This window comes from Cupriavidus basilensis (genome assembly GCF_000832305.1).
GTDB lineage: Bacteria > Pseudomonadota > Gammaproteobacteria > Burkholderiales > Burkholderiaceae > Cupriavidus > Cupriavidus basilensis_F.
The window spans coordinates 1,324,816-1,553,192 of record NZ_CP010537.1; the positions used below are offsets into that span (position 1 = coordinate 1,324,816).

Annotated in this window: 200 protein-coding genes and 3 pseudogenes (2 of these 203 only partly in view); 90 read left to right on the top strand and 113 right to left on the bottom strand. The window is 65.7% G+C overall.

Annotated features, from left to right (window positions below):
* From RR42_RS26610 to RR42_RS26625, 4 genes are all read right to left on the bottom strand, one after another.
* A protein-coding gene (locus tag RR42_RS26610) for a YbaY family lipoprotein (RefSeq protein ID WP_043354406.1) crosses the window boundary here: on the bottom strand, positions 1-404 show its 5' end (the start). The gene continues 406 nt to the left of window position 1, outside the view; the window shows 404 of its 810 coding nt (coding positions 1-404); the start codon lies at positions 402-404; its stop codon lies off the left edge, out of view.
* 69 nt (positions 405-473) lie between these two features.
* Entirely contained in the window at positions 474-1,067 is a 594-nt protein-coding gene (locus RR42_RS26615) for a hypothetical protein (RefSeq protein WP_052494987.1), read from the bottom strand.
* 45 nt (positions 1,068-1,112) lie between these two features.
* Positions 1,113-1,751 (bottom strand): DUF1697 domain-containing protein, encoded by a 639-nt coding sequence (locus tag RR42_RS26620; protein ID WP_144409962.1) that lies wholly within the window; start codon positions 1,749-1,751, stop codon positions 1,113-1,115.
* A gap of 13 nt (positions 1,752-1,764) precedes the next feature.
* Positions 1,765-2,769: a PLP-dependent aminotransferase family protein gene (locus tag RR42_RS26625; protein WP_082055298.1), complete on the bottom strand. Its 1,005-nt coding sequence runs from the start codon at positions 2,767-2,769 to the stop codon at positions 1,765-1,767.
* Here RR42_RS26625 and RR42_RS26630 point away from each other — a divergent pair.
* A complete protein-coding gene (locus tag RR42_RS26630; protein ID WP_201777389.1) occupies positions 2,671-3,813 on the top strand; it encodes an MFS transporter in 1,143 nt (380 codons plus the stop codon). The genes RR42_RS26625 and RR42_RS26630 overlap by 99 nt on opposite strands.
* Positions 3,814-3,975: 162 nt before the next feature.
* Here the strand turns inward: RR42_RS26630 and RR42_RS26635 are convergent, their stop codons facing one another.
* The 5 genes from RR42_RS26635 to RR42_RS26655 form a co-directional block, all read right to left on the bottom strand.
* Entirely contained in the window at positions 3,976-5,376 is a 1,401-nt protein-coding gene (locus tag RR42_RS26635) for an FAD-binding oxidoreductase (protein ID WP_043357987.1), read from the bottom strand.
* A 123-nt stretch (positions 5,377-5,499) separates the two neighbouring features.
* Positions 5,500-6,303 (bottom strand): 4-hydroxy-2-oxoheptanedioate aldolase, encoded by an 804-nt coding sequence (hpaI, locus tag RR42_RS26640; RefSeq protein ID WP_043354412.1) that lies wholly within the window; start codon positions 6,301-6,303, stop codon positions 5,500-5,502.
* 46 nt (positions 6,304-6,349) lie between these two features.
* Positions 6,350-7,834 carry an NAD-dependent succinate-semialdehyde dehydrogenase gene (locus tag RR42_RS26645; RefSeq protein ID WP_043354413.1) on the bottom strand — a complete coding sequence of 495 codons (1,485 nt, stop codon included), beginning with the start codon at positions 7,832-7,834 and terminating at the stop codon, positions 6,350-6,352.
* A gap of 490 nt (positions 7,835-8,324) precedes the next feature.
* Entirely contained in the window at positions 8,325-9,848 is a 1,524-nt protein-coding gene (locus tag RR42_RS26650) for a UxaA family hydrolase (protein WP_043354414.1), read from the bottom strand.
* Positions 9,849-9,854: 6 nt separating this feature from the next.
* Entirely contained in the window at positions 9,855-10,877 is a 1,023-nt protein-coding gene (locus tag RR42_RS26655) for a tripartite tricarboxylate transporter substrate binding protein (RefSeq protein ID WP_043354416.1), read from the bottom strand.
* A 146-nt stretch (positions 10,878-11,023) separates the two neighbouring features.
* Between RR42_RS26655 and RR42_RS26660 the strand changes: the two genes are divergently transcribed.
* The 3 genes from RR42_RS26660 (at position 11,024) to uca (ending at position 17,778) form a co-directional block, all read left to right on the top strand.
* Positions 11,024-12,010, top strand: coding sequence for a LysR substrate-binding domain-containing protein (locus tag RR42_RS26660; protein WP_043354417.1), 987 nt, complete (start codon positions 11,024-11,026; stop codon positions 12,008-12,010).
* A 301-nt stretch (positions 12,011-12,311) separates the two neighbouring features.
* A complete protein-coding gene (atzF, locus tag RR42_RS26665; RefSeq protein WP_043354419.1) occupies positions 12,312-14,165 on the top strand; it encodes an allophanate hydrolase in 1,854 nt (617 codons plus the stop codon).
* Between the two features lie 13 nt (positions 14,166-14,178).
* Positions 14,179-17,778, top strand: a complete 3,600-nt coding sequence (gene uca, locus RR42_RS26670; RefSeq protein WP_043354421.1) for an urea carboxylase — start codon at positions 14,179-14,181, stop codon at positions 17,776-17,778.
* Between the two features lie 21 nt (positions 17,779-17,799).
* Here the strand turns inward: uca and RR42_RS26675 are convergent, their stop codons facing one another.
* Positions 17,800-18,648: a class I SAM-dependent methyltransferase gene (locus tag RR42_RS26675; protein ID WP_043354423.1), complete on the bottom strand. Its 849-nt coding sequence runs from the start codon at positions 18,646-18,648 to the stop codon at positions 17,800-17,802.
* Between the two features lie 257 nt (positions 18,649-18,905).
* On the opposite strand from RR42_RS26675, the pseudogene RR42_RS41805 reads away from it, so the two are divergent.
* The 6 genes and pseudogenes from RR42_RS41805 to RR42_RS40525 all read left to right on the top strand — a co-directional run.
* Positions 18,906-19,658: pseudogene (locus RR42_RS41805) on the top strand (aminotransferase class V-fold PLP-dependent enzyme); the annotation flags it as partial.
* Between the two features lie 11 nt (positions 19,659-19,669).
* Positions 19,670-19,816, top strand: a complete 147-nt coding sequence (locus RR42_RS41810) for an aminotransferase class V-fold PLP-dependent enzyme (RefSeq protein ID WP_419188910.1) — start codon at positions 19,670-19,672, stop codon at positions 19,814-19,816.
* Positions 19,817-20,051: 235 nt separating this feature from the next.
* Positions 20,052-20,822 (top strand): ferredoxin--NADP reductase, encoded by a 771-nt coding sequence (locus RR42_RS26685; protein ID WP_043354426.1) that lies wholly within the window; start codon positions 20,052-20,054, stop codon positions 20,820-20,822.
* 209 nt (positions 20,823-21,031) lie between these two features.
* Complete coding sequence (locus RR42_RS41815) at positions 21,032-21,331, top strand: hypothetical protein (protein WP_419188911.1); 300 nt, start codon at positions 21,032-21,034, stop codon at positions 21,329-21,331.
* A 29-nt stretch (positions 21,332-21,360) separates the two neighbouring features.
* Entirely contained in the window at positions 21,361-22,809 is a 1,449-nt protein-coding gene (locus RR42_RS26695) for a pyridoxal phosphate-dependent decarboxylase family protein (RefSeq protein ID WP_043354430.1), read from the top strand.
* Between the two features lie 550 nt (positions 22,810-23,359).
* Positions 23,360-23,527, top strand: a complete 168-nt coding sequence (locus RR42_RS40525) for a hypothetical protein (protein WP_158408317.1) — start codon at positions 23,360-23,362, stop codon at positions 23,525-23,527.
* A 37-nt stretch (positions 23,528-23,564) separates the two neighbouring features.
* Here RR42_RS40525 and RR42_RS26705 read toward each other — a convergent pair whose 3' ends face one another.
* Positions 23,565-24,419, bottom strand: a complete 855-nt coding sequence (locus tag RR42_RS26705; protein ID WP_043354435.1) for a hypothetical protein — start codon at positions 24,417-24,419, stop codon at positions 23,565-23,567.
* A 485-nt stretch (positions 24,420-24,904) separates the two neighbouring features.
* Here RR42_RS26705 and RR42_RS26710 point away from each other — a divergent pair, with 485 nt between their 5' ends.
* Positions 24,905-26,014 carry an LLM class flavin-dependent oxidoreductase gene (locus RR42_RS26710; protein WP_043354437.1) on the top strand — a complete coding sequence of 370 codons (1,110 nt, stop codon included), beginning with the start codon at positions 24,905-24,907 and terminating at the stop codon, positions 26,012-26,014.
* Positions 26,015-26,034: 20 nt separating this feature from the next.
* A complete protein-coding gene (locus RR42_RS26715; RefSeq protein WP_043357989.1) occupies positions 26,035-27,003 on the top strand; it encodes an ABC transporter substrate-binding protein in 969 nt (322 codons plus the stop codon).
* Between the two features lie 78 nt (positions 27,004-27,081).
* Here the strand turns inward: RR42_RS26715 and RR42_RS26725 are convergent, their stop codons facing one another.
* The 6 genes from RR42_RS26725 to RR42_RS26750 form a co-directional block, all read right to left on the bottom strand.
* A complete protein-coding gene (locus tag RR42_RS26725; RefSeq protein WP_043354441.1) occupies positions 27,082-27,819 on the bottom strand; it encodes a GGDEF domain-containing protein in 738 nt (245 codons plus the stop codon).
* A gap of 7 nt (positions 27,820-27,826) precedes the next feature.
* Positions 27,827-28,216 (bottom strand): DUF1987 domain-containing protein, encoded by a 390-nt coding sequence (locus tag RR42_RS26730; RefSeq protein WP_043354443.1) that lies wholly within the window; start codon positions 28,214-28,216, stop codon positions 27,827-27,829.
* A gap of 29 nt (positions 28,217-28,245) precedes the next feature.
* Complete coding sequence (locus RR42_RS26735) at positions 28,246-28,815, bottom strand: SiaB family protein kinase (protein WP_043357991.1); 570 nt, start codon at positions 28,813-28,815, stop codon at positions 28,246-28,248.
* Between the two features lie 28 nt (positions 28,816-28,843).
* Complete coding sequence (locus tag RR42_RS26740) at positions 28,844-30,079, bottom strand: SpoIIE family protein phosphatase (protein ID WP_043354444.1); 1,236 nt, start codon at positions 30,077-30,079, stop codon at positions 28,844-28,846.
* Positions 30,080-30,135: 56 nt separating this feature from the next.
* On the bottom strand, positions 30,136-31,206 hold the full coding sequence (locus tag RR42_RS26745; RefSeq protein WP_043357994.1) for a helix-turn-helix domain-containing protein: 1,071 nt from the start codon (positions 31,204-31,206) through the stop codon (positions 30,136-30,138).
* A 68-nt stretch (positions 31,207-31,274) separates the two neighbouring features.
* Positions 31,275-32,123 (bottom strand): DKNYY domain-containing protein, encoded by an 849-nt coding sequence (locus RR42_RS26750; RefSeq protein ID WP_052494989.1) that lies wholly within the window; start codon positions 32,121-32,123, stop codon positions 31,275-31,277.
* A 268-nt stretch (positions 32,124-32,391) separates the two neighbouring features.
* Here RR42_RS26750 and RR42_RS26755 point away from each other — a divergent pair, with 268 nt between their 5' ends.
* The 6 genes from RR42_RS26755 (at position 32,392) to RR42_RS26780 (ending at position 36,264) form a co-directional block, all read left to right on the top strand.
* A complete protein-coding gene (locus RR42_RS26755; RefSeq protein WP_043354446.1) occupies positions 32,392-32,745 on the top strand; it encodes a YciI family protein in 354 nt (117 codons plus the stop codon).
* A 187-nt stretch (positions 32,746-32,932) separates the two neighbouring features.
* Entirely contained in the window at positions 32,933-33,346 is a 414-nt protein-coding gene (locus RR42_RS26760) for a YciI family protein (RefSeq protein WP_043354449.1), read from the top strand.
* A 40-nt stretch (positions 33,347-33,386) separates the two neighbouring features.
* The gene (locus RR42_RS26765) at positions 33,387-33,923 is read left to right on the top strand and encodes an SRPBCC family protein (protein WP_043357998.1); all 537 of its coding nucleotides are present in this window, start codon (positions 33,387-33,389) and stop codon (positions 33,921-33,923) included.
* A 58-nt stretch (positions 33,924-33,981) separates the two neighbouring features.
* Entirely contained in the window at positions 33,982-34,398 is a 417-nt protein-coding gene (locus RR42_RS26770; protein ID WP_043354451.1) for a VOC family protein, read from the top strand.
* A 5-nt stretch (positions 34,399-34,403) separates the two neighbouring features.
* Positions 34,404-35,690 (top strand): RNA polymerase sigma factor, encoded by a 1,287-nt coding sequence (locus RR42_RS26775; protein ID WP_043354453.1) that lies wholly within the window; start codon positions 34,404-34,406, stop codon positions 35,688-35,690.
* 217 nt (positions 35,691-35,907) lie between these two features.
* The gene (locus RR42_RS26780) at positions 35,908-36,264 is read left to right on the top strand and encodes a calcium-binding protein (protein ID WP_043354455.1); all 357 of its coding nucleotides are present in this window, start codon (positions 35,908-35,910) and stop codon (positions 36,262-36,264) included.
* 560 nt (positions 36,265-36,824) lie between these two features.
* Here RR42_RS26780 and RR42_RS26785 read toward each other — a convergent pair.
* The 7 genes from RR42_RS26785 to RR42_RS26815 all read right to left on the bottom strand — a co-directional run bounded on the left by RR42_RS26785 (position 36,825) and on the right by RR42_RS26815 (position 44,113).
* The gene (locus RR42_RS26785) at positions 36,825-38,024 is read right to left on the bottom strand and encodes an ABC transporter permease (RefSeq protein WP_043354456.1); all 1,200 of its coding nucleotides are present in this window, start codon (positions 38,022-38,024) and stop codon (positions 36,825-36,827) included.
* 3 nt (positions 38,025-38,027) lie between these two features.
* Positions 38,028-39,236 carry an ABC transporter permease gene (locus RR42_RS26790; RefSeq protein WP_043354457.1) on the bottom strand — a complete coding sequence of 403 codons (1,209 nt, stop codon included), beginning with the start codon at positions 39,234-39,236 and terminating at the stop codon, positions 38,028-38,030.
* Complete coding sequence (locus tag RR42_RS26795; protein WP_043354459.1) at positions 39,223-39,918, bottom strand: ABC transporter ATP-binding protein; 696 nt, start codon at positions 39,916-39,918, stop codon at positions 39,223-39,225. The genes RR42_RS26790 and RR42_RS26795 overlap by 14 nt, the downstream gene beginning before the upstream one ends.
* Entirely contained in the window at positions 39,915-41,123 is a 1,209-nt protein-coding gene (locus RR42_RS26800; RefSeq protein WP_052494990.1) for an efflux RND transporter periplasmic adaptor subunit, read from the bottom strand. The genes RR42_RS26795 and RR42_RS26800 overlap by 4 nt, the downstream gene beginning before the upstream one ends.
* A 224-nt stretch (positions 41,124-41,347) precedes the next feature.
* Positions 41,348-42,556, bottom strand: coding sequence for an aminotransferase class V-fold PLP-dependent enzyme (locus RR42_RS26805; protein ID WP_043354461.1), 1,209 nt, complete (start codon positions 42,554-42,556; stop codon positions 41,348-41,350).
* Between the two features lie 26 nt (positions 42,557-42,582).
* Positions 42,583-43,056 (bottom strand): RidA family protein, encoded by a 474-nt coding sequence (locus tag RR42_RS26810; RefSeq protein WP_043354463.1) that lies wholly within the window; start codon positions 43,054-43,056, stop codon positions 42,583-42,585.
* Positions 43,057-43,195: 139 nt separating this feature from the next.
* Complete coding sequence (locus RR42_RS26815) at positions 43,196-44,113, bottom strand: LysR substrate-binding domain-containing protein (protein ID WP_043354465.1); 918 nt, start codon at positions 44,111-44,113, stop codon at positions 43,196-43,198.
* A gap of 294 nt (positions 44,114-44,407) precedes the next feature.
* On the opposite strand from RR42_RS26815, the gene RR42_RS26820 reads away from it, so the two are divergent.
* From RR42_RS26820 to RR42_RS26835, 4 genes are read left to right on the top strand one after another with little or no spacing between them, the layout of a single operon-like run.
* Positions 44,408-45,283, top strand: a complete 876-nt coding sequence (locus RR42_RS26820) for a glutamate/aspartate ABC transporter substrate-binding protein (RefSeq protein WP_043354467.1) — start codon at positions 44,408-44,410, stop codon at positions 45,281-45,283.
* A 23-nt stretch (positions 45,284-45,306) separates the two neighbouring features.
* Positions 45,307-46,641, top strand: a complete 1,335-nt coding sequence (locus RR42_RS26825) for an MFS transporter (protein ID WP_052494992.1) — start codon at positions 45,307-45,309, stop codon at positions 46,639-46,641.
* 7 nt (positions 46,642-46,648) lie between these two features.
* Positions 46,649-46,846 (top strand): hypothetical protein, encoded by a 198-nt coding sequence (locus RR42_RS26830; RefSeq protein WP_158408318.1) that lies wholly within the window; start codon positions 46,649-46,651, stop codon positions 46,844-46,846.
* Positions 46,836-48,218 (top strand): AtzE family amidohydrolase, encoded by a 1,383-nt coding sequence (locus RR42_RS26835; protein ID WP_043354471.1) that lies wholly within the window; start codon positions 46,836-46,838, stop codon positions 48,216-48,218. The genes RR42_RS26830 and RR42_RS26835 overlap by 11 nt, the downstream gene beginning before the upstream one ends.
* A 17-nt stretch (positions 48,219-48,235) precedes the next feature.
* Here the strand turns inward: RR42_RS26835 and RR42_RS26840 are convergent, their stop codons facing one another.
* On the bottom strand, positions 48,236-49,129 hold the full coding sequence (locus tag RR42_RS26840; protein ID WP_043354473.1) for a MurR/RpiR family transcriptional regulator: 894 nt from the start codon (positions 49,127-49,129) through the stop codon (positions 48,236-48,238).
* 333 nt (positions 49,130-49,462) lie between these two features.
* Here RR42_RS26840 and RR42_RS26845 point away from each other — a divergent pair, with 333 nt between their 5' ends.
* Together RR42_RS26845 and RR42_RS26850 are read left to right on the top strand one after the other, a co-directional pair.
* A complete protein-coding gene (locus RR42_RS26845; RefSeq protein ID WP_043354475.1) occupies positions 49,463-50,929 on the top strand; it encodes an N-acyl-D-amino-acid deacylase family protein in 1,467 nt (488 codons plus the stop codon).
* A gap of 29 nt (positions 50,930-50,958) precedes the next feature.
* The gene (locus RR42_RS26850; RefSeq protein ID WP_043354477.1) at positions 50,959-52,302 is read left to right on the top strand and encodes an aspartate aminotransferase family protein; all 1,344 of its coding nucleotides are present in this window, start codon (positions 50,959-50,961) and stop codon (positions 52,300-52,302) included.
* A 77-nt stretch (positions 52,303-52,379) separates the two neighbouring features.
* Here the strand turns inward: RR42_RS26850 and RR42_RS26855 are convergent, their stop codons facing one another.
* Positions 52,380-53,921, bottom strand: a complete 1,542-nt coding sequence (locus RR42_RS26855) for a glucan biosynthesis protein G (protein ID WP_043358004.1) — start codon at positions 53,919-53,921, stop codon at positions 52,380-52,382.
* 247 nt (positions 53,922-54,168) lie between these two features.
* On the opposite strand from RR42_RS26855, the gene bglX reads away from it, so the two are divergent.
* Complete coding sequence (gene bglX / locus RR42_RS26860) at positions 54,169-56,457, top strand: beta-glucosidase BglX (protein ID WP_043354479.1); 2,289 nt, start codon at positions 54,169-54,171, stop codon at positions 56,455-56,457.
* A gap of 73 nt (positions 56,458-56,530) precedes the next feature.
* Here bglX and RR42_RS26865 read toward each other — a convergent pair whose 3' ends face one another.
* Positions 56,531-57,133, bottom strand: a complete 603-nt coding sequence (locus tag RR42_RS26865; protein ID WP_043358006.1) for a methyltransferase family protein — start codon at positions 57,131-57,133, stop codon at positions 56,531-56,533.
* A gap of 389 nt (positions 57,134-57,522) precedes the next feature.
* A complete protein-coding gene (locus tag RR42_RS26870) occupies positions 57,523-58,299 on the bottom strand; it encodes a class I SAM-dependent methyltransferase (RefSeq protein WP_052494993.1) in 777 nt (258 codons plus the stop codon).
* 330 nt (positions 58,300-58,629) lie between these two features.
* Between RR42_RS26870 and RR42_RS26875 the strand changes: the two genes are divergently transcribed.
* Positions 58,630-59,568: a LysR family transcriptional regulator gene (locus RR42_RS26875; protein WP_063778490.1), complete on the top strand. Its 939-nt coding sequence runs from the start codon at positions 58,630-58,632 to the stop codon at positions 59,566-59,568.
* 35 nt (positions 59,569-59,603) lie between these two features.
* On the opposite strand, the gene RR42_RS26880 is transcribed toward RR42_RS26875, so the two are convergent.
* Together RR42_RS26880 and RR42_RS26885 are read right to left on the bottom strand one after the other, a co-directional pair.
* Positions 59,604-60,611: a Bug family tripartite tricarboxylate transporter substrate binding protein gene (locus tag RR42_RS26880; RefSeq protein WP_043354481.1), complete on the bottom strand. Its 1,008-nt coding sequence runs from the start codon at positions 60,609-60,611 to the stop codon at positions 59,604-59,606.
* Between the two features lie 51 nt (positions 60,612-60,662).
* A complete protein-coding gene (locus tag RR42_RS26885) occupies positions 60,663-61,817 on the bottom strand; it encodes a M20 family metallopeptidase (protein ID WP_043358011.1) in 1,155 nt (384 codons plus the stop codon).
* Between the two features lie 135 nt (positions 61,818-61,952).
* On the opposite strand from RR42_RS26885, the gene RR42_RS26890 reads away from it, so the two are divergent.
* Positions 61,953-62,858 carry a MurR/RpiR family transcriptional regulator gene (locus tag RR42_RS26890; protein ID WP_043358013.1) on the top strand — a complete coding sequence of 302 codons (906 nt, stop codon included), beginning with the start codon at positions 61,953-61,955 and terminating at the stop codon, positions 62,856-62,858.
* A gap of 109 nt (positions 62,859-62,967) precedes the next feature.
* Here RR42_RS26890 and RR42_RS26895 read toward each other — a convergent pair whose 3' ends face one another.
* The 5 genes from RR42_RS26895 to RR42_RS26915 all read right to left on the bottom strand — a co-directional run bounded on the left by RR42_RS26895 (position 62,968) and on the right by RR42_RS26915 (position 70,571).
* A complete protein-coding gene (locus RR42_RS26895) occupies positions 62,968-64,992 on the bottom strand; it encodes an acetyl/propionyl/methylcrotonyl-CoA carboxylase subunit alpha (protein WP_043354483.1) in 2,025 nt (674 codons plus the stop codon).
* Positions 64,993-65,074: 82 nt separating this feature from the next.
* Positions 65,075-65,863, bottom strand: a complete 789-nt coding sequence (locus RR42_RS26900; protein ID WP_043358015.1) for an enoyl-CoA hydratase/isomerase family protein — start codon at positions 65,861-65,863, stop codon at positions 65,075-65,077.
* 50 nt (positions 65,864-65,913) lie between these two features.
* On the bottom strand, positions 65,914-67,521 hold the full coding sequence (locus tag RR42_RS26905) for a carboxyl transferase domain-containing protein (RefSeq protein WP_043354485.1): 1,608 nt from the start codon (positions 67,519-67,521) through the stop codon (positions 65,914-65,916).
* A 68-nt stretch (positions 67,522-67,589) separates the two neighbouring features.
* Complete coding sequence (locus RR42_RS26910; RefSeq protein WP_043354487.1) at positions 67,590-68,771, bottom strand: isovaleryl-CoA dehydrogenase; 1,182 nt, start codon at positions 68,769-68,771, stop codon at positions 67,590-67,592.
* A 78-nt stretch (positions 68,772-68,849) separates the two neighbouring features.
* Positions 68,850-70,571 (bottom strand): AMP-binding protein, encoded by a 1,722-nt coding sequence (locus tag RR42_RS26915; protein ID WP_043354489.1) that lies wholly within the window; start codon positions 70,569-70,571, stop codon positions 68,850-68,852.
* 313 nt (positions 70,572-70,884) lie between these two features.
* On the opposite strand from RR42_RS26915, the gene RR42_RS26920 reads away from it, so the two are divergent.
* From RR42_RS26920 to RR42_RS26930, 3 genes are all read left to right on the top strand, one after another.
* Complete coding sequence (locus RR42_RS26920; protein ID WP_043354491.1) at positions 70,885-71,586, top strand: TetR/AcrR family transcriptional regulator; 702 nt, start codon at positions 70,885-70,887, stop codon at positions 71,584-71,586.
* Positions 71,587-71,879: 293 nt separating this feature from the next.
* Positions 71,880-72,032: a hypothetical protein gene (locus tag RR42_RS40760; RefSeq protein WP_043354492.1), complete on the top strand. Its 153-nt coding sequence runs from the start codon at positions 71,880-71,882 to the stop codon at positions 72,030-72,032.
* A gap of 191 nt (positions 72,033-72,223) precedes the next feature.
* Positions 72,224-72,745, top strand: coding sequence for a hypothetical protein (locus RR42_RS26930; protein WP_043354493.1), 522 nt, complete (start codon positions 72,224-72,226; stop codon positions 72,743-72,745).
* 132 nt (positions 72,746-72,877) lie between these two features.
* On the opposite strand, the gene RR42_RS26935 is transcribed toward RR42_RS26930, so the two are convergent.
* The 8 genes from RR42_RS26935 to RR42_RS40530 form a co-directional block, all read right to left on the bottom strand.
* Positions 72,878-73,930 carry a phytoene/squalene synthase family protein gene (locus RR42_RS26935; protein ID WP_043354495.1) on the bottom strand — a complete coding sequence of 351 codons (1,053 nt, stop codon included), beginning with the start codon at positions 73,928-73,930 and terminating at the stop codon, positions 72,878-72,880.
* 94 nt (positions 73,931-74,024) lie between these two features.
* Positions 74,025-75,389 carry a TAXI family TRAP transporter solute-binding subunit gene (locus RR42_RS26940; RefSeq protein WP_052494994.1) on the bottom strand — a complete coding sequence of 455 codons (1,365 nt, stop codon included), beginning with the start codon at positions 75,387-75,389 and terminating at the stop codon, positions 74,025-74,027.
* Positions 75,390-75,493: 104 nt separating this feature from the next.
* Positions 75,494-76,498, bottom strand: coding sequence for an NAD(P)-dependent oxidoreductase (locus tag RR42_RS26945; RefSeq protein WP_269083437.1), 1,005 nt, complete (start codon positions 76,496-76,498; stop codon positions 75,494-75,496).
* Positions 76,499-76,688: 190 nt separating this feature from the next.
* A complete protein-coding gene (locus tag RR42_RS26950) occupies positions 76,689-77,156 on the bottom strand; it encodes a ferritin-like domain-containing protein (protein ID WP_043354499.1) in 468 nt (155 codons plus the stop codon).
* A gap of 34 nt (positions 77,157-77,190) precedes the next feature.
* Positions 77,191-78,267, bottom strand: coding sequence for a methyltransferase (locus RR42_RS26955; RefSeq protein WP_043354501.1), 1,077 nt, complete (start codon positions 78,265-78,267; stop codon positions 77,191-77,193).
* A 188-nt stretch (positions 78,268-78,455) separates the two neighbouring features.
* Positions 78,456-79,928: an MFS transporter gene (locus tag RR42_RS26960; RefSeq protein ID WP_043354502.1), complete on the bottom strand. Its 1,473-nt coding sequence runs from the start codon at positions 79,926-79,928 to the stop codon at positions 78,456-78,458.
* A 970-nt stretch (positions 79,929-80,898) separates the two neighbouring features.
* Positions 80,899-81,558: a hypothetical protein gene (locus tag RR42_RS26970; protein WP_043354505.1), complete on the bottom strand. Its 660-nt coding sequence runs from the start codon at positions 81,556-81,558 to the stop codon at positions 80,899-80,901.
* A 231-nt stretch (positions 81,559-81,789) separates the two neighbouring features.
* Positions 81,790-81,954, bottom strand: a complete 165-nt coding sequence (locus tag RR42_RS40530; RefSeq protein ID WP_158408319.1) for a hypothetical protein — start codon at positions 81,952-81,954, stop codon at positions 81,790-81,792.
* A 79-nt stretch (positions 81,955-82,033) separates the two neighbouring features.
* Here RR42_RS40530 and RR42_RS26975 point away from each other — a divergent pair, with 79 nt between their 5' ends.
* Positions 82,034-83,455 carry an MFS transporter gene (locus RR42_RS26975; RefSeq protein ID WP_043354506.1) on the top strand — a complete coding sequence of 474 codons (1,422 nt, stop codon included), beginning with the start codon at positions 82,034-82,036 and terminating at the stop codon, positions 83,453-83,455.
* A gap of 46 nt (positions 83,456-83,501) precedes the next feature.
* Here the strand turns inward: RR42_RS26975 and RR42_RS26980 are convergent, their stop codons facing one another.
* The 5 genes from RR42_RS26980 to RR42_RS27000 all read right to left on the bottom strand — a co-directional run bounded on the left by RR42_RS26980 (position 83,502) and on the right by RR42_RS27000 (position 87,100).
* Positions 83,502-83,957, bottom strand: coding sequence for a PaaI family thioesterase (locus RR42_RS26980; protein WP_236702202.1), 456 nt, complete (start codon positions 83,955-83,957; stop codon positions 83,502-83,504).
* Positions 83,958-84,071: 114 nt separating this feature from the next.
* Complete coding sequence (locus tag RR42_RS26985) at positions 84,072-84,434, bottom strand: DUF3325 domain-containing protein (RefSeq protein WP_043354510.1); 363 nt, start codon at positions 84,432-84,434, stop codon at positions 84,072-84,074.
* Positions 84,431-86,077 (bottom strand): PepSY-associated TM helix domain-containing protein, encoded by a 1,647-nt coding sequence (locus RR42_RS26990; protein WP_043354512.1) that lies wholly within the window; start codon positions 86,075-86,077, stop codon positions 84,431-84,433. The genes RR42_RS26985 and RR42_RS26990 overlap by 4 nt, the downstream gene beginning before the upstream one ends.
* A complete protein-coding gene (locus RR42_RS26995; protein WP_043354513.1) occupies positions 86,074-86,364 on the bottom strand; it encodes a DUF3649 domain-containing protein in 291 nt (96 codons plus the stop codon). The genes RR42_RS26990 and RR42_RS26995 overlap by 4 nt, the downstream gene beginning before the upstream one ends.
* 13 nt (positions 86,365-86,377) lie before the next feature.
* Positions 86,378-87,100 (bottom strand): cobalt ABC transporter substrate-binding protein, encoded by a 723-nt coding sequence (locus RR42_RS27000; protein WP_043354514.1) that lies wholly within the window; start codon positions 87,098-87,100, stop codon positions 86,378-86,380.
* A gap of 386 nt (positions 87,101-87,486) precedes the next feature.
* On the opposite strand from RR42_RS27000, the gene RR42_RS41265 reads away from it, so the two are divergent.
* A complete protein-coding gene (locus tag RR42_RS41265; RefSeq protein WP_052494995.1) occupies positions 87,487-88,260 on the top strand; it encodes an H-NS family nucleoid-associated regulatory protein in 774 nt (257 codons plus the stop codon).
* A 66-nt stretch (positions 88,261-88,326) separates the two neighbouring features.
* On the opposite strand, the gene serA is transcribed toward RR42_RS41265, so the two are convergent.
* A complete protein-coding gene (gene serA, locus RR42_RS27010) occupies positions 88,327-89,538 on the bottom strand; it encodes a phosphoglycerate dehydrogenase (RefSeq protein WP_043354516.1) in 1,212 nt (403 codons plus the stop codon).
* A gap of 345 nt (positions 89,539-89,883) precedes the next feature.
* On the opposite strand from serA, the gene RR42_RS27015 reads away from it, so the two are divergent.
* The gene (locus tag RR42_RS27015; RefSeq protein WP_043354518.1) at positions 89,884-90,852 is read left to right on the top strand and encodes a Bug family tripartite tricarboxylate transporter substrate binding protein; all 969 of its coding nucleotides are present in this window, start codon (positions 89,884-89,886) and stop codon (positions 90,850-90,852) included.
* A 48-nt stretch (positions 90,853-90,900) separates the two neighbouring features.
* Complete coding sequence (locus tag RR42_RS27020) at positions 90,901-91,821, top strand: SMP-30/gluconolactonase/LRE family protein (RefSeq protein WP_043354520.1); 921 nt, start codon at positions 90,901-90,903, stop codon at positions 91,819-91,821.
* A gap of 21 nt (positions 91,822-91,842) precedes the next feature.
* Here the strand turns inward: RR42_RS27020 and RR42_RS27025 are convergent, their stop codons facing one another.
* Both RR42_RS27025 and RR42_RS37945 read right to left on the bottom strand, forming a co-directional pair.
* Positions 91,843-92,574 (bottom strand): hypothetical protein, encoded by a 732-nt coding sequence (locus RR42_RS27025; RefSeq protein ID WP_043354522.1) that lies wholly within the window; start codon positions 92,572-92,574, stop codon positions 91,843-91,845.
* A gap of 55 nt (positions 92,575-92,629) precedes the next feature.
* The gene (locus RR42_RS37945; protein WP_158408320.1) at positions 92,630-93,661 is read right to left on the bottom strand and encodes a S1C family serine protease; all 1,032 of its coding nucleotides are present in this window, start codon (positions 93,659-93,661) and stop codon (positions 92,630-92,632) included.
* A gap of 235 nt (positions 93,662-93,896) precedes the next feature.
* Here RR42_RS37945 and RR42_RS41270 point away from each other — a divergent pair, with 235 nt between their 5' ends.
* Positions 93,897-94,205, top strand: a complete 309-nt coding sequence (locus RR42_RS41270; RefSeq protein WP_236702203.1) for a YjfB family protein — start codon at positions 93,897-93,899, stop codon at positions 94,203-94,205.
* A gap of 87 nt (positions 94,206-94,292) precedes the next feature.
* Here the strand turns inward: RR42_RS41270 and RR42_RS27045 are convergent, their stop codons facing one another.
* From RR42_RS27045 to RR42_RS27075, 7 genes are all read right to left on the bottom strand, one after another.
* Complete coding sequence (locus RR42_RS27045; RefSeq protein ID WP_043354527.1) at positions 94,293-94,691, bottom strand: hypothetical protein; 399 nt, start codon at positions 94,689-94,691, stop codon at positions 94,293-94,295.
* Positions 94,692-94,771: 80 nt separating this feature from the next.
* On the bottom strand, positions 94,772-96,145 hold the full coding sequence (locus RR42_RS27050) for a TolC family protein (protein WP_043354529.1): 1,374 nt from the start codon (positions 96,143-96,145) through the stop codon (positions 94,772-94,774).
* Positions 96,146-96,155: 10 nt separating this feature from the next.
* Positions 96,156-99,296, bottom strand: a complete 3,141-nt coding sequence (locus tag RR42_RS27055) for an efflux RND transporter permease subunit (RefSeq protein WP_043354531.1) — start codon at positions 99,294-99,296, stop codon at positions 96,156-96,158.
* Positions 99,289-100,455, bottom strand: a complete 1,167-nt coding sequence (locus RR42_RS27060; protein ID WP_052494997.1) for an efflux RND transporter periplasmic adaptor subunit — start codon at positions 100,453-100,455, stop codon at positions 99,289-99,291. Before RR42_RS27060 ends, RR42_RS27055 begins: the two co-directional genes overlap by 8 nt.
* A gap of 366 nt (positions 100,456-100,821) precedes the next feature.
* Positions 100,822-101,178, bottom strand: coding sequence for a hypothetical protein (locus tag RR42_RS27065; RefSeq protein ID WP_043354532.1), 357 nt, complete (start codon positions 101,176-101,178; stop codon positions 100,822-100,824).
* Between the two features lie 27 nt (positions 101,179-101,205).
* Positions 101,206-101,910 (bottom strand): MgtC/SapB family protein, encoded by a 705-nt coding sequence (locus RR42_RS27070; RefSeq protein ID WP_043354534.1) that lies wholly within the window; start codon positions 101,908-101,910, stop codon positions 101,206-101,208.
* A 483-nt stretch (positions 101,911-102,393) separates the two neighbouring features.
* Positions 102,394-103,626 carry an MFS transporter gene (locus RR42_RS27075; protein ID WP_043354536.1) on the bottom strand — a complete coding sequence of 411 codons (1,233 nt, stop codon included), beginning with the start codon at positions 103,624-103,626 and terminating at the stop codon, positions 102,394-102,396.
* Between the two features lie 554 nt (positions 103,627-104,180).
* Between RR42_RS27075 and gnd the strand changes: the two genes are divergently transcribed.
* Positions 104,181-105,218: a phosphogluconate dehydrogenase (NAD(+)-dependent, decarboxylating) gene (gene gnd / locus RR42_RS27085; RefSeq protein ID WP_052495259.1), complete on the top strand. Its 1,038-nt coding sequence runs from the start codon at positions 104,181-104,183 to the stop codon at positions 105,216-105,218.
* 204 nt (positions 105,219-105,422) lie between these two features.
* Positions 105,423-106,385, top strand: coding sequence for a chemotaxis protein (locus RR42_RS27090; protein WP_043354540.1), 963 nt, complete (start codon positions 105,423-105,425; stop codon positions 106,383-106,385).
* A 625-nt stretch (positions 106,386-107,010) separates the two neighbouring features.
* On the opposite strand, the gene RR42_RS27095 is transcribed toward RR42_RS27090, so the two are convergent.
* Together RR42_RS27095 and RR42_RS27100 are read right to left on the bottom strand one after the other, a co-directional pair.
* On the bottom strand, positions 107,011-107,985 hold the full coding sequence (locus RR42_RS27095) for a hypothetical protein (RefSeq protein WP_144409965.1): 975 nt from the start codon (positions 107,983-107,985) through the stop codon (positions 107,011-107,013).
* Positions 107,940-109,946 carry a zinc-dependent metalloprotease family protein gene (locus RR42_RS27100; RefSeq protein WP_144409966.1) on the bottom strand — a complete coding sequence of 669 codons (2,007 nt, stop codon included), beginning with the start codon at positions 109,944-109,946 and terminating at the stop codon, positions 107,940-107,942. Before RR42_RS27100 ends, RR42_RS27095 begins: the two co-directional genes overlap by 46 nt.
* A 365-nt stretch (positions 109,947-110,311) precedes the next feature.
* Here RR42_RS27100 and RR42_RS27105 point away from each other — a divergent pair, with 365 nt between their 5' ends.
* Entirely contained in the window at positions 110,312-110,545 is a 234-nt protein-coding gene (locus RR42_RS27105; protein ID WP_043354546.1) for a hypothetical protein, read from the top strand.
* Positions 110,546-110,575: 30 nt separating this feature from the next.
* Complete coding sequence (locus RR42_RS27110; RefSeq protein ID WP_052494998.1) at positions 110,576-110,977, top strand: IS66 family transposase; 402 nt, start codon at positions 110,576-110,578, stop codon at positions 110,975-110,977.
* 192 nt (positions 110,978-111,169) lie between these two features.
* On the opposite strand, the gene RR42_RS27115 is transcribed toward RR42_RS27110, so the two are convergent.
* From RR42_RS27115 to RR42_RS27140, 6 genes are all read right to left on the bottom strand, one after another.
* On the bottom strand, positions 111,170-111,898 hold the full coding sequence (locus RR42_RS27115; RefSeq protein WP_043354548.1) for an amino acid ABC transporter ATP-binding protein: 729 nt from the start codon (positions 111,896-111,898) through the stop codon (positions 111,170-111,172).
* The gene (locus RR42_RS27120) at positions 111,879-112,535 is read right to left on the bottom strand and encodes an amino acid ABC transporter permease (protein ID WP_043354550.1); all 657 of its coding nucleotides are present in this window, start codon (positions 112,533-112,535) and stop codon (positions 111,879-111,881) included. The genes RR42_RS27115 and RR42_RS27120 overlap by 20 nt, the downstream gene beginning before the upstream one ends.
* The gene (locus RR42_RS27125; protein WP_043354552.1) at positions 112,532-113,197 is read right to left on the bottom strand and encodes an amino acid ABC transporter permease; all 666 of its coding nucleotides are present in this window, start codon (positions 113,195-113,197) and stop codon (positions 112,532-112,534) included. The genes RR42_RS27120 and RR42_RS27125 overlap by 4 nt, the downstream gene beginning before the upstream one ends.
* A gap of 161 nt (positions 113,198-113,358) precedes the next feature.
* Entirely contained in the window at positions 113,359-114,141 is a 783-nt protein-coding gene (locus RR42_RS27130) for a transporter substrate-binding domain-containing protein (protein ID WP_043354554.1), read from the bottom strand.
* Between the two features lie 99 nt (positions 114,142-114,240).
* A complete protein-coding gene (locus RR42_RS27135) occupies positions 114,241-114,975 on the bottom strand; it encodes a GntR family transcriptional regulator (RefSeq protein WP_236702204.1) in 735 nt (244 codons plus the stop codon).
* Between the two features lie 302 nt (positions 114,976-115,277).
* Positions 115,278-116,777, bottom strand: a complete 1,500-nt coding sequence (locus tag RR42_RS27140) for an efflux transporter outer membrane subunit (protein ID WP_043354556.1) — start codon at positions 116,775-116,777, stop codon at positions 115,278-115,280.
* A gap of 150 nt (positions 116,778-116,927) precedes the next feature.
* Here RR42_RS27140 and RR42_RS27145 point away from each other — a divergent pair, with 150 nt between their 5' ends.
* From RR42_RS27145 to RR42_RS27170, 7 genes are all read left to right on the top strand, one after another.
* Positions 116,928-117,461 carry a winged helix-turn-helix transcriptional regulator gene (locus tag RR42_RS27145; RefSeq protein ID WP_043354558.1) on the top strand — a complete coding sequence of 178 codons (534 nt, stop codon included), beginning with the start codon at positions 116,928-116,930 and terminating at the stop codon, positions 117,459-117,461.
* A 71-nt stretch (positions 117,462-117,532) separates the two neighbouring features.
* Positions 117,533-118,645 carry an HlyD family secretion protein gene (locus RR42_RS27150; protein ID WP_043354560.1) on the top strand — a complete coding sequence of 371 codons (1,113 nt, stop codon included), beginning with the start codon at positions 117,533-117,535 and terminating at the stop codon, positions 118,643-118,645.
* Positions 118,642-120,276 carry a DHA2 family efflux MFS transporter permease subunit gene (locus tag RR42_RS27155; protein ID WP_419188912.1) on the top strand — a complete coding sequence of 545 codons (1,635 nt, stop codon included), beginning with the start codon at positions 118,642-118,644 and terminating at the stop codon, positions 120,274-120,276. Before RR42_RS27150 ends, RR42_RS27155 begins: the two co-directional genes overlap by 4 nt.
* Positions 120,277-120,302: 26 nt before the next feature.
* Positions 120,303-120,530, top strand: a complete 228-nt coding sequence (locus RR42_RS39975) for a hypothetical protein (RefSeq protein ID WP_144409967.1) — start codon at positions 120,303-120,305, stop codon at positions 120,528-120,530.
* Entirely contained in the window at positions 120,530-121,717 is a 1,188-nt protein-coding gene (locus RR42_RS27160; protein ID WP_043358034.1) for a thiolase family protein, read from the top strand. Before RR42_RS39975 ends, RR42_RS27160 begins: the two co-directional genes overlap by 1 nt.
* A gap of 85 nt (positions 121,718-121,802) precedes the next feature.
* Entirely contained in the window at positions 121,803-122,351 is a 549-nt protein-coding gene (locus tag RR42_RS27165; RefSeq protein WP_043354562.1) for a winged helix-turn-helix transcriptional regulator, read from the top strand.
* An 86-nt stretch (positions 122,352-122,437) separates the two neighbouring features.
* Positions 122,438-123,376, top strand: coding sequence for a 2-dehydropantoate 2-reductase (locus tag RR42_RS27170; RefSeq protein WP_043354563.1), 939 nt, complete (start codon positions 122,438-122,440; stop codon positions 123,374-123,376).
* Here the strand turns inward: RR42_RS27170 and RR42_RS27175 are convergent.
* The gene (locus RR42_RS27175; RefSeq protein WP_043354564.1) at positions 123,349-124,347 is read right to left on the bottom strand and encodes an AraC family transcriptional regulator; all 999 of its coding nucleotides are present in this window, start codon (positions 124,345-124,347) and stop codon (positions 123,349-123,351) included. The two genes, RR42_RS27170 and RR42_RS27175, sit on opposite strands and share 28 nt — an antisense overlap.
* Positions 124,348-124,515: 168 nt before the next feature.
* Here RR42_RS27175 and RR42_RS27180 point away from each other — a divergent pair, with 168 nt between their 5' ends.
* On the top strand, positions 124,516-125,052 hold the full coding sequence (locus tag RR42_RS27180; RefSeq protein ID WP_043354566.1) for a carboxymuconolactone decarboxylase family protein: 537 nt from the start codon (positions 124,516-124,518) through the stop codon (positions 125,050-125,052).
* A 201-nt stretch (positions 125,053-125,253) separates the two neighbouring features.
* Here RR42_RS27180 and RR42_RS27185 read toward each other — a convergent pair whose 3' ends face one another.
* The 3 genes from RR42_RS27185 to RR42_RS27195 form a co-directional block, all read right to left on the bottom strand.
* Positions 125,254-126,501, bottom strand: coding sequence for a cation:proton antiporter (locus tag RR42_RS27185; RefSeq protein ID WP_043354568.1), 1,248 nt, complete (start codon positions 126,499-126,501; stop codon positions 125,254-125,256).
* 283 nt (positions 126,502-126,784) lie between these two features.
* Entirely contained in the window at positions 126,785-128,617 is a 1,833-nt protein-coding gene (locus tag RR42_RS27190; protein ID WP_052494999.1) for a methyl-accepting chemotaxis protein, read from the bottom strand.
* A 211-nt stretch (positions 128,618-128,828) separates the two neighbouring features.
* Positions 128,829-129,728, bottom strand: a complete 900-nt coding sequence (locus RR42_RS27195; RefSeq protein ID WP_043354570.1) for a LysR family transcriptional regulator — start codon at positions 129,726-129,728, stop codon at positions 128,829-128,831.
* 123 nt (positions 129,729-129,851) lie between these two features.
* Between RR42_RS27195 and RR42_RS27200 the strand changes: the two genes are divergently transcribed.
* The 6 genes from RR42_RS27200 to tcuB all read left to right on the top strand — a co-directional run bounded on the left by RR42_RS27200 (position 129,852) and on the right by tcuB (position 136,208).
* On the top strand, positions 129,852-130,823 hold the full coding sequence (locus RR42_RS27200; protein ID WP_043354571.1) for a tripartite tricarboxylate transporter substrate binding protein: 972 nt from the start codon (positions 129,852-129,854) through the stop codon (positions 130,821-130,823).
* Between the two features lie 110 nt (positions 130,824-130,933).
* A complete protein-coding gene (locus RR42_RS27205) occupies positions 130,934-131,683 on the top strand; it encodes a PIG-L deacetylase family protein (protein ID WP_043354573.1) in 750 nt (249 codons plus the stop codon).
* On the top strand, positions 131,680-132,393 hold the full coding sequence (locus RR42_RS27210) for a 4-carboxy-4-hydroxy-2-oxoadipate aldolase/oxaloacetate decarboxylase (protein ID WP_043354575.1): 714 nt from the start codon (positions 131,680-131,682) through the stop codon (positions 132,391-132,393). Before RR42_RS27205 ends, RR42_RS27210 begins: the two co-directional genes overlap by 4 nt.
* Before the next feature lie 93 nt (positions 132,394-132,486).
* On the top strand, positions 132,487-133,437 hold the full coding sequence (locus RR42_RS27215) for a LysR substrate-binding domain-containing protein (RefSeq protein WP_043354577.1): 951 nt from the start codon (positions 132,487-132,489) through the stop codon (positions 133,435-133,437).
* Between the two features lie 184 nt (positions 133,438-133,621).
* Positions 133,622-135,049, top strand: a complete 1,428-nt coding sequence (gene tcuA / locus RR42_RS27220; protein ID WP_043354579.1) for an FAD-dependent tricarballylate dehydrogenase TcuA — start codon at positions 133,622-133,624, stop codon at positions 135,047-135,049.
* Positions 135,036-136,208, top strand: coding sequence for a tricarballylate utilization 4Fe-4S protein TcuB (gene tcuB / locus RR42_RS27225; RefSeq protein ID WP_043354581.1), 1,173 nt, complete (start codon positions 135,036-135,038; stop codon positions 136,206-136,208). Before tcuA ends, tcuB begins: the two co-directional genes overlap by 14 nt.
* 459 nt (positions 136,209-136,667) lie before the next feature.
* On the opposite strand, the gene RR42_RS27230 is transcribed toward tcuB, so the two are convergent.
* From RR42_RS27230 to RR42_RS39980, 6 genes are all read right to left on the bottom strand, one after another.
* Positions 136,668-137,075 carry a Zn-ribbon domain-containing OB-fold protein gene (locus RR42_RS27230; RefSeq protein ID WP_043354584.1) on the bottom strand — a complete coding sequence of 136 codons (408 nt, stop codon included), beginning with the start codon at positions 137,073-137,075 and terminating at the stop codon, positions 136,668-136,670.
* A gap of 4 nt (positions 137,076-137,079) precedes the next feature.
* Positions 137,080-138,246: a thiolase domain-containing protein gene (locus tag RR42_RS27235; protein ID WP_043354585.1), complete on the bottom strand. Its 1,167-nt coding sequence runs from the start codon at positions 138,244-138,246 to the stop codon at positions 137,080-137,082.
* A gap of 107 nt (positions 138,247-138,353) precedes the next feature.
* Positions 138,354-139,907, bottom strand: a complete 1,554-nt coding sequence (locus RR42_RS27240; protein WP_043354587.1) for a class I adenylate-forming enzyme family protein — start codon at positions 139,905-139,907, stop codon at positions 138,354-138,356.
* A 274-nt stretch (positions 139,908-140,181) separates the two neighbouring features.
* Complete coding sequence (locus tag RR42_RS27245) at positions 140,182-140,667, bottom strand: hypothetical protein (RefSeq protein ID WP_043354589.1); 486 nt, start codon at positions 140,665-140,667, stop codon at positions 140,182-140,184.
* A 163-nt stretch (positions 140,668-140,830) separates the two neighbouring features.
* On the bottom strand, positions 140,831-142,129 hold the full coding sequence (locus RR42_RS27250; protein WP_052495000.1) for an MFS transporter: 1,299 nt from the start codon (positions 142,127-142,129) through the stop codon (positions 140,831-140,833).
* Between the two features lie 173 nt (positions 142,130-142,302).
* Complete coding sequence (locus RR42_RS39980) at positions 142,303-142,458, bottom strand: hypothetical protein (protein WP_236702205.1); 156 nt, start codon at positions 142,456-142,458, stop codon at positions 142,303-142,305.
* A 318-nt stretch (positions 142,459-142,776) separates the two neighbouring features.
* Between RR42_RS39980 and RR42_RS27255 the strand changes: the two genes are divergently transcribed.
* Together RR42_RS27255 and RR42_RS27260 are read left to right on the top strand one after the other, a co-directional pair.
* Positions 142,777-143,523, top strand: a complete 747-nt coding sequence (locus RR42_RS27255; RefSeq protein ID WP_043354590.1) for a hypothetical protein — start codon at positions 142,777-142,779, stop codon at positions 143,521-143,523.
* 424 nt (positions 143,524-143,947) lie between these two features.
* Complete coding sequence (locus tag RR42_RS27260) at positions 143,948-145,135, top strand: OpgC domain-containing protein (protein ID WP_052495002.1); 1,188 nt, start codon at positions 143,948-143,950, stop codon at positions 145,133-145,135.
* A 39-nt stretch (positions 145,136-145,174) separates the two neighbouring features.
* On the opposite strand, the gene RR42_RS27265 is transcribed toward RR42_RS27260, so the two are convergent.
* The 5 genes from RR42_RS27265 to pdxA all read right to left on the bottom strand — a co-directional run bounded on the left by RR42_RS27265 (position 145,175) and on the right by pdxA (position 151,655).
* Positions 145,175-146,164 (bottom strand): Bug family tripartite tricarboxylate transporter substrate binding protein, encoded by a 990-nt coding sequence (locus RR42_RS27265; RefSeq protein ID WP_052495003.1) that lies wholly within the window; start codon positions 146,162-146,164, stop codon positions 145,175-145,177.
* A 77-nt stretch (positions 146,165-146,241) separates the two neighbouring features.
* A complete protein-coding gene (locus RR42_RS27270) occupies positions 146,242-147,273 on the bottom strand; it encodes an aldo/keto reductase (RefSeq protein WP_043354593.1) in 1,032 nt (343 codons plus the stop codon).
* 78 nt (positions 147,274-147,351) lie between these two features.
* Positions 147,352-148,119 carry an HpcH/HpaI aldolase family protein gene (locus tag RR42_RS27275; RefSeq protein WP_043354595.1) on the bottom strand — a complete coding sequence of 256 codons (768 nt, stop codon included), beginning with the start codon at positions 148,117-148,119 and terminating at the stop codon, positions 147,352-147,354.
* An 84-nt stretch (positions 148,120-148,203) separates the two neighbouring features.
* Positions 148,204-149,184, bottom strand: coding sequence for a Bug family tripartite tricarboxylate transporter substrate binding protein (locus RR42_RS27280; protein WP_043354597.1), 981 nt, complete (start codon positions 149,182-149,184; stop codon positions 148,204-148,206).
* Positions 149,185-149,213: 29 nt separating this feature from the next.
* The gene (pdxA, locus tag RR42_RS27285) at positions 149,214-151,655 is read right to left on the bottom strand and encodes a 4-hydroxythreonine-4-phosphate dehydrogenase PdxA (RefSeq protein ID WP_043354598.1); all 2,442 of its coding nucleotides are present in this window, start codon (positions 151,653-151,655) and stop codon (positions 149,214-149,216) included.
* 328 nt (positions 151,656-151,983) lie between these two features.
* Here pdxA and RR42_RS27290 point away from each other — a divergent pair, with 328 nt between their 5' ends.
* A complete protein-coding gene (locus RR42_RS27290) occupies positions 151,984-152,670 on the top strand; it encodes a GntR family transcriptional regulator (RefSeq protein ID WP_043358040.1) in 687 nt (228 codons plus the stop codon).
* 617 nt (positions 152,671-153,287) lie between these two features.
* Here RR42_RS27290 and RR42_RS27295 read toward each other — a convergent pair.
* Complete coding sequence (locus tag RR42_RS27295; RefSeq protein WP_043358042.1) at positions 153,288-154,505, bottom strand: MFS transporter; 1,218 nt, start codon at positions 154,503-154,505, stop codon at positions 153,288-153,290.
* A 187-nt stretch (positions 154,506-154,692) separates the two neighbouring features.
* On the opposite strand from RR42_RS27295, the gene RR42_RS27300 reads away from it, so the two are divergent.
* Complete coding sequence (locus RR42_RS27300) at positions 154,693-155,610, top strand: LysR substrate-binding domain-containing protein (RefSeq protein ID WP_043354600.1); 918 nt, start codon at positions 154,693-154,695, stop codon at positions 155,608-155,610.
* Between the two features lie 45 nt (positions 155,611-155,655).
* Here the strand turns inward: RR42_RS27300 and RR42_RS27305 are convergent, their stop codons facing one another.
* The 7 genes from RR42_RS27305 to RR42_RS27335 all read right to left on the bottom strand — a co-directional run bounded on the left by RR42_RS27305 (position 155,656) and on the right by RR42_RS27335 (position 161,173).
* Positions 155,656-157,149: a gamma-glutamyltransferase family protein gene (locus tag RR42_RS27305; RefSeq protein ID WP_043354602.1), complete on the bottom strand. Its 1,494-nt coding sequence runs from the start codon at positions 157,147-157,149 to the stop codon at positions 155,656-155,658.
* A 61-nt stretch (positions 157,150-157,210) separates the two neighbouring features.
* Positions 157,211-157,558, bottom strand: a complete 348-nt coding sequence (locus tag RR42_RS27310) for a 2Fe-2S iron-sulfur cluster-binding protein (protein WP_082055123.1) — start codon at positions 157,556-157,558, stop codon at positions 157,211-157,213.
* Positions 157,559-157,617: 59 nt separating this feature from the next.
* Positions 157,618-157,971: a hypothetical protein gene (locus RR42_RS27315; protein ID WP_043354603.1), complete on the bottom strand. Its 354-nt coding sequence runs from the start codon at positions 157,969-157,971 to the stop codon at positions 157,618-157,620.
* Between the two features lie 29 nt (positions 157,972-158,000).
* Complete coding sequence (locus RR42_RS27320; RefSeq protein ID WP_043354604.1) at positions 158,001-158,369, bottom strand: 2Fe-2S iron-sulfur cluster-binding protein; 369 nt, start codon at positions 158,367-158,369, stop codon at positions 158,001-158,003.
* 101 nt (positions 158,370-158,470) lie between these two features.
* Entirely contained in the window at positions 158,471-159,202 is a 732-nt protein-coding gene (locus tag RR42_RS27325) for a TenA family transcriptional regulator (RefSeq protein WP_043354606.1), read from the bottom strand.
* A gap of 202 nt (positions 159,203-159,404) precedes the next feature.
* Entirely contained in the window at positions 159,405-160,337 is a 933-nt protein-coding gene (locus tag RR42_RS27330) for an ornithine cyclodeaminase family protein (protein WP_043354608.1), read from the bottom strand.
* Positions 160,338-160,420: 83 nt separating this feature from the next.
* Complete coding sequence (locus tag RR42_RS27335; RefSeq protein WP_043354609.1) at positions 160,421-161,173, bottom strand: sulfite exporter TauE/SafE family protein; 753 nt, start codon at positions 161,171-161,173, stop codon at positions 160,421-160,423.
* A 330-nt stretch (positions 161,174-161,503) separates the two neighbouring features.
* Between RR42_RS27335 and RR42_RS27340 the strand changes: the two genes are divergently transcribed.
* From RR42_RS27340 to RR42_RS27360, 5 genes are all read left to right on the top strand, one after another.
* Positions 161,504-163,042, top strand: a complete 1,539-nt coding sequence (locus RR42_RS27340; RefSeq protein WP_043354611.1) for a hypothetical protein — start codon at positions 161,504-161,506, stop codon at positions 163,040-163,042.
* A gap of 195 nt (positions 163,043-163,237) precedes the next feature.
* A complete protein-coding gene (locus RR42_RS27345; RefSeq protein WP_043354606.1) occupies positions 163,238-163,969 on the top strand; it encodes a TenA family transcriptional regulator in 732 nt (243 codons plus the stop codon).
* Positions 163,970-164,045: 76 nt separating this feature from the next.
* A complete protein-coding gene (locus RR42_RS27350; protein WP_043358044.1) occupies positions 164,046-165,506 on the top strand; it encodes an aldehyde dehydrogenase family protein in 1,461 nt (486 codons plus the stop codon).
* Between the two features lie 78 nt (positions 165,507-165,584).
* Complete coding sequence (locus tag RR42_RS27355; protein WP_043354613.1) at positions 165,585-166,064, top strand: GlcG/HbpS family heme-binding protein; 480 nt, start codon at positions 165,585-165,587, stop codon at positions 166,062-166,064.
* A 360-nt stretch (positions 166,065-166,424) separates the two neighbouring features.
* Complete coding sequence (locus RR42_RS27360; protein WP_043354615.1) at positions 166,425-167,423, top strand: 2Fe-2S iron-sulfur cluster-binding protein; 999 nt, start codon at positions 166,425-166,427, stop codon at positions 167,421-167,423.
* Positions 167,424-167,456: 33 nt separating this feature from the next.
* Here the strand turns inward: RR42_RS27360 and RR42_RS27365 are convergent, their stop codons facing one another.
* Together RR42_RS27365 and RR42_RS27370 are read right to left on the bottom strand one after the other, a co-directional pair.
* A complete protein-coding gene (locus tag RR42_RS27365) occupies positions 167,457-167,978 on the bottom strand; it encodes a DsbA family protein (RefSeq protein ID WP_043354616.1) in 522 nt (173 codons plus the stop codon).
* Between the two features lie 66 nt (positions 167,979-168,044).
* Positions 168,045-168,305 (bottom strand): UBP-type zinc finger domain-containing protein, encoded by a 261-nt coding sequence (locus tag RR42_RS27370; RefSeq protein ID WP_043354618.1) that lies wholly within the window; start codon positions 168,303-168,305, stop codon positions 168,045-168,047.
* Positions 168,306-168,528: 223 nt separating this feature from the next.
* Here RR42_RS27370 and wrbA point away from each other — a divergent pair, with 223 nt between their 5' ends.
* A complete protein-coding gene (gene wrbA, locus RR42_RS27375) occupies positions 168,529-169,149 on the top strand; it encodes an NAD(P)H:quinone oxidoreductase (RefSeq protein ID WP_043354620.1) in 621 nt (206 codons plus the stop codon).
* Positions 169,150-169,188: 39 nt separating this feature from the next.
* On the opposite strand, the gene RR42_RS27380 is transcribed toward wrbA, so the two are convergent.
* From RR42_RS27380 to RR42_RS27435, 12 genes are all read right to left on the bottom strand, one after another.
* The gene (locus RR42_RS27380) at positions 169,189-170,496 is read right to left on the bottom strand and encodes an aspartate aminotransferase family protein (protein WP_043354622.1); all 1,308 of its coding nucleotides are present in this window, start codon (positions 170,494-170,496) and stop codon (positions 169,189-169,191) included.
* Positions 170,497-170,516: 20 nt separating this feature from the next.
* Positions 170,517-171,578 carry a phosphotransferase gene (locus RR42_RS27385; protein WP_052495006.1) on the bottom strand — a complete coding sequence of 354 codons (1,062 nt, stop codon included), beginning with the start codon at positions 171,576-171,578 and terminating at the stop codon, positions 170,517-170,519.
* Complete coding sequence (locus RR42_RS27390) at positions 171,575-172,603, bottom strand: histone deacetylase family protein (RefSeq protein ID WP_043354624.1); 1,029 nt, start codon at positions 172,601-172,603, stop codon at positions 171,575-171,577. The genes RR42_RS27385 and RR42_RS27390 overlap by 4 nt, the downstream gene beginning before the upstream one ends.
* The gene (locus RR42_RS27395) at positions 172,600-173,325 is read right to left on the bottom strand and encodes a GntR family transcriptional regulator (protein ID WP_043354626.1); all 726 of its coding nucleotides are present in this window, start codon (positions 173,323-173,325) and stop codon (positions 172,600-172,602) included. Before RR42_RS27395 ends, RR42_RS27390 begins: the two co-directional genes overlap by 4 nt.
* Before the next feature lie 4 nt (positions 173,326-173,329).
* Positions 173,330-174,280 carry a DMT family transporter gene (locus tag RR42_RS27400; protein WP_043354627.1) on the bottom strand — a complete coding sequence of 317 codons (951 nt, stop codon included), beginning with the start codon at positions 174,278-174,280 and terminating at the stop codon, positions 173,330-173,332.
* On the bottom strand, positions 174,280-175,698 hold the full coding sequence (locus RR42_RS27405; RefSeq protein ID WP_052495007.1) for an aspartate aminotransferase family protein: 1,419 nt from the start codon (positions 175,696-175,698) through the stop codon (positions 174,280-174,282). The genes RR42_RS27400 and RR42_RS27405 overlap by 1 nt, the downstream gene beginning before the upstream one ends.
* Before the next feature lie 78 nt (positions 175,699-175,776).
* Positions 175,777-176,781, bottom strand: a complete 1,005-nt coding sequence (locus RR42_RS27410; RefSeq protein WP_330218539.1) for a 2-hydroxyacid dehydrogenase — start codon at positions 176,779-176,781, stop codon at positions 175,777-175,779.
* Positions 176,778-178,457, bottom strand: coding sequence for a dipeptide ABC transporter ATP-binding protein (locus RR42_RS27415; protein WP_082055124.1), 1,680 nt, complete (start codon positions 178,455-178,457; stop codon positions 176,778-176,780). Before RR42_RS27415 ends, RR42_RS27410 begins: the two co-directional genes overlap by 4 nt.
* Positions 178,454-179,296 (bottom strand): ABC transporter permease, encoded by an 843-nt coding sequence (locus RR42_RS27420; RefSeq protein WP_043354629.1) that lies wholly within the window; start codon positions 179,294-179,296, stop codon positions 178,454-178,456. Before RR42_RS27420 ends, RR42_RS27415 begins: the two co-directional genes overlap by 4 nt.
* Complete coding sequence (locus RR42_RS27425; RefSeq protein WP_043354633.1) at positions 179,293-180,267, bottom strand: ABC transporter permease; 975 nt, start codon at positions 180,265-180,267, stop codon at positions 179,293-179,295. Before RR42_RS27425 ends, RR42_RS27420 begins: the two co-directional genes overlap by 4 nt.
* 31 nt (positions 180,268-180,298) lie before the next feature.
* Positions 180,299-181,864: an ABC transporter substrate-binding protein gene (locus RR42_RS27430; RefSeq protein ID WP_043354635.1), complete on the bottom strand. Its 1,566-nt coding sequence runs from the start codon at positions 181,862-181,864 to the stop codon at positions 180,299-180,301.
* A gap of 90 nt (positions 181,865-181,954) precedes the next feature.
* The gene (locus RR42_RS27435; protein ID WP_043354637.1) at positions 181,955-182,749 is read right to left on the bottom strand and encodes a class II aldolase/adducin family protein; all 795 of its coding nucleotides are present in this window, start codon (positions 182,747-182,749) and stop codon (positions 181,955-181,957) included.
* Positions 182,750-183,440: 691 nt separating this feature from the next.
* Between RR42_RS27435 and phaP the strand changes: the two genes are divergently transcribed.
* Positions 183,441-183,944, top strand: coding sequence for a TIGR01841 family phasin (gene phaP, locus RR42_RS40535; RefSeq protein WP_043354638.1), 504 nt, complete (start codon positions 183,441-183,443; stop codon positions 183,942-183,944).
* A gap of 154 nt (positions 183,945-184,098) precedes the next feature.
* Here phaP and RR42_RS27445 read toward each other — a convergent pair whose 3' ends face one another.
* The 6 genes from RR42_RS27445 to RR42_RS27465 all read right to left on the bottom strand — a co-directional run bounded on the left by RR42_RS27445 (position 184,099) and on the right by RR42_RS27465 (position 190,032).
* Positions 184,099-184,743 carry a uracil-DNA glycosylase family protein gene (locus tag RR42_RS27445; protein WP_052495008.1) on the bottom strand — a complete coding sequence of 215 codons (645 nt, stop codon included), beginning with the start codon at positions 184,741-184,743 and terminating at the stop codon, positions 184,099-184,101.
* Positions 184,744-184,999: 256 nt separating this feature from the next.
* Positions 185,000-186,073, bottom strand: a complete 1,074-nt coding sequence (locus RR42_RS27450) for a porin (RefSeq protein WP_043354640.1) — start codon at positions 186,071-186,073, stop codon at positions 185,000-185,002.
* Positions 186,074-186,227: 154 nt separating this feature from the next.
* Complete coding sequence (locus RR42_RS40540) at positions 186,228-186,383, bottom strand: hypothetical protein (RefSeq protein WP_158408321.1); 156 nt, start codon at positions 186,381-186,383, stop codon at positions 186,228-186,230.
* Between the two features lie 177 nt (positions 186,384-186,560).
* Positions 186,561-187,484, bottom strand: a complete 924-nt coding sequence (locus RR42_RS27455; protein ID WP_043354642.1) for a LysR family transcriptional regulator — start codon at positions 187,482-187,484, stop codon at positions 186,561-186,563.
* Between the two features lie 69 nt (positions 187,485-187,553).
* A complete protein-coding gene (locus RR42_RS27460) occupies positions 187,554-188,816 on the bottom strand; it encodes an FAD-dependent oxidoreductase (protein ID WP_144409969.1) in 1,263 nt (420 codons plus the stop codon).
* Positions 188,817-188,946: 130 nt separating this feature from the next.
* Positions 188,947-190,032, bottom strand: coding sequence for a calcium:proton antiporter (locus RR42_RS27465; protein WP_043354645.1), 1,086 nt, complete (start codon positions 190,030-190,032; stop codon positions 188,947-188,949).
* Between the two features lie 435 nt (positions 190,033-190,467).
* Between RR42_RS27465 and RR42_RS27470 the strand changes: the two genes are divergently transcribed.
* Both RR42_RS27470 and RR42_RS27475 read left to right on the top strand, forming a co-directional pair.
* The gene (locus RR42_RS27470; protein ID WP_043354646.1) at positions 190,468-190,893 is read left to right on the top strand and encodes an OsmC family protein; all 426 of its coding nucleotides are present in this window, start codon (positions 190,468-190,470) and stop codon (positions 190,891-190,893) included.
* A gap of 213 nt (positions 190,894-191,106) precedes the next feature.
* Entirely contained in the window at positions 191,107-191,838 is a 732-nt protein-coding gene (locus RR42_RS27475) for a BON domain-containing protein (RefSeq protein WP_043358057.1), read from the top strand.
* 69 nt (positions 191,839-191,907) lie between these two features.
* Here RR42_RS27475 and RR42_RS27480 read toward each other — a convergent pair whose 3' ends face one another.
* Positions 191,908-193,011, bottom strand: coding sequence for a GlxA family transcriptional regulator (locus tag RR42_RS27480; RefSeq protein WP_043354648.1), 1,104 nt, complete (start codon positions 193,009-193,011; stop codon positions 191,908-191,910).
* Positions 193,012-193,133: 122 nt separating this feature from the next.
* Between RR42_RS27480 and RR42_RS27485 the strand changes: the two genes are divergently transcribed.
* The 21 genes and pseudogenes from RR42_RS27485 to RR42_RS27545 all read left to right on the top strand — a co-directional run bounded on the left by RR42_RS27485 (position 193,134) and on the right by RR42_RS27545 (position 222,933).
* Positions 193,134-194,393, top strand: a complete 1,260-nt coding sequence (locus tag RR42_RS27485; protein ID WP_043354649.1) for a glutamate carboxypeptidase — start codon at positions 193,134-193,136, stop codon at positions 194,391-194,393.
* 115 nt (positions 194,394-194,508) lie between these two features.
* Positions 194,509-195,771, top strand: coding sequence for a M20/M25/M40 family metallo-hydrolase (locus RR42_RS27490; RefSeq protein ID WP_043354650.1), 1,263 nt, complete (start codon positions 194,509-194,511; stop codon positions 195,769-195,771).
* A 513-nt stretch (positions 195,772-196,284) separates the two neighbouring features.
* Positions 196,285-206,628 (top strand): hemagglutinin repeat-containing protein, encoded by a 10,344-nt coding sequence (locus RR42_RS27495; RefSeq protein WP_052495010.1) that lies wholly within the window; start codon positions 196,285-196,287, stop codon positions 206,626-206,628.
* Positions 206,625-206,999 (top strand): DUF6984 family protein, encoded by a 375-nt coding sequence (locus RR42_RS39990; protein ID WP_144409970.1) that lies wholly within the window; start codon positions 206,625-206,627, stop codon positions 206,997-206,999. The genes RR42_RS27495 and RR42_RS39990 overlap by 4 nt, the downstream gene beginning before the upstream one ends.
* Before the next feature lie 288 nt (positions 207,000-207,287).
* Positions 207,288-207,743 carry a hypothetical protein gene (locus RR42_RS41275; protein ID WP_236702206.1) on the top strand — a complete coding sequence of 152 codons (456 nt, stop codon included), beginning with the start codon at positions 207,288-207,290 and terminating at the stop codon, positions 207,741-207,743.
* Between the two features lie 959 nt (positions 207,744-208,702).
* Positions 208,703-209,179, top strand: a complete 477-nt coding sequence (locus RR42_RS39995; protein WP_144409971.1) for a hypothetical protein — start codon at positions 208,703-208,705, stop codon at positions 209,177-209,179.
* A 400-nt stretch (positions 209,180-209,579) separates the two neighbouring features.
* Positions 209,580-209,936: a hypothetical protein gene (locus tag RR42_RS40000; RefSeq protein ID WP_144409972.1), complete on the top strand. Its 357-nt coding sequence runs from the start codon at positions 209,580-209,582 to the stop codon at positions 209,934-209,936.
* On the top strand, positions 209,936-210,166 hold the full coding sequence (locus RR42_RS27500) for a hypothetical protein (protein ID WP_043358062.1): 231 nt from the start codon (positions 209,936-209,938) through the stop codon (positions 210,164-210,166). Before RR42_RS40000 ends, RR42_RS27500 begins: the two co-directional genes overlap by 1 nt.
* A 48-nt stretch (positions 210,167-210,214) precedes the next feature.
* Positions 210,215-211,954: a VENN motif pre-toxin domain-containing protein gene (locus RR42_RS27505; RefSeq protein ID WP_043354651.1), complete on the top strand. Its 1,740-nt coding sequence runs from the start codon at positions 210,215-210,217 to the stop codon at positions 211,952-211,954.
* 460 nt (positions 211,955-212,414) lie between these two features.
* Positions 212,415-212,696 (top strand): hypothetical protein, encoded by a 282-nt coding sequence (locus RR42_RS40005; protein ID WP_144409973.1) that lies wholly within the window; start codon positions 212,415-212,417, stop codon positions 212,694-212,696.
* 113 nt (positions 212,697-212,809) lie between these two features.
* Positions 212,810-213,262, top strand: coding sequence for a hypothetical protein (locus tag RR42_RS40010; protein ID WP_144409974.1), 453 nt, complete (start codon positions 212,810-212,812; stop codon positions 213,260-213,262).
* A 106-nt stretch (positions 213,263-213,368) separates the two neighbouring features.
* Positions 213,369-213,632 (top strand): annotated as a pseudogene (locus RR42_RS40015) (transposase); the annotation flags it as partial.
* 234 nt (positions 213,633-213,866) lie between these two features.
* Positions 213,867-214,184, top strand: coding sequence for a hypothetical protein (locus RR42_RS38910; RefSeq protein WP_082055126.1), 318 nt, complete (start codon positions 213,867-213,869; stop codon positions 214,182-214,184).
* Between the two features lie 449 nt (positions 214,185-214,633).
* A complete protein-coding gene (locus tag RR42_RS27520; RefSeq protein WP_052495011.1) occupies positions 214,634-215,263 on the top strand; it encodes a hypothetical protein in 630 nt (209 codons plus the stop codon).
* Between the two features lie 970 nt (positions 215,264-216,233).
* Positions 216,234-216,851, top strand: coding sequence for a hypothetical protein (locus tag RR42_RS27525; protein ID WP_236702207.1), 618 nt, complete (start codon positions 216,234-216,236; stop codon positions 216,849-216,851).
* A gap of 136 nt (positions 216,852-216,987) precedes the next feature.
* Positions 216,988-217,500: a hypothetical protein gene (locus tag RR42_RS27530; protein WP_144409975.1), complete on the top strand. Its 513-nt coding sequence runs from the start codon at positions 216,988-216,990 to the stop codon at positions 217,498-217,500.
* 89 nt (positions 217,501-217,589) lie between these two features.
* Complete coding sequence (locus RR42_RS27535; protein ID WP_052495012.1) at positions 217,590-219,344, top strand: ShlB/FhaC/HecB family hemolysin secretion/activation protein; 1,755 nt, start codon at positions 217,590-217,592, stop codon at positions 219,342-219,344.
* A 209-nt stretch (positions 219,345-219,553) separates the two neighbouring features.
* Positions 219,554-219,931, top strand: a complete 378-nt coding sequence (locus tag RR42_RS40020; protein ID WP_144409976.1) for a hypothetical protein — start codon at positions 219,554-219,556, stop codon at positions 219,929-219,931.
* Positions 219,932-220,058: 127 nt separating this feature from the next.
* Positions 220,059-221,462, top strand: a complete 1,404-nt coding sequence (locus tag RR42_RS27540; RefSeq protein ID WP_043354659.1) for a hypothetical protein — start codon at positions 220,059-220,061, stop codon at positions 221,460-221,462.
* A 562-nt stretch (positions 221,463-222,024) separates the two neighbouring features.
* Complete coding sequence (locus RR42_RS40025) at positions 222,025-222,474, top strand: hypothetical protein (RefSeq protein WP_144409977.1); 450 nt, start codon at positions 222,025-222,027, stop codon at positions 222,472-222,474.
* Between the two features lie 186 nt (positions 222,475-222,660).
* A complete protein-coding gene (locus RR42_RS27545; RefSeq protein ID WP_201777390.1) occupies positions 222,661-222,933 on the top strand; it encodes a hypothetical protein in 273 nt (90 codons plus the stop codon).
* 275 nt (positions 222,934-223,208) lie between these two features.
* Here the strand turns inward: RR42_RS27545 and RR42_RS27550 are convergent, their stop codons facing one another.
* The 3 genes and pseudogenes from RR42_RS27550 to RR42_RS27560 all read right to left on the bottom strand — a co-directional run bounded on the left by RR42_RS27550 (position 223,209) and on the right by RR42_RS27560 (position 225,626).
* Positions 223,209-223,388, bottom strand: a complete 180-nt coding sequence (locus RR42_RS27550) for a hypothetical protein (protein ID WP_043354661.1) — start codon at positions 223,386-223,388, stop codon at positions 223,209-223,211.
* A 756-nt stretch (positions 223,389-224,144) separates the two neighbouring features.
* Positions 224,145-224,656 (bottom strand): annotated as a pseudogene (locus RR42_RS27555) (GrpB family protein).
* A gap of 73 nt (positions 224,657-224,729) precedes the next feature.
* Complete coding sequence (locus tag RR42_RS27560) at positions 224,730-225,626, bottom strand: LysR family transcriptional regulator (RefSeq protein WP_043354663.1); 897 nt, start codon at positions 225,624-225,626, stop codon at positions 224,730-224,732.
* Between the two features lie 229 nt (positions 225,627-225,855).
* On the opposite strand from RR42_RS27560, the gene RR42_RS27565 reads away from it, so the two are divergent.
* The 3 genes from RR42_RS27565 to RR42_RS27575 all read left to right on the top strand — a co-directional run.
* Positions 225,856-226,284, top strand: coding sequence for a CidA/LrgA family protein (locus tag RR42_RS27565; protein ID WP_043354666.1), 429 nt, complete (start codon positions 225,856-225,858; stop codon positions 226,282-226,284).
* Positions 226,277-226,969 carry an LrgB family protein gene (locus RR42_RS27570; RefSeq protein ID WP_043354669.1) on the top strand — a complete coding sequence of 231 codons (693 nt, stop codon included), beginning with the start codon at positions 226,277-226,279 and terminating at the stop codon, positions 226,967-226,969. The genes RR42_RS27565 and RR42_RS27570 overlap by 8 nt, the downstream gene beginning before the upstream one ends.
* Positions 226,970-227,281: 312 nt before the next feature.
* On the top strand, positions 227,282-228,377 hold the 5' portion of the coding sequence (locus RR42_RS27575) for an MFS transporter (RefSeq protein WP_043354670.1). Its footprint extends 62 nt past the window's final position; only the first 1,096 of its 1,158 coding nucleotides appear in the window; the start codon lies at positions 227,282-227,284; the stop codon falls past the right edge of the window.

Sequence of the window (228,377 nt, forward strand, 5' to 3'; positions counted from 1 at the left end):
GATACCAGCCGCAACTGGAGCGGCGCCTTGTTGCCGTCCAGCGCCGGGACATGCGTGTCGGTGGTAAACAGCAACCGGCCATGCTGCCGGATCACCGCCCGCACGGCGTATCGATGGCCAGGCTCGATCGCCTGGTCCTGGTAGGCAACCCCGAAATGGAAGGGCGGCTGGCCCGCCGGATCCAGCGTGGACCGGCCGATAACCAGGGCTGGCGCGCCAGCGCGCGACACATCTTGCAGCGTGACTTCGAACACGGCATCGGGAGGCAGCGCGATACGCTCGCGATAGGTCGCCGTGCCCGTCACGATACCGGCCAGCGCAGGTAACGCCAGGGTGGCAGCGAATGCGGCAAGGGTTTGGCGTGCGGGGTTCTTCCACATGGTCTTGTCCGTTCTCAGGTTCATTGGGTGCAATCGTGAAGCGTTCGCGCCATCGCGATCAGGTAGTTTGCCAGGCTGGGAAACAACGGCTGACTATATGCCAAGCCGCTCTTTGAGTGCATCGGTAGTCAGCGCCCCCGAAAACGTCAACATCTCGCCCCCAGGGCCCTGATATACGGCAAATGGCACGCTGTCCAGCTTCAAGCGTAGAAAGTACTCGGTGTTGGCCTTGACCTGGCTCACGGCATTTTCCGGGGTCTGCGCGGCGGAGACCTCAAGCCCGCCTTTGCGAGCATCGAGCAAGGCTTCATGATTGTCCATTTCCCTGACGGCGTTCTGGCTACCGAGCAGGTAGGCGCCCTGCTGCGCGGATTTTTCCGGGGTCAGCAGTCCGATTGGGATCCAGATGAAATGCGCGGACGACAGCAGTGGCTTCGCTGCCTTCCAGAGCTCACCGCAATGGGGGCACTGCGGATCAAAGAAGATATAGATCTTCCTGGCGCTGAGCACATTGCCGGCATTGAACCCGTGCGTGTTGCTTGCCACGGACTCGATCGACAGCGTGACAGCCGGCTGCTGGGCGACGCCAGACGGCGCGGGATTCGCATCGACTTTGGCTTTCTCTCCGCAACCGTAAATCTGGACGATGAGCGCTGCGCAGATCGGCAGCAGTAATGTTCTTTTCATATGGATATCGTTTCAAGTAGGATTCAGCAAGAAAGCCGTCAGCCTTCAGCCGATGGCACCAAGCGCAATGAGCTTCGAGATCGTATTGAAATTGCGAGTCGTCGCGGCCACCTTGAGCTTTCTCTCGATGAAATTGTTGTTGGCCTTCAGTTCGCTGTATTTCGTGGCGCACAACACATACGCCATGTCGCCGACCACCTGCACCTGGTCTGGCGCATGTCCAAGCGCATGGAACGCTTCGAGCCACGCATCTTCAGGCTCGGACGCAAGCAGCGTGAAATAGAGCTTGGCGGGATCGGCGCCCTTGAACGGGTTGTTCTCCATCGCTTCGTTGAAGTACGGCGCCGACCTTGCCAGGACCTTGATATCGCCGCCAAACCGTTCCTTGATGACATCGTGAACCAGATCCTCGATGGCGGACTGGTTCAGGTTCGTGGAAGCCATGACGTTGCCGCTCTGGATGTAGGTTCTCACGTTGCGCAGCCCCGCTTCTTCCAGGGCCGCGCGCAGCGGTGCCATGAGCACCTTGTTCTTTCCCGTCGGCATCACACCGCGCAACAGAATGATCTTGTCTTCATGGTTCGACGCCATCGTGAATGTCTCGGCTGCTAAACGCCAAGTATAGACTGCGTCGCTTCCATGTAGGAGCCAACCATAATGGACCGGCTGACCGAGCGCTATCACATCGAGGCCCGCGTCAAGGGCTGGGGCGTGCGTTCCTGGCCGTCTGCAACGCGTCACGCTGGCGTGGTCCGTTCAACGTCTGCGCCACGGCCACGAGCCCGGCTTCTAGTTGCCGGATTGTGGCAGGCGCCGCCATGGCGATTCTTATCGTACGGCTTGCCGGCACATCGGGCGCGGCAAAGGCGGCCAGGGGGGTGATTGTCACGCCCTGCCGTGCCAACGCGAAGACGAGGTCATCGGGTCTCCAGTGTTTCGGCAGGTCGAGCAGAAGATGAAAGCTGGTGTGGTGCGCCTTGATGGGCCACGCCCCGAGGATGCGCCGCGCGAGCGCTTGCCGCAATCGCGCCTCGTCGCGCTTTGCCACGATCCAGTGCGCCAGTGTGCCATCCCGCATCCATGCGGTGGCCAGTGCGGCTGTCATGGCGCTTGCGGACCACAAGGTGGCGCGAAGTCCCTCGTGGAGCCGTTCCCTGAACCGCTCGGGTGCGACCATATAGCCCACTCGCAACCCGGGGGCCGCGCTCTTCGACAGGCTGTGAATTTCGATCACGCAATCTGGCGCCAGGCTGCGCAGCGTTGGCGGAGGAGAAGCTTCGAGAAAGCCGTACACGCTGTCATCGACCAGTAGCAAGTCGTGGCGACGCGCGACCTCGATCAAGGCGAGCCTGCGCGCGAGTGGCATCACGCCCCCGGTGGGGTTGTGAACCGTGGGCATGGTGTAGACGATGCGCACCCGGCCTGCATGCTTGCGGCAAGCCGCGTCAAGCGCGTCCGGCATGATGCCGTCGTCGTCGATCGGAACGCCGACCAGGGGGACGCCCAACAGATTTGCGGCGCTCTTGAAACCGGGGTAGGTCAGGGATTCCACGGCAACCAGATCACGCCGCGTGACAAGGCTTTCCCCTGGCCCGTCCGGGTGGTGGCCCTGACGCTGTTCCTGATTACCGGTGCGGTGAATCTGCAGGCGCCGCTTTACACGACTTACGCACGGGCAAGCCAGATGGGCGCTGGGGCGCAGACGCTTGCCTTTGCTTGTTACGTGGCCGGATTGGTGCCCACGCTGGTTTTCCTTGGCGGGCTATCGGATCGCGCAGGGCGGAAATTGCCTTTGATCGGCGCGCTGCTGCTGACATCCGCGGCAACCGCGTTGCCGATGATGTGGCCCCGGCTGGAGGCGCTAGCAGCGGCACGCGGATTGTGCGGCATCGCGACCGGGCTGATGGCTGGAAGCGGCACGCAGTTCCTTGTCGAATTGATCGGGCCGCGGCCAGCGGCGGCCGCGCGGGCCGCGCGCATCGTCGCGGCCGCCACCTCGCTGGGCTTCGGCTGCGGCGCGCTGGCGACCGGCCTCTGTCTGCTGGCGGCGCCGTATCAACAGACCCCCGCGACCTACGGTGCCTACCTATTTTGCGCCGCTTGCGGGGTGGTTTTGCTCGCCATGATCCGGGAGCCGTCGTTCCCGCGTTCGTCGGCGTGGCTTCGCATGCCCGTCTTTCCCAGGCAGACGCTCATCTATGGCGTTGCGATTCTCATTGCCTGGTCGACTGTCGGGATGGTGATCGCGCTGGTCCCGGTGGCGCTCGCCGCGCATGGGCACGATGCGTGGACGGGGTTCTCCACGTTCTTCGTGATTTCAACCGGACTCATTGTCCAGCCCGTGGCGCGCAAGCTATCGCCTGCGCGGTCGTTGCGCCTGGGCATGCTGCTCGTACCCTGCGGTTTCACCGTATTGATCGCGGGTGTCGTCTACTCGTCGTTGCCCTTGCTGCTGACAGGCGCGATGCTCGCGAGCGCGGCTTGCTACGGCTTTACCTATCTCGCAGGCCTCTCCGCGAATTCAACCTGTTCCACCGACGCCAACCGGGCTCGGGCAACGTCCGGCTATTTCCTCTTCGCGTATTTCGGATTCAGCGTGCCGGTCATCGCGAGTGGTGCGCTGGCGGATCGGGTCGGCGTGCATTCGGCCCTCTGGATCTTCGACGGCGCAATCATTGTGGCGACCGCTTTGCTCGCGCTGTCGATGGTGCTGCGATCGTCTATCAGGAGATATCGGACGATTTAGAGACCATTTCAAAAAGATCCTGGCGTCGTTGCACGGCCTTGCTGTCTATGGAAGGGGAGTGGCGCGCGGAGAACTTCGCGCCGACCACCGCAATGCGTGCCGCACCGGCAAGTGCAAGTACATGGTGGTGGGCCGCCGGTTCTCGCTTTGCGTCGGCGCGCGTCAGTCCAGCCTTGGCAGCATCTTGGCGGGATTGAGCAGGTTCTTCGGGTCCAGGGCCCGCTTGACCTGCCACATCAGCTCCAGCTCCACCGGCGATTTGTAGCGTTTCAGGTCGTCGCGCTTGGCCACGCCAATGCCGTGCTCGGCGGAGATCGAGCCGTTCTCCGCGTGGGCCAGGGTGTCCACCGCCTCGGAGATTGGTGCGTACCACTGGCCGAGGAAGTCCGCGGCGCTGCGGTCCTTGGGGCGCAGCGGGTTGAAGTGCACGTTGCCGTCGCCCATATGGCCGTAGATCACCATGCGCGCTGCGGGCTCTAGTGCCAGTACCTTGGCCGAGGCGTCGCCGATAAACGCCGCGATGCGCGACAACGGCACCGACACGTCGCACTTGATGCTGCCGCCGGTACGGGTCTGCGCGTCCGAGATTTCCTCGCGGATGCGCCAGAAGCGCTGGGCGTCGGCCAGGCTGGCAGCCACCGCGGCGTCCAGCACCAGTTCCTGCGCCAGCCCGGCTTCGAGGATTTCCATCAGCGTGGCGTTGAGGCTTTCGTCGCTGCCGCCGGAGGTCAGCTCGATCAGCACCATCCAGTCGTGGCGCGCGGGCAGCGGCGAGGTCACATCGCCCAGGTATTCGAGCACCAGTTCCAGCGCGGGCGCCGAGATCAGCTCGAACGCGGTGACAGCCTGGCCGCCATGCTGCTTGGCCACGCCGAGCAGGCGCACGGCGGCTTCGGGGCTTTGCACGGCCACGAAGGCCACGGCATTGGCGCGCGGCTGCGGCATCAGCTTGAGCACGGCCGCCGTGATGATGCCGAGCGTGCCTTCCGAGCCGACGAAGAGTTGCTTGAGGTCGTAGCCGGTGTTGTCCTTGCGCAGGCCGCGCAGCGACGAGTAGATGCGGCCATCGGGCAGCACGGCCTCGATGCCCAGAACCAGGTCGCGCATATTGCCGTAGCGCAGCACGGCGGTGCCGCCTGCGTTGGTGGCCAGGTTGCCGCCAATCTGGCAGGAACCTTCCGAGCCGATGCGCAGCGCAAACAGGCGCTGCTCCTGCTCGGCGGCGGTGCGGGCCGCGTTGAGCGTGACGCCGGCCTGCACCGTCATGGTGTCGTTGATGGTGTCCACGGCCAGCACGCGGTTCATGCGGCCCAGGCTGAGCAGCACCGCGGTGCCGCTGTCGTCGGGCACCGCGCCGCCCATCAGCGAGGTATTGCCGCCTTGCGGCACCACCGGCACATCATGCGCGTGGCACCAGGCCATGACCTGGCTGACCTGTTCGGTCGTGGAGGGCATGACCACCACCTGGGCCTTGCCGCGGTAGATGCGGCGGTAGTCCGTGACGTAGGACTCGGTGTCGGCGTCGCCGCTCAGGCAGGCGCCGGCGCCGACGATGGCTTGCATCGCGGCCAGGGTGGCGTTGGTGGCGCTGGTGGGGCTGGTGGCAGGGGCGGTGTGGGAATCAGTCGGCATGTTGGCGTGCTTTGTCGTGTTCTGCGATTGCGATTGCGATTGCGGTGGCGGGCATCAGTATGCGGCAGATGGCCCTGCCGCGGGCGCGGTGCCGGTGCCGATGAAGTCCGCGGCCAGCCGGCGTGCCGCGCTGGCATAGAGCAGCACATCCACGCCTGTCGCCACGAAGGTGCAGCCCAGATCCAGGTAGCGGCGCGCCAGCTTGGGGTCGGAGGTCAGCGTGCCCGCGGCCTTGCCGCTGGCGGCGATGGTGCGCATGGCGCCTTCGATGGCGGCCTGCACCTCGGGGTGGCCCGGATTGCCGCGATGGCCCATGGAGGCGGCCAGGTCGGCGGGGCCGATAAAGACGCCGTCGACGCCGTCGACAGCGCAGATGGCATCCAGGTTTGCCAGGGCCTTCACGGTTTCGGCCTGCACCAGCAGGCAGATCTCATCGTCGGCCACATCCAGGTAATCGGCGCGTGCGCTCCATTGCGAGGCACGGCCCACGGCGCTGCCCACACCGCGAATGCCCTGCGGCGGGTAGCGGGTGGCGCATACCAGCGCGGCGGCTTGCTCGGCGGTATCCACCATGGGCACCAGCAGGTTCTTCGCGCCGATATCCAGCAACTGCTTGATCAGCGGGACTTCGCCGGCCACGCAGCGCACCACCGGTTGTGAGCGGTACGGGGCGATCGCCTGCAGCGCATTTAGCGTGCCGCGCAGGTCGTTGGGCGCGTGCTCGCCGTCGATCAGCAGCCAGTCGAAGCCGGCCGTGGCCGAGACTTCGGCGAGATAAGGCGATGCCATCGAGAGCCACAGGCCGATCTGGGGCTGGCTGGCCGCCAGCGCGGCCTTGAATGCGTTTTGTGCGGGCATGGTGTTCCGAAGAATGTCGTGGGCGTGGGTGGGATGCCGCCGGGTCTTAGCCGAGCAGGCCCTGGCAAATATATTTGGTGTGCATGTAGTCGTCCAGCCCGTGGCGCGAGCCCTCGCGCCCGTAGCCGGATTCCTTGACGCCGCCGAAGGGCGCGGCCTCCGAGGCGATGGCCCCTTCATTGACGCCGACAATGCCCGTTTCCAGCGCCTGCGCCACGCGCCAGATGCGGCGCACGTCATTGGAGTAGAAGTAGGCGGCCAGGCCGAAGGGCGTGTCGTTGGCGTCGCGGATCACCTCGGCTTCATCGGTGAATCGGAACACGGCGGCTACCGGGCCAAACGTTTCCTCGCACGACAGCGCCATTTGCGGCGTGGCGTTGGTGAGCACCGTGGGCGCGTAGTAATGCGGGCCGTCTGCCAGGCGCACGCGTTCGCCGCCGGTCATCACCACGGCGCCCTTGGCGACGGCGTCCGCCACATGGCGGGCGATCTTTTCCACGGCGCGCGCGTTGATCATGGGGCCGATCTGCGATGCGTCCTCGGTGGCAGGCCCGACCTGCAGCGCGGCCACCCGCTGCGACAGGCGTGCGACGAAATAGTCGTGCACGCCAGCCTGTACATAGACGCGGTTCGGGCAGACGCAGGTCTGGCCCCCGTTGCGGAACTTGGAGGCCATCAGCCCATCGACGGCGGCATCGATGTCCGCGTCGTCGAACACGATGAACGGCGCATTGCCACCGAGCTCCAGCGACAGCTTCTTCAGCGTGCCGGCGGATTCGCGGGCCAGGTGCTTGCCCACCGGGGTGGAGCCGGTGAAGGTGATCTTGCGCACGCGGCTATCGGCCAGCCAGGCATCGACCACGGCGGGTGTTTTGGCGCGCGAGGCGGTGACGATGTTCAGTACACCGGCGGGCAGGCCGGCTTGCTGTGCCAGGTAGACCAGCGCCAGCGCGGTCAGCGGCGTGTCTTCCGCCGGCTTGGCCACCACGGTGCAGCCGGCGGCCAGCGCGGGCGCGATCTTGCGCGCGATCATGGCGAGCGGGAAGTTCCACGGCGTGATGGCGGCTACCACGCCAACCGGTTCCTTGAGCACCAGCATCTTGCGCCCGGGGACGGACTCGGCGACGATCTCGCCGCTGATGCGGGTGGCTTCCTCTGCGAACCACTCTACGTAGGAGGCGCCGTACAGCACTTCGCCGCGGGCCTCCTTGATGGGCTTGCCCTGTTCGGTGGAGATGATCCGGGCCAGGTCTTCCTGGTGTTCGAGGATCAGGGCGTGCCAGCGCTTGATGATCTGCGCGCGGTCGCGCGCGGTGCGGCGGCTCCAGGCTGGGAAGGCTGCCGCTGCGGCATCGGTTGCCTGGCTGGCGTCCCGGGCGTCGCTGTCGGGCACGCAGGCGAAGACGGTGTTGGTGGCAGGGTTGGTGACATCCAGGCGGTGGCCGGTGTGGGCGGCTGACCACGCTTGGCCGATCAGGTTGCTGGTGCGGAGCAGGGCTGGGTGGGTTAGGGGGAGGGAGGTGGATGTCATGGTTTTGGGGGAATGGGGGGGTGACTGCGAATGCTTAAATTCAATGACAACTGCAACTGCAACTGCAACTGCAACTGCAACTGCAACTGCAACTGCCGTTTCACCACCCCTGCGGGGCGGCGACCTACTTTCTTGTCTTGCCAAGAAAGTAGGCAAAGAAGGCGCGCCGGATGGGGCGACACCCCCTCGGGCTTCGACGAAAAGAGCGGCCGGGACCCAAACTCGCATCGCCTTGAGGCGATACTCAGACATGGGTCCCTCTTTTCCGCTCTTTTCGCCGAATCCCGAGGCGCCCCATACGGCCTCTGAACACCTATACGGCTCGCTTCGCATCGCGTTGGGGTGATTCCCGCCCATTCAGGCGGGAATCACGGCTACAACAGTTGGTTGATCTTGCCGCTGGTTGGCTCCCCTCTCCCACTTTTGGGAGAGGGGCGGGGGAGAGGGCGGGCGATCGCAATTTCGCGATGGTTCCAAACCGCAAGGCTTCCTAACTGACAATCCCCAGGTGCCAAGGCACAAATTCGTTGTCCCCCAGCCCGAGCGCTTCGCTCTTGGTCGGGTGCCCGGAGGCCGCTTCCAGGATATGTTCAAAAATCCGCTGGCCCATCTCGTCCACCGTCAATTCGCCGTCCAGTACCAGCCCGCAGTTGATGTCCATATCGCCTTCGAGCCGCGTGTACATCGGCGTATTGCTCGCTAGCTTGATGGTCGGCGCTGGCTTGGAGCCGAACATCGATCCGCGCCCGGTGGTGAAGCAGATCAGGTTGGCGCCGCTGGCGATCTGGCCGGTGGCGGCGACGGGGTCGTAGCCGGGGGAGTCCATGAAGACGAAGCCGGATTGCTCGATGGGCTCAGCGTATTCATAGACGGCCTGCAGCGGCGTGGTACCGCCTTTCATGGCGGAGCCGAGTGATTTTTCGAAGATATTGGCGAGGCCGCCTTGCTGGTTGCCGTGGCCGACCACGCCGTTGAACTGGGCGTTCTGGCCGGCGGTGTAGCGCTCCCACCAGGCCAGGCGGTCCAGCAGTTTCTGGCCGACTTCCGGCGTGACGGCGCGGCGCGTGAGCATGTATTCCACGCCATGGATCTCGGGGGTTTCCGACAGGATGGCGGTGCCGCCGTGGCGCACCAGGATGTCCATGGCCGCGCCGAGCGCCGGGTTGGCGCTGATGCCGGAGAAGCCATCGGAGCCACCGCATTCCAGGCCGATCTTCAGGTGGCTGGCAGGCACGGGCTGGCGTGTGGCGGTGTTGGCGCCCGGCAGCATCGCCTCGATGGCGCGGATGCCGGCCTGGATGGTGGCCGCCGTGCCGCCGCTGTCCTGCATGACCATGGTGCGCACGTGGCTGCCGGGCACCAGGCCTTGCGACTCCATCAGTCCCGCTACCTGGTTGCGCTCGCAGCCCAGGCCCACGATCAGCACGCCGGCCAGGTTGGGGTGGCGCGCATAGCCCGCCAGCGTGCGCCGCAGTACGTCGAAGTGCTCGCTGGGCGAGGACATGCCGCAGCCGCTGCTTTGCGCGAAGGCGGCCACGCCGTCCACATTGGGATAAGCCGCCATGCGCTCGGGCGTGAAGTGGTCCGCGATATGCCGGATCACCGTGGCCGAGCAGTTCACCGACGACAGAATGCCGATGAAGTTGCGCGTGCCGACGCGGCCGTCGGGCCGCACGAACCCCATGAAGGTGGCGCGCTCGGCCTCGGGCACATAGTCCACCGGCCGTACGTCCTGGCAGAAACCCGGGTCGCGATAGAAGTCCACCAGCGCCAGGTTGTGCGAATGCACATGATCGCCAGCCTCGATGTCGCGCTCGGCCACGCCGATCACGGTGTCGAACTTGCGGATCTGGGTGCCTTTGGCAATGGCGCAGGCGGCAATCTTGTGCCCTGCGGGCACCTGGGCGCGCACGCGCAGCCCCAGTTCAGGCAGGCGCTGGCCAAGGCTCAGGGCGTCCCGGGCGATCAGGACGTTGTCGTTCGCATGCAGGCGGATCAGGGCGGCGGTGTTCACGTTGGGTCAGCCTTGTTGCAGCAGTTCTTTGAGCTTGAGGCGCTGGATCAGGTGGGTTTCCTGGTCGTACACCGTGCTGATGTAGCGCTTGTATTCCGGGCCGTCCAGGTACATCACCGGCGCATCGATGCGGGCCGCGACTTGCTGGAATTCCTTGCTGGCCACGGCCTGGCGGAAGGCGTCGCGCAGCTTTTTCTCCACGGCCGGGTCCAGGCCGATGGGCGCGCCGATGCCGTTGGGCGCTTCCACCACCACGTTGTAGCCCAGTTCCTTGAGCGTGGGCGTGTCCTTGAAGCGCGGTGTGCGCTGGTCGCCCCAGGTGGCCAGCAGGCGCAGCTTGCCGGCTTCCACGTGCGGTGCCCAGGAGCTGGAATCGGCCAGCAGGTCCACTTGCCCGGCGAGCACGTCCTGCAAGGCCTGCGCGCCGCCCTTGTAGGCGATGGCATTGAAGCGCACACCGGCGGCCTGCGCGAATTCTTCCATGCCCACGTGGGTGGCGCCGCCGATGCCGGCATGCGCATAGGTGAGCTTGCCCGGATGCGCCTTGGCCTCGGCCACGACGTCCTTGAGCGACTTGAAGCGCGAGTTCGCCGGCACCGCGATGCCGAAGGTCTGGCCGGAGGTGCGCGCCAGGTAGGTCAGCTCGCTGCGCGGGTCCAGTTGCAGCATGCCTAGCTGCGAGAAGCGCGTCACCGAGATCGGCACCTGGCCGATGGTGTAGCCGTCCGGCTTGGCGCGGGCCAGTGCCTTGGTGCCGATCATGCCCGATGCGCCGGCGCGGTTTTCCACCACGATGGATTGCTTGAGTACGCCGGACGCCACCTGGCACAGCGCGCGCATGGACTGGTCGGCGGTGCCGCCGACGGGCCACGGGCAGATGAAGGTGATGGGCCGGTCCGGATAGTCGGCTGCACGTGCGAGGCCGGGCAGCAACAGGCCGGCACTACCAGCCGTCGCAGCCGTGGCGGCAGCGGCGCCGCCGATGAGCAGGCGGCGTCGCCCGTGGTTGATGCCGTGGGGTGCGGTCATGTGTCGTCCTCGCAGGGTGTCGTTTTTGGAATCATGGGCTGGTGGCAATGTCCACCTGTCAGGCCGGATTGTGGCAAAGCCATTCATAACAATCCAATCAATCATCGGAATGGCTTCATAACCTTAAAGTTAAGTAAAATTGCACCATGCCTCAGATCGACCGCGCCCTGCGCTCCAATATCAAGCTACGCCACCTGCAACTGGTGGTGGCGCTGGACGAGTTCCGCCATCTCGGCCACACCGCCGAGTTCCTCTGCGTCAGCCAGCCAGCTGTCTCCAAGATGCTCACCGAGGTGGAGAAGACGCTGGGCCTGACGCTCTTCACGCGCTCCACGCGCGGCACCGAGCCCACGCCGGCTGGCGCGTCGCTGGTGCGTTTCGCCCGCTCGGTGCTGGCGCAATACGAGCGCACGCGCGACGAGATTGCCGCGGAGGCCAGCGGCGCCGCCGGGCGCACCCGGGTAGGATCGATGGGCGCGGCCCTGCCGGTGCTGCTGGCGCAAGCCGTGGGCCTGCTCAAGCAGCGCTCGGCCCAGGCCACCGTGCTGGTGGAGGAGGGCGACCTGCCCCACCTGCTGCCCAAACTGCGCATCAGCGAACTGGATCTGATCGTCGGGCGGCTGGAGCCCGGCTACGCCGCACCGGACCTCATCACCGAGCCGCTCTATAACGAGCCGATGGTGGCGGTGGTGCGCAGCGGCCACGCGCTTGCAAGCAAGCGCGCAACGGGCTGGGCGGACCTGGCCGGCATGCCTTGCGTGGTGCCGCCGCCATGGGCCTCGCTACGGGTCAAGATCGAGCAGGAGTTTTACCGCTCTGGGCTGCAGCCGCCAACCGACCTGATCGAGTCGTCGTCCTACCTTGCCATCACCACCTTCGTCTCCCAGCTGGATGCGGTGGGCTTCCTGGCCAGGTCGGTGGGGCAGCAGTTCGAGCGGGAAGGCCGCTTCCATATCCTGCCCATGGACATAGCGCTGGAGCTGCCGCCGGTGGGCGTGATCACGCTGCGCGAAGGGCGGCCCACGCCCAGCAGCATCCAGCTGGTCGAATGCCTGCGGGCAGCGGCCGGGCAACTGGCCGCGCCGCCGGCCGGCGCGAAAAAGCCGGCGCGCGCGCCGCGGCGCACGAAATAGCCAGCCAGCCGCGATCAGCGTGGCCTGGCCAGCAGGTACTTCGCCAGCGCGTGCGGTTCCAAGGCGCCGGGACGACGCACCACATTGCGGCGTCGTCCTGCCTTGCGGCACTGATTCAGGTCCACCCGCGCCGCCCGCTGATGCGGCGCGGGTGCGTGCCGCGCATGCGCCTTCGGCTCGCGAAGGCGTCCCGACCCCGATTCCCTTGAAATGCAAGAAGAATCGACTTTTGTCTTGCATGGCATGTCTCCTGCTTTGTTGGTCTGCAACGCCCTCATGTATACAACCTGGGATACAAGCGATGACCAGCAAGACGCCGCTGCGCCGATCCGCCGCCAGCCTTGGCAGTTGCCGAACCCTGACGGACTGGCAACAGCTCTACACGACGCAAGGCGCGTCGCTCGTGGACGCGCTGGCGCCGTTCCTGGACCTGGACACAGCGGACCCGGCCTGGATCGCGCGGCTGGACGCGGCGCGGCTGCGGTCCCAGCTGGATATGCTGGCGGCGCGCGTTGAGCAAGCGGGCGGCAAGCTCGATGCGTTTCCCCTCTACGGCGTGCCGTTCGTGGTGAAAGACAACATTGACGTGGCAGGGTGGCCCACCACGGCGGCGTGTCCCGCGTTTGCGTATATGGCCCAGCGCGATGCCGGCGCGGTGGCGCGGCTGCGCGCGGCCGGGGCCATCGTGGTGGCCAAGGCTAACCTGGATCAGTTCGCCACGGGCCTGGTGGGTGTTCGTTCGCCCTACGGCGCGGTGCCCAACACCTTCGATGCGGCCTATGTCAGCGGTGGCTCCAGTTCAGGCTCGGCGTCTTCGGTGGCGCGCGGCTGGGTGCCGTTCTCGCTCGGGACCGATACGGCGGGCTCAGGGCGCATTCCCGCGGCATTCAACAATATCGTGGGCCTCAAGCCGACCCGGGGCTGGCTCTCCAGCGCCGGCGTGGTGCCGGCCTGCCGCACGCTGGACTGCGTCTGCGTGTTTGCGCTGACGGTCGACGATGCCGCGCTGGTGGCGGAGATCGCGGGCGGCTTTGACCACGACGATCCTTACTCGCGCACCTATCCGCAGAGCGCGCCAGCCGTGCTGGCGCCATCGCCCGTGCTGGGCATTCCCGATCAGCTGGCGTTCTTTGGCGATACGCAGGCACAGGCCAATTTCGAGCAAGCGCTGGTGGACTTGCAGGCCACGGGCGCCAAGCTGGTGCCGATTGATTTTTCGCCATTCGCCGAGCTGGCCGCACTGCTCTACCAGGGACCATGGGTCGCCGAGCGCTTCCTGGCGGTGAGCCAGCTTCACGCCAGCCAGCCGGAAGCCATCGATCCGGTCGTTCGCGTGATCGTGGAGGAAGCGGGCCGCTATAGCGCGACGGATGCGTTCAGCGCCGAATACCGGCGCGCGGCGCTAGCCCGCGCTATCCACCTGGCGCTGGCAACGGTCGATGCGCTGGTGGTGCCAAGCGCGCCGTCGATCTATACGCTGGCCGCCGTGCAGGACGATCCGATCCGCCTGAACGCGCGGCTTGGCACCTATACCAACTTCACCAACCTGGCCGACCTGTCGGCGCTGGCGCTGCCGGCCGGTGCGCGCGAGGACGGCTTGCCGGCGGGCATCACGCTGATTGCCCCGGCCTGGTCGGACCGCGCGCTGGCCCGCTTTGGCCGGCAGTGGCAGGCGGCGCAAGCGTTGCCCCTGGGCGCCACCGGGCGGGCTTGTCCCGTTGGTGCACAGCGCGCCACGCCGGACACGCCGGGATCGGTGCGGCTGGCCGTGGTCGGCGCCCACCTTAGCGGCATGCCGCTGAACCATCAGCTGCTCACGCGCCACGCGGGCTTTGTGGAGGCTTGCCGCACGGCGCGGTGCTACCGGCTTTATGCGCTGGCGGACACGATCCCGCCCAAGCCCGGGCTGGTGCATGTCGGCACAGGGCAGGGCGCGCCGATCGAAGTCGAGCTCTGGGATGTGCCACTGGCCAGCTTTGGCGCCTTCGTCGCGCAGATTCCCGCGCCCCTTGGCATCGGCAAGCTGCTGCTGGAAGACGGCCGGCAAGTTACCGGGTTCATCTGCGAACCCCGGGGCCTGGAAGGCGCCCGCGATATCACGGCATTTGGCGGCTGGCGCGCCTACTTCGCCAGCGCAAACGCCAGCGCAACCTGACCGGGGAGCGCCGATGTTCCACACCGTACTGATCGCCAATCGTGGCGAGATCGCCGTGCGCGCCATTCGCACCTTGCGTGCGCTGGGTATCAAGAGCGTGGCCGTGTATTCGGATGCCGATCGCAATGCCGCGCATGCCCGGCTGGCCGATGTGGCCGTGCCGCTGGGCGGCGAGCGTGCGGCGGATAGCTACCTGGTGGCCGAGCGCGTGCTGCAAGCCGCGTTGGATACCGGTGCGCAAGCCGTGTTTCCGGGCTACGGCTTTCTGTCAGAGAGCGCGGCGTTTGCCGAGGCCTGCGAAGCGGCAGGGCTGGTCTTCATTGGCCCGACGCCGCACCAGCTCCGCGAGTTTGGCCTGAAACACCGGGCGCGCGAGCTGGCCGCCGAGGCGGGTGTCCCGATGACGCCCGGCACCGGCCTGCTCTGCAGCTTGGAACAAGCCCTGCGGGAGGCCGCGCGCATCGGCTATCCCGTCATGCTCAAGAGCACGGCCGGCGGGGGCGGCATCGGTCTGTCGCGCTGCGCTGATGATGCCGAGCTGAGCGCGGCCTTTGACAGCGTGCAGCGGCTGGGCGAGCAATTCTTCAAGCATGGCGGGGCCTTTATCGAGCGCTGCCTGGACTGCGCGCGGCATATCGAGGTGCAGATCTTCGGCGACGGCGCGGGGCGCGTGGTGGCGCTGGGCGAGCGGGATTGCTCCACGCAGCGCCGCAACCAGAAGGTGGTGGAGGAAACCCCGGCACCGCACTTGAGCGCGGCCACGCGCCACGCGCTGCATCGGGCCGCGATCCGGCTGGGCGAATCGGTGCGCTACCGGTCGGCCGGCACGGTGGAGTTCATCTACGACGTGGAGCGGGAGGATTTCTACTTCCTGGAGGTCAATGCCCGGCTGCAGGTGGAGCATCCCGTGACCGAGCTGGTCACCGGGCTGGACCTGGTCGCCTGCATGCTGAAGGTGGCCGCGGGCGATGCGCTGGACTGGGAGGCCATTTCGCGGCCGCCGCAGGGTGCGGCCATGGAGGCGCGGCTCTATGCGGAAGATCCGCTCAAGCAGTTCCAGCCCTCGCCGGGCACGTTGACCGAGGTGGCCTTTGCGGACGGCGTGCGTGTCGACGGCTGGGTCGAGACCGGCACGGAGGTATCCGCCTTCTACGATCCGCTGCTGGCCAAGCTGATCGTTCACGGCCCCACCCGCGAAGCCGCGCGCAAGAGGCTCGCGGCAGCGCTGGCCGCCACGCGCCTTGGCGGCATCGCCACCAACCTGGACTACTTGCGCCAGATCGTCGATTCGCCCGAGTTCACCACGGGCCGCGCCTTCACGCGCATGCTCGACCATTTTCCCTACGCGCCGGCAGTCATCGAGGTGCTGGAGCCGGGCACCTACACCAGCATCCAGGACGTGCCGGGCCGCACCGGCTACTGGCATATCGGCGTGCCGCCCTCCGGTCCGATGGACGACTATGCCTTCCGGCTGGCCAACCGCATCGTTGGCAATCATCCGGGCGCGGCCGGGCTGGAATGCACGCTGGTGGGACCACGCCTGCGGTTTCATGGCGCGGCCGTGGTGGCGCTGGCCGGCGCGCCTTGCACGGCAACACTCGACGGGATGAACGTCCCGTTCTGGGCGCCAATCCGCGTAGCTCCGGGACAGGTCCTGGCGCTCGGCAAGGCCACGCAAGGCTGCCGCACCTACCTTGCCGTGCGCAATGGCTTCGATGTGCCGGTCTATCTGGGCAGCCGGTCCACCTTCGCGCTCGGGCAGTTCGGCGGGCATGCCGGGCGCACGCTGCGGCTGGGCGACATGCTCCCGCTTGGCCAGCCACATCTGGCTGCCAGCGGCACCTGTGCCCCGGTGACAGCGCCGCAGGCCGCCCCCGCGGCACTGGTGCCGGTCTACGGCCAGCATTGGGAGATCGCGGTCCTGCACGGCCCGCATGGCGCTCCCGACTTCTTTACGCCGGCATCGATGGAGACTTTTTTCGCCACCGACTGGGAGGTGCACTACAACTCCAACCGCCTTGGCGTGCGCCTGGTCGGGCCCCGGCCTGAATGGGCTCGGCGCGACGGCGGCGCGGCGGGCCTGCACCCATCCAACGTGCACGACTGCGAATACGCAATCGGCGCCATCAACTTCACCGGCGACTTCCCGGTGATCCTCACCAATGATGGCCCGAGCCTCGGCGGCTTCGTGTGTCCCGTCACGGTCGCCAAGGCCGAGCTGTGGAAAGTCGGCCAGGTCAAGCCGGGCGACCGGATCCGCTTTCGGCCCATCAGCTTCGATGCCGCGCGTGCCATGCAGGCGGCGCAGGACCAGGACATTGCCGGGCTGCGGCAAATAACGCGTGCGCTGCCGCTGCCGGCGCCGGCGCGTTCCACTGCCATCCTTGCCGGGCGCGCGGCAAGCGGGCACCACCCGGCCATCGCCTACCGCCAGGCGGGCGACGGCTACCTGCTGCTGGAATACGGCGATAACGTGCTCGACATCGGCCTGCGGCTGCGGGTGCACCTGCTGATGGAGGCGCTCAAGGCGCAGCCGATAGACGGTGTACTGGAGCTATCGCCCGGCGTGCGCTCGCTGCAGGTGCGTTACGACGGCCAGCGCATCCATCAGGCGGCTTTGATCGAGGCGCTGCTTGCCATCGAGGCTGGCCTGCCGGACGTGGCCATGCTGAAGATCCCCACCCGCGTGGTGCACCTGCCGATGGCCTTCGAGGATGGCGCCACGCTGGATGCCGTGCAGCGCTACCGCGAGACGGTCTGCGCCGATGCGCCATGGCTGCCGAACAATGTCGACTTCATCCAGCGCATCAACGGCCTGGCCCATCGCGACGAGGTGCGGGACATTGTGTTCTCCGCGCGATATCTGGTGCTGGGGCTGGGCGATGTCTACCTTGGCGCGCCTTGCGCCGTGCCGCTTGACCCGCGCCACCGGCTGCTCACCTCCAAGTACAGCCCTGCGCGCACCTTCACCGCGCAAGGCACGGTCGGCATTGGCGGGGTCTATATGTGCATCTACGGCATGGACTCCCCGGGCGGCTACCAGTTGATCGGGCGGACGCTGCCGATCTGGAACAGGTTCCTCAAGAACCCAGCTTTTGAGCCGGGCGCGCCGTGGCTGCTGCGCTTCTTTGACCAGGTGCAGTTCTACCCGGTGTCAGAGGCGGATCTGGACCGGTTGCGCGAGGATTTTCGCGAAGGACGCGCCACGGTGCGCATCGAGCACGATGTCTTCGACTACGGCGCGTACCGCCAGTCGCTCGCGCACAGCGCGCACGGCATTGCCGCCTTCCAGGCGCGGCAGCAGGCAGCCTTCAGCGCGGAGGTGGCGCACTGGAAAGTCCATGAGGCCAACGCTGCGCCCATCCAGGTGCCGGCCGCCTTGCGCCATGACGAGCACGACGGCCATGCCGTGACGGCGGAGATGAGCGGCAGTGTGTGGAAGGTGCTGGTGCAGCCCGGCGAGCAGGTGCGGGCCGGGCAGCCGCTGCTGGTGGTCGAGGCCATGAAGATGGAACTGACCGTGCTGGCTCCGGTGGCGGGCACGCTGCTGGCCATGCGCTGCCGCGCGGGCTCGGCGATCAAGGTGGGCGACCGCCTCGCGTCGATCGCCTGACAAGGCGTGGCTCAGCGTGGCTCAGCGTGGCTTGATGAACTTCAGTGTCATGCGGTCCGATTCACCGATGGCCATGAAGCTCGCGCGCTCGCGCTCGCCGCCGCGCAACGTCGGCGGCAACGACCACACGCCATCGGGATGGTCGTGGTTGTCGCGCGGGTTGGCATTGATCTCGCTGCGCCCGGCAAGCGCAAAGCCAGCCGCGCGGGCATGGTCGATAACGTAATCTTCGGTGACGTAGCCGGTGGCGATCATCTGCTCCAGCGAGGTGCCGGGCGTGGCCCGGTGCTCCTCCACGCCTAGCACGCCGCCGGGCTTGAGCACGGCATAGAAGGCGCGCAGGCTGTCGTCCAGGTGGCCGTCCTTGATCCAGTTGTGGATGTTGCGAAAGGTCAGCACCAGGTCTGCACCGCCCGGCGGGGCGATATCGGTGAAGGCGCGCACCGGCAGCGTGCCGACCGTGACCTTGCCGTAGTTGCCTGGATCCTGCGCCAGTTTCTTCTCGAAGTTCGCCCTTGAACGCTTGCTTTCCTGGCTGGCATCCGCCGCGCTCGCATCGTAGTGCGCGGCGTACAGCTTGCCGTGGTCGCGCAGCACCGGCGCCAGGATCTCCGTGTACCAGCCGCCGCCCGGCGCAATTTCGATCACTGCCTGGTCCGGCTGCAAGCCGAAGAACCGTAGCGTTTGCAGCGGATGGCGGTACACGTCGCGGGCCTTGTTGGCGGCGCTGCGCTGCGGACCGGCGATGGCGGCGGCGAGTGCTTCGTCTGCTGTGGCGGGCGCGGCGCTGGCCGCGCTGGCCAACATGCCGGCGCCGGCCAGCAGCATGGCGTGCCGCACGAAACGGCGCCGGGCAGAGAAGGGAGTCATGGCATTCCTTGCTGAAGGTAAGTGGCGAGCGGTGAACGGTGCGCGGAGGCTATCCATCGTTGCCCCTGAATCTGGACGAAGCCTGGCCGGTTTGTCAAGCCGGCTCTCGCCTGCTCTCGCCTTTCCCCGCGCTGGCCGGTGCCGCCATCAAGGAAGTGTCTTAGGAAATGCGTTTCTATTCGTTCTCAATCCAGCAGCGTCATTTCATAGTTGAGCCGTGATGGCTATAGGCGGTTGCCGTCAACGACAAAGCGTGCATCGGGCAGGCCCGGCTTAGCCCGCACGCGGACGACATGGACGAGTTGCTCAGCAAGGTGTGGAAGGAGCCCGCGTTCTTCCTGACCCACCCGCTGGCGATTGCCGCTTTTGGCCGCGAATGCACGCGCCGTGGCGTGCCGCATGCGCAGTCACCGTCGCCGCGGTCCTCGGCCGCGCCCGCCTACTGCTTCCTGGAGGGCGCGAGGCGTGACCCGCATGGCGGTGCGTCGAGCCTGTGCGAGATCGCCACGTTCGGCGACCCGCTCGCGCTGCATCTGCCGCAGCAGGGGGCGGGCGCTTACGGTTATGGGCGCGAGCAAGAGGAGACGCTGCCGTGGGCATCGTCTTCGGCGCGCGTGCCGTTCGACGTCGCCGCGATTCGCCGCGATTTGCCGCGATTTCCCGATCCTGCAGGAGCGCGTCAACGGCAAGCAACTGGTGTGGTTCGACAACGCTGCCACCACGCACAAGCCGCAGCCGGTGATCGACCGCATCTCGTACTTCTACGCGCACGAGAACGCCAATATCCACCGCGCCGCCCATGCACTGGCCGGGCGCGCCACGGTGCCTACGAGGCCGCGCGCAGCAAGGTGCAGCGTTTTATCGACGCATCCTCACCCGACGAGATCATCTTCGTGCGCGGCACCACCGAGGCCATCAACCTGATCGCCAGGACCTGGGGCGTGCAGAACGTAGGCGAGGGCGACGAGATCATCGTCTCGCACCTGGAGCACCACGCCAATTCGGGCCCACCGGCATCGGCGTGCGCTCCGGGCATCACTGCGCCCAGCCTATCCTGCGCCGCTCTGGCGTGGAGGCCACGGTGCGGCCGTCGCTGGCCTTCTACAACACCACGGACGAGGTGGGCCGGCTGATTTCGGTGGTCAGGCGGCTTTCGGGGCGCCGTTGAGGCTGAAAACGCGGGGCGTGGGGCTTATAACCCCCCTGAATATGCATGAATCGGGACGCGCCCTGCGTTTTCTTCTAAAATCCGCTATCTTCTCACCTTGATCGGCGCGTCTTCCAGCCTTCGGACCGGAGCCCGCCTTGTTGAACGCAACCGGCAAGCTACCGCCAAGCCTTTGGTATCAGGCCACAACAGGCCATCGACGCCGGCGCCATCCAGCGCATACAGCGCCTTATTCATGAGCAATCTCAACCAGCAAGCCATCCTCTCCGTCCACCACTGGACCGACACGCTCTTCAGCTTCACCTGCACCCGAGACCCCGGTTTCCGCTTCGAAAACGGCCAGTTCGCCATGGTTGGCCTGGAAGTGAACGGTCGTCCGCTTCTGCGTGCCTACAGCATCGCTAGTGCCAACTACGAGGAAACGCTGGAGTTCTTCAGCATCAAGGTGCCGGACGGCCCCCTGACGTCGCGCCTGCAGCACCTGAAGGAAGGCGACCAGATCTTCGTCGGCAAGAAGCCCACCGGCACGCTGCTGGTCGACAACCTGCTGCCGGGCAAGACCCTGTGGCTGCTGGCCACCGGCACCGGCCTGGCCCCGTTCCTGTCGATCATCCGCGACCCGGAAGTGTACGAGCGCTATGACAAGGTGGTGCTGACCCACACCTGCCGCTTCGTCGAGGAACTGGCCTACCGCGAGCTGATCCAGGAACACCTGCCGCAGCACGAGCACCTGGGCGAGCTGATCCGCGAAAAGCTGGTCTATTTCCCCACCGTGACCCGCGAAGAGTTCGACAACCAGGGCCGCATCACCGACCTGATCGCCAACGGCGAGCTGTTCGAGCGCCTGGGCGTGGAGCCGTTCTCGCTGGAGAACGACCGCATCATGCTGTGCGGCAGCCCGGACATGCTCAAGGACATCCGCGCGATGCTGACCGAGCAGCACTTCACGGAAGGCAATATGAGTGCGCCGGGCCATTTTGTGCTTGAAAAGGCATTTGTTGGTTGAGTTGGTGACGGCTGCGTCCGGGGTCGGTTGGTGCAATGCCAACCGACGGAGCGGCTGAGCGGTTGAGATCTTGCCGCGAAGGTGGCCCTTGGCGGGTTTGCATTTCGTTGCCCCTTCAACGCATCTCGCTATACAGAAGGCGAAGCCTCGCCTCGACGACATCGGCACATCTGCTCAAGTGCACGGCGCTGGCCAATGGCAGCCACGCCATGGCCGCCAAGCCGGTGCTGCACGGGGACAACGGCGCCACGCGAAAGGCCATCACGGCGCAGGCGATGTTGCGCTGGCTGGGCGTCAAGCCTTCGCATTCGCGCCCACGCTTGAGCGACGGTAACGCCTATGTGGCCTGTCCGTACAGGCCACAACCGGCCGGAGTTCCCGCGCACCTGGGCGGCGCTCATCGTGCATCAAGCCAGGCGCGGGAAAACAGCGTTTGGCAGCATGACTGCGGCGACAACTCAAGATGGGCGCGGCGATCACCTGGCGTTTTTTTCCTGCGGATTCTATAAATGAACGACTTCGCGGATGAGTGACGGTCATGTCGGATGCGTATCGTGCAGCACTTGAACGGGCATACACGCTGGCCTTGGATTTCCATGGCTTGCGCGCGCAGAGACGCCCTGCCGCGACTGCCAGCTTCGACGCGTTGCGGGCGGCCCTGAACGGCCCGACGCCGACCGACGGCATGGCGCCCGCTGAAGTCATCGAGCAGTTGGCTGAGGGGGTGGAAGCTGGCCTGATGGGGGGCGCGGGACCGCGCTACTTTGCCAAGGTCACGGGGGGCTCGCATCCGGTTGGCGTTGCTGCCGACTGGTTGACAAGCATCTGGGGGCAAAACAGCGGGAGCTACCTGGGGTCTCCGGCAAATGCTGTCGTTGAGCAGATAGCGGCAGCATGGCTGCTCGATTTGCTGTCGCTACCACCGGAATGTTCGATCGGCTTCACGACTGGCGCGACAATGGCCAGTTTCGTTTGCCTCGCTGCGGCAAGAAGCGAGGTCTTGCGAAAGGTCGGCTGGGATGTGGATGCGCAGGGCTTGTTCGGCGCGCCTCCGATTGACGTGTGCCTTGGCAACGATGCGCATGCCACGATCTTTGCCGCGTTGCGTTATCTCGGACTAGGCCATGATCGTGTCATACGCATCCCCACGGATGATACGGGGCGCATGCAGGCTGGCGCGCTGTCCACGGCCTTGGCGTCTTGCGGCGGGCCGCTGATAGTCATCGGGCAAGCCGGTCAGATCAACACGGGGGCATTCGACCCGTTCAACGAGATTGCGGACCTAGTGCATTGCCATGGCGGATGGCTTCACGTCGACGGTGCCTTTGGCTTGTGGGCGCGCTCGTGCCCGGCGCTACTCCATCTGACCGAAGGCATCGAGCAAGCGGACTCCTGGGCGACGGACGGCCACAAGTGGCTGCAGATGCCATACGATTGCGGCTATGCCATTGTCCGTGACGCGCATGCCCATCGGCGCGCGATGGCATACGAAGCGAGCTATCTGCCCGCGGCCGGCGGCGAGTGCCGGGAGCCCTTTCACTACGTGCCGGAACTCTCAAGGCGCGCTCGCGGCTTCGCGACGTGGGCGCTTATCCGCGCGCTCGGGCGTAGCGGCATTGCCGCGATGATCGAACAGCACTGTGCGCTGGCCCGGCGCATGGCGCAACGGCTTGCATCGGAAGCCGGCGTGGAGATCGGCAATCCGGTCGAGTTGAACCAGTTTGTTGTGCAGTTCGGCACAGGACTACCGCCGCCGCAACGCGATCAATTGACGAGGGCGGTCATCGGGCACGTTCAGGCGGCAGGGGTTTGCTATGTCGGTGAGGCAAGCTGGCGCGAGCGCGTGGTGATGCGCTTCTCCGTGATTTCCTGGGCGACCACCGAGGCGGATATCGACCGGTCTGCCGAATCAATCATCGCGGCGTGGCGGGCGGTTGGCGCGGGCGTGACAGCGGCAAGCGAGATCACGCCGGGCAGTACGGCATAGCACGTGCGCATCGCCACGCGATGTTCGCGAGTCAGGCGGCGGAGCACACCGTCGCCGGCGTCGGTCAGATAGTACGTTCCGTTGACGATCAGTAAATTCGAGGTCTGCGCGCGATTCCTGGATGGGAGAGGCCCGCCGCGCGTGCCAAGCTGATGAGGGGCGTCGTCACGCGTGTCTGCGCATTTCCCGACGAAGCGCCCCCCGGGCGTCACAAGCGACGAATGGCGCGCCTTGCTGGCCTCCGGCATCGACGGCGGCGGGGAGAACGGCAGCGCCTCCTACACGCTGATGGATATCAACGGCGACGGCCAGCGCGATCTCATCATCGACACCTATTCGGGCGGGACCGGGCTGTTTTCCTACGTGGGCGCGCTCCGCCGCGAGGGCGGAAAATTTGCGGGCGCCGATGGCCTTTGCCCGGTCCCGGACACGGTCAAGGGCGATGACCGCGGCGTCTACTACAGCTACGGCCCGGGCCACTACACCTTTGAAATCGTGGCAGACATGCCTGTCTGGGTGGGCGCCAGTGCTACCTCGGGCAACTGGTCGAATGGTCGACTGGTTTGGCGGTTATTCACCCAAGGACGGGCTGTTCGCGCAACGGTGGATGCGCAAGCCGGAGGACGAGCAGGCGCGGACGTATTCCGTCAAGGGCTTGCGCACCGCTGCCGGGATCAGGGCGTCGATCGGCGAGGTCGAGGGCGACAACGGTATGTAATCCACCGCTTGCCACCGCTCGCCGCCCGGCAGCCGGATCATTCGCTGATCTCGACCTCCATGTTGGTGATGGTCGGGAAGTGCCTGTCCTCCTTCAGGTTGACGGTAAACGCCACGCCCTTGCGCTTGCCCGCCATGAAGCCGGTGCTGCCATCCAGGTCGGACACAGCATCCTGCAGCGGTGGCGTCAGTTGCTTGTAGAAGGCCAGCACCTGCTCGATGCTATCGGTGGTCTGCAGCCGGAGCACACGCCTGGCCTTGGCGTTGCTCAGCGCATCCTGCGCGGTGCGGTAAACGATGGCCCGCGGGTACAGCGGCACTTGCGACGAAAATCCCTTGGGGAGCTTGACCGGCTTGGCTGCGGTGTGGGCGGCATCCAGCGTGATGGTCTCCATCTTGGCGATCTTCTCGCCGCGGCCGGTCTGCAGGTCTTCGGGCACGTCCTGGCTCCACGCAACCAGCGGTTGTGCCTTGGCGCGATCGAAGCCGGGCCGCAGGAAGACCGACAGCAAGCCGTGCTCGCTGTCCTGGCAGCCATTCTTGCCGCACTCGCGGTGCACCAGCGCCGCCGCCAGCACGTCACCGCGCTCGTCTACCAGCACGGCCGCGCGCTCGGCGCCATCCGATAGCTGGCGGCGCGACGACAGCACGCGCTGGCCATCGGGCAGTTCCTGCTGGACCCGGTTGGCGCGCGACTGCAGCCCCGACAGGATCTGCTCGGCGAGCAGGCCGTCCTCCCAGTAGTAAGTACCGGACGCATTGCCGGCAAACCGGGTGATGGCGAGATCCAGCGCGGGGGCTTCCCGGGTTTCCTGCCGGTGGCTGGTGTCCAGGACCAGGACGGCATCCGCGGCCAGGGCAAGGGGCGCTGCGCCGAGGGTGGAAAGCAGCAATGCCAGCGCTGCGCAGGAGGCGGGACGAAATCGAAGAGCCAATCGAAGAGCCATACAGAGAGGGGAAAAGAAAGGAAAAATGGTAGGGATCGTCAGTCCGGTAAACAAGAAAACGGGCCCGGGAGGGTCCGTTTTGACGGCAGGCCACGAAGCCTGATGTGATTGCAAGTATACTTGGCAACGCCGGCTAATTGAAGCCGGGCATCCATGCTGGGAAATACGGAGAACGGTGAGCAGGACGATGCCTGCAATCCTGATGGCGCCAAGCACGATCGTGCTTGCCGCTCCGGCGCATGCGCAAGCAGGCCCGGCCGTGCGCAAAGGCATGCATGACATGTCCCGCAGCGTGCAAAACCGCATATCTTCCCTCGTTCTTATTCCTTAAGGATCGCCTATCCACGGCGTATGTTCATGTCTTGGCGATACGGCGCGCAACTCCCGCGCAGCCGTTTCAAATCATCGCAAACCAGGAACAGGAGCCTACGATGAGCGTGGAAATCATTGGCATGATCCAGAGCCAGAAGCAGTCGGAGATCCATCCGGCCAGCGGACCGGTCGTGGATCGCGACTACGTGCGGGCATTTGCGCAAGCGCATGAGAACGCCGGCTTCGACCGCGTGCTGGTGCCGCATCACTCCACCGGCCCGAGCGCCACGCTCACCATTGCCTACGCGGCTGCCGTGACCGAGCGCGTGCATTTCATGCTCGCGCACCGGCCGGGCTTTACCGCGCCCACGCTGGCGGCCCGGCAGATCGCCTCGCTTGACCAGTTCAGCGGTGGCCGGCTTGGCGTGCACTTCATCTCCGGCGGCTCCGATGCCGAGCAGCAGCGCGACGGCGATTTCCTCAGCCACGACGAGCGCTATGCGCGCACCGACGAGTACCTCGGCATCCTGCGGCGCATCTGGACGCAGGACCAGCCGTTCGACCACGAAGGCAAGTACTACCGCTTCACCCAAGGCTTCTCCGAAGTGAAGCCGGCGCAGAAACCACACGTGCCGATCTTCTTCGGTGGGGCTTCGGACGCGGCCATTGAAGTCGCCGGACGTCATGCCGATGTCTACGCACTGTGGGGCGAATCGCTCGAGCAGGTCCGCGATATCACCACGCGGGTGCGTGCCGAGGCGGCCACGCATGGGCGGCAGGTGCGCTTTTCGGTCTCGTTCCGGCCGATCCTGGCGCAAACCGAGACGGCGGCATGGGCACGCGCCAATGCCATCCTCGAAGAAACTCGCCGCCTGCGCGAGGCGGCTGGCCTGGGGCAGGGCGGCCCGCAGCAAAGCGAAGGCGCGCGCCGCCTGCTGGCCGCCGCCGACAAGGGGCCGCGCGTGGACAAGCGCCTGTGGACGGAGATCGCCAAGCTCACCGGCGCGCGCTCCAACTCCACCGCGCTGGTTGGCACGCCGGAGCAAGTGGCCGACGCGCTGCTGGACTACTACGACCTTGGCGTGACCACCTTCCTGATCCGCGGCTTCGATCCGCTCGAAGATGCCGTGGACTACGGCCGCGAGCTGATTCCCCGCGTGCGCGCGCTGGTGGCGCAGCGCGAGGCTGCGGCCGGCGCGGGTTCCGCTGCTGGCCGCAAGGCAGCCTGACGGCGATGGCGAGCGGCATCATGACGGCATCCCGAAGACAGTTCCTGCGCTACGGCGCATTGGCGGCGGCCAGCGGCGCCTTGCCGTTTTCCGTGTCGGCCCAGGGCCGCCCCGTGCTCAAGGCCGGCGACCAGAAGGGTGGCCTGCGCGCCCTGCTGGAGAGCGCGGGCGAGCTCAAGGGCCTGGCCTATGACATCCAGTGGACGGAGTTTCCCGCCGCCGCGCCGCTGGCCGAGGCGCTGAACGCCGGCGCGGTCGATGCCGGCCCGATCGGCGATGCGCCCGCCATCTTCGCGCTGGCCGCCGGCACGCCGATCAAGATCATCGGCGTCAACCGCTCGGACCCGTTTGGCACCGCCGTGCTGGTACGCGCCAATTCGCCCTTGAAGACGGCGGCGGACCTGCGCGGCAAGAATATCGGCACCAACCGTGGCTCCATTGGTCACTTCGTCGCCCTGAAGGCGCTCGAATCGGCCGGCTTGAAGCCCGAGGACGCCAGCCTGCGCTTCCTGCCGCCGGCCGACGCCAAGCTGGCGCTGGTCAACGGCTCGATCGATGCGTGGGCCACCTGGGAGCCGTACACCGCGCTGGCCGAGACCAGCGGCCATGCCCGCGTGCTGGTGAGCGGGCGCGGGCTGTGGTCCGGCCTGAGCTATCTGGCGGCAACGGACAGCGCGCTGGCTGCCAGGCGCGAGGTGCTGCGCGACTTCCTGCAGCGCGTGGTGCGCGCGCAGGTGTGGTCGTACCAGCATGTGGACGGCTTTTCCGCTGCGTTGGCTCGCATCATCGGCATCCCGCCGGAAGCCGCGCGGCTGCAGTTCGAGCGGCGCCGTACGCAATGGCGCAACATCGATGCGGCAGTGATTGCCGAGCAGCAGCGCACGGCGGACTTCTACCTGAAGGCAGGGCTGCTCAAGCAGCGGCTGGATGTGCGGACCACGTTCGATACCGGTTTTCCGCTGGCGGTGCAGGTCAACCCGGCGAGCTGACCGGGCCGCAGGGGGCGTGGCGCGCGCCGCGGCATGTTGTGGCTTGGCGTTTTGCGTGAACCCGACCGGCACGGTGCCTCAATGCAACGGCACCACCAGTTCGCTCTCCAGCAGACTGACAACCCGGTTACGCCCGCTCCGCTTGGCCTGATACAACGCCTCGTCGGCGCGCGCATAGGCCTGCTCGAAGCTCGTCCCGGGGGGGCTCCAGCTCACGCCGAAGCTGGCCGTCACCTGCAGCCCGGCCTTGACCGGAAACACATGCTGCTCGATCTGCAGCCGCATGCGCTCCGCCAGTTCGACAGCAGTGTCCAGCCCGCGCGCCGGCAGCAGCGCAGCGAACTCCTCGCCGCCCACCCGGCCGATGACGCCCGCGCCTTGCACCGACCGCTCCAGGCACTCGACGACGCCGCGGATCACGGTGTCGCCTACAGGGTGGCCCATCGAGTCGTTGACCCGCTTGAAGTGATCGATGTCGAGCACGATCAATGACAGGCTGTCCCCGGCCAGCATCGCGCCGGCCCGCTCGATGATGGCGCCGCGGTTCAGCGCGCCGGTGAGCGTGTCGCGCGTGGCGCGGAATTCCAGCTCGCGGGCCAGGTCCTGCAGGCGATGGTTGAGCCGGTTCATTTCCAGCTCTTCGCGGTCGCTGCGCCGTATCAGGCGCCGGGTTTCGCGCATCAGCCGCTCGTAGTAGCCGATCAGCTCGCCCAGCGTGTCGCGGTATGCCTGGGCACCGGCATCGGGATTGCCGAATACCGCCCTGGCGCCCGCCAGGACGCCGTTTTCCGACTCGAAGAGATCTGGCTCGGACATGCGCTGCTCAGCTAGCCGTGGTGGCGTGGTCGAGGAAATCGATGGCGGGGAAGTCGGCGTGCAGGTCCTGGCCGAATTCCAGGATCGTGTCGTCGTCCACGTCGTGATACCAGTGCACGATGACCCGGTTGCCCTTGTCGGCTGCATCGTTCATGGCGTCGAACATGCTGAACAGCACCTTGGTGCTGGAACTGTTGAAGTACGTCAGCGCCACGTGCACGGTGACTTCGGTGTCCTCGCAGGCCGCCAGGTATTTGCGCAGGCGCAGGATCACGTCGCCGTAGAACACCGCGGCGTTTTCCGGATAGGACTCGCCTTTGAGGCTGAGCGTGTGCTGCTTGAAATCAAAGCTCACCTCGGGCGAGGTCGGTGTGGCGGCAATGAACAGGTTTTCCATCAGTTTCCCTTTCGATCCCGTTCAGTCATTCAGATGGTTGCGGTAAGGAAGAACATCGTCGATACCGGGTCTGCGTCGATGGGCTGGAAGCTGTACTCCAGCGGTGCGCTGGCGTCGCGGGCTACCGTCAGGAATCCCAGGCCGGCGCCCTTGCTGCCTTGCGGCGCTTCGGCGCGCATGGTTTCCTTGTAGGCCTGCTTGATCTGGTCCAGCGTCATGGTGCGCAACGGCTCCAGCGCGGCGCGCAGTTGCCCCACGCGGGTGATTGCCACCGGGTTGGAGCACATCAGCCGGTAGCGGTCTTGCACCATGCAGATGCACACCGAGCCGTGGCGCAGCTGGTTGGTGTCCTGGGTGGGCGGCGTGAGCGCGTCGGACGAATAGTGGACGATGTTCTGCGCCATTTCCACGAACGAGGAGAACAGCTTGCGCCGGGTCGAGCCATCGACGCCGCTCACCGTCAGTTGCAGCCGCACTGCATCGGACATTGCCGCGATGATGTTCTGGGAAAAATAGCCGACGTAGTAGAAGATCACGTTGCGTTCCCGGGCCATTTCAAAGAATGGCCCATATTCATGGTCAATCGAATTACCGTTCATCTCAGTGCTATAGCGGGCCATTGCAGGACTATTGAACGCGAAAGCAGAAAAAAGTGAGGTCGTCGCGGCGGCGGTGATGGCCTTGCCACGCGCGATACTGGTCCAGTATGGCGTCGTTGATCTGCGCCGCCGAGGCATGCCGGCTGCCGCGGATCGCTTCGCGGATGCGGCGCTTGCCAAAGGCGATTTCCTTAGGGCCGCCGATCTGGTCGATCAGGCCGTCGGTGGTCACAAACACCACGCTGTCCGGCTGGGTCTGGACCAGGCGGTTCTGCCAGGCAAAGTCCAGGTTGGTGTCCACATAGCCGACGCCCATGCGCTCGCCGTCCACGATCTCGCCTTCCGCCTCGCCGGGCTGGAGCACGAACAAGGCGCTCTTGGCACCGGCGAACACGAGCTGGCGGCTGGCATTGTCAAACCAGAAGAACGCCGCATCCATGCCGTCATTCGAGCCAGGCGTTTCATCGTCGCCGTCGAGCTGCCCGAGCATCTGCTTGATGCCGCGGTTCACCGCCATCAGGAGCGCGGCGGGGTCGCGCGGGCCGCGCTGCTCGATGGCCTGGATCAGGATGGACGAGGAGATCAGGGTCAGGAACGCGCCCGGTACGCCGTGGCCCGTGCAATCGGCCAGCGCGGCAAACCAGCCGTCCTCGAACGCGGCGAAGTGATAGAAATCTCCGCCAACCACATCGCGCGGCTCCCAGACCAGGCCCGCGTCGCCGAGCGTCCTGGCCAGCGCCTCGCGCGAGGGGCGCAGCATCGAGCGCTGGATGGTGCTGGCGTAGTCGATGCTGTGCATGATCTGGCGGTTTTTCTCGGCCTGCATGTCCGCCACCACGCGCATCAGCTGCAAGCCATGCCCGATGCCAAGGAAGCGGCCGTCGCGCGCGATGATGAAGCCGTCGGCAAGTGCCTTCTCGCCGTACTCCACCGCCTTGAAGGTCAGGGCCTCGATGCTCATCGCGGCATCGACCACCAGCGGCTCCTTGTCCATGAAGGCGATGCAGCTCTTGCGGTTGTACAGCTCGCGGTGATAGGGCTTGCTCATCTGCGACATGAAGATCGCGCGATTGATCAGGCCGATCGGCGTGTCGTTTTCGGTCACCGGCAAGCTGGCGAGGTCCCGGTGCTTGCCGAACACATCGAGGACTTCCTGATTGTTCTGTTCCGTGGTCACCGATGGCGTGGTGACGCAGAGATCCTCGGCACAGGGCTGCCGAAAGCGGGAACGAGCCAAGTGTGAGTCAACCGGAACGTCAGGCATCGCCAGGGCATTCGGACTATTGGGAAGTCGCCGATTGTATGGCGCGCGCATGACGGTTACGTGACATATGGCGCATGCGCCCCCCGGAAATCCCTTGGGGACACGCCGTAGGCCCGGCGGAATGCGCGGGTAAAGTCCGAGGCACTGTTGAAGCCGGCTCCATAGGCGATCTCGCCGATGCCGACGTGCGCGAGGCGCAGGAGATCGTCGGCCGCCGCCCGCAACCTGCAGTTGCGGATATACGCGCCAAGGCCGCCTTCGTGCTCGAACATCCGGTACAGGGTTGGGCGCGGCAGCCCGAACGCTTGCAGGATGCGCTCGGGCGAGAGGTCCTCGTGGTGCAGATTGGCCTGCACGTAGCGCTGCACCTGCTCCAGCATGGCGGCGCGGGCCGCCGCGCGTGCGTTGCCGGCAAGGCGCGCCTGCTTGCCGAATGCGGCAACGATCAAATGCGCGCAGTCCCGGATGGTTTTTTCCGCGTCGGCCTCGGACCGTGCCGGGAGGCTGCGGCAGAGCGCCATCACGTGACCGAAGATCAGGCGCGTCAGCGGCGAGGTGTAGGTCACCACGCGGCCATGGATGGACTCGGCATCGGGGATGGCCGCCTCCACCGTGGCGCGCGGTACGAAGAAGGCCAGCACCCGGGCGCGCGTGGGGCGGTGCATGTGCATCGGCTGGTTCATGTCGAGCGCCAGGATGCCCGGCACGAACTGGGCGGATTTGCGCTGCCGGGAGAAGTCCGTCACCGTTTCGGCGATCCCGTCCACGGCCACATGGAAGACGTAGTCGCGCACGCTGTCGGTGGAGATGCGCGCGGTGGTGCGGATCTGGCCCACCGGATCGGTGCGGCTGTCCAGGTAGGTCAGGTTCTTGAGCACATAGGTATCGATCTCGCCCCGGAAGCCGCTGGCAACCTGCGCACGCGAAGCCGGGACATCGAGTATGCGGCCTACATAGTCGCGCCAGGCCGGCAACTGCAGCGCCAGCGCCTCGTTCGCGACGGTGAAATGCTGGTGCACGATCAGCGGCGGGGTGGCGGCAGGGCAGGCGGGCGCAGCCGGCTGGACAGGCCTTTGCAGATGGGAGGCAAGGATCCGGCTGACGGTTTCTGAATAAGCCTGGGTCATGATGGCGTCGGGTTCAGGAAATAGCTTGCGTCCCAAGTCCGAGCCATTGTACCGACGACTCTCAGCGGCTAGTTGGTTGCCGGTGCACTCGCCTTCAGTGCGGCCGCGTCGTACTCGCGCGCCGCATCGGCGGCGCGTCCGTTTTCCAGCACGCGGAAGCTGGCCGGATCGAGTCCGGTGAGGCGATGGCCGCCGTATTCCACTTCTTGCACTGGCGTGGCTTGCGCGGCGGGCGCCTGCAGGCGGTGCCACCAGTAGTCCCGCAGCGCGGGCAGGGCAGTGAAGTAGTCCCGCCAGTGCTCGACCTGGCGGTGGTCGAGCGCGGTCATGCGCTGGCCGTCGTCGATGGGGCCGATCTTGTCGGTCATGCGCAGCGGGCCGTCGCCACTGGGCGCTACCACCAGGCTGGCGCGGTCGGCTTCGATGCGCTGGCCAAAGTAGTACACATGCGCGGCATCGGCAATGTAGTTGCCCGGCAAGCCCACCACGGTGGCGCCATCCGCGCCGATCACGCGCTTGCCGTTGAAGTAGGCAGACTCGGCGTCCACGGCGTAGTAGTCATGCATGCAGGTCACCGGCTCCAGCGGGCCATTCTCCGGCCAGCGCCAGTCTTGGTAGACAAGCGGCCGGAAGGCCTGCGGGCTGCGGGTGCGGATGGTCTTGCCGGTAATGAAGTAAGCCTGGCGGGCGTCGCGGGCGTAGCGCTCGTTGAGGACTTCGAAGGTGGCGATGTCGGCGTTTTCGATCCGGTAGAAGTAGTACCAGGCCGCGCCGCTGCCTTGCTGGGCCTGCACGATGACGTGCTCGCCGTCGGTGAACCAGCGCCCGTCGATGCAGCGGAACGCCTGCGGATCGGCAATGGGCAGCGGGCTGCCGTCCTTGGCCCAGAGCGGCCCGTCGTCGTGCGACCAGATCACGGTGTCGCCCTCGATGAAGTACGAGGGATGGTTGGCTGGCGCGATGCGGTCATGGGAAGGCGTTGGGTGCCGGGTGGCGCAAGGCCGACATATTAAACTGTCCGCCCGGATCGGCAATGCTTGGCGAACGTTGCGTTATTGCAATTAACGGCCAAGCATTTCTGCCATTCATAAGTAGCTCGCCGGCCGCTTGCGGCCGGCGGCCGAGGCGTGCAGGATGTGGGCGGTAAGCCCTACCCGAAAATGCGCAAAACAAAGCGGAGACCCTATGTCGTACATGCTGCTGATTGTCGAACCCGTTGGCCAGCGCGCCGAGCGTTCCCCGGAAGAAGGGCGCCAGGCCTACGCCAGCATGCAGCGTTTTGCCGAAGGCCTGAATGAGCGCGGGCTGCTGCTGGGCGTCAACTCGCTCACGTCGCAGGCCAATGGCGTGCGCGTGCAGGTGCGCGAAGGCCGCCGCGACTTGCTCGACGGCCCCTTTGCCGAGGCCAAGGAAATGATCGGCGGCTACTTCCTGCTCGACTGCGCCACGCAGGACGAGGCCATTGTCATTGCCGCCGAGTGCCCCGCCGCGGCATGGTGCAGCGTGGAGGTCCGCGAGGTCGGGCCTTGCTTCCTGTAAGACTGCAAGCGGATAGGGTGCATGGCCGCATCTAAGTAGTTACCCTTGGTTTTTGGGTTTTTTTGCACAGGATGTCGATCTGGCGGCGCGCGGTTCGTCGTACCGGTAAGAGTCAACGATGGCAGCGGCGTGCCGCCGCCATGGCTCACCACCGACAACCAGCAACCTCAAGCTAAGGAGAACCGCGATGCGATTCATGATCCTGGTGAAAGCCACGCAAGGCAGTGAGGCCGGCGCGATGCCGGACGAAGGCCTCTTCGCCGCGATGGCGGCGTATCACGAGCAACTGGCCAAGGCGGGCGTGCTGCTCGACGCAGCCGGGCTCAAGCCCACTTCCGCCGGCTGGCGCATCCGCTATGCCGGCGGCCAGCGCACCGTCGTCGACGGGCCATTTGCGCAAAGCAAGGAAATAGTGGCGGGCTACACGCTGATCCAGGTGCGCAGCCGCGAGGAAGCGATGGAATGGGCGCGGCGCTTCCCGTCGCCGCACGGCGAAATGGCCGACGGAGAGATCGAGGTACGGCAGTTGTTCGAGCTGGAGGACTTCGCGCCGAGCCCTGCGGTGGAGCGCTTTCGCGACCTCGACGCCGGCCAGCACTGAGCCCACGAGCCCACCCCAACCTTTGCCCGATCCCGACACCATGCTCAAGCCCATCCTGCTCGCCGCTCTCGGCGCCATTGCCCTGCTGCTGATCTACGCCGCCACACAGCCCGATACCTTCCGGGTTGAGCGCAGCGCCAGCGTCAAGGCGCCGCCGGAGCGCGTGTTCGCGCTCATCAACGACCTCCACAATTTCAACCAGTGGAACCCCTATGAAAAGAAGGACCCGTCCCTGAAGGGCACCTACGGCGCCACGCGCAGCGGGCAGGGCGCCGCCTACGCCTGGGAGAGCGAAAAGGTAGGCGTAGGCAGCATGGAAATCGTCCAAACCGAGCCGGCTGCCAAGGTCACGATGCGGCTGGATTTCATCAAGCCGTTCGAGGCGCACAACACCGCCGAATTCACGCTCATGCCGCAGGCCGATGCCACCAAGGTGACGTGGTCAATGCAAGGCAGCGTGCCGTACTTTGCCAAGCTGGTGCATCTCGTCTTCAATATGGACAAGATGGTGGGCAAGGATTTCGAGCAAGGGCTGGTCAACCTGAAGACGCTGGCCGAGGCGCCGGCCGCTAGGTAAGCGGGGCAACCCGCCGAGCCTCCACCCAATCACGCGAAACCGAATCCAAGGACGAATCATGCATAAGCAAATCTACCTGAACCTCGCCGTGGCCGACCTGCAGCGCTCGCAGGATTTCTTCAAGGGCCTGGGATTTACCTTCAACCCGCAGTTCACCAACGACGACGCCGCTTGCATGGTGATCGGCGAGAACATCCACGCGATGCTGCTCAAGCATGCATTCTTCAAGACCTTCACCACCCGCAAGCTGTGCGATACCTCCGAGAGCACCGAAGTGCTGATCTGCATCTCCTGCGAGAGCCGCGCCGAGGTGGACGCCATGGTCGCCAAAGCCTTGGCCGCCGGCGCAACGGCGCCGCGTGCGCCGCAGGACCACGGCTTCATGTACGGGCACGGGTTCGATGATCTCGACGGGCATATCTGGGAGTTGGTGTATATGGAGCCCTCGGCACCCGGCGCGACCAGCGCGGCTTGAAACACATGGCGACGACGACACCGACGCACCGGGCGATCGAAGCCGTCTGGCGGATCGAATCCGCCAAGGTCATCGCCCACGTTGCGCGCGTGGTGCGCGACGTGGGCCTGGCCGAAGAACTGGCGCAGGACGCCCTGGTTACCGCGCTGGAGCGCTGGACCGAGACCGGCGTGCCGGACAACCCGGGCGCCTGGCTGATGACCACGGCGAAGAACCGCGCGCTCGACCACTTGCGCCAGCAAGCGCTGCACGCCCGCAAGCACGAGCAGATCGGCCAGGATCTCGAAGCGATGGAGGCCCACGTAGTACCGGATTTTGTCGATGCGCTGGATGCCGCGCGCGAGGATGACATCGGCGATGACCTGCTGCGGCTGGTTTTCACCGCCTGCCACCCGGTGCTTTCCACCGATGCGCGGGTCGCCATGACGCTGCGCCTGCTGGGCGGGCTGACCACCGAGGAAATCGCGCGGGCCTTCCTGACCCCGGAACCCACCATCGCCCAGCGCATCGTGCGCGCCAAGCGCACGCTCGGCGCCGCGCGCGTGCCCTTCGAGGTACCCGGGCCCCAGGCACGCGCACCGCGCCTGGCGTCCGTGCTGGAAGTGATCTACCTGATTTTCAATGAAGGCTACTCCGCCACCGCTGGCGATGACTGGATGCGCCCCGCGCTGTGCGAGGAGGCCCTGCGTCTGGGCCGCACCCTGGCCGGCCTGGCGCCGCAGGAAAGCGAGGTGCACGGCCTGGTGGCGCTGATGGAGATCCAGGCCTCGCGCACGCATGCACGGGTCGATGCGCAAGGCCACCCGGTGTTGTTGCTGGAACAGGACCGCAGCCGCTGGGACCACCTGCTGATCCGGCGCGGGATGGCGGCGCTGGCGCGCGCGCAGGAGCTGGGCGGGGCGCTCGGCCCCTACGCCTTGCAGGCGGCGCTGGCCGCCTGCCACGCCCGCGCCACCGCCGCGGCCGATACCGACTGGGCGCAGATCGCCGCCATCTACGACGCGCTGTCGGAGGTGGCGCCCTCACCCGTGGTGGAGCTGAACCGCGCGGTGGCGCTCGGCATGGCTTTCGGCCCCGAGGTTGGCCTGGAGCTGGTGAATGCGCTTCTCACCGAGTCCTCGCTGGCGAAGTACCACTTGCTGCCCAGCGTGCGCGGCGACTTGTTGTACAAGCTCGGCCGCTTCGACGAGGCCCGCGCCGAATTCGAACGCGCCGCCGGCATGACCCGCAACACCCGCGAGCGCGAGTTCTTGCTGGGGCGGGCGCGGGATGCGGGGACTCCCCGGCCGTGACCCGCCAGCGCGCGTGGCTGCGCGTCACCACCGCCCGCCTGGCAAAACACTAATATCGGATACCGAAATAACTCAATTCCCCAATGCCGGAAAGCCGACGATGATCTTAGCCACGGGCCCGGGGGATCGATTGCTCCCGATCTCTGCGCAAGCCATCCGGCCGCCGACGACCGCAGGACCGGCAGGCGATACCATCGAAGTGTTCCAGGAGACGCTAATGATTCCACGGCTACTGTCGACTGCCAGCCTGGCGCTGGTCGCATGCTTTGTATCCGGCACTGCCGGCGCGCAACAACCCGCGCCACAACCCGCCCCCCAGGCGGCGCCGCAAGCGCCCATGAATCCAAAGGAAGCCAAGGCGAAATTCGCCGAGAAGTTCGCTGCCGCCGATACCAACCACGACGGCAAGCTGAGCCGCGAGGAAGCCGAGGCCGGCATGCCGGAGGTCTACAAGAACTTCGACAAGATCGATACGAGGAAGAAGGGGGCGATTACGCAGAAGCAGATTGGCGCGTACTTTGCGGCCAAGGCCAAGCAGAAAGCCGCTGCGCAGAATCCGGGAAGCCTGAACTGAACTGACCTGGCGGCGCCGGCAGGGAGCTTGCGAGCTGAAATGCGTCAAGGTTCCGCCGGCTGCGCACGGCGGGACAGCATCGAAAATGCGGGTCCCTGATGACAGAGATCCCCGGAAAACTGGCCGGATCAAGGCCAGTGCCGGGGAGCTTTAATGATTCCTTGATTCCTTGATTCTCTTTATACCTTTGATACCGGACAACGATGAAGGATCTTTGTTGTCCTTTCAGTCAGGTCAGGAGATTGAAGGCGAACCCTAGCGCAATCGCGCCGCCGAGCGCCTCCACTGCTGCCAGCGCGAGAAGGTTCTTCAGAATGAAGCTTTCGTCCTGCTTGGTCACCATGGTGTTGTCTCCTGGAGTCGGAATCCCACGGCTGGAATGTGGTGGCAAGCTAAGCAGTGCCAATCCACACTCGAGCCACGTCTTGATTCGCTTCCAGTAGACCGCAACCCGGAGCCGGAGAGAAGCTGGCATAAACCCCTATTCAGGCAGCCGGAGGACCGCTGGCCCGGAAGCTGAGAAAGCTGCGGTTCGGGTTTTGGTTTCTGGGTTCTGGTTTCTATTCGGAGCGCAAGGCCTCCTGCGGAGCAAGCCGCGCCGCCCGGCGTGCCGGCAGCACGCCGGCAGCCAGACCGATCACCACCGCCACCAGCTCAGCCAGCATGGCGTAGGACCACGGTGTGTGGACTGGCAGCGCCGGCAACACCGCCGCGAGCACCAGCGCGATGCCCCATCCCAGCAGCAATCCGATCATGCCGCCGATAGCGGCGAGCAGCGCGGCTTCACCAAGAAAGAGGAGCATGACCTGTGCCTCGGTCGCCCCGATGGCGCGCAAGAGCCCGATCTCGGATGTGCGCTCGGCCACAGCGATGGTGAGAATCGTGAGGATTCCCACGCCGCCCACGATCAGCGAGATGGCGCCGATCGCTGCTACCGCGAAGGTGATGGCATCGAGCACGGTGCCGAACACCTCCAGCATCTTTTGCTGGGGGGTGACGGTGAAATCCTCGGCACCATGACGCGCGCTCAACAGGCGCTTGATGCCGTCCTCCACGTCGGGGAGCGCAGCGGTGGGATCGTAGGTGACCTCGATCTCGACCAGGCTTTCCCGGTTGAACAGGTCCAGGGCACGGCCAGCCGGTATATAGACCGTATCGTCCAGGTCGAAGCCTAGCATCTGGCCCTTCGCTTCCATCACGCCTACCACGCGATAGCGTTCACCACCTACGCGGATGCGCGCGCCCAGTGGGTTGTCGCCGCCAAACAGTTCGCGCGCCACTCTTGCGCCCAGTACCGCCAGTGTCCGCGCGGCGCGCGGATCGTCATCGGGCAGGAATTGCCCGGCTGCCACGCGCATGCTCAGCGCTTCAGTGAACCTGGGCCCGACACCATACAGCGTCACTCGCCTGCTCTTGCCGAGGTAGTCGACTTCAGCATTGCCCTGCACCAGTGGGTTGGTCACGCGCACGTGGGGGGCATGGCGCAGGGCGATGGCGTCTTCGATCGTGAGCGGGCGCACGGTGTTGATCGACCCGAGCGAAGCGCCGTGGGTCTGGGTGCGGCCTGGCGTCACGCCGATCAGATTGGTGCCGAACTGGGTGAACTCTTCAATCACGAAGCGATGAAGCCCTTCGCCGATCGAGGTCAGCAAGATGACCGCGGCGATGCCAACGGCGATGCCCAGTGCAGTGAGCGAGGAGCGTAGCCGGTGAGCAGCCAGCGAGGCGAGGGTGAAATGGATGAAGTCTGCATGGCGCATGGGTCATCGTCCCGACAGGGCCAGCACCGGATCCAGCTTTGCCGCGCGTTGGGCCGGTGCCACGGTGAAGGCGATGGCGGTCACGACGGCGATGGCCGGCGCCCCCAGCAAGGCCCACCAAGGCGGTGTGAAGGGAATTGCCGGGTAGAGCTGCACGGCAAGCCTGCACGCGGCTTCGCCCACCGCCAGACCCGCGGCCACGCCACCTAGCGCCAGCAGTACGGCTTCGGTGAGGAAGAGCAGCCGGATGTGGCCGGCGGTGGCGCCGAGCGCCTTGAGCAATCCGATTTCGCGCTGCCGCTGGGTCACGGCAATCAGCATCACGTTCATGATGAGGATGCCGGCCACGGCAAGACTGATGGCCGCGATGCCGCCCACCGCCAGCGTCAGCGCGCGCAGGATGCGGTCGAACGTGGCGAGCACCGCGTCCTGTGTGATGACGGTCACGTCGCGCTTGCCTTCGTGGCGCTGGCGAATGATCTCCTCGGCGTCGGCCTTGGCGCCCTGAATCTGCTCGCGGGTCTTGGCCTCGATCAGAATGCGGAACAGCGAGTCGGTGTTGAACAGGGCCTGGGCCGCGGACAACGGAACGATGACCAGCTCGTCCGTGTTGAAGCCCAGCGATTCACCCTGGCCGGCCAGCAGCCCGATCACGCGAAAGCGCCGGTCTCCGATGCGCAGCCACTCACCCAGCGCCTGGCGCGTGCCAAACAGCTCCATCGCTACCCTGGTGCCGATCACACACACGGGCTGGCCGTGGTGCGGATCGCCCTCCGGCAGGAAGCTGCCCTGGGCTAGCGCCATATGGCGCACCGCCAGCAATTCGGCGGTGGACCCCAGCACCGGCGCTTCGCGTCGCCGCGCGCCGACATGCAGATCCGCGTTCCCGACAATGAGCGCAGCGATGCGCGCGACGGCGGGACTGCGCCTGAGCGCCAACGCATCGTCCAGCGTCAGGTCGCGCGTGGTTGCGCCCAGCACGATCCCCGGCGCTGCGCCGGCCGTTTCGCTGCGCCCGGGCAGCACGATGACGAGGTTGGTGCCAAGTGCGCCGAACTGGTTCACCACGTATAGCCTCGCCCCCTCGCCGAGCGCGCTCACCGCCACCACGGCAGCAACGCCAATTCCCATGGCGAGCAGGATCAGCAGGCTGCGTGAGCGGTAGCCGCGCAGTACTTGCCAGGTGAAGTCGAGAACGTCAGTGAGCCGCATGGCTATCCTGCCGCGCCTCGTCACCGGCAATGCCGCCGTCCACCATGCGCAGCCTGCGCCGGGAGCGGGCGCCGATTTCCGGGTCGTGCGTGACCACGATCAGCGTTGCCCCCTGTGCATGCAGGCCTTCCAGCACCGCCATGACTTCCTGGCCGGTATGCCGGTCCAGGTTGCCGGTGGGCTCATCGGCGAGAATGATCGCCGGGTGCATGGCCATGGCACGCGCGATGGCAACTCGCTGGCACTGCCCGCCCGAGAGCTCGTCGGGCCGGTGCCTGGCACGGTCTTGCAGGCCGTACTCGCCGAGCAGCGCGTCCACGCGGCGCCGCCGTTCGGCCGGGTCCATCCCGGCGAGCACCATCGGCAGCTCGATGTTCGCGGCGGCGGTGAGGCGCGGCACCAGGTGAAAGAACTGGAATACAAAGCCGATCTTCTCACGCCGCAGGCGCGCCAGTTCGTCGTCCGGGAGAGCGGTTACGTCGTGGCCGCCCAACCGGTAAGTCCCGGTATCGGCGCGGTCCAGCAGGCCCAGGATATTGAGCAAGGTGGACTTGCCGGAACCCGATGGGCCCATGATGGAAAGGTACTCTCCCTGAGCAACCGCCAGGTCGATGTCATGAAGCGCGTGCACAGCCTCGCCGCCCAGCGCGAATGTCCGCCCGATGCCGTCGAGCCGGATCATTTTGCTTGTGTCTCCGCGGTAGCCGGTTCTGCCTCGACGGCGGCGATGCCCGCCTGGAGACCAATCCGTTCCGGCGAGGTGACGACGCGCTCGCCGCGCCTGAGCCCCGCGGTCACCTCGGTGAACTCCGCGTTGGCAATCCCGGTGCCGATGGTGCGCGCTTCCAGCCTGCCGGCGGGGTTCAGCACCAGCACGCGGTTGCCGGATGCCAGCGCCGTGGTAGGGATGCGCAGCGTCTGGTCGCGGGCATCGGTCACGATTTCCACGTCGGCGCTATAGCCCACCAGGAGATGGCGGACAAGGTCGGGACTGTCGAACTGGACCTCGACCTCGACGGTGCGGGCCTGCTTCTCCAGCGCCAGGACGTAGGGTGCGACACGCCGCAACCTGCCCTCGAAATGCCTGCCGCGATAGGCATCCAGGGTGACCCGTGCCGGCATGCCTACCTGCAAGCGTGCCGCGTCGATCTCGTCGATCGGTGCGGATACATAGAGGCACGAGTCGTCGATCAGGTCCACGGCAGGCAGCGTCGGGATGCCGGGCGGCGAGGGCGTCAGGTACTCGCCAATCTCGCCGTTGACTTCGGCCACCACGCCGTCGAAAGGCGCTTTCAGCACCGTGCGCGCAGTATCCGCGCGCGAGGCGGCGATACGCGCCCCGGCCTCCTTCACCTGCGCCCTCGCGGATTCGCACGCGGCACGCCTGGAGTCGGCGTCGGCATCGGTCCGCTCCACCGCCTGCGGCGAGACGAAGCCTTTTGCCACCAGTTCCCGCGAGCGTCTCGCGTCGCTTGCCGCCACCTTGGCCAGTTCGCACACTTCGCGCGCGTGCGCGGTGGCTGTCAGCAACTGGTGTTGCGAGAGTTGTTCGCGCGCGACCAGGTCTTCGTTCCAGAGGACGAGGAGTACCTGGCCAGCCTTCACGCGATCGCCCTTGTGGATATTCAGCACCTCGATGCGTCCGGCCGCCGGCGGCGCCAGTTTCGCCCGCCGGCAGGCTGAGACCGCGCCCGCCCGGGTGTTGGCGACAGTGGCCTCGACGCGCCCCTGCTCGACCCTGGCCGTCAATACCGCTACCGGCTTGGCCCGGGTTGCGTACCAGCCTGCGACAACGAGGCCAACGAGTATCGCCACGACAATCGCGATGCGCCTGACGAGGCGGTTGCGCGTCAGCGTTCCTGGCGGAGACAGGGGCTTGTCTGGCATAGGGCAAGAGATGCGAAGACGTCGGGTGCGAATGCTGCGATGCATCAGCCTCACCGTCCACCGTCCTGCAGTCTCTGTATCCTAGCCCGTCGCGCCACCAAGCGCCACATTAGGCATCTGCCCCGCCGCCTCCCAGGGGCATTGGACGTTCGCCTGAATTGGCTAGCATGACTGGCCTCGATGCCGCACGATGCGCAGCACGATGAAAGGCCCGGTCCGGCGCCCTAGCGTGCCAGCGCCCGCAAGCCCTCCAGCAACCTCCCGATCTCCGCCTCGGTGGTCAGGTAGCTGACCGAGGCGCGGGCGATCTGGCTGAGTCCGCCGGCGCGCATATCCAGGGGGGTATAGGCGGCGCCGTTGCTGCCGATCACCACGCCCTGCGCCGCCAGGCTACGCTGCACCGACACCGGGTCCTGGCCGGCCAGGTTGAACGCCACCAGTCCGGAGCGCTCGTGGCCCTGGTCCAGCACCGTCACGCCGGGTATGGCGGCCAGTTGCGCACGCAGCGCCTGCGCGGTGGCATCGATCCGCGCACGGATGTTCTCAAGGCCGATCTCCAGCGCTTCCTGCAAGGCGTTGGCCAGGCCGCAGCGCAGCGCCATCGATGCTTCCGCCGATTCGAAGCGGGCCGCGCCGGCCCGCAGCACCGGCTCGCCGTGCGCGTCCAGCGGCGCGGAGTACGTGTCGACGAATGCCGGCGTGAGCCGGGGCAGGAAGTCCTGGCGCACATACAGCAGGCCTGTTCCCCTTGGGCCACGCAGCGCCTTGCGCCCGGCGCCGCTGAGCACGTCGCAGCCCAACTGGGCTACGTCGATCGGCAATTGCCCCACCGCCTGCGCGGCGTCGATGAAGTAGGGGATGCCGTGGCGCCGCGCTACCTTTCCGATGGCCGCTGCCGGGTTGATCAGCCCGCCGTTGGCTGGCAGCCAGGTCAGCGCAATCAGGCGCACGCGGTCGTCCAGCATGGCCTCCAGCGCCTCGGGATCCACCGCGCCGCTGCTATCGGACGCAATGGCTTCGATCGACGCGCCCGCGCGCTGCGCCGTCAGGCGCATGGTGGCGAGGTTGCCGCCCCATTCGTGGCGCCCGACCAGGATCCGGTCGCCGGGTTGCCAGGCTCCCAGGGCGGCGAACGCGGCGCCCCAGCCCGGCGAATTGCCCGTGGTCAGCGCGATCTCCGCCGGCTGGGCGTTGAGCAGTTGCGCGGCGAGGGTACGCGCGCGTTCCGTCTGTTGGCGCGCCGCGACGCCGGCTTCCATGGGGCCCAGCATAGCCTCGCGCTGCAGATGGCTGTAGATCGCCTCGAGCGTGGCTGCTGACGGCAGGCTGGCGCCGCCGTGGTTGAAATGCGTGGTGCCTTGCGCACCCGGGGTAAGGGCGCGCAAGGCGTCGATGGCGGCAGCGGTAAGGGGGGCAGCGGTACGGGCTGGCATGGGGGCTCCTGGGATGCGCGTCCGGCTCAGGCCGGGGTCAGCGAGATGACCGCTTCGACTTCCACGGCGACGCCAGCAGGCAGCGAGGCCACGCCCACAGCGCTGCGCGCATGGCGGCCCGCATCGCCGAAGACCTGCACCATCAGGTCCGACGCACCGTTGGCGATGGCGCTCTGGCGATTGAAGTCCGGCGTACAGGCCACGAACACGCCCAGCCGCACCACACGGGCCACCCGGTCGAGCCGGTCACCCGTGGCCGCGGCGATCTGCGAGAGGATGCCGAGCGCCGACAGCCGCGCCGCCCGCACGCCGTCTTCGTCCGAAATATTGTCGCCCAGGCGGCCCAGGTACGCGGCCTGGCCATGTTCGCGGGAGATCTGGCCGGAGATATAGAGCTGGTTGCCGTCCTGCACGAACGATACGTAGTTGGCAGCGGGCGCGGCCGCGGCTTCCAGGGTCAGCCCGAGTTCGGCCACGCGGGCGGAGAGGGAGAGGGTCATGTGGGTTGCGCGGGAAAGAGATTGGGAAGGCCCATCCTATCGGCTTGGTGGCCGGGAAACCAATCAATTCTTGCCTCGCCACACATGAGCAAAACTAATCCGTAGGTGACCACATGGCGCCACATGGCGCCACGCGGCGTCAGGTGCCGTCCAGCGCATCCTCGGCGGCCGCCGCCATCAGCCAGCCTCGGAATGCCGATGCGGCCTCGCCCAGCGCCCCGCGCGGCGCGACCAGCCACCAGCCGATGCCGGGATCCTCCAGCACCGCGTCGGGCAGGGCCTGCACCAGCGCGCCGCTGGCCAGTTGCTGGGCGATCAGGCGGTGGCGGCCCATGGCGATGCCCTGGCCGGCGAGCGCCGCTTCCACCACGATGTTGTAGTCGTGCAGATGCACGGTCTGCGCCTGGCTCAGGTCCAGGCCAAAGCGGCGCGACCAGGCATCCCACTCGAACGGCTGCCGGGCATGCGACGATAAAAACGCAAAGCGCAGCAGGTCCTGTGGCTTGGCGGGCCGGTCCGGCCCGGCGATCAGGCCGGGCACGCAGACCACCGACAGGCGCTCCGGCATCAGTTGCTGCGCCTGCACGCCCGGCCAGGCGCCGCGCCCGTAGCGGATCGCCACGTCAACCTCGCCGCCGGCCACATCGGCCAGGCCGATGTCGGGCCGCAACTGCAGGTCGATGCCGGGATGCGCCAGCGAGAACGCCTGCAAGCGCGGCGCCAGCCAGCGCGTGCCAAATGACGCCAGCAGCCCTACGGTCAGCGTCGTGCGCGTCGTGCCGGGCGCCCGTACCTGCTCCGTGCCATCGCGCAGCAGCGCGAATGCCGCGTGCACCTTGGCGTAGTACGCCTGCCCCGCGGGCGTCAACGCAACGGCGCGCGCGCGCCGCTCGAACAGCGTCACGCCCAGGTCGCTCTCCAGGCGCTGGATATGGTGGCTGATGGCGCTTTGTGACACAAAAAGCTCTTGCCCCGCCAGGCTGAAGCTCAGGCGCCGGGCGGCGGCTTCGAACGCGCGCAGGCTCACGAGAGGCGGCAGGGATCGCATGGAACGCATGAGGCTGAGTCGAAAGCTGGAGGCGAGCGCGCCATGCTACGCCTGGTTGCGCAAGCCTGCTGGTTCCGTCTTGCCTCAAAACGAGGCCGCTCATGCACCATTTGTATCGCCTCATTTGGTGCGCGATGCGTCTGTTACTTCATTTTTCCAGAAAAAATACATATGTTTCATGGTTATCCATGATGGAACAGTTGTTGCTCATTGAATACCATTCAAACGCGATGGCCTGTCGCATGTCTGCTAAACAAGGAGCGATAAATGAAAGCTGTGAAAGCCACCTGCCTCGGATTGGCAATGCTGGGAGCGACGCTTGGCATGGGGGCGGTCCAGGCCTCGGATGTGGCTGCCAGCCCGACACTGGCCCGGATCAAGGAGTCGGGAACGATCACCATCGGGCATCGCACCACCTCGATCCCGTTTTCCTACTACGACAGCAACCAGAAGGTGATCGGCTACTCGCAGGACATCTGCGACAAGGTGGTGGCCGAGGTCAAGAAGCAGGCAGGGTTGTCCAGGCTTGACGTGCGCATGGTGCCGGTCACATCGCAGAACCGCATATCCCTGGTCCAGAACGGCACGGTGGACCTGGAGTGCGGGGTCACCACCAACCTGAAAGCGCGCCAGCAGCAGGTGGCGTTCTCCACCACCTTCTTTGTTGCCGGCACGCGCCTGCTGGTCAAGAGGGGCGGCCCGGTCCACGACTTCCCGGACCTCAGCGGCAAGACCGTGGTCACCAACGCGGGCACCACGTCCGAGCGGATCCTGCGCAAGCTCAACGACGACAAGAAGGCCAACATCACCATCCAGAGCGCCAAGGACTACGGCGAGTCGTTCCTGATCCTGCAATCGGGCCGCGTCTCTGCCTTCATGATGGACGACGTGCTGCTGTCGGGCGCGAAAACGCTGGCGCCGAACCCGGCGCAATGGGAAGTGGTCGGCACGCCCCAATCGTTCGAGGCCTACGGTTTCATGATGCGCAAGGACGATCCCGAGTTCAAGAAGCTGGTCGATGGCGTGATCACCGGCCTGATGAAGAGCGGCGAGATCAAGGGCCTGTACGACAAATGGTTCAGCAAGCCGGTGCCGCCAAAGAACATCAATTTCGAGTTCCCGATGAGTGCCGCGGTCAAGAAGGCTTACGACCAGCCCAGCGACGAAGCGTTTGAGTAATCCCGTACCCGGAGGAGACCAGCATGACCGTTGTCAAGAACGCCGCCACCCTGGGTGATGCGGTAGAAGCGCCCCGCGTCGAGAGCGCGCTGGACGCCGCCGCCTTCGCCAAGGTGACCAGGCGCATCGTGCCATTCATCGTCCTTTGCTATTTCTTCAGCTACCTGGATCGGGTGAATGTTGGCTTTGCCAAGCTGCAGATGCAGCAGGCGCTGGGGCTGAGCGACGTGGTGTACGGCATCGGGGCCGGCATCTTCTTCTGGGGCTACATGCTCTGCCAGGTGCCCAGCAGCCTGCTGATCTACCGGCTGGGCATGCGCAAGAGCATGGCTGCCATCATGATCATGTGGGGCCTGGTGTCGGCCGCGACCATGCTGGTGAGCACGCCAGCGGAGTTCTACTTCGCTCGTTTCATGCTGGGCGTGACGGAAGCCGGCTTCTTCCCTGCCGCGGTCATGTACCTGAACAAATGGTATCCGGCAGCCCGGCAGTCGAAGATCATGTCGATCCTGTTCCTGGCGATGCCGCTGGGGATGGTGCTGGGCGGGCCGATTTCCGGCGCGTTGATGTCCGGCACGCACGACCTGCATGGCTTGCAGGGCTGGCAGTGGATGTTCCTGATCGAAGCGTTGCCGGCGATCGTGCTGGGCCTGCTCGTGCTCAGGATGCTGCCGGAGTCGCCTCAGACCGCGCCGTGGCTGACCAGGGAGGAAGCGGCGGCGATCACCACCACGCTATCCACCGAAAACGCCCGCAAGAACACGAGCTTCGTGGCCGCGCTCAAGTCCCCGGTGCTGTGGATGCTGATGGGCATTTGCCTGCTGTTCAATATCGGCAACTATGGCCTGGTGTTCTGGCTCCCGACCATCATCCAGTCCACGGGCATGCAGTCGCCCCTCGAGATTGCCCTGCTGACGGCGATCCCGTACGGCGTTGCCTGCGTGGTGATGAACCGCAACGCGGCGCATGCGCAGCGCGTGGGCGAGCGGCGCCTGCATGCCGCCGTCCCGCTCTTTGTCGCGGCCGCGGCCATGTGGGCCAGCACGCTGTTTGCGCACAATACCGTCATGGCCATGGTGTTCCTGACCATCGGCATCTCCGGCCTGATGGCGACGCTGGCGATGTTCTGGGGCCTGCCGGGCCGCGTGCTGGCCGGTACGGCCGCCGCCGGCGGCATCGCCATGATCAACAGCGCCGCCAGCCTCGCCGGCTTGATCGGCCCCGTGCTCATGGGTGGCATCAAGCAGTCCACCGGCAGCATCTCGCTGGGGGTGCTGGCACTGGCTGCCATGATGCTGATCGCCGCGGTGCTGATCCTCGCCATTCCGCGCGCGCTCATGTCCGACCGGCAGGTGTGAGATGGCGATGCAACGCCTGACGCAGGCGGAACTGCTGGCTGCCGTCGATACGGCCATTGGCAAAGTCCTGCCCCCGGTCTCGGCGGAGGATATCCAGGCTGTCGTGGCGCTGGTGCAGGGCATGGAGGGCATGGCGCTGGGGCTTGCCAATGCCTTGGCAGGCGGGCAGGCGCGCAGCAGGGTGGGGGGCGGCAATGGCGGTTGATTTGCAGTCCGTGGCCGGCATTGCGGCGCAATTGCGCTCCGGCAGCCTTAGCGCGCAAGACGTGGTTCGGGCCAGCCTTGCCAGGGCGGCGCAGGTGGCGTCGCTGAACTGTGTCTCCCGGTTGCTGGCGCGGGAGGCCGTTGTTGGCGCGGGTGCCTGTGATACGGCCCGCCTCGCCGGCAAGGCCCCGCTCCCCCTGGCCGGCGTGCCTTTCGTCGTCAAGAACCTGCTGGACGTGGAAGGTCACGCGACGCTTGCCGGCGCGCATGCGCGGGCGAACGAGCCGCCCGCCACCCGCAGCGCCGCCGTGGTGCAAGCGTTGATGGCGGCCGGCGCGATCCCGGTGGCGCTGACACAGATGGACGAATATGCCTGCGGCGCTACCGGCGAGAACGTGATCGGCGGACCGGTGCGCAATCCGCTGGATCCGGCCAGGATCGCGGGCGGATCGTCGGCGGGCACCGCCGCGGCGATTGCAGCCGGGATCGCACCGATTGGCATCGGGTCCGATACCAACGGGTCCATTCGCGCGCCTGCATCGTTCTGCGGCATCTGGGGCCTGCGGCCGACCACGGGCCGCATGTCGGCGCAAGGCTGCTTTCCGTATGCCGAGAGCCTGGACGCGGTGGGTCCGATGGCCTCGGATGCGGCCGGGCTGGCATTGGCGTACCGCGCGATGCTAGGGCCCGGATCCGGACCCAGACCCGGCGAGCCGGCGCCGGCTGCCGGCGTGTCGATGGCTGGCCTGCGCGTGGGGATTCTGCAAGCCGGCTTTGGCGATTTTGCGCAGGACGAGGCCCAGGACGCCGTGCTGCGCGTTGCCTCGGCGTTTGATGCCGTACGAAAGATCGATCTGCCCGAAGCCGATCTTGCACGCGACGCCGCGTCGATCATTTCCGCGTTTGAAGTCGGGCGCAACCATGTTCAGCGCGGATTCGCCGAGCGCCATCCTGGCTATAGCGCTTTTGTGCGCCAGCGCATGCTGGCCGGCCTGTCCATCCCCGAGGGCTGGTACCAGTTGGCCAAGGCCTACCAGGCCGCGTGGCGCCAAAAGCTCGAGGCACTGTTCGACGAGGTCGACCTGCTGCTGGCGTGCACCACACCGTATGCGGCACCCCTGATCGGGGCGGAGCAGATCGCCGGCGGCAAGCGGGCCTACGTGCCGCGCGCCGATGCCGGCCACCTGACGCGCCCTGTCTCGCTGGCGGGGCTGCCCGTGGTCGCCGCGCCTTGCGCCGTGGCCGGCCTGCCCCTCGGCGTACAGCTGATCGCGCCGCCGTGGCAGGAAACACGGTGCCTGGAGGCGGCGTTGTTCCTGGAGGCGCAAGGGCTTTGCCGCAATACGCGGGCCGGCTGCAGCCAGCTCGCCTAGACAGAATGTCCGGCCAGCTAGCCCCGCCTGGCCGGGACATAGGCGCCGGTCTGGTGCAACTGGCCTTCGGCGAGTTCGAGCGCTTTGATCGCGCCCTTGCCCTTCTTGGCGAGCAACTGCTCGACCAGGGCTTCCGCCGCAGCCACGCCGGCCGTGATGGAGGGAAAGAACGACGGGCTGTCGATGGAGAACAGCAGCGTGCAATCGGCATGCAAGGCAATCGGCGCCACGGTGCTGTCGGCCAGGGCCACCACGCGGCAGCCGGCCTCGCGCGCGGCATCGGCCACGCGGATGCTTTCCTGCGAATAGGGCGCAAAGCTCACGACCACCACGGCATCCTTGGCCGTCAGCGCGCGCAGCTCCATTTCGAGGGTGCCCGCATCGCCACGGATCAGGTGCACCGTTGGGCGAAACAGCCGATACACGTAATGCAGGGTGAACGCGATGGGGTAGCACGAGCGAAAGCCCGCCACATACACATTGGGCGCGGCGCTGAGCAGATCGGCAGCCTGCGGCATCGACTCGGCATTGTTGGCCCCGGTCAGGTCCAGGTTGCGGTGCTGGGCGTCGAGCATTTCCGTGAGCATCCGGCTTGACCCGCTCTCGCGCACCAGCTTCTTGGCACGCTTGGCGTAGGGCTGCGGGCCGCCGCGGATCGACTCGACAAAGAGCTCGCGCAGGCCCTGCCAGCCCTCGAAGCCAAGGAACTGCGCCAGGCGCACCAGGGTGGCCGGCTGGACACCTGCATTCGCGGCGATCTTGCGCATGGAAAGGATGGGAATCTCCTGCGGATGATCGAGCAGGTAGCGCGCCCCGCCCTGGAACTGCGTACTGAGCGTGGCGAAGTTCTCCCGGAGATGAACAAGTAGTTCATCCAGGCTCTGCGGCGGCATGGAGACTTCGGTAGGCATGGGCGGTGTCCTGATCGATGGATGCAACATGGATGTAACGATTGTTGCACAACTGATCACCCGCTGCACGGGACGTGGCGTCGGCGTGGCTTCACGCGGAATGAATCGAGTGAATCTCGTTGATTTTTTAAGAAACATATGTTGCATAACCGGGCGCGCTTTCATATACTTCGCCGGTGCCGGCAGCGCTTCTTTGGCAGCGCCAGCCTTGAAGGCGATGTTGGCAGTCCCGGGCGCGGGCGCGCTACGGCTTTGCGGCCCGGGAGGCCGGAAGGTGGGCGCAGGTTGTCAAACAAGCGGGAATCAAACCACGGTAAGCGGGGGAGAGAAGTCATGTCGGCATTACCCATGGAAGCCGCCAGCATTGCGGATCTGCTGTTTCGGCGCGCGACGCTGGTCGATGGCACGGGCGCGCCGCGGCGGATCGCGGATGTCGCCGTCGCCGGCGGCCGGGTCGTTGCCGTCGGCGACCTCGCCGGCATGCGGGCCAGGGATGTGATCGACGCGACGGGCCGCGTGCTGGCGCCGGGCTTCATCGATTCCCACACGCACGACGACGGCTACCTGCTGGTGCATCCGGAGATGGAGCCCAAGGTCTCGCAGGGCATCACCACGGTGGTGACAGGCAATTGCGGCATCAGCGTGGCGCCGCTGGTCAGCGGCGATCCGCCGCAGCCACTGGATCTGATGGGGCCGGCGGAACTGTTCCGGTTCGCCGAGTTCGCCGACTGGCTGGATGCCATGCGCGCCAAGCCGGCCAACGTGAACGTGGTGCCGTTGCTGGGCCACTCCACGCTGCGCGTCAAGGTTATGCCGGACGTGAGCCGCGAGGCCAATGCGGACGAAGTGGCCGCCATGCGCGTGGAGGTGGAAAAAGCCATGCAGGCAGGCGCCTTCGGCGTCTCCACTGGCACCTTCTATCCGCCGGCCGCCGCCGCCACGGAGCGGGAGATCATCCAGGTCTGCGAGCCGCTGCGGGCATTCGGGGGCATCTACTCCACCCACTTGCGCGACGAGACCGACGATATCGTGCCCTCCATCGAGGAGGCGCTCAGGATTGGCGGGGCGCTGGATTGCCGCATCGTCTTCTCGCATCACAAGGTGGCAGGCAAGCGCAATCACGGCCGCTCCGTGGAGACCCTGGCCATCCTGGAGAAAGCCTCCAGGCTGCAGCCGCTGTGCCTGGACTGCCATCCCTATCCCGCAACCTCGACGATGCTCCGGCTCGATCGCGTACGGCAAGCCACGCGCACCATGATCACCTGGTCCAAAGGCTATCCAGAAGCGGGCGGCCGGGATTTCCAGGAACTCATGCAGACGCTGGGGCTGGACGAACATGGCCTGCTGGAGCGGCTCAAGCCCGCCGCCGCCATCTACTTCATCATGGATGAAGCGGACGTCGAGCGCATCGCCAGCTTTCCCCTGACCATCTTTGGCTCGGACGGGCTGCCGTTCGACCCACGCCCCCATCCGCGCCAGTGGGGCACGTTCCCGCGCATCCTTGCGCGGATGGTGCGCGAGTCCGGGCTGATGACGCTTGAGCAAGCCGTTCACAAGATGTCCGGGCTTGCCGCCGAGCAATACGGACTCACGGATCGAGGGCTGGTCCGTGCCGGCCAGTTCGCCGACCTGGTCCTGTTCGACGCGCAGCGTGTGCAGGACCACGCCACCTTCGAGGATCCGATCCGCCTGAGCGAAGGCATCCACGGCGTCTGGGTCAATGGCCAGCGCGTGTGGGAAGACACACACGTTATCCCGGCATTTCCCGGCCAGGTTCTCACGCACCGCCCGCGTCCCTAATTCGATATTTTGTTCTCACACCAGACATCATGACCCACGTATTCCACCGCAATCCCCGCCAGACGCTTGCCGTGGCAGTCGCCGGCAAGGGCATCGAGCTCGTCGACAGCAATGGCAAGCACTACATCGACGCGTCAGGCGGGGCCGCGGTGTCCTGCCTGGGCCACGGGCATCCCAGGGTGATCGAGGCGATCAAGCAGCAGGCCGACTCGCTTGCCTACGCGCATACGTCGTTCTTCACCACCGAAGTGTCGGAAGAACTGGCCCGCACCCTGGCGCAAGCGGCGCCCGGCGATCTGAACCACGTCTACTTTGTCTCGGGCGGCTCGGAGGCGGTCGAGGCCGCGTTGAAGCTGGCGCGGCAGTATTTCGTGGAGATCGGGCAAACGCAGCGCCGCCACTTCATCGCGCGCCGCCAGAGCTACCACGGCAACACGCTGGGGGCGCTGGCCATCGGCGGCAATGCATGGCGCCGTGAGCCGTTCCTGCCCCTGCTGGTGCCGGCGCACCATGTGGCGCCGTGCTACGCCTACCGGGACCAGGAGGCGGGCGAGACCGACCAGCAGTACGCGCAGCGCCTGGCCGACGAGCTTGAAGCCAAGATCCTCGAACTTGGCCCGCACAGCGTCGCCGCGTTCGTGGCGGAGACCGTGGTGGGCGCGACCGCCGGCGCGGTGCCGCCGGTGGCGGACTATCTCAGGCGCGTTCGCGCCGTCTGCGACAAGTACGGCGTGCTGCTGATCCTCGACGAAATCATGTCCGGCATGGGCCGCACCGGCTACCTGTTCGCGTGCGAGGAGGACGGCGTGGTGCCCGATATCGTGACCATCGCCAAGGGCCTGGCCGCGGGCTATCAGCCGATCGGCGCCATGATATCGAGCAGCCGCATCTATGACGCGGTGGTGGGCGGCAGCGGCTTCTTCCAGCATGGGCATACGTATATCGGGCATGCCACCGCTTGCGCGGCGGCACTGGCCGTGCAGCGCACCATCGCCGAGGACTGTCTGCTGGAGAACGTGCTGGCTCGCGGCGGGCAACTGCGCGCCCGGCTGCGCGAAACGCTGGGCGATCACCCCAACGTTGGCGACATCCGCGGCCGTGGTCTCTTTGTCGGTGTGGAGTTCGTGGCTGAGCGCGAGACCAAGGCGACGCTGGACCCGGCCCTGAAGATGCATGCCCGGCTCAAATCCACCGCCATGCAAAACGGGCTGCTGATCTATCCGATGGGGGGCACCGTGGATGGCATGCGGGGCGACCACGTGCTCTTTGCGCCGCCTTTCATCTGTTCGGCACAGGATATCGACCGCATCGTCGAGCGCTTTGCCGCGTCGGTCCAGGCCGTGATGCCGGCGACCCGCGGCGCGCTCGCCTGAGCCGGGACGCCAAGCGCAAGACGGGGGGGCGGCACGGCGCAACAGGCGGTCGTATTGCGTATTGCGTATTGCCCGTACTATTTGCCGCCGACCGAATACGGCGGCATCTGGTAGCTCCACGTCTCGCTCAGCGTCTTGTCGCCGGACACCAGCGCCGCGCGCATTTCCACCACCTGCTTCGGATCCTTGACCTTGATCCGCAGGCTCAGCCGCCAGCCCTTGATGACGGGATTGGGTTCCACCACCCTGTCGATGATCTCGGCGTTGCCGCTCACGCTGACCTGTGCGCCGATCTGCGTGCCCGGGGGCAGGCTTGCCAGCACAGGGCCTTCAAAGTCGACCACGATGCCTGTGCTGCCATCCAGGTGGCGGATCAGGTTGGCCTGCGTGATTTCTCCCGCGGAGCGCAGCGTCTGCTTGACCGAGGCCAGGTCCTTGTCCATCAGGGCGCGCTCGTCAAGGGTCCAGTGCATCGTGTAGTCCGCCTTCAGGGGCTGGCCCTTGGGCGGCAGCTGGTCCGGCGTCCAGAAGGCGACGATGTTGTCGTTGGTCTCGTCGGGCGTGGGGATTTCCACCAGCTCGACCTTGCCCTTGCCCCAGTCGCCCTGGGGCTCGATCCAGGCGCTTGGCCGCAGGTCATAACGGTCCTTCAGGTCTTCATACGAGGAAAACTCGCGGCCCCGCTGGAGCAGGCCGAAGCCCTTGGGGCTGGTGACCTGGAAGGTGCTGATGGCGAGGTTGCGCGGATTGTTCAGCGGGCGCCACAGCCATTCGCCGCTGCCGGTATGGATGGCAAGGCCGTTGGAGTCGTGCAGGGCCGGGCGGAAGTTGTACTGGTCGCGCTGCTGGTTCGGCCCGAACAGGAACATGCTGGTCAGCGGCGCCACGCCGAGCTTGGCGACGGGGCCACGCAGGAAAATGCGCGCCTGCACCTTGAGGACCGCATCCTCGCCGGGGTAGAGATCGAAGCGGTAGGCGCCGGTGGCACGCTGGGAATCCAGCAGGGCATAGAACACCAGGTGCTTGTCCTGTGGATCCGGCCGCTCGATCCAGAACTCGCGGAAGGCCGGAAACTCCTCTGCGACGGGCAGCCCGGTATCGATGGCCAGGCCGCGGCTGGACAGGCCATAGACCTGGTTCTTGCCGATGACCCTGAAGTAGCTGGCGCCCAGCACGCTCATGATCTCGTCGAGCTTGCCGGCCCGGTTGATCGGGTAGAGCACCCGGAACCCGGCATAGCCGAGCTTGCCGGTCGCGGACTTGTCCAGCTTCAGGTCGCCGAAGTCAAAGCGCGCGGGGTCGTACCGGATCTCATGGACCGCGCCGCCCACGATCTCGTTGATGCGTACCGGGCTGCCGAACTGCATGCCCTGGTGGTAGAAGCCCAGGCGGAACGGCGTGCCTTGGTCCTTCCACTCCAGGTTGTCGCGCTGGGGCTGGATCTTGATGTAGTCGGCAAACTGCATCTGGCTGAACACCGGGGGCAGGTTGCTGACCGGTGCGGCATAAGGCTTGTCGGCCAGGGTCTTGGCGCGGGGCACTACGTCGTCCAGGGAGAACGCGCTGGCCTGGCCGCCCGCCAGCAGCGCCCCGGCGGCCAGCAGCGTTGGCAAGGCCATTTGCATCTTGTTACGAAACGACGCGGCGATGACGGCAAGAACCACGAATCTCTCCAGAAATACAGGTTAAGCAAGGCTGCCGCGTCACATGCGGCGGCAGCAGATAGTGTAGTGGCGGTAAACTGCGCTCGCAGTGCAGAAAGATAAACGATAGCGTATTTCGCTTCGCGTGCCTGTCAGGCCGGAAATGCGCACCACCCGCGGGGCAGCTACCTTGCCGCGCCACCTGGATCACACTCGGATGAGAATGCTCTCTTTGCTGGCCCTGTCGGCCAGCCTGGTTTGTTCGCCGGTGCTTGCCGGCACCGCGCCGGCTGCCACCGGCGACAAGAATGCCTTCGTCGCTGATCTCATCGGACGGATGACGCTGGAGGAGAAGATCGGGCAATTGCGCCTGATCAGCATCGGCGAGGACATGCCCCAGCCCCAGTTGCTCAAGGAGATCGCGGCGGGCCGGGTAGGCGGCACGTTCAACTCGGTGACGCGCAAGGACAACCGGCCGATGCAGCAAGCGGCGGTGGAGCGCAGCCGCCTGAAGATCCCCATTTTCTTCGCCTACGACGTGGTGCACGGGCATCGCACCATCTTCCCGATCAGCCTGGGCCTGGCATCGAGCTGGGACATGGAAACGGTGGCGCAGAGCGCGCGCATCTCAGCCATCGAAGCCAGCGCGGATGGCCTCGACATGACCTTCGCGCCGATGGTCGACATCTCGCGCGATCCGCGCTGGGGGCGCACGTCGGAAGGGTTTGGCGAGGATCCGTACCTGGTCTCGCTGTGCGCGCAGGCCAGCGTCAGGGGCTTTCAGGGAACCTCCCTGGCCAACGCGGATAGCGTGATGGCGGTGGTCAAGCACTTCGCGCTGTACGGCGCGGTGGAAGGCGGGCGCGACTACAACACGGTCGACATGAGCCCGCTGCGCATGTACCAGGACTACCTGCCGCCATACCGCGCCGGCGTCGATGCCGGCGGCGGCGGCGTCATGATCGCGCTGAACTCGATCAACGGCGTGCCGGCCACATCCAACACATGGCTGTTGCGTGACCTGCTGCGCAAGACCTGGGGCTTCAAGGGCATCACGGTGAGCGACCACGGGGCCATCGACGAACTGACCAAGCATGGCGTGGCCAAGGATGCGCGCGAGTCCGCCAAACTCGCCATCACGGCCGGCGTCGACATGAGCATGCACGACTCCGCTTACCGGGATCACCTGCCCGAACTGGTGAAATCCGGCGAAGTGCCCATGCGCGTCATTGACGATGCGGTGCGCGAGATACTGGGCGCCAAGTACGACCTGGGACTGTTCCAGGACCCCTTCAAGCGCATCGGCGCCGCCGAGCAGGACCCGGCTGACGTCGACGCGCCGGGCCGACTGCACCGGGAGGCCGCACGCGCCGCGGCGCGCCAGTCGCTGGTGCTGCTCGAGAACCGCGAGCGCACGCTGCCGCTGAAGAAGTCCGGCACGGTCGCGGTCGTCGGGCCGCTGGCCGATGCGCCCATCGACACCATGGGGAGCTGGTCTGCCGCCGGCAAATCCGGGCAGACGGTGACGCTGCTCCAAGGCGTGCGCGACGCGCTCGGCGGCAATGGCCGCGTGGCCTATGCCCGCGGCGCGAACGTGACCGACGACGCTGGCGTGGTCAGGTACCTGAACTTCATGAACTGGGACAAGCCCGAGATTGTCCAGGACAAGCGTGCCCCGGGGGACATGATCGCCGAAGCCGTGGCGGCAGCGCGCGGCGCCGACGTGATCGTGGTGGCCGTGGGCGAGTCGCGCGGCATGTCGCATGAGGCCTCGAGTCGTACCACCTTGTCGCTGCCGGGCAGCCAGGAGACGCTGCTCAAGGCGCTCAAGACCACCGGCAAGCCGATGGTGGTGGTGCTGATGAACGGCCGCCCGCTCACCATCAACTGGGTGAAGGACAACGCCGACGCCGTGCTCGAGACCTGGTACGCCGGCACCGAAGGCGGCCATGCCATTGCCGACGTGCTGTTCGGCGACTACAACCCTTCGGGCAAGCTGCCCGTTTCCTTCCCGCGCTCGCTCGGGCAGATCCCCACCTACTACAACCAGCTGCGTATCGGGCGCCCGTTTGTGCCTGGCCAGCCGCCAAACTACACCTCGCAATACTTCGAGGAAACGTCCGGCCCGCTGTACCCGTTCGGCTACGGACTGAGCTATACGGACTTCGGCGTGTCCGGTATCACGCTATCGAGCCCCACCATGCCGCGCGGTGGCCGCATCGAGGCGAGCGTGACGGTGAAGAACACCGGGCAGCGCGATGGCGAAACCGTGGTCCAGCTCTATATCCAGGACGTTGCCGCTTCCGTGGTGCGGCCGGTGAAGGAGCTGAAGGACTTCCACAAGCTCATGCTCAAGGCAGGCGAGGAGCGCGTCGTGCGTTTTTCCCTCGATGAGGACAAGCTGAAGTTCTTCAACGCCAAACTGGAATACGCCGCCGAGCCGGGGGAATTCAAGGTGCAGATCGGGCTGGATTCGCAGGCGGTGCGGGAGCAGGGCTTCGTGTTGCAGTAGGGGGGAGGTGAGGGCTTGGGAACGTGCGTTGATTGCGCGCCGACGCTGCCGGCAGGGTCATCCCTGCCGCGTGCTAGAACACCCCGGGAATGACGCGATATCGCACATTGGCCTGATACGCGCGATAGGCGGGATCCTGGCCCAGGAGTTGTTCTTCCCTGAACATCCGGCCCGTTTGCAAGGCATAGAGGCCGCCGTAGAGCAGGGCATTGCGCCAGCCGAAGTTGGCCAGCAGGAAGCCAAGGTCTGTCACCAGGTAGCTCAGATAGATGGGGTGGCGCACGAGCCGGTACGCGCCGCGCGACACCACGCCGCGATTGGCGGGCAGGATGCCGAAGGAGCCGCGCAGCGATAGCTTGGCGAATAGCTGGAACAGGATGCCGGTGATTTCCAGCGTGGCGCCGACTGTCTCGGGGACAAGGCGAACGCCGGGGTCGAGCTCGATCCCGAGATAGTAGAAGCTGCCGCCAATCGACATCACAAAGCTCAAGGGGCGCATGTCGCGCTTTTCGGGGATGCGCGAGAACAGCGACAAGCCGACGGTCAGCACCGTGGCAACCACAAGCAGCAGCAAGGTGATGCGCTCGGGCGCCAGGCGCCACTGCGCGTACGCGCTATAGGCGAACACGCTCAGCAGCAGGACGACGCACACGCGCGCGGATACCTCCATCACCATCTCACGCACTTGCGGCCGGATGAACCTGATAGAGAATCCACCGCCGTTGCGCGCATTGACCCGATTGGCGCTACTGGCGCTACGCGACTTTGCGTCGCTATCGTTATGCATTCCCTGATACCTCTCCGTTTTTATAAGGCAAGCCTGCACGACCCGGGCGGGACATCATCATGCCGCGTCGGATGGATTCAGCGTGCCAATCGTGAGGAGAGATTACGCCGGGATACGGGTGCAACCCATATCCCCCTAACGAGGGGGGACGATTGCTTTGCGTTGCGTTGCGCGTGTCAGGGGGGGCGGACCAATCCACCCAAGGCAAGCCGCCAAGAAAAATCGCAATTTGCGCCGGGGCACATGCTGGTGTGCGACATGCCTGCCGACGCGTTGAATCAGTGTAGTGCGATCGTCGCCATGGTTGCGACGTGTGCTGCTTCCAGCAGCGGTGCGGGCGGCATCGGCGCTGCCCAGCGGTAGACCAGCAGGCGGCCCTTGTAGGCATCGATGCCGGCCGTGGCCACGCGGTCGAGCTTTTCCTCGCGCATCGCGAAACCCTGCTCGGCCATCTGCCGGTTGAAGGCGGGCCGGTTGCCGCGGTCGGGATCAATGATCCAGATCTCGACCGTGGGGCTGGCATGGCGCCCGATAAAGTGGGCGAGGTTGGCATTGGCATCGCGCTCGTAGAGCAGGTCGCTGCCGATGATCAGGTCGAAATGGCCGTGGACGTCGGCGGCGGGGAAGGGGCCGGCGCCAGCAGGGGCATGCTGCTCGTGCTCCGCGGCGCTCCAGTGTCCGTGCCGGTACTTCATTGGCGCGAGGCCATTCAGGCGTACGTTCTCCGCGAGGAAGGCGGCGGCCATCGGATGGCAGTCGCTGGCGGTCACGTCGGCACCCCTGCGGTGCCCCACCAGGCTGGCCAGCCCCAGCCCGCAGCCGATTTCCAGCACCCGCTCGGTGGGGTCCACCGGCCGCAGCGCCATGCGCGCGGCCAGGTGCGCACCGGATGGCCACAGCAGCCCGAACAGCGGCCACATGGCGGAAGAAATGCCCATGCGTTCGGCTTCGCCGAGGGGATCGGAGTACTGCTGCTTGTCCAGCAAGGAGCGAATGACCAGGTCGGCGACGCCGGTCACGGCGATGCTCTCTTGCTTGGTTTGGTAGCCGGGCATCGAGGGGGGAAGCCAGAACGCCGGCTTCGCAATAGGAGGGAATCGGCCAGTATGCCCGAAAACCCCTTCGCAAGCCCGGAATGTGAGGCTAAATGCGTCGAAATGAGGCGAAATCGATAGGAATAGGGGCTTGGGCAGGTGCCGCCGCGTGCAGGAAGTGCGGCAACCGCCTGACGCGGCCTCATGCTTGTTGCCACCCGCGCTGTGCGAGAATTCGCGATAAGCAAGATAGCGGAAATCACGACCCGCCTATTCTCGGAGATTATCGCGGTGAGCATTCCATCGGTCCCATCGATCCCATCCAGCGCATCCATCCGCAAGCGCCTTCGCATGCGGCACCTGCAACTGATGCTGGCGCTCTCGGAGTCGCCCTCGCTGCGCCAGGCGGCTGAAGGGCTGGCCCTGACCCAGCCTGCCGCTACCAAGTCCCTGCAGGAACTGGAAGACGTGCTCGGCGTATCGCTCTTTACACGCCACGCGCGCGGGCTGGACCCGACGGTATCGGGCAAGGCGGTGATGCGTTACGCGCGGGTGGTCTTTGCCGACATGGATGAACTGCGCGAGGAGCTTGTCGCCATCCAGGCCGGCGATGTGGGCAAGGTGCGCGTGGGCGCGGTGATGGCGCCGGCGCCGGACCTGCTCACCCACGTGATCGTCAAGCTCAAGCAGGCGCATCCGCGCTTGCACATCATCGTGCAGATCGATACCAGCGACGTGCTGGTGCACGCGCTGCAGCAGGACCAGATCGATATCGTGCTGGGCCGCATCCCCGATGGCTGGCCATCGGAGGAGTTGTCGTTCGAGACGCTGGGGGAGGAGGCGCTGTCGATCGTCACCCGCGTGGGGCATCCGGCGGCGGAGCGCGGCAAGCTGAAGCTGGCCGCGCTGACGGAGTACGCGTGGATCATCCAGCCGCACCCCAGCCCGATGCGCCAGATCATCGACCAGACCTTCCGCGAGAATCGCGTGCCGCCGCCGGTGAGCACGGTGGAGACCTCGTCGATCCTCACCACGCTGTCCGTGCTGCGCGAGTCCGACATGCTCGCCGTGCTGCCCACCTCGGTGGCCCGCTACTACGAGGACCTGAAGATGATCGCCACGCTGCCGGTAGCCTTGCACGGCCGGCTTGCGCCTTACGGGCTGGTGCTGCGCAAGAGCCGCCCGCCCACGCCCGCCATGCAGCTCGTCATCGACATGCTGCGCGCGGGCGGAGCGGCTGCAACGGGCGGCATGGAAGCCAAGGGCGGGGCGGCCACCGTCAAGCCTTAGCCACGCTCTAGTCCCTCGCCCTCAATCCCGCGCCCTCAATCCGCGGAAATCTTGGCCTTGCGGACCACTTCGCCGTAGCGCACCATCCGGTCGGCCATCATGCGTTCGAAGGCGGCCGGTGCCATCTCCTCGGGCGGGAACACGCCGCGCGCGCGCAGCGCCGTCTGCATGGCGGGGTCGCTGGCGGCCTGGCGCACCGCCTGGTAGAGCTTCTGCACCACCGGCTCGGGCGTGCCGGCAGGCGCGGCAATGCCCGTCCAGGAACTCAGGTTGAGCTGCGGGTAGCCCAGCTCGGCCATGGTCGGCACGTCGGGCAGCTGCGGCAGGCGCTGCTCGGAAGCCACCGCCAGCGCACGTACCTTTCCTTCCTTGATGTAGGGCAGCATGATGACCAGGTTGTCGAGGATGAACTGGACCTCATTGCTCAGCACGGCCGTGATCAGGTGCGTGCCGCCACGATAGGGGATGTGCGTGGCGTAGATGCCGGTGCTGGCCTTGAGCATTTCCACATTCAGCTGGCCCATGCTGCCAACGCCGCCGCTGCCGTAGTCGAGCTTGCCCGGGTTCTTCTTCGCGTAGGCCAGGAACTCCGCGAACGTGCGCACCGGCAGGCTTGAATGCACCACCAGGGCGTTGGGCTGGCGGCCCAGGATGGCGATGTTCTCGAAATCCTTGATCGGGTCATAGCCCAGCTTTGGCTGGGTCAGCGGGTTGGCCAGGTGGCTGCTCTGGGAGGACACCACCAGCGTATAGCCATCGGGCTTGCTGCGCGCCACCGATTGCGTGGCGACCGAGCCGCCCGCGCCCGGGCGGTTGTCGACGACCACCGGCACGCCCAGGATGCGCGACAGCGGCTCCGAGTACTGGCGGGCCATGATGTCCACCGAACCACCGGGCGGGAAGGGCACCACCAGCGTGATGGGGCGCGAGGGATAGGCGCCCTGTGCTTGCGCTTGCGCGGCCAGCGGCGCGGCACACGCGAGCGCGGCTACGCTGAGGCCGGTGCGGAGGAAATGGCGGCGGGAGAATGGCACGTTCGGCATGGCAGTGTGGTGACGGTAGTTAGAAATCGGGTGCGGGGGCAGTGCCCTGGCTCAGCGCAGTGCGAGGATGGCCAGCGCCACCGCCTGCGCGCGCGGCACGAACGTGGCAAGCTCGGAGTACTCGCGCACGGTGTGCGCATGGCCGCCCACCGGGCCGGTGCCGCACAGCGTGGGCGTGCCCACCGAGGACGTGAGCCCGCTATCGGCTGCACCGCCGGTGAATTCGCCGTCTACCGAGAAGCCCAGGTGCTGCGCGCCGCGCTGGTACAGCGCCAGCAGGTCCGCGGGCGTCTGGGTCATCGGCCGGGTGCGGCGCATCTCTGTGATCCTGCCCTTGGTACGCGGCAGCGATTCGGCCTCGATGATCGCGCGCACCTGCTCGACCAGCGCTTCGATGTCCGTGTCGGCGGTAAAGCGCACGTCGAGCTCGGCCTGCGCCAGTGGCGCCACCATATTGGGCACGATGCCGCCCTTCACACAGCCCACATTGGTGGTGATGCCCTGCTCGGCGTCGGTCAGCGCATGCAGCGCCAGGATCTTGCGTGCAAGCGCATCGATGGCGCTGGCGCCCTGGGCATGGTTGACCCCGGCGTGCGCGGCCACGCCCTCCACCTCGAACTCCACCACCATCGACCCCTTGCGCTCTGTGACCAGGTTGCCGCTGACGCGGCCGGGCTCGGCGTTGAACACGGCGCGCGCGCCGCGCGCTACGTCCATGATCCGTTCGCGGGTGGCGCCGGAGCCGATCTCCTCGTCGCAGGAGAAGAACAGTCGCACCGGCAAGGCGTTGCCGCCGCAGCGCGCCAGGGCCTCGGCCACGAACACATTCATGACGAGGCCGGATTTCATGTCGGCCACGCCGGGCCCGTAGGCAAGCCCATCCTCCACGCGGAAGGGGCGGCGTGCGGCCGTGCCGGCGGGGAACACGGTGTCCATATGGCCCATCAGCAGGACTGGCGCGCCATCGCCATCGCCGGCACCGGGCACCAGCGCATCCAGGCACACGCCAAAGCCGGGCACGGCATGCAGCGTGACCGCAATGCCGGCGGCCTCCAGGTGCGCGCGCAGGACCTGCGCCACGGCCGTCACGCCGGCTTCCTGCCGGCTGCCGCTGTCGATGTCGACGATGCGCTGCAGGAGCGCCTGCATTTCAGCCTGCTGGCCGCCCAGCCAATCGATCACCCCGCTTGCCGCCTGGGCATGCATGTCGCTTTCCGCTGCGTGGTCCGCCATAGCTGCGTGGTCCGCCATATACCGCTTGCTCCTTGCTTCGTGTGGGAGTGAATCGTGTATTGCAAAAGTGATATGATCATGCAATACGCATTGCAACGTGTCAACACCATGAAACAGGCTCCGGAGACTCCCTCGCGTGACGCTACCTTGCTCGAGCGCCTGGCGCGCGAGGCGGCCACGCTGACCGCCCGCGAGCGCACCTTGGCCGATGCGCTGGGCCGCGACTATCCGCATGCGCTGCTGGAATCGGCCACCGCGCTGGCTGCCCAGCACGGCACGAGCGCTTCCACGGTGGTGCGGCTGTTCGCCAAGCTGGGCTATGCCAGCTATGGCGATGCCCAGCGCGAGGCACGGGCCAGCGTGACGGCGCTCCTGCCCACTGCCGGCCAGCGCGCGCCGGCCACGATCGGTGGCAAGCGCACCCTGCGCGCCTGCGTGGACGACGCGCTGCTGCACGACCAGCACAACCTGGCGGCCACCCACGAAGGGCTGGACATGGCCGCCTTCGAGGCGATCGCGCGCCTGCTGGCCGAGCCGCGCGGCCGGCTGTTCGTGCTGGCGCAGAAAAACAGTGCGCCCGTGGGCGCATGGCTGGCGCTGCATCTGAATATGTGCCGGCCACAGGTCCAGGAACTGGGTGCGGGCGCGGTGACGGCCACGGATGCCATGCTGTGGGTGGAGCCCGAGGATGTGCTGCTGACTTTCAGTATCCGGCGGTATTCCAGCGCACCGGTGAGCATCGCGCGCGCCTTCCGCGAACGCGGTGCGCGCGTGATCGCGATCTGCGACAGTCCGGCCGCGCCACTAGTGCCGCTGTCGGATCACCATCTGTTGGTGCGCACGGCCAATGCGTCGCCTTTCGACTCTTATACGGCGGCCTTCTTCCTGTGCAATGCGCTGGTCTCGGCGGTCGCGCAATTGCGCCAGCCAGCCGTCATCAAGGCGCTGCAACGGCGCGATGCGCTATGGGCGGCCTTTGAGTCGGATCCTGTCGAGGGTTTGCGGCGGGGATAGGGCGGAGCCGGAGCGGCCGGCGATCCGCGTGGTCAGGGAGATAGGTCTGGGTACGATCTTTCTGCTTGTTGTCCCGCTGACGCGGGGCAACAAGCAGCCCTCCAAAAAATCACGCCGCCACATCTTCCAGCGTGACCAGCTGCGCCCCATCCTGCACCTGGTCGCCGATACCGTAAAGCACCTCCTGCACCACGCCGTCGGCCGGCGCGGTCAGGGTGTGCTCCATTTTCATGGCTTCCATCACGATCAGCGGATCGCCCTTGCCAATGACCGTGCCGGCCTTGACCATCACCGCGATGATGCGGCCCGGCATCGGCGCCACCAGCTTGCCGCCCTCGGCATCGGCGCTGCCCGCATGGGCCAGCGGGTCGATGACTTCCAGCCGGGTTTGCTGCTTGCCGCTGAACACGTAGAGCGCGTCGCCTTCGATATAGGTGCTGCCCTTGACGGTGCGCTCGCCCAGGTCCAGCGCATGGCTGCCGGCCAGGCTAGTGACGCGCAAGGGCAGGGTTTGCTCGCCTACCGTCAGCCATTGCTTGCCGCCATCGCTGCGCAGGCTGGCCAACGTTTCGCCTTCGCCGGTGCGCAGGCGGAACTGGCTGGTGGCGTCTGCGTTCAGGCGCCATGCGCCGGCGTTCTGCCAGGGCGAATGCGCGTCGGCCGGGTCCACGCGGCGCGCGCGGGTATCCGCATCCACCAGCGCCGCTACCGCCAGCGCGATGACTTCGGTGCCCACCTTCGCGGGCGGGGGAAACAGTGCTGCCTGGTTGCGCTCGATCAGGCCGGTGTCGAGATCCGCCGTGCGGAACGCCTGCGAGGTCACCAGCCGCTGCAGGAAGGCGATATTGGTCGACAGGCCCACCACGTGATACTCGGCCAGTGCCTGCGCCATGCGCGCCAGCGCTTCCTCGCGGTCGCGGCCCCACACGATCAGCTTGGCGATCATGGGGTCGTAGTACGGGCTGATGGTGTCGCCCTCGCGCACGCCGGAGTCGATGCGCACGCCGGCCGGGCCGTTGCCGTCCTGGCCCAGCGCGAACGTGACCGCTGCCGGTGTGCGCAGGTAACGCAGCGTGCCGGTGGAGGGCAGGAAGCCCTTGTCGGGGTTTTCGGCGTAGACGCGGGCTTCCAGTGCGTGGCCGTGGATTTGAAGCTGATCTTGCCTGAGCGGCAGCGGCTCGCCCGCGGCCACGCGCAGCTGCCACTCCACCAGGTCCTGCCCGGTGATCATCTCGGTGACCGGGTGCTCCACCTGCAAGCGGGTGTTCATCTCCATGAAGTAGAACGAGCCGTCCTGGTTGGCGATGAACTCCACCGTACCCGCGCCCACGTAGCCCACCGCCTGCGCGGCGGCCACGGCGGCTTCGCCCATCGCGCGCCGGCGTTCCTCGCTCATGCCGGGGGCCGGCGCTTCTTCCAGCACCTTCTGGTGGCGGCGCTGCACGGAGCAGTCGCGCTCGAACAGGTAGACGCAGTTGCCGTGCGTATCGGCAAAGACCTGGATTTCGATGTGGCGGGGGCGGGTCAGGTATTTCTCGACCAGCACGCGGTCGTCGCCGAAGCTGGCACTGGCCTCGCGCTGCACGGAAGCCAGCGCGGCTTCGAAGCCTTCGCTGGCTTCCACCACGCGCATGCCCTTGCCGCCGCCGCCGGCGCTGGCCTTGAGCAGTACGGGGTAGCCGATGCGGTCGGCTTCGCGGCGCAGCAGGGCCGGCTCCTGATCCTCGCCGTGGTAGCCGGGCACCAGCGGTACCGCGGCCGCCTCCATCAGACGCTTGGCCGCGCTCTTGCTGCCCATGGCGCGGATGCTGGATGCCGGCGGGCCGATGAAGACGAGGCCGGCTTCGGCGCAGGCCTCGGCAAAGCCGTCGTTCTCGGAGAGGAAGCCGTAGCCGGGATGGATGGCCTGCGCGCCGGTGGCCTTGGCCATCTCGATGATGTGGTCGCCGCGCAGGTAGCTGTCGCGCGCCGGCGCGCCGCCGATATGCACGGCCTCGTCGCATAGCGCCACGTGGCGCGCGTCGGCGTCGGCGTCGGAGTAGACGGCTACCGTGCGGATGCCGAGGCGGCGGCAGGTGGCTGCCACGCGGCAGGCGATTTCGCCGCGATTGGCGATCAGGATCTTGTTGAACATGACTGTTCCTCGTTTTCTGGTTCTGGCGGCGCGGCTGCGGTGGCCGCGCGGCGGATGCGCATGATTGGCTGGGTACCCTGGCTCAGGCAGGACGCCAGGACGGCGAGCGCTTCTCCAGGAAGGAGCGCACCCCTTCGCGGCCTTCGTCCGACGCGCGGATCGCGGCAATGCGCTCTGCGGTGTCGGCCAGCAGCGCATCGTCGATGGCGCGGCCGGACACTTCCTGCACCAGCCGCTTGCTCTCGCGCACGGCATTGGGGCTGTTGGCCACCAGCGCGGCGGCGATCTCGCTCACCTTGGCATCCAGCATGTCGCCCGGCACCACCTCATGCACAAAGCCCAGCCGCAGCGCTTCGGCCGCACCGAAGCGCTCGGCCGTGATGAAGTAGCGCCGCGCCGCCTGCTCGCCCATGGCGCGGATCACATAGGGGCTGATGGTGGCGGGCAGCAAGCCCAGGCGTGCCTCCGAGAGGCAGAAATTCACCGTCTGCGCGGCCACGGCGATGTCGCAGGCGGCAACCAGGCCCACGCCGCCTGCATAGGTGTCGCCGTGGATGCGCGCGATCACCGGCTTGGGGCAGGCCCAGATGGTGTGCAGCATCTGCGCCAGCGTGAGCGCGTCGGACCGGTTCTCGTCATGCGAGTAGCCGGCCATCTTCTTCATCCAGTTCAGGTCGGCGCCGGCGCAGAAGGCCGGGCCATTGCCCGCCAGCACGATGGCGCGCACCGTGGGTTCGCTGCCGAGTGCGCGGAACGCACCGGTGAGCTCAGCGATCACGGTTTCGTTGAAGGCGTTGCGCACGTCCGGCCGGTTCAGCGTGACGGTGGCCACGTGCTGCGCGGCCGTGACGGTAAGCGTGGTGAATTCCATGTTGGTGTCCTGTACGGTGCGGTGCGATCTGTTATCCGGGGCGCTTGCCATCACATGCGGAACACGCCGAACTTCATCTCGCCGATGGGCGCGTTGAGGCTCGCCGACAGGCCCAGGCCCAGCACCGTGCGGGTTTGCGCGGGATCGATCACGCCGTCGTCCCACAGCCGCGCGCTGGCGTAGTAGGGGTGGCCCTGGTGCTCGTACTGGTCGCGGATCGGTTGCTTGAACTTGTCCTCGTCCTCTGCGCTCCAGCTGCCGCCCTTGGCCTCGATGCCGTCGCGGCGCACGGTGGCCAGCACGCTGGCCGCCTGCTCGCCGCCCATCACCGAGATCCGTGCGTTCGGCCACATCCACAGGAAGCGCGGCGAGTAAGCGCGCCCGCACATGCCGTAGTTGCCCGCGCCAAACGAGCCGCCGATGATCACCGTGAACTTGGGTACCTGCGCGGTCGCCACCGCCGTCACCATCTTGGCGCCGTTGCGGGCAATGCCTTCGTTCTCGTACTTGCGCCCCACCATGAAGCCGGTGATGTTCTGCAGGAACACCAGCGGGATCTTGCGCTGGCAGCACAGTTCGATAAAGTGCGCGCCCTTGAGCGCCGACTCCGAGAACAGGATGCCGTTGTTGGCGATGATGCCCACCGGATAGCCCCAGATCCGCGCAAAGCCGCACACCAGCGTGGTGCCGTAGCGCGCCTTGAACTCGTCGAAGTCCGAGTCGTCCACGATGCGCGCAATGACCTCGCGCACGTCATAGGGCTTGCGCGTGTCGGTAGGGATCACGCCGTACAGCTCCTCCACCGGATAGCGCGGGGGCAGCGGCTCGTGCAGGCGGATCTGGTCCGGCTTGCGGCGGTTCAGGTGCTGCACGATATTGCGCGCCAGCGACAGCGCATGCGCGTCGTTCTGCGCAAAGTAATCGGCCACGCCCGACAGGCGCGTGTGCACATCGGCGCCGCCCAGGTCTTCGGCGGTGACTTCCTCGCCAGTGGCGGCCTTCACCAGCGGCGGGCCGCCCAGGAAGATGGTGCCCTGGTTCTTGACGATGATCGACTCATCGCTCATGGCCGGCACATAGGCGCCGCCGGCCGTGCACGAACCCATCACCACCGCGATCTGCGGAATGCCTTGCTTGGACAGGTTGGCCTGGTTGTAGAAGATGCGGCCAAAGTGGTCGCGGTCCGGGAACACGTCATCCTGGTTAGGCAGGTTGGCGCCGCCCGAGTCCACCAGGTAGATGCAGGGGAGGTTGTTCTGCTCGGCGATCTCTTGCGCGCGCAGGTGCTTGCGCACAGTGAGCGGGTAGTAGGTGCCGCCCTTGACGGTCGCGTCGTTGCAGACGATCACGCATTCCTGCCCGGCCACGCTGCCGATGCCGGTGATGATGCCTGCGCCGGGCGCGGCATTGTCGTACATGTCGTAGGCGGCGAGCTGCGACAGTTCCAGGAACGGTGTGCCCGGATCCAGTAGTTGCTGCACACGCTCGCGCGGCAGCAGCTTGCCGCGCCCAAGGTGCTTGGCGCGGGCTTCGTCGCCGCCGCCTTGCGCCAGCCTGGCGATCTTTGCCTTGAGGTCGACGACCAGCGCCTGCATGGCGTCGGCATTGGCGCGGAAGGATTCCGAGCGCGCATTGAGTTTGGTTTCGAGCGTGGGCATAAGGTGTCGGATCTCGGGTCTTTGTTCTTGTGGCTTGTGCTGTGGGCGCGGGGGCGTCGGCTGGATACTCAGGCCGTTTCGGCGTAGAGCTCGCGCCCGATCAGCATGCGGCGGATTTCCGAGGTGCCGGCGCCGATCTCGTAGAGCTTGGCGTCGCGCCACAGGCGGCCCACCGGGTACTCGTTGATATAGCCGTTGCCGCCCAGGATCTGCACGGATTCGCCGGCCATCCAGGTGGCCTTCTCGGCGGTATAGAGAATCACCGCGGCGCAGTCCTTGCGCACCTGGCGCACGTGGTCCTTGCCCAGGGAATCCAGGTTCTTGCCCACCGTGTACAGGTAGCTGCGCGCTGCCTGCAAGGTGGTGTACATGTCGGCCACCTTGCCCTGGATCAGCTGGAACTCGCCGATGCTCTGGCCGAACTGCTTGCGGTCGTGGATATACGGCGTGATGACATCCATGCACGCTTGCATGATGCCCACCGGGCCGCCGGAGAGCACCGCGCGCTCATAGTCCAGGCCGCTCATCAGCACCTTGGCGCCCAGGTTCTCGCCGCCGAGGATGTTTTCCACTGGCACTTCCACGTCCTGGAACACCAGTTCGCCCGTGTGCGAGCCGCGCATGCCGAGCTTGTCCAGCTTCTGCGCCACCGAGAAACCCTTCATGCCCTTCTCGACGATAAAGGCGGTCATGCCGCGCGCGCCAAGGTCCGGCTCGGTCTTGGCGTAGACCACCAGCACATCGCAATCCGGGCCGTTGGTGATCCACATCTTGGTGCCGTTGAGCACGTAGTGGTCGCCCTTGAAGTCCGCGCGCAGCTTCATGCTCACCACGTCGGAGCCGGCGTTGGGCTCGCTCATGGCCAGCGCGCCGATCCAGTCGCCGCTGACCAGCTTGGGCAGGTACCTGGCCTTTTGCGCGGCGGTGCCGTTGCGGTGGATCTGGTTGACGCACAGGTTGGAGTGCGCGCCGTACGACAAGCCGACCGATGCCGAGGCGCGGCTGATTTCTTCCATGGCGATCATGTGGGCCAGGTAGCCCATATTGGCGCCGCCGTATTCCTCCGCCACCGTGATGCCGAGCACGCCGAGGTCGCCCATCTTCTTCCAGGCGTCCATCGGGAACTGGTCGGTGCGGTCGATCTCGGCCGCGCGCGGCGCCAGTTCGGCCTGCGCCCAGTTGCGCACGGTTTCGCGCAGCATGTCGATGTCTTCGCCGAGGTGGAAATTGAGGCCGGGGAGTTCGTTCATGGTTGAGTGCTCGTTATCTAGTGGAATACGGCCGCGGCAGGCGGCGGCCCGATGTCGGATGGGATTTCGGTTGGGTCGTCACGTGGTCTTGTCGCCAAGCCCCAGTTCCAGCGTCATGCGCTCGCGCATCACGAACTTCTGCACCTTGCCGGTAATAGTCATGGGCATTTCGTCGACAAAGCGGATGTAGCGCGGAATCTTGTAGTGCGCGATCTGGTCGCGGCAGAAGGCGCGGATATCGTCCTCGGTGGCCGTATCGCCCGGCTTGAGCACGATCCACGCGCAGACTTCCTCGCCGTACTTGGGGTCGGGCACGCCAAACACCTGCACGGCCTGCACCTTCGGGTGGCGGAACAGGAATTCCTCGATTTCGCGGGGGTAGACGTTCTCGCCGCCGCGGATCAGCATGTCCTTCACGCGGCCGACGATGTTGCAGTAACCCTCGGCATCGATGGTGGCGAGGTCACCCGTGTGCATCCAGCCATCGCGGATCGCCTCGCGGGTGCGAGGTTCGTCGTCCCAATAGCCTTGCATCACCGAGTAGCCGCGCGTGCACAGCTCGCCCTTTTCGCCAACGGGCACGATCTCGCCTGTGCCGTCCACCAGCTTGACCTCAAGATGCGGCTGGATCTGCCCCACGGTGGTCACGCGCTTGTCGAGCGGATCGGTGGTGGAACTCTGGAAGGAAACCGGGCTGGTCTCGGTCATGCCGTAGGCGATCGTCACTTGCGCCATGTGCATCTGCGAGATCACGCGTTTCATCGTCTCGATGGGGCAGGGCGAGCCAGCCATGATCCCGGTGCGCAGCGTGGAGAAGTCGTACTTGGCAAAATCCGGATGATCCAGCTGGGCGATAAACATGGTCGGCACGCCGTGCAAGGCCGTGCAGCGCTCCTCGCTGACCGCCGCCATGGTTGCCGCCGGCTCGAACGCCTCGCCGGGGAACACCATGCAGGCGCCGGTGGAGACGCAGGCCAGCACGGCCAGCACCATGCCGAAGCAGTGATAGAACGGCACCGGGATGCACAGCTTGTCCTGCTCGGAGAAGCGCATCGCCATGGCGATGAAGCGTGCGTTATTGACGATGTTCCGGTGCGTCAGCGTGGCGCCCTTGGGCGCGCCGGTGGTGCCGCTGGTGAACTGGATATTGATCGGGTCGTAGCGGTCCAGCTGCGCGGTGAGCGCGTCCAGCTCGCTGGTGAGGGCATGCGTGCCATGGGCGAGCAGCGCATCGTAGTTCAGCATGCCCGGCGTGCGCTCTGCGCCCATGCGGATCACCCAGCGCAGCGCGGGCAGGCGCGCTGCCTGCAGCGTGCCCGGCTCGCAGCTTTTCAGCTCCGGCGCCAGCGTCTGCAGCATTTCCAGGTAGCGCGACGTCTTGAACGACTCCGCCGCCACGATCGCCTTGCAGCCCACCTTGTTCAGCGCGTATTCCAGCTCCGCCAGGCGGTAAGCCGGATTGATGTTCACCAGCACCAGCCCAAGGCGTGCGGTGGCGAACTGCGTCACCAGCCACTCCACCCGGTTCGGCGACCAGATGCCGATGCGGTCCCCGCGCTCCAGGCCCAGCAGGCGCAAGCCCCCGGCCATGGCATCCACCACCTGTGCAAATTCCCGCCAGCTCCAGCGGATGCCCTGCTCGCGAAACACCACCGCCTCGCGATCCGGGAAGCGCGCTACGGTTTCGGCTAGCAGCGCCGGCACCGTCAGCTCGGACAAGGGAATGTCGGTACTGCCCCTGACATGGGAGAGCCCGCCAATGGGCAAGATCGTTGGGCTAGCCGCACCCTGCATCGTCATACTCGTCTCCAAAGCGCTGTCGCAATATTGTCCGTATCCCGGTTTCTTGAGGTTTATTCAACTTTGTTGAGTGTAGCTCAAGTCGGGGAGTGCGCATATATTCTGGCCCTTGTCGCATTCTATGTCGCATCGGGGCAGTGGCGTTGACTGGAAAAGTACACGCAGACCCGAAAAATTGCAACCGTGAGTTGAGTAAAGATCAATTACAATCCCGTGACTGGGGGCGAGCAGCGCCCCAAGGCGTGCCCGGGCATCTGTTTTATGCTGCGCCGCACTATAATCGCCGGCTTCCGGCAAGCGAGGTAACACGTCGATGGACGACATCATGGTGCGGCGCCGCGTCCCCGCGAGCGCCAAGGCGGAGCAACGCATCCGCGACATCCTGCGCGTGGCCCGCGAAGTCTTTGCCGAGATGGGCTACGAGCGCACCACCACCACCGAGATCGCCCAGCGCCTGGGCATCTCCGAAGCCACGGTGTTTACCTATTTCCACGGCAAGCGCGAACTTTGTGTGCGGGTGATCGAAGACTGGTACGACGAGATCATCGCGGCGGTGGAAGAAGGCATGCCGCGCGGCCAGAGCACCAAGGCGCAGCTCGAGTTCTTCGTGCGCACGCATCTTCGGCTGTTCCTGATCCAGGGCACCGGGCTATGCGCGCTGGTGCTCTCCGAAGGCCGCGCCAGGGGGCCGGGGCTGGGCGAGGTGTTCGTGCCGCTGCAGCGGCGCTACACCGCGCCGCTGATGGATATGCTGGCGCGCGCGCGGGAGAGTGGGGAGATCCGGGCAGACCTGCCGTTGAGCTTGCTGCGCTCGGCGATCTTCGGGCCGATGGAGCACATTCTTTGGGACGCAATCGCCAGGCAGCGGCCGGTGGATATCGAGCGGACCGCCAAGGATATCGTGGCGCTGCTCTGGCCGGCACTATTGCCGCCGGACCTGGAGGTAGCGGCGCTGCGGGCGTTTTATGGTGAAGTGGGGGCGGCGTTGCGGCGAGTGGACGGGCGCACGGAATAGGGCACGCGAAGTGGGGCGTTCGGTCGTGCCGCGGCCTGCGCTCAGGCAACAGTTCGGGCGGCGCCAACCCCGGTGTGTGGCACTGCCCAACAGCGCTAGCGGCGTGGCTTCCTTTGGAGCACATTCGGGCGCTTTTCCGCGGTGCTGGCGCGGGCATGGGAAATGCGTAAGGGTGAAACAGCGGGTGAAACAACGGCGGCATCAGCGCCGCCTTTGCGACTGGCACCCCGGTTTTCCCCGTGCGTCGACGCATTGTGTCGTCGTCCGCTGCTTCTCTGAGGGAAGGGTTTGCCATGCAAAAGCTGTCCATTCTGGCAATTTGCCTGCTTGTTCTCCTGGCCTGCATGACCGCGTTCATCTGCCTGTCCGGCGCATTCACGCTGCGCGACACCGAATACGGAAGCGGCACGGCGGCGTTCTGCTATATCGAGGGGTACGTTTGTTGAGGCCAACTCTGCCACTGTCCCACTGCCCCACTGCCCCACTGTCGGCCGGGTTGGTGGAAACCAGTGGAATAATCCCGCTGCCTGAAGCGTTTACCGCAAGGGCAGGGTGCGCGGCGTGTGCGCGTGCTTGAACTATGCTGGAAGGGTTCCTGGCCCGAGAACACCACGCGCGCCAACGATGGAGAATGGTCATGCAATATCGCTTAGCCAGATGGATGGGCGCTACCGCCGCTGCGCTTGCGCTGTGTGCCTGCGCGTTCCTGCAGCCGGTCGAGACCGCACAAAAGATGATCGGCAGCCCGCAGAGCGCCGTGCGCGACACCTTCGGCAAGCCCACGGAGACCTACCAGCTCGCCGCCGGCACCAGCCGCTGGATCTACTCGAAGCAGCCGCTCGGGTTCGAAGTCTACGCGGCGGATTTCGACGCCAGCGGAAACCTCGCCAGTTTCCGCCAGATGCTGACCGAGAAGGAGATCTATGAGGCGCGACCGGGCACCTGGACCAAGCAGGACGTGGCCCAACGCTTCGGCCTGCCGCGCGAGCCGGTCCAGTACTACCCGCTGATGAAGCGTGAGGCATGGTCGTACCGGCTCTACGTCGGCGCTTACATGCCGGCCCACTTCAGCGCTTACTTTGACGATCGCGGGGTGCTGGACCGCACCATGATCATTGTCGATCCGCTTGGGGGCGACGACCATTCCAGCAGCAAGTGATTGCCGCCTTGGCAACCCGCTGTGCAGTGCCTGGCCAGGTGATATCGCGTCCATGGCCAGTTGCGCGGCGGGTGCAAAGGTGCGCAATGGCCTTTGGATCCGCGTGCGGGAAGGCGGAGGGCCTTTTTGCCATTAATCTTCCAGCCGCGCCTCGATCCCCCCGATCAACCGCTCAATCCAGATCCGCAGCAAGCCATTGGACGGCGCCATCAACGCCGAATACCCCACAATCCGATACACCTCGCTGCGCCGTATCTTGGACACCTTCGCCGGATCCAGCCAATCGTCATTGCCCGCAAGCAGCAGCAGCGTCTCCAGCCCGATAAGCACCGGCCACAAGCACGCCAGGCGCAATCGAACAGAGAACGCAGGAATGGCAAACGTGTAATCCACCGCCTCACGGAAATGACCCAGCGTCGTGCGGATCAGCGCGAACAGAAGTGGTTTCGCACGCGCTGAATTGCCTGGCAACAGCAAGTCTTGCGGCGTCAGTCCATACCGGTCCAGCATCGTCCCGGGCAGGTAGCAGCGCCCGATCCGCAGGTCCTTGGCGCAGTCCCGCAGCACATTGGTCATCTGCAGCGCCTTGCCAAAGCGCACGCCTCGCAGCAGCATCGCCTCGGAGTCTGCCTTGAGCGTCCCGGGCATATGGGCGTAGGTCATCTTGGTCCAGAACTCCCCCACGCATCCCGCGACCAGGTAGGTGTACCGGTCCAGCTCTTCCCATTCGCGCAGCACGCCAATCTGCCCGGAGCTTTCGTCGGGGAACGTGCGCAGATCAAATTCCATGCCGGAGGCCAGGGTCGACACGATCTCGCGAACCGCTGTCCGATCGGCCGCGCTCAGCCGGGACAGCATCGTCAGCGCCGGGCCGAGCGATTCGAGCAGAACCTTCTCGTCCGATAGCGCTTGCTGCCCGGCGACCTCCGCCGCCAGCCGCCGCATGAGCGTGCCGTCGTCCGTGGCGCCGTTGACCTGATCGCGCAGCGACAGCAGCAGTTCCAGCCGTTGCTGCGGTGGAATCAGCGCGGTGTCCGCAATGGTGTCGGCGGCGCGCGCCAGCAGATAAGCCAGGCCGATCGGATCGCGCATCCCGGCGGGCAGCACCCGCAGGGTGAGATAGAAAGAGCGTGAAACGCCTTTGAGCAGCGGGCCAAGAAGGAAGGCCCGGGTAGGGTTAGGCATGGATGGGGTCGGGTCGTGATTGACAAGTCGGCGCTGCCGGATTGTATCCGCATCCGGCGCGATGGCCGCGGGGAAGTAGCGCCCCAGCGCCAGCTCAGAGCGCGCCCGTCAGCCTGCGCCGCACAAAGACGATATGCTCGCGCAGCACATAGAACTGGTCGGCATAGGCGAGCGGCATCTTCATCTTGTTGACCGCGTCTTCGATGTGGTCTAGGCGCTGGGCCTGGGCGGCTTTTTCTTCCTCGGAGAGGTTCGCCAGCGCCACGCGCTCGATTTCGATCAGGGCGCCGTACCAGCGATAGATGCGGGACTTGACCCGCCACCGGTAGAGCGAGGGCACCAGCCGGAAGGCCGGAATCAGGATCACGATCACGGGCACAAGCACCAGCGCGCGGGAGAGCAGGCTCGCCAGCCAGAAGGGCAGGTGGCGGTACAGGAAACCCTTGCCCGATGCGTAATAGCGCGTGGCGTCGTCGCTTAGCGGGAACTCATGCGCGGTGGCGGAGGGAAACTGCCCGGCGCTCTGCAGCAGCCCGGCCTTGCCGTGGACCTCGCGCGCGGCCTCGATCAGCAGGTCGGACAGCGCGGGATGCAGCGAGTCGCGCGCCACCAGCTCCACCGTCGGGCCGATCAGGCGGATCGGGTGTGCCGGGAGATTCTTGCCCAGGTCGAAGGCGCCGGCGGGCAACACCAGCTCCTGCAGATAGAGAAAGCGCCGCGTATATGCATTGGCCTGCGCGAAATCCAGCAGGCGGATGCCCGGCATGCGAAACAGCTTGCGCATGATCGGGCCGGTGGCGGAGTCGCCGGTCAGCATGGCCACGTCGATCTTGCCGTCGACCAGCGCCTGGGCGGCGTCCTCGCCGTCGAAGGCGATAAGCTCGGCACTGCCGCCCGGCTCAATGCCGTTCGCCTTGAGCAGCGTCAGCGCCAGCACGCGGGCACCGCTGCCTTCGCGCCCGATGGCGATGCGCGACTTGCGGAAGTCGGACAATTTATGCTGTTCCTTGCCGCGGTACAGCACCGTGATGGGCGCGTAGAACACGCTGCCCAGCGAGACCAGCCCCTCGGTGTCCACATCGCCGGAGACGCCGCCCTGCACCAACGCCAGGTCAACGTCCTGCTTGCGATCGGCCAGCCGCTGCACGTTCTGGCGGGAGCCTTCGGAGGCCAGCACATTCAGCGTGATGCCATTGCGCGCGAGGATCTTTGCGTACTTCTCGGCGGCGTCGTAGAAGGAACTGCCCTTGGGGCCCGCGCTGATGGAGATGGTGCTCGGCGGCGCCGGCTGCACCAGCCAAACGGCGAGCCAGACGGCTGCCAGGGCAAGGGCCAGCACGGGGCCGAAGGACACGGCCAGGTCGCGCCAGGAAATGGCGACAAAGCGGGCGCGCAAGCGGCGTATATCCGGCAGCGCGTTGGCGGCGGTGGGCTTGTCTGGTGCGGGGTCCGGCGGCATCGGCGCGATTGGGGGAGACTAGGGCCGTTGGATGATAGCACCCGCTGTGCGCCGCATTTTTGCGCGCGTTTTGCGCGCGATCCCAGGGCAACCCATGCATGGGATCAGGCCGCCTTGCCGGCCTCGTCCGCCAGGATCGAAATCAGCTCCGGCACCGTCGGCTGTGGCCGCGCGGTGTGGCTGGCGCGCTCGTAGGTATCGCGCACCGCCTCCGCCGTGGCCCGTGCGGCGCCGAGTTCCTGCGCCATCGTGGTGTAGTAGCCCATGTCCTTGAGCGCGTTGGCAATCGAGAAGCGGAAGCCGGAATTGTCCCGTGACTCGATGTAGGGGCGCATGCGGTTGAGGATCACACCGTCTGCGCCGCCCTTGGCCAGCACTTCCACCAGCACGCCCGGGTCTACGTCTGAGCGCTCAGCGCAAGCGGCGGCCTCGGCCAGCACGGCGGAGAAGCCCAGCGAGACAAAGTTGTGCAGCAGCTTGAGCCGGTGGCCCGAGCCGGCCGGCCCGGCGTGCACGATGTTTTCCGCGAAGCACGACAGCAATGGCCGGCATTGCTCGAACAAGGCGCGGTCGCCGCCGACGATCAGGTTGAGGCGGCCTTGCGCGGCTTCCTTGGGCGTGCGCGTCATGGGCGCGTCAAGGAAGCGTGCACCGGCCTTGGCCACCGCAGCGGCAATGCGCTCCGTGGACGAGGGAATGGCGGTGGAGCAGTCGATCACCACGGCGCCCTCGCGCAGGCCGGCAAGCACGCCGTCCGGGCGGAACAGCACGTCCTCCACCTCCGGGGTGCCCGTGACGCACAGGATCACGATATCGGCCGCGCGCGCCAGCTCGGCCGGGGTGGCGGCCGTGGTGGCGCCTGCGGCCAGCAGGTCGTCCACAGGCTGGTTGCCGGGATGGTCGAGCAGCACCAGCGGGTGGCCGTGCCTGGCGATGTTGGTGGCGATGCCATGGCCCATCATGCCGACGCCGATCATGCCGATTGTTTTCATGTCGTCTCCGTTCTTGTGTTTTTCTTGTGTTTTTTTGCAGGCGCCAACATCCGAGGCGCGCCGAAGGGCGTGTCGCTGCCCATGACGATAGCCTTGTCGTCCGTGCTGAAGTTGTATTGCAAATTTATGCTACGAATTTGTCAAGCAATGCGCGCCCGCCCACCGGGAAGTTCATGACCGAAGAGTATGGCGTGAGCCGTACCGTGGTGCGTGAACCGACTTCCCGGCTGAAATCCGAAGGCCTGGGCGAAGTCCTGCGCCGGCCGCCCGCACGGCGTTGACGCATGCCAGCCGCGCGGATGGCGCCTCAGGCTTTTGGCGGCGGCGCGAAGGCTGCGGCCTGACCCGGCTTGCGCAGCATCTTGTCGACCTCGCCGGCATGCAGCTCCTCGATCTGGATCATCTGGCGCGCGAACTCCTCCAGTGCCACGGAGCGATCCTCCACCAGCGCCAGCAGCTCGCGATACAGCTTGAGGGCAGCGTTTTCCGCTTCCAGGGACTCACGCAGCATGGCGGCGGTATCGAAGGTGTGGCTGTCGAGCAGCTTGCCGATGGCCAGCGACGGATACGCCCCCAGCGTGGTAATCCATTCTCCCGCCTGCTGGGCATGCAGCAGGGATTCGTTGGCCTGCTCGCGCAGCCAGGAAACGATCGGGATGCGGCCAAAGCCGAACACAAGCAGCGAGTAATGGGTATAGCGCACCACCCCCGCAAGCTCGGCTTCGAGGATCCGGTTCAGCACGCTGACCACTTCTTCCTTTTCCATCTCAGCCATGGCATGTTCCCTCCGACGGTTTGGCGTTGCTACGTCATTGGCGGGTCGCGATCATCATGGAGTCAGGCCCGGTGAGCGGTTCCACCCGCGCTTGCGCAAAGCCCACTTGCCTGGCCCAGGCGCAGCACTGCGCCCCGGTGTAATCGAAGCCACCCGGGGTTTCGATCAGCATGTTCAGGCTCATCAGCAAGCCAAACACGTTCTGTTTGCGCGCGTCGTCGATCATCGCGTCATAGACGATCAGGCGGCCGCCGGCGGGCAGCGCGGCGTGGCATTTTTCCAGCAGGTACAGCTTCTGCTCGAGATCCCAGTCGTGCAGGATATGCCCCATGACAAGCACGTCTGCCTGCGGGCAGGGGTCGTTGAAGAAGTCGCCGGGGTAAAAGCGCAGCCGATCCTGCAGGCCATGCGAGGCGACATATTCCTCGAAGACCGGGCCAACCGCGGGCAGGTCGAAGCCGCCGCCGCGCAGGTGCGGGTGGGCCAGCGCGATCTGTACCGGCAGGGCCCCTTGCGCCGTGCCGATATCGATAAAGGTCTGGCACTGCGCCCAAGGGAATTTGCGCGCCATCGCCTGGGCGGCGGCCAGGCTGACGCCGGTCATGGCTTGCAGGAAGCCGCGCAGGCCTTGTTCGTCCCGATAGATCGCGGCGAAGAGGTCACCATGCTCGTCGGCCTGGGTCTGCGGCAGGCCGGAGCGCAGCGAATCGGTCAGCGACGCCCAACTGGGGTACAGGCGCGTATTGGCCATCTCCAGCAGGCCGCCTACATAGCTGGGCTTGGCCTTGTCGAGGAAGAGGTCCGTGTCGGGCGTGTTGCTGTACCGGCTGGGCGCCTCGGCGTCTTCGCGCTCGAGCAGGTGCAGGGCCACCAGCGCATCGAGGAAATCCACCGCGCCGCGTGGATGCAGGCCAAGGGCGGCGGCCAGGGCGCCGGCCGGCTGCGGCGCCTTCGCCAGTTGCGTGAACACGCCAAGCTCCACCGCGCTGAGCAGGGTCTTGGAGGCCCAGAAGCCCATCCCGAGCTGCAACACCCGCTCCGGTGTCAGGTCCGGCACCTGCCATGGGCTGGCGGGCGTGGGGCCGCGGGCGACGTCTTTTCCGTTCTGCATAAGTCACCTCGTCGCCGCCACCGGCGCATACCTGGATACCCGGGCGCCGGGGCGTAGGGATGGATGCTGGTAACTCTAGATGCCGGAAGAGGCGAAATCCAGCCGATTCTGGCGCGGCAGCCTTGGGCACCCGCATCCTGCCGGGGGATGCCACTGAATGCCCCTTCGGCCTATGGGGCTTGCGGGGCCTACAGGGCCGCCGCCAGCCGCCGACCGTGGCAAAGATGGGTGACAAGCAGCGCAAGGCCGAGCAGGCATCCCAGGCACCAGGCAAAGGCGCTGTCGTAGCCATGCGCCGTGCCGGCGCTTTCCAGCCGCGCATAGAACAGGTTCCCGACCAGCGCCACGCCAACCGAATTGCCCACCTGCTGCACCGTGGCCAGCACACCGGCGGCCACGCCGGCATGGTGTTGCGCCGTCCCCGCCAGCACGGCGGAAGCCAGCGGCGCCATCACCATGCCGATGCCCGCGCCCTGTACCACCAGCAGGATCAGCATCACGGTCATCAAGCCGGGGCCTTGCGCCTGCCATGGCAGCAGCGTGTTCGCCAGTTGCAGCCAGTGGCCCGCCGCCAGCAGCATGGCGCCATAGGCGATGGACGAGCGCCCCAGGCGGGCGGCGATGCGCGGCGCGGCCAGTGAAGTGGCGAAGAAGCCCAGCGCCAGCATCGTGAACGCGCCGCCGCCTTGCAGCGGGCTCAGGCCAAGGCCGTCTTGCAGGTAGAGCGCCAGCACGAAGTAGAACGAGGCATTGCCGGCGTAGAAGGCGACCGTCACGGCCAGGCCGCGCGCAAAGCCTGGCGCGGCGAACAGCGCCGGGCTCACCAGCGGCTGCCCGCCGCGCGCATGCAGCCGGCGCTGATGCCAGGCGAACATGGCGAGCAACACGGGCGCCATGGCCAGCGCAAGCAGGGTGGTGGGCGGCCAGCCTTGCTGCCTGCCTTCCACCAGAGGCCACACCAGCGCACCCAGCGCCGCCGCCAACAGCGCCATGCCAGGCACGTCCGGCTTGCTGCCGCTGGTGGGCGGCGATGCGCGCAACACGCGTGGCGCCAGCAGCAGCGCAATGATGGCCACGGGCACATTGATCAGGAAGCAAGCGCGCCAGCCCAGCCCGCCCGGGTCTGCCCGGATCAGCGCGCCGCCTACCAGTTGGCCGAGCAGCGCCGCCAGGCCTAGCGTGAGACCGTACGCGGCGAAGGCCCGCGCCCGCGCGGGGCCGGTGTAGGTGAGCGAGAGCATGGCCAGCACCTGCGGCTGGAGCAGCGCGCCCGCCAGGCCCTGCGCCACGCGTGCCGCGACCAGTGCGGGCGCGGACGGGGCAAGCCCGCAAGCGGCGGAGGCGAGCGCGAACAGCAACAGGCCCAGCATGAACATGCGGCGCCGCCCGAGCATGTCGCCCAGCCGCCCGCCGGTGATCAGCCCGGTGGCATTGGCCAGGCCATAGCCCGCCACCACGAACTGCAGCGCGCCGGCGCTGGCATGCAATTCGCGCTGGATGGCCGGCAGCGCCACATTCACGATAAAGAAATCCGTCACCACCATGAAGGTGCCGCTCAGCATCACCAGCAGGGCCAGGCGGTCCATGGCGGTCGGGGACGATGCGGCGGCGTGGTGCGGGACGGGCGCGCTCTCGGCGCGGTTCAGGCTCGAGAAGGTCATGGCTGGAGTCCTTGGCAAGAGGCCTTAGCCGAGTTCGCGCACGAACAGCGGCAAGCCGTCACGGGTCGGCACATGGCCGGGCTGCGTGGAATGGCGCCAAGTGGGGGTTGATGCGTGGGGTTGGCGCGGGGACGGGGCGGAATGTGCAATGGCGGTGGCAGGCATGAGGCAGCTCCGGTGGCGGTTACCTGGCGAGTCCAGGCAAGCTCAGTGTCGGAGCTGGGGGGCTGCGCGCCAATTACGTGGCAGGTAATCAAGGTGCCCATGACGACCGCCGCAGGCACCAGGAGGATCACGGCGCCGGCGAAAGGGCGAAAGGGCGAAAGCTACCGCCTGCGATGGCTTCGCAGCGCCCGCGGCGTCCCGCTCCGAATCGCTTCCTCGAGTAAATCCGCGAGGGCCCGCGTCCGGCGTTCCGCGATCTGCTGCGCCGTGGCCCGCGCGCCAGGCATCCCCGTATCCGTGCGCGCACCGGCGCCCAACTCCTTCACGGCTTCGCCGCGGCGGGCCGGATCGACCTGTGGTTTCGCGTCATTTAGCATGGGATTCGAGGCCTGCGGTTGCTGTTTCAGGCCGGATTGTGCACCCATCTTGCGCGGGGAAGATCCCCTCTTGTTGGGGTAATCATTGAAGGACTATTGACGGCGGAAAAGCGCCCGGGCCATTGCGGCGAGGACGTTTCGCGCGGCACATGATGTTTCGGGGTCTGCTGCGGCCTTGAAAGCGATGGCTGCGCTCGGCAAGGCCAAAAAAAATGCCCACCGGATAAACGGAGGGCATGAAGAAGTGACATTGGGCGAGACGCTTTTCTCGCCCGCACGCAGTGTCTCACCGTGGGCGCCGGGCATCTGCCCCAATAGCGTGGGGATTGTGCTTCATCACCCACTTGACTTGGATCAACACTCGAAGCTAGGCGATGTGATCCCCGCTGTCTGCGGGGCAGTGGCCCGGGATGGCCTCAGCGGCCTGCCTACTGCTCGCGCGGCACGAATCGCCAGCCGCCGGCTTCAAGCGCAAAGGCAAAGCCGGTGACGCGCTGGTCGGGCTTGCCGCCGGTGGAGATCACGGCAGAGCAGCGTACGTTGCCGCTATCGTGGCTCAGGTGGCACTCGTCGAGTTGCTTGACCGTCAGCGACGTGGCCATTTCGGTCAGTTCCGCGACTGCCTGCGCATCCGTCTGGGTCTTCAATTGCCCGCGGGCAAATTCGCGCATCGAGGCGGTGGCTTGCCCGGCGTCCGGGCCACTGATGGCGGGTTCTTCACGCCGCACCAGCACCCACGGCTCTGGGTTGCCGCCGAAGGCCAGTGCGCGGTAGCCGTCGCGGCGGCCGGCCTTGACCCCGACGATGCAAACGATCTCGCCGCCGCTGGCGGGCAGGCAGCCCTTGACCGTATGCGCCTTGATGGAAGCCATGATCCCCGCCACAAGCGGCGAGCGCGCACGCTCGGCCGCGGCCGGGTCAGTTTGCTCCAGCTGCTTCAGGCGCTCGGCTTCCGATTGCTGGATGGCGGCGGTGACCTGGCCGGGCGTGGGCGCTGGCGGGGCCTCGGCAGCGATGACGCCGGTGCTGGCGGATGCCAGGCAGGCAGAAAGAATTGCAGCTCGGGTAGCGAGGCGGGAAATGCGCATGGATAGGGAGCAATGGCCGGATAAGAAGGGCGGCCAGTTTAGCACCCGGGCAGGCAGTCATGAGCAGCAAGGGCCTCTTTATCGAGGCGCTCGTTTTCCGTTTTCCGCTCCAGCGATCGTGCCCGGCGCCCGGTGCCCGGTGCCGGTCACCAGCATGAAACAGCCCGCCAATCGGCGGGCTGGGCGGCCTGGTCAGGCCTTGCGGGGTCCAAGCGCCAAGCGCCAAGCGCCTTAGCTGGTTTTCTCTTTCTTCTGGTGATGGACGATCCGGTCCCACCAGTAATGGAACGGATGGGCGTGTTCCGGATAGAGCACCGACTTGTGGAAAAAGCCTGCGCGAATGACGAAGGCGTAGAGCAGGACAATTACCCCGAGGAAGAGCATATAGGCGATCATGGCGGTTCCCTAATATGGTGACCATGATTCATTGTAGGCGTCGCGCGCCTGGCGCGTTGGGCGCTGACGGCTAACTGTCATGCCAGTCATTCAGAGCGATATCCCCGCCCGCCTGGACCGCCTGCCGTGGTCGCGCTGGCACTGGCGGGTGGTAGTCGCGCTGGGGGTGGCGTGGGTGCTCGACGGGCTCGAGGTGACGCTGGTGGGATCGCTGGGTGGCGTGCTCGAGCGCCCGGATGGCCTGGGCCTCGATGCGGCGCAGGTAGGGTGGCTAGGGTCGCTGTACATCGCTGGTGCGGTAACGGGCGCGCTGGTGTTCGGCCGCCTTGCGGACCGCCTTGGCCGCAAGGCCTTGTTCCTGGTGACGCTGGCGGTGTACATGGCGGCGACATTGGCCACCGCTTTTTCCACGGGTTTTGTCTTCTTCGCGGTGTGCCGCTTCCTGACGGGCCTTGGCATCGGGGGCGAGTACGCGGCGATCAACTCGGCCATCGATGAACTGATCCCGGCGCGCGTGCGCGGGCGCGTCAGCCTGGCCATCAACGGCAGCTTCTGGTTCGGCGCCGCACTTGGCGCGGGCCTGAGCCTGGTGCTGCTGGATCCGCGCGTGCTGGGCCCGGCCCTGGGCTGGCGCGTGGCGTTCCTGCTCGGCGCAGTGCTGGCGCTAGCCATCTTGCTGGTGCGCCGGGACGTGCCGGAGAGCCCACGCTGGCTGCTCACGCATGGGCGTGGCGCGCAAGCCGGGCGCATCGTCGCCGCCATCGAGGCGCAGGTGGTGGCCCAGTGCGGCGCGTTGCCGCCGGCCACGGGCAAGATCCTGCTTTCCAGGCGCGCGGCGCCCACGCTCGGCGAGGTCGCGCATGTGCTGTTCAAGCGCTACCGGCTGCGCAGCGCGGTAGCCCTGGCGCTGATGGTCTCGCAAGCGTTCTTCTATAACGCGATCTTCTTTACCTATGCGCTGGTGCTCACGCGCTTTCACGGCGTGCCCGATAACCGCGTGGCGCTGTATATCTTCCCCTTTGCGCTGGGCAATGTGCTGGGGCCGCTGCTGCTGGGGCCACTGTTCGACCACATCGGGCGCCGCCGCATGATCGGGCTGACCTATGTGCTTTGCGGCGTGGGACTGGCCATGACCGGGTGGGCCTTCGAGCAGGGCTGGCTTGATGCACGCAGCCAGGCGCTGTGCTGGTCGGCGGTGTTTTTCCTGGCCTCCGCGGCGGCCAGTTCCGCTTACCTGACGGTGAGCGAGGTCTTTCCCATCGAGACGCGCGCCCTCGCCATCTCCGTGTTCTACGCTGTGGGGACAGGCACCGGGGGCTTTATCGGTCCGTTGCTGTTCGGCGCGCTGATCGAGAGCGGCAGCCGCGCCGCGGTGGCTGTTGGCTATGGCATCGGCGCGGCGCTGGTGATCGTTGCGGGCTTGTTTGCCCTGCGCTATGCGGTCAATGCGGAGAAGCGCCCGCTGGAAGAGATCGCGCCGCCGCTGTCGTCGCGCGATTAGCCCGCCTTGCATGGCGCGCCGGCAACACGGGCGCGGTCTGGTCTGCTCAGGCCGGATCCTTCCTGCGGAATGCGGCCTGCGCGGTGGCGATCAGACGGCCTTGGCTGTCGGTGACCTCGGCGTTGGAGAAAAATACCCGGCGGCCACCGCCCACGCGCCGGCCGACCACCAGCAGCGGCTCTACTTGCGCGGACGAGACATAGTTGACGTTCAGCGAGATGGTAGTGGCGGCGCGGCGCACGCCATTCTCGGGAAACAGCCCGGCGTAGCCGCCCGCCGCGTCCAGCAGCGTGGCCAGGATGCCGCCTTGCACCACGCCCGTGTTGTTGAGGTGCGCGGCCTGCGGCATCAGCGACATGCGCACCAGGTCCGGCTGCCACTCCACGATGGTGAGATTCAGCGATTCGAGAAAGGGATTCTCCAGTGCGTATGGCTGGCTTGCGGGGGTGTTGTCAGGCATGGCGGGCGAAGGACTGTGCCGGTGAGTTGGAATGGCCGTCATGATAGCCGCTAGCGGGCCTGCGGCAATCCGGACGGCGTCGTTGTCACGCTCTGCGGCGGGACGGGCGCGATGCGTTTGCCGCGCGCCTGATCCTGTTCGCAGGCCCCGGGATGGCTAGGCGGGCATCGCGCTCATCATTAGCAGCCCGCATCCGCCGAGCATCCCTGCCCAGCGGGCGGCGCGTACCGCGATGGCCGGCGCGTAGCCGAGCAGCAGCACCAGCACGAGCGCGCCGAGCGTCAGCGTGCCGACCCATGAGACGCTGCCCATCGGCCAGCCTTGCTGCTGCACGCAAGCCGCCAGGGCAAGGGCCAGCGCGGCCCAGCCGAGTCCCTGCAGGCGCAGGCGCTCGGCGGGCGAAGCCGCGGCGCCGCGGCCGTGGCGATCGGCATAGTGCCGGTCCAGCGTCTGGCTCAGCGCGGTGAAGCCGCTATAGGCGAAGGCCAGTGCAGTGAAGAAACCCAGGCTTGCGCTCATGCGGCTCCCTTCGCATCGCTGGATGGCATGCCGATGTCCTTGGCTGGCACCGAGCGCTGCGCGGGCATGCGCGCCTTGGCGCGCCGCCCCAGGACATGCGCTGCCGCGCCCAGCGCAATGCCCAGCGCCAGCACCGTCAGGTCGAACCCGGCCACGGCAGCGGGCCCCTGGCCCTGCAGCAGCGTCACGCCCAGGTGGGTCTGCGTGGTGAAGGCGTTGAGTACGGGAATGGCAGCGAGCATCAGCGCACCGGCCCACAACTGCACGCGCCACATGGTGCGCGTCGGCCGCACCTGCGCCAGCACGGCTGCCACGCTCCAGGCGATGAAGAAGGCATGGATCTCCGCGTCGGGGCGGTGCGGCATGCCCACGGGCAGCAAGCGGTTGGCCCAGAAGTACGTAGCAAACGCGATCGGCAGGCCGGCAATAGCGCCGAGGTTGAGCGCATCCACCAGCCGCAGGCCAAAGCTCGGGCGCGCGCCGGCCGCCAGCGCCTTGGCCTGGCCCTGGCGCGTCTTCACGCCCCACAGCAGCGCACCGGTGGCCACCATGGCGCAACCTGCCAGCCCGCTCACGAAGAACAGCGCGCGCAGCAAGGGCCCGGCGAAATGCGCCTCGTGCAGGCCCACCATCGCGCCACGCGTCTGGTTGGCCGCGCCGGGCGCGTCTCCCGTGGCCGCGACCAGGGCGCCGGTGACGCCGTTAAAGCGCATCGACGGCGCATTGGCGGACAGCGAACCCTCGGTGCCGCGCGACACCGTGATGGTGGCGTTGGCATCGCCCGCCAGCATGATGGCGACGCGGGTGGGCTGCGCGCCACGCCAATGGCGCACGGCTTGCTCCACCAGCGGGGCGACCGGCGTCAGCGCAGCCGCCTGCCCACTTGGCTTGCCTTGTGGCGCGCGGCCGAAGGCCTCATTGTTGAAAGCCTGCTGGTTGCCCTGGTACGCAGTCTGGATGCCCCACGGCATGTACATGAACATCAGCGTGACCAGCCCGGTGTAGGTGATCATCAGGTGGAATGGCAGGGCCAGCACGGCGGTGGCATTGTGCGCATCGAGCCAGGAGCGCTGGCCCTTGCGCGGCCGGAAGGTGAAGAAGTCCTGGAAGATGCGCCGGTGCGTGATGATGCCGCTGACAATGGCCACCAGCATGAACATGGCGCAAAACCCGATGATCCAGCGCGCCCAGATCGCCTGCATGAAGTACAGGTCGAAGTGCAGGCGGTAGAGGAACTCGCCGCCGCGCGTGTCGCGCACGGCCTGCAGGAAGGCGCCGGTGGCCGGATCCAGCGTGCGGCTCTCGAAGCGGCCGCGGCCGCCCCCGATGCCTGAGGCCGGCGCGCCGGGTGGGCGCATCCACAGCACGCTTACCGCAGGGTTGCGCGCATCCGGCAGGTCGATGAACCAGCGGGGCGAGTCCGCGGCGTTGCGCTGCAGGTACGCTACCGCACGGCCGGCGGCGTCGGCGCTAGACACTTGCGTGGCGGCCGAGCGGTGCAGCTCGGGCTGCATCCATAGCGTGATCTCGTCCTTGAAGTAGCTGGCAGTGCCGGCGCAGAACACCAGCAGCAGCACCCAGCACACCAGCAGTCCGGACCAGCTATGCAGCCAGGCCATCGATTGACGCAGCCCGGCCCTCATGGCGCGCTGCGCAAGGCGGCCAGCAAGAGGCCGAGCCCCACGGCAGGCACCGCCACGCCGGCCCAGGCGCGCCACGCGCTGCCGGCGGCGAACACCCACAGCACCGCGCACGCGTAAAGCGAGAACGACAGCAGCGTGGCTGTCATCACCGCCTCGGCGGGCGGCATGGGCAGCACCACGGCAAGCAGCCCGGTGGCCACGGCCGCGAGCACGTAGCCGCCCCCGATGGCGGCCACCACGCGCGAGGCAACGCCAAGGCGATAGCGGCCGGTCTGGCTCAATCCCATGACAAGCGCTCCCTTACTTGTTGGGCGTGGCTGCCGGCACCGCGGGTACCGCGGGCAGGCCATCGCCCTGCGTCAGCGACAGGGTGGTGACGTAGCTGGCGATGTCGTATGGCTTGCCATTGCGCTCGCCGGCGGTCTTGTCGACGTGGTGCACCTCCAGCACGTAGGTGCCTTGCCACGGCTGCGCCAGGCGCACGATGCCTTGGTCGTCGGTGCGCAGTTCGCGGCCCCAGCCGGACTGCACGGCCACGCCCACCTTGGCCTTGGGCAGTGGGCGGCCGGCATAGACCACCTGGTACTCGCCGGCGTGGCCGGTCGGCACGATGTCCAGCGCGAGCTTGGGCGCTACTGCGGTTGTGGAGCCAGCGCCCAGCAAGCGAGCCGCCGGCGTCCAGGCGGTGCGGATCACCTTGTCGCCGTCCTTGCGCTCCAGCAGCGGATAGCCCGTGTCCTGCGCGACGATGGTCTCGCCCGCGCCTGCGCGCCCCGAGAGCACGAAGCCGTTGGTGGTCTTGTCGGCCTTGAGGGGTTGCTCACCCCTTGCCGTTACCAGTACGGCAGAGGGTTGCACGAACCGGTCCAGCAGTCCCGGCGAAACTTCGCGCAGGTTCTCGTTGAATTCGCCAAAATACAGTTGGGCGGCCGCCGGCGTTTGCTCCAGCCAGACCTGGTGAGCCTGAGCGGTGCCGCTCAGTGCGGCGCCGCAAAGCAGGGCGGAGGTGATGAGGCGATTCATGGGCGATGCATCCTTTCAAGACGGGGGCTGGCAGTGCCGTGTTGCGCACAGGCCGCTGGCCGGGACGGCCGGGAAATCGTGATCGTGAAGTCGCATATGATAATCGTTCTCATTTAACTTGTGTGGGTTTTGCATGATGGCGCAGCGTTGGGGGCGGGGCATGGACGCAGGCTGGCCAATGCCCCCCGGAGGCGGATTTGCGGTCATCGAGGGGGTGCAGGAGAGGGGCCTGTGGCCCGGCTTTTGCGTCCGGATTCAAAGCTCGGCGGGGGCCGGTCCCGCGCTCGGCTATCATGTGCGATCCTCAGGATCTCCAGGGTGCTGCCAGCGCCGCATCCGCGACCGTTCCCCCGCTCCTTCTACCTGCATTTATTGTGTCTTTTGCCATGCCTTCTTCTGATCCCGCCGACGTCAAGAAAGTCGCCGCCATTGTCTGGATTCGCGTCCAGATGGAGCGGTTCGGCATCTCCATGGATGAACTGGAGGCGGCAGGTTGTTTTGACTGGGAGGCGGCGCCTGCCAGGGCGCCGGCCGAGGAACCCATCGTGGAGGAAAGTGAAACGGATGTAGCCCAGGCGCGATTGCCCGCAGGACCGATCACGGCACCACCCGCGTTGTTGCCTGCCGGGCCGATCACCGCGCCGCCGGTAGTCGCACCTGAGCCATCGCGCAAGGCCGTGGCGCGCAAACGCGCTCCTGCCCCTGTCAGGGAATCAGCGCAGCCTGCTGTGCCGGTCGCCGCGCCAATCGCAACGCCAATCGCAACGCCGGTCGCTGCGCCTGTCGCCGCGCCTGTCGCAGATGCGGTGGCAGTCGCTGAAGCCGTGCCCGCGGAAAAGCCGGCGGCAGCATTGGCTGCAGAGCCGGCGGCAACCCCGGCCGCCGCGCCTGCGCCTGCACGGGTGACCATGTCCGTGCCCGTGCAGAAAGCGGGAGCCGTGAAACCGGCGGCCCCTGCAGCAGCCCCTGCACAGGCGGCCGAGGCCGCCGCCGCGCCGGCCGCGGCAGCACCTGCGCCAGCAGTGCCGCAGGCGAGCGCCCCCGCACGCCGCTACCGCAATGCGGAGGGACAAGTCTGGGATGGCGTGGGCCCCATGCCCGCATGGCTGCTGCGCGCAGTCAACGCGGGCCAGTCGGTGGAGCATTTCCGGGTGAATTGAAGACAGCGGCCGATGGCCGCTGTCCTGGCCGCTGCCGGCGAGGCAGCGATGGCGCCGCGCTGCCGTTCAGGCCAGCGGGTTAATGATGGTGCGGCAGCGGATGAATGTCGTTTCCGCATCCAGCGCGGCGGCCAGCGTTGGCGAGGGCACCTTGTCGAGGTCGGTCACCACGTAGCCCATCTGGCCATGCGTCTGCAGGTGCTGTGCCACGATGTTGACCCCGTCGCGCGCCAGCAGCGTGTTGAGCGCGGCGAGCGCGCCCGGCGCGTTGCCGTGCACGTTGAGCAGCCGCGCCGGCGACGTCAGCGGGCCGGGGCTCACCTCGGGGAAATTCACCGCGCCAATCGTGTCGCCCGTCCTGAGGAAGGCAATCAGCTTGGTGGCGACTTCCGTGCCGATATTTTCCTGCGCCTCCTCCGTGCTGCCGCCGATATGCGGCGTCAGGATCGCGTTGGGCACGCCTTGCAGCGGGCTGGTGAAGCGGTCAGCGTTGGTCTTGGGCTCTTCGGGGAAGACGTCGATCGCCAGGCCGGCGATATGGTTGTCATCGCACGCCGCGCGCAGCGCTTCGATATCCACCACGGTGCCGCGCGACGCATTGATCAGGATTGCGCCGCGCCGGAACTGCCGGAGCACGTCGGCATCGATCATCTTCCTGGTCTGCGCGGTGGCCGGCACATGCAACGTCACGATGTCGGCCTGCGACACCGCATCCGCCAGCGAGCGCGCCGCGCGCGCCGAGCCCAGCGACAGCTTGGCCTGCACATCGTAGTACACCACGCGCATGCCCATGGCTTCTGCCAGCACGCCAACCTGCGAGCCGATATTGCCATAGCCGATGATGGCGATGGTCTTGCCGCGCGCCTCGAACGACCCGCTTGCGCCCTTGGCCCATTTGCCGGCGTGCGCCAACGCGTTTTTCTCGGGAACGCGGCGCAGCAGCAGGATCGCCTCCGCGATAACCAGCTCGGCCACGGAACGCGTATTGGAGAACGGCGCGTTGAACACCGGCATGCCGGCGCGGGCCGCGGCGTCGAGGTCTACCTGCGAGGTGCCGATGCAAAAGCAGCCAATGGCCACGAGGTGCCTGGCGGCTTCGATTTCTGCGGCGCCAAGGTGCGTGGCGGAGCGAATGCCGAGAATCTGGTGGGCCGCGGGAGCGCGATGCAGTTCGTCGCCAGCGAGCGCGCCAGTGCGGCGCTCGACGGTGACATGCGCTTCCTTGAAGCGCTCGACGGCGGTGTCATGGATGTTTTCAAGCAGCAGTGCTGAGGTCATGGCGATTGGGTGATGGCGGCGAAGGCGCGAGATGGGTGCGGCAGCGCGAGGGCATGCGCAAGGTGAAACGTACGCTGCCATGGTAACGCAGGCAGCGCTGCCCAGCCGAACACCCACATTGCCGCCAATGGCAAATCCGTCCCGCCCGGGACGAGGCCCGCTAGGGAAAGCCCCCGGATTGACCGGCGAATCAACGGCCCCTACAATTAATCGGAATGTCGTTCCGTCTAATAGAATATTCGGTGCGACAACTTCGGAAGAACGACCCGCCGCCAAGAGCAGGCGTGAGCCACGCATAGCGAACACCGGACACCGGACATCAGTCAGGCATCAATGGAGACAGCCATGTACCACCGCCTTTGCGCCAGCCTTGCCCTGGCAACCCTCAGTGTGGCCACCACCTATGCCCACGGCGGCACCTGGCCCGACAAGCCGGTGCGCATCGTCGTGCCATACACCGCCGGTGGCACCACCGATTTCGTGGCCCGTCAGGTGGCGCAGAAGCTGACCGAAAGCACCGGCAAGTCGTTCTTCGTGGAGAACAAGCCCGGCGCCAGCGGCACCATCGGCACGCTGCAGGTGGCACGTTCCGCGCCCGATGGCTACACGCTGCTGGCCAACGACACCACGTACACCATGCTGCCGTCGCTGTTCAAGGCGCTGCCCTGGGACTACAACAACGACCTGGTGCCGGTGACCACGATTGCGCAGACGCCGGTGATCCTGATCGTGCCCGCGAGCTCGAAGTTCAAGACGCTGCAGGAACTGATCGACTTCGCCAGGCAAAACCCGGGCAAGCTGAACTTCGGCTCGGGCGGCGCCGGCAGCTCCACGCACTTGTCCGCCGAGGTCTTCAAGAAGGACGCCAGGATATCGATCACGCATATCCCATACAAGGGCGCGGGCGATGCGCTGATGGGGCTGATCGGCAACAACGTGGATATCCTGATCACCGCCACGCCGACCGCGGTGCCGCAGATCAAGGGCGGCAAGGCCCGCGCGCTGGCGGTCACGGGCGCGGCGCGCGTGCCGGCGCTGCCGGACGTGCCGACTTTTGCCGAAGCTGGCCTCAAGGACTACAAGGTCATCAACTGGTTTGGCCTGGCGGCGCCCAAAGGCACGCCCCCTGCGCTGGTCGCCAAGTTGCAGGCGGAGGTGCAAAAGAGCGTGAACAGCCCGGAGGTGAAGGAGCGCATGGCCAGCATGGGTGCCCAGCCGGGCGGCATTGCGCCGGCAGACTTCGCCAGGCGCATCAAGGACGACACCGCGCTGTGGAGCCAGGTGGCAAAATCCGCCGATGTGAAGGCCGAGTAAATGGGCAAGCGCCGCCGTTGCGCAGCGCCAGGACAACAAGGAACGAACATGTACTTCAGAACGGTGCCCCGCGAGATATCCCTCCAGGTCTTCTCGGCCATGCCCGCGCATTTGCGCAAGACCGGCGTGCGCTCCGAATGGGCCGATGCCAACAAGGGCGGGGCCTGCATCGACAGCTTCCTGGAGGGGCCGGTATTCGACCCCGCGGGCAACCTGTACGTGACGGACATCCCGTTCGGGCGCATCCTGCGCATCTCGCCGGCCGGGGAGTGGTCGCTGGTCGCCGAGTACAAGGGCGAGCCCAATGGCATGAAGTTCCTGAATGCGCGCGAACTAGTGGTGGCGGACTATCGCAACGGCCTGTTGCGCGTCAACGTGGACACGGGCGAGGTGACCACCTTGCTGGGACGGCGCAACGCGGAGCAGTTCAAGGGCGTGAACGACCTGGTGATCTCTCGTCGTGGCGACTTGTATTTCACCGATCAGGGCCAGACCGGCCTGCACGATCCCACGGGCCGCGTCTACCGCCTGCGGCCCGGTGGGCAGCTGGACCTGCTGCTGGGCAATGTGCCCAGCCCCAACGGCCTGGCGCTGTCCTGCGACGAGAAGGTGCTGTTCGTGGCGGCCACGCGCGGCAATTGCGTGTGGCGCGTGCCGTTGCAGGCCGACGGCAGTGTGTCGAAGGTGGGGCAGTTCTTTACGTTCTACGGCACCAGCGGCCCCGACGGCATGGCCATCGACAGCCGTGACCGGCTGTTTGTGGCGCATGCCAGCCTGGGCTGCGTGTGGGTGCTGAGCAAGCGTGGCGAGCCCGAGGCGATCCTCGCCAGCCCGGCGGGCGCAACCACCACCAACCTGGTGTTTCAGCCCGCCGTTGAGCCAGGGCAGCCGCGCAAGGTGTTTGTCACCGAATCGGAAACCGGCACGATCCTGTTCGCGGATCTGGACGAGGCCGGGCTGGGCGTTTGATCCCGTTGCGGCCCGCGCCTGTCACTTCGGTGGCAGCAGGTCTTGGAGGTCCCGCAGGGTTGCCGCGGTAGTGGGGCCCGCGGGCGCGGAGACGGGTCGCGCCGGGCGGGCTGAGGTGATCGTATTCGTGCTGCCGGCCGGGCCATTGCCGCCACCGGCGGCGACATGCGGCACGGCAGCCGGGTCGAGCCGGCCATTCTGGCCCAGCGCGATCTGCGCGCAGCCGGTGAGGAAGCGGTCCTTCTTCAGGCTGTTGGTGATGTCGATCGCCAGGACTGCAGCGCGTTCCTCGATCGGGATGATGGTGCCGCCGCGGCTGAACGTGTATTTGCCTTTCCACACCGCACGGTTCTGCCTGACATCCGTCAGCGTCGTGCCATAGTCGATCGACAGGCGGCCGCCGGACGCATTGACCACGCCCCCGCCATTGGCGATGGTCAGTACCGTATCGGCGCCGAACGTACGCATCCTGCCGGTCAGCGCGGTCGAGTCCAGCTCCAGCCCCGAGATCTCGTCGTACGCCGATTCCACGCCGCACTGCCGGGTCACCTCGCGGAACTTGGCCGCGAACGCTGCGGAGAAGTCGCTGTTCCACCCCATGCCGGTCGTGCCCAGCACATACATGCGGGTGGGCTTGCCGGTGTAGTCGCTGGCGCGGCTGGTCACGCCGACGGTGGTCGGCGCGCAGCCGCCCAGCAGCATCGACGCCAAGGCCAGCGCGACGGGGGCGCTATTTCGATATCGGTTTCCCATGTCTTGTGCCCAGAGAGAAATGGCGAGGCTAGCCGCTGCGGCCGGCGCCCGCTCGCTACTTCGTGTATGAAAAGTAATAGGGACTGGTGGCGGATCGCATGATATAGCGTCCGTCGGCCTCGGTCAGCCGATAGCACGTCTGCATCGCGCTGAAATTCGGGTTGGCCATCTCCAGGCAGACCTGGCTGGTTTCCGGCTCGATGCGGTAGCGCCCGGACGAATAGCCGCGGCTGACGGAATTGGTCACATCCAGGCTGCCGCTTTCCCGGACCTGCATCCAGAGCGTAACGCCGGACGGCGCGATGGCATTGATCCTGCCAAGATGCATGAAATGGCTGGTCAGCTCGGCCCCGGTCAGTTGCCTGCCCTGCGGGCCGGATGCGGGCCGGGCCGGGGCGTAGGCCGTGGCGCCCTGGCCAGGCGGGCCAGGCGGGAGCGCCATGGCAGGCGGAGCGGCGGATGCCGTCTCGCTACGGAACTTCTGCAGCGCCAGCGCGGACCGCGCCGGCACCTCGCTGATCCATTGCGCGGGAATGGCAAAGTTGATGTTCTGCGCGTCGGTCCGCATCAGGTAGGTAATGCCGACGAGTTGCCCGTCCGTGTTGAACAGGCCGCCACCGCTGGAGCCCGGGGAGATCGGGGCGGTGGTCTGCAAGCGGACGATGCGGTCGCGCTCGTCCTTGTTCAGCGAGGAGAGCAGGCCATCGCTCAGCGTCAGCTCGTAGCCGCGCGGCGCGCCGATGGCGTAGACCTTCTGCCCCACCTTGAGCGCGGCCAGCGGCGCGATCTTTGCCGCCGGTGCGGTGAGGCCCTTGGCGCGCAGGATGCAGAGGTCGCGCTCGACATCGGCGTGCACCAGGCTGGCGCCATACGTGACCTTCTCGCGCCGGATGCTGATGGACTTGCCGCTCTTGAGCACGTGGCAGTTGGTGACCAGCTCCTCCGGCCCGATCACCACCGAGCTGCCCAGGCCGAACCGCGTGCCTTGCGCGTCGAAGACGGATACCACCCAGATGCTGGGTGATTCGCGCTCATAGAGTTCGGCCGAATCCAGCGCCAGGCAATCCGTCGAGATGCCAAAAGCCAAACACGAAATAGCGACGCTTGCCGCAATGTCTTGCGCCCGACCCATGATGTTCATTCTGGTGACTGGTTTCGCCGGATTCAGCCGCCACGCTGACGGTGCTGGCTGTCTGGCCTTTCCCGGCCAAAGCGGCCGGGTTGCTTATGATAAACGTTCCGGATGCCAAGCGGGCGGCCCGCTATCGCGGCCGCCGCGCTAAAGATTCCCGGTTGATGGCCGACAACATGGATGCTGGGAGGTGCGCCTTCCCGCTGGCTTCAATGCCAATCGTAGCTTTAACCGTAGCTTCGAACGTAACTTCAACCTCAACCTCGATCTCAACCTCGATCTCAACCTCGATCTCAACCTGGAAGACCATCCAATGGATATTTCCCTCGTCAGTGCGGCTAGCAACTCGGGCGGCGATCCGGTGCCCACCATGATGCTGCGCAAGTCGCTGGACCTGCAGGCGCAGAGTGTGGCAACCCTGCTGGGCTCGATGCCGCAAGTCAGCGTCCCGGCCAGCAATCCCCCTCACCTTGGCCAGAGCATCGACGTCAAGGTCTGATCCCGGCAATCCCGTAACGGAGCTGCCCGCGCCCGGGTTGACTTGACCAAACGGGTGTGGGGGGCTGAACGGCGGCGCCGGGTGGTTTCACCCCACCGCGGCCGGCGCGGCCGCGGCGGGCCGGGAGCGGGTGCCGCCCGAGGGCGAAGACACTCGTTCCAGGCGTCCGGCGTGTGCCGCTTCGGCATGGTTGCCCAAGACCTCCAGGCGCAGCAGGATGATGGGCACCGACACCAGGGCGCGTTCCAGCGCGACCAGCAACTGCCCAGCCCGCATTTGCGGCATCCGGATCTCGTAGCTCAGCATGCACTTGATTGGCGGCAGGCCGAGCGGCATCTGCCGCTCGTTGGCCGGGTACTGGCCGCAGTCGCTGGTGGCGCAGCGCATGGCCACGCGTACGTCGGGCACATCGTCCAGCCGCGCGATCACGCTCAGGCGATACAGGCGCCACCGCTGGGCGGGCGGCGCAAGGTTGACGGCTTTCATGGCAAGTTTCCTTTGTCTTTTGACTCGACGTAATCGAATCGTTCGGCGCGCCCAGGCCGTGGCCGGGGCGCACCGGGCCTTTAAAGCACGGGCCGCAAGCCGGTGGAAAGTTGCAGTTCCACCGTGGCGCCCGCCAGGTCCGCCTGGGCCTGGAGGTAGTTGAGGTAGGTCTCGTCCGCAGTGCGTTGCGCGTCCAGCAGTTCCAGCAGGGAGGCAGCACCCTGGCGGTACGACTGGCGCATGCCGTCCAGCACCCGGTCGGCATCGGCGATCACCGCGTCGCGGTAGCGTTGCAGGTTGTCCTGCGCAGCCTGGAACGCGGTGAGCGCGTTGCGCACGTCGACCTCGGTTTTCAGCTCGGCCTCGCGCAGGGCCAGCATGGCCTGCGTGACTTCCGACTCCGCCTGGATCAGCTCGCCGCGCTGCAGCCGCGACAAGGGCAGGGGAATCGATACCGACACGCCCAGCATGCGCGAGCGCGCCGTGGCATCGCCGTTGGGCTGGCCCTCGTCGTCCGTGGTGCCGCGCACGCCGGGGGTCATGGTCATCGCAAAGCTCACGCTGGGATCCACCCAGCGGTTGGCGCGCGCCAGTCCCGACTTGTCGCGGGCATTGTCCAGCGTGGCGCGGGCGATCCGGACCTCGTCGCGCGCTTCCATCGCCTGGGCGATCAGCGCGCCGCTGTCGGTGCCAGGATCGTACGGCTGGAACTCGCAAGCCAGCGGCGCGTTGCCGAAGGCCTCGGCCACGCGCACGCCAAGCTGGACGGACAGCTGTTGCATGGCGGCCTGCGCGGCGGCGCGCGCCGATCTCACCTCGGCGGTGAAGCGGTCGCGTTCGACCCGCGACTGCGACAGCTCCAGGCCGCCGATGTCGCCGGCCTTGCGGCGGATCTCGTTGGCGCGCACCACATTGGACAGAGCAGACAGCGTCGATTCCTGCCGGGCCAGGGCCTCGCGGCTGCGGCAGGCTTCGACAAAGGCTGTGGCCGATTCCTGGTACAGCGTGCGCTTGAAGCCCTGCAGGTTGGCCTCGGTCAGGCGCAGGTTGCTCTCGGCGGCGCGGATGCGCGCACCGCGCTTGCCGCCCAGCTCGATGGGGATCTCGATTTCGAACTCATGCGTGCGCGGCGGCTTGGGCGACACCGCGCGGCTGGTCTCGATGCTGCCACGGCCGTACTTGAGCACCGGGTCCGGGCGCACGCCGGCGATCGAGATCTCGGCCTGGGCGCCGCGGATGGTTTCCTGCTGCGCGGACAGGCCGATGTTCTGCCGCTCCACCGTGTCGAGAAAGGAGGAAAAACGGACCGGCGCGCGGGCCGTGGCCGTGGCCGTGGCGGTGGTGGTGGCGGGCGCATCCTGCGCCCAGGATGCGGATGCCGCCAGCAGCGACGTTGCCAGGAAGAGGTGGCGCAGGGCGGCTGCCGCTGGCAAGTTCTTGTCTTTGATTCGCATGGGATTTTCCTCAGGCCTGGCCGGCGGCGCTGGTCGCCGGGGCATTGCCTTCGGCATCGGTTTCCGATTCCCGGGCCGCTTGCGCCGCGCGCTCGGCGCGGGCTTCGACCAGGTAGTAAAGGGCGGGCAGCAACAGCAGGGTCAGCAAGGTGGCGGTAAAGAGCCCGCCCACCACCACGGTGGCCAATGGCCGCTGCACATCGCTGCCGAGACCTCGCGCCAGCATCGCCGGCGTGAGCCCGATGGCGGCCACGGTGGCGGTCATCAGCACCGGACGCATGCGGCTTGCCGCGCCTTCGATCACCGCTTCGCGCAGGCTCAAGCCGTTCTGCGCGCGCAGCCGGTTGATCTGCGAGATCATCAGCACGCCGTTGAGCACGGCGACGCCAAACAGGGCGATAAAGCCCACCGCGCTGGATACGTTCAGCGTCATGCCGCGCAGATGCAGCGCAGCCAGGCCGCCGATGGTGGCCAGGGGCACCGCCAGCAGCACCAGCGCCGGCTGGCGCAGGTTGCGGAACTCGGCAAAGAGCAGCACGAACATCAGCGCCAGCGTCATCGGCAGGATGACGGCGAGGCGCGCCTGCGCACGTTCCAGGTTCTCGAACTGGCCGCCCCATTCGATCTGGATGCGCTTGTGGTCGTAGGACACGGCGCGCTCGATGGCGGGCTGGGCCTGCTTGAGGAAGCCGGACAGGTCGCGCTCACGCACGTTCAGGCGCACGATGATGTGGCGGCGCGCCATCTCGCGCACGATCACGCTTTCGCCGGACACGGTGCTGATGCGTGCGACCTGCGCCAGCGGCACCTTGGCGCCGTTGGCCGCGCTCAGCATCAGGTCGCCCACGCCAGATGCGCTGGCACGCATGGCCGGCGGGAAGCGCACCGTCATGTCGTAGCTCTTCTCACCCACATAGAGCTGGCCAACCGGCGATCCACCGATGCCGGTGGAGATCAGCTCGGCCACGTCGGCCGCGTTGATGCCATAGCGCGCGGCGGCGGCGCGGTCCAGGTCGATCTTCAGGTTGGGCAGCGGAGGCTCCACGTCGATCGCCACATCCGCGGCGCCAGGCACGCCGCGCAGCGCGGCGGCCACTTCGCCGGCAATGCGGCGCACATCGCCCAGGTTCTCGCCGAACACCTTGACCACCAGGTCGCTATGGGCGCCGGAAAGCTTGTCCTGCACGCCATCGATCATCGGCTGCATGAAGCCCACCGAGTAGCCTGGCATCTGCGCGTAGCGCGCCGCCAGCTTGTCGATCAGCTGCTGCTTGGTCATGCCCGAGGCCCACGTCTTGTACGGATGCAGGCCAACGCTGGCCTCGATATGCGAGGGCGTCCAGTAGTCGGTGCCGTCATCGTTGCGGCCGGTCTGCGTCACCACGTAGGAGACTTCCGGGAACTCGCGGGTTACCCGGCGCAGCTCGCTGGCCATGTCGGAGGCGCGCTCCAGGGTGATGCCGGGCGGCATCTGCACCTGCAGCCACAGCGAGCCTTCATCCAGGTACGGCAGGAAGTCGCGCCCGATGGTGGCACCCAGCGCCAGCACGCAGGCGAGCGCCAGCGCGCAGCTGGCGGCCACCCAGCGGATGCGGCCAATGCCGCGCTCCAGCGCGGCGCGGTAACGCACGCCCAGCCAGTCCAGCACAGGATTGTGGAACACGCGGCGCGGCTTGCGCATGGCAATCCAGGCCAGCCCCGGCACCAGCGCCAGCGCAACGATCAAGGCGCCGATCAACGCCGCGCCAACGGCGAACGCCATCGGCGAGAACAGCTTGTACTCGATGCGCTCGAAGGAGAACAAGGGCAGGTAGGCCGCAACGATCACCAGCATGCCGAAGAACATCGGCCGTGCCACCTGCAAGGTGGCCTCGATGGCGTCGCGCGGGGTGAGCGCGCGGTCCTTGTCCTGCTCGCGCCGGCGCAGGATGTTTTCCACCAGCACCACCGCGCCATCCACCAGGATGCCGAAGTCGATCGCGCCCAGGCTCAGCAGGTTGGCCGGGATGCGCAGGTGGTACATGAAGATAAAGGCGATCAGCAGCGAGAGCGGAATCGTCAGCGCCACGATCAGCGCCGCGCGCGGGCTGCCCAGGAACAGCAGCAGCACGATGCCCACCAGCAGCATGCCTTCGGTCAGCGTGAAGCCCACCGTGCGCATGGTGGCTTCGATCAGCGCGGTGCGGTCGAGGTAGGCGACCACCTTCACGTCCTTGGGCAGCAGGTTGTCGTTCAGGTCCCGCACCGCCTCGTGCACGCCCTCAAGCGCTTGCGATGCGTTGAAATCCTTGAGCAGCAGCGTGATGCCGGAGATCGTGTCGGGGTTGTCGTCCTTGCCCAGGACGCCGCGCCGCTCCACGTTGCCGTAGCGCAGCGTGCCGAGGTCCTTGACCAGCACGGGGGTGCCGTCCTTGCTCGTGACCACCACGTTGCCCATGTCGTCGAGCGAGCGCAGCAGGCCCACGCCACGCACCACGTACGATTGTTCGCCGCGGTCGATGACGCTGCCGCCCGCATTGACGTTGTTGGCGTTGAGCGCCTCGGTGACCTGGGTCAGCGTCAGGTTGTACTGCGTCAGCCGCGCCGGGTCGAGTTCCAGCATGAACTGCGTGGTGAGCCCGCCGAAATTGGTCACGTCGACCACGCCGCGCACCTTCTTCAGGCGCGGGATCACGGTCCAGGTCTGCAGCTCGGATAGCTCGCGCAGGTCGCGCGTGCCGGACTCCAGCGTGTAGCGGTAGAACTCCCCGGTAGGCGAGGTGTACGGGTCCAGCCCCGGCTTGGCGCCGTAGGGCAGGTCAACCTCGTTCAGGCGTTCCTGCAGGCGCTGCCGTGCCCAGTAGCCGTCGGTGCCATCCTCGAACACCACGGTGATCAGCGACAGCGCAAACAGGCTGCGGGTGCGCAGCACATGCATGCCGGGGGTGGCCAGCAGCGCGCGCTCCAGCGGGATGGTGATCTGCAGCTCGATTTCCTCCGCGCCGAGGCCTGGCACCTGCGTCACGATCTGCGACGTAACGTCGGCAATGTCCGGATAGGCTTCCACGGGCAGCTGCTTCCAGCTGTAGGCGCCGTACAGCGCCACCAGCGCAAAGACCAGCCAGACGATGGCGCGCCGGTTGAAGCATAGGGTGACGAGGCGGTCAATCATGTAGCAGCACTCCGTTCTTCACGACGATGCGTTCGCCGGCCTTGAGCCCGGCCAGGATCTCGACTTGCCCGTCGGCATGCGCGCCCGTGGTGACCACGCGCGGCTCGAAGCGCAGCGGAGCCTTCTCCACCAGCACGCGCGTGTAGAGCCCGCTTTGCAGCAGCGCGCTGGGCGGCACCAGCAGCGCCGCGTGCTTTTCGCCCGCGAAGGTCACCTTGGCGAAGAGGCCGGGGCGATAGCGTCCGTCCGCGTTGTCGATGGCCACGCGGACCTTCACGGTGCGGGTGTCGGGGTCGAGGATCTCGCCGATGTAGCGGACCTTGCCGGTCACGGGCTTGCCGGGGTAGGCGTTGAGCAGGATCTCGGCGGGCTGGCCGACGAAGATCGAGGCGATGTCTTTCTCCGAAACGCTGGCCGCGAGGTAGACCGTGGACAGATCGGCCACCGTCATGACTGGCGCGCCGTTGTCGTTCCAGAAGCCGCCCTGCGCGCCTTCGAGCTCGATCACCCGGCCGGCCAGCGGCGCGTGCATGGTGTACTGGCGGTGCGATTGCGGGGCGGTGCCGGCGCCAAGCTGCGCGAGCTGGGCGGCCGTGGTCACGGCGTCGCTGTTGGCTTGCGCGTAGGCCAGCTGGGCCTGTTCATAATCCTTGCGCGCCGCGATTTCCGCTTCGAACAGGGTGCGTTGGCGGTCCAGGTTCAGCTTGGCTTCAAGGAGCGCCGCGCGCGCCTTGCTGGCCTCACCCTGAGCCGCGCTCAGCTCGGCGGAATCCAGCGTGAAAAGCGGGTCTCCCTTGCGCACGGTGTCGCCCAGGGCAGCGTGCAGGCGGACGATGCGCCCGGGCATTGGCGGCACGATCTTGACCAGCCTGGCGGCATCGGGCTCGATCGTGCCCGGTACCTCGATGGGGCGTTCCAGCGCTTGCTCGACGACGGTCTGCACCTGCAACCGGGCGCGCAATGGCGAGGCCTCGGGCACCGTGATGAAGTTGCCTTCGCGGACCGGCTCGGTATTGTGCTTGGGCGTGTTGGCGATGGCGCCGGACAAGCTGGCGCCATCGCAGCCGGCCAGCGCAATACATGCCGCGCAGACGGCGGCGAGCGCAAGGCCTGGCTGCCGGCGCAGCGGCAAGCGTTGGCGGGTGGTGGGCGTTTGCATGGTTTTTTCTCCTCGGTCGGTGCACTTGCCGTGGCGGCAGCCAGGACAGGGGCACCGCTTGTTGCCGGTGCGTCGTCGGTGGAATCACAGGCTCGAGATTCAAGGACGACAGGATTCGACAGGCGTGACGCATCCCCGGCGCTGCGGGGAGGCAATCCACGCAGGTAACCGGTGATGGGCGAAAGCGCCCGCTTTGCTAAGGGGGGCGGCGCGCAAGGCGGATCTGGCGCGCACGCGGCCAGGACGCCGAACGCGGAATCAGGCCAGCTGGAACGCGCCGTGCCTTCGGTGCTGCCTACTGGAAGGGTCTGGGTCCATGTCTTTTCTCAGGCAATCAGGGTGGATCTTGGCGAGCCGGCCTTGCGCTCAGGCCGCGGCCAACGCGCGCTCGGGCTGCGGCACGGTTTCCCAGCGCACGGCGCGAACCAGCGGCTCCAGGCCAAGGCGCTGCACCAGCTTGACCATGCCGGGCCTGCCGCCCGGCTGGCAATGCACCAGCACACGCATCTCGACCAGCTCGCGGCGCTCGCACTGCCGGGTGCGCAGGCGCTGCAGCGAGAGTTCGCGCGCGGCCAGCTCCTGGCGGATCTGCTGCTCCAGCCGGGCGCCATAGTCGTCCTTGCAGAGCAGCACCACCTGGAACAGCTGGGCGGCTGTGCCGCGGCCCGCCTGGGCGGCGCGGCGGTTGGGGGCCTGGGGGAGCATCCAGTTGAACAAACGCATATCCAGCTCCTTTCCTTCTCCTTGGGGTTATTCGAGTGCGCCGGCCGGAATGGCCCAGCGCACGAGGGAAACGCTCTTTTCCATGCTGATGCGGCTGACGATCTGCTCCAGCTTGCCTTCATTGCCGGGCGCGGCCAGCACGTCGGCGCGGACTTCTATGTGTCCGCCGGCGGCGGTGTCCTCGCTGTGCAGGGACTGCAGCAGCAGGGCGGGCATTTCGGTCAGCGCATGCAGCAGCAAGCCGCGCACACGGATTTCTTCCTGGGCCGTGCATACCGTGGTGATGCGATAAACCATCTCCACTTCCGGCGCGGTGGCCGTGCCGTTGCGATTGATGCGCTGGCCCAGCATGCGCAGGCCAAAGTTGGCGCACAGGATGCAGGCGGTGCCGATGGCGGCTTCCAGCGCATGGCCAAGGCCGGCAAGCACGCCGACGGCGGCGGAGCACCACAGCGTGGCAGCGGTATTCAGGCCGCGCACGTTCAGGCCGTCGCGCATGATCACGCCGGCGCCGAGAAAGCCGATGCCCGAGACGACCTGCGCGGCAATGCGCGCATGCCCCTGCGGATCAAACGTAAAAGCGGAAACCGAAACAAACAAGGCCGCGCCCGCGGCGACCAGCGCGTTTGTGCGCAGCCCCGCCATGCGCTGGCGCAGCTGCCGTTCGGTACCGATGCAAGCGCCCAGCGCTAGCGCTTCGAGCAAGCGCAGGGCAAATTCGTGCCACACCATGAGAACTCCCGTGTCGAGCAGGAGGCACCGGTGAGCCTTGTGCAAATCGCGGGCAAGCGCAGGCAGCGGCGTGCCGCAACGCAGGCGCGATCAGAAGAATGAAGCCGTATTCAAGAAGAGAGGCGGGACAGGACGTCCGGCCTCGAGAGCACCGTGCCGCAAGCGGGGCACGGTCGCTAGGGATACCGTGGCCCGTCAGGCGGAGGTGCCGATCCTGGATCGACTACTGTCGTCGGAACAAGTGCTCACTGGGTAGCCCTGGAATTGAGAACCCGCGTACTGTAGCGGCGCAAGTTGAATGGGTCAAGCACAAAACGGCGGATGCCTGCGATTAATCGATATTGAAGGCTGAATGCATGTAGATTGCCTGAAAATCAATCGGACAAGTCTGAAAATAGATCAGAAAATTCCCGAGTCAATTCGTCGCATCGGAATATCTCGCGGCCTCATCTGGCGTGCCGCGAGATTGGCGCATTGCGATAGTCAGTGCGTCGGCGCCGGCACGGCAGCGCGCCGCGACCGCGCCGCCAGCACCTGGCTCAGGCCCAGCCCGCCGAGCGCCGCCACGGCCGAGAACAGGAACACCGAGCCATAGCCCGCATGGCTGGCGATCACGCCGGCCACCGGGCCGGTCAGCCCCAGCGCCAGGTCCAGGAACAGCGCATAGGCGCCAAGCGCCGAGCCGCGGTTGCTCTGGGGCACCAGCTTGACCGCCTCCATGCCCAGCGACGGGAACACCAGGGCAAAGCCAAAGCCGGTGACGGCGGCGCCGATCAGCGCCTGCGCGGGCGTTGGCGCAAGCCAGATCAGGGCCAGGCCGGCGGCTTCCACGGCAAACGAGCACAGCGCCACCCGGTAGCCGCCAAAGCGGCCGATGCTATCGGCCAGCAGCAGGCGCGCCACCACAAAGCTCACGCCCAGGCTGGTCAGCGCCAGCGCGGCATGGTCCCAGCCGTGGCTGGCGTAGTACAGCGTGACAAAGGCCGTGATGGCGCCAAAGCCCACCGAGCCCAGCGCCAGGCACAGGCCAAACGGCGTCATATGGCGGAACACCGTGCGAAACGGCATGCGCGCGCCCTTTACCGTGGGCACCGCTGCCTTGCGCCGGGCCAGCATGAACGCGGCCAGGGCCATGACGGTGGTGACGATGCCCAGCGAGGCAAAGCCCCAGCGCGCATCCAGCAGCACGCCAACCGGCGCGCCCAGCGCCAGCGCGCCGTAGGTGGTCATGCCATTCCACGAGATCACCTTGCCGGTATGGCGGGCGCCCACGTCGCCGATGCCCCAGGCAATGGTGCCGGTGGTCACCAGGCTCTCGCCCGCGCCCAGCATCAGCCGGCCGGCGAACAGCCACGCCAGGCTAAGCCAGCCGATCGACACGAACAGGCTGGACACCACGCCCAGCAACCCGCTGGCGGCAACCAGCGTGAGTCCGAGCGTGACGGATTTCTTGGGACCCTGCAGGTCGCACAGGTTGCCGGCGTAGGCGCGGCTCAGCAGCGTGGCCAGGTACTGGATGCTGACCGCCAGCCCGGCCACGACCGTGCCATAGCCAAGATCGCCGTGGACAAAGCCGGGCACCACCGCCAGCGGCAGGCCGACCGTCAGGTAGGCAATGAAGTTGAAGGAGACGATGGCGACGATGCGCCGGTTGATGCTGCCTTGCTGGTGTTCCCCGGATTCCGGGGCGGCGAGGGTCGTGCTGTTTGCGGACATGGCGATGCGAAGGCGAGTGTCTTGGCGCTGAAAGCGCAGAGCCCGGACAACGAACCGTGGCGCGCCATGCTCGGGGCGCGCGGGAAAGTGCGGTCTTGGGGCGAATGCGAAGCGGGTAGCGAAGCTGTGTGCGGGCGCTACTCGAGGCGGTGGATCGATACGGCGGGGCGCAGGCGGTGGGCTGGCAACATGAGCAGGGACATGGCTAGGGGGCGGTTGGCCGGCCTGTGTCCCCAGAAGCTGGCCGGTGAAATCGGAGCCGCCCGGTCGTATGCAAGTCCGCCGCTGCTGGCCGGGGAATTTTAAGCGGCTGTTTAGTTGGTGTAAATCGGGGTTGCGGAATTTAGCCCCCCGAGTGCGCCCGAACCGGTGCCAGATCGAACTGAAGTGCGCTAAGTGGCACGTTCGCGGGGGTGGCGAGGCCTGTGCAAGGGCGTTCGCGGAGGTGGACAATGCCGCGTGGCGGCAGCAGGTTTCACCACCAGTTCCGCCACCGTTTCGTTACCAGTTTGGTCACCAGTTTCATCACCAATGACGCAGTGGGAGGACCGGATATGCAACTCGGAATCATAGGGCTCGGGCGCATGGGCGCGAACATCGCAAGGCGGCTGCTGCGCGCGCAGCATGAGGTGGTGGTGTACAACCGCAGCGCCGACAAGGTGCAGGCCCTGGCAGCGGATGGTGCCGTCGGCGTCACCAGCATCGAGGCGCTGGTTGGCGAACTGGCCGCGCCGCGCGCGATCTGGGTCATGTTGCCGGCAGGCGACACCACCGAGCAGATGATCGCCACGCTGGCGGACCTGCTCGAGCCGGGCGACGTCATCATCGACGGCGGCAACACCTTCTACAAGGACGACATTCGGCGCGCGGGCGAGCTGGCGGCGCGCCAGTTGCACTATGTGGACGTGGGCACCTCGGGCGGGGTCTGGGGCCTGGAGCGCGGCTATTGCCTGATGATCGGCGGCAGGCAAGAGGTCGTCGGCCGGCTCGATCCGCTGTTCGATACGCTGGCGCCGGGCTATGGCGATATCCCGCGCACGCCGGGGCGCAACCCCGCGAACGACCGCGCCGAGCGCGGCTACATCCACGCCGGGCCTGCGGGCGCGGGCCACTTCGTGAAGATGGTCCACAACGGCATCGAGTACGGACTGATGCAGGCCTATGCCGAGGGCTTCGACATCCTCAAGACCAAGGCCGCCGAGAGCCTGCCCGAGGCCGAGCGCTTCGCGCTCGACCTGGCGGATATCGCCGAGGTGTGGCGGCGCGGCAGCGTGGTGTCCTCGTGGCTGCTCGATCTCACCGCGCAGGCGCTTGCCAGCGACGTCAAGCTCTCGCGCTTCTCCGGGGAAGTCGCCGACAGCGGGGAGGGGCGCTGGACGATCGACGCGGCTGTCGAGCAGGCGGTGCCGGTGCCGGTGCTGGCCAGCGCGTTGTTTGCACGGTTCCGCTCGCGCCAGGATCACACCTATGGCGAGCGGCTGCTCTCGGCCATGCGCTTCGGGTTTGGCGGGCACGTGGAAGAGCATGGCGGCGGGGAGTCCGCCGTGGCGCACGCCAGCCGCCCCGCCGGCCTGCCTGATTCCGCACTTTAGTGGGGTGAGGCGAGAATTCGTCGGCCCATTGCCGCGCTGTCGCTAAATTTCCCCAAAGATTGGCCGTTAGCCGGAGCAGTGGCTCGTCATGGCAGCGCGCCGCTCCAGCGCCAAGCACCGCTGGAGCCACGCGGCGATGCCGGGCCCGGGGAAACCATCAACACCGCGCAGCGAGCCCGCGCATTGCGGGGACAAAGGAAGCGTATGAGCAGCTCGATGAGAGACATCGACGAACGGACCAACCTGACCAATAACAACCAGTTCGAGTTGCTGTTGTTCCGCCTGGGCGAGTCGGACCAGTCCGCGCAGAGCGAACTGTTCGGCATCAACGTCTTCAAGGTCCGCGAAATCCTGGTAATGCCCCAGGTCACCACCGTGGTCGGCGGCGGCCCGGCCATGCTCGGCATGGCCGATATCCGCGGCCAGGTGATTCCGGTGATCGACCTGCCCAAGATGGTGGGATGCACGCCGCGCACCGGCGTGAACATCCTGCTGGTGACCGAATACGCGCGCTCCACGCAAGGCTTTGCCGTGGAAGCCGTGGAAGAAATCGTGCGCCTTGAGTGGAACCAGGTAGTCTCGGCCGAGAACAGCGTGCGGGGCGATATGGTGACCAGCATCGCCAAGCTCCATAACGAGGCCGATCCCGCGAACCCGCGCCTGGTCCAGGTGCTGGACGTGGAGCAGATCCTGCGCGACGTGCTGCCGACCCGCCAGCCGGAAGTGGACCCCAAGACGGTCGGGCCGCAACTGACGCTGCGCCCCGGCACCAAGATCCTGGCCGCCGACGATTCCGCTTTTGCCCGCAGCCTGATCGAACAAGGCCTCAAGGCCATGGGCGTGCCGGTGCTGATGACCAAGACCGGCCAGGAGGCCTGGCAGCAACTGGGCGAGATCGCCGATCACGCCGCCGCCAACGGCCGCACCGTGCAGGACGAGATCGCGCTGGTGCTGACCGACCTGGAAATGCCCGAGATGGACGGTTTCACGCTAACCCGCAAGATCAAGGCGGACGCGCGCTTCAAGTCGATCCCGGTGGTGATCCACTCCTCGCTGTCCGGGACGGCCAGCGAAGACCACGTGCGCAAGGTGGGGGCCGATGCGTACGTGTCGAAGTTCCTGGCGAAGGACCTGGCGGATACGATCCGGGGCGTGCTGGCACGTTGATTCTCTGTGCCTTTCTTGGCTGTCCCGCCCGCTCCCACTTGTGGGAGCGGGCGGGCGCTCGTTACACACAGGCAAACCTCAGCGCTTGTGGGGGAGGGGGCGGGCGCTCGTTTGACCTCAGGACGAGGGTTCTCGATCAAGCCAAATACGCTTGTTCGACCGCCCCCTTTTCCCAAGCCTTGCGCCAGTAGTGTCGCCGATTCAAGCGTGGGAACCTTCCGCAGAAAACCGTAGGCAATTTCCATCGCGGTACTGCTCGTTCTTGGGTCGCTCACGATGGCGCGGACTTCCGGCACGATGGCGTTCTGTTGCCGACGAACATAGGCATAAGCTTCATCCCACTGCTCGTGGTCGATCATTTGTGCCAGGCCAGGCATATTCGTTTGCTCCGGAATGGCGAGATCTTGCGCGGCCCATGTTTGTGGCAATGCAATGGTGCTGGCAAGCAGCAGGCTCAGGCAAAGACGCCTTGCCCAGCGTTGTCGGACGGTGGTGCCCATACGCTGCGCAAAAGTTGGCTGCGGCTGCATCCAGCGAGGCGTTGGCTGCGAATCGTTACCGGCTGCTGGTTTGTCGTCCGGCTCGGGCGAGGGGATGCCTTGCGGGTCCATGTCGGCCATCTTGCTTACACTCCGTTCGTGACCGGATGGAGCTCATCGGTCACCGTGTAACCCAAGTCGCGCAGCTTCTGCTTGACCAGTTCGCGTTGCTCCTTGCAATAGGTCACGTCGTCCTCGATGTTGAACGGTACGTCGATTTTCAGCGTCTTGACAATGATGTTCAGCGCGTAGTCGCGGGCGCGTAGATAGCGCAGTTCTTGGGGTGTCATGGCTGATTCGCTGCCATCCGCGTTATAGCGGCGCAGTCCGATATCCCTGATCGGCATCGGGTCGTTCAGCACGGGAATCAGCACCGGCACAAATTTCGGCGTGCGCCATGCGCGGAACTGATAGAAGATCATGAGCGGGACCATTTTCCCGTCGCGGTTACCCGCACCCAGCGCGCGCGTCATCAGTTCCATACTGCCGGGGTCGTCCAGCAGCGCGAGACCGAAAGCCGCCGCAATTCGCGTCTGATAATACTTGGCCGTCACATAGGGCTTCAGATCGGCGATGCGCTGCTCCGCTGGCACGGGGATCTGCGCCATCGTGAGCAGAAGGTTCTTGTTTTCCTCCTCCTTTGGAGGTTGGAGCTTCGCTTTGAGAATGGGATAGACCTCAGGACGAGGGTTCTCGATCAAGCCAAATACGCTTGTTCGACCGCCCCCTTTTCCCAAGCCTTGCGCCAGTAGCGTCGCCGATTCAAGCGTGGGAACCTTCCGAAGAAAACCGTAGGCAATTTCCATCGCGGTACCGCTCGTTCTTGGGTCGCTCACGATGGCGCGGACTTCCGGCACGATGGCATTCTGTTGCTGACGAACATAGGCATAAGCTTCATCCCACTGCTCGTGGTCGATCATTTGTGCCAGGCCAGGCATATTCGTTTGCTCCTGTATGACTTGATCTTGCGCAGCACACACCCGTGGTACCGCTACGGTGCAGGTGAGCAGCAGACTCAGGCAAAAACGCCTTGTCCAGCGTTGTCGGACGGTGGTGACCATGCCGCTTTCTTCTCCGTTGACGATTCAGACTGGTTAAGTAGTGCGATCCCGCGCGCCGTGACAATTTCAGATTCTTCTGGCGAAGACACGACCTTCGGCACCGTCTTGCAGCACAGCATCTTGCCGCCCACATGCCAGCCATTGCCAACATCCTGTTGCCGTCCTCGTTGCCGGGTATTGGCGTCCAGTGGACCGATGCCGTTCAAACCGGTATAGACATACATCAGCATCCGGCGAGACCAGAAATCCTCCAGGTTGTGGCGTTCATCCCTGCCTTGAATTTGCACGTGAACATCGTCCCCCTCGGGGTTATGCGTTGCGGGGTGCCATAGTCCGAGAAAATGCCCGATCTCGTGGGCGAAAGTCTGGATGAGCTGATCCTGACTGGAAGGCTGGCCGCCACGCATCTGCTCGGCGGCCACCAGGGCGGTATTGCAAACCCCCCAGCCAATGCCACTACCGATTGTGGACTCCACCACATACATGTTCAGATGCCTCGCCTTGCGATTCAGATTGGTCACCGCGGGGAACTCGTTCACTGCAGGTTGCCCGTTTTTGGCAGGCTTGACGGTCATCGCCCCTGCCTGCGTCAAGTCGATGGTGTCATTCAGCCATTGCTTGACCTCAAAGCGAACCCCCGCTGCCCGCCAGATGTCATTGATCTTGTCGAAGATGGGTCCAAGCCTTGGACGCTGAAGGGACGGGGGAACCCGTGGAATCTCCGGCTTGCCGGCCTGCCCAATGGACACAAAATGCACCGCCACAGCAACGTTGATGGGCGCGTAGACCTGCACAGCCAGGGTGTGTAGTAGCGGCCCAGTTGGGCCGCCGTAGCGAACTTCAATCTTGGCTTTTGCTGCTCCCGCTTCGTTGGGCAGACCAGCCAACCCCGTCAGCTCGATCAGATCGCCCGTCACCTGACTGATCTTGACCGTGCTTTCATCCGTGCTGACGAAGCTCAGCGGCACGCTTGCCCCGACATGCAGGCGCAGCAGCAACAGGTCAATTCTCTGTCCAGCCATCAGGCTCACGATTGGCCCGTCATGCTCCCGGTAGCCGCGCTCGTCCAGTTCGGGCCTGCCCGGATGAAAGGTGGTCGATTCGTTGTACCGCACGAAACGCACCGGTACAAACCGGTGTCCATCGTAGATTTCGCGTGCCAGCGGTTTGGGCGACGGTCCCGGCGTGGCGGATCCGACTGTGCCTTTGTCTTTCGGTCGTGGCGGGGGCGGGACGGTACATGGTTCCATGGTGCCCGGAGGGGCGCTGCCGCCGCCCGCTGCCAGCTTGGCGACGAAGTCGGGGTGAAACCGCTTGACGTTCGAGCCAGTGAGGTCGCGGTGAAAGCCAAAGGCCTGCGACGGATCGATCTTTCTGCCAGCGAGTTCATGCCGCTCAATTTCGCCATTGGGCTCAAAGCCGCTGTCCACCTGAAAGCGCAGGATCGCGTCCTCGATTTCGATGTGGTCCAGCTTGTCATCGGGAATCTGCGACACAGCCACTTGCCCGGGACGTACGGACCGATAGGGCTTGTCGTAGTAACCCAGCACCATCAGGCGACGCTTGGCACCCTGGATGCCCATCGTCGTCGTGCCGTCGGTCTTCTCGTCATCGCTGTAGTCACGCGCGGTCAACTGGATCAGCGTGCCAAGAATCTCCAGTTCGCCTGTGATGCCAGGTTGCAGGCCCGGCAAGAGAATCTGGCCGTTGGCCCCAGTCGTGCCTTCGCTGTCCGTTTGCCCAGGGATGCGCAGTTTGTAGCTGAGGCCAGCCAACCCGCGCTCGGCCTCAGTGCGGGAGATACCCGGAAACAGTTGGAAATAGATGCGCAATGGGCGCAGCGGCAGCACCACCTTGCACACCGCGCCGCCCGGCTTGAGGGTCAACTCCGGATTCGGTGCAGGCCGCGCGGGTGTTCTGGCAAGCGGCTTTTGCGAAGGATGTGCGGAATGGGTCGCCATAAGCTGTCTTATAGAATTTCAATCTTTACGGTTTCGCCGAACTCGGCTAGCTTGAGCGCAGTCTCTCCGTCCGCATTGGTCGCGCCTTCGATGCGGCTGCCTCCCGAAAAAATCCGCTACTCCGATGAATTTAGCTTCACAAGCCTATCGACCTGGAAACGGGACGTCTATGAGACTATTCCGGAATTGATCCCAGACAATTCGGAGCAATGCGAAAATGACAGAGATGTTGGATGGCGCAGCGAACAAGCATGTCGCCAAATCGGCTAGCCTTGCGGCTGCCCCATCCGGCCCGCCATAGGCGTGCAGATGCCAAGCTTTCAACAAACAGTGAATCTGTAGCAAGATCCGCAAGGCGATGTGGCTTGAACCTGATGTACCTTGCGCCGGTGCTGGCGCACCGATCCGCCAGTGATTTTCATAGATACCAGGACGGTATCCTGCAGCGAGAAACGCTATGCCGCAATCGGACAAGTACGAAATTCGATGAGAAATCGGGCGATGAGGGCGGCCATGAAACGATCAGAAAAGCGGCTACCGTTCAATTCATTCAGCCCACCGTGGGTGCTCAGGCGCGAGCCGGCATGCTGCACCATTGAGGATGTGGAAGCGTTCTAAGTTCCTGCGGGATGCCCTGCACCCCTCATCGGCGCCGCGCGCGTCAACTCGTCGCGCGGGGACAGCGGGAGAATCCACCGCAGGCACGCGATCCGGCCCTGGACCCGCGCGGCAAGACCAAGCAGTCCTTTGCCTGCAACTTACTGGCTCGCCTGCGACGCTATGCGGACCAGGTATGGCGCTTCATTGCCGATCATCGCGTGCCGTTTGACAACAACCAAGCCGAACGCGATATCCGCTTGCCCAAGCTCAAACAAAAGATATCGGGCGGCTTGCGCGTCGCGCAGGGCTTCCAAGCCTTCTGCACCATCCGCTCCTATCTCGCCACACTGCGAAAGCAGCGACGCAAACTCTTTTCGGCCTTGATCCGCAACTTCTCCGGCTGTCCGCCTTCGCCAATCCCTGCTGAATAGTTACGATGTATCGGATATTCCATCAAGATGAATAGCTGCCTGATGATACGTGTAGGGAAAACCGTCAGTCGCTCATCAATGTGGGCAAACCTCAGCCATGAGGGGAGAGGGAGAGACAGCCGCCGTCATCTTGCGCGGCTTTGGCCCATTCGGCGGCTTCGGCGAATGCCTCTGGTTTGTCAGCAGGCCAGCTCAGGCCGCCATTCCCAGGAACTGCTGCAGCTCCGGCGTCGCCGGATGGCTGAACAGCTGCTCCGGCGGCCCGATCTCATGCACGCGCCCCTGATGCATGAACACCACCCGATTGCACACTTCGCGCGCAAAGCGCATTTCGTGCGTCACCATCAGCAGCGTCATGCCCTCGCGGGCCAGCTGGCGCACCACGTTGAGCACCTCCACCACCAGCTCCGGGTCCAGCGCCGAGGTAATCTCGTCGCATAGCAGGGCCCGTGGCTGCATGGCCAGCGCGCGCGCGATCGCAACCCGCTGCTGCTGCCCGCCGGAGAGCTGGTCGGGATAGCTGTCGAACTTCTCCGCCAGCGCTACCTTGGCCAGGCACTCGCGCGCGCGGGTCAATGCTTCCGGCTCTTTGACGCCGGCCGCCACGGTGGGCGCCAGCATCACGTTGCGTCCCGCGCTCAGGTGCGGGAACAGGTTGAACTGCTGGAAGATCATGCCGACCTTGCGCCGCAGCGCGCGCAGCTCCAGCTCGCTGCTGCCGAGCTTGGCGCCTGCCACGGTGATATTGCCTTCGTCGATGCTCTCCAGGCCGTTGATACAGCGCAGCAAGGTGCTCTTGCCCGAGCCGCTCTTGCCGATGATGGCAATCACCTCGCCGGCCTCCACCTTCAGGTCGATGCCCTTGAGCACTTCGTTGGCGCCGAAGCGCTTCTTTACGTTTTCAATGGCGATGAGCGACATTGAGCTTCCTTTCCAGGTAACGGCTGTAGCGGGATAGCGGCCAGCACAGCGCAAAGTAGATCAGCGCGACCAGCGCGTAGACGGTAAAGGGGCTGAAGGTGGCGTTGGTAATGACCGTGCCCGCCTTGGACAGCTCGACAAAGCCGATGATGGACGCCAGCGCCGTGCCCTTGATGATCTGCACCACGAACCCCACCGTGGGCGCAATGGCAATGCGCAGCGCCTGCGGCAGGATCACGTAGCGCATCTGCTGCAGGTGGCCCAGCGAAAGGCAGCCGGCGGCTTCCCACTGGCCCTTGGGGATGGCCTCGACGCAGCCGCGCCAGATCTCCGCCAGGTAGGCGCCGGACCACAGCGACAATGCCAGGCCAGCGGCCAGCCAGGCCGGGATCTCCACGCCGAACAGCGCCAGGCCGAAGAAGGCCAGGAACAGCTGCATCAGCAGCGGCGTGCCCTGGAACACTTCGATAAAGGCCCACGCCGCGCGGCGCGCCGGCGCGCGCCGGCTGATGCGCATCAGCAGCACCAGCAGCCCGATGACGGCACCGCCGGCAAAGGCCACCAGCGACAGCACCACGGTCCAGCGCACCGCCATCAACAGGTTGCGCAGGATGTCCCAGGTTGAAAAATCGGTCATGACGCCCTCCGCAGCAGCGTGCCGCCAATGCCGCGCAGCACCTGGCGAAGGCCGATGGCAAGCAGCAGGTAGATGGCGGTGGTCAGCAGGTAGACCTCGAACGCACGGAAATTCCGGCCCTGGACGAAGTTGGCGGCAAAGGTCAGGTCCTCGACCGCGATCTGCGAGCACACCGCCGAGCCCAGCATGACGATCACCACCTGGCTGGACAGCGCCGGCCAGATTTTCTGCAGGGCAGGGCGCAGCACCACGTGGCGAAACACCTGGAAGGGCGACATCGCCAGGCTGGCGCCCGCTTCAAGCTGGCCGCGTGGCACGGCCGCGATGCCCGCGCGCACGATCTCCGCGCTGTAGGCGCCAAGGTTGATCACCATGGCCAGGATGGCGGCCTGCATTTCTCCCAGTTGCACGCCCGCGCTGGGCAGGCCGAAGAAGATAAAGAACAGCTGGATCAGGAACGGCGTATTGCGGATCAGCTCCACATAGCCGCCCGCGACGGCCGCCAGCCAGGCCGGGCCCTGGGTGCGCGCCCAGGCGCAGGCGATGCCGAGGGTCACCCCCAGCACGCCGCCCATGGCGGTGAGTTCGGCCGTGACTCTGACGCCGTGCGCGAACACGCCGGCGTAATCGAAGGCCGAAAGGAAATCGAATTGGTAGGACATGCGGTAGCGATCGGTGGAGGCGCCCGGTCGGGGCGCTCATGAGCGCGGAACTGGCGCAGTACGCCATGCCGCGGCGGCTGCCCGCCGGGCACGGCTTCCCGTGGCTTGGGCCATTAGTGCATCAACACATCAACACATCAACGCATCAACGCATCAACGTATCAAAGCGTGGCCGGCAGCGGCATACCCAGCCACTTCACCGTGATCGCATTGAGCTCGCCGTCCTTTTTCACTTCCGCCAGGATGGCGTTGACCTTGGCCTGCAGCTTGGGCTCGCCCTTGTTCAGGCCGATGAAGCAGGGCGAGTTCTTGATCAGGAACTTCGGCTCCGGCTTCTTGGGCGGGTTCTTGGCGAGGATGGCGGCTGCCACCACGTTGCCCGTCGCCACCAGTTGCACCTGGCCGGACAGGAACGCACTGATGGTGCCGTTGTTGTCTTCGTAGCGCTTGATGGTGGCCGTCGCCGGGGCGATCTTGCTCAGCTCCAGGTCCTCCACCGCGCCGCGCGTCACGCCGATGGTCTTGCCGGCCAGTTCGGCGGCACCGGTCACTTTCTGGTCGGCCGGGCCAAACACGCCGTTATAGAACGGCGCGTAAGCCTCGCTGAAATCGATGGCCTTCTCGCGCTCGGCGTTCTTGCCCATGCTGGAGATCACCAGGTCCACCTTCCTGGTCTGCAGGTAGGGCACGCGGTTGGTGCTGGTCACGGGCACCAGTTCCAGTTTCACGCCCATCTTCCTGGCAATCAGCGCCGCCACGTCGATATCCAGTCCCTGGGGCTTCATCTCGGCGTTGACCGAGCCGAACGGCGGAAAGTCCTGCGGCACCGCGACCTTGAGCACGCCGGCCTTGACCACATCGTCCAGCGCTTCGGCGCCGGCGGTTTGCATTGCGAAGGCGAGGGCGGCGGCACCGAGGCCGAGGAGGAGTTTGGAGAGCTTCATAAGGGTCCTTGCTAGCTTGCCGTTGGGGTGGAAATTCAAAGATTCGAAATAGCGAAATAGAAGAAACAGGTCGTTGCTATCTACCGGTTGCCCGCGCGCTCAGGCCGCATGACCCAGCGGGCTCAACGCCTGGCGCAGCGGATCCGGCGGGGCCGCCGGCGTGGCGGCGCTCAGGCCGGCCTCGACGTGGCACAAGTGGGCGTCCATCAGCGCGATGGCGCGCTCGGTATCGCCAGCGGCTAGCGCTGCCACGATCAGCACATGCTCGGCGCAGGACTCGCTGGCCTGGTGACTGGACTGGTAGCGCATGGCAATCAGCGTGGTGCGCGCCGTCAGGTCGCGCAGCGTGTCGGCCAGCAGCACATTGCCCACGCATTCGCCCAGGCATACATGGAAGTCGCCCAGCAGGTAGCTGCGCACGGCGGCGTCGTCGGCGCTCAGCGCGCGCTGCTCCTGTGCCACGTGCTCCTGCAACCGGCCGATGGCGGCGGCGGAGACCGGCGCCGCATAGCGCAGCAAGCCAAGCTCGATCGCACGCCGGGCGGCAAATGCCTGGCGGGCCTCCTGCCGCGACGGCTCGATCACAAACCAGCCGCGCCGCGCCGACACCGTGACGATGCCGCGCGCGGCCAGCCGGGTCAGGGCTTCGCGCACCAGCGTGCGGCTGACGTCGAACAGCCCGGCCAGCGCCTGCTCGCCCAGCCGCGTGCCGGGCCCCAGGCGCTGGGCCAGGATCGATTGCGTGATGCGCTCGGCAATCTCGGCCGAAGTGCTGCCGCGGGCGGGGCCGGCGGCATCGCAGAAGGCTGGCATGGAGGGGGCGGCGAAAGTCATGCCAGCCTCAGACGCAAGAGGTATGCCAGACTGATATACAAGCGTGATGTGCAGATTTTGTACACAAAACAGCCTTGGCCCGGGCTGGGCGCGCACCAGTTGGGCGCGGCCTATGTCGCTGGCGAGTGCAGGTGCACGACAGTGGTGCGGCGAGTGCTGGCGGCGTAGTGCCCAGGCTGCGTGCGCAAGGCGCGGCCGATCACTTGGGCGAGGCGATGCACTTCGGGCCCGCCGCTAGCATCGGTGGACGTCTCCACCCTGCCGCCGGAAGGGATTCCCACGCCAGGCGTAGCCTGATCCGATCACCACCCGCCGCCCAGCGCCCGGAACGTCGCCACCGCGGCGCGCGCGTTGTCGGCGTGCACGCGGGCCTGCTGGTCGCGCGCGGCCAGCAACTGGCGTTCCTCATCCAACACCTCGAACAGGCTGACGGCACCACCCTTGTACGCATCTTCGGAAGCGCCGCGCGCGCGTTCGTGGGCGTCGATCTCGGTGCTCAGCTCCTTGCCTTGCGACTCCAGCTCGGTCAGCGTGACGATGGCGTTCTCCACGTCTTCGGTGGCGCGCAGCATGGCCTTGCGGTAGTTGACCAGCGCCTCGGCGTTGGCGCCCTTGGCTTGCGCCACCTCGGCATCCACGCGGCCGAAGTCGAACAGGCGCCAGCGCAAGCCCGCTGCCGCCACCGGCTGGAACGCGGCGGCGGAAAACAGCTTGCCGCCGCTCAGGCTCTCAAAGCCTAGCAGCGCGGACAAGGATAGCTTGGGGTAGTACTCGGCGGTGGCCGCGCCGATGCGCGCGCTGCTGGCGGCCAGCCTGCGCTCGGCCGCGATCACGTCGGGGCGGCGGCGCAACAGGTCGGCGGGACCCTGGGCCACGGAGATGGCCGGCACGGCCACGCCGTTCGGCAGGGGGCCAAGCTCCGCTGTGTAGGTGCCCGGCTGCGCGCCCATCAGCACATCGAGCCGGTTCAACTGGGTTTGCAGCTCGATCCGCAACGGTGCAATGGTGACGCGCGCCTGCGCCACCAGCGCTTGCGCCTGGGCTACCTCGCGGCTGGATGCGAGCCCGTCGCGCAAGCGCAATTGCACCAGGTCCAGCAGCTTGCCGTTGTTCGTCACCTGCTCCTGCGCAATGGCAATGCGCTGCTGCGCGCCGCGTACGCGCAAGTAGGCATCGGCGGCCTCGGCCGCAACCGAGATGCGCACGCCAAGCTGGTCGGCCTGCGCGGCCTGCGCCTCGGCGTCGGCCGCCTCTGCGCCACGCCGCAGGCCGCCGGACAGGTCGATCTCCCAGCTCGCGCCCGCACCCACATCGTAGAGCGCGGCATTGCGGTCGTAGCCGGGGAACTTGCTCGCGATCTTGCCTAGCGGGCTTTCCAGCGACTGATGCACCTTGGCCGCCTGCGCCGACAAACTGCCTTGGGGCAGCAGTTGCGCACCGGCCTCGGCGGCAGCGGCCCGCGCCTGCTGCACGCGGGCGAACGCGGCGGCCAGGTCCAGGTTCTGGTCCAGCGCGCGCTGGACGATGCGCGTGAGCGCGGGATCGTTGAATCCCGTCCACCAGGTATCTAGCGCTGGCGCTGGTTGGGGCGTGGCGCGTGCGGCCAGCGCATCGGCATGCGGGTAGCTGGCTGCGGTGTCGGCCGCGGGCGCCTTGTAGTCCGGGCCTACCGCGGCGCAAGCCGCCAGGCCCAGCGCCGTCAGCGCTGCCGCGGCGAGCGCGGTGGCCCGCGCCGCGTGCCGGCGCAGGTGCTGGTACGGCTGCTCGGGCGCGAGTCCGGGGCGGGGCGGGGTACGGCTCATGTCCATCTCCTTCAGGGATTCGGGGAAATCAGGAAGCGGCTTGATCGCCGCCCCACTGGCTTTCTTTAACAAGTTACTTGCATGATGATATTTACAACTCTATACTAACTTGCATCTTGCTAGCAACCTGATTTCCCGGAGGTGGCGGACATGCAGAAAGAGCCGCTCGACAACGCGCCTTGCCCCATTGCCCGCAGCCTGGCGCGGGTGGGTGAGCCGTGGAGCATCCTGATCCTGCGGGAGGCGTTCTATGGCAACAGCCGCTTCGATGAATTCCAGAAGCAGCTGGGCATTGCGCCCAACATGCTGGCGCGCCGCCTCGAAACCCTGGTGCGCGAGGGCCTGCTTGCGCGGCGCCAGTACTGCGAGCGGCCGCCGCGTTTCGAATACCTGCTGACTGCCCGGGGCCGCGAATTCCGCCCGGTGATGCTGGCGCTGCTGGCCTGGGGCAACCGCCACTTCTCGCCGGAGGGCGAGAGCTTGGTGCTGGTGGACCGCCAGACCGGCGCCACCGCTATCCCGATCCTGGTGGATGCGCAGACCGGGCATCCGATTACCGATGACGGTCACATGGTCGTGGCCGGCCCGGCTGCCAGCGAGGGCGTCCGCGCCAAGCTCGAAAAGGCGGCGCGCGCACGCGCGGCCCCCATCCCCGATGTCCCGCAGCCAACAGTCCATCTGTGAAAGCACGGCAGCGTTAGCGCGCTGAGGCAAAAGTCAAAGCAAAAGTTAGAGCGAAAACCAGAGGAAGCGTCATGACAAGCGACATCACCGCCGAGCGCGCAGGCCCGGCGCCCATCCCCGTTGCCAGCAAGCCCCGCATCAGCCGCAAGCGGCTGATCCTGACCGGCGCGCTCATCGCCGCCGGCCTTGGCGCCGCCACCTATGGCCAGCACTGGTGGACGCACGGCCGCTTCCTGCAAAGCACCGACGATGCCTATGTCGGCGGAGAAGTCACGGTGATTGCGCCGAAGGTGCCGGGCTACCTGGCGCAGGTGCTGGTGACCGACAACCAGCAGGTGCACGCCGGCGACTTGCTGGCCCGCATCGATGACCGTGACTACCGCGCCGCGCTGGCCAAGGCGGAAGGGGCGGTGGCCGCCCAGCAGGCGCTGCTGGCCAACCTGGACGCCACCCGCTCCTTGCAGGAAGCCGTGATCGGCCAGGCGCGGGCGGCGGTCACCGCGGTGAATGCCGACACCCTGCGCTCGCGCGACGACCAGGCTCGTTACCAGAGCCTGGCGGCCAAATCGGCGGTATCGGTCCAGAGCGCGCAAAAGGCCGACTCGGACTACAAGCAAGCTCTCGCCAACACGCAGAAAGCGCAGGCCAGCCTGCTCGCCGCGCAGCGCCAGGTCGACGTGATCGCCACGCAGAAGCTGCAAGCGCAGGCGGCGCTTGCGCAAGCCGTTGCCGAGCGCGACATCGCCAGATTGAACCTGGGCTACACGGAGCTGCGCGCGCCCATCGATGGCACCATTGGCAACCGCCGCGCCCGCGTGGGCGCCTACGCCGCGGGCGGCGCGCAACTGCTGTCGGTGGTGCCGGCGCGCGGCCTGTGGGTCGATGCGAATTTCAAGGAAGGCCAGCTTGCGCATCTGCGCCCGGGCATGCGGGCCACGGTGGAGGCCGACGTGCTGCCCGGCCGCGTGTTCCACGGCCGCGTGCTCAGCCTGGCGCCGGCCACGGGGGCACAGTTCAGCGTGCTGCCGCCGGAGAACGCCACCGGCAACTTCACCAAGATCGTCCAGCGCGTGCCGGTGCGCATCATGCTGGATGACAACGAGGCCGCGCTGGCCATGCTGCGGCCCGGCTTGTCGGTGCTGGCGCAAGTCGATTCCCGCGCCGACGCGCAGGTGCAACCATGAGCAGCACCGTCCTGGCCGGCCCGGGGCAGGCCACGCAGCCAGCCGTGCCCGTGCAGCCGTCTGCGCCGGCGTTTTCCGCGGCCTCCATGAGCACGGCCGCCAAGGTGCTGGCCTTCGCCACCATGTGCGTGGGCATGTTCATCGCCTTGCTGGATATCCAGATCGTCTCGGCCTCGCTGCGCGACATCGGCGGTGGGCTGTCGGCGGGCGCCGATGAAACCGTGTGGGTGCAGACCAGCTACCTGATCGCCGAGATCATCGTGATTCCGCTGTCGGGCTGGCTGTCGCGCGTGATGTCCACGCGCTGGCTGTTTGCCGTTTCGGCGGCAGGCTTTACGCTAACCAGCCTGCTGTGCGGCATCGCCTGGAACATCCAGAGCATGATCGCCTTTCGCGCCATGCAGGGCTTCCTGGGCGGCTCGATGATTCCGCTGGTGTTTACCACGGCCTTCGCCTTCTTCGGCGGCAAGCAGCGCGTGATCGCCGCGGCCACCATCGGCGCCCTGGCCTCGCTGGCGCCCACGCTCGGGCCCACCGTGGGCGGCTGGATCACCGACAACTACTCCTGGCACTGGTTGTTCTTCATCAACCTGGTGCCGGGCATCTTCATCACGGTGGCGGTGCCGCTGCTGGTGCGCGTGGACCGGCCCAACTGGTCGCTGGTGCGCGGCGCCGACTATCTCGGCATGACGCTGATGGCACTGTTCCTCGGCTGCCTGCAGTACACGCTGGAAGAAGGCCCGCGCTGGGACTGGTTTGGCGACGACGTGATTCGCACCACCGCCTGGATCTCGGGCATTGCGGGTGTCGGCTTTGTCTGGCGCAGCCTGACCTACGCACAGCCGGTGGTGGACCTGCGCGCGCTCAAGGACCGCAACTTCGCACTCGGCTGCTTCTTCTCGTTCATGACCGGCGTGGGCATCTTCGCCACCATCTATCTCACGCCGCTGTTCCTGGGCCGCGTGCGCGGCTTCAGCGCGCTGCAGATCGGGCTGGCGGTGTTCTCAACCGGCGTGTTCCAGGTCATGTCGATCCCCGTCTACGCCTTCTTCGCCAATCGGGTGGACCTGCGCTGGCTGATGATGTTCGGGCTGGGCTGCTTTGCCTTCTCGATGTGGCAGTTCGCGCCGATCACACATGACTGGGGCGCGCAGGAACTTTTGCTGCCGCAGGCGTTTCGCGGCATGGCGCAGCAGTTCGCGGTGGCGCCGGCGGTCACGCTCACGCTGGGGGCGTTGGCGCCGGAGCGGCTCAGGCTGGCATCCGGGCTGTTCAACCTGATGCGCAACCTGGGCGGCGCGATCGGCATCGCCAGCTGCGCGACCATCCTGAACGACCGCACCAACCTGCATTTCCAGCGCCTGGCGGAGCACCTGAACGACAGCAACGAGGCCATGGGCGCGCTGCTGCAGGCGGTGGGCAGCAATATGGCCGCGCTGGGGCACGACGTCGCCGATGCGCAGTCCGCCGCGCTCAGGCAACTGTGGGCACTGACCTGGCGCGAGGCGCAGACGCAGACGTTTGGCGATGCCTTCCTGGTCATCATGGTGTGCTTTGTCATCGCCACCGCCATGGTGCCGCTGCTGCGCAGGGCGGGCCCGCCCATGGCGCCATCGGCCGATGCGCATTGAGGCCTACCACACCCGGGAGATGGATCATGAACACCCGTTTAGCTAGCGCGCTGGCCTGTGCCACGCTGTTTGCCGCCCTGGCGGCACAAACCGTCCACGCCGGCACGGAGCGCCCGCGCGACGCCGGCGTGGGATGCGCCCGCGCCGACAACCGCTACTGCAAGGCGCCGCCGGGCGCGGCGGCTGGCGATGCGCAAGCGCAATGGCCGGCCGCTACGCGGCCGGCTTCGTCCACCACCCCAAGGAGCTTGTGATGAAAACCAGGGAAGTTGTGTTGTGCCACCCCGTTCGCACCGCCATCGGCGCCTATAACGGTTCGCTCAAGGCCACGCCGGCAACCGAACTGGGCGCGGCGGTCATCCGCGAGACGGTGCGGCGCTCCGGCGTCGATCCGCAGCGGATTGGCAGCGTGGTGTTCGGCAATGTGATCCAGGCGGGCAACAGGATGAATCCCGCCCGGCAGGCGGCCATCGGCGCGGGCCTGCCGGTTTCGCTGCCGGCGATGACGGTCAACCGCGTGTGCGGGTCGGGCGCGCAGGCCATCGCCAGCGCCGCCGATGAAATCTGGCTTGGCCATGTCGACGTGGCGATTGCCGGTGGCATGGAGAATATGGACCAGGCGCCGTACCTGATGCCCGCCGCCCGCTGGGGCAGCCGCATGGGCGACGCGGCGCTGCAGGACAGCATGCTGCGCGATGGCCTGGTGGATGCCTTCTCGGGCGAGCACTCCGGCTGGCATACCGAGGACCTGGTGACCCGAAACAAGATCGGCCGCGACGAACAGGACCGCTGGGCAGAGCGCTCGCAAAGCCACTTTGCCCGCGCGCAGGAGCAAGGCCGCTTTGTGGAGCAGATCATCGGTGTGCCCGTGAAGGCGAAGGGCGGCACGTCCACGTTCAACGTGGATGAAGCGAACCGGCCGGATACCACCTTCGAGATTCTCAGCAAGCTGCGTCCGGCGTTTCGCAAGGACGGCACCATCACCGCGGGCAATGCACCGGGACTCAATAGCGGCGCGGCCGCCATGCTGGTCGCCGAGCGATCGCTGGCCGAGAGCCTCGGGCTGGCACCGATGGCCCGGCTGGTGGCCTATGGCGTAGGCGCCGTCGAGCCAGGCTTGTTCGGCCTTGGGCCTGTTCCCGCTGTGCGCCAGGCGCTGCAGCGGGCGCAATGGGCGCTGGGCGATGTCGAGTGGCTCGAGATCAATGAGGCCTTCGCGGCGGTGCCCCTGGCAGTGGCGGGCGAACTCGGGTTGCCGCTCGACATCATCAACGTGGAGGGCGGCGCGATCGCGCATGGCCATCCCATCGGCGCGACCGGGGCGGTGCTCACCACACGCCTGCTGTATGCGATGCGTGCGCATGGGCTACGCCGGGGCGTCGTGACGCTGTGCATCGGGGGCGGGCAGGGCATTGCGCTGGCGCTCGAAGCCCTGGATTAGACGGCACCGGTGAGGCCGGCATTGCGGCGTTTCAATCCAGCTATCATGCTGAAAGTATCAAGATGCCGAAGCGGAGTCGTCGACCATGCAAAGAAAAACCTTCAGGAACATGCAATGCCCCATCGCCCGCGGGCTGGAACGGGTTGGCGAGTGGTGGAGCATGCTGCTGATGCGCGAGGCGTTCTACGGCGCGCGGCGTTTCGACGACTTCCAGAAGAACCTGGACATCGCACCCAACATGCTCACGCGCCGCCTCACCGCGCTGGTGGAGGAGGGGTTGCTGGAGCGCCGGCAGTACTCGGAGAAGCCGCCGCGCTACGAATATGTGCTGACGCAATGCGGGCGGGATTTCCTGCCCGTGCTGCTGGCCATGCTGGCCTGGGGCAACAAGCACTTCGCGCCGGAAGGCCCCAGCGTGGAACTGCGCGACAAGGAAACCGGCAAGGTGGTCGATCCCGTGCTGGTGGATGCCGGCACGGGCGAGCGGCTGAATTTCAAGCGGCATGCCCTGGTGGCGGGCCCGGCCGCCGCGGACGGCATGCGCCGGCGCCTGGCATCCGCCGCCAGCTTCCTGGGGGGCGCGGAGCAAACCGGGGAGGCGGGCGGCGCGGTGCTCGCCGGCGACCTGCCGTAGGCGCTTTGCGCTGTCAGCCACTGCTGGCCACTGTTAGTCACTGTTTGTCACTGTCAATCAAGTAGGACATCGAAGCGGGGAACGTCATGAAGATTCTGGTCCTGGGCGCTGGCGCCATGGGTGGCTACTACGGCGCGCGCCTGATGCAGGCGGGGGCGGATGTCACGTTCCTGGTGCGCCCACGGCGCGCCGAAGCGCTGGCCAGAGATGGCCTGACCGTGCGCAGCGAGCTTGGCGATATCCGCGCCGCCGTGAAGACGGTGCTGGCCGAGGACGCCAAGGCGGACTACGACCTGGTCCTGCTGGCATGCAAGACCTACGACCTGGACAGCGCGATGGCCGCGCTGGGCCCGGCGCTTTCTGCCAGCGGGGGCAAGCGCGCGGCGATCCTGCCGCTCGTCAACGGGCTGCGTGCGTATGAGACGCTGGACGCGCGCTACGGCCGCGACAGGGTGCTTGGCGGCGTGTCGTACATTGCCACCACGCTCGACGCCGCTGGCGCGGTGGTGCATCAGGGCGCGGTCGACAGGCTCATCGTGGGCGCGCGTGCCGAGTCGGCACAGGGCCTGGCCGCGGCCTTCCATGCGCTTGCCGCCAGCACGCCCGGCACGCGCGAGTTGTCACCAGTCATCGACCAGGCGCTGTGGAACAAGTGGGTGATGATCTCGGCCGGTGCGCTGATGACCTGCCTGATGCGTGGCGCCGTTGGCCAGATCGTCAGGACGGTGGACGGCCGCGCGCTGATGCAGCAGGCCATGGACGAATGCGCGGCGGTGGCGCGTTTGTCCGGGTACGCCTTGCCCGAGCCGGTGGCCCAGGCCATGGCCGCGCGCCTGCTGGACGAGAACTCGGCCTGGGTCGCCTCCATGATGCGCGATATCGCGCAGGGCGCGCCCCGCCTGGAGGCGTACGACATCGTCGGCGACATGGCGCAGCGTGCCGCGCGGCTGGGGCATGCGGTGCCGCTGGTGCGCATCGCCTATAGCCACCTGCAGGTCTACGAAGCGCAGCGCGCCGCGGCCTGACGCGCCGAGGCCGCCTGCGCGGCGGCGGCCGCGCGGCGCTCCCGCGCCGCATGCCGGAACATGCCCGGCCCCACGCCAAAGTACGCTTTGAAGGCGCGCCCGAAGGCGGCCTCGGAGGCATAGCCGCATTGCTCGCCGATGCTGGCCGCGGAGCCGCGGTCCAGCGTCAGCAGGCGGGCGGCCATTTCCATGCGCAAGGTGGTCACGAACTGCAGCGGCGTCTCGCCGCTGAGCTGGGCGAAGCGCCGTGCGAACGTGGCGCGCGACACATTGCACACCGCCGCCAGCGACGCCACCGACCATGGCTCGGCCGGCGCGCGCAGTACCGCATCGATCGCCTTGGACAGCCGCGCATCGGCCATCAGCGCCAGCAGGCTATGCGTGACGCCGCCCTGCGCGATCAGCGCGCGCAACAGCAGGGTCAGCAATGCGGTGGAGAGCTGCCCGATGACCGCCGCGCCACCAGGCTCGGGCGCCTGCGCCTCGTTGCGCATCATGTCGATCAGCGCATGCAGCCAGGCGCAATCGGCGCGCTGCGCGGTGGCCACGCGCAGCACCGGTGGCAGGTTGCGCAACAGCACCGTGCCCGGCAAGCCCAGCACGAACGTGCCGCACAGCATGTCCAGCGGATGCGCGTCGCCGGGCATCGTCACCTCGGTCAGCAGGCCATTGAAGCGCGTGGTCTGGGCCGGCATGGCGGGGTGCGCCCCTTCGGCCCCCTCGGTCCCATCGGGCAGGCTGCGCAGCGTATGCGCGCTGCCATGCGGGAACAGCAGCACGTCGCCCGCAGCGAGAGAGATGGCCTCCTGCGCCACCAGCGCGCGCGCCTGCCCCTTCAGGATGATGTGATACGGCAGGTGGCCGGCGGGCGCTGCCGCGTTGTCCACCCGCCAGTTGCCGGCGAAGTGGCAGTGCAGGTCGACGGTGCCGGCGGGCGAAAGCATGCGCACAAGTTCGGTCAGGCTATCCATGGCGGGAACGGAGTCATCAAGACGGATACGATGTGTTGAGACGATAGGGCAAGATAATGCGACGATTATATGCGGTAAGTCGCATCTGGCGCGCCTAGACTTCAGTCCATGGAAGCAGCGCAACAAACACAGCGCGGGTCCATCAACCAACCGCAAAGGAGTGCCGTCATGTCCCGTCTTCACACTATCAACCCCGCCGAAGCCACCGGCCAGGCTGCCCAACTGTTCGCCGCCATCAAGGGCGCCGTGGGCAAGGTGCCCAACGCTTACGCGGTGATCGGCAGCAATGCCCCCGAGGTGCTGGCCCACGCACTGCAAACCGGCGCGCTGCTCAAGAACGCCACGCTCAGCGCCCGTGAGCTCGAAGCGATCAACCTTGCCGTCAGCGAAGCGTCGGGTTGTGACTATTGCGTGGCCGCGCACACCATGACCGGCAAGATGGCCGGCTATACCGCCGAACAAACGCGAGAGCTGCGCGCCGGCGAATACCCGCAAGACAGCAAGATCGACGCGCTGGTCCGCTTCGCACTGGCCGTGGTCACGACTTCCGGCACGTTACCCGCCAGCGTCGTCGCCAATGTGCGCGAAGCCGGCTACACCGATCGCCAGATCGTCGAGAGCATCCAGGCCATCAGCGCGATCCTGTTCACCAATATGATCAACCGCGTCAACGATACGGCGATCGATTTCCCCAAGGTGGCGTGACAGAGGGCGGGGCGGCCGGCCAGGCCGCTCCCGCCGCCAGCGCAGCGCGCCGGGGCGTGCCCGAAAAGTCACCCGCCTGCGCTATCATCTGGGCCCGATCGCCAAGAGCGCTCGGGCGCTTCGTTGTATTCCCGACCCAAACCGTGCTCGACGTGCCTATCTCCAACCGCCGCCTCAAGCTGCGCGCGGATGCTGTATCCGCTATGGTTTCGGGCTCAGGCCATTCAGGTGCTTGACCAGCTTGCCCAGCGTGGTGGCCTGGATCAGCAGGCTGAACACCACCACCAGGTAAGTCACGCCGATCAGCATCTCGCGGCCGGGAAACTCCGGCAGCGATAGCGCCAGCGCGATCGAGATGCCGCCGCGCAGGCCGCCCCAGGTCATGATGGTGGCCGAGTGGGGATTGAGCCGGCGGAAATTCTGCAGCGCCAGCAACGGGATGGCCACGCTGATGCCGCGGGCAACCAGCACCACGGGAATCGCCGCCAGCCCCAGCCAGACGATATGCAGCTGCAGCGACAGCGCGATGATCTCCAGCCCGATCAGGCCAAACAGCACCAGGTTGAGCAACTCGTCCAGCAGGCCCCAGAAATTGAACAAGTGCTCGCGGGTCTTCTCCGACATCGACTTGCTGGTGCTATGGTTGCCGATCACCAGGCCCATGATGACCACCGACAGCGGCGCGGACACGTGCACCGCTTCGGCCAGGCTGTAGCCGCCGGTGGCGAGCGCCAGCGTGATCAGGATCTCGACCGGATAGCTGTCGATCCCGCGCAGCAGCACCGACGCCACATAGCCCACCACCATGCCCAGCACCACCGCGCCCAGCACTTCGCGCACCAGCGCTAGCGCCACGTGCGAAGCGGAGAATTCGGTGGCGCCGGTAGCCAGCCCCACCAGGGTCAGGAATGCCACCACCGCGGTGCCGTCGTTGAACAGCGACTCGCCTGCGATCTTGGTTTCCAGGCTTTCCGATGCGCCCGCGTTCTTGAGCACGCTGAGCACGGCGATCGGATCGGTAGGGGAAATCAGCGCGCCGAACACCAGGCACCACAGCAGGCTGACCGGGTGGCCCAGCCACTGTGCGACATAGAAGAAGCCGAACCCGACCGCGGCGGTCGAGATCACCACGCCGACCGTGGCCAGCATGACCACGGCCCGGCGCTGGCGGCGCATGCGCGAGAGGTCGACGTGCAAGGCGCCGGCGAACAGCAGCAGGCTGAGCAGGCCATGGAAGACCACGTCGGAGAAATCGATCTGGGCCACGAGCTTGCGGGCCTGCGCGACCATTTCAGGGTGGTTGAAGCCGAGGATGGACACACTCAGGCAGGTCACCAGCCCGACGGCCGTGATGCCCAGGGTGTCGGGCAGCTTGATGAAGCGGTGGTTGATGACGCCGAAAATGGCGATGAGGGTGAAAAGGGCGCCAGTCCCTTGGAATACAGTCATGCGGGGAGTTCTCCTTGCTGATGGGCGTTGCGGGTGTTTCGAGCGGGTGTTTCTAGCATTACGGGCACTACAGTCATGCCGGCACTAGCAGCACTAGCAGCACTAGCAGCACTAGCAGCACCACCGGCATTCCGCGCCGGGTGCGCCGTCATGTGGATTTTGTGCCACACCAACCATACCAGCAATTGTGAAATTTCTCCAAATGGCGCCCGCCTGACGAAAAAAGGGGGTTCAGCAGCCGCTGAACCCCCTTGCTTACCTGGCTCGCCGCCTGCTCAGCGGTTCAAGCCCCGGACCCCATCGCGCCGCCATGCGCGCTGGCCAGGCGGAACTGGCCCACCGCATCGGCCAGCTTGTTGGCTTGCTCATGCAGGAAACCGGCCGCCGCCGAGGCTTGCTCGACCAGCGCCGCATTCTGCTGCGTCGCCCCGTCGAGCTGGCTCACCGCCTGGTTGACCTGTGTGATGCCCACGCTTTGCTCGCTGCCGGCATTCGAGATTTCGCGCAGCACCTGCTCGACCTGTTTCACGCTGGCCACGATGCTGTTCATCGTCTCGCCGGCGTCCCGCACCAGCTCCGCGCCCGAGTCCACCTTGGCCACCGATTTGCTGATCAGTCCCTTGATCTCCTTGGCGGCCTGGGCGCTGCGCTGGGCCAGCGTGCGGACTTCGCCAGCCACCACGGCGAATCCGCGTCCCTGTTCGCCGGCGCGGGCGGCTTCCACGGCAGCGTTGAGCGCCAGGATGTTGGTCTGGAAGGCGATGCCGTCGATGACCCCGATGATGTCGTGGATCTTGGCGGAGGCGGTCGAGATTTCCTGCATGGTGGTCACCACGCGAGAGACGGCATCGCCCCCCCGGTTGGCGACCTGGGAGGCCGCGGCCGCCAGCTCGCCGGCGCGCACGGCGGCCTCGGCCGAGTTTTGCACGGTGCCGGTGAGCTGGTCCATGGCAGCCGCTGTCTGCTCCAGGCTGGCCGCGGCTTGCTCGGTACGCGCGGACAGGTCGATATTGCCCTGCGAGATTTCGGCGGTTGCCGTACGAACCGATTCGCTGCTGTCCCGGATATCGATCAGCACCGTGGCGAGCTTGTCGGCAAACTGGTTGAACGCACGGGCGATCTGCGTGACCTCATCATTGCCGTCGGCCGGCAGGCGCTTGGTCAGGTCGCCGTGTCCGGAGCCGATTTCGTCCATCGCCTCGCGCACCTGGGACAGCCGCCGGAACGCAGAGGCAGTCATGACCGAGCCGACACCCGCGGCGAGGAAGGCCACCGTCACCAGGGTCATGAACATGGCCTGCAGCACATTGTGCAGGCCGGCCAGGGCTTCATCCTCATCCATGGCAACCACCACTTCCCAGTCGGAGTTCTTGACCGGCTCCGCATGCAGCAGCTTGGTGGCACCCGCGATCTTCACTGCGAGGGGCTGGTCGGGATCCGACAGGCTGGCCAGGGCGTTCGCCGTCAGGTCGGCGGACAGATCGGTGGCCGGCTTGAGGTTGAGCCTGGCATCCGGATGCGCCACGATGCGCCCGCTCTTGTCGGCCAGGAAGGCAAAGCTGGCCGGGGTGGGGTGGATGGCGTTCACGGTGGAGGTCACGGCGTCCAGGTTCACATCGGCGGCCACCACGGCCTTCAACTGGCCATTGGCCAGCACGGGCAGGGCCAGCGTCACCACGAGCTTCTTGGTCGCGACATCTTCATACGGCTGCGTGATGACCAGCTTGCCGGCGCTGACGGCGGCCTGGTACCACGGGCGGCCCGTGGGATCGTAGTCGGCGGGGATGCCGAGGTCGCGGGAAAACACCGCATGCTTGTCCGGGTAGCCCGCGTAGGCCACGACAAAGCCGCCGGATTTTTCCAGCTGCGTGACCGCAGACATGGGATCGGTGGAAAGGCTCTCCGGGGAGACGGCTTGCACCATGTCGGCCCGCGCGGTCAGCCACTCGGTGATGGCTTGCGCGTTGCCTTGGGTGATGGTGGCGAGGTTTTGCCGCAGCGTGCGTTCGTCGCTGTGCTTCGTGACTACGTAGGTGATGCCGGTGGATGCCGACAGGGCGGTGACAACGATGGCGACACAGGTCGCCGTAATGCGTGTACGGAGCGAGAGAAGCATGCGCGTTGGGTAGGGGGCGGTGGTTGAAAAAGGCCTCCGACAATTTTGTTGTCGGCCAGCATGCCCCGGCTAACGGAAGGCTGGAGGGGAACTGTAGGGCTGAAACGGCAATGTGCAGACATTTCGCCGTGCTAGTGCATGGCGGCGCCCCGCGGCGTGGTGAATACGCCGCTATTGCGCGGCGGGACTCGGTTTCCGCACCGTCCTTGCCTCAGCCGCCAACCTCAAAAAATGCCAGGAACCGACGCATGATGGGTGACAGCGCCCCGGTGCGATGCGCCACCAGCACCCGGCTGTTGGCATCCTGGCCCGCCAGTGGCCGGTACGTCACGCCGGGGATGCCGGTGCGCGCGTAGATCTCCGGCAGCACCGACACGCCGGCGCCGCTCGCTACCAATCCAATGATGGTGGTCGCCTCGCGCGCCTCCTGGCCGATGCGCGGGGCAAAGCCCGCCCGGTTGCAAAGCGTGGTGACGTGGTCGAACAGCCCGCAGCCCAGCCCGCGGGGGAACAGCAAGAAGGGCTGTGCGCACAGCGCGCCGATATCGATCCCGGCGTCGTCCACCGGGTTTGCCAGTGCGTGCGAGGCAGGCAGCACGGCGACCAGGCGGTCGGCCAGCACCTCGTGCACGGTGATGCTGGCGGGCGGGTAGAACTGGGGCGACGGCCGCAGGAAGCCAATGTCGATCTCGCCTTTCTCCAGTCCTTGCAACTGCTGGCCGGTGGACATATGCACCAGCTCCAGCATGGCGCGCGGGTGGTCCACGCGGAATCGCTGCACCGCGCGCGGAAACGCATCCTGCATCGGCACCGAGGCGGTAAAGCCCACGCGGATCTCGCCCGCCTCGCCGGCGGCCACCTGCCTGACCACCTCGCGGGCCTGCTCCAGGTTGGCGAGCGCCGCCCTGGCCTTGTCCAGGAACAGCGTGCCCGCCGGCGTCAGCGCCACATGATGGCGGGAGCGGTGCAGCAGCGCGCTGCCGAGTTCGTCCTCCAGCGCCTTGATCTGGGTGCTCAGCGGTGGCTGGCTGATATGGAGCTTGCGCGCGGCCTCGCTGAAGCTCAGCGCTTCGGCCACGGCAACGAAATAGCGAAGTTGGCGGAAATCCATTGCTTATATCGAAGTGCGATAACAAGGGGTTCAAAAACGTATTGGACAGTATCACGGCAGCTACCCAGAATGCACGCAAACGGCCTTGAGCCGCACCACAAACTGCACCATCAGGAGACAACCATGCTGCGCCGCCCCTACCTTGCCGGCTTCCTGGCCGCCGCGCTCTCGCTGGCCGCCAGCGCCGCCAGCGCCCAGGCCTACCCGGCCAAGCCAATCCGGCTGGTCGTGCCTTATGCCGCCGGTGGCGCGGTGGACATCGTGGCGCGCTCGGTCGGGCAGAAGATGAGCGTGCTGCTCAAGCAGCCCATCATCGTCGACAACCGTCCGGGCGCCAGCACCAATATCGGCATGGAGGCCGTGGCCAAGGCCGCGCCGGACGGCTACACCATCATGATGGCGTCCAATAGCCTGGCCACCAATGCCGCGCTGTTCGCGAAGCTGCCGTTCGACCCGGCACGGGATTTCACGCCGGTGGCGCGCGTGGGGCAGGCCTCGCTGGTGCTGGTGGTGCCGGCAAAATCCAGCGTGACGTCGCTCAAGGGCCTGGTCTCCCAGGCGCAGGCCCAGCCGGGCAAGTTCAGCTATGCCTCGGCCGGCAACGGCAGCTCGGGCCATCTCGCCGGCGAGCTGTTCAAGGAAGCCGCGCACATCGACGTGCTGCATGTGCCTTACAAGGGCGGCGCGCCCGCGATCACCGACCTGCTGGGCGAGCGTATCTCGTTCATGCCGATCAACCCGCTCGAAGTCATCACCCATATCCGCGCCGGCACGCTGCGCGCCATCGCGGTGGCAAGCGATCAGCGCACGCCGCTGCTGCCGGACGTGCCGACCTCACGCGAGCAAGGCTTGCCGGGCTTCACCGCCTCGGTCTGGTGGGGGCTGGTGGCGCCGGCCAAGACGCCGCCGGCCGTGGTCCATGAACTCAACACGGCCGCCAACACCGCGCTGGCCGACCCCGATGTGCGCAAACAGCTCGCGCAACTGGGCGTGACCATCCTGCCGGGCACGCCTGAGGCTTTCGGCCAGTTCGTGCGCGGCGAAACCGCCACCTGGAACGGCGTCATCCGCAAGGCGGGCATCACGGCCGACTGAGGTCTCACGCGCATCCGACGATCCTACGACCCGATACGGCCCGATACGGCCCGACACGACCCGACACGACCCGACACGATACGGCCCAACAAGATCCAAGAGAATCCCCCATGTCCGACATCCAAGCCCAAGCCCAGCCGGACGCGCAGCGTCCCTCGATCCTGGTGGTCAGCGCGCATGCCGCCGATTTTGTCTGGCGTGCCGGCGGCGCCATCGCGCTGTACGCCGAGCGTGGCTACAACGTCAAGATCGTCTGCCTGTCCTTTGGCGAGCGCGGCGAGTCCGCCAAGATGTGGCGCCAGCCGGGCATGACCATCGAGCGCGTCAAGGCGGCCCGGCATGAAGAGGCGCAGCAGGCCGCCGACATCCTGGGCGCGACGCTGGAGTGCTTCGACCTGGGGGACTACCCCATGCGCGTGACCGACGCAGCGCTGCTGCGCCTGGCCGATCTCTATCGCGCGCTGCGGCCCGAACTGGTGTTGAGCCACTCGCGCGAGGACATCTACAACTTTGACCATCCGCTGGCCACGCACGTCGCGCAGGAAGCGCGGGTCATCGCCCAGGCGCATGGCTACAAGCCCGAGGTGCCGGTGATCGGCGCGCCGCCGGTGTTCCTGTTCGAGCCGCACCAGCCTGAGCAATGCAACTGGAAGCCCGACGTGCTGCTCGATATCTCTTCGGTGTGGGAGAAGAAGCAGCGCGCCTTCGCCACCATGGCGGCGCAGGAACACCTGTGGGAGTACTACACCCGCGTGGCGCTGCAGCGCGGCGCGCAGGCCGCGCGCAACTCCGATCGCAAGGTGCAGTACGCAGAAGGCTATGCACGCGTGTTCCCGCAAGTCGCGCAGAGCCTGTCATGAAGACCATCGCCTATCGCAACATCCTGCGCGCGGCCGCCGCGGACATCGACGCACTGGGCGCCGCCGGTGTCGCCACGGTGCATGAGGCGCAGCGCCGCACCGGGCTGATGAAGCCGTACATGCGGCCAGTCCAGTCCCGTGCCGCCATGGCCGGCAGCGCCGTGACGGTGCTGATGCATCCCGGCGACAACTGGATGATCCACGTCGCGGTGGAGATGGTGCAGCCCGGCGACGTGCTGGTGGTGGCGCTGGTCAGCGACTGCACCGATGGCTTGTTCGGCGACCTGCTGGCCACCTCGCTCAAGGCGCGCGGCGCGCGCGGCCTGGTGATCGACGCCGGCGTGCGCGATGTGTCCACGCTCAATGCCATGGGCTTCCCGGTCTGGTCGCGGGCCGTCTCGGCGCAGGGCGCGGTCAAGGAGACCGTGGGCGCGGTCAACGTGCCGGTGGTCTGCGCCGGCGCCCACGTGCGCCCCGGCGACGTGATCGTGGCCGACGATGATGGCGTGGTGGTGGTGCCGCGCCCGCTCGCCGCCGAGACCGCGCGCCGCGCCGCCGAGCGCGGTGCCATGGAGGAGGGCAAGCGCGCGACGCTGGCCGCCGGCGTGCTGGGGCTGGACATGTACCAGATGCGCGAGGCGCTGGCGGCCAAGGGCCTGGCGTACGCCGAGCAGACCGTGGACTGGTACAGCGGTTTCGACGAAGCCTGACCGGGCGGCCACCGCCGGTTCGCGATCTGGTATAAGCGTCGCACACACGAATCCAGACACGATTCCAGACACGAATCCAGGCCGGGGAACCAGATGGAACTACGCCAGCTTCAGTATTTCGTCCGCGTGGTGGAGCTTGGCAGCATGAGCCGCGCGGCGCTCGACCTCGATATGGTGCAATCCGCCATGAGCCAGCAGATCAGCCGGCTGGAGAGCGAGCTGGCCACCCGGCTGCTGCGCCGGACCACGCGCGGCGTGACGCCCACCGAGGCCGGGCTGGCCTTCTTCCGCGAGGCGCAATTGGCGCTGCGCCATGCCGAGCAGGCCAAGCGCGCCGCCCACCATGCGCGGCTGTCCGGTACGGTCAGCGTGGGGCTGGCGCCCACCACGGCTTCGGTCATGGGTGTGCCGCTCATGCGCGCCATGCGCGAGCGCTATCCGGATGTGCGCCTGCATATGGTGGAGAGCCTGTCCGGTCACCTCAGCGCCATGCTCAACGCCCGCCAGCTCGACCTGGCCGTGCTGTTCGACACCGTTGTGGCGCGCCGCTGGAGCGTGACGCCGCTGCTTGAGGAAACCCTGTTCCTGATCCGCTCACGCCGCGCGCTGCCGGCCGAGGCCGACGCCGAGGCGCCGCCGCGGCTGCGCATGGCGCAATTGCGGGATGTGCCGCTGATCATGCCCACCGGCCTGCACGGGCTGCGCAGCACGCTCGATGCCGCCTTCGCCCGCGTGAAGATTGTGCCGCAGGTGGTGCAGGAGGTGGATTCCCTGGCCATGCTGATGGATGCCGTCGACCTCGGGTTTGGCGCCACCCTGCAGCCCTGGGCCGCGGTGGGGCGCTATGCCGATGCGCAGGCGCGTTTTCACCTGGCCGAGATCGCGGACCCCAAGGTGCGGCGCCAGAACGTCCTGTGCAGCCTCTCCGACGACGAACTATCGCCCGCCGCGCTGGCCATGCGCGTGGTGCTGGCCGACTGCGCCCGCGAACTGGTGCGCTCCGGCGCCTGGCGGGGGGCACGGCTGCTTGGGCCGGACGGCTGATGCACGTGCCCCGCAGGGGGTATCACGAATCGTGATGCCCCCATGTGATCCGGGGGCTTAGCAGGACGCCGGCGGGCCGCTACAGTGCGGGCATCCCCACCGGAACCCTCATCGTGCTGTCCATCATTCAAATCCTGGAGCCGCCCCTGCCGGCTTTCCCGAGCCTCGCCGGAGGCGCACGCCCATGATCGACGTCCTGGTCATCGGCGGCGGCAATGCCGCCCTGTGCGCGGCACTGATGGCGCGCGAAGCCGGCGCCAGCGTGCTGCTGCTGGAAGCCGCGCCGCGCGAGTGGCGCGGCGGCAACTCCCAGCACACCCGCAATTTGCGCTGCATGCACGACGCGCCGCAAGACGTGCTGGTCGAGGCCTATCCCGAAGAGGAATACTGGCAAGACCTGCTCAAGGTCACCGGCGGCCTGACCGACGAGCGCCTGGCCCGCCTGGCCATCCGCGCCTCGTCGACCTGCCGCGACTGGATGCGCAGCCACGGCGTGCACTTCCAGCCGCCGCTGTCAGGCGCGCTGCACGTGGCGCGCACCAATGCCTTCTTCATGGGCGGCGGCAAGGCGCTGGTCAACGCGTACTTCCGCAGTGCCGAAGCCCTTGGCGTCAAGGTGCGCTACAACGCGCCGGTGGATGCCATCGAGCTGGACGCAGGCCGCTTCAAAGCCGCCCGCATCGGCGGCGAGCGCATCGAGGCACGCAGCTGCGTGCTGGCCGCCGGCGGCTTCGAGTCCAACCGCGCATGGCTGCGCGAGGCCTGGGGCCAGAACGCCGACGGTGACTGGCCGGCCGACAACTTCCTGATCCGCGGCACGCGCTTCAACATGGGCGTGCTGCTCAAGTTCATGATCGAAGCCGGGGCGGACGCCATCGGCGACCCTTCCCAATCGCACTGCGTGGCCATCGACGCGCGCGCGCCGCTGTACGACGGCGGCATCTGCACGCGCGTGGACTGCGTCTCGCTGGGCGTGATGCTCAACCGCAATGCCGAGCGCTTCTACGACGAGGGCGAGGATTTCTGGCCCAAGCGCTACGCCATCTGGGGGCGGCTGGTCGCGCAGCAGCCCGGACAGATCGGCTATTCCATCATCGACGCCAAGGCCGTGGGCCGCTTCATGCCGCCTGTGTTTCCGGGCGTGCGCGCCAACACGCTGCCGGAGCTGGCGCGCCAGCTCGGGCTGGACGAGGCCACCTTCATGCGCACCATCGAGGCTTACAACGCGGCGTGCCGCGTTGGCACCTTCGACCACACCGTGCTGGACGACTGCCACACCGAGGGCCTCGCCCCGGCCAAGACCCACTGGGCACGGCCGATCGATACCGCGCCGTTCTTCGGCTACGCCCTGCGCCCCGGCATCACCTTTACCTACCTCGGCCTCAAGGTGAACGAGCACGCTGCCGTGCACTTCGGCGGCAAGCCCAGCGCCAACCTGTTCGTGGCTGGCGAGATGATGGCCGGCAACGTGCTCGGCAAGGGCTATACAGCGGGTGTCGGCATGGCCATCGGCACCGCCTTCGGCCGCATCGCCGGCACCCAGGCCGCCGCAGCCGCGCTCGGGCAGCCCGGTCACAACGCATTCCAGGAAAAGCAGCATGCAACATCTTGAAGCGCTGACGCGCGAAGCGGCGGCACTGGCCCAGGGCATGCTGCCGCTCACCGGAAACGAGGCCGAGGTGGGCCGCGTCATGCAGATCTGCAACGCCTGCCGTTATTGCGAAGGCTTTTGCGCGGTGTTTCCCGCCATGACGCGCCGGCTGGAGTTCGGCAAGGCCGATATCCACTACTTGTCCAACCTGTGCCACAACTGCGGCGCTTGCTACCACGCCTGCCAGTACGCGCCACCGCACGAGTTTGCGGTCAACGTGCCGCAGGCCATGGCCAAGGTGCGGGTCCAGACATACTCCGACTATGCCTGGCCCGTCGCCCTTGGTGGCCTGTACCGCCGCGCCGGCCTGGCCACCGCGCTGGCGCTGGCAATCGGGCTGGCGTTGTTCCTGGTGATGGTGCTTGCCATGCGTGGCAGCCTGCTGCACGCACCGCTGGCCGGCAATTTCTACGCCATCTTCCCGCACAACCTGCTGGCGGCAATGTTCGGCCTGGTGTTCGGCTGCGCGGTGCTGGCGCTGGGCGTGGGCGTGACGCGCTTCTGGCGCAGGGTCTCGCCCGGCGAGCTGCAAGGCGAGGTGCGCGGCCCGGCCATCGGCGGCGCGGCGCACGATGCATTGCGGCTGCGCTACCTGGACGGCGGCCATGGCCAGGGCTGCAACAACGCGGACGACGCGTTCACGCTGTGGCGCCGGCGCTTCCACCATTTCACGTTCTACGGCTTCATGCTGTGCTTTGCCGCCACGGCGGTCGCCACCCTGTACCACTACCTGCTGGGCCTGCACGCACCGTATGCGCCCACCAGCCTGCCGGTGCTGCTGGGCACGGCCGGCGGCATCGGCTTGCTGATCGGCCCGGCAGGCCTGCTCTGGCTCAACCTGAAGCGCGACCCGCGCACCGGCGATGCCGCCCAGAAGCCGATGGACCGCGGCTTTATCGCGCTGCTGTTTTTCACGAGCCTGAGCGGGCTGGCGCTGCTGGCCTGGCGCGACACGCCGGCCATGGCGCTGCTGCTGGCGGTGCACCTGGGCGTGGTGATGGCGTTGTTCCTGACGTTGCCATACGGCAAGTTCGCGCACGGCATCTACCGCAGCGCGGCGCTGCTCAAATGGAACATCGAAAAACGCCGGCCCGGCAACCTGGCGCTTGGCTCGGACTGACCATCACGCATGCAAAGAACCAGGGGGAACCACATGACAAAGCCCGGCATTCTCGCCATTTCCTCGATCTGCGGCATTGGCGTGTCGGCGAGGGATTGAGGGATCTGGTAACGGGGTTGTTGCGGGTGCGACTGCTGGATGTCAGAGGCAACTGCTGGAGGTCAAAGGCAACTGCAGTTTCACCACGCCTGCGGCGCGGCGACCTACTTTCTTGTCTTGCCAAGAAAGTAGGCAAAGAAGGCGCCCCATACGGCCTAGGTAAACCTTCACGGCTCGCTTCGCATCGCGCTGGAGTGTGGCCCGCCCTCCGGGCGCTTCACACGGCTACCACAACGGGTTGATCGACTGATCGGTTGAAGGGTTGATCTTGCCAGTGGTTGGCTCCCCTCTCCCGCTTGTGGGGGCTGGGGGAGAGGGCGGGCGCTCGCCATTGCGATGTCCCTCGCGTTCCTGTTTGCTTCAGCCAGCGCTGACCGGCGTGAACGTTGGCACCGGCGGCCCGTCGTCCGTCGGCGTGAACACGAGCTTCACTTCCTGCCCGATGCGTACGGTATCCAGGTCGCAATCCACGATGTTGGTCATCATGGTCACGCCTTCTTCCAGCGTCACGTAGGCAATGCAGAAGGGGGTGGGGCCGGCACGGCGGGTGACGCTGAACGAGTAGATGGTGCCCCGTCCCGAGGCCTGCTTCCATTCGGTCTCGCCCATGCAGAACGGGCACAGCGTGCGCGGGTACCAGTGGGGCTTGCCGCAGGACTGGCAGTGCTTGACCAGCAGGCGGCCGGCGCGGGCGGCTTCCCAGAACTCGGTGTTGTCCGGGGCGACCTGCGGCGCTTTGAGGGGAGTGGCGGTGTAAGGTGTGCTCATCTTATTACTCCCGTTCCAGGATGACGGTGGCGCTGCCGTGGCGCGAGCCGAGGTAGCCGCCGGTGCCTTGGGCCAGGGCCAGGTCGCAGTTCTTGACCTGCACGGCGGGGTGGGCTTCGCCGCGCAGCTGGCGCACCGCTTCGATCACCTTGGTGATGCCGCCGCGGTTGGCCGGGTGGTTGTTGCACAGGCCACCGCCGTCGGTGTTGAAGGGTAGCTTGCCCACGCCGGAGATCAGGTTGCCGTCGGCCACGAACTTGCCGCCTTCGCCCTTCTTGCAGAAGCCCAGGTCTTCCAGCTGCATCAGCACGGTGATGGTGAAGCTGTCGTAGATCGAGGCGTACTTGATGTCGGATGGGCGAATGCCCGCCTCTTCAAACGCGATCGGGCCGGAGATGGCGGCGCCCGACCAGCTCAGGTCGACCATGCCGCCGAGCTGGCCCTTGACGGCTTCGCCGGCGCCGCGGATCTTCACCATGGGGCGCTTGAGCTTGGCCGCGATTTCCGGGCGGGCGACGATCAGCGCCCCGCCCCCGTCGGACACCACGCAGCAGTCGAGCTTGCGCAGCGGATCCGAGATCATCGGCGAATTCAATACGTCCTCCACCGTCACCACCTCGCGCAGCATGGCGTGGGGATTGTGCTGCGCGTGGTGCGAGGCCGCTACCTTGATCCAGGCAAGCTGTTCGGCGGTGGTGCCGTACTGGAACATATGGCGCATCGCCACCATCGCGTACAGGTTCACTGTCACCGGGCTGAACGGCGCCTCGAACGGCTGGTCGGGCAGGTTGGCGCCCCAGTTGCGCGCCTGCGTGCCGCTCGAGCCTTCCGAGCGCGGGCGGCCTGCCAGCGTGATCAGCGCCACATTGCACTTGCCGGCGGCGATGGCCTGCGCGGCGTGCGAGACGTGGACGATATACGCCGAGCCACCGGTATCGGTGGAGTCGACGTGGCGCACCTTCAGGCCGAGGTAATCGACCATATTGAGCGCGCCGAGGCCGGGCGCGTCACCCGCGCAGAAGTAGCCGTCCACGTCCTGCAGGGTGAGGCCGGCGTCTTCGAGCGCGCCCTTGGCGGACTCGGCGTGCAGTTGCGCGATGGATTTGTCCGGTGCCTTGCGGGTCGGGTGCTCGTAGGCCCCGACGATATAAGCCTTGCCGTTGATGCTCATGGGTCTCCCTAGTTGTTGTCCCGGGTACGTTGGCGTGCGGTGATGGCCATGGAATATGGAATATGGCTATAACCGAAGTCTTGCGTTCTTGTTTGGTGCCGCGAGCGTCAAGGCGCGCGTCCGTACTGGTCGCGCAGATCGCGCTTGAGCACCTTGCCGATGGCGTTGCGCGGTAGTTCCTGCGACAGCTCCAGCGCAGCCAGGCGCTGCATTTTCTCTAGCCGGCCATTCACCCAGTCCAGCAGCGCGGCCGCTTGGGCGATGGCGCCGGGCTGCAGCACCACGAAGGCCACGGGCGTCTCGCCCCAGCGCTCCGAGGGCACGCCGACCACTGCCGCGTCCGCGATGTCGGGATGCTCGAGCAGCACCGCTTCGATGTCGCTCGGGTAGATGTTGAAGCCGCCCGAGATGACCATGTCCTTCTTGCGGTCCATCAGGATGAGGAAGCCGTCGGCATCGAAGTAGCCAACGTCGCCGGTGCGGATGAAGCGCTTGCCGGTGGCGTCGAACCACTCGGCCTCGGCGGTCTTCGCTGGATGATTGTGGTAGCCGGACATCATCGCGGGGGAATGCCCGACGATCTCTCCCGGGGCGTCGCGCGGCGCATCGGCGGGGAGCTCGCGGCCTTGATCGTCCAGCAGCCGCATATCGGTGTCCGGCGAGGGGCGCCCGACCGTATGCAGCTTGTCCGGGTGCTCATGCGCGCGCAGCTCGCAGCGCCCGCCGCCCTCGGTCATGCCGTAGTACTCGATCAGCGCGCCGGGCCAGCGTGCCAGCACCTGGGCCTTGAGCGCGGCGGAAAAGGGCGCGCTGGTGCAGAACTTATAGCGGAACGATGACAGGTCGGTGCTGGCAAAGTCAGGGTGGGCCAGGATGCGCTGGTATTGCACCGGCACCAGCATGGTATGGGTGACGCGGTGCCGTGCGGCCAGCGCCAGGTACTGGCCGGCATCGAACTTGCGCATCAGCACCACGGTGCCACCCAGCGACAAGGTGGGGAACAGGCTGACCAGTGTGGTGTTGGAGTATAGCGGCGTGGATAGCAGCGCCACGGTGTCGGGGCCATAGCCGCCCTGGGTGGCGCGCTGCACATGCGACGAGCGCATGCCGAACGGCTGGATGATGCCCTTGGGCACGCCGGTGGTGCCGGATGAATAGATCAGGTTGAACGCCCAGTCGGGCTGTACGTCGACCGCAGCCGGCCGGGCATGTTCGGGGGCCAGCCACTGGCCAAAGGCAATGCCCGCGTGGCTGTCGTCCAGCGCGATGCAGGGAATGCCGAGCTCGGCCTCCAGCCCGTGCAGGGCCTGGTGCGTGCTGGCATCGATCAACAGCCGGCACGCCCCCGAGTCCTGCACCATGGCGCGCAGCGTCTGCGGGTTGAGCGAGGGCGACAGCGGTGCCACCGTCACGCCTGCCCGCAGGCTGCCGAGGAAGGCCGCGACGTACTCGATCGACGTCGCGGCGCAGATGGCGACGGCGCCTTGCGCCGGCACACCGTCTCGCTGCAGCGCGGCGGCAACGCGGTCGGCGAGCCGGTTGAGGCTGGCGAAATCCACGCTGCGTTCGTCCAGCACCACGGCCGGATGCCGCGGCCGCAGCGCGGCCTGGGCGTCGACGAGGGCGGCGAGAGGGGTGAAGTCAGTGCTGGTCGGTGACATAGGGCTGCCGTTGGGCTCTTGGGGGTGTGCTTGGCTGTCTCATTCATGGCCGGCCTGCCGCGGCTGTGAAAGAGTGTCGCGCCTTGTGCCGGGTTCGACAATTTGGCTTTTTGGAAGAGGGGCTTGCCGGGAATCGTTGTTGCGACGCACAAAATGGCGCGCGGGGGCAAGCCAGGGGACAAGCGAGGGGAGGGGCGTTGCGCAGGGAGAGGGATGGAAAACCAACTTGCGGGGTGGCCCTCGATGGAGCCACCCTATGGCGGATATGGCGAAATCAGCCCATGGCCAGGGCCGCCGCGCTCATCTGCTGCTCGGGCGAGGCCTTCTCCATGGACTTGGCCAGCGCGGCAGTGGTGCTGGCGATGGCACCGGAAAGTGAACTCATGGCCTGGTTCAGCGCTGCCAGGCGAACCTGCTTCTGGTCGGCAGTGAGATTCTGGGCCGAGGCCACGGCTTGCAGTTCCTGCTGCTTGCGTGCCAGTTCCTCGCGCAATTCGCGGATTCGCTTGAGCAGGTTCTTGGCCGTATCCGGCAGGTTGCTGTTGTCGATATCACTGTTGCGGCCGCTGGCCGGCTTGCTTGCCGCCAGCGTGCGGCCAGCCGGTGAGAGATCGACATGGATGCCATCGGACGGCTTGCCGCTACTCGGTTGGCCGGCGGGCGTTGCCTGGCTGGCGGTAGCAAGGCCGGCTGCGCCAGCCAGGGCCGTGGCGGCGGCAAACTGGCCGCCGGTGGAGGACGCCGGATCGATCGTGCTCATCGGATTTGTTCCTTCGGGTAGTGCGCGAACGCACGGGAGGCGGCCGCGCGCGGCACACCTGGATACCCGGAATTAACGAACACGTGAAGCAGATCTGTAGGGCAACGTAGGTGGTTTTGTGATGCTGGCGGCGCCAAATGCGGAAAAAAGTTGACGATGGGCCTCAAAATTCCGGCGCCACGGGACGCGCCTTGCGATAAAGGATGAGGGTGGCCAGCAGCCCGCATGCCGCGGCAAAGCTCATCCAGTAGCCCGGCGCGGCCTTGTCGCCGGTCACCTCGATCAGGTAGGTCGAGACCGCCGGCGTAAAGCCGCCAAACACCGCCGTGGCAAGGCTGTAAGCCAGCGAGAAGCCGGCCACGCGCACCTCCACCGGCATCACCTCGGTCAGGGCCACCACCATGGCGCCGTTGTACATGCCAAAGAGGAAGGACAGCCACAGCAGCACGATCAGCATGCGCCCGAAGCTCGGCGCGCCCGCCAGCCACGACAACGCGGGATAGGCGGTGACCAGCGCGATGGCCGAAATGGCCAGCAGGATAGGGCGGCGGCCAATGCGGTCGGACAGGGCACCGCCGATGGGCAGCCAGATAAAGTTGGAAATGCCGACACAGAGCGTGACGCCAAGGCTGTCGGCCGTGCTGAGCTTGAGCACCGTCTTGCCGAACGTGGGCGTATAGACGGTGATCAGATAGAAGGTGGTGGTGGTCATCGCCACCAGCAGCATGCCGGCCAGCACCGTGCGCCAGTTGCCCAGCATGGAGTCGAATACCTCGCGCGTGCTCGGGTGGTGGCGGCGGGTACGGAACGCCTCGGTTTCCTGCAGCGAGCGGCGCAGCACGAAGAGGAACGGCACGATCAGGCAGCCGATAAAGAACGGAATGCGCCAGCCCCACGCCCCCAGTTCGTCGGTCGTCAGCCAGTAGTTGAGCCCGAAGCCGAGCCCGGCTGCCACCACGATGGCGATCTGCTGGCTGGCCGACTGCCAGGCGGTATAGAAGCCCTTATGGCCCGGCGTGGCCATTTCGGCAAGGTAGACCGATACCCCGCCCAGCTCCGCGCCTGCGGAGAAGCCCTGCAGCAACCGGCCGATCAGCACCAGCACCGGCGCAAGCACGCCGATGCTGGCATAGCCCGGCACCAGGGCGATCAGGATGGTCCCGCTGGCCATGAGCGACAGCGTCACGATCAGGCCCTTGCGGCGTCCCACCTCGTCGATGTAGGCGCCCAGCAAGATCGCGCCGAGCGGGCGCATCAGGAAGCCCGCGCCAAACACCGCAAAGGTCAGCATCAGCGAGGCGAACTCGCTGTTTGACGGAAAGAAGGTGTGGGCGATGTAGGTGGCGTAGAAGCCGAACAGGAAGAAATCGAACTGTTCGAGGAAATTCCCGCTGGTAACCCGCAGGACCGCGCCCAGCTTTGAGGATCCGGGCACTGCCGCGCCTGCCATGTCCGCTTGCATCGCCAGTCTCCTTCGCCGCGCCACCCCGGCTATCCGCCGCCTTTCGCGAAAGGTCGGCTAGCCTGCGCGGGCGCGCTTGCGCTGGTCAATATATGCCTTGCAAGCCGCCAGCGCCAGTCCCGCATGTGCGAGGGGGCGCGCCAGGCACACGCCCCCGGTGCCTCGCCCGATACTCAGGCGCCGCGAAACATGGCCGGGCGCTTCTCCACGAAAGCGCTGCTGCCTTCCCGCGCGTCTTGCGAGGCCGCGGCGATCATGAACTGCATCGCCTCCACCGCCAGCCTCTCATCGATGGGTAGATACCCGATACGCCGCTGCTGGTGTTCCATGGCCCCGGCGCCCGCTTTGACTGGATGTCATGGACGTAGTGGTATCAGCGCCTCGGGCCGGTGCGCTCGCGTGCGCGCGCAAGCCGTCAAGCCAGACGTCGGTGGGGTATTGGGCGGTGGGTTTCCCGCCGTTATCCAAGCGGGGCAACGGCGTGCTTATCGCCTTCCGGGGCCGGCGATGTGAACTTCCGAAAAACCCTCGGAAATGCGGGCGTGGCCGGCTTGCCGCCAGTGTTAATCGGACCGGCGGCGTGGCGTATCGGCTTGGCGTCTTGTCACCAACCTCGTAAGTAGCGGCTTAGATAAAACAGGAGAATCATGGGTCGAATCGGTCTTGCCGGGCTGTTCCTGGCGTTGTGTTCGTTGGCGGGTTGTGCGGTCGTGCAGAAGCCAATTCCTGCTTCCGCGAAGCTCTTTGATGATCGGACGAGCACGGTCGCGGTGGCAGTGCAAAAGCTGCCAGAGCCTAACCAGAACATGATTGGGGCGCAGGGGATCCTTGACTACGCCATCAACAAGGCCAATGCACAGGCAATCGTGGAGCGGTTGCAGCGGCAAGACTTCTCGTTGGTAAAGGGGCTGCCGCAGGAACTGGCCAAGGGGCTGGAGTCCCGCCAGGTCAAGGTCGTGCTGGTAGCGGATCCTGTGGATACGGAGATGTTGAAGAAGTTCACGGAAGGCTCCGGTGACGGTATTGCTGAGATGGACTACCGGCCTTTGGCCAAGCAGTATGGCGCGGATCGGTTGCTGCTGGTGGCGCCGCGCTGGCTGGGCACGTCGCGCAGCTACTATGGTTTTATGCCGCTGGGAGCGCCGCAGGGCTATGTATCGCTGGTGGGGCAGTTGATTGATCTGCATACCAATCGGCTGCAATGGTACGAGCCGGTGCAAGTCAACACGCCCGTGATCGGCGAATGGGATGACGCGCCGGAATATGTCAACCTGATGAAGTCGGTGGACGCGAGCACGCGGGCTGCGACCTCGAAACTGCGCGCGGCGTTATTTATGGAGCAGATGACAACGGCCACAAGCGGCGGTGTGTCTTCAGGTGCCACGGTGCAATAGGCATTGGCATTGCCATCCCTGCCGCGCGCGAGCGCCGCGGCAGGGTGCTGGTGCGCTGGCACCCATCATCGAACGTGAGCCAGGAGTTCGCTGACCGGGGCCGCAGCAAGGCCCGCTTGCTTTTTCTTTCCAATCCCTGGCGACCTCTTCCTAGGGTAATCCCCAATATGCCGTATCATCACGCCCGGGCGTCGCGCTGCCGGGCGTTTTGCCGTCATCGGGCCGCGCGTGCATCCCATCGCACTTTTTCGGGAAATCCGGGACAAAGCCAAGGTGCGCCGGCAGCTTGCCGGGCGCCAGATCGCCGCCCCGGGGTACTGATTTGATCATATTGAATAAACAGAGGCCGCAGATGAGTGGCCTTGGAGACATCCGGGTCGCTTTGTCGGGGCGGCCGGATTAGCAGGAATTGCAGGAGTTGCTTTTGTCTACAACCGAAACCCAGCGCAGAACCGAGGTTGACCTGATTCGCGGCATCGCGCTGATTTTCATCGTGGTTGACCATGTGAACGGCAGCGTGCTGGCCGATTACACCATCCGCAATTTCGCGTTCTTCGATGCGGCGGAGATCTTTGTCTTCCTGGCCGGTTATTCGGCAGGGGCGGCTTACGTCGCCATGGAGGCGCGGCATGGTGCCAGCGCTGCGCAGAACCGCCTGATCCGCCGTAGCTGGGAGATCTACAAGGCGTTCGTGCTGACCGGCGTGCTGATGCTGGTGTTCGGCCTGTTGCTGGCGCTGGCCAAGGTGCCGGCGCCCGCGATCCGGTCCACGGAGGCGCCGGTCTTCATGGCGCATCCGTTCAGCACGCTGATCGAGGTGTTCAGCGTGGCGCGGCAGCCCTTTGTGTCGGACGTGCTGCCGATGTACGCGGTCTTCATTTTGTTTGCGCCGCTGGCGATCCGCATGGCGCGCGCGATGCCGCTGACGTTTGTCGGCGCCAGCGGGTTGCTGTGGCTGATGGCGCCGATGCTCACGCCGCTGCTGCCTAGCAGCGATGGCAACGGCTGGAGCTTCAACCCCTTTGCGTGGCAACTGCTGTTTGGGCTGGGCCTGATGGCGCGCCTGCGCCCCGATGTGATCCTGCCGCGCCAGGCACTGGTGCGCTGGGTGGTGACAGTGCTTGCCGTGGCGGTAACGCTGGCCGGCGTGCTGCTGGCTTACCTGTGGATGCGTCCACATGTGTACGAGCCATGGCTGCCCGCCTGGCTGCCGGCCATGGTCTTCCCACTGCCCAAGAAGAGCCTGGCGGCGCTGCGCATCGTGAGCTTCCTCGGGCTGGCCTGGCTGTGCTATCTGGCTGTCCGCGCGGGCTGGGTAGCGCGGCTGGCGTCGGTGATGGGGCCGGTGGTGCAGATCGGCCGCCATAGCTTGTTCTGTTTTGTCTTTGGCGCCGTGGTGTCGGTGGTGATCGAGGGCTTCACCTATGGCATTGCCGGCGGCCGGCCGCCGCGGCCGATCGCGCTAGGCGGCGATATCGTGGCCGTGGCGCTGTTGCTGGTGATTGGTGGCTGGTATGGGCGGCGCAAGGAGGGGCGCAAGGACGCGCGCAGGGAAGAGCGCAGGGAAGAGCGAAGGGAAGGAAGAAAGGAAGTGCGGAAGGCTGCTGCTTAGGCAGCCTTCGCGGGTTTGTGCTTGTGTGCGACTACGCCGTCATTCCTTGATATCCGCCTGGCGGATGACCTGCTTGTACTTATCCAGCTCCGCGCGGATAAAGGTGCCGAACTCCTGCGGGGTACTGACGATGGAATCCACCCCGAGCGTCTTCAGCCGGCTTGTCACCTCCGGCTGTACCATGGCCTTCTGCAACGCGGCGTAGAGCTTGTCGATCACCGGCTTGGGCGTCTTTGCGGGCGCCAGGATGCCGTACCAGCCTGAGGTCTGGAACTTGGGAAACCCTTGTTCGGCAAAGGTGGGTACATCCGGCAGGTCCGGCTGGCGCGTTGCGCGGGCAATGGCGATGGCGCGCAAGTTGCCGCTGCGCACGTGGGGCATGGCGGATGCCGCGGTATCGAAGATCATGTCGATCCGTCCCGCGATCACATCAGGCAGCAGCCCCGATCCTCCCTTGTAGGGCACGTGCAGCAGGTCGATCCCGGCCTGGCTGCGAAAGATCTCGCCGGACAGGTGCGGTGGCGTGCCGCTGCCGGCGGAGCCGTAAGTCAGCTTGCCGGGGCTGGCCTTGGCGGCCACCAGCACGTCCTTCACGGTCTTGTAGGGCGTATGCGTGTTGACCACCAGCAGCGTCGGCGCCGAGGCCAGCAGCGACACCGGCTCGAAGTCCTTGACCGGGTCGTAGGGCACCCGCGCATACAGGTTGGGGCTGATGGCGTGCGAGGCAATCGAGCCCAGGAACAGCGTGTAGCCATCCGGCGCGGCATGGGCCGCGGCTTCCGCGCCGATCATGGTGCCGGCGCCAGGGCGGTTGTCGATGATCACCTGCTGGCCGAGCGCGTCGGACAGTTTTTGGGCGATCGGGCGCGCCACGTTGTCGTTGCCGCCGCCGGGCGGGAAGGGCACGATCAGTTTGATCGGGCGGTTGGGGTAGTCATCGGCGCGCGCGGCAGCCGGTACCAGAGCGAGGGCGGTGACGGCCATGGCCAGCGCGGCTGCCGCCAATGCGGGAAATCGTTTTGCAGTCATCTTGTCTCCTCCCCCGTTGCCAGGGTGGGTTAAGTCTGTCTTCATGCGTTTTTTGCTTTAGCCAGCGCCCAACGGGATCAGCCTTCCGAGACCGCCACCGGCCGCCCCGTGAGCGGATAGCTGGGGTCGCTGTAGCCCGGCGTGGACGCGTGGCCGGGGCGCACCAGGGCGTCGACCATGGCTTCCTCTTGCGGTGAGATCGCCACGCCCACGGCGCCGAAGTAGTCCTCGAACTGGGCCAGCGTGCGCGGCCCGGCGATCACCGAGCTGATGATGGGGTTGGCGAGCACCCAGGCGGTGGCGAACTGGCCCAGCTTGAGGCCGCGCGCCTGCGCATGCTGCTTCAGCGCCTGTGCAATCACCAGCGACTCCTCGCGGAACTCGGTCTCCATCATGCGGCGGTCCGCCCGGCCGGCGCGCGAGTCCTGCGGCGGTTGCTGGCCGGGCAGGTACTTGCCCGTCAGCACGCCCCGCGCGATCGGGCTGTAGGACACCACGCCCAGCCCGAAATGCTCGCAGGCCGGCAGGATCTCCACTTCGGGCATGCGGTTGAGCAGGTTGTAGTAGGGCTGGCAGACCGCGGGGCGGGGCACGTTGAGCATGTCGCACAGGCGCGCGATCTCAGCGATGCGCCAGCCGCGGAAGTTCGACACGCCCCAGTAGCGGATCTTGCCGGCGCGGATCAGGTCGCCCATGGCGCGCACGGCTTCTTCGAGGTTCTCGCCAGCGTAGTCGCGGTGCAGGTAGAGGATGTCGAGATAGTCCGTGGCCAGGCGGCGCAGGCTGTCTTCCACGGCGTGCATGATCCAGACGCGCGAGTAGTGCGCGTGGTTGGGGGCGGCCTGCATCGGGTTGCCCAGCTTGCTGGCCAGGACCCAGTCCTGGCGATCGCCCGCCAGCAGCTTGCCCACCATCGTTTCCGACCCGCCCAGGCTGTACATGTCGGCGGTATCGATGAAATTGACGCCGTGCGCGCGGGCGCTGTCGACGATGCGCCCGGCCTCGGCCTCGTCGGTCTGGTCGCCAAACATCATGGTGCCCAGGCACAGGGCGGACACCTGCAGGTTGCTGGCGCCCAGGCGCCGGTATTGCATCTTGAAGTCAGACATCTCGAATCTTCCAGGAGAGAAATAAATGCGGTGCGGGCCTGTGGTGGCCTGTGGTGGCCGGATGTGGCTTATCGCGGCTTATTGCGCCTGCCTGAAGCGCGCCGCCAGCGCATCGGTGGCCAGGCGCAGCAGGGTCATGTCGGTGCCCACCGCGACAAAGCGCGCGCCCATGTCGATGTACTGCTGGCCCTGCGCTTCGGTGGTGAGAATGCCAGCGGCCTTGCCGTTGGCGCGGATGCGGCGGATCGCGGCGGCAATCGTTTCCTGCACCTCGGGATGCTGGATGTCACCGAGGTGGTTCATGTCGGCGGAGAGATCGCTCGGGCCGATGAACACGCCGTCCACGCCGTCCAGCGCGCAGATCGCGTCAACGTTGCGGATCGCTTCCATCGATTCGAGCTGCACCAGCACGCAGGTCTGCTCCTGCACGTTATGCAGGAAATCCTTGATGCGGCCGAAGCCGCCGGCGCGCGTGCCGCTGGCCACGCCGCGCATGCCGCCTTTGGGAAAGCGGCTCCATGCCACGGCATTGGCGGCTTCCTCGGCGTTTTGCACGTAGGGCAGCAGCAGCGATTGCGCGCCGATATCCAGGCAGCGCTTGATCCACAACATGTCGTTCCAGGGCGGGCGCACCACGGGATGGCTCCTGGCGCCTTCGGTGGCCATCAATTGCGTATGCAGGGTGGAGATGTCGTTGGGAGCATGCTCCATGTCGAGCAGGAGCCAGTCGAACTGCGAGCGTGCCACCAGTTCCACCACCTGGTAGGAAGACAGCGAGCACCACAGGCCAATCTGCGGCTGGTCGGCGAGGATGGCTTGCTTGAAGGCGTTGACGGGAAGTTGCATGGAAAGTCTCCGGGGGTTCGGTGGTTGAAGGTGCGGCCATGTACTGGCGTGCTGGCGTGCGAATGCGCGGATGCGCGGATGCGTTCACATGTCCAGCTTCAGGCCGCTCTCGCGGATCAGGTCGGCCCAGCGTGTTTTCTCTTCGCGGACGAACGCCTGCGTGGCTTCGGGCGTATTGCCGACCGGCTCCGCGCCGAGCTGCGCCAGGCGCTGGCGGATCTCGGGTTGCTGCAGGATGCGTACCACATCGGCGTTGATCTTGCGGATCACCTCGGGCGGGGTGCCAGCGGGCGCGAGCATGCCCTGCCAGCCGCCGGCGGTAAATCCCGGCACGGCCTCCGCCACCGTCGGCACGTTGGGCCACTCGGGATGACGCTCGCGGCTGGTGAAGGCCAGCACGCGCAGCTTGCCGCCGCGCACGTAGGAGGCGCTGGCCACCATGCTGTTGAACATCAGGTCGGCCTGCCCGCCCATCACGTCCAGATTCGCTTGCGCGCCGCCCTTGTTGGGCAGGTAGAGCCAGTCGATGCCGAGCTTGCGGGCGAGCTGCAGGCCGGCCAGGTGCGGGCCGCTGCCGATGCCGGTGGTGGCCCAGTTGAGCTTGCCAGGATGCGCGCGGGCGTAGTCCACCAGTTCCTTGAGCGAGTTCGCCTTGGTCTGCGGCGAGACCAGCAGCATGTAGGGCGAGTAGGTCAATGTGACCACCGCGCTGAAATCCTTGATCACGTCGTACGGCAGGTTCTTGTAGGCCACCGGCGCGATCACGAAGTTGGACAGGTCGCCCAGCAGCAGCGTGTAGCCATCGGGCGCGCTCTTGGCGACGTTGTCCGTGCCGATATTGCCGCCGGCGCCGGTGCGGTTCTCCACCACCACGGGCTGTTTCCATGCTTCCTGCAGCTTGCTGCCGAGCAGGCGGGCCAGCACGTCGGAGGCACCGCCCGGTGCATAGGGCACCACGACGCGCACCGGGCGCTGCGGCCAGGGCGCGGGGCCATCGGCGCGGGCTGGCAGCGCCAGCGCAGTGAGCGATGCGGCCGCCAGCAGGGTGATCCATTTGCGCAGCATGGTTGTCTCCTTTGTTGTTCTGGTTTTTTTCAGGCTGTTTGCCGCGGCTTTGGCGCCATCACGATCGCCTGCAGCATGGCTTCGGTCATGCTGCGCGGATCGGCCACGCCCTTGCCGGCAATGTCGAACGCGGTGCCGTGGTCCACCGAGGTGCGCACCGCCGGCAGGCCGATGGTGACGTTGACGCCGGCTTCCAGCCCCAGCACCTTGACCGGCCCGTGGCCCTGGTCGTGATACATCGCCACTACCAGGTCGAAGTCGCCGCGGGTGGCGCGGTAGAAGAGCGTGTCTGCCGGCAGCGGGCCATCCACCAGCCAGCCGCGGGCACGGCAGGCCGCCACGGCGGGGGCGATTTTCCCGGCTTCCTCGCCGCGCCCGAACAAGCCGTTCTCGCCGGCGTGCGGGTTGATGCCGCACACGGCCACGCGCGGCTGGGCGATGCCGCTCTTTTGCAAGGCCTGCACGCCGCGCGCGATGGTGCGCTCGACCAGGCCGGCATTGATCTTCTCCACCGCATCCAGGATGCCGATGTGCGTGGTGACATGGATCACACGCAGGTTCGGCGCCAGCAGCATCATCGAGACCTCTTCGGTGCCCGTGAGCGCGGCCAGCATCTCCGTGTGGCCGGGGTAGCGGTGGCCGCCCAGGTGCAGGGCCTCCTTGTTGAGCGGCGCGGTGCAGATCGCATCGACCTTGCCAGCCTGCACGAACTCGACGGCGCGCGCGATATAGCGGTACGCGGCATCGCCGCAGATGGCCGAGACCTTGCCGTAAGGCGTGTCGGCGGGGATCAGCGCCAGGTCGACGCAGCCGAGGGTGCCGGGCTCGAACGTGGCTTCGTCGGGGTCTCTCACCCGCGCGATGCGCAGCGCGGTGCCGGTGCGGCGGCAGGCGTCTTCCAGGCGCGCGGCGTCGCCCACCACGAAAGGCCGGCATTGCGCATAGAGCGTGCCGTCGGCCAGGCATTTGACGATGATCTCGGGGCCGACGCCGGCGGCGTCGCCCATGGTGATGGCAATTCTCGGTCGATACATGGAGGGCTCGCTGGGGCGGGTGTTGGCAGGGCTGGCCTGCTCCGGATACGTGGGGCTGGCGCGCATGGCGTCGGCAGGAGACGCCGGCGCGGCGGTCTGGCGCAGATGCGCCATGCAGGCCAGCAGCGTGTCGCGCTGGCCAAAGGCGCCGGCCTTGATGCAGACCGGCACCGTGTTGTTGTCGTGATCGAGGCCCGCCGCGCCTGCCGTGCCCGTTGCGTCGCGCAGCGGCGCGCGGGCGCTGGTCACGCCGGGCACCAGCGCGCGCACGTTGGTGAGCTGGCTCACGCCCAGCATCTCCAGCACGGCGCGCGCGCTCTCCCCGCCAGACAGCACCAGCCCCGCCGCCACCTGCGCCATCGGGGCGGCAAAGCGGGCCAGCGCGGCGCACAAGGTGCTGCCGTCCAAGGCCGGGTCGGCCGGGCCTTCGACGTGGATCACCACGTCGCGGCCCAGCGCCAGCGCGTTAGCGGCGCGCTGGCGCTGGGCGAGCCAGGCGGTGGATGCCGCGCCGTCAACCAGCAGGCGCGGCGAGCAGGGCACCGGCACGCAGGTGGCGCACAGCGCTTGGACCTGTTCGGCGGCAAGCGCCGACATGCTGCCGATGACAGCGAGCCGGCCAGTGGTTGCCGGCGCCGTCGCGCCGGCCACGCGTGTGCTGTCGGGCTTTGTTTCCGCGGGCGGCATCGCCACATGCGCGGCCAGTTGCCGCGCGAGCCCGGCGGAGCCCGCGGCCAGCACTGGCCCGGGCCGGGACGCGATCAGCGTGGCCAGCAACGCGAGATCGTCGTCGGTTTGCGCATCGCACACGAGTGCGTCGCATGCGTGATCCAGGCCAAGCGGTGCGGCGCCGGCGTTGCCCAGTGCCCGCAAAGCCGGCAGCGTCAGCACGCTGACCCGCAGGCCGGCCGTGCGGAGCAGCGTCGGCAGGTGATCGCTGGCGAGGCCCAGCGTGGACCACAGCCTGGTGCCTGACAGCGGCTTGCCATCCAGGTAAGCCTGGCCCTCGCGCAGCGTGCGGCCCTGTGCTGGAAACGCCGGGCAGACCCAGATCGGGCCAGCGGCCCCAACGGCGTTGCGCGCCGCTAGCAGCTCGGCGCCGATATGGCCGCGCAGCGTGGAATCGAGCTTGTGGAAATGCAGGCAGTCCAATGCCGATGCGTTATCCAGCGCGCGCGGGCCGAAGCCATCGGCAAAGGCCTGGGCGAACACCTGCGCGGCCTCGGCGGCGGGGCGTGCCCGCGAGTGGGCATCGAGCGCCAGGATCCGCCCGTCCCATGCCGCGCAAGCTGCACCGGTAGCCGCACCTTGCGCGCGCATCCGCACTTCGCCGCTGCCATTGCCGGCGAACGCCGCCACGCTGTCGCACGCGCCGGAAAGATCGTCGGCAACGATGCGCACGGCGGCGAACCTTGGTGGGGGCACGGCTGTTGGCATGGGTCTGAGCGTGATGAATCAAGGGGAAGGCATGGGGGATGGCGTCTCCTGCGCCCCTGCCTGTCTCGCTTGCTAGTCTTCCGTATCCTTGCTGAATATGGTTTTTGACGCACTTTTATTGCTGTTTCAGTGCGGCAGATCTCAGCGTGCGGTCGATATTACACGCCGAATCAAAAAAATGCATGCAATTATTTTGTTTGGCATTCAATTTTCGAAAAATGCGCAGCCATCGGCCTTTGCTGCATAATGCTTTCGCCAGCCCGGCCCAACCGCCCGCAAAGGGCAGCGATGCCGGGCCTTTTTCCCACCAGAAATGTCGATTGCAGAGATGTCACAGGAATTGCCCGCGCTCCCGCAGGACCAGGACGACCAGCCGCTTTCGCAGCGGGTCTACCAGGCCATGTTGTCGGCCATCATCAGCGGGCAGCTAAAGCCGGGGGAGGTGGTCAACGAAATCCGGCTCGCGCAGGAGCTTGGCGTCAGCCGCACGCCGGTGCACACGGCGATTCGCGAACTGGTCAAGGATGGGCTCATCACCCAGGAGGCGAACCGGCGCCCGGTGGTGGCGCGCTTCTCGCGCGAAGATATCCGCGAGGTGTTCGATATGCGCAAGCTGTTGGAGAGCGAGGCGGCTCGCATCGCCGCCGCGCAGCTGGACCGCGTCACGCTCAAGGCGCTGTCCGACGCGGCCGACGCCATGGATGCCGGCGCCGCCGCCAGCGTTGACGATACCGAGGCACTGGTGCGCTGGGCCGATTTCGACGACAACTTCCACCTGGCCATCGCGGACGCCTGCGGCAGCAAGCGCCTGCGCGAGGACATCCTGCGCTACCGCCTGCTGCACCACGGCCTCAACCAGCTGCGCATGCGTGCGGAGCTGATTCCGCAGGCACTGGCCGAGCACCGCAAGATCCTCGACGCACTGGCCGCGCGCGATGGCGACGCCGCCAGCCGCGCCATGCAGGAGCACCTGCATGAGTGGCAGGCGTACTACATGCAGCGGTTTCCGCTGTAGGGCTCGGGCAATGCCGGCAACGCTTGCCCGGCCGATACTTGGATACTTGTCGAGAACCCTAGCCTCGTTCGAGGCTATTGAGAGTCGTCAAGATGCGCATATGCCAACCTTGCCCGTGAGCGCGGATCGCGTGTCGCGCTTGAATGATGCGCGCTGCCATCCTCTAGCCACCTTCTGCCGCATCGCGAATGCCCGCTGTGCCGCCGGCCGCGTCACGCAGCGCTGATGCCACTCCCCCCACGCAGGTGAAGCCCGCGCGTCCAGATCCGCCAGCCGGTGCGTCTTCGACCAGCGCCGGGTTGCGCTGCGGTTGCAGCAGCAGGCGGGTTTGCTGCGCCGATTGCTTGGTGTGCTGGACATGTGCATCCTGCGTCCGCTTGCCGTTTCACAGACCGGTGTGGCGCGAGCTTGTGCTCCAGACAGAGCCAAAATGCCTACGCCCGTTACTATCTTCATGCCTCGATCATTGGGGCTTTGCCGCTATGCGGCACTTCGTCCGCTCCGGTACCCATCGCGTGCGGCCGGATCGCGCCAAGCCTCGTCCGCCTCGCCAGAAGCCCCATCGACATGCCGCCTATTGCCGCTTATAAGGCCTGTTGATGCTTGATTGTTGATGCTTATCTTGCGTGGATTGGGCCCGAACGTAGCCGGAGCAGTGCCAGCAGCGCCACCATCGACAGCGCGCCGGACAAGCAGAGGGCGGCGCCCGGTCCATATTGCGTAAGGACGAGGGCAAAAGCGATGGGCGCGAACGCCTGCGCCGTCCTGCCAAACACGGCAAGCCTTCCCGTCACCGCGCCGTATCCGCTTGCCCCGAACAGTGCCAATGGCAGGACGCCGCGCGCGACCGAGATCATGCCGTTGCCCGCGCCATGCAGCACGGAAAAGAGCGGTCCCGATCCCGACGCCATGCCAAAGAGGCCGAGAGAAACGCAAGCCACCGGATGCAGTGCCGTGGCAAGACGGGCGGTCGTGAGCGGGTGGATCTTCAGGCGCTGGGTGAGCCCGAACTCCACCAGCCGGGCGACAACCTGCGCGGGGCCGAGCAGGACGCCGGCAAACACCGCCTGCCCGAATGTCGCCCCCTTGGCGAGCAGCAGTGCCGGCAGGTGCACGGCCATCGCCGACGTCACGAATGCGGTTGCGCCGGAAAAGATGCAAAGCAGGCCGAGTTCACGCGCGCGGCTGCCCGGCGGCATCGCCGCGTTCGCGCTCGCACTCGGGTGCGCGGCGGGCTTGATTGACGGCTCGGCGCGCCCAGGCGGGACGAGCCGCCAATACACCGGCGCGGCAATCAGCAGGTGGGCCACGGCCCACGCCTGGCAGCAGGACCGCCAGCCCCAGTGCTCGATCACCCACGTCGAAGCCGGCCACCCGACGGTGCTGGCGAAGCCGCCGACCAGGCTCACGCCGACGATCAGGCGGCTGGCGGCCTTCGCGTGCTGCGCAACCAGTGCCGCGAAGATGGCGTCGTAGAGGCCCATCGCCATGCCCAGTCCCATCACGCACCAGGCGGCATACAGTGCGATGCCGCCGCTGGCCTGCGACAGCAACAGCAGCCCAGCGGCGAGCACGAAATTCGACGATAGCAAGACCCGCCTGCCGCCGTTGCGGTCGATGTACCGTCCGATCGCCGGGCCCGCACATGCCATCGTCACCAGTGCGAGAGAGAAGGCGCCGAAGAACATTCCCGGCGACAAACCGAGGTCCTTGCTGGCTGGCGCGGCGATCACTGCGGGGAGATAGGTCGAGGAGCCCCAGCCGACGATCTGTGCGGCGCCCAATGCCAGCACGCGCGCCACCTTGTTCTCGCCTCTGGCACCGGTCTGCTCCATCTGAAGCGGCGCGCTCACCAGCGGCTTAAGCCGGCTGCGGCTTTGCTATTAGAAAATACGTTGAGGGTGGGCATTTGAGTATCGGCGGGTGCCACTGTGAGAAACAGAGGATTCGAGGCAGAATACGGCTCCGCCCGAGCCGGGGAAAGCGATATTTCCTGGCATCTCCGTTAGAAAAAGTGACAACATGCCGGCACAACTCCCGCCCTTGAAAGCGCTGAAGGTCTTTGAAGCCGCGGCCCGCGCCAGGAGCCTGACGCTGGCCGCGGCAGAGCTGCACATCACGCATAGCGCGGTCAGCCAGCAGATTCGGCTGCTGGAAAGCCATTTTGGCCGTCCCTTGTTCGTGCGCAGTGCGCGCGGTGTCGAGCCAACCGAGGCTGCGCTGCTGTTCTACGCCGAGGTCAAGGCAAGCCTGGACCGCATCGCGCTTGCGGCCGAGCGGTTCACGCGTACCGGCGAACAGCGCATCGTGCGCGTCAACACCACGCCGTCCATCGCCATGCGGTGGCTGATCCCGCGCCTGTCCTCATTCCAGATCGAAAACCCGCGCATGGAAATCCGCGTGACCACTTCCGCCAGCGACGGCATCGATGACCTGAGGGAGCCGTTCGACGTGATCATCCGGCGCGCACCGATGTCGCGCGCCGGCCATGAATGCATCCGCTTTCTCGATGATGTATCGGCCCCGCTCGCCTCGCCGCGCTACCTGGCGCAGCATCCGCTGGCGGCGCCCGAGGATTGCCTGCATGCCTCGCTGCTGCACCTGAGCAGCCGGCGCGACGCATGGGCACGCTGGCTCGCGGCGGCAGGCGTGGTACCGCCGCCGCCGCCGGGCGAGCACTTCTACCAGCATTTCTTTCTCAGCCTGCAGGCCGCCACCGCCGATCTCGGGATCGCAATCGGCTCGCTGGCACTCGTGGACGAAGACCTCGCCACGGGCCGCTTGTGCCAGTTGTTCCCGGACGTGGTGTTGCGCGACCAGGGCTTCCATATGCTGCTTCGCGCGGACCGCGAAGCGGCAAGCGCGCTGAGTGTATTTAGCGGATGGCTGGCCCGGGAGGGTGTGCGCGCGTCCTCTGGCCTGCGGGCGTGGATCGCGTGATGAACCGAACCCGTCCGTCTTCCTGCATGCCATAAATAGCAGGGCCTACTCCCCCAGCGCGATGCCATCCTTGCGTTTGTCCGATGCGCCGAGCAGGTCGCCGCCCGCACTGCGCATGACGATCTGTGCGCCGCCGAAATCGCTGCGCCCGCCCAGTTCGCCAAGGCCGGCGGGATCGCTGTAGCCAGCATCGCGCAGGGCTTGCACGATGGCCGGCGGCATGCCGGCTTCGATGGCCAGGGTGGTGTCGGATTCCAGCCGCCAGCGCGGGGCATCCAGCGCGGCTTGCAGGGGTTGCTGCCAGGCCGCCAGCCTCACCAGCAACTGCAACTGGCCTTGCGGCTGCATCAGCCCGCCCACCACGCCGAAGCCCGCGTGGAAGCGCCCGCCGCGCAGGGCCGCGCCAGGCACCACGGTGTGGTATGGGCGCTTGGCCGGAGCGGGGCTGTTGATATGGCCCGGCCCGGCAAAGCCGAAGCCGCGGTTCTGCAGCACAAAGCCGCAGCCGGGCACGGCGATGCCCGAGCCGAAGCGCTTGAAGATGCTGGTCATCAGCGTGACCGCCAGGCCGTCGCGGTCCACCACCACGGTGCATACCGTGTTGCCGGCCGGGTCTGCCACGGTTTCCTTGGCGTACCGCATGGCGCGGCCCATGGCCTGCACCGTGCGCAGCACGGCTGCGGGATCGTCCTCGGACAGCATGGCTGGATCGAGTCCGCCGAGTTCGTCCAGCGCGTGCAGGATGGCCACGCCGTGTGTATTGGGCGGGCATTCCAGCACCGTCAGTCCGCGGAAATCCGTGGACACGGGCGTGCAGAAATCGCCCCTGTGGGCGGCGAAGTCGGCGGCAGCCAGCGCGCCGCCGGCGATGCGGCTCGCCATTTCGGCGGCATGGGCGGGCTGGCCGAGATAGTAGGCATCGGCACCCTCGGCGGCAATGGCGGACAGCGTGGCGGCCAGCTCCGGATTGCTGAAGGTCTCGCCGGCCGCAGGCGGGCGGCCGGCGCGATAGAGCGCGGCGCAGACCGGGTCATGGTGCAGCACGCGGTCGAACAGCGCCCATTCCCGCGCGGCTACCGGTGCCACCGCAAAGCCGTCGCGCGCTAGCGCAATGGCGGGCGTGAACAGCCGTTTCCATTCCAGCCGGCCGTAGCGGCGGTGCAGGTCCTCCCAGCCGCGCACCGCGCCGGGCGTGGTCAGCGAGAGGGCGTGGCGCTCGGGGATGCGCTGCCCGGGCAGGTCCGCCAGCGCGTGCATGGGGAACGCGGCCGGCGCGCGCCCAGTGCCGTTGTAGCTGACCGCGTGGCCGTCGGGCTCGACGATCATCGCCAGCATGTCGCCGCCAATGCCTGTTGCCATCGGCTCCACCACGCCCAGGATGGCATCGGCCGCGAGCGCCGCGTCAATGGCGCTGCCGCCTTCACGCAGCACCTGCAGCGCGGCCTCGGCAGCAAGCGGGTGGCCGGTGGCGACCATGCAGTGCGGCGCGCGCACGCCCTCGGTGGTGTTGGCACGGCTAGCGCAAGCTGTGGTTGTCATGCGTGGCGCTCCAGGAGAATCAGATCGATCGGGTTTGACACAATGGCGTGGCGCCGCGAACCTATTCGACCACCGTCCCGGCCACCGTCCCGGTGACTGCGGCGGCAGCCTTGGCCGGGCTCGCCTGGGCTTCCCAGGACACGGCGATGTCGCCGGTGACGAAGGTCTGGCAGGCCATGCGGTAGCCCTCGCCGAATTGCGCCTCCGACAGGTGCTTGCGCTCTTTTGGCTTGATGGCGTCGGTGAACTCGAGCCCGCGCTCGATCTTGCATTTGCAGGTGCCGCACAGGCCGCCGCCGCACTTGAAGGGGATGCCGCCTTTCTCGCGCAGGGAAACGCGCAGCAGGTTGCTGTTCTCGGGGGCGCTGACGACCTTGCCGTCGTTGCTGACAAAGGTGATTTCAATCATGGAAACGGTCCGATGGCATGAGGGGCTGCCCGGCGCTGTGCCGGTCATACTCGGTGGATTCAGTCGTTCGCTCGCCAGTCACGCGCATGGACATCGCGCTTGGCCAGCGTGATGTCCATGCTGCCGAAGGTGGCCAGGCGCGTGAGCGCGTCGCGTGCGCCCTGCAGCGTGTCGAACTGCTCGAGAAACTTGGAGGGCACGTAGTTGATGGTGGGGGCCGGGCGGCTCGCGGCATCGACGTCTTCGCCGAACTCCTCCACAACCTTCACCTTCACCGGGTGCGCTATTTCGGCGATGACGAAGTGCGCCGTCCTGCGGCCGTAGAAGAGATAGTCGTAAGCCTCGACGGCCACCAGCCCCTCTACCAGTTCGGTGCGAAACTGCCCCGGCTTGCTGCTGAGTATTACGTACATGACTGCGTTGCCTGGTGGATGCTGGTGAATTACTGCGCGTTGCCCGGGACGCTCGCTTGCAGGACATTGGCCCCGCCGCTGGCGGTGGCTGTGCCTTGCACTGGCAGTTCGTCCTGGATCAGCTCGATGTCATGCTCCAGCCAGATCTGGCAGGTCAGGCGATACCCTTGCTCCAGCCGTTCTCCGAGCTGCTTCTTTTCCTTCCAGTTCGGCGGCGGCAGGTGCTCGGCGCCGGCGATCACGCGGCACGCGCATTTGGAGCACTTGCCCATGCCGCACTCGTAGCGCAGGTTCGGATACGGAAACTGCTTGATCCCGGCGCGCACCACCAGGTTGGTGCTGGGCTTGACCTCGTCCTCGAAGGTCTGGCCGTTCTTGTGAAATACGACTTTTGGCATACAACGTTTCCGCAAGCGGTCTGGTCTGTCAGGGGCGGCTGGGCGGATGCGCACCGGCCGCGCTTCATCGCACGATCTCATCGCGGGATCTGGCGGCTGCTTCAGGCAGCCATGTCGAGTTCAGGCAGGGGGATTTCCTGGGCGACGTAGTCGTGATAGAGGGCGGTGGTGTAGAGCAGGCGCATCTGGGCGCCGATCTCGCAGATCCTGAGGCAGCGCTGCTGCAGCTCCGGGGTGTTGGCGTGTTCCAGGACAATCTGGTAGCCGCGTTCGCCGTGGATTTCATCGGAGACGATGTGCAGGTCGAAGAACTCGACTTCTTCGTCGGTGAAGTTGTACTTGTCGCGCAGGGTGGGGGTCTGCTTGCGGTAGATCGACGGCACCTGGGATTCCAGGCCAACGACGAGGCCGGCGACAGCCACGATGGGGTCTTCGCGCATGGCCACCGCGTAGCACCAGCTTTGCAGGCCGCGGGTGGTGGGCGACATGTTGTCGGGGTCGAGCACGCGCTCGCGGGTGGTGCCGCAGGCCTGGGCAAAGCGGATGAGCAGGTCGGTGTGGCGGTCGCCGCCGATTTCTTCCTCATACATATTGGCCAGCAGGAAGTCCTTGGCTTCGGTGAAGCGGTCGGGGGTGCGGGCGTAGATGTAGGCGAGGTAGTCGGCGAAGGGGCCGACGTAGTGATAGTGGTTCTCGGCCCAGCGGGCGAGGTGGTCGCGGGAGAGTTTGCCGCTGGCCCAGGCTACGCTGAAGGGGGCTTTGTTGGCGCTCTTGCCCTTGATGGCGTTTTCAAGGGCGGCACGGAAATCATCGCGGTTCATCAGTTCGGCCATCGGGGGCTCCTGGGGGAACGAGTTCAAGGTTGTGGGGGACTGCGTAGCATCGTCCGGAAGCGATCTGCTTGACCGGCTATCGTTTCGATAATTGTATACTATCTACAATAAGAAGAAAGGGGTAGTGGTTGACAAGGCCAATATGCAGGCCGATATGCAGGCCAATAGCGGGCCGCATGCCGGCAGCACCACATAGCGTGAATCAAGCGGCCCTGGCTTCACCCGCAGCCTCGATCTGCCGGTAGGCGAAGCCCGCCAGCGCCACATCCTCCAGCCCCACGCCTACGGACTTGTAGATCAGGATGTCCGTGTCATTGCCGCGCGGCTTCACGCTGCCGGTCACCACATCAGCCAGCTCGACGACCTTGTCGGCCGGCAGCACGGCGGGATCCGCCAGCACGATGTCTCCGGCCTCGCGCATGGATTGGGGGCGCCACTCCACTACCAGCCGGGCCGCGCGGGAGAGCGCCACGTCGTCCAGCTCGCGGGTGTGCGGCAAGCTGGACCCGATGGCCGCGACGAAGGCGCCGGGCTTGAGGGAGTGGCCGGAGAACAACGGCGTGGTGGAGCGCGAGGCGGTGACCACGATGTCGGCCTGAGCCACGGCCTGGTCCGGCTCCGCAAGGTCGACCGGGATGCCGCACTGGCGCGCCAGGCGCTCGGGCATGGCGGCATCGGCATACGGGTCGGACAGCAGGATGCGCTTGAGCGGCAGGGCGGCGGCGAGCTGGCGGGCATGCTGCACGCCTTGCGTGCCGGCGCCAAACAGCGCCAGCACTTCGGCTCCCGGCCGCGCCAGGTGCCGGGCGGCCAGCACGGAGCAGGCCGCGGTGCGCAGCCGGGTGATCGCGCCCGCATCGAACGATGCCAGCGGCCGGCCGTCCTCGGTGGAGAAGATCAGGATGACAAAGGAAAACTGTCCCTTGATGGTGGTGTAGACCTTGGCGCCGGCCACCTGTTGCTCGGGAATTACCGCGCCCAGCGTGGACAGCTTGACGCCGCCGGCCTCGGTACGGATACGCTCCTGCATGGCGGCCTTGCCTTGGCCGAAGCTGCGGAAAGCGTCCAGCATCACTTGCTGGGCGTCAGCGGGGCTGACGTGGCGGTCGATCATCTCGTCGGTGATATGCAGCATGGTCTATTTCCTGGCGTAGCGGGAATGGAGGGAATCGTAAGGTCCAAGGTGAGGCGGGAAGAGGTGAGGAGGGGCGAGAGGCGTCAGGCGGGCAGGGCGAGCTTGACCAGCACGCCGATGGCGCCAGCCGTGCACAGCGCCAGCAGCAGCTTGCGCACGGCCTTGGCCGAAAAGCGGTTCTTGAGGCGATTGGACACGGCAAAGCCGACCAGCAGCATGGGCGACAGGCTCAGGCTGAGCCACAGTTCCACCAGCCCGAAACGGCCGGCGGCAGCCAGCATGGCCAGCGAAAACGCCGCGCCGGCGCACAGGATGCAGCCGATGGTGGCGCGCAGCTGCGGCGGCGGCAGGTGCTGCATGACGATGGCAAAGGGCGGCGCGCCCGCCGAGGTGACCGTGCCCATGAAGCCGGAGGCGGCACCCGCCACCGCCATGTTCAGGCCGGATGCCTGCACCCGCCAGCCCAGCAGGCTCAGCGCCACCGCAGCCAGGATCGACAGCGCGAACACCAGCGCCAGCACTTCGGCCGGCAGCTGCGTCATTGCCGCCACCGCCACCACCGTGCCGGCCGCACGTCCAGCCAGGGCATTGCCCGCCGTGCGCCAGGCAATGGCACGGAACTCGCGTATCGCACCCAGCAACGAGACCAGCCCGCCCATGGCCAGCAAGGGACCCGGGGCCAGTTGCGGGAAAAACAGCACGGCCACCGGCGCCGACACCATCGAGAAGCCGATCCCGCCCACGCCTTGCAGGCAGGCGCCGCACAGGATCAGCGCACCCATCAGGCCGAATTGCCAGGCGGTGGTACCGGCGGGAAGAAGGGTGGAAAGTGTCATGGCGGCTCGGATTGGCGTCAGGGATCGCACTCTGCTCCATCGGCGATGGCATGTTGATGGCGCGACGAATTGGTATACAGTCTACATAAAATTCAGGTGGAAGACATCTGGAACAGGCCGAATGAGCACTGCTGGCTCGCAAAAGGTGCCTGCCGTCCCCGTTTCAGCGCGAAAACGTAAGGGTTTGCACCAGATTGGGTGGATTCCCTAGTCCCGGTAGATTTCGCTTGTTTTGATGCGGATCAAGAATATAGTATACGTTCATGGGACGGCTATAGTCCCACAAGACAAAAACGATGGTCTCTACAGATAAAGATCCAAGGGGAATACATGCAACACGAAGCGGTGATTGGCGCGGCACACTGGATCTACCTGGCGGGCGTGGCGGTGATCGTCCTGACCATGATCCTGCGGGCCAATGTGGTCGTGCCATCGATTCTGGGTACGTTTCTGGTGGTGTTCGCACTGACCGGTAGCCCGGTCTCGGCGCTGGGAGGCATTTTTTCGGCAAGCCTGGTGGCGGCCAAGGAGCTGTTCAACATCTTCCTGGTCATCGCATTCATGACAGCGCTGCTCAACTCGCTGAAGACGCTGCGCTCGGATATCCGCATGGTGGAGCCATTCCGGGTGGTGATGAAAAACGGCCATTCCGCGTTCTTCATCCTGGCTGGCATTACCTACGTGATTTCGCTGTTCTTCTGGCCCACGCCGGCGGTGCCGCTGGTCTCGGCCATCCTGCTGCCGGCAGCGATTGCGGCCGGCCTGCCGCCGCTGGCGGGCGCCATGGCCATCGCGATCGCGGGGCAGGGCATGGCGCTGTCGTCCGACTATGTGATTGGCGTGGCGCCCGGGATCAGCGCCAAGGCCGCCGGCGCCGCGGTCAGCGCGGTGGTGGTTGCCGATCGCGCGCTGGTGCTGTCGATCATTACCGGCGCCATCGCGCTGACCCTGGCCTATCTGTCGATGCGCAAGCACATCGTGCCTGCCAGCGGCGCCTTGCTGACCCATTGGCAAGCGCGCGCGGGCGGCGCTGTGGAAAAGCCCGAACACGCGGGCACCTTCGACAAGGCCGAGATCGCGCGCGGCACCGAGCACGACGAGCCGCTCGTCACCGATGCCAATATCGAGCGCAGCCTGGCCATGGTGGCGCTGCGCCGCGTCAAGTGGTCCAAGTGCTTCGCGGTGGTGACGCCGCTGGCCTTCCTGGCGGTGGTGGCCGTGATGGTGCTGCCGAAGATGGGTTCGGCCCTGCCGGAGTTGAAGGGCGGCGATGCGGCAGCACTGGTCGGCGGCGTTGCGGCGCTGCTGATGATGCTGGCCACGCTGGCGGCGGAAGGCCCGCGCAAGATGCTCGATGTGTGCCCCGAGCACATCACCGATGGCTTTGTCTTCGCCTTCAAGGCCATGGGCTCGGTGCTGCCGATCGCCGGCTTCTTCTTTGTCGGCGCCGGCGAGACCGCGGCGCAGATCCTGGGCGTCAGCGCCGACAAGGCGCCCAGCCTGCTGTTCGAGCTGATCCAGGCGTACCAGCACATGATTCCGGATAACCATGTGCTGGTGGCATTCGGCGTGCTGCTGGTGGGCATGATCACTGGCATCGACGGCTCGGGCTTTGCCGGCCTGCCGCTGACCGGCACGCTGGCTGGCGCGCTGGGCCCGGTGGTGGGCTTCGATTCCGCCACGCTGGCGGCAATCGGGCAGATGGGCGCGGTGTGGACGGGCGGCGGCACGCTGATCGCGTGGTCCTCCCTGATCGCGGTGGCCGGATTTGCCCGGGTGCCGGTGCTCGATGCGGTGCGCGCCTTGCTGTTGCCGGTGCTGATCGGGCTGTGCGTGTCCACCGTTTGCGCCATGTTCCTCTGGCGCTGAACCTGTCGCATCGAGCAGCAAAAAGCGAGGCCATTCGTGCCTCGCTTTTTTTATTCCCGAAACGCGAATACCATCTTCCCAAAAATAGTAGATAGTATACAATCTACATCAAGGTATCGGGTGGCGCGGATAAAGCCCCCGGACCGCACTACGCAGTCCCCCATAACCCTGAACTCGTTCCCCCAGGAGCCCCCGATGGCCGAACTGATGAACCGCGATGATTTCCGTGCCGCCCTTGAAAACGCCATCAAGGGCAAGAGCGCCAACAAAGCCCCCTTCAGCGTAGCCTGGGCCAGCGGCAAACTCTCCCGCGACCACCTCGCCCGCTGGGCCGAGAACCACTATCACTACGTCGGCCCCTTCGCCGACTACCTCGCCTACATCTACGCCCGCACCCCCGACCGCTTCACCGAAGCCAAGGACTTCCTGCTGGCCAATATGTATGAGGAAGAAATCGGCGGCGACCGCCACACCGACCTGCTCATCCGCTTTGCCCAGGCCTGCGGCACCACCCGCGAGCGCGTGCTCGACCCCGACAACATGTCGCCCACCACCCGCGGCCTGCAAAGCTGGTGCTACGCGGTGGCCATGCGCGAAGACCCCATCGTGGCTGTCGCCGGCCTCGTCGTTGGCCTGGAATCCCAGGTGCCGTCGATCTACCGCAAGCAGACCCCCACCCTGCGCGACAAGTACAACTTCACCGACGAAGAAGTCGAGTTCTTCGACCTGCACATCGTCTCCGATGAAATCCACGGCGAACGCGGCTACCAGATTGTCCTGGAACACGCCAACACCCCGGAGCTGCAGCAGCGCTGCCTCAGGATCTGCGAGATCGGCGCCCAGATGCGCCTGCTCTACACCACCGCCCTCTATCACGACTACGTCGCCCAGGAAATCCCCCTGCCTGAACTCGACATGGCTGCCTGAGGCAGCCCCCGGGGCGGCATCGCATTGGCATTGACGGCCCCGCCCGGGGCCTGACCGGATGAAAGGTTTGGACACCATGGCAGTGGCAAAGACAGACGAATTCAACAACTACATCAACGGCGAATGGTCGAAGAGCGCCAGCGGGCGCACCTTCGACAACGTCAACCCGGCGGATACCGCCGATATCGTCGGCCGTTTCCAGGCCTCGACCGCGGATGACGCACAGGCCGCCGTGGCCGCCGCCGCGGCCGCGTTCGACGCGTGGAAGAAGACCCCCATCTCGAAGCGCGCCAAGATCCTCAACGGCGCCGCCGATTACCTGGAAGCCAACGCCGAACAGATCGCCGAGGAACTGACCCGCGAAGAAGGCAAGGCACTCAACCTGAGCAAGGATGAAGTGCTGCGCTCGGCGCAGACCATCCGTTTCTATGCCGTGGAAGGGCAGTCCTTCTCCGGCGAGACCTATCCCCAGGACGATCCCGACATGATCGTCTACAGCCAGCGCGAGCCGTTGGGCGTGGTGACCGTGATTTCGCCGTGGAATTTCCCGGTGTCGATCCCGGCGCGCAAGATTGCCCCGGCGCTGATCGCCGGCAACACCGTGGTGTTCAAGCCTTCGTCGGACGCGCCGCTGAGCGGCTACCGGCTGGCGCAGGCGTTTGTCGAGGCCGGCATCCCCAAGGGCGTGCTCAATTTCATCACCGGCCGTGCCGGCGACGTGGGCGCGGCCATTACCGAAGCACCGGCGGTGCGTGCGATTTCCTTTACCGGCTCGACCGCCGCCGGCCAGCATATCCATCGCTCGGTGTCGCTGAGCACGCGCACGCAGATGGAACTCGGCGGCAAGAACCCGCTGATCGTGATGGAAGACGCCGACCTGGACCGCGCGGTGGACCTCACCATCAAGGGTGGCTTGTCGCTCAGCGGCCAGGCCTGCACCGGCACCAGCCGCGTGCTGGTGATGGCTTCGGTCAAGGCCGCCTATACGGAGAAATTGCTGGCCAAGGTCAAGACCCTGAAGATCGGCAGCGGCATGACGCCCGGCATGGACGTGGGTCCGCTCGCCACACGCAAGCAACTCGAGACGGTGCTCGGCTATGTGGAAGCGGGCAAGTCCGAAGCCACGCACCTGTGCGGTGGCGACCGCCTGGGCGGTGAGCCCTACGACAAGGGCTTCTATGTCTCGCCGGCCGTCTTCACCGGCGTCACCCAGCAGATGCGCATTGCGCGCGAGGAAATCTTCGGGCCGGTGATCGCCATCATCGAGGTGAGCAGCTACGCCGACGCCATCGCCAAGGCCAACGACACCGAGTACGGCTTGTCGGCCGCCATCGTGACCAGCAACCCACGCTATGCGCATGACTTCGCGCATGACATCCAGTCGGGCACGGTCAAGATCAACCGCACCACCACGGGCAACCTGATCAACGCGCCGTTCGGCGGCCTCAAGCAATCCAGCACCTCCACCTTCCGCGAGTCGGGCCGGGCAGGGCTGGAGTTCTACACCCAGATCAAGACCGTTTATCGAGGCTGCTGAGCCGGCGCGCACGCGTCAGCCGTCAGTTGTCGATCGTCAGCCGTCAATCCGCATCAACGGAACAAGCAGGAGCAGGACATGAGAAAAGCCATCAAGCTGGAACTGAAGGAAGCCCGTCACATGGTGGCGGCAGCCATCCGCAAGTCCGAGGAAATCGGCGTGCTGGAATCGATCTGCGTGGTCGACGACGGCGGCTACCCGCTGGCGCTGGAGCGCATGGACGGCGCGCGCATCACCGGCCCGCAGATCGCCTGGAACAAGGCCTTCACCGCCGCCGGCCACAAGCGCTCCACCCACCTGTTCAACCAGGCCCCCAACGGCCCCGCGCTGCCCGGCAATGAAGCCTTTGGCATCCAGTGGAGCTTCGAAGGCAAGTTTGCCGTGTTCGTGGGCGGCTTCCCGATCGTGGTCAACGGCGAAGTCATCGGCGGCATCGGCCTGAGCGGCGGCAACGGCGAGCAGGACACCGCCGCAGGCGTGGCAGCGCTGCACGCCCTGCAGGAACTGCTGGCCGGCGACGACCTGAAGGTGTTGACCGAAGCCGATATCAAGAAGTAAAGGTCAGGAAGTAAATCCAGACCCTGGCAAAAGCCCCAAACACCGCTCAAAACCAGCGATGCGAAGCGAGCGGCGTAGGTGTACCAGGCCGTATGGGGCGCCTCGTCGGCGGGCAAAAAGAGCGGAAAAGAGGGACCCATGTCTGAGTATCGCCTTAAGGCGATGCGAGTTTGGGTCCCGGCCGCTCTTTTTGGCTGACGACGAGGGGGTGTCGCCCCATCCGGCGCGCCTTCTTTGCCTACTTTCTTGGCAAGACAAGAAAGTAGGTCGCCGCCCCGCAGGGGTGGTGAAACTGCCTTTGACTTTAGGTTTTAGGTTTTAGGTTTAGAAGCCCATCCCCCCACGCATTCCAAATCCACCATGTCCTACCGCATCCACCTCATCGAATCCCAGCAGTCGTTTGACGTCGATGCCGACGAATCGGTGCTGGACGGCGCCCTGCGCGCCAATGTGCAGATGGCGCACGACTGCCGCTTCGGCGGCTGCGCCACGTGCCGCGTCAGGCTGGTCGAGGGCGCGGTGGCCTATGACGAGTACCCCATGGGCCTGACCCCGGAAGAAGAGGCCGAGGGCTTTGCGCTGGCGTGCCAGGCGCGGCCCACCAGCGACCTGGTGATCAGCACCGCGCGCCCGGGCGAGCCATGCGCCGAGCCCGCGCGCCACACCGCGGTGATCCGCAAGATCGCGCCGCTCAGCGCCGACGTGGTGCACCTGACGCTGGAGCTGCCGCAGGCGCCGGCGCTTGACTACCGTCCCGGCCAGTACCTCAAGATCTTTACCGGTGACGGCATCGCGCGCAGTTTCTCGATGGCGTCGGTTCCCAGGGACCGCACGGTGGACCTGCACGTGCGCCGCATTCCCGGCGGCTACTTCACCGAGCGCTTGCTGGCGGGACTGCGCTCCGACGACCAGCTCGACGTGGAACTGCCGCTGGGCGGCTTCTATTTCCGCAAGGACGACTATCGTCCGCTGGTGATGGTGGCCACGGGCACCGGGCTGGCGCCGATCAAGAGCATCCTCGAATCGCTGATGGACGATCCGGATTGCCCGCCGGTCTCGCTGTACTGGGGCATGCGCACCCAGGCGGACCTGTACCTGCACGAACAGATCCAGGCGTGGGGCGCGCGGCTCTACGATTTCCAGTACGTGCCGGTGCTATCGCGTGCCGACGGTGCATGGAGCGGGCGGCGCGGCCACGTGCAGCACGCCGTTGCCGCCGACCTGCCGGACCTGTCGGAGCACGCCATCTACCTGTGCGGCTCGCCCGACATGATCTGCGACGCCCGCGAGACCTTTCTCGGGCTCGGCGCCAGCGGCGCGCATATCTACGCCGACAGCTTCACATTCCAACACCGCTGAACCGGCCATGCCGGTTGGGGCAGGCCTGGCCCCTTAGTGACGCAGCGCCACGGCAATGGCATGGTCCAGGTGTTCGATGCCGAACGTCACGTCCTGTATTGCCCCATTGACGAAGAATGCCGGCGTGCTGCGCACGTGGCTGGCGATGCCGCCTTGCTGGTGCTCGCGCACGCGCTGCAGGTAGGTGTGAGCCTTCATGTCGTAGTCATAACGCTCCAGGTCCAGCGCCAGCGTAGCGGCGTACTCCCGCAGCATCGCGGGCTTGATGCCGTGATGTTGCTCGAAGATCTGCTGGTGCATCGGCCAGAACTTGTGCTGGGCCGCCGCGGCCTCGGCAGCCTCCGCGGCGTCCTGCGCCAACGGGTGCCAGGCCGTCAGCGGGAAATGGCGGTACACAAAGCGCACGCGGTCGTGGTAGCGGGCAAGCAGGATCTTCACGCCGCCGTAGGCCAGGCGGCAATACTGGCATTCGAAGTCGCCGTATTCGACCACCGTGACGTGGGCCGAGGCAGGCCCCAGTACATGGTCGGTCTTTTCAACGGGTGTCGACAGCATGACATTCTCCTTGCAGGATTGGCGCATGGGGGCTGGCTTGCACGTGCGCCGGGCGCCGGGCACCCCTCAGGGAATGAACAGCTTGTCGATATAGCACCAGCGCCAGGTTTCGCCCGGCTCGAACGACTGGATCACCGGATGTTCCGTGGCCAGGAAATGCCGGGTGGCGTGCTGGTTGGGCGAGTCGTCGCAGCAACCGACATGGCCGCAGCACAGGCACAAGCGCAGGTGCACCCATTCGTCGCCGCTGCGCAGGCATTCCTCGCAGCCTTCTGCGCTGGGTGTGACGGGATGGCTCAATGCAAGGTGCGCACACGCCGTTGTCATTGCGGTACTCCAACGTTGGCCCCGGCAGGGCGGGCCCGTGCCGCGCGCGGATGCGCCAGGGACTTTTATTGTAGGCGGCGAAGATGCGAAGGGAAGCGCGGCAGTCACCGCGCGGCGCGTTTGCGTCGCCTAGACTCAACGGACGGCCTGTCGCGGCCTGAAGTCCCGATTTCGTATTCGGCATTGCACATTGCACATTGCACATTGCACTCAGGAGGATGTCATGACTTGCAGGATCCAGGTGGTCTTCTACAGCATGTACGGGCACGTCTACAAAATGGCGGAGGCGGTGGCGGCGGGCGCGCGCGAAGTCGATGGCGCCGAGGTGACGCTGCTCCAGGTGCCGGAACTGGTGCCCGACGCCGTGCTGGAAAAGAGTGGCGCCAAGGCCGCCCGGGCGGCTTTCGCCCATGTGCCCGTGGCGGAGCCGGACAAGCTGGCCGACGCCGATGCCATCCTGTTCGGCACCCCCACGCGGTTTGGCAATATGTGCGCGCAGATGCGCAATTTTCTTGACCAGACCGGCGGGCTGTGGATGAGCGGCGGGCTGGTGGGCAAGGTCGGCAGTGTCTTTACCAGCACCGCCACCCAGCACGGTGGCCAGGAGACCACGATTACCAGCTTCCACACCACGCTGCTGCACCAGGGCATGGTGATTGTCGGCGTGCCCTACGCCGAAGCGCGGCTGCTGGACATGAGCCAGATCACGGGGGGCACACCCTATGGCGCATCCACCCTGACGGCCGCCGACGGCTCGCGCCAGCCCAGCGAGAACGAACTGGCCATCGCAAAGTATCAGGGCCGGCACGTGGCCGGCATTGCCGCCAGGCTCGCGGCGCGCTAGCCTGGCTGCTGGCCGGATGGCGGGCGGGCGGGTTCAGGTTCAGGCCGCTCGCTCGTTCTCCACCTCGGCCAGCACGGCGTCCAGGGTGTCGGCCAGCAGGTCGGCGTGCGCTTCGGTGAACACCATCGGCGGGCGGATCTTCAGGATGTTGGCCGCTTCGCCGGTGGCACCAACCAGCACGTGGCGCCGCCGCAGGCCGTTGACGATGCGCGCAGTGCGCGCGGTCGCGGGACGCGCGGCATCGCCGTCTTCGACAAACTCCACCGCGACGAACAGCCCGGCGCCGCGGATATCGCCGATCAGCGGACGCCGTGCCGCCACGCCTGCCAGCCGCTCGCGCAGGTACTTGCCCACGCGCCGCACCTGCGCCATGAGCTGCGTTTGCTCGATGACGTCAAGCACCGCCATGCCGGCGGCGACAGACACCGGGTTGCCGCCGAAGGTATTGAAGTAACGGCACTCGCGCCCAAACGCCTCCAGCACTTCGGGGCGCACGGCCAGCCCGGCCAGCGGATGCCCGTTGCCCATGGGCTTGCCCATGGTGACGATGTCCGGCACCACGCCATGCCGCTGGAATCCCCAGAACGCCTCGCCGGTGCGCCCCAGGCCGGGCTGCACCTCGTCGGCGATGAACACGCCGCCGGCCGCGCGGATGGCGGCGACCGCATCTTTCAGGAAGCCGGGCGGATCGGTGAAGATGCCGTCGCTGGAGAACACGGTGTCCACCAGCAGCGCGGCGGGGCGGATGCCATGCGCGCGCAGGTCCTCGATGGCGTGGCGCACCCCTTCGGCAAAGACAGCACCGAGCTGCGCCGGCACAACGCGGTAGCTGTCCGGCGCCGGTACGGTGCGCACGTTGTCGCCGAGCTTCACGTAGCGCCCGAGCGAGGGCGATGCCTCGGCAATGGACGCGGTCACGCCGTGGTAGGCAAAGCGCGTGATGATCAGCCCTTGCGCGCCGGTGTGGGCGCGCGCGATGCGCATCGCCAGGTCGTTGGCCTCGCTGCCGGTACAGGTGAGCATGGCATGGCCCAGCGCGTCCGGCATGGTGGCCAGCAGACGCTGCGCGTAATCCAGGATGCCCTCGTGCAGGTAGCGTGTGTGCGTGTTGAGCTGCGCCGCCTGGCGGGCAATGGCTTGCACCACCTGTGGATGGCAATGGCCGACCGATGCCACATTGTTATATGCATCGAGGTAGCGCTCGCCGTTGGCGTCATAAAGCCAGACGCCATCGCCGCGCACGATGTGCAGCGGCTCCTCGTAGAACAGGCGGTACGCCGGCCCGAGCACGCGGGCGCGCCGCTCGGTCAGTGCTGCAACGCTAGGGGTGGCTGCTGCCGTGGTCATCGGATTCCTTGGTGTCGTGGTCACGCCATCGCGCAGGCGCGGCGCAGCACGGAGCGTGCTTGTTCGGTGGGGATCGCGTCGCAGGCCGCCAGCCGGTCCCAGGAGACCGCGTTGTTGCGCAGCAGGTAAGGCGCGTTTTCCGGATGCCGCGCGGCGCGCCAGCCGCTGATGGCTACCACCATCACCAGCCGGGCCTGCACCAGGTCGAACAGCACGTCGACCTCATCGGCTTGCAGCGGCAGCACCGCGTGATACGCGGCGACAAAGTCAGACAGCGTGGCCATCGTGTCGCCGGCGGGGTCCACCTGATAGGCGGCGGCAACGGCCAGGTCGTCGATCAGGGGCGCATGGACCATGTCGCCAAAATCCAGCACGCCCGCAATGCACGCATGGTCTTGCGGGTCGACCAGCACGTTATAGATGTTGAAGTCGTTGTGGATCGGCTGGGCCCGCAGGTGCGCCAGCCGGGGCTGCACATTGGCGGCAAAGCGATCCAGCGCGCGGTTTGCCAGCGCGCGGCGCGCCGCGTCCGGGACGCTGTCGAGCAGCCCGCGCACGCGCTCGGCGCGCTGGATGTCCCACGGCAGCTCCAGTTCGCCGGCGGGATGGCGGAAGTCGCGCAGCGCCAGGTCGAGCCGGGCCAGCGTGCGCGCCAGCTCCCGTGCCTGCGCTTGCGAGCGCTGTGCCTTGGGCAACGGCATGCCAGGCAGGTAGCTGAACAGGCGGACCACGCGCGCCTGGCCACCGGGTGGCTGGGCGATCAGCGATGGCTGGCCCGCCAGGGTTGGCACGATGCGCTGCACGGGCAGGGCGGGGTCGGCTGCGGCGATGTGCAGCAGTGCCTGGGTCTGGAAGTCCGCCACCAGCGGCAGCTCGGCCGGGTGGGATACCTTGAGCATGTAGCTTGCCGCGGGCGTTTCCAGCAGGAAGTTCCGGTCGCGCTCGCCGCTCAGCGCGGAGAGCCGGCCCGCCAGCCCGTAGTGCTGCGTGAGCAGCGCCATCGCCCACGTCACAGGGACTTCGGGCGAGCCTTCGTTAAGCACATCGGCGCCCGCCAGTGCCGCGCTTGCCGGCCCGTTCATGCCGCGCTCGCGAAGCCGCGCAGCGCGCTGGACAGGTTGGGCCCGAGATCGTCGGAGAGATAGCCGCCTTCCTGCACCAGCACCGTCGGCAAGCCCAGCCGCGCGATTTCCGCGGTGATGAGGGCGAAGCCGGGCGTGGTGACGGCCAGCGCCTGGTACGGGTCGCGCTCGTGCGCGTCCAGCCCCAGCGCTACCACCAGCGCGCCGGGTGCGAACGCGCGGATGCTCTGGCACACGTCGCGCAGCGCTGCCAGGTAGGCCTCGTCGCCGGTGCCGCGCGCCAGCGGGCGGTTGATGTTGTAGCCGAGGCCTTCGGCCTCGCCGCGCTCATGCGCGTGTCCGGTGAAGAAGGGCGTGAACAGCATCGGGTCGCCATGCAGCGACACGGTCAGCACATCGTTGCGCCGGTAGAAGATGCCCTGGGTGCCGTTGCCGTGGTGCATGTCGATGTCGAGGATGGCGACGCGGTCATGGTGGCGGCGCAGGTGCTGCGCGGCAATGGCAGTGTTGTTCAGGTAGCAAAAGCCGTTGGCGCGGTCCACGTAAGCGTGGTGGCCCGGCGGGCGGCACAGCGCATAGGCCGCGCGCTCGCCGTCGGCGACCAGTTGCGCGGCGTGGGTGGCCACGTCGGCCGAGCCGACCGCCGCGCGCCAGGTGTTGGGCCCGATGGAGCAGGCGGCGTCGCCCATGTGGAAGCCCGCCTGGCCGACCACGCTGTCGGGATAGGTGCAGGGCTGCCCGGGGAACGGATGGATGTTGGGCAAGACCTCTTCGGAGGCGTCGGGCAGCAGTTGCCAGCGCTCGTACGCGGTTTCCAGGAAGCGCAGGTATTCCGGCGTGTGGATCGCGGCACGCGGGCCGGGGCCGTGATCGGCGGGGGCAATCACGTCGTGGCCATCGGCGCGCACCGCCGCCAGCAGGCGCAGGGCGCGCTCGGGCTGCTCGTTGCTGCGTTTCATCTTGCCGCGCACCATGAACGCGTGCGGGTCGTGGTCGAGATGCAGATCGCTGTAGACGACTTTCATAGGACGGACTCCATCGGGGGCACCTCGGCGGCGCCTTGTTTTTGCATGAACACCGCCCGGACGTGGACCCAGGCGTCATCGATGTGGAAGCGCACCGCGGCTTGCGCGGCGGCTTCGTCGCGCCGCGCAATCGCCTCGGCAATGGGGCGATGGGTCTCGGCCACGGCCTTGGGGTCGTGGTACACGCTGTCGATCAGCGCCACGATCATGCGGATCTCCGTTTGCATCATGGAGAACATGCGATGCAGGTAAGCATTGCCGGACAGCTCGCAGATGGCTGTGTGGAACGCCAGGTCGCGCGCCACGCGTTCGATCTGTGGCAGCGATTCGGCCTCCTGCACCATGCGCTCGACCATCGCCAAAAGCTGCCTCAGCCCGGCCTCCGGCGCCTGCTTGCAGGCCAGCGATGCAGCCATCAGCTCCAGGTTCAGCCGTACCTGGAACAGGTCGTCGATCTCGCGCACCGTCACCGTGCGCACGGCAAAGCCATGGCGCGGGCGCGAGACCAGCACGCCCTGGCGCTCCAGCCGCCGGGCCGCCTCGCGCACCGGCGCGCGGCTGACATTCATGCGGCGGGCGATGTCGGCCTCGACGATGCGGCTGCCGGGCGGGAGCCGGCCTTCGACGATGGCCTGGGTGAGTTGCGCCTCCACTGCCGCCACCAGGTCGGAGACTTCGATGGAAGCAAAGGGAGAGGATTCGTCGAATGCGGAATCAGACATGGGCTTAGTCCTTGGGTCGGGCTACGACCGGCTTTACCAGCGGTGCTGGCGGCGCGGGCGGCGCCTGCCGCCCGCGCAATGCGAGGTAGCCGCCCGACAGCATGATCAGCACGATGCCCGCCAGCGCGATGCCATCGGGCGGGCGCTGGAAGACAAAGGTACTGATCAGCACGGCGAGCAGCAGTTGAAAGTAGTTGAGCGGCGCGAGCGTGGAGGCGGCAACGCGCCGGAAGGCGGCCAGCAGCAGCAACTGGGCCAGGCCGCTGCAGGCGCCACCGGCCATCATCAGCAAGAGGTCGGGCGCGCGCGGCATGACCTGCGGCAGCGTCGCCAGCGCTGGCACGCCGGTCACCACCAGGCAGATCAGCGCGGTCCAGGCGTAGAGCACCGGCCCGGCGACCACGCCGGCCAGCCGGCGCGTCAGCAGCTGGAAGGCGGCGTAGCAGACGGCCGAGACCATCATCAGCACCGTGCCGGCGAGCGGCAGGTCGCCGCCGGGCCGCACGATCAGCAGCATGCCGCCAAAGCCGGCCAGCACCGCCGCCCACTGCGCGCGTCCCACCCGTTCGCCCAGCACCGCCGGCGACAGCGCCACCATGATCAGCGGCGCTGTGAAGTAGATGGCGGTGGCCTCTGCCAGTGGCATATGCACCAGCGCCGCCATGAAGCAGCTCGCCACGATGCCAAGCGCCAGCCCGCGCACCAGCAGCAGCCACTTGCAGGGCGTGCGCCACAGCCTCAGGCCGCCTTCGCGCAGCAGCCACACCAGCGCGATGACGCTCACCGACACATAGCGGGTCAGGTTCATCATGGGCGCGGAGTGGTCGCGCAGCATCCATTTGCAGAAGGCGTCGTAGCTGGCAAACGCCACCAGCGCGCAGAAAAACAGCAGGATGCCGTCGCGGCGCGCACGCGCCGTGGTGAGCCGTAGCGAGGAGTTGGCCGGGCCGGTCATCAGGCCGCAGCCTTGTTGCCGCCATGGCCGCCATGGCTGCTGGCCGGGAACTCACGCTCCAGCGCCACCATGGCGCGCTCGAACCGCGCGAACAGCTCGCCGATCTGCGCCTCGGTGATGATCAGCGGCGGGCAGAACGCAATGGTGTCGCCCATGGCGCGCACGATCAGGCCCTGCTCCTGCGCCAGCTGAGCCAGGCGCGGGCCAGCCTTCAGGGCCGGGTCGAAGGCGCGCCGCGCCGCCGGCTCCGCCGCCAGTTCGATCGCGCCCAGCAGGCCGACTCCGCGTACCTCGCCCACCAGCGCTCGCCCGGCATAGGCCTGCAGCGCTTGCTGGAAGCGGGGCGCGATGGCGTTCACATGATCCAGGATGCGGTCATCCTCATAGACGCGCAGCGTCTCCAGCGCCACCGCCGTGGTGACCGGATGGCCCGAGTAGGTGAAGCCATGGCCGAAGGTGCCGATCTTGCCGCTGTTGGCGGCAATGGCCGCATGCACCTTCTCCGACACCATCACCGCCGAGATCGGCATGTAGCCGGAGGACAGCGCCTTGGCGCAGGTGAGGATGTCGGGCCGCATGCCGTAGGTGGTGGAGCCGAACATCGCGCCGGTGCGGCCAAAGCCGCAGATCACCTCGTCGGCGATCAGCAGGATGTCATGGCGGCGCAGCACGGCCTGGATCTCGGCAAAGTAAGTGGCCGGCGGCACGATCACGCCGCCCGCGCCCATGACCGGCTCGGCGATGAAGGCGCCGATGGTGTCCGGGCCTTGCGCCTGGATCAGCGCTTCGAGCTCCTGTGCCAGGCGGCTCGCGAACGCCGCCTCGCTCTCGCCCGGCGCGCCGTAGCGGTAGTGGTGCGGGCAGCCGGCGCGCAGGATGCGGTCGATGGGCAGGTCGAAATCGCGGTGATTGGCCTGCAGGCCGCTCAGGCTCGCCGCCGCCACGGTGACGCCGTGATAGGCGTTGGTGCGCGCGATGATCTTTTTCTTGTCCGGCTTGCCGATGGCGTTGTGGTAATACCAGACCAGCTTCACGGCGGTGTCGTTGGCCTCCGAGCCGGAATTGGCGAAGAACACCTTGGACATCGGCACCGGCGCCATCGCCACCAGCTTCTCGGCCAGCATGATGGCCGCCGGGTTGGAGCGATGGTTGAACGTGTGATAGTAGGGCAGCGTGCGCATGGCCTCGACGCCGGCCTCGATCACGCGCGCATGGCTGAATCCGAGCGAGCTGCACCACAGGCCGGACATTCCCTCCAGGTAGCGCTTGCCCTGGTCGTCCTCCACATAGATGCCGTCGCCTTTGGTGATGACGAGCGGGCCGACGCCGGGGTGGGCGGCCAGGTTGGTAAACGGGTGCAGGTGGGCCGCGATATCGTCTGCGGCAAGCGCGGCGTGGGAGGGCAAGGCGACGGTCATGTCAGTGACGTCCTGTTGTCGGTATCGGGTGTGTCGGATCGCTGGGGCAGCGGCATGCCAAGGTCAAACGCGTCAATATCAATATCCCTGTGCCGGGTCGACCGCCACGGCAGGTCGCTGCCCGCGGCGCAGCTGGGCCAGATTATCCAGCGTCTGGCGCGCGATCGTCGCCGGATCGGTGCGTGCCGCCACGTGCGGCGTGACGTTGATGCGCGGATGCCGCCAGAACGGATGCCCGGATGGCAGCGGCTCGTGCTGGAAGGCATCCAGCGTGGCCGCGCCCAGCGTGCCGTCGTCCAGCGCGCGCAGCAGGTCAGCCTCGACCAGGTGGCTGCCCCGGCCTACGTTGATCAGGTGCGCGCCGCGCGGCAGGCGGGCGAACAGGTCCGCGCACAGGAAACCCTGCGTCTGCGCGGTGAGCGGCAGCAGGCAAACCAGCGCGTCGCAGCCCGCCAGGAAGGCATCCAGCCCGTCCTGGCCGTGGAAGGCTTGCACGCCCTCGGGCAGGTCCGCCTTGGGGCTGCGGCTCCAGCCGCGCACCGCATAGCCCACCGCCTGCAGCGCGCGGGCGCTGGCAATGCCCAGTGTGCCCAGTCCCGCAATGCCCACGCGGTGCCGTGACGGCGCCACGATGGGCTGCTCTTGCCACTGCCCGGCCGCCGCGCTGGCCAGATAGGCGCCCATGCTGCGCTGGTGCTGGATCACGGCCCACGTCACGTAGGCCGTCATGGTGCCGGCCATGGCGGTATCCACGATGCGGCAGACGGTTGGCCCGGGCGGCAGGTCCGGATCGCTGCGCAGGTGGTCGATGCCTGCGCCCAGCGACTGCACCAGGCGCAGCTTGGGCATGGCCGCCAGCAAGCCGGGCGGGGGCGCCCAGCAGACCGCGGCATCGATGTCGTCAAGCGCGCCCAGGTCGGGGCCCACGCGCAGGTCCAGCCCGGGCGCCGCCGCGCGGAAGGCGGGTACCAGGTACTGCATGTCGAGCACGCTGCTGAGCAGCGCCACGCAGGGGGGCTTGGTTGTCGTCATGTCCATCTTGCTGAGTGTTCCGGCCGGATTGTCGCGGTCGGTGCGGGTCATGCGTAGCCCCCGACTGCCTGCAGGCGGGACGGCTCCGCCGGCGCTGGTGCCGCTGGTCCCTCTGTGGCCTCCTGCACCCGGGCCAGGCGCGGGATGGCGTCGATCAGCTTGCGCGTGTAGGCATGCTCGGGCGCGCTCAGCACGCGGGCCGTCTCGCCGTACTCGACCACCTCGCCGCGCTGCATGACGGCGATCTTGTCGCACATCTGCGCGGCCACGCGCAGGTCGTGGGTGATGAAGACCATGGCCAGCTTGAACTGCTCGCGCACCTTGGCGAACAGCTCCAGCACCTGCGCCTGCACCGACACATCCAGCGCGGAGACGGGCTCGTCCGCCACCAGCAATTCCGGCTGCATCGCTAGCGCCCGGGCAATGCCGATGCGCTGGCGCTGCCCGCCGGAGAACTCATGCGGGTAGCGCTCGGCCGCCTCCGGCCCCAGCCCGACCAGCCCGAGCAGCTCCAGCGTGCGCGCCTGTGCCTCCTGGCGCGATACGCCCTGCGCGATGGGGCCGGCAGCAATGGCCGCACCGACCCGATGCCGGGGATTGAGCGAGGCGTAAGGGTCCTGGAACACCATCTGCAGCTTGCCGCCCGCGCGCTGCAGCAGCCCGCCGCCTTGGGACAGGTTGCGCCCGTTGATCACGATGCGGCCGCTGTCGAACGGCGCCAGGCCCACGATGCAGCGGCCCACCGTCGATTTGCCGGAGCCCGATTCACCCACCAGCCCGAGCGTTTGCCCGCGCAGCAGCTCGAAGTTCACGTTGCGCGCGGCTTGCACCTCGCGCCCGCGCCGCAGCAGGCCGCCGCCGGTGCGGTAGGTCTTGCACAGGTCCTGCACCTGCAGCACGCGGTTGACCTCCACCTGCACGGGCGGCTGGCGCAGGTGCCCGCCGGGAATGGCGCTGATCAGCTTGCGGGTATAGGAATGCTGCGGATCGGTCAGCACGCGCGCGGCCGGCCCGGCCTCGACGATGGTGCCGGTCTGCATCACCACCACCTGGTCGGCGATCTCCGACACCACGCCGAAATCGTGCGTGATGAACAGCACGGCCATGCCGCGCCGCTTTTGCAGGTCGCGGATCAGTTGCAGGATCTGCGCCTGGGTGGTCACGTCGAGCGCCGTGGTGGGCTCGTCGGCGATCAGCAGGCGCGGCTCCAGCGCCATGGCGCACGCGATCATCACGCGCTGGCGTTGCCCGCCCGACAGGCGGAAGGGGTAGCTGTCGTACAGCAGCTCCGGATCGGGCAGGCCTACATCGGCCAGCGCCGCCACGATGCGCTTGCGCTTCTCGGCCGCGCCCAGCCGCTGGTGCGCGTCGAACACCTCGGCGATCTGGTCGCCGATGCGCATGACCGGGTTGAGCGCCGTCATGGGCTCCTGGAACACCATGCCGATCTTCTGCCCGCGCAGCTCGCGCATGGCGTCGTCATCGAGCTGCAGCAGGTCCTGGCCCTCGAACAGGATGCGCCCGGCCACCGGCTCCACATGGGGCCGCGGCAGCAGGCCCATCACCGCGTTGGCGATCATGGACTTGCCGGACCCGGACTCGCCCACCACGCACAGCGTCTGGCCCGCCTCCAGCGTCAGCGAGGCTGCCTGCACCGCCAGCGCGCGGTCGCCGCCGGCAGGCAGGCGGATGCTCAGGTCCTGGATATCAAGTACCGGTGTGCTCATCGTCCGCTCCCGCCAAGGCGCGCGTTGAGCGCGTCGTTCAGGCCTTCGCCCACCATATTGAGCGCCAGCACCGTCAGCAGGATGGCCGTGCCGGGAAACACCGCCATCCACCAGGCCTGGCGCAGCACGGTGCGCGCCGAGCCCACCATATAGCCCCAGCTCATGTGGTTCGGGTCGCCCAGACCCAGGAAGCTCAGGCTGGATTCGAGCAGGATGGCGGTCGCCACCATCAGCGAGGCCATCACGACGATGGGCGAACTGGCATTGGGCAGGATCTGCGACAGGATGATGCGCGGTGTCGATTGCCCGGCCAGCTTCGCGGCCTGCACAAAGTCGCGCTGGCGCAGCGTGAGGAACTCGCTGCGCACCAGGCGCGCCACCGGCGGCCAGGACACGATGGCGATCGCCGCCACGATGGAGCCGATGGACGGCTCGAAGATCGCCACCAGCACCAGCGCCAGCGCAAAGCTCGGCACCGCCTGGAACAGCTCGGTGAAGCGCATCAGGGCCGCATCGATCCACCCGCCGAAGTAGCCGGAAATGGCGCCCAGCGTCACGCCGATCAAGAGCGAGACCACCGTGGACACCACGCCGATCAGCAGCGAGATGCGCGCGCCGTGGATCACGCCCGCCAGGATGTCGCGCCCCATGGTATCGGTGCCCATGGCAAAGCCGGGTTCCTGCATCGGCTGCAGGAACGGCTGCTGCACCATGTCCCAGGGATCATGCCCGGCCATCCACGGCCCGAACAGCGCGAGCACGGCAAAGCCCGCCAGTACCACCATGCCGAGCACGGCCGCCTTGTTGCGGCAGAACCGCCGCCAGAAAGTGTTTTTCATTGCATCTCGATCCGCGGGTCGACCAGCGTGTAGACAAAGTCGGTCAACAGGTTGAACAACACGGCCATGGCCGCGGTGACCAGGAAGCAGCCCAGCAGCAGGTTGTAGTCACGCTGCAGCAGGGCGTCGAACATCAGGCGGCCAATGCCGGGCCAGGCGAACACCGTCTCGGTCAGCACCGCGCCGCCGATCATGCCGCCGGCCTGGATGCCGGCCAGCGTCACCACCGGCAGCAAGGCGTTGCGCAGGATGTGGGCGCGCTGGATGCGCCCGGGCCGCACACCCTTGGCGCGCGCGGTCTTGACGAAATCCATCTGCGCCACCTCCAGCATCGAGGCCCGCGTCATGCGCGCATACACCGCCATGTAGAACAGCGCCAGCGTGAGCGCGGGCAGCACCAGGTGCGTGGCGATGTCGAACACCAGCGCCAGGCCATGCAGGTCCGCCCCCACGGTGAAGTAGCCAAAGCCAGGCAGCCAGTCGAGCTTGACCGAGAACAGCAGCACCGCCATCATCGCCAGCCAGTACAAGGGCGTTGCGTAGAACACCAGGGCGAACAGGGTGATGGCGTTGTCCACCCAGCTCCCCGCGCGCCGGCTTGCCCACGCCCCCAGCACCACGCCGAACAGCACGGAGAGCAGGAAGGCGCTGCCGGTCAGGATCAGCGTGGCCGGCAGGCGCTGCAGGATCAGGTCCAGCACCGGCTGCTGCTGGCGGTAGGAGTAGCCCAGGTCCAGGTGCACCACGTGCCCGAGATACGTGGCAAGCTGCTCCGGCACCGGCTTGTCCAGCCCGAACTGCGTGCGCAACTGCGCCACGAACTGCGGGTCGGAGGCCCCGGCCTCGCCAGCCATCACCGAGACAGGGTCTCCCGGCGCGGCCCGGATCAGCAGGAAGTTGACGGTCGCGATGACCAGGATCGCGATCACGCCCTGTACCACCCGGCCTAGCATGCGCTGCGTACGACTCATGGCTTCGCCCCAGAGATAAAGATGACTGCCATCACGCCAGCCAGGCGCGGCCGATGCCGTCGTTCAGGCCAATGCCGGAACTGATGGGATTGTTGATGCGGCTGCGATACAGCGTGGGGAAGTTGAGCTCGTGCAGCCACACCACCGGCATCTCGTCGACCAGGATCTTCTGCACTTCCTGGTAGATCGCTGCGCGCTTGACGGGGTCGATCTCGCGCGCGCCAGCCTGGAACAATTCGTCAACCTTGGCGTTGCGATAGCCTTCCACATTGTTGAAGGGCGAGCCCTGCGCGATGTTTTCCGAGGTGTAGTTGCGCGCCACGCCCAGCGCCGGGTCGCCATACTGGTAGACGTAGGTAAAGGCCAGGTCGTAGTCCCATTTGTTCAGCCGCTCGCCCCAGCCCGCCACGTCGGTTGGCGTCATCTCGATCTTCACGCCGGCCTGCTGCAGGTTCTGCCGAACGATCTCGGCCGAGCGGGTCCAGGTTTCACCGTAGGGCAGGGGCAGCAGGCGCAGGGTTTCGCCCTTGTAGCCGGACTCGCTCAGCAGCTGCTTGGCGCGGGCCAGGTCGCGCGGATACTTGGCCACGTCGGTGCTGGCGTACTTGATATGGCTGTTGAAGGGGCCGGTGGCGCTCTTGGCATAGCCTTGCCATGCCACCTTGGCGATCGCGTCGCGGTCGATGGCAAAGGCCAGCGCCTGGCGGAACTTGATGTTGTCCATCGGCGCCTTGCGGTTGTTGACCCACAGCCACGAGTGCGGCGCGAAGAATTCCCAGCCCTTGGTGGTGACCTGCACGCCGGGCAGCTTGCTCAGGCGCGCCACGTCGAAGTACTCCACCGCGCCGCCGGGCACCAGGTCGACCTTGCCGGACTCGAACGCCGCGGCGCGCGCCGACGCATCGGGGATTACGTGGAAGTACACGCTGTCCACCAGCGGCACGTCGGGCTGGTGATACGCATCGTTGCGCACCAGCTGGATGTACGAGCCGCGCACCCATTCCTTGAACTTCAGCGGGCCGGTGCCGATGGGCTTGGCATTGGCCGGGTTGGTCAGGAAATCCGTGCCCTCGTAGATGTGCTTGGGCACCATGGGCATGGTGCCCACTTCGAAGATGCCGAGAAACGGGCTGAACGGGTACTTCAGCTTGAACTCCACCGTGAGCGGGTCCACGGCGCGGATGCTCTCCACTGCCGCCAGGTTGGCGCGCAGCCGGGCGTGGGTCTTGCGCAGGAACACGTCGGCGGAGAACACCACGTCGGCCGCGGTAAACGGCTTGCCGTCATGCCAGGTGACCTTGGGCTTGAGCTTGAACGTGTACACGGTGCCGGCCGGGTTCACCGTCCAGGAGGTCGCCAGCGCCGGCTGCGGTTCCAGCTTTTCGTCGTAGCGCAGCAGGCCCTCGTAGATGTTGCCGGAGATCAGCTGGGTGGGGCCGTTCTGGGTAATGCCGATCATCAGGCCGGAAGGCTCAGGCTGGACGAGCGCGTTGATCACGCCGCCCTTCTTGCCGGCCGCGAGGACGTGCAAAGGCACACCGGCGAGCGACAGCCCGGTGGTGGCAACACCCATTTTGATCAGTTGGCGACGATTCATTGCGGAACTCTCCTGGGGGCTAGGGATGGGTAACTGGCAAGACGGAACTGGCAATACGGCATGGCGAAAGCGGGCAGGGCGGGCAGGGCGTTAGTCGCGGAACGACGTGGCAGCGGCCGGCTCCAGCCGCTCCCGCAAGGCGCGCCATTCCCGCGCGTACGGATCGGCCGCGCCGGGCAGGCGGTTGGTGTCGCCGCTCTCGTACTGGCGCGCGGTCTTCTCGCAAATGGCTGGCGGTACCGGATTGACCGGCTGTCCGCTGGACTGGATCGCCACCTGCACGCGGCAGGCGCGCTCCAGGTTGTGCATCAGGATGAAGGCCTCCGCCACGCTGCGGCCCAGCGTGACCAGTCCGTGATTGCGCAGGATCAGGGCGCGCTTGTCCGGGCCGAGATCGGCCACCAGGCGCACGCGCTCCTCATGGTCCAGCGCAATGCCTTCGAAGTCGTGGTACGACACGCGTTCATGGAACTGCAGCGCCCACTGGTTGGAGGGCTGCAGGCCACAGGCCAGCGACGATACGGCCACGCCCGCCACGGTATGCGTATGCAGCACGCAGACCGCGTCATGCCGGGCGGCATGCACGGCGCTGTGGATGGTGAAGCCGGCCGGGTTCACGTCTTGTCCCGGCGGCCCGCTGATGATGTTGCCGTCCAGGTCGATGCACACCAGCGAAGACGCGGTGATATCCCGGAACAGCATCCCGAACGGGTTGATCAGGAAGCGGTCCTCGGTGCCCGGCACCCGGGCCGAGATATGGGTGTAGATGCTGTCGTCCATGCCGTACAGGGCGACCAGGCGGTATGCGGCGGCGAGATCCTCACGCACCCGTTGCTCGGCCTCGGAGATGGCGGGAACCAGGCGGGAAGAGACGTTGTTGCCCATGTTTGTGTTTCCTTGGATTGGCGGTCAGATCACTGTAGGTCGATGGTCAGCTGTCGACAGTTGGCACTTATACCGATTACGCAAAGTTCAGGCCACGTGTTCAATTTGCAGCCGGCTATGTTGCGGTGCGATGTGCAAGGCGTTGATTTTCAAGGGAATGCGGGCCTGCTCTGGCATGGATGGCAGGCCGCTGGCCGGCTTTCGGTGGCATGCCGGGGAATGGTGCCATGCGCAAAAAATGGGCACCGGCGGCCGGGTTTCGGGATTGGCGAGCGGGAATGGGGCGCGGCGCACGGTTTGGTGGCGTGCAGAAAATCCAGCGTCGGGATAGGAGGCCGGGATGTTCGCGTGTCTCTTTTGACACATGGCGAGCGTGGCCTGCCATGCCCGCGGGACGCAGAAACGCCGCCGGCGGGATCTGTCGCGCCGCGAAGACATCCGGGCGCGGACGTATGCATCCCGATGGCGATGGAATCGGGCTATAGGACGGGATGGGGCGGAATGGAATGGGATCCGACGGGATGCGGCGCATGGGATGCATCTGGCGAACCCGGCGAAGTCTTTCAGGGAATCGCTTGACTCTTTGGCGAATAAGCTTATGATGCGTCCAATTGCTGCATTGCAGCAAAACGATGATGCCGCTCACGGAACCTTCTTCGACAGCGTTGGATCATCTCCAGGAGACTACTTCATGGCACATCCCACCCAAGCTCAATTCTTCGGCGTCCAGCAAGCAAACCTGGACCTGTTCCTCGCCTTGGTCGGCCCCCTGGCCCGTGGCGCGGAAAAAATCAGCGCGCTGAACATGCAGGCCGTCAAGACCAGCCTGGCGGATACCACGAACTACGTCCGCGAATCCAGCCAGCAGCCGGTTGGCGCTGGCATGTCCGGCCTCAAGCCGGAACTGGCCAACGGGTTTGCCCAGAAGATGAACGCCTATGCCGGCCACATGAACGAGATCTTCGCCAGCACCGGCGCCGAGTTCGCGCAGGAAGCCCAGCGCCAGATGAGCACCTACGCCGCGCAGGCGCAGGAAGCCATGGCGTCGTTCGGCCAGAACCTCATGTCGAACGCCGGTGGCGCGTTCCCGGCTGCCGGCGCAAGCGCGCCGAGCTGGGTGGCGGCCTACGAAACGGCCATGAAGCCGATGCGCGACGCCTTCGAGAAGGTCATGCCCGCCACGGCTGCCAAGTAAGGCGGCACCGCTGGCCGCTGCGAAGCCAAAGCCAGTAGCAAAAAAACTGCGCCCATGTGGCGCAGTTTTTTTTGCGGAGTACATGCCCGACGGTTCGATTCGGTAGCTCTGGATGGCCGAGGCGCATCTCGCCGAGGCCTGAGCCAAGCCCGCGTCAGCCAGCGGGTGATGCCAGGAGAATGGCCTCCACGCGCTGGCGCAGCACCGGCAGCAAGTCCCGCGCAAACCAGTCGTTGTGCTTGAACCAGCCCTGGTTGCGCGGCGATGGGTGCGGCAGCGGAATAAAGCGCGGCCCATGCGCGCCAAAGCCGGCCACGGTAGGCGTCACGCCACCGCGCGCCGCCGCTCCCAGGAAACGCCGCTGCGCATACTGCCCGACCAGCAAGGTCAGCTCGATCTCCGGCAGGCACGCCAGCAGCGCATCCATCCACAATGGCGCGCACTCCTTGCGCGGCGGCAGGTCGCCGCTGGCGCCACGGCCCGGATAGCACAGGCCCATCGGGATGATGGCAATGCGCGTGGCATCGTAGAACACCGTCTTGTCCACGCCCATCCACGCACGCAGCCGGTCACCGCTGGGGTCGTCCCAAGGAATGCCGCTGGCGTGCACGCGCGTGCCGGGCGCCTGGCCGACAATCAGGATGCGCGCCGTGGCGGCGGCTTGTACCACCGGGCGGGGACCAAGCGGGAGGTGCGCTTCACAAAGACGGCAGGCACGGACCTGGGTCAGCAGGGTGTCGAGGCCGGTCTTGTCCTCGTCGCCTGCGGCGCAGGCAGCGACGGGCAGGGCGTGTTTCATGGCAGGCTGCGGACCGGGTCAGTGGTATCGACCGGTTCGTCGACAACCCGCTTCAGCGCGTCCGGAAGAGATATGTTCATTGCCATTGTGCCCATGGCGCCCAGTGTAGGCACTTTGGCAATGTTCCCCAAGCCAGGCGATCGAGCGCGTGATGCGCCAGGAAGGCAGTTTGCCGGTTGTGGATTTTCAGGCGCTTTGCCAGGTGGACCGCACCGAAGCACGGCCACCTGCATTACCGTTTCCAATCCGCTTCCAATCAGAAGCGGTGACGCATGCCCACGCCAAAGCTGTCGCCGTGCGACTGGTCGCTCAGCTTGTCATAGAAGTACGCGGCATACACGTCGGTGCGCTTGGACAGGTTGTAGTCGTAAGCGAGGCCGGCCGTGTTGCGCTTGAAGTCCGCGACACTGTTCTTGGTCTTGTCGTACGCATAGGAGACCAGCACGTTGCCGTTGCCCACCGGGATCGAAGCGCCAACCTGGCCGTTGGTGTGCTTGAGGTCGCCGGTGGCGTTGTTGACGTCGCTCTTGATGTACTGGCCCTGCGCGAACAGCTTGACCACCTTGAAGTCGTAGCTCACGCCGACCTGCACGGCGTTCTGCTTGTCGAAGCCGGCCAGCGCCGTGGGCGCGGTCACGTCTCCCGGGGTGCTGTTGAACTTGACCTGCTGGAAGGCGACGGTGGCGCCGAAGTTGCCGTTGAAGTAGAGCACGTTGCCGCCCCACTTGTTCTTGCCGACACTGCCTGCCTGCTCGCCGAACGAGTAGATCGCGTTGGCGCTCAGGCCGCCAAAGATCGGCGTGGAGTACACCAGCGAGTTGCTCCAGCCCGAGTCGCCGATGATGCCCGGGTCATAGACGCGGCCATTGCTGGCCGAGAAGTAGGTGTGGAAGATCGCCGGCGAGAACACATAGGAGTCCACCAGCGGGTTGAACAGGATGGTCGAGATGAAGTAGGGCGTGGTGTTGCGCCCGAGCTTCACCGTGCCAAGCGTCGCGCTCTGCAGGCCGACAAAGGCGTTGCGGGTGAACAGCGCGTCGCCGTCGAAGCGGCCTTGCTTGCCGGTGTCCGGGCGCAGGAAGCCGTTCAGGTCGAAGATCGCCTTCAGGCCGGTGCCAAGATCCTCGGTGCCCTTGATGCCGAAGTACGAGGTTTGCATGCCGCCGCTGTTGACGCCGTAGGCGCGGTCCGCGCCGCCGGCTTTGGTGGCGCCGACATAGGCATCAACCATCCCGTAAAGCGTGACGCTGGATTGCGCCATGGCGTTGCCGCAGATCAAGGCTGCTGCCATGACCGCCAGTTTCACGACCGGCTTGAAATTGTGTTGCATAAAGACGACCTCCGTGGTTGACCCGTTTTCTATCGTTGCTGGCTCTGTCGCATTCACTGGGCACGACAACACCCCTCCGGGGGGGCAAGCCCCGGCTATCTAAAAAAGCGTGCTCTTGGAATGGGAATGGCAGGCGCGGGATGGCGCCGGCACACTAGCGCTGCTGGCTCATGCTTGCTGCCAACTCACGTGCGCAGTGAAAGGCGATGCTGGCCACGGCGACGTCGTTGCCCGCCAGCGCCCGGGCATGGGCATGGGCATCGACGGCAGCTTCCACCTTTGCGAGGATGGCGGGATCGTTGATTCTCATCTTGCTTTCGTGGGTATCCGGGCCAGCCCGGTAATGTTGCTTAGCATGACTGCGATGGATGCAGTTTGCGGCAAATCGATTGCATACAACCAGCACTTATTTCTTCTCATGGCGCACGCAATTTGTGTGCGCTCGCTGTTGCATGTGCCGGCTCGCCATGCAAGTCCCGGCCACGCATCAGGCGGCCTCGGCCAACGGCTGGTGCAGGCCGGTCAGCGCGGCCTTCAGGTGCTCGGCAAATGCCGCCGCCGCGGGCGGCAGGCTGCGGCCCTTGCGGGCCCCCAGCACCAGCCGCCCGCCGCACAGCTCGGGGTCGGACAGCGGCACGGCAATCAGCGTGCCCTGGCGCGTCTCGCGCAGCGTGCCAGCCTGGAACTGGAAGCAGATCGCGCCGGTCTGGCGCGCAAAGCTCTTCAGCATCTCCACCGTGGTGGCTTCCAGCATCACCCGCAGCGACAAGCGGTTGCGCGCGCAGATCGCCTCGATCAGCCGCCGGCTGCCAAAGCTCTCTGGCCCGAGGGCCACGGGATAGGGCTGGCAGTCGGATAAACGCAACGTGCGCCGGCTCGCCAGCGGATGGTCCGGGCGCATCATCGCGCAGAAGGGCTGCGCGGACACCGCCAACTCGTGCAGGAAGGTGGTCGGGGGCGGGTCGTGCGCCAGCAGCAGGTCGGCCTCGTCCTCCTTGAGCGCGGCCAGCAGGTCGCCCGAGTTGCCCACCGCCACGCGAAACTGCACGCCGCGGTGGGTGGACTGGTAGCGGCCGATGACTTCAGGCAGGAAATCGGTGGCGACGGACTCGACCGTCGCCATGCGCACGGTGCCCCGCACCAGCCCGCGCAGCTGCTCCATCTGCGCGGCGGCCGAATCCAGGTCCGCAAGGCTGCGGCGCACGGTAGCGATCAACACCTCGCCAGCGGCGGTCAGCCGCACGCCGCGGGGCAGGCGCTCGAACAGCGCCGTGCCGATCTCCTGCTCCACCTCCAGAATCTTCCGGTTGAGCGCGGTGGAGGCAACGTGGAGTTGCTCGGCGGCCTTGCGGATAGACCCAACGCGGGCCACGGCGTCAAGATAGAGATAAAGGCGGGGCGGGTGGAGCATGGCGGGGGGCGCTCAGGCGCTAGTGAGAACGATCCGCTCTCACTAGCAAGGATCGTGCGCGCGCCGACGCTACGCGGGCAGCCCGGTTCCGGTGACAGGACCAACGCCAACGTCTGGGCCGCCGTGGCGGGGCAAGGCGACCTGGCAGTAGAGCTGGCGCAGCGCGCCCAGCGCCGACGCCCGGTCCTGCTCCGTGGCATCGCCCAGCATGAGGCCGGCGGCGTGCGGGGCCACCGACATCACAAAGCGCAGGCGTTCGAGCCGGGCCGCTTCAAACGCGGTCAGCCAGGCACGCGGGCTGGTCTCGCCGCCGGCCAGCGAAGTGGCAATCAGCTCGGCGGCGCTGCAGGCATCCTCGATGGCCTGCGCCACGCCCTGGCCAAGCGGTGGCGCCATGGCATGGGCGCTGTCGCCCAGGTACATCACCTGGGCGTGCGGCTCGGCAAAGCGGATGCCGCACGCCTGCATGCGGTACCAGCAGATGGCATCCCCATTGGCGCAGAGCGCATCGATCAGCCAGCCTGCCTGCGGCCCCGGCCTGGCGTGCGCGGGCGTGTAGGCGGCGCGCAGCGCCTGCGGGCCAATGCCCGCGTGAAGCGTGTTGTCGCCGGGGGCCGGCGGCAGGCTGCCGGCGATATTGATCTGCCCGTGCGGCAAGCGGAAGGCCAGCAGGCGGTTAGGGCCGTTGCACCATTGCTCGTAATCGTCGATCCGGCCGGCGCCGGCGTCCGGCACCAGGAGGCGGAACAGCAGAGCCCCAAGCTGGTGCATTCGGGGCTGGCTGTCAAACGCGCTGCGGGTGGGCGAGTCACGGCCATCGGCCGCGATCAGCAGGTCGATGTCGTCAAGCCGGTGTCGCTGGCCATGCTGTTCCCAGACGACGTAGCTGCGTGCCGGATCCTGCCGGCTGGCGCCGCACGCCAGCAGCTTGCAACGGTAACGCACGGTGTTGCCGGCGGCCTGGCGCAGCACGCGGTACAGCGTGTCGCGCAGGATGCGCACGCCGCCATGGTCCGCCACGCGCGTGAGCGGCAGGTCCAGCAGCACCTCGCCGCTGCACAGCGACACGCGCCAGTGATCCCAGGGCAGGCCGGCCTCGCCGATGGCGCTGGCCAGCAGCGGGTCGCGCATGTGCAAGGCCTTGATGGCGTTGGGGCCGATCACCAGCCCGGCGCTAGCGCGGTCATCTGGTGCAACCTGCTCCAGGCAGGTGACTTCCAGCCCGGCTTGCATGGCCAGCGCGCGGGCCATGATGCTGCCGGCCACGCCGGCGCCGACGATGACAATGCGTTTGGTGGGGATCGTGGGGACCCTGGGCGTCATGAGCGTCATGGGCGCCAGTTTGCGCAAATGGACTGCACGCAACCAGCACCGAATTGGTCTCATGGCGAGCGCGCATTGTGTGCGCTCGGCGCGGAGAAGCCATCAGCCAGAAACCGCCCCCGCCGAGACTGCTCCCGGCTTAAGGCACGACCGACAAGAACAAGTACGCCGCCAGGATGACCAGGTGCACCACGCCCTGCAGCATGGTGGTGCGGCCCGAGTGCAGCGTGAGCGTGCTGACCAGCAAGGTCAGTGCAAGCAGCACGGTTTCCGTCGCGCCCAGGCCCAGCGTCAGCGGCTTGCCAACCGCGATGAAGACCGCGGCCACGGTGGGGATGGTCAGCCCGATGCTGGCCAGCGCCGAGCCCAGCGCCAGGTTCATGCTGGTCTGCAGGCGGTCGGCACGCGCAGCGCGCAGCGCGGCCAGCCCCTCGGGCAACAGCACCAGCGCGGCAATCACGATGCCAACCACGGCCGGCGGGGCGCCGGCACTCGCTACCGCCGCTTCCACCGTGGGTGAAAGCAGCTTGGCCAGGCCGACCACCGCCACCAGGCACACCAGCAGCATGCCGCCGCTGGCAAGCGCGATCTTCGCGGGCGGGGGCGGGGCATGGACGCTTTCGTCGGAGGTGCCTTCCACCAGGAAGTAGTCCCGATGGCGCACGGTTTGCACAAAGACAAAGCTGCCATAGAGCACCAGCGAGGCAATGCCCGCAAAGGCCAGCTGCGACTGCGACAGCATCGGCCCGGGGATCGCGCTGGTGTAGTTGGGCAACACCATGGTGAGCACGGCAAGCGCGGCCAGCACGGCCAGCGCGGCGGTGGCGCCCGGCGCCTGGAAAGCCTGCTCGCGATGGCGCAGGCCACCCACCAGCAGGCAGATCCCCACGATGCCGTTGCACACCAGCATGGCCGCGGCAAACACGGTGTCGCGCGCCAGCCCGGCCTTTTCGGGGCCCGCGGACAACATCACCGAGACGATCAGCGCCACTTCGATCACGGTCACGGCAATTGCCAGCACCAGCGTGCCAAAGGGCTCGCCCACTTTATGCGCGACCACCTCGGCATGGTGCACCGCTGCAAATACCGAGCCCGCCAGGGCCAGGCCGGCCAGCACCAGCAGCAGCGCCTGGCCGGGCACTGCCATGCCTGCCCCGAGGATGGCCCAGGCTGCCAGCGGCAGCCATAAGGTCCAGGCAGGCAATTTATTCGACGTCAACGGCATCCGTTCTCCCTTTTATGTTCAATGAAATGCGTGGATTCAGCTTGGTAGTGATGGGCAAAGCACGTCAGGACTGACGGGAAAGTGCCGTCCTCGGCGGGCTTGCTGGCTGTTTTCCCCTTGGCGTCCTATTGTGGTTCAGCTTGGGGGGCGGCAATCCGCTCTGGCGGCAACTCGCATGTAAGGCAGTCGCACCGGGGATTCAGTTCCATGGAATTCGCTTAAATTGAATGGAATTGATGTCTTGTTTGCTGGAATTGCCCGTGATTTCGCGTTTTTTTCTGTGATCCGGAACCCCTGCGCGCCATGCGCCGTGAACCCGGCCGGCCATTCTAGCGTCGCACCATGGCAGTACCTGCATTTCCGGGCGCGCCGCAAGCGTCCCTTTACCAGCGCGGCGAACACCGCGCCTTTCCCTTTCGACGATGGAGAACGCTCATGAAAAAGTACGGATCGGCCAAGTGGCAAGGCGGCATCAAGGACGGCCAGGGCAGCATCTCGGCAGAGAGCGGCGTGCTCAAGGATGCGCCCTACGGTTTCAAGGCCCGCTTCGAAGGCGGCCCCGGCACCAATCCCGAGGAACTCATCGGGGCGGCTCATGCGGGATGCTTCTCCATGGCGCTGTCCCTGATCCTGGGCGAGGCCGGGATGGTCGCCCAGAGCATTGCCACCAAGGCCACGGTCACGCTCGACAAGGACGGCGCCGGTTTCACCATCACCGCCGTGCACCTGGACGTGACAGTGCGCGTGCCCGGGGCCGACCAGGCGGCGGTCGAGCAATGCCTGCAAGGGGCCAAAGCCGGCTGCCCGGTGTCCAAGCTGCTAAAGGCGGAGATCACCATGGATGCCAAGGTGGAAACCTGACCGGGCCACGGCGGGCGCCGGCCCCGGACCCGGCGTCCGGCCAGTAGGCTGATCGGCCGATAGGCCAACAGGCCAATAGGTCGGGCGCGGCCATCCTGGCTACCTATAATGAAGATTCGCCGTCCCGCGCCGCACCTGGCACGAGACCGCGCGGGCGTTCAATGGACTGAACGCGTCTCCTATATCCAGACCTTCCAAGATAAGGCAGACATCATGCATAGCAGTGAAGCAGTCCTGACTCAGGCTAGGGCGGCCATCGCCCACGTGCCTTTCCACAGCCATCCCATCCATCCCACCATCCACCTGCGCCTGAGCGACGGCGCGCTGATTCTCGAAGGCGAAGTCCCCGATATTGTCGACAAGAGCCGCGTTGCCGCGTCGGTACGCCGTGTCGACGGCGTGTCCGCCGTGATCGATCACCTGCGCGTTACCGATGGCGGCGCGGCGGTAGGCGACGGCGAGCTGCGCAATGCCATCTGCGTACGGTTGCTGCAGGCGATCGATTTTCGCAATTGCCGCATCTGCGCGCATGCCAAGGGGAGGATCGAACCCGTGCGCGAAGCCGTTGGCGAGTCCAGCGGAGAGATCGCCATCGAAGTCATCGACGGCGTGGTGACCCTGCGCGGCCACGTGATCAGCCTGTCGCACATGCGCCTGGCCGGTGTGCTGGCGTGGTGGTCGCCAGGTTGCCGCTGCGTGGTCAACGAGCTGGTGGTGGCCCCGGCCGAAGCCGACCGCGACGACGAAGTCACGGAAGCGCTGAAGCTGGTGCTGGAGACCGACCAGTTCGTCGATGCAGACCGCATCCGCGTGCAGACCAAGGACCGCGTCGTCACGCTCGAAGGCTACGCCACCACCGAGGCCGCCAAACGCCAGGCCGAGCGCGATGCCTGGTACGTGCATGGGGTCGAGGACGTGGTCAACCGCATCGAGCTGAGCAACTGAGCGCCACTGCCAACCTCGCTTCGCAGGTTTGCAGGTTCGCAGGTTCGCAGACTCAATCGCCGGATCGGATCATGCCGTGCCCGCCGGGCGCGGCATGTCCTCCACGCGCCAGTAGCGCCGCTGCGAGCGCAGCGCAAAGCGCGCCCGGTAGCTCGACATCGACATCCCCGTTGCCCGCAGGAACAGCCGCCCGAACGCCGCCGCGTCACTGTAGCCGCAGGCTTCGGCCACCGCTTGCGAGCCATGCAGGGTCACCTCCAGCAGGGTCTTGGCGCGCTCCACGCGCAGCCCGTGCAGGTATTCCAGCGGCGTCATGCCGCTGACCTGCCGGAAATGCCGCAGCAAGGTCCGCTCGCTCACGGCCGCCGCCTGCGCCACCAGCGCCAGCCGGTACGGCGTATCCGCATTGGCCTGCAGCCAGCGCATGGCGCGGTAGACGGGGCTGTCGGCGGTCTTGCTGAGCCAGCGTTGCGACACCAGCTCTGGCGTGAGCTGCTGGCGCTCGGCCTGGTACAGCAGCATGCGCGAGCAGGTCTGCGCCAGGTCGGGGTCATGCAGGTGCCCCAGCACGCGCAGCATGAACTCCGTCTGCAGCGCCGGCGCCACGCAGCCAAACACGCGCTGGTGCAAGCCCATCGGCTCGCTCGCGGAAAAATCGCAGCGCGCATAGCGCTGGCTCATCCAGCTCTGGAAGGTCCACGGTGCGCCCATGCGCGCGCCATCGAGCAGGCCAAGCTCCGCGGGAAAGGCGATGCCGCTCGCGCCCGCCGCGATCCATCCGCCCGCCTGTGCGTGCCGCTCCAGCAAGCGCAGCGCCTGGCCGGCGCCGCCCAGGATCTCGCCCAGGTGCGGCGCATTGCGCGCAAGCACACCCGGCACCACCACCAGCGCATTGCCGTCTTCCGTGGCGCGCCGCCGCCGCGCGGGCTCCAGCCCCAGGGCGGGCAGGGCCAGCGCGCGGCCTGACGGGCCAATCACGGTCCAGCTCAGGTCGCGGTCCGCATCCGGGCGTTGCAGCCGGGCCACCCCGGCTGCGGCGCGCAGCACATCCAGCGCGCCGAACAGCATGCCGGGCATGGCCTCGGGCAGCCACAGCAAGCGCACGTGCAGCGGCACGGGGCGCTTGGCGGAGGGCGGCTCGGGCAGGGCGGTGGTGGCAGAAGAGGGAGGCATGGCGGGATCGGCATTCCAATTGGCGGGATTGATCCTACCTTGCCACGCCCGCAAGGGCTAGCATCGTCGCTCGGCGAACCACCGCCCTAACCACAATAACCAAGCAAGCCACAGGAGACTTCATGCAGCCATCCCTGCGCCGACTCACCCAAACCGCCGTGGCAGCGCTCGCGCTGGCCTTCGGCGCAGCCGGCAGCGCACGCGCCGCGGACACGCAACTGCTGGACGCCGCCCGCGCGGCCGAGCCCGCGTTGATCCAGTCGCTCAAGGACATGGTGTCGATCGAGTCCGGCAGCACCAATGCCGCCGGCCTGGCGCAAATGGCCAGTTTCACGGAAGCACGCCTCAAGGCGCTGGGCGCGGCCACCGAGCGCATCGCCGTGACGCAAGGCCCCGGCACCATGGTCAAGGGCACGCTCACCGGCACCGGCAAGCGCCGCATCATGCTGATCGCGCATATGGACACGGTCTACGGCCCCAACACGCTGGCCACCCAGCCGATCAAGCTGGACGGCAACCGCCTGTACGGCCCCGGCATCGCCGACGACAAGGGCGGCATCGCGGTCATCCTGCATGCGCTGGCCATCCTGCAGGCAGCCGGGTGGAAGGACTATGCGCAGATCACCGTGCTGTTCAACCCGGATGAGGAAGTGGGCTCGCTGGGTTCCGGCGACACCATCGCCAAGCTCGCGGAGCAGCACGACGTGGTGCTGTCCTGCGAGCCGTCCGCGGGCTCGGTCGTCATGAAAGGCCAGCCGCTGCTGCTGGCCGCGGCCGGCGTCGCCACGGCCACGCTGGATGTGAAGGGCCGCGCCGCGCATGCGGGCGCCGCGCCCGAGCTGGGCCGCAACGCGCTCTATGAACTTTCGTACCAGATGCTGCAAACGCGTGAAGTGGCCAAGGACGTGCCGGGCGCCGCGCTGATCTGGACCCAGGCCAACACCAACGGCCCGCTGAACCAGATCACCGAAAAAGCCAGCGCCGTGGGCGACGTGCGCCTGACCCAGCCCGACGCGCAGGACAAGCTGCAGGCCGCGTTGCAAGCCAAGGTCAGCGCAAGCAAGCTGGTCCCTGACACCGAAACCACGGTCAAAGTCATCTCCGGGCGTCCGCCCTACGTGAGCGATGCGCGCAGCCGCGCGCTGGCGGCAAAGGCCCAGGCGATCTACAAGGAGATCGACCGCGAGCTGACGCTGGTGCCGCAGACCGGGGGCGGCACCGACGCCGGCTTCGCCGTGCGTTCGGGCAAGGCCACGGTGCTGGAGAGCTTCGGCCTGGCGGGCTTCGGATACCACGCCCGCGACGAGTACATCGAGATCGATTCCATCGTGCCGCGGCTCTACCTGATGTCGCGCATCCTGCAGGAAATCGGGCGCAACTAAGGCGCTGCGGCGCGGGCGGAAGCGCCCTTGCGCAGCCGCCCGCGCCCGCGCTAGCATCGCCCGGCAGGCCTCCCGGCTTGCCTTTACAACGACCCAATCCTTCACAGGAGACACCATGCATCCTTCCCTGCGCCGGCTGACCCAGGCTGCCATCGCCACCCTGATCCTCGCCACCGGCGGCGCCCAGGCCGCCCAGGCCGCCGACAGCCAATTGCTGGCCGCCGCTCGCACCGCGGAGCCCGCGGTGATCCAGTCGCTCAAGGAGATGGTGTCGATCGAGTCAGGCAGCGCCAACGCGGCGGGCCTGGCGCAGATGGCCAGCTACACCGAAGGCCGGCTGGCGGCGCTGGGCGCCCGCACCGAGCGCATCGCGGTCACCAAGGGCCCCGGCACCATGGTCAAGGGCACGCTGACCGGCACGGGCAAGCGCCGCATCATGCTGATCGCGCATATGGATACGGTCTATCCGGCCAACATACTGGCAACGCAGCCCATCAAGCAAGACGGCAACCGGCTCTACGGCCCCGGCATCGCCGACGACAAAGGCGGCATCGCGGTGATCCTGCATGCGCTGGCCATCCTCAAGGCGGCCGGCTGGAACGACTATGCCGAGCTGACGGTACTGTTCAATCCCGACGAGGAAGTTGGCTCCATCGGCTCCGGCGAGACCATCGCCAGACTGGCCGACCAGCACGACGTCGTGCTGTCGTTCGAGCCGACCGCCGCCAAGGCCGTGGTCAAGACCGAGGCCCTGCTGATGGGCGCCAGCGGCACGGCAACCGCCGTCATGGAAGTGAAGGGGCGCGCCTCGCACGCCGGCGCCGCGCCGGAGCTGGGCCGCAATGCGCTGATCGAGCTGGCCTACCAGCTGCAGCAAACGCGCGACGTGACCAAATCCGTGCCGGGCACCCAGCTCAACTGGACCACCGCGCAGGCCGGCGAGGTCCGCAACCAGATACCCGAGCATGCCACCGCCATCGGCGACGTGCGCACCACGGTCAAGGACGGTGCCGGCAAGCTGCAGGCCGCGCTGCAAAAGAAGGTGGACGAAGGCAAGCTCGTCCCCGACACGCAAACCACCGTGACCATGGAAACCGGCCGGCCGCCGTTTGTCGCCAACGCGCGCGGGCGCGAACTGGCGCACCGCGCGCAAGCCATCTACGCCGAGCTCGACGGCCGCCAGCTGGCACTGGCCGAAGGCACCGGCGGCGCCACCGACGCGGGCTTCGCCGGGCGCTCCGGCAAGGCGGTGGTCGTGGAGAGCTTCGGCCTGGCGGGCTTCGGATACCACGCGCGCGATGAGTACATCGAGATCGATTCCATCGTGCCGCGCCTCTACCTGCTCACGCGCATCCTGCAGGAAATCGGGCGTAGCTGACGCCGCGCCCGGCTTGCGCGCTAAAGGATCGCGTCCATCTGCCGTTAATGAGGGTTGTCGGAGATAGTCTGAATTCCGTTCTTAGTGAAATGTATCTATTCTGATAATTCCTATTGATTCAGGCGCCTAGGGCTAGGATTAGGATTGGGATTAGGAATGTCTTAATCCTAGTCCTAATCTTAGTCCCAATCCCAGGCATTGCCTTTTATCCCGGCGCTAATAACACGCCGCGCGTCTGTTTTTCAATCCCCCTTCAGTAGGCCGAGGCGCGCCCTGCGCTGCCAAATCTCCCGCAACCCCGCTTGCAGCCGTCGATTGGCGGTGAGTGGCGGTGCGCAATTTCTGCTCTTGTGCGCTCGCAATACCCCTTTGTTCGTACTTGTCCGATTGACTGCATTGCCATCGTCATTAAATATTGTCAATACATTCAAAGAGGATGACGGTTGTCGCCAGTCATTCCGGCAAGGGTGCCAGTCATCAGAAAAGCACCGCAAATCCAGGGTCTATCCAATCATGAACAAGGGCAATTTCCGCCTGGTCTACAGCAGGCATCGCGGGATGCTGGTCGCCGTCGAAGAGTCGGCCGTCAGCATCGGAAAAGGACAGCAAGGCGGCGCACGCGCGCAACGGCGCAGCCGCCGGGCGGGGCAAGGCCCGGCGCCCGTCGCATCGATGGTGGCCGCGCTGCCTGCCATGCCGCGCACGCGCTTTGCTTCGTTGGCCTCAACTGCCTCGTTTGCCTCGTTGACCTCGATTGCCCTGCTTGGGCTGGCCGCCCCTGCCACTGCCCAGATCGTGGCGGACCCCAATGCCGGCGCCAATCGTCCCGGCGTGATCCAGACCAGCAACGGCCTTGCGCAAGTCAACATCACGCGGCCCTCGGGCGCGGGCGTATCCACCAACGCCTACACCCAGTTCGACGTGGCCAGGGGCGGCGCGATCCTCAACAACTCGCCCACCATCGTCTCGACCCAGCAAGCCGGCTTCGTCAACGGCAACCCCAACCTGCTGCCGGGCCAGAACGCGCGCATCATCGTCAACCAGGTCACCAGCGCGCTGCCCAGCCAGTTGCGCGGCTACCTGGAAGTGGCTGGTGCCCGGGCCGAAGTGGTGGTGGCCAACCCCAACGGCATCATGGTGGACGGTGGTGGCTTCATCAACACCAGCCGCGCCACGCTGACCACCGGCGTGCCCGTGTACGGCGGCACCGGCAGCCTCGACGCCTTTCGCGTCACCGGCGGCCAGATCTCGGTGCAGGGCGCCGGGCTGAACGCCAGCAACGTCGATCAGGCAGACCTGATCGCCCGCAGCGTCACCGCCAACGCGGCCATCTATGCCAACAACCTCAACGTCATCGCCGGCGCCAGCCAGGTAGACCGCGCCACGCTGGCCGCCACGCCCATTGCCGGGACAGCGCCCGCCCCCGGCATCGGCATCGATGTGAGCCAGCTAGGCGGCATGTACGCCAACAAGATCCTGCTGGTCGGCACCGAGGCTGGCGTGGGCGTGAGCAACCGCGGCGTGCTGGCCGCGCAGGCCGGCGACCTGACGCTCAGCGCGCAAGGCCGGCTGGAACTCGCCGGCAAGACCAGCGCCAGCGGCAACCTCGCCATCACCGCGCGCGGCGGCGTGGAGAACAGCGGCACCACCTACGGCGCACAGGCGGTTTCGCTCGATACCGCGGGCGCACTCGGCAACAGCGGCACGCTGGCGGCGCAGCAAGGCTTGCGCGTCAACGCGGGCAGCGTGCTCTCCAGCGGCACGATGGGCGCGGGCGTCAATGGCGACGGCACGATCGGCCAGCAGGCGGACCTGAGCGTGGTGGCGGCCGGCACGCTGTCGGCCAGCGGCAAGCACCTTGCGGGCGGCAATGCCAGCCTGCAGGGCGCGGCGCTGCAGCTCGCCGGCAGCCAGAACGCGGCGCTGGGCAACCTCAGCCTCGCCGCCGGCGCGGGCGACATCAACCTGAGCGGCGCCAGCAGCCAGGCGGGCGGGGCGCTAAGCGCCAATGCCAGCGGGGCGCTCGTCAATGACCGGGGGGAGTTGAGCAGCCAGGGCACCACCACCATCACCGCCGGCAGCGTCTCCAACCAGGGCGGACGGATGCTGGCGCAAGGCGCAGCCACGCTGCAGTCAGCCGGTGCCGTCAACAATCAGCAAGGCGAGTTGCAGGCAGGCGGCGCGCTCGCCGTCAACGCCGGCTCGCTCGACAACGCCACGGGCCGCATCGAAGGCGATCTGGTCGGCATCCGCACGGCGGGCGGCCTGGCCAACCGCGGCGGGGCCATCAACCAGTTCGGCAAGGCCGACACCGGCATCAGCGCGGGTGGCGTCCTGGACAACACCTCGGGCACGCTGGCCACCAACGGCAAGAACCTGACGGTGGACGCGCAATCGCTGTCCAACGACAGCGGCCACGTCGCGCACGCGGGCGACGGCACGCTGGCCGTGACCAGCCGGGGCGCGCTGGGCAATGCCGCGGGCACCATCCAGAGCAACGGCGCGCTGGACCTGCGGGCCGCCGGCGCGGTGGCCAACACGGCCGGCCGGATCGAAGCCGCTGGCACGCACGGCGCACTGTCGCTTGCCGGTGCCAGCGTGGACAACACCGCGGGGCGCATCGTCAATGCGGGCGACGGCCTGACCCGGGTCCAGGCGCAGCAAGCCTTGGTCAACGCCAATGCGGGCCGGATCGGCGGCAACGGCAAGGTGGAACTGGCGGCCGGCACGCTTTCCAATCATGCGCAGATCACCGCCAAGGGCGCTGCCAGCCTGGATGCACAGTCGCTGGACAACGGCCAGGGCAGCATCACGGCGGGCGAAGCGCTCACGGCCACTGTGGCGGGCGCGGCCAGCAATCGCCAGGGCACCCTGTCCGGTGGCGTGGTCGAGCTGTCGGCGGCGTCGCTGGACAACGCCACCGGCCGCATCGAAGGCGACCAGGTTGGCATCCGCACCACGGGCAATTTGTCCAACAGCGGCGGCGCCATCAACCAGTTCGGCAAGGCCGACACTAGCATCAACGCGGGTGGCGCCTTCGACAACACTACGGGCACGCTGGCCACCAACGGCAAAAACCTGACCGTGGACGCGCAGTCGCTGGCCAATGACGGCGGGCGCATCGCGCACGCAGGAGACGGCACCCTGGCGCTGACGAGCCGGGGCGCGCTGGGCAATACAGCCGGCGCCATCCAGGGCAACGGCACACTCGCCGTGCAGGCGGCCTCGCTGGACAACACCCGGGGCAACCTGTCCGCGCAAGGCGCCGCCAGTGTCACCACGGCCGCAGGCCTGGTCAACCGCCAGGGCACGCTCTACGGCCAGTCCGGCCTGTCGCTCAGCAGCCAGGGCCAGGTGGACAACACCGGCGGCACGGCGCAGACCAGCGGCGATTTGGCGGTCGCAGCCGCTGGCGCGCTGAACAACGCCGGCGGCACGTTCACCGCCAACGGCGCGCACGGCAAGGCCACCGTCTCCGCATCCGGCATCGACAACCGCGGCGGGCGCCTTGCCAACGCGGGCGACGGCGCCACCGCCATCACCGCCGCCGGCACGCTGGACAACACCGGCGGCACGCTCGGCGGCAACGGCGACGTGGCCCTCGCCGCCACCGATCTCGCCAACGCCAGCGGCGCGCAGATCGCCGCGGCCGGCGCGCTCACGCTGGGCGTGACCCGCAGCGTGGACAATCGCAGCGGCAGGATCTACGGCGCCAAGGGCCTGACCCTCAACCAGGCCGGCACCACGCTCGCCAATGAAGGCGGCAACGTGCTTGGCGGCGCCAACGTGCAGCTCACCCTGGCATCCATGACAAACCAGGGTGGCGCGGTACGCGCCAACCAGGACGTGGGCGTATCCAGCCTCGGCGGCACCGTCAGCGGCAGCGGCGAGATGACGGCGGGGCGCAACCTGACGCTCAACGTGGCGGGCGACTATCTCAACGACGCCTCCAACAAGCTGCGCGCCGACGGCGACCTGCAACTCCGTGCCAGCGGCGCGGTAACCAACACCGGCACGCTGGCGGCCGGCGGCAGCCTGGCCGTGCGTGGCGCCAATGTGAACAACGCCGCCGGCGCCGGCATCAACTCGCAGGCCACCACCGTGCAGGCCGACGGCACCATCACCAACGCCGGACGCATCGAAGGCAATGCCGTCAACACCAGCAGCGGCGCACTGGCCAACACCGGCGCCGTGATCGGCAACACCGTGCAGGTGCAGGCCGCCGACGTGAGCAACACCGGCCCGGCCGCCGTCATCGCCGCCGCGCAGGACCTCAAGATCCATGCTTCAAACGCCGTCTCCAACCTGGACGGCGCGCTGATCTACAGCGCCGGCAACCTGCAGATCGCCCGCGACGGCACGCGCGACCCGGGCACCGGCATGCTGGCCAACCAGGTTGGCGTGCTCAACAACCGCTCGGCAACGATCGAGGCGGACGGCGACATCGACATCGCCGCGCGCACGGTCAACAACACGCGCACCAGCATCGTGACGGAGGCGGGCACGCCGCAGACCACGACGACGCAGACGCTCTCGCTCTGGCTCGCCGGGCTGGGTGACGGAGAAACCAATGGCCACCTGAGTGCCACGTTCCCCGGATGGGCCTGGCGCACTACGGCGGCAAGCATCAGCGGGGACATGGTCAACGCACTGCGCGCCCCGGTCACCCTGGAAGTGCCAAAGTCCAACGTGGTCAATCTCAATACCACGGCCAAGACGCTGTCCTTCACGCAGCCGCCCTTCGAGACCTACGGCGGCTACAACGGCCCGATCTGCAACGATAACGGCTGCACCGGCGGAGACGGCCCGGGCGGGCGCCCGTTTGCCACCAACCCCACCCAGTACTACCAGGACATCCAGGACACCGGCACCACCTACAGGATCACCTTCTGGCCAGACTGGGATCCCGCCAAGCACATGCGCCCGGATCAGGTGCGCGTGCGCTACGACCTCGGCCCGGACGTTCACGACTACAGCGAGACTTCCCGCACCACCGTCACCACTGTTGCCACCGACCGCCTGGTCAGCGCCACCGCGGCAGCCCGGGTCCAGGCCCAGGGCTCGATCCGCATCAACAGCGACGGCGGCAACGTCCTGAACCAGTCGTCCATCATGGCCGCTGGCGGCAACCTGTCCCGGCGCGCCGCCGGCGGCGCGATACAGGACGTCGGCACGGTGCTCCAGCAGACGGTCAGCACCACCGACACCTCCACCTTCTACTGGCACCAGAAATCCGGCGGCAACAGCGATGAGCAAACGGTGCCGTATCCGACCACGCCCCAGGCACCCACCACGGTAGCCGCGCTGCCGGCCCTTGCCACCGCCAACCAGGCGGTGCAGACCAGCGCGCAGGACATCACCGTGGGCTCCGTCAACCGCGTCGGCCAGACCGTCACCGGCAGCGGCGTGGCGGGCGGCAGCGCCTCCGGCACGCAGCTTGACAGCCTCGCGGGCACGGCCGGCGCCGCGCCAACCCTCGGCGCCGGCCCCGTCGCGGCCGCCACCGGCGCCACCAACCGCCTGCAGACGCTCGGCACCGCCGCCGGCGGCATCCCCAACCTGACGCTGCCCGCCAACGGCCTGTTCACGCTGCGCCCGGCCCCGGCCACGCCCTACCTGATCGAGACCGACTCACGCTTCACCCAGTACAAGACCTTCCTCTCCAGCGATTACATGCTGGGCGCGCTCGGCCTGGACCCGCAGCAGGTGCAAAAGCGCCTCGGCGACGGCTTCTATGAAGAAAAGCTCGTCCGCGACCAGGTCACGGCACTGACCGGCCGCACCTTCCTGGCCGGCTACACCGACCAGATGAAGGAATACCAGGCCCTGATGAACAGCGGCGTGACCTACGCCAAATCCTTCGGCCTGTCCCCCGGCGTCGGCCTGTCCGACGACCAGATGCGCCAGCTCACCACCGACATGGTCTGGCTGGTAGCGCAAGACGTGACGCTGCCCGACGGCACGCATCAATCGGTGCTGGTGCCCAAGGTCTACCTGGTGCAGTCCAACGCCGTCGACCTCAACAGCACCGGCGCGCTCGTCACCGGCAACAGCGTCGCGCTCAATGCCACCGGCAACGTCAACAACAGCGGCCGCATCGTTGGCGACGTCGCCACGCAGGTGCTCGGCAACAACATCGTCAACCGCGGCGCCATTGGCGACACCACCGGCACCACCGTGGTCCAGGCCCTGCAGGACGTGCGCAACCTGGGCGGGCGCATCGGCGGCCAGGACGTCCTGGTGCAAGCCGGGCGCGATGTGGTCAACGAAACGCAGACCGTCACGGAAGTCCGCACCATCGGCCCCAACGGCTACAGCGCGGGTGCCACGGGCGTGGCCGCGGTGGCGGCCATTTCGGCCGCCGGCAACGCCGTGGTGCTGGCCGGGCGCGACGTCACCCTCAGCGGCGCCGTGCTCGAAGCCGGCAAGGGCGCGCTGATCGGCGCCGGGCGCGACCTCACCATCGGCGCGGTCACCCTCGGCACCACGCAGGACGCAGTCTCGCGCGGCGGGCAAAGCTATGCCCACGACAAGACCAGCACCGTGGCCGGCAGCACGGTGCAGGCAGGCGGCAATGTGGTGGCGGTGGCCGGGCGCGACGCCGCACTGGCGGGGTCCAGCGTGGGGGCGGGCGGCGATGTGTCCCTGATCGCCGGGCGAGATCTCACCGTCACGGCCGAGAAAGACACCACCGCCCACAGCGAAGGCTCGCTGGGCGGCAAGGGCGCGTCCTACACGCAGGCCGCCTATGACGAAACCGTGCGCGGCAGCACCGTGCAAGGCGGCACCAGCGCCACCCTGGCCGCCGGGCAAACAACGCTGGCAGCCGGCCTGCTGGAAGCCAACGGCATCACCGCCGCGCCGGTCACCGGCACAGGCAAGGGCAGCGTCACGCTGACCGGCTCGGAAGTCAGCGCCGGCAAGCCCGGCGCGACCGGCGCAACCGGCTCCGGCGTCAGCATCGTCGCCACCCAGGACATCACCATCGGCGAAGCCCGCGAAGTGCACGACGCCAGCTACGATGGCCGCAGCAAAAGCAGCGGCCTGCTCTCGCGCAGCGCCAGCCACGACCAGACCAGCAGCCATGCCGACCTTGGCGTCGGCAGCCTGGTCAGCGGCGACACCGTGCGCGTCGCCGCCGGCAACGACCTCACCGTGCGCCAGAGCGGCATCGCCGCTACCGACAGCGTCACCCTGGCCGCCACCCGCGGCAACGTGCTGATCACCGCCGGCCAGAACACCCGCGAAGAAAGCTACGCGCATGAGCAGACATCCTCCGGCCTCTCCGCCTTTGCCGGCAAGGGCGGCATTGGCATCTCGGCAGGCAGCAACCAGGCCAACAGCGCCGGCCACGCCGTTGCCGTCACCCAGAGCGATGCGCGCAGCACCGTGGGCGCCACCAACGGCAATGTCACCATCAGCGCCGGGCGCGACGCCACCATCCTCGGCAGCGACCTGATCGCCGGGCGCAAGGACGGCAACACCACCGCCGGCCATATCGACATCCAGGCGCAGAACATCGCCGTGCTGGCCGGTGTGGACCACATCGCCCAGGAGAGCAGCCAGAGCAGCCGCTCCAGCGGCCTGTCCATGGCGCTCACCGGCACGCCGCTCGACACGGCGCGCAACCTCCAGGACATCCAGCGCAACCCCAGCACCGTCACCCGCGCCAAGCAAACGCTCGATGAACTCGGCGCCGCCGCCTTCACCGCGCCGCAGGTGGGCATCACCCTCGGCAGCAACCGCAGCAGCAGCCAGGTGGAGACCGAATCGATCTCCCAAAAGGGCAGCCAGCTCACCGCCGCCGGCGATATCCGCCTGCGCGCCACCGGCAACGGCAACAAGGACGCCAGCGGCAAAGCCACCGACGGCAACATCCTGATCGCCGGCAGCACCGTCAGCGCCGGCGCCGCCGCCATTCTCGACGCCCAGCGCGACGTCCTGCTGCAAGCCTCCACCGACAGCTACCGCGAAGCCACCAGCTCCAGCAGCAGCGGCTGGAGCCTGAGCACCGCCGCGCCCTCGCTTGGCGACATCGGCCGCTTTGTCGGCGGCGGCCCCAACAACGGCGGCGTCTCCATGCTGCCGTATGGCAGCCAGAAAGCCAGCGCCAGCGGCGACGCCAGCGCCACCCGACAAAACGCCACGGTGGTCACCGGCAACACCGTCGCCGTCAAGGCTCGCAGCGGCGACATCACCATCGCCGGCAGCGGCCTCTCCGCCGAAGGCGACCTCACGCTGGCCGCGCTGCAAGGCAAGGTCGACATCCTCTCCGGCCAGGACAGCAAGACCAAGCGCAGCGACAGCAGCAGCCGCCAGATCGGCGACCTGGGCGGCACCGGCTACACCGGCACCGTCGGCATCCGCACCGAGTCCCACCACCTGGACACCGCGCAGACCACCGAAAACACCATCCGCAGCCAGGTGGTCAGCCAGAACGGCAACGTCACCATCAGCGCCAAGGACGACCTCACCGCACGCGGCGCCGACATCGCCGCTGGAAAGGACGTCACGCTGATCGGCAAGAACGTGGTGCTTGACCCCGGCAAGGACACCGCAAACAGCCACCAGGTCGACAAAACCAGCCAGTACGGCGTCACGCTCGCCCTGTCCGGCTACGCGGTAACCGCCGCGCAAACCATCGAGAACGCCGCCCGCGGCATGGAAGACAGCAAGAACGACCGCCTGCGCGGGCTCTACGCAGCGCAGGCCGCGCTCGCGGTCGCCAACGGCGTCAGCACCGTCCGCGACCTCGCCAGCGGCGGCACCGGCGGCACCGCGCTGATCAAAGCCACCGTCAGCATCGGCGGCGGCAGCTCCGAGTCCGAATCCCGCAGCCAGGCCAGCGCCAACCAAGGCACCACCGTCAAGGCCGGCAACGCCGTCACCATCGTCGCCGCCGGCTCCGGCGGCAAGGACGCCAACGGCTACGCCACCGACGGCGACATCACCGGGCGCGGCGTACAGATCGACGGCAAGACCGTCACCCTCAGCGCCGCGCGCGACGTCAACCTGGAAAGCGCGCAAGACACCGCCAGCCAAAGCAGCAAGAGCAGCGGCAGCAACGCCAGCATCGGCGTGGGCCTCGCACTTGGCGGACAGCAAAACGGCTTCACGCTCGAACTCGCCGCCAGCCAGAACAAGGCCAAGGGCGACGGCGACGCCGTCACCAACCACAACAGCCACGTCAGCGCCAGCGACCAGCTCACCATCACCAGCGGGCGCGACTCCAACCTCAAGGGCGCGCAAGTCACCGGCGACACCGTGCGGGCAGACGTGGGGCGCAACCTCAATGTGGAAAGCCGGCAAGACACCGACAACTACCACAGCCGCGAATCGTCATCCGGCTTCCAGGCCAGCCTGTGCGTGCCCCCGTTCTGCTACGGCACCACGGTCAGCGCCAGCGCAAGCGTGTCGAGCGGCAACACCGACAGCACCTACAACTCGGTCAGGGAGCAAAGCGGCATCTACGCGGGCAATGGCGGCTTCCAGGTCAGCGTCAAGGAGAACACGGACCTGAAGGGAGCGGTGCTGGCCAGCACGGCAGACGCTGGCAAGAACAGCCTCACCACCGGCACGCTGACTACCAGCGATATTGAGAACAAGGCGGAGTACAGCAGTAGTTCGTCGACGATTGCCGGCAGTTTCGACAGTGGTCAGAGCCTGCTGAAGAACGGCGTGAACACCCTCGCGGCCACGGCGGCAGGGAGTGCGCAAAAGGCAATCGAAGGCGATGCCGCCGGCACTACCAAGAGCGCCATTGCCAATGGCACGGTCACCATCACCAATGCCGAGGCGCAGAAGGAGAAGACGGGCAAGCCGGTGGACGAAACGCTTGCCAGCTTGAATCGGGATACGGATGGCGCTAACCAGGCGATCGATAAGATCTTTGATGCGAAGAGGGTGAAGGAGCAGCAGGAGGCCAACAAACTGCAGGCGCAGATCGTGCAGCAGGTGATGCCGATGGTGTACCAGCGTATTGGCACCGCGTTGCAGGGGCAGCCTGAGGCGATCAAGGTCGCGGTCCACGCGTTGGTTGGTGGCTTGGTCAGCCAGGCGCTCGGAGGCGACTTCGGCAAGGGTGTCGCGGGAGTAGCTGCCGGCACGGCGGCGATTGCGTTGCTGAATGACAAGCTGGGCAGCATGGGGCTATCGGAGGATGACCGCAACGCTGTGCTGCAGACCGTTGGGATGTTGGTTGCGGGGGCTGTGGCGGGAGGTGGGGCTGAGGGGAGCGCTGCTGCGGCGGCGGCCGGGATGGCGGACACGTATAACCGGCTGTTGCATAACATCACACGCACTGACGTGGTCGATCTTGCACGGAAGGAGGCGGCTAAAATGGACATGACACCTGATCAGTTGAGTCGTGCAATGCTTGTTGTGCTAGGAGACTATTTCGATGCAAATGGTAATCCACGATCCGGCTTTGGCAGCGTCACGTACGATCAATACATGGCAGCCCAGGCGGTCTTGTTGAGTCAGCCTGCAAACTCTCCTATGGCACAAGAATACGCGCTTGCACAAAGGAATGTTCTGCCGCAGTTTGCTTTTGGAGATGCTGACTCCACACCAAACTTGGGTCGAATTCCCGGATCCCTCTCCCCGAAAATCGGATTCGGTAATAACGCTAATCAGACTTATCATACTTTTCGTCATATTGATGACGTAGGACTTGATCGAGTGGCGGTGCAAACGAAAATCGGTGGTCGATTGTCATCGCTGGCACCTGTGTTGCCTTCCGGCCCCTACAACGGCACGGTATTAGTCAATGGAAAAACAGTGGATTTCGTTGCATTTAAGGGCGGTGACGGAAAAATAAACGTTGGCAGAATAACAGTAAGAGGTGAGGCGAAATGAAGAATCGAAATATTTCCGCTGCCGAATTTAATCTTTTGAGTTTCCTTGGAAGATTAGGTCGAGTTGAAGGAATAGGCGATTTCTTGATGAAGACGCCGTTAGAAGTTCAGCCTATGGAAGACGGTGGTATGGGTAGCTTCCGTATTTGCTTGCCCAATCAATGCGAAAAAAATGGGCATGGGACGATGGTGGCTTCGGCACAAGCGCTAGACAAGGACGGCACGCTAGTATTTGCGACGCTTTTCGTAGATAGCCAACATCGCCCGATTGAGGTGGATATCTGGAAGGTGGATTATTCTCCAATGCTGGAAATGCCTTCCAATTGGATTCCGGAACGAAATCCGCCATTGCCTGGCGGAGGGGAGCCATGAATATATAAATCAAGGTGAGATCACCATGTTCGAAGGACTCAGAGCTTGGAATAATGGTATTCATTGATTTGATAGAGGGGGTGTTGAATTTTATCGAGACCCTTGATCCGCTTGCTTGGCGAAAATTTGAATCTAGGTATCCAGAAATTCAATTTAGAGGTCGGTAAGCGAGAATAGAAGATAGATCGGCGATGCCGAGCCTTATGCTAGCTCTCGATTTTAGAATGAAGATCCCGAGGTTATTGGTAGAATTCGATGCGCGGTGGAAACATGCAACGGAGAGCTTGAGTGGACCATGGAGTGGCACTCACGCGATATGTTTCCAAGAATAAAAACCGGATTATCTATCCAAAGCGAAAATCTGAATATAGGAAAGTAGATATCGATGCTGGGATAAATGCGATGAGTATGCCGGGTATTCCAAGCGGCACCCAAGCGAGAGTAGTGGCTAGCAATCCATTTATTCCACCATCCGCTGGTGGCACATTATCGATGATGGACTATTTGCCTGAGGCGGCACGGATTACCAGACCCGGAGGTGAGATTGTGATTAATGGAAATCCTGAAAATAAGTATTTCACAACGGTCCCGACCCCTGCACAACTTGATGCGTTGGGGTTAACGATGAAGTACCAAGGAAATCTTCTTCCAGAATTTAAGGATATGAAGTTCTCACGCATGGATGGATCCCAAATTTCGGTGGGCACGATGCGTTCCATAGTATTTGTAAAAAAAGGAGGGTAACAGTGAAAACCATCGACAACTGTTGGGGTGAGATTGATGCATTCAATTGTCAGTATGGAGCTCACATTTTCGATGGTTCTACGTTGAAGATTTATGTTAGCCATTGATTGGCTGTTAGGATTGATATGGCTGATTTATTTTCGCGTAGAAATACAGATGGATTTGTTGGGCATTGTATTCTAGTTTTCGATGAGGTAAAGAATTTTACATTTGGAGTAAGGCAATATTCTGAAAGAGATGGAGAAGTGATATGGTTTGATCCAGTTGTTTACGAACATAAAGGTTAAAATAACGGCTGCTTCGAAAAGTTTTCATTAGAGGGAAGTCTTAGGGGATTCCAGTCATCCGTCAGCATAAATGTTGAGGCGAGGAAGTTTCGACTTCAGATACTGGAAAAAGATGAGCCGACTCGGGAGGAGTGAAGGTGATTTTACGGACTATTTTTCATAGATCGGGTGGGGATAAGAATGCTATGGTTGCTGGTGGCCGGACGGTATAAGGAAATCTGGTCAACGCATTTCCAGGTAGAACTTGCTAGGCTATGTATTATTTAACTGTTTGGGATAAAAATCTGGCATCCACAGGACAAGATGGAGATTTGAGTAGGCTAGAAATACCGATGGATATGGCTAATTTCTTATTATAGTTGGATTAGGAGGAATTTCCTATTCTTTCGAGCTTGAGCTTCGATAGCTATGATCTGATTTCCGGTGTGGGAATCGAGTCTCTCGCTCATGAGTTGATTGAAGTCGTTATAATAAATCCATCTGCTTCGGAATTGATTGATTTGATGCTGAAAAAAATTGCTGAGGGGCGATCTTTTGGAAAAAGCATTTTGTTTGATCCGTTTAGGGATTAGTGCTTTATGCGAAACGAACTGTGCCTAGGTAAACGCTGACTTATTCGGTGCGATAGTCATCATCGAAGGTGAGTTGAAGCCGAAGCGGAGATGGATGTATATGACCTACAGTATCCCAGGATCTATGCCTTCAGAATCACTTGCCAAATTATTTCAAGAGTCCCAAGGTCAGCCAGTAATTTTCAATGATGCGTCCGTGGTGCCGATACATCGGCACCCTCTGGCGGCGGGGAAATGGCATGTTCGTATAGAGCGAATATCGGCAAAAAAAATTCCAGTTCAAGGACTTAGAATAAAGGTTGATCGTGGTCACATCGCCGTCGCCGGACAAAAACAGAAAGACATAGTTTTATGGGAAGACACTAGTCCGGATGTTGTTGATATGGAGATTTTATGCGCATCAGACACAGTCTTGAAGGCTTGGAATGTGTGGCGAATTGACGGGATTATTATGGCGTGGGTCGGTAACTCAGGAATGATTGTCGAGAACGAGATAGATAGAATTAAATTACTTTGCAGCGATGGAACATCGTCGCCAGAATTCAATAATTTAATTGTGACAATTTCAATAAAATAGTATCTAATTTTATATCTGTGTTAGGGTTGCAAGGAGCAACTCCTGCTTTGGTGGGCGAACTGCCTGTTCAGGTGGGGTGGGGCGGGGAATTCGCTGGCTATGAAAGCATTTTGGTAATGCGATCCTCGATCGGCCGGGTTTGAGCGACAGCGATCGCAAGGCGTTGGTGCAGTTGGCTGGGTTGGTGGTTGGTGGTTGGTGGGGTGGCAGGGGGTGTCACGGGCGCCGACCCCGCCCCCCCCCCCCCACGTCGGGCGATCCTCAGAGACAGTTTCAGGTTCCCGGCAGGCCTACAAACATTGAGGAAAGTGCCCTGATCGGAACCCCGGACAAATCGAGGGACAATAACAATTCGCCGCTCATCAAGCCGATCACAGACGCTGTCGTCGCGGTAATCTCGTTGCCGGCTCAGATCATTCAAGGGCTCGGAGCAATTTTTAGCAAGAGCGATTCTGCGGCAGATAAATTCTCCTTGACAGAGAACCGCGCAGTAAAGATGTTTGGGGAGCGTGAAGGGCATATCCATGATACGCCGGAAAATCGTGAATTACTTTCTAGTGTAGCCAATGACCCGGCAAAAACGTTGGGATCGGACAGATTCGGGAACGTCTGGTCAGGAAAGACGTTGCCAAATGGGACGCAAGTCTGGACGCAAACTAGAAATGGTCAAATTTGGAATGGCGGAATAAATAAAACGCCAAAAACGTTTAATCAAAATACAGGGCTTTCTTCACCAATTCGACCAGGATGGAAATAATGAACGAGTCAGAACTGACCATTGAGCAAGCGTATCGTGCAATGTTCTATTTTCTTGAGCATGAGTACGAGTTGACAAAGTCTGATGAGCTTGGCGGAATGCTTGGGTCCCTCTCTTGGCAGGTATGGGAGGGCGGGCACGGACCAGCTGATCCCGCAGCCTGGAAAGATTGGCTCGAAGCGGTACGAAAAGCGAAGGCTATCAGAGAGGATGCCTCGCCATCCGAATGATGAGACGGAGCAATTTCAGAATACACCGAGCGAGGTCCAATCGTCTGATTGGATGGTATTCGCGGATCGGCGATATCGGTTGCACTGAAATATGCGGGCAATGGCGGCTTCCAGGTCAGCGTCAAGGAGAACACGGACCTGAAGGGAGCGGTGCTGGCCAGCACGGCAGACGCTGGCAAGAACAGCCTCACCACCGGCACGCTGACTACCAGCGATATTGAGAACAAGGCGGAGTACAGCAGTAGTTCGTCGACGATTGCCGGCAGTTTCGACAGTGGTCAGAGCCTGCTGAAGAACGGCGTGAACACCCTCGCGGCCACGGCGGCAGGGAGTGCGCAAAAGGCAATCGAAGGCGATGCCGCCGGCACTACCAAGAGCGCCATTGCCAATGGCACGGTCACCATCACCAATGCCGAGGCGCAGAAGGAGAAGACGGGCAAGCCGGTGGACGAAACGCTTGCCAGCTTGAATCGGGATACGGATGGCGCTAACCAGGCGATCGATAAGATCTTTGATGCGAAGAAGGTGAAGGAGCAGCAGGAGGAGAATAAGGTCCGGGCCGAACTGGTGCAGCAGTTGGCGCCGATGGTTTATAGCAAGGTCGGCGACATGCTGGTGGGCTCCTCTCCTGACACCAAAGCCGCTGTCCATGCTTTGATGGGCGGTCTGCTTGCCCAGGCCGCCGGCGGCAGCTTTGCTGCGGGGGCTGCAGGTGGAGCGGCGGCCTCGCTGGCAATGGAGGCTTTTGGTAAGGCGCTCCTCGATCAGCCGGGCTTGAGCGAGAGCGATCGTAAGGCGTTGGTGCAGTTGGCTGGGCTGGTTGTTGGCGGTGTGGCGGGTGGCGCGGCAGGTGGGTCGGTTGCTGATGTTGCTGCGGGTGCGAATATTGGGAAGGTGGCGACGGAGAATAACTACCTGAATCATGAGCAGAAGGATGCCCTGGCTAAGGAACTCCTGAAATGCCAAGGCGAAGCCACTTGCGTTACCCGAACCGTTAGCAAGTACCAGAACGTCGACCAGCAACAGCATGCCGACGCGCAAAGTTGTAGTGACCCGACGCTCTGCAAGGACGTCAGCCTGGAGGCGCGGCGTGGTGGCAGCTTTGACCGGAATGACGCAGTCTTCTTGTGCGGCGGCGTGTCGTCTTGCGAGAGTTATCTGACAAATCTAGGTTCGCAGAACAAAACGGATGAGTTCTCAGCGTTGAGACGTGCAGAGCAAGTACAGATTGCTCTAGAGAACGCCGTTACTAAGGGTACTCTAGTCGACGCACTAGACATTACGATGGTGTCCGGTGCCTCCTTCGGTACCGGAGGAGGTGCGATTGCCGGTGCGACCGCGGGCCGTAAGCCGGCTAATTCTGGTGGCACGTCAGCCGGCGGCGGGCAACAAGGCCGCATGAGCGGCGTCGCAGATCTTTTTGACAAGAACAGCCCTGTGAACGAGATTTCGCTGAACGGCCAAAGATACACTGCAACTGCGGATAGCAACAAGGCTGGTACTACGAAGGTATTTGACACTAGCCGTTTGCCGAATACGCAACTTGAGTCCCAAGCGCGCGCATTCGTTGATCACCTGACTGGGGGGGTGCCATTGAGCCCGAAGGGTAACCCGCCTCAGGTTTGGACGACGACGCTGGCTGACGGCACGACGATCAACTTAAGATCTGTTTCAAGCTCAACGGTCGGTACAAGTGGAAATCAGGCTAGGTGGACTGTGGACGTCATCAATAATCCATCGATCCAGGCGGTTGTTCCTCGGCCACGTATCGAAATCAAATTCAAGTAGGAGGATTCATGCTGTCGGATGCGCAGTACGACTTTATTGCTGATGGATGCGAGGACATGGAGCTCGACGCCATATGGGACTATTTCTCGAAGCCATTTGGTAGCCCATTCTTGCCCCTTGATATCAGCACATTTGAGGATCGACGGGACGCATTTCTGTGGGTATTGGAGCGCCTATTGAGGGAGGGGCGCATTGTCTTGATAAGGTTGGGGACTCAATCTTCAATCGACGGCGAAATAAGCGATCAAATCCAAAGATTCCTTGAGGCATTTCCTAAGACCGATGGCGAGATGGATGGGGGTCTTTGGTTCTTTTCCCCTAGCTGTCCAGGCGGAGCCGCTTGGCAAAGAAGATCATAGGTGCAGTGGATGAGTCTATGTCCAGATAATGTACATCCCGGATTCCGATCCGTTGTCAAGATTACTTCTCAGGGAACAATGTGCGTTCTGAGGTTGCCAAAATGACAGCCATGATTAATGGGTATCCGACGGAAATTGAGTTGCGCCAAAGGATAGAACGTCAACTTGGATGGTGTGGAGAAACTGAGATAGTTGCACTGATCTGGCATGGTTATCTATCTGGTTTATTGGAATGGGGGATGATTGAAGTAGTCGTATTCGATCGGCTTTGCGTACTTCTTCCAAAAATTGGTTGTAAGGAACTGGTGGAGTTATCGATGGACGAGCCGATTACACCAGAACTTGAGCGCGAAATAGAACAGTCTATGCGCAAGAGCCGATAGCCATAAGCGGCGGTTACACCCAGACAATCATAGGTGGATAAAAAAAAGGCCAAACAGGTTATTGGAAAGATATTAGATGCGCAGAAGGTGAGGGGCGAGCAGGGGTGGAATTAATGAAATTCGAAGATGCAAATCAAGGTAGAGAGTTGCTTGTATTTATCGAGCAACTCGGGCCGCTCGCTTGGCAAAGATTCGAGTCTAGATATCCAACCTTTAAGTTTAAAGGACAAGATCCGATAAGCGAGGATAGATCGAAAGTTCCACCTTTTACCAGTTTTAGATTCGTGGTTGAGGATTCTGAGATAATATCAAAAATCAGAACTGGTATCGACACATTTGAGGGTAATGTCAAGTGGGTAATTATTGGTCATTCCCGGGATTTTTTTCCGGGCAAAACAAATTGGATGATTTGCCCAAAACTAATTATAGATGTATCCGAAATGGCGCGAGAGGTAGGTACTACACCCGAGCAATATGTAGAGGAACACTATCCTGACTTCGGGCCGTTGGCTTATGCGGATCTACGTGGTTTGGCCGAGCACTTGAAATCAGTGTTTTCGAAATAATAGCTGCGTGAGTCTCGTTAACGTTGGCCGTGCGCTCTTAGTCAGGTGTTGGAGGCATCCGAATATTTTATGGATGGCCGAGTATATTGTTAAATAAGAAAAGATGGTAGCCGTCTGGTGCGGCAAGATCAAGGCGATGCGTTACGGCGTGGTGAAAGAATTGCTGATTGCCATTGAGCGAGCCAAGGCCCGGATTCGGGCTCGGGTCGAGCATCCGTTCCACGTCATCAAGAATCTGTTTGGCAATCGAAAGGTTCGCTACTAGCGCCTCGTCAAGAACACAGCGCAGTTGTTCGGCCTGTTTGGACTGGCGAATCTGGTGCCGGCCAAAAAGCAGTTGTTGGCGCCGCAGGGGAGCAGTCCATCCTGAGTGTGCAAAGCGAGCCAGGAAAGGCGTAATACGGGAGAAAAACCGGCTCGAATCGACCGATCTCTCCAGTATTGCGAAAACCGAGGTCATTGGCTTGTGCAACATCAATCGCGAACCTCATTGATCAGCACTTCCCTAAGTATGTAAGTCGGTCGAGATGTTAATTTCGTGATTTATGGTTCGACGCCATCGGCATAAGTCGAGCCCCAAGTATTATTTCCATAAGTGATTGAAATGGCTGCTTATGATTTGTATGGTTTCAAGGGTGTATCTATCTTAGAGGCTAAATTAAAAATCGAGGGGAAGTTAAACTTTTCTTTTGAGGAGAGCGATAGCTCGTATCAAGGAGGGGTCTATTATAAGTTCGGCGAAAAGGATTCAGAATGCTTTATTTTGAAAGGAAATATTGATCCTTGTGATGGGGAATCTGTTGAGCAAATGTTCTCTGGCTATCCGCTTTTGCTTTATGTGGACATGACGCTACGTTCTGACGAAATAAAGTTGTCGTTAGGTACGGAATTTGATTTGCTAAGGCATGAATTGTTTGACTAGAAATATTCCAAGTTAAAATGCGTAGATATGCTGTCCATAAATACGGTGATGACAGATAAATTCCGAGATATCCTCGTCGTTGATGGCTGACAGAATAAAATCTTCTAAGGGGACGGTATATGTACCGAGGATGTCGAAATAAAATCAATGATTAATGGCTGTCCGGCAAAGGACGAACAGCGCAGCGGGATCGAACGTCAATTGAGTTGGCGTGGTCCTACTAAGGAGGTAGTGCTAACTCGGCACGACTACCTGGCGGGGCTTCTCGAGTGGGGGCTGCTTGAGCATGAGGCGTACTTGGAGCTGTCAGAGCTTCTCCCTAAGAATGGTAGTAGAGAGCTTGCGGAGTTGTTCGGTGACGAACGACTGAGTGCGGAGTAGGAAGCCGTGATTAAGGCGAATTTAAGGAAGCCATAATCAACAAGGCTGACGATGGAGGAGTCAAATACGTGACCAAGAGCGCGATCGCCAATGGCGCGGATGGCGGTGGCCAGATCGCGAAAACCGGCCAGACCGCAGAACAAACGCTCGCCAGCCTGAACCGAGACACGGCCAGCGCCAACCAGGCTATCGGCAAGATACTCGATGTGCAGAAACTGAAGGACGAGCAGGGGGCGGAAGTAATGGGATCCGAAGATACAGCGCAAGGGCGAGAGTTGCTTGACTTTATTGAAAAAATGGATCAACTCGCTTGGAAAAAATTTGAATCCAGATATCCAGAAATTCAATTTAGAGGTCAGCAACCGAAAATGGAAGATAGGTCGGCAATGCCACCTTATACTAGCTTTCGATTTGAGAATGAAGATCCGGAAGTAATTCATAAACTTAGATTCGCGGTAGAAACATACAGCGGAGAAATTGAGTGGGTCATGGAAGGGCACCCGCGAGATATGTTTCCGGGAACAACAAACTGGGTTATCTATCCAAAAAGAACGGCTGAATCTCGGAAAATCGCCCTCGATGCTGATATGGTGGTTGGCCAATATATGGCACTGAACTATCCGGAGTTTGGGCCGGTAGCTTACTCTGATCTTTTGGGGTTGGTTTCGCATATTCGCTCGGTATTTTCCGGGGAATAAATGTAAGGCGAATTTCTTGTTGCATTGTTTGAAGGAAGCGGATACTTGTCCGGCTGATCCATTTTGAAGCACCGAGAACGCTGGCTGAATGGTTTCAGTCGCCTGATTATTGCGTTGAGGGGGGCGGTAAAATGAGTGACTTAATATTTGAGAAGGTCGGTGATATTAACAGTGCGTACCCCTATCTATGTGTCTACCAAGAAGGGGCAGCGGAACCTTTTATGGAGATTTCCGTGACAGACAAAATGGAAATCGCATTTACACTATACCGAGTAGACGGAAGCGTAAGCATTGGGCTGGATCAATGGGTTGAGATTTCGCAGAGAGCGAGAGTTTTTTTGCCGATAGCATTGGAAAATGAGGATTAACTGTGATGTGGGATGAGGTCGTCTCCTTATACAGAAGTCGCTCCCCTGCTTCGACTACATCCCAGCCAGTAGCTGATGGAATTCGGGCGCAGGGGGTTGTAAGCCATTGCGTCGTACACATCCTTTGCCTAATTTCCGATCACATTGCACGGAGGCCCTTGATACAAGGGTTTCCGGGCTGCGGCGGCCGCGCTGAGTTATGTTTGAGTGGCGCTAGTCATTCATCGTAGGCCGTTGATTTTTATAGAAAATAATCAATTTCCTTATCTATGGACGCGATGCGGAATCCGTGCATGATTACATCGATGACATTCTGATTGAGGCCGAGCGAGTCGATATTGTGAAAACCGCTCACACGAATAGCCCTGTGAGCGAGGTGGTAGATTTTTTATTAATTGTGCTTGTTTTGAGCCGGGTGATTGCGGTTATTTAGTGGTTTTTGATAATGTGGATTTCGACGGATTGTTCGAAACCAGTTTGGTGCGGGAGTTTGTGCGTACTCATTCTGTTTTTGAATGAAATTTTAGAATTTTGAGTTATTCGAGCGTATTTTAAATTTATCCGGAGCATGGGTTGTTGAGAATTCCGGCATTATTTAACCGTTGGAAAATTTAATTTTAATTAATTTTATTTTATATAAAAACAAAATCATGAAACATCTGCTCTTAATCGGTCTTTGCCTTTCCACCACCACCGCTTTCGCAGCCAGCCCGGTCCTCCTGGAAACCCCAGTCACCTACGCGCCGGGCGCCAGCGTAGTCGACCAGGTCAAATCCGAATGCCAGATCGAGAACATGCTGACGACCCGCGTCGGCGATGTACTGCGCAAGCGGAACAAGACCGGCGACGGCACGGTGGCGTCCACGGGCGATGCCAGCGGTGCGCAGGTGCTCCGGCTGCAAATCACCCACATCCTGGGTGTTGGCGGCGGTGCCTGGACTGGCCCTAAAGCTATCACTGTGACTGCCGATCTACTTGAAGGCGGCAAGGTGATCCGCAATACCAAGATCAACCGGTGGTCGGTGGGTGGGATGTGGGGTGGTTTCAAGGGGACGTGCTCCATCCTTGACCGTACCGCCGTGGCCATCGGGAAGGATCTGGGGCGTTGGGTTGCCGATCCGTCCTATGTGATCAAGGAGGAGGCGCCGCCTAAGGAGGCTGCCGAGGTGGGGGCGGAAGCCGCGCCGGCTTCCGCGGTTGCTCCGGCTAGCGTGGAGTAGCGCGCTGCGGTTGTTGTCTTGTCGGGCTGGGTCGTGGGCGTTGTGCGTAACGCGGAGCGCCACCCCTTGGCCTGACGTCGTATCCGGGCGTGCATTTCCCGGCGTTGTCAGCAAGCAAATATAAAGAAGTAAACATATGGGTCAATTCTCTCGTCTCGCCATGCTCGCACTGCCAGCCCTGCTGGCCGGTTGCACATCCGTTTCCACGCTCGCGCCCCCACTCGGTCCGGACGATCCGTCCGCCGAGCTTTACGGAACCGGCGGCTTCAGCATGACCATTCCGCAAGTGAACCAGAAGGGCTGCTACCAGGGTGATGCCGTCTTGAACACGCAGTCCGCAGCGCAAAGCATCCGCGTGCGTGCCGCGCGTCCGCTGGTGATTGCGATTGACGGTGCATCAGGCATTCATCGCTGCCGCGATATGGTGCGGTTCAGGCCGGAGGCGGGTCACAAGTACGTCGCGCATGGCAGGCCGGGGCCGGATGAGGAGTCGGCGAAGGTTTCCATCTGGAAGCAGGCGGTGAGCGCGAACAAGCCTTACTGCCATATCGCGGTGTTCGATGAGACGGACGAGATGGATGTCAAGCCGGTGCAGATCAAGCGGGTCGAGCCGCGCCAGCGGGGTTTTACCTGCATCGGTTTCGACTAATGGCGTGGGCGGTTAGCCGCGCGCGGATGCTAAACATGCCGTGACGCTTGGTCACGCACATACAAGCTTTCATGCAGATCAGAAGAAGAATGATTGCCACCATGCTTTCGGTGGCGGGTGGTGCGGGTTACACCAGCACGTCATTGCGTGCCCAGGTCCCTCCCGCCAATCCGGGTCAGGCCGCCATCCTCTCCGGCGCGGAACAGGAGCAGCGCGTGCGCCAGCAGCAGGAAGCCCGCGAACGCGCCCAGGCGGTCCAGGCGCCGGGCGTGCGGGCAGCGCAGCCGTCGGCGGAGGGGTTTCCCGCGTTGCCGGTTGAGCAGCCGTGCTTTCGCATTGAGCGCTTTGTGCTAGAAGTCCCGGCGGAGCTGCCGCCCGCGCTGCATGCGCGCGGCGCGTCCGCCTTGCCGCAGGATCCGTTCGCCTTTGCCCGTGCGTGGCTGGATCACTACCAGGGGGCTTGCATCGGCAAGCAGGGCGTGGACATGCTGGCCAAGGGGGTGTCGCATGTCATCCTTGGCCAGGGTTACGTGACCACGCGCGTGTTGCTGCCCGAGCAGGACCTGAGCACCGGCACGCTGCGCATGGCGTTGATCCCCGGCGTGATCGGGCAATTGCGCTTTGCCGAGCCGGATCTCCGGGGCACGTGGAGGAGCGCGTTTCCCGCGCGCCCCGGCGATCTGCTGAACCTGCGGGACCTGGAGCAAGGGCTGGAGCAGATGAAGCGCGTGACCAGCCAGGATGTGGACATGCAGGTTGTGCCCACCAGCGTGCCGGGCCAGAGCGACGTGGTGATCGCGGTCAGGCGGACCAAGCCGTGGACGGTGGTGGCGTCGATGGACAACTCGGGCACGCGCTCCACCGGCAAGCTGCAGGGCAACCTGAGCGTGGGCGTTGACAACCCGCTGGGCCTGAACGACCTGTTCAACGTGGGCTACAGCCAGGATCTGGCCTTTGGCGACCGGCGCCACGGCACGCATGGCTGGAACGGTTTCTACTCGGTGCCGTGGGGTTACTGGACGGGCACGGTGTCGGCGTATTCCAGCACCTATTACCAGCAGATTGCCGGCGTCAACCAGACCTTTGTCTCCAGCGGCAATTCGCAAACGGTGGATTTCAAGCTGCAGCGGGTGCTCAGCCGCAGCCAGAACGATGTGCTCGGCCTGCAGTTCCGGCTGTCCAAGCGCTTTGGCAAGAGCTTTATCGAGGATACGGAGATCGAGCAGCAGCGGCGCAACAACACGGTGGTGGAGGTGGGCATCACCGATCGCCACTACTTCGGCGCCGCCCAGTTCGATGGCAGCCTGGCCTACCGCCAGGGTGTGGCCGGCCTTGGCGCGCAGGCCGATACGCTGGCCGGGCTTGGTGGCCCCACCTGGCGTTACCGCATGGCCGTGCTGGATGCGAACTTGTCGGTGCCGTTCAAGCTGGCGGCGCAATCGCTGCGCTATGTCACTACCGTGCGCGGGCAGTTCACCAATGACCGGCTGTTCTATATCGATGCGCTGACCATCGGCAGCCGGTACACGGTGCGCGGCTTCGATGGCGAAAGCCTGCTGGCGGGGGAGCGCGGTTTCTACTGGCGCAATGAGCTACAGGCGCCGCTGGGCGGGAGCGGGCAGGCGCTGTACGCGGGGCTGGACTATGGGCGTGTGTTCGGGCCGTCGACCGAAGGGCTGGTGGGTACGCAGCTGGCGGGTGCGGTGATCGGGCTGAAAGGCGGGCTCGGGTCGAAGCTGGGGGCGGTGTCGTATGACTTGTTCTTGGGTATGCCGGTTTATAAGCCGGCGGCGTTTCATACGGCGGGGATGACGGCAGGGTTGCAGTTGGTGTTTCAGTATTGATGGATCGATCGGCAGAGGTACCGGTTCAATCTCGGATTGGAACTAGCAAGCTACAGAAACTTGTCCGGAATAATTCCGATTATTTTGATGAACGTTCGTTTTCTCGTTATGGCATTTTTTGATGCTGGTCTCGTCCGCAGTCACCGCCGGGGGAATCTACAGGGCCTCTTCCTTGTAGAAAACAGAGATGTGAGGCAGGGAATTTTTCAATGATAGAAGCAATTCACCACAACGCCGAACTAGTACGAACTGCTGCGCGTAGTCAATTGGGTGTCGATGTAGGATACGACAAGGGTGGCGTCGAATGGCTAGACGGTTTCGTCAATGGCCAGCATGAGAAAGCTTCCGATGAGTTGAAGGAACAACTGGTGCAGACATTAGGCTCATTTTTCGGTGAGTGTCTTCGTCATGCCTATGGCGGTGAGTGGAAACAAGAAGAGGACGGGGCGAGTTGGTATATCTCGTTTCCGAAGGGAGGCGCCACGTTTCCGTTCAACAAGGTTAGAAAAAACCTGATGAATGGGCCCGGCGATTCCGTTCTTGGCTTGTTTACGGTGATACCGGGAATTTTCCCCGATGGCCCTTGATACCGGGATTCATGGGCCTAAGGCGAGTTAGACAGCAGCTATCCACCGCCGGGCTATTGACGTCAACGCGGTCGCCTGCCACGTCACAGGCCCTCGTCAACCAATTCAAACCTACGATTGAACGGAAATGAGTCTGATCCCAAAGATTTTCAGCCTACGGCCTCCGGGGGACGCGCCGCACGAGACAATCTACTTCCCCAAGAGCAATCCGGTTCCTCTTCGGGCCGCGCTTGCGCGGATCGCGACCACAGATGATCGCGAACTGCTGGCGGAGGCGATCTGCCACTATTCCGGCTACGTAAGGGAGGCGGGTATTGCCCGGTGCATGGAAATCGGCGACCCGCGATTCCTTGCGCCCATCGCAGACCGCCTGAACGACTGGGTGCCCCAGGTTCGCAAGGTCGCCGGCGATGGGCTGCTTACACTGCTTGCGACGACGCCGGCTGAACTCTTCGCGCCACTGCTACCGAAGCTCCGGAGCCTGACCCAGGCAATGCGTACCGACCATGGACCCTGGCTTGCCAAGTTCGAACAGCAGCTTGTCCAGGCAGGCGGCAGCGCAGCTATCTCCGGCGCACTGTCCAGCACGGATATGAGGCTGCGCCGCGCCGCTTTTTCCGTTTGCTTCGATCATGGACTCCAGTCTATCGTCGACCTTGTTAGGCTCGGCTTGGCATCCGGCGATATTGTTCTTGCCCGTCAGGCAGCAAATCTGATCGACAAGGTTCCGCGCGCGGAGCGGCAGCGTTGCCTTGAACTGGCAATGACATCTACTTTTGGGCCTGTGCGCCGCGCCGCCCTGCGGTCCGTCCTTGAGCAAGACGATCCTGCTGCCATGGACTTCGCTAAGCGCGCGCTCCTTGATCCCCAGGGCAGCCTGCGCTATAGCACGGCGCGATGGCTGATGCAGCGCGGCTTTGATGTCTTGCGTCATTGCGTCGACAGCCTGGATTCGGGACGCCTGAGACCCGGACAGATCAGAGCGGTGTTGTCTCTACTCGGGGAGCTGCAAGGCAAAGAGGCGTTGCCAGTCATTGGGCAGCACACAAAATCGGCGCACGTGGAGGTGCGCGCGCAGGCCCTGATTCTCATGGCGAAGCTCGCGCCGTCCACCAAAGACGATATCGCTGCTCGCGCCATGCAAGACCCATCTCGCCGGGTTCGCAGAACTGCCGCTCTTCTATGCGTAAGGCAGGGTGCCTTTGTCTCGCTCGCCCAGCTACGCGGCATGCTCGGGAAATACGGGGATCACATCACGGCACTGAGGATCGCGAGGCGAGAGAAATGGGACTATCTGGTTTGCATCGCCTTTGTGGCGCAGCTAGGCGAGGCGGATGAACGAACTCGTGAGGATCTGGCTTGGGCTATTGACAGTTGGCTTGCTACGGAAGGGAGCAGCTGGACGCGGCCGAGCCCTGCGCATATGGAAGTGTTGGCGCAGCCGGGCATGATGAAGTTGCTGTGCGATCTCACTAACAGCTCGCAGGCATTGCTTGCCCGGCGCTTGCTTGAAGTGGGCGTCGCGGCTTGAGACGATCGCTTGCGTCCAAGAACAGATGTAGTGCACATCGAGTGTCGACTATCCATGGCGTCGGCGTTTATCCACATCATCTACGCGGGCACGAGAATACTTCCGTCGAGAAAGCCCTACTTGTCATCTCAGGTTTCAGAGTGCATCGACTCCGATGCCGTGATCGAGGAGGTATCGTTTATTTCCGAATGTGACAACACAGACGCTCTTGCTATTTGGTGCTGGTTCCAAGGCAGTCACGGCGGCAAATGATGTAACTAAGGCAGGAAAACAATGTGATGCGAAGAAGGTAAAGGAGCAGCAGGAGGAGAGCAAGGTCGGGCCGAACTGATGCAGCAGTTGGCGCCGATGGTTTATGACAAGGCAGGAGACCTTCTCAAGGGCCAGCCCACGGCGACCGAGGTGGCCATGCACGGCCTTCTGGGCGGTCTCATGTTAATTGGTGGGGCCGAACCGGGAGAGCGCGAAGCGGAGTGACTGGGTATTCGGAGCTAATAAGATTGAGGGTGCGAAATTGGCGACAGTATCTGAAATTGATTCAATATTTTCCAAATAAATAGCCATGTATATATCTGATGGTCATATACAAGAGTGGTTGAGTATGGGTAGTGCGATTGAAATTCCAATTAAAATTGGTGATCGGTTTGGGAGATTTGTAGAAGGGCTTCCCTGGAGCGCCAATGGAAATGGGCTGGATTGGACGCGAATCGATGGGTTGCGAAAGGAGTTGCCGTCATCTTCTGGCGAATTTTTGTGTGAATGGTTATCAAAGACAAATATTTGTAAAGATTCGCACGTCGTTTTTTGGTTTTCATTTGGAGAGCCTTGCATCGCCTGCGAAACTAAATTTTCGATTTCTAACGTAGATCAAGCATTCTGGAAGGCTCCGGGTCGAAGATATATATTCGGATTGAATATTATAGGCAGCGAATTTTTTCCTGAATATTCACATTTTGCTGAGTATGACGGAGCTAACGATTTGATTTTTTTGGATACTAATTTTAAAAAATAGAAAGAAGAGATCGTGACAAAAGCGAACGTCTGAATCTTGGGGGGTTGCTCTCGCTGCGGGGATGATGGTTGGTCAATACATGGTGAAAGTAGTTTGACGCCATTGCAAACTATACTAAGCGCCTACGACAACATGCCGGATGTGCCGCAAGCTGATTTTGTCGTCCGCTGATTCGGCTTCGGCGGGATGGGCGGCGCATGGCAAAGGATGGGGCGCTGTTGCCAGATCGAGAATACGCTGACGACCCGCGTCGGCGATGTATGGCGCAAGCGGAGCAAGGCCGGCGACGGCACGGTCGCGTCCACGGGCGATGCCAACGGTGCGCAGGTGCTCCGGCTGCAAATCACCCACATTCTCGGTGTTGGCGGGGGTGCCTGGACTAGCTATAAAGCTATCACTGTGACTGCCGATCTACATGAAGGCATCAAGGTGATCTGCAATACCGAGATCAACCGATGATCGGTGGGTGGGATGTGGGGTGGTTTCGAGGGGATGTGCTCCATCTGCAGTCACGCAGCCGCTGAGCAGGATGGACACAGACAACCCTGCGGTGAAGCTTCGGGTGCGTGTGGCTATCGTGTTCCCCTGCGTAATTGTTCAGTCAGCCTCTCTTGCACGGGGTTGGCGTTCGCATGATATGCATGCGTTTTTTGTGCAAGCCCAGGGATGCAGGTGTCGATGGCACAGTGCAAGGGCCTGCCGTGCCAGGCACGAGGCGATCGCACCGGGCCACGTCACTTTGTTGGATGCTTGGCCGAGATATTTGCGATTGCCTCAAGAGCGCCGAGTCGAAGGCTCATCACTTCCGCATGCAGCTTGATGGCCCTGACTATGGATTGAACGTCTTCATTCTCGCTCTTGGATGCGATATCGTCGAACTCTGCCCACAGCTTCTTCTCAGCTTCTTTCGTCATGGCTACTCCTGATGGCAATGGCAAACATCAGCGTTGGCAGAATCGGCGGTGCAACTTCTCTGCCGGCTGATGGGCGGGGGGCCGAGGAGGCATGTTACGTGGCGCTGTAGCGGGAGTCTGTGCGATGCCGTACGCAGGGGAGGGGCGAGGCGTTGTCGTGCGGGCCGAAGGGATGCGCGAGCGAGCCCCTGAGCTATGTAACTGTAACCGGGCAAGGGGGGCATCCAAACAGCTAGTGCAGCAGGCCTATGTAGTAGGCCGCCCACAAGAGCAGGGCCACTACGATCGCAAGGACGGCGCCGCGCCATACCGTGCGTGCACTTGGAAGATCGCTCCCGCCAGAGGCCAGAGTCACGACCAGGCAGGCGAGAATGCCGACGACCTTCAAACCTTTGACAAGCACGTTGCATACTGTGTCAGCAATTCCACGCCAACTGGTGGTCCGATAGGGGCGCACTACCGGACGCCGAAATTCCGGCCGCTTGTCGAATATCACGGGTTGAGATTCTGCTTTGGTTGACAGGCCGCAATCTTACCAATTCCGGATGAGGCAGTTCCGACGGCGGCAGGCTTCATCGCGTTGCCAAGGACTGGCATCCTTGTTTCATGGAACAATCGGCGGCAAGCTTTTGGACGGAAGCTGGCAAGGATCCGGTCTCGGCCCTCCACGATCGAGCTGCCGAGTGCTGCCATTCTCGATCAGCCGCCACATGAGCGGTCGAAGTCCGGGCCGGCAGAACGGCGCCTGCGCCACCATCACTCTGCTGAACGCGGACGCGATCCCATCAAGGCATCAATAAAGGGGGCCTTCTTCGCAAGGTACTCGGCGATGCCACCGCGATTGCTTGTTTCGAGCTCGAACTTCAAATCCTCATACTGCTGTCGAATAACGGGATCGCTCCTCAGAAGAACGCGAAATCGGAGCATTCTTCAATCTGCCCGTGGCCACGGATGCATACATGCACCTTGTGCGTTCGCACCCCATCCACATCGCGACGATAGAAATGGTGCCCGGCTGAAAGATCGCTTCCCCGAACGTAACCCAGTGCGCTCATGAAGCTGTCTCGGGCTGGCTCGTTGCGATGCGCTGAGACCTCAACCAGGATGTCGATCTCCGGCTTGGCCGCGAGTCCGGGGACGGCGGTGCTTCCGACGTGATGAATGCCGACAAGTTCGGTGCCAAGGCCCTTCGCGATGCGTGCTTTCTCGGTGACGAAAAGAGCAGGCCATCTGCTGTCATAGTGGGAGATCTTGCTGGTGAGCTTCATTGTGTTTGCCTGTGTTTCCCTTTGTTTCCTTTGTGCGCCATCGGCCAGGCGCTGCTAGCCCCCACGCATCAGCTCATACCGCATCCTTCCGCCCCGCCCCAAACGCCTCCTCACAACAAACCAGCCAGGCGCGTGCCGCCCGCGACAAATACCCCTCCCGCCAGACCAGCCCCAGCTCCCACACCAACTCGGGCGCAACCAGAGGCCGGATCGTTACCCGCCCGGGGTCCAGCTGCCCGGCAATTGGCGCAGGCAGGATCGCCACGCCCACATCGGCGGCGACCAGTTCGCCGATAAAGTCCCAGTGCCGGCTCTGCCCGGCAATCTGCGGCGCAAAGCCGGCGGCTTCACAGGCGTCCAGGATGACGCGATACAGCACGAAGTCGTCCTCGTACATGACGAAGGGCAGGGTGGCGAGGTCGGTTAGCCGGACCGCGCCGGCACGGCGTGGTGCGCGCTCGGTGGGAAATACGGCGACCAGTGCCTGGCGGGTCACGGTGAGGCTGGCCAGCCCGGCTACGGCGGCGGGCAGCACCGTGACGCCAAGGTCGAGCTGGCCGGTGGCCACGCCTTCTTCCAGTGCGCGGCCGCCTTGCTCGCTTAGCCGCAGCTTGACGCCGGGGTACTGGCGGCGATAGGCGCCGATCACCGGGGCGAGATAGCGGCCGGCCATGGGCGGGATGCCGACCTTGAGCTCGCCGCGCGCCATGCCGTCTACCTCGGCGACTTCCTGGCGCAGGCGTGCCACTTCGGCCAGCACGGCCTGGCTGCGGGCGAAGACGACCTCGCCGGCGTCGGTGAGCTGCACCGTGCGGCCTTCGCGCAGCAGCAGTGGGCCGCCGAGTTCGTCTTCCAGGCTCTTGACCATCTTGCTGATGGTCGGCTGGGTCACATGCAGGGTTTCGGCGGCGCGGGTGAATCCGTTCTGGCGGACGACTTCAACGAAATAGCGCAGGGCGCGGATATCCATGGGGCTCCTCGGATGTGGCGTGCGTGGGTGATCACGGCTTGCCATTCCAATATGGCATCGAACCAATAATTTATATTCATTTTATATATCGAAGTGCGCTTCGTACACTAGCGTCACTGCCACGCCTTGCGTGGCGCCATAGCTTCATCGCTTGAATGTTCCGATGCCACGCGCTGCTACTGTTACTGTCACTGTCACTTCATCCACTTGCACCCCCACCTGCGCGGCCTTGCCGCAGCCGCCCGGTGCGCGCCTGCGCACCGGCGCCATCGCGCTGACCCAGGTGGTGGCGCTGTCGGCCCTGTGGCTGCTGGCGGACTGGCTGCGCGCGCGGCTGGGGTTGCCATTGCCGGCCGGTTTGCTTGGGCTCCTGGCGCTGGCCGCGCTGCTGTTCAGCGGGGCGGTGCGCGGTGGCTGGGTGCGTCGCGGGGCCAACTGGCTGCTGGGCGAGATGTTGTTGTTCTTCATCCCGGCGGTGCTGGCGGTGGTGCAGTATCCGGAACTGGTCCGGCATCAGGGCTGGCGGATCTGCGCGGTGATTGTCTTGAGCACGCTCGCGGTGATGGTGGTGACGGCGCTGGTGGTGGAGCAGGTGGTTCGTCTCGAACGCAGGCTGGCGCGCCGTGCCACGCACAACCGGCAGCAGCACCATGCATGACACCGTGCTGGCGGCGCTGAGCCTGGTGGCTACCGTTGCCCTCTATTACTTCAACAAGCGCCTCTATGCGCGCCGTGCGCGGCTGTGGCTGACGCCGCTGCTGGCCACGCCGGTGGTGCTGATCGCGTTGGTGCTGGCGGCGCACGTGCCGTATCGCGACTATATCGCCGACACGCGCTGGCTGATGTGGCTGCTTGGCCCGGCCACCATCGCCTTCGCGTTGCCGATCTACGATCACCGTGCGCTGGTGCGCCAGCATTGGCTGTCGATTTCGGTTGGGGTGCTGGCCGCGGTGGTGACGTCGGTGTTCACCTCGGTCTGGCTGGCGCGCGGCTTTGGCTTGCCGGTGATGCTGCAAAAGGGGCTGGCGGTGCGCTCGGTGACCACGCCATTTGCTGTGGATGCGGTGCGCGCGCTGGGCGGGCCGCCGGATCTTGCCGCGATCTTTGTGGTCATGACCGGGCTGACGGGCATGGCGATTGGCGAGATCGTGCTGGCTTGCTTGCCCTCGGTGCGCAGCCGGCTGGCGCAAGGCGCGATCTTCGGCGCCGCTGCGCATGGGGCCGGCACGGCCAAGGCGAGGCAACTGGGTGAAGTGCAGGGTGTAGTGGCATCGCTGGTGATGATGATCGCGGGGCTGGTCAGCGTGCTGGCCGCGCCGCTGATCCGCAGCGTATTCTTTTAAGCGGGCTTGCGTAGTACTGCGCAATGGCTGCGCGCTTGGGCGCAGGCGCTGAGTAGTACTGCGTAGCCTATGGCCTTGCGACCGCTCCGGGCGCAGGGTTTTTTGCGCGCCCGCCAACGCGCCGCGCGAAATTGGCGCAAAATGCGGCACTTGCGCGATCGTGCCGGTGCGCCGACATGCGCCGCTCATCCTCACGTGGCTAGCCGTTCTTCACGCCACGGCGCGCGCGTCGTCCCTCTGCGCCGGACGTGCGCACCGCACCCGCAAGCTTCACCGATCTCTCTCTCGCTCTCGTTTTTCAATAACAACATCATGCGATTACCGCTTCTCGCGCTGGCTGCCGCGGCCTTTGGCATTGGCACCACCGAATTCGTCATCATGGGGCTGTTGCCCGACGTTGCCGCTGATCTTGGCGTTTCCGCGCCGGCTGCCGGCATGCTGGTCTCGGGCTATGCCATCGGCGTGGCCGCGGGCGCGCCCATCCTGGCCATCCTGACCAACAAGTGGCCGCGCAAGACCGCGCTGGTGGGGCTGATGGGCCTGTTCATCCTCGGCAATGCGTTGTGCGCGCTGGCGCCCAACTATGCCTTGCTGATGGCCGCGCGCGTGGTCACGGCGTTCTGCCACGCGGCGTTTTTCGGCATTGGCGCGGTGGTGGCTGCGGAGCTGGTCCCGCGTGGGCGGCGCGCGCAGGCGGTGGCATTGATGTTTACCGGGCTGACGGTGGCCAACGTGCTGGGCGTGCCGTTTGGCACTGCCTTTGGGCATCTATTGGGCTGGCGCTCCACGTTCTGGGCCGTCACCGTGATCGGCGTGGCCGCCGCGGCTGCGTTGGTGGCCTGGTTGCCCAAGGCCATCCCGATGCAGGCCGGCAGCATCCTGCGCGAGTTCCGCGCAATTGGCGCGGCGCAGGTGCAGCTGGCGCTGCTGATCAGCACGCTGGCATCGGTCAGCATGTTCACCGTGTTTACCTACATCGCCTACATCCTGCGCGACGTCACGGGCTTCACCGCGCAGCAGGAGAGCATGGTGCTGCTGCTGTTCGGGGCCGGCATCACCGTGGGCGGCCTGGCTGGCGGCAAGCTGGCCGACTGGAAGCTGATGCCCGCGCTGGCCAGCCTGCTGGCCGCGGTGGCGGTAGTGCAGCTGGTGTTCTCGTGGACCAGCCATTTTCCGGTGCCGACGCTGTTCACGCTGTTTGCGTGGGGCATGGTGAGCTTTGCCGTGGTGCCCGCCACGCAGGTGCGCGTGCTGGACAAGGCCAAGGGCGCGCCCAACCTGGCGTCCACGCTGAACCAGGGCGCGTTCAACCTGGGCAACGCCACCGGCGCGTGGCTGGGCGGGCTGATGATCAGCGCCGGACTGCCGCTCACCCAGCTGCCGTGGCTGGGTGCGGCGGTGGCCGCGC

Coding starts and splice junctions, on each gene's coding strand:
- RR42_RS26775 (WP_043354453.1), top strand. CDS start 34,404: ATGGCGACGACGACACCGACGCACCGGGCGATCGAAGCCGTCTGGCGG.
- RR42_RS27425 (WP_043354633.1), bottom strand. CDS start 180,267: ATGAGTCGTACGCAGCGCATGCTAGGCCGGGTGGTACAGGGCGTGATC.
- RR42_RS27230 (WP_043354584.1), bottom strand. CDS start 137,075: ATGAGCACACCTTACACCGCCACTCCCCTCAAAGCGCCGCAGGTCGCC.
- atzF (WP_043354419.1), top strand. CDS start 12,312: ATGACCAGCAAGACGCCGCTGCGCCGATCCGCCGCCAGCCTTGGCAGT.
- RR42_RS39975 (WP_144409967.1), top strand. CDS start 120,303: ATGAACACCCGTTTAGCTAGCGCGCTGGCCTGTGCCACGCTGTTTGCC.
- RR42_RS27235 (WP_043354585.1), bottom strand. CDS start 138,246: ATGAGCATCAACGGCAAGGCTTATATCGTCGGGGCCTACGAGCACCCG.
- RR42_RS27470 (WP_043354646.1), top strand. CDS start 190,468: ATGAAAAAGTACGGATCGGCCAAGTGGCAAGGCGGCATCAAGGACGGC.
- RR42_RS27340 (WP_043354611.1), top strand. CDS start 161,504: ATGCAACACGAAGCGGTGATTGGCGCGGCACACTGGATCTACCTGGCG.
- RR42_RS26710 (WP_043354437.1), top strand. CDS start 24,905: ATGAGCGTGGAAATCATTGGCATGATCCAGAGCCAGAAGCAGTCGGAG.
- RR42_RS27570 (WP_043354669.1), top strand. CDS start 226,277: ATGCATGACACCGTGCTGGCGGCGCTGAGCCTGGTGGCTACCGTTGCC.
- RR42_RS27125 (WP_043354552.1), bottom strand. CDS start 113,197: ATGTCCTACCAATTCGATTTCCTTTCGGCCTTCGATTACGCCGGCGTG.
- RR42_RS27475 (WP_043358057.1), top strand. CDS start 191,107: ATGCATAGCAGTGAAGCAGTCCTGACTCAGGCTAGGGCGGCCATCGCC.
- RR42_RS27445 (WP_052495008.1), bottom strand. CDS start 184,743: ATGAAACACGCCCTGCCCGTCGCTGCCTGCGCCGCAGGCGACGAGGAC.
- RR42_RS27310 (WP_082055123.1), bottom strand. CDS start 157,558: ATGATTGAAATCACCTTTGTCAGCAACGACGGCAAGGTCGTCAGCGCC.
- RR42_RS26875 (WP_063778490.1), top strand. CDS start 58,630: ATGCGGCACCTGCAACTGATGCTGGCGCTCTCGGAGTCGCCCTCGCTG.
- RR42_RS26760 (WP_043354449.1), top strand. CDS start 32,933: ATGCGATTCATGATCCTGGTGAAAGCCACGCAAGGCAGTGAGGCCGGC.
- RR42_RS27095 (WP_144409965.1), bottom strand. CDS start 107,985: ATGGTCACCACCGTCCGACAACGCTGGACAAGGCGTTTTTGCCTGAGT.
- RR42_RS40525 (WP_158408317.1), top strand. CDS start 23,360: ATGGTCGACTGGTTTGGCGGTTATTCACCCAAGGACGGGCTGTTCGCG.
- RR42_RS39980 (WP_236702205.1), bottom strand. CDS start 142,458: ATGGAACACCAGCAGCGGCGTATCGGGTATCTACCCATCGATGAGAGG.
- RR42_RS26865 (WP_043358006.1), bottom strand. CDS start 57,133: ATGGTGATGGAGGTATCCGCGCGCGTGTGCGTCGTCCTGCTGCTGAGC.
- RR42_RS27355 (WP_043354613.1), top strand. CDS start 165,585: ATGAGAAAAGCCATCAAGCTGGAACTGAAGGAAGCCCGTCACATGGTG.
- wrbA (WP_043354620.1), top strand. CDS start 168,529: ATGACTTGCAGGATCCAGGTGGTCTTCTACAGCATGTACGGGCACGTC.
- RR42_RS27255 (WP_043354590.1), top strand. CDS start 142,777: ATGGGTCGAATCGGTCTTGCCGGGCTGTTCCTGGCGTTGTGTTCGTTG.
- RR42_RS26615 (WP_052494987.1), bottom strand. CDS start 1,067: ATGAAAAGAACATTACTGCTGCCGATCTGCGCAGCGCTCATCGTCCAG.
- RR42_RS27325 (WP_043354606.1), bottom strand. CDS start 159,202: ATGGCCGAACTGATGAACCGCGATGATTTCCGTGCCGCCCTTGAAAAC.
- RR42_RS26820 (WP_043354467.1), top strand. CDS start 44,408: ATGCTGGGAGCGACGCTTGGCATGGGGGCGGTCCAGGCCTCGGATGTG.
- RR42_RS26905 (WP_043354485.1), bottom strand. CDS start 67,521: ATGCCCACGCTCGAAACCAAACTCAATGCGCGCTCGGAATCCTTCCGC.
- RR42_RS27300 (WP_043354600.1), top strand. CDS start 154,693: ATGCCGGCACAACTCCCGCCCTTGAAAGCGCTGAAGGTCTTTGAAGCC.
- RR42_RS27315 (WP_043354603.1), bottom strand. CDS start 157,971: ATGTACGTAATACTCAGCAGCAAGCCGGGGCAGTTTCGCACCGAACTG.
- RR42_RS27485 (WP_043354649.1), top strand. CDS start 193,134: ATGCAGCCATCCCTGCGCCGACTCACCCAAACCGCCGTGGCAGCGCTC.
- RR42_RS27155 (WP_419188912.1), top strand. CDS start 118,642: ATGAGCAGCACCGTCCTGGCCGGCCCGGGGCAGGCCACGCAGCCAGCC.
- RR42_RS26765 (WP_043357998.1), top strand. CDS start 33,387: ATGCTCAAGCCCATCCTGCTCGCCGCTCTCGGCGCCATTGCCCTGCTG.
- RR42_RS26725 (WP_043354441.1), bottom strand. CDS start 27,819: ATGTCCGAGCCAGATCTCTTCGAGTCGGAAAACGGCGTCCTGGCGGGC.
- RR42_RS27400 (WP_043354627.1), bottom strand. CDS start 174,280: ATGACCGGCCCGGCCAACTCCTCGCTACGGCTCACCACGGCGCGTGCG.
- pdxA (WP_043354598.1), bottom strand. CDS start 151,655: ATGCCAACAGCCGTGCCCCCACCAAGGTTCGCCGCCGTGCGCATCGTT.
- RR42_RS27530 (WP_144409975.1), top strand. CDS start 216,988: ATGGGTCAATTCTCTCGTCTCGCCATGCTCGCACTGCCAGCCCTGCTG.
- RR42_RS27320 (WP_043354604.1), bottom strand. CDS start 158,369: ATGCCAAAAGTCGTATTTCACAAGAACGGCCAGACCTTCGAGGACGAG.
- RR42_RS26900 (WP_043358015.1), bottom strand. CDS start 65,863: ATGGAATTCACCACGCTTACCGTCACGGCCGCGCAGCACGTGGCCACC.
- RR42_RS26910 (WP_043354487.1), bottom strand. CDS start 68,771: ATGAACGAACTCCCCGGCCTCAATTTCCACCTCGGCGAAGACATCGAC.
- RR42_RS40020 (WP_144409976.1), top strand. CDS start 219,554: ATGATAGAAGCAATTCACCACAACGCCGAACTAGTACGAACTGCTGCG.
- RR42_RS26815 (WP_043354465.1), bottom strand. CDS start 44,113: ATGCGTTCCATGCGATCCCTGCCGCCTCTCGTGAGCCTGCGCGCGTTC.
- RR42_RS27560 (WP_043354663.1), bottom strand. CDS start 225,626: ATGGATATCCGCGCCCTGCGCTATTTCGTTGAAGTCGTCCGCCAGAAC.
- RR42_RS26975 (WP_043354506.1), top strand. CDS start 82,034: ATGCCAGTCATTCAGAGCGATATCCCCGCCCGCCTGGACCGCCTGCCG.
- RR42_RS27385 (WP_052495006.1), bottom strand. CDS start 171,578: ATGAACGGGCCGGCAAGCGCGGCACTGGCGGGCGCCGATGTGCTTAAC.
- RR42_RS27165 (WP_043354562.1), top strand. CDS start 121,803: ATGCAAAGAAAAACCTTCAGGAACATGCAATGCCCCATCGCCCGCGGG.
- RR42_RS26850 (WP_043354477.1), top strand. CDS start 50,959: ATGACCCACGTATTCCACCGCAATCCCCGCCAGACGCTTGCCGTGGCA.
- RR42_RS27280 (WP_043354597.1), bottom strand. CDS start 149,184: ATGCTGCGCAAATGGATCACCCTGCTGGCGGCCGCATCGCTCACTGCG.
- RR42_RS40010 (WP_144409974.1), top strand. CDS start 212,810: ATGAAATTCGAAGATGCAAATCAAGGTAGAGAGTTGCTTGTATTTATC.
- RR42_RS27490 (WP_043354650.1), top strand. CDS start 194,509: ATGCATCCTTCCCTGCGCCGGCTGACCCAGGCTGCCATCGCCACCCTG.
- RR42_RS27360 (WP_043354615.1), top strand. CDS start 166,425: ATGTCCTACCGCATCCACCTCATCGAATCCCAGCAGTCGTTTGACGTC.
- RR42_RS27200 (WP_043354571.1), top strand. CDS start 129,852: ATGCTGCGCCGCCCCTACCTTGCCGGCTTCCTGGCCGCCGCGCTCTCG.
- RR42_RS26780 (WP_043354455.1), top strand. CDS start 35,908: ATGATTCCACGGCTACTGTCGACTGCCAGCCTGGCGCTGGTCGCATGC.
- RR42_RS40005 (WP_144409973.1), top strand. CDS start 212,415: ATGACAGCCATGATTAATGGGTATCCGACGGAAATTGAGTTGCGCCAA.
- RR42_RS27150 (WP_043354560.1), top strand. CDS start 117,533: ATGACAAGCGACATCACCGCCGAGCGCGCAGGCCCGGCGCCCATCCCC.
- RR42_RS27180 (WP_043354566.1), top strand. CDS start 124,516: ATGTCCCGTCTTCACACTATCAACCCCGCCGAAGCCACCGGCCAGGCT.
- RR42_RS27450 (WP_043354640.1), bottom strand. CDS start 186,073: ATGCAACACAATTTCAAGCCGGTCGTGAAACTGGCGGTCATGGCAGCA.
- RR42_RS40760 (WP_043354492.1), top strand. CDS start 71,880: ATGCAAAAGCTGTCCATTCTGGCAATTTGCCTGCTTGTTCTCCTGGCC.
- RR42_RS40025 (WP_144409977.1), top strand. CDS start 222,025: ATGTATATATCTGATGGTCATATACAAGAGTGGTTGAGTATGGGTAGT.
- RR42_RS27090 (WP_043354540.1), top strand. CDS start 105,423: ATGAGCAGCTCGATGAGAGACATCGACGAACGGACCAACCTGACCAAT.
- RR42_RS27115 (WP_043354548.1), bottom strand. CDS start 111,898: ATGTCGCTCATCGCCATTGAAAACGTAAAGAAGCGCTTCGGCGCCAAC.
- RR42_RS27305 (WP_043354602.1), bottom strand. CDS start 157,149: ATGACAACCACAGCTTGCGCTAGCCGTGCCAACACCACCGAGGGCGTG.
- RR42_RS27405 (WP_052495007.1), bottom strand. CDS start 175,698: ATGACCGTCGCCTTGCCCTCCCACGCCGCGCTTGCCGCAGACGATATC.
- RR42_RS27020 (WP_043354520.1), top strand. CDS start 90,901: ATGTACTTCAGAACGGTGCCCCGCGAGATATCCCTCCAGGTCTTCTCG.
- RR42_RS27455 (WP_043354642.1), bottom strand. CDS start 187,484: ATGCTCCACCCGCCCCGCCTTTATCTCTATCTTGACGCCGTGGCCCGC.
- RR42_RS27100 (WP_144409966.1), bottom strand. CDS start 109,946: ATGGCGACCCATTCCGCACATCCTTCGCAAAAGCCGCTTGCCAGAACA.
- RR42_RS27145 (WP_043354558.1), top strand. CDS start 116,928: ATGCAGAAAGAGCCGCTCGACAACGCGCCTTGCCCCATTGCCCGCAGC.
- RR42_RS26955 (WP_043354501.1), bottom strand. CDS start 78,267: ATGCAGAACGGAAAAGACGTCGCCCGCGGCCCCACGCCCGCCAGCCCA.
- RR42_RS26745 (WP_043357994.1), bottom strand. CDS start 31,206: ATGACCCAGGCTTATTCAGAAACCGTCAGCCGGATCCTTGCCTCCCAT.
- RR42_RS26845 (WP_043354475.1), top strand. CDS start 49,463: ATGTCGGCATTACCCATGGAAGCCGCCAGCATTGCGGATCTGCTGTTT.
- RR42_RS26830 (WP_158408318.1), top strand. CDS start 46,649: ATGCAACGCCTGACGCAGGCGGAACTGCTGGCTGCCGTCGATACGGCC.
- RR42_RS27550 (WP_043354661.1), bottom strand. CDS start 223,388: ATGACGAAAGAAGCTGAGAAGAAGCTGTGGGCAGAGTTCGACGATATC.
- RR42_RS27065 (WP_043354532.1), bottom strand. CDS start 101,178: ATGCGTTTGTTCAACTGGATGCTCCCCCAGGCCCCCAACCGCCGCGCC.
- hpaI (WP_043354412.1), bottom strand. CDS start 6,303: ATGCCCGCACAAAACGCATTCAAGGCCGCGCTGGCGGCCAGCCAGCCC.
- RR42_RS27295 (WP_043358042.1), bottom strand. CDS start 154,505: ATGGAGCAGACCGGTGCCAGAGGCGAGAACAAGGTGGCGCGCGTGCTG.
- tcuA (WP_043354579.1), top strand. CDS start 133,622: ATGATCGACGTCCTGGTCATCGGCGGCGGCAATGCCGCCCTGTGCGCG.
- RR42_RS27460 (WP_144409969.1), bottom strand. CDS start 188,816: ATGACGCTCATGACGCCCAGGGTCCCCACGATCCCCACCAAACGCATT.
- RR42_RS26730 (WP_043354443.1), bottom strand. CDS start 28,216: ATGGAAAACCTGTTCATTGCCGCCACACCGACCTCGCCCGAGGTGAGC.
- RR42_RS26970 (WP_043354505.1), bottom strand. CDS start 81,558: ATGCGCATTTCCCGCCTCGCTACCCGAGCTGCAATTCTTTCTGCCTGC.
- RR42_RS26880 (WP_043354481.1), bottom strand. CDS start 60,611: ATGCCGAACGTGCCATTCTCCCGCCGCCATTTCCTCCGCACCGGCCTC.
- RR42_RS27060 (WP_052494997.1), bottom strand. CDS start 100,455: ATGCAAACGCCCACCACCCGCCAACGCTTGCCGCTGCGCCGGCAGCCA.
- RR42_RS26985 (WP_043354510.1), bottom strand. CDS start 84,434: ATGAGCGCAAGCCTGGGTTTCTTCACTGCACTGGCCTTCGCCTATAGC.
- RR42_RS27215 (WP_043354577.1), top strand. CDS start 132,487: ATGGAACTACGCCAGCTTCAGTATTTCGTCCGCGTGGTGGAGCTTGGC.
- RR42_RS27410 (WP_330218539.1), bottom strand. CDS start 176,781: ATGACCCGCACCGACCGCGACAATCCGGCCGGAACACTCAGCAAGATG.
- RR42_RS26840 (WP_043354473.1), bottom strand. CDS start 49,129: ATGCCTACCGAAGTCTCCATGCCGCCGCAGAGCCTGGATGAACTACTT.
- RR42_RS26810 (WP_043354463.1), bottom strand. CDS start 43,056: ATGACCCTCTCCCTCTCCGCCCGCGTGGCCGAACTCGGGCTGACCCTG.
- RR42_RS26990 (WP_043354512.1), bottom strand. CDS start 86,077: ATGAGGGCCGGGCTGCGTCAATCGATGGCCTGGCTGCATAGCTGGTCC.
- RR42_RS26930 (WP_043354493.1), top strand. CDS start 72,224: ATGCAATATCGCTTAGCCAGATGGATGGGCGCTACCGCCGCTGCGCTT.
- RR42_RS39990 (WP_144409970.1), top strand. CDS start 206,625: ATGAAGAATCGAAATATTTCCGCTGCCGAATTTAATCTTTTGAGTTTC.
- RR42_RS27110 (WP_052494998.1), top strand. CDS start 110,576: ATGCCCTGCACCCCTCATCGGCGCCGCGCGCGTCAACTCGTCGCGCGG.
- RR42_RS27055 (WP_043354531.1), bottom strand. CDS start 99,296: ATGATTGACCGCCTCGTCACCCTATGCTTCAACCGGCGCGCCATCGTC.
- RR42_RS27480 (WP_043354648.1), bottom strand. CDS start 193,011: ATGCCTCCCTCTTCTGCCACCACCGCCCTGCCCGAGCCGCCCTCCGCC.
- RR42_RS27430 (WP_043354635.1), bottom strand. CDS start 181,864: ATGAATCGTCGCCAACTGATCAAAATGGGTGTTGCCACCACCGGGCTG.
- RR42_RS27070 (WP_043354534.1), bottom strand. CDS start 101,910: ATGGTGTGGCACGAATTTGCCCTGCGCTTGCTCGAAGCGCTAGCGCTG.
- RR42_RS27345 (WP_043354606.1), top strand. CDS start 163,238: ATGGCCGAACTGATGAACCGCGATGATTTCCGTGCCGCCCTTGAAAAC.
- RR42_RS27290 (WP_043358040.1), top strand. CDS start 151,984: ATGTCACAGGAATTGCCCGCGCTCCCGCAGGACCAGGACGACCAGCCG.
- RR42_RS26855 (WP_043358004.1), bottom strand. CDS start 53,921: ATGGCCTTGCCAACGCTGCTGGCCGCCGGGGCGCTGCTGGCGGGCGGC.
- RR42_RS27330 (WP_043354608.1), bottom strand. CDS start 160,337: ATGCTGCATATCACCGACGAGATGATCGACCGCCACGTCAGCCCCGCT.
- phaP (WP_043354638.1), top strand. CDS start 183,441: ATGGCACATCCCACCCAAGCTCAATTCTTCGGCGTCCAGCAAGCAAAC.
- RR42_RS27265 (WP_052495003.1), bottom strand. CDS start 146,164: ATGACTGCAAAACGATTTCCCGCATTGGCGGCAGCCGCGCTGGCCATG.
- RR42_RS26795 (WP_043354459.1), bottom strand. CDS start 39,918: ATGATCCGGCTCGACGGCATCGGGCGGACATTCGCGCTGGGCGGCGAG.
- RR42_RS27140 (WP_043354556.1), bottom strand. CDS start 116,777: ATGAGCCGTACCCCGCCCCGCCCCGGACTCGCGCCCGAGCAGCCGTAC.
- RR42_RS26870 (WP_052494993.1), bottom strand. CDS start 58,299: ATGCCCGGCTACCAAACCAAGCAAGAGAGCATCGCCGTGACCGGCGTC.
- RR42_RS27000 (WP_043354514.1), bottom strand. CDS start 87,100: ATGAATCGCCTCATCACCTCCGCCCTGCTTTGCGGCGCCGCACTGAGC.
- RR42_RS26835 (WP_043354471.1), top strand. CDS start 46,836: ATGGCGGTTGATTTGCAGTCCGTGGCCGGCATTGCGGCGCAATTGCGC.
- RR42_RS40540 (WP_158408321.1), bottom strand. CDS start 186,383: ATGAGAATCAACGATCCCGCCATCCTCGCAAAGGTGGAAGCTGCCGTC.
- RR42_RS26755 (WP_043354446.1), top strand. CDS start 32,392: ATGTCGTACATGCTGCTGATTGTCGAACCCGTTGGCCAGCGCGCCGAG.
- RR42_RS27185 (WP_043354568.1), bottom strand. CDS start 126,501: ATGACTGTATTCCAAGGGACTGGCGCCCTTTTCACCCTCATCGCCATT.
- tcuB (WP_043354581.1), top strand. CDS start 135,036: ATGCAACATCTTGAAGCGCTGACGCGCGAAGCGGCGGCACTGGCCCAG.
- RR42_RS26675 (WP_043354423.1), bottom strand. CDS start 18,648: ATGACTCCCTTCTCTGCCCGGCGCCGTTTCGTGCGGCACGCCATGCTG.
- RR42_RS26885 (WP_043358011.1), bottom strand. CDS start 61,817: ATGCATGCCCAGGCGGCAAGCGGGGTGATCGATTGGCTGGGCGGCCAG.
- RR42_RS27190 (WP_052494999.1), bottom strand. CDS start 128,617: ATGCTTCTCTCGCTCCGTACACGCATTACGGCGACCTGTGTCGCCATC.
- RR42_RS27160 (WP_043358034.1), top strand. CDS start 120,530: ATGAAAACCAGGGAAGTTGTGTTGTGCCACCCCGTTCGCACCGCCATC.
- RR42_RS26655 (WP_043354416.1), bottom strand. CDS start 10,877: ATGACCGCACCCCACGGCATCAACCACGGGCGACGCCGCCTGCTCATC.
- RR42_RS26740 (WP_043354444.1), bottom strand. CDS start 30,079: ATGCCTGACGTTCCGGTTGACTCACACTTGGCTCGTTCCCGCTTTCGG.
- RR42_RS26790 (WP_043354457.1), bottom strand. CDS start 39,236: ATGCGGCTCACTGACGTTCTCGACTTCACCTGGCAAGTACTGCGCGGC.
- RR42_RS27245 (WP_043354589.1), bottom strand. CDS start 140,667: ATGAGCACGATCGATCCGGCGTCCTCCACCGGCGGCCAGTTTGCCGCC.
- RR42_RS27415 (WP_082055124.1), bottom strand. CDS start 178,457: ATGAGCACACCGGTACTTGATATCCAGGACCTGAGCATCCGCCTGCCT.
- RR42_RS27540 (WP_043354659.1), top strand. CDS start 220,059: ATGAGTCTGATCCCAAAGATTTTCAGCCTACGGCCTCCGGGGGACGCG.
- RR42_RS27535 (WP_052495012.1), top strand. CDS start 217,590: ATGATTGCCACCATGCTTTCGGTGGCGGGTGGTGCGGGTTACACCAGC.
- RR42_RS27210 (WP_043354575.1), top strand. CDS start 131,680: ATGAAGACCATCGCCTATCGCAACATCCTGCGCGCGGCCGCCGCGGAC.
- RR42_RS26890 (WP_043358013.1), top strand. CDS start 61,953: ATGAAACAGGCTCCGGAGACTCCCTCGCGTGACGCTACCTTGCTCGAG.
- RR42_RS27420 (WP_043354629.1), bottom strand. CDS start 179,296: ATGAAAAACACTTTCTGGCGGCGGTTCTGCCGCAACAAGGCGGCCGTG.
- RR42_RS26695 (WP_043354430.1), top strand. CDS start 21,361: ATGTCGGATGCGTATCGTGCAGCACTTGAACGGGCATACACGCTGGCC.
- RR42_RS27050 (WP_043354529.1), bottom strand. CDS start 96,145: ATGCGAATCAAAGACAAGAACTTGCCAGCGGCAGCCGCCCTGCGCCAC.
- RR42_RS26635 (WP_043357987.1), bottom strand. CDS start 5,376: ATGCAAGCCATCGTCGGCGCCGGCGCCTGCCTGAGCGGCGACGCCGAC.
- RR42_RS27120 (WP_043354550.1), bottom strand. CDS start 112,535: ATGACCGATTTTTCAACCTGGGACATCCTGCGCAACCTGTTGATGGCG.
- RR42_RS27075 (WP_043354536.1), bottom strand. CDS start 103,626: ATGTCCGCAAACAGCACGACCCTCGCCGCCCCGGAATCCGGGGAACAC.
- RR42_RS27465 (WP_043354645.1), bottom strand. CDS start 190,032: ATGCCGTTGACGTCGAATAAATTGCCTGCCTGGACCTTATGGCTGCCG.
- RR42_RS27170 (WP_043354563.1), top strand. CDS start 122,438: ATGAAGATTCTGGTCCTGGGCGCTGGCGCCATGGGTGGCTACTACGGC.
- RR42_RS27045 (WP_043354527.1), bottom strand. CDS start 94,691: ATGAAAGCCGTCAACCTTGCGCCGCCCGCCCAGCGGTGGCGCCTGTAT.
- RR42_RS38910 (WP_082055126.1), top strand. CDS start 213,867: ATGGCTGCTTATGATTTGTATGGTTTCAAGGGTGTATCTATCTTAGAG.
- RR42_RS27365 (WP_043354616.1), bottom strand. CDS start 167,978: ATGCTGTCGACACCCGTTGAAAAGACCGACCATGTACTGGGGCCTGCC.
- RR42_RS27270 (WP_043354593.1), bottom strand. CDS start 147,273: ATGTCTGACTTCAAGATGCAATACCGGCGCCTGGGCGCCAGCAACCTG.
- RR42_RS27195 (WP_043354570.1), bottom strand. CDS start 129,728: ATGGATTTCCGCCAACTTCGCTATTTCGTTGCCGTGGCCGAAGCGCTG.
- RR42_RS27370 (WP_043354618.1), bottom strand. CDS start 168,305: ATGACAACGGCGTGTGCGCACCTTGCATTGAGCCATCCCGTCACACCC.
- RR42_RS27250 (WP_052495000.1), bottom strand. CDS start 142,129: ATGCAAGCGGACATGGCAGGCGCGGCAGTGCCCGGATCCTCAAAGCTG.
- serA (WP_043354516.1), bottom strand. CDS start 89,538: ATGACCTCAGCACTGCTGCTTGAAAACATCCATGACACCGCCGTCGAG.
- RR42_RS27500 (WP_043358062.1), top strand. CDS start 209,936: ATGAACGAGTCAGAACTGACCATTGAGCAAGCGTATCGTGCAATGTTC.
- RR42_RS41815 (WP_419188911.1), top strand. CDS start 21,032: ATGGCCGCCAAGCCGGTGCTGCACGGGGACAACGGCGCCACGCGAAAG.
- RR42_RS26660 (WP_043354417.1), top strand. CDS start 11,024: ATGCCTCAGATCGACCGCGCCCTGCGCTCCAATATCAAGCTACGCCAC.
- RR42_RS27175 (WP_043354564.1), bottom strand. CDS start 124,347: ATGGATAGCCTGACCGAACTTGTGCGCATGCTTTCGCCCGCCGGCACC.
- RR42_RS26960 (WP_043354502.1), bottom strand. CDS start 79,928: ATGACCTTCTCGAGCCTGAACCGCGCCGAGAGCGCGCCCGTCCCGCAC.
- bglX (WP_043354479.1), top strand. CDS start 54,169: ATGCTCTCTTTGCTGGCCCTGTCGGCCAGCCTGGTTTGTTCGCCGGTG.
- RR42_RS27495 (WP_052495010.1), top strand. CDS start 196,285: ATGAACAAGGGCAATTTCCGCCTGGTCTACAGCAGGCATCGCGGGATG.
- RR42_RS27395 (WP_043354626.1), bottom strand. CDS start 173,325: ATGTCTGATTCCGCATTCGACGAATCCTCTCCCTTTGCTTCCATCGAA.
- RR42_RS27240 (WP_043354587.1), bottom strand. CDS start 139,907: ATGTCACCGACCAGCACTGACTTCACCCCTCTCGCCGCCCTCGTCGAC.
- RR42_RS26645 (WP_043354413.1), bottom strand. CDS start 7,834: ATGACATCCACCTCCCTCCCCCTAACCCACCCAGCCCTGCTCCGCACC.
- RR42_RS27335 (WP_043354609.1), bottom strand. CDS start 161,173: ATGACACTTTCCACCCTTCTTCCCGCCGGTACCACCGCCTGGCAATTC.
- RR42_RS26785 (WP_043354456.1), bottom strand. CDS start 38,024: ATGCGCCATGCAGACTTCATCCATTTCACCCTCGCCTCGCTGGCTGCT.
- RR42_RS27025 (WP_043354522.1), bottom strand. CDS start 92,574: ATGGGAAACCGATATCGAAATAGCGCCCCCGTCGCGCTGGCCTTGGCG.
- RR42_RS26995 (WP_043354513.1), bottom strand. CDS start 86,364: ATGGGATTGAGCCAGACCGGCCGCTATCGCCTTGGCGTTGCCTCGCGC.
- RR42_RS26935 (WP_043354495.1), bottom strand. CDS start 73,930: ATGCCTAACCCTACCCGGGCCTTCCTTCTTGGCCCGCTGCTCAAAGGC.
- RR42_RS27435 (WP_043354637.1), bottom strand. CDS start 182,749: ATGGGCAACAACGTCTCTTCCCGCCTGGTTCCCGCCATCTCCGAGGCC.
- gnd (WP_052495259.1), top strand. CDS start 104,181: ATGCAACTCGGAATCATAGGGCTCGGGCGCATGGGCGCGAACATCGCA.
- RR42_RS27275 (WP_043354595.1), bottom strand. CDS start 148,119: ATGCAACTTCCCGTCAACGCCTTCAAGCAAGCCATCCTCGCCGACCAG.
- RR42_RS26825 (WP_052494992.1), top strand. CDS start 45,307: ATGACCGTTGTCAAGAACGCCGCCACCCTGGGTGATGCGGTAGAAGCG.
- RR42_RS27130 (WP_043354554.1), bottom strand. CDS start 114,141: ATGAAGCTCTCCAAACTCCTCCTCGGCCTCGGTGCCGCCGCCCTCGCC.
- RR42_RS26685 (WP_043354426.1), top strand. CDS start 20,052: ATGAGCAATCTCAACCAGCAAGCCATCCTCTCCGTCCACCACTGGACC.
- RR42_RS26735 (WP_043357991.1), bottom strand. CDS start 28,815: ATGAACGGTAATTCGATTGACCATGAATATGGGCCATTCTTTGAAATG.
- RR42_RS27380 (WP_043354622.1), bottom strand. CDS start 170,496: ATGACCACGGCAGCAGCCACCCCTAGCGTTGCAGCACTGACCGAGCGG.
- RR42_RS26715 (WP_043357989.1), top strand. CDS start 26,035: ATGACGGCATCCCGAAGACAGTTCCTGCGCTACGGCGCATTGGCGGCG.
- RR42_RS26980 (WP_236702202.1), bottom strand. CDS start 83,957: ATGACGGCCATTCCAACTCACCGGCACAGTCCTTCGCCCGCCATGCCT.
- RR42_RS27015 (WP_043354518.1), top strand. CDS start 89,884: ATGTACCACCGCCTTTGCGCCAGCCTTGCCCTGGCAACCCTCAGTGTG.
- RR42_RS26940 (WP_052494994.1), bottom strand. CDS start 75,389: ATGCCGCCGGACCCCGCACCAGACAAGCCCACCGCCGCCAACGCGCTG.
- RR42_RS26895 (WP_043354483.1), bottom strand. CDS start 64,992: ATGTTCAACAAGATCCTGATCGCCAATCGCGGCGAAATCGCCTGCCGC.
- RR42_RS26950 (WP_043354499.1), bottom strand. CDS start 77,156: ATGGCTGAGATGGAAAAGGAAGAAGTGGTCAGCGTGCTGAACCGGATC.
- RR42_RS26770 (WP_043354451.1), top strand. CDS start 33,982: ATGCATAAGCAAATCTACCTGAACCTCGCCGTGGCCGACCTGCAGCGC.
- RR42_RS27390 (WP_043354624.1), bottom strand. CDS start 172,603: ATGAAAGTCGTCTACAGCGATCTGCATCTCGACCACGACCCGCACGCG.
- RR42_RS41265 (WP_052494995.1), top strand. CDS start 87,487: ATGCCTTCTTCTGATCCCGCCGACGTCAAGAAAGTCGCCGCCATTGTC.
- RR42_RS27545 (WP_201777390.1), top strand. CDS start 222,661: ATGGGCGGCGCATGGCAAAGGATGGGGCGCTGTTGCCAGATCGAGAAT.
- RR42_RS27205 (WP_043354573.1), top strand. CDS start 130,934: ATGTCCGACATCCAAGCCCAAGCCCAGCCGGACGCGCAGCGTCCCTCG.
- RR42_RS26805 (WP_043354461.1), bottom strand. CDS start 42,556: ATGCCAGCCCGTACCGCTGCCCCCCTTACCGCTGCCGCCATCGACGCC.
- RR42_RS26915 (WP_043354489.1), bottom strand. CDS start 70,571: ATGACGATGCAGGGTGCGGCTAGCCCAACGATCTTGCCCATTGGCGGG.
- RR42_RS26800 (WP_052494990.1), bottom strand. CDS start 41,123: ATGCCAGACAAGCCCCTGTCTCCGCCAGGAACGCTGACGCGCAACCGC.
- RR42_RS27135 (WP_236702204.1), bottom strand. CDS start 114,975: ATGACTTTCGCCGCCCCCTCCATGCCAGCCTTCTGCGATGCCGCCGGC.
- RR42_RS40530 (WP_158408319.1), bottom strand. CDS start 81,954: ATGATCGCCTATATGCTCTTCCTCGGGGTAATTGTCCTGCTCTACGCC.
- RR42_RS39995 (WP_144409971.1), top strand. CDS start 208,703: ATGACCTACAGTATCCCAGGATCTATGCCTTCAGAATCACTTGCCAAA.
- uca (WP_043354421.1), top strand. CDS start 14,179: ATGTTCCACACCGTACTGATCGCCAATCGTGGCGAGATCGCCGTGCGC.
- RR42_RS26920 (WP_043354491.1), top strand. CDS start 70,885: ATGGACGACATCATGGTGCGGCGCCGCGTCCCCGCGAGCGCCAAGGCG.
- RR42_RS27350 (WP_043358044.1), top strand. CDS start 164,046: ATGGCAGTGGCAAAGACAGACGAATTCAACAACTACATCAACGGCGAA.